Genomic DNA, 227,043 nt, shown 5'->3' on the forward strand with positions numbered 1-227,043 from the left:
GGTAGAGATCGCCGGAGACGCCGAAAGCGCCGCCGTAGATACCGATGTCCTCGCCGAGCATGAAGACCCGTTCGTCGGCCTCCATGGCCTGGCCGATCGCCTCGCGGACGGCCTCGGCGTAGGTGATCACCCGCGAACCCGACTGGGCAGCAACCGAACTGGACTGGGGAGAGGTCGTGGTGGTCACTGGGTGTCTCCGGTGGTCGCGTAGACGGCGGACAGCAGTTCATCGGCGCGGGACGGCGGTGCGGCATTGCCGAAGCGCACCGACTCGCGGATCGCCTCCTTGGCCTGCGCGGCGATCTGGTCCAGGGCGGCCTGGTCCAGGGTGCCGGCGTCGGTGACCTTGGCCAGGAACGCAGCGATCGGGTCGCGTTCCTTCCACTCCGCGATCTCCTCGCGGGTGCGGTAAAGGTTCTTGTCGCTCTTGGAGTGACCCTTCCACCGGTAGGTGACGTTCTCGATCAACGTCGGCCCTTGCCCGTTGCGGGCTCTTTCGAACGCTGCCACTGCAGCGTCATAAACCGCTTGCACGTCGTTGCCGTCCACGGTGACCCCGGGCATGCCGTACCCGGCGGCCCGCTCGGACAGGTTGCCGATCTTGGTCGACAGCTCGGTCGACATGGACATGCCGTACTTGTTGTTCTCGCACACGAACACCACCGGCAGGTTCCACACCGCGGCCAGGTTCAGGCCCTCGTGGAACGCGCCCTCGTTGCTGGCCCCGTCCCCGAAGAACGACACCACCACCGCGTCGGTTTTGCCCTGCAACTTCAACCCTAACGCCGCCCCGGCGGCGATGGGGATCCCCCCACCGACGATGCCGTTCGCGCCCAGGTTCCCGGTCGCCACATCAGCGATGTGCATCGACCCACCGCGGCCGCGGCAGTACCCGGACTCCTTGGCCAGCAACTCGGCCATCATCCGGTTCAGATCCGCGCCCGCACCGATGCAATGCCCATGCCCACGGTGCGTGGACGTCAGATGATCACCCTGCTGCATGGCCAGACACACACCCGTGGCCGACGCCTCCTGCCCGATCGACAGATGCATCGTCCCGTGCATCAAACCCCGGGCGAACAACTCGTCCACCGCTTCCTCGAACAACCGGATCCGCCACATCGTGCCCAACACCTGCGCCGCACGCTCCGGATCACCAGCCAGATTCACCGCGGAGGCGGGTGCTCCGTCGGCTGATGGGGGTGGGGAGACGGAAGTGGCCATGCGGACTCCTTTGTCGGAACGGGCGGCAGACCCGGACAGGTCCGGGCGCGTTGGTGCAGGACGGTTCGAGCAGCCGAGAGCGCGACAGCGGTTGTATATCAGTGCATCTCGGGCAGGCGTCTGGTTGACGACGGGGCGGAGACCAACAATTTCGGCGGCCGACCGGTTCCCATTCACAGCTACCTCTTGTGGTGGCGTGCGTCACCATGCTACACCTTTGCTCACCAAAGTGAAGAGGTCGTCACACATGTGACAACGGTGCCAGATGGAGCCGTGACGAACCCGTTCGCGCAGGAGAGGATGCATCGCATGCCTCCCCAACGCGACGACAGTGACCTCGCTCGAGCCGCCCGCCTGTACTTCATCGACGGGCTGTCCCAGAAGGAGGTCGCACAGGAGATGCAGACGACGCGTTCCAACGTCTCGCGGATGCTGACCGCGGCCCGGGCTCGTGGGGTGGTCGAGATCCGCATCCACGACCCCTCCGGCCGGGACGATGCGCTCGAGCACCAGTTGGTGGAGCAGTTCGGTCTGTCCGAGGCACTGGTGGCCCGTTTCGAACCGGGCAATCCGTCCGACCGTCGGGCCGGCGAACTGGGCGCCCAATGGCTGGTGGACCGCATCCACGACGGTCAGCGGGTGTCGTTGTCCTGGGGCACGTCTCTGCAGAAGCTGGTGTGGGCCGTGACGGCCGACCGCAGCGTCGATGTCGAGATCCTGCAGCTGGTCGGGGGTCTCTCGCCGATGTCCACCGCGATCACCGGGCAGGAGATGCTCCGCGAACTCGCGGTTCGTCTCGGGGCCCGGTACCGGTATCTTCACTCTCCGGCCGTGCTCGACCGGGCCGAAGCGGTGGAACTGCTGGGAGCCGAGGCGTCGATCGCCGAGGCGCTGGCCGCCGCCCGCCGGTCGGACATCGCCCTGGTCGGCATCGGGTCGTTCGGGCACGGCTCGTCGGAGATCGTCGTGGAACAAATGCGGCTGTCCCCGGAGGAACGTGCCGAGCTGTTGGCCGCCGCGCCGGTCGGCGACATCTGTGCCCGGTTCTACGACGCCGACGGGCGGTCGTTCCTGGGGGCGGCCAATGACCGCGTCCTGGGGATCACCCTCGACGAGCTGCGCGAGATCCCCACGGTGGTCGGCGTGGCCACCGGCCGGGAAAAGGCGCCCGGCCTGCTGGGTGCCCTCCGGGGCGGTCTGCTCGACGTGATTTGTTGCGACGTTCCCGCTGCCCGGGGCGTCCTCGAGATGGCCCGCCGGTACAGCTGATTCGGCGTCAGCCGGTACGGCTGCATCGGCACCCCCGCCGGCAGCCCACACATGACGAGGAGGTCATGGTTCCATGAGCACCACCGCAGTCCTGATCATCGGCATCACGGTGATCTGGCTGGCCCAACGGGCCCTGACCGTCCGGCAGGCGTTGCGATTCCGCCGCGACCTGCTGGCTCTGCGCACGTACGGCAAGCTGTCGGTCGGCATGTCTCGCAAGGTGGGCCGGCGGGTCTACGCCGGCCTCACCTTCGACGATGCCCCCGCCGCTGATCGCGTCGTCACCGCCGCTCGGACCCTCCGCGGCGCAACGGTTTTCGCCACCGCCAAGCCGGAGAACCGGCTGGTCGGCTGCCGGGCGATCGATCTCGCCGAAGGCCGCACCCCGGCGGGTCTGCCCGCGATGGTGGCCACCGCCGCCATCCAGTCCGCCGAGTTCGCCCTCGGCCGCAAGCCCACCCCCGAGTCGAAGGTCCAGGCCAAGGCCAAGGCTGCGGTCGCGAGCCGTCGGGAACCCGTCCGCGCCGCCTGACCACCGCGCCCCACCCACGCCGGCCGACCGATCGGCCGCCCCCTCGCTTCCCCTCCGTTCCACCCATCGCGGACGGCAGCTGACGCCCGGCGATGACCCACGCCCATCGAGCCCCGCCACCCTGGCTGGGCCGCCCCGCACGTGATTCGAAAGGACCTTCAGGGCCATGAGTTTCGCACTGTCGCAGCTCCTCGTGGCTGCGCAGGATCCGCCTCCCGCGGACCCCTCCGGCTTCCTGGGCACGCTGGCCATCTGGGCCGAGGACTTCATCGGTGTGTTCAAGGCCGGTGCCGAGACCTTCGTCGCGCTGCTGACCGGGATCATCCCGCTGCTGATCGTCCTGCTGACCGCGGTCAACGCGCTCATCAAGATCGTCGGACCCGAGCGCATCGACCGGTTCGGTGCGTTCGCCGCCCGCCCCGGGCTCGCCTACCTCCCGCTGCGCTATCTGGTGCTGCCGGTCGTGGCCGTCTTCTTCCTCACCAACCCCATGTGCTACACGATGGGCCGGTTCCTGCCGGAGGAGAAGAAGCCCGCGTTCTACGACTCGGCCGTCAGCTTCGTGCACCCCATCCTCGGCCTCTTCCCGCACGCCAACGCCGGTGAGTACTTCGTCTACGGCGGTATCGCCGCGGGCATCACCGCGCTGAACCTGCCGTTGGGTGACCTCGCCGTCCGGTACTTCCTCGTCGGCCTGGTCGTCATCTTCATCCGCGGCTGCACCACCGAGGTCATCTTCCGCATCATGTCCCGTCGTTCCGCGAAGGCGCAGGTGGCCTGACCATGTCCAGCCCCGGTACCACCACCGACAAGGCCGCCCGTAAAGGCGGTGTGCTGAACGGTTTCTCGACCGTCGTCACCAAGATCGGAAAGGGCGTCGGCTCGGTCGTCGCCACCCTCTACCAGGCCGGTCGCGACACCATCGACATGGTGCTCAAGAACGTCCTGCCGTTCATGGCGTTCGTCTCGTTCCTCATCGGCCTGATCACGAGCACCGGTGTGGGCAACTGGATCGCCAACGGTCTGTCCGCCCTGTCCGGCAGCATCATCGGCCTGCTCGTCCTGTCGATCGTCTGCTCGCTGCCCATCCTGTCCCCGCTGCTCGGGCCGGGTGCGGTCATCGCCCAGGTCATCGGTGTGCTCATCGGCACCCAGATCGGCGCCGGCAACGTCCCGCCGCAGTACGCCCTGCCCGCGCTGTTCGCCATCGACCCGCAGGTCGGTTGCGACTTCATCCCGGTCGGTCTGGCCCTGGCCGAGGCCGAACCCGAGACGACCGAGCTCGGTGTCCCCGCCGTCCTCGTGTCCCGCATGATCACCGGTCCGCTGTCCGTCGTCCTGGCCTGGTTGGCCAGCTTCGGGATGTACCCCTCGCAGTGATCCACCCGCCGGGCTGACCGGCCCGCCGTGATCCAGCATGGACAGGGCGGGCCGGGGAGCCGGTGGCAACCCGGGGCGGCCCGCCCCCGACGAAAGGAGACTCCGATGGCGGAGTACAAGAGCGTCACCGTCAAGCCCGGCCGTGGTGGCTGGGGTGGCCCGCTCACCATCACCCCGACCGACGCGAAGCCGCTGATCTACTCGGTGACCGGCGGCGGGATCCACCCGGTGGCGGCGCGGATCGCCGAGCTGACCGGTGGCCAGGCCTTCGACGGCTTCTCGTCGTCGGCGCCGTTCGACAAGATCGCCGTGGCGGTCATCGACTGCGGTGGGACCGCCCGTATCGGGGTCTACCCGATGAAGAAGGTGCCGACGGTGGACATCCACGCGACGTCGCCGTCCGGCCCGCTGGCCCGTTTCATCACCGAGGACATCTTCGTCTCGGGCGTCAAGCCCGAAGACGTCGACGCCGTCTGATCCCGGAAGCGATACCGAAGAACCCGATGACGACCACTGACGAGCCCACCGTCCGTTACGCGACCACGGTGACCAGCGTGGGCGTGCTGGTCCCCGATTTCGTCGAGCAGGGCATGCTCATCATTTTCGGCGACAACGCCCCGGCGGAGTTGCACGACATCTGTGCCCTGCACCGACCTGAGGTCTCCGAGGGCGGCGTCGAGCCCGGGGACGTGCTCTGGCTGGACGACGCCTCGTTCACCATCCTGTCCGTCGGATCCGTTGCCAACGAGAATCTTTCGGCCCTGGGCCATGTCTCGTTCAAGGCCAACGGGTCGACCGATGCCCAACTGCCCGGCGACATCAGCCTGGAGAACGTGCCGCTGCCGCAGCTGCACGAGGGCAGCCGGGTCCGCATCGTCGCCGCGAGCTGACCCACTCCGGGTATCCGCCCGATCCCACTCCGCGGTCGTCCCGCGGAGTGGGAGCCGCAGCTTCCGCTCGTCCGCCGCCGCGATGACGCGCGTCGCCACGCGCCCCGGCTGCGTCGACAAGACCACCACAACAAGCGATGTCGGACGCCGACATCATCGAAGGAGCCAGTCATGGGTTACACGAAGCGGTTGCTGGAACGCCAGGAGCAGACCGGTCGCCCGGTCCGCGTCGGCCTGGCCGGCGCCGGTCAGATGGGCACCGGGTTCGTCGCCCAGGTGCAGCGCATCCCCGGTCTGGAGATCGGCGCCATCGCCGACGTCGACCCGAACCGCGTGGTCGCCGCGTACAAGACGGTCGGTATCGATCCCGAGGCCGACGGCGGCCAGCGCCACGCGGTGCTCGACGACGCGGCGGCGCTGGCCACCGCGGATGTCGACATGGTCGTGGACGCCACGGGTGTGCCGGAGGTGGGCGCCATCATGTCGCTGGCCGCGCTCCGCGCGGGCAAGCACGTCGGCCTGCTGAACGTCGAGTGCGACGTGACCGTCGGCTGGCTGCTGGCCGCTGTGGCCCGTCACTACGGCGTCATCTACACCCTGTGCCGCGGTGACGAGCCGGCGGAGGCCGTTCGCCTCGTCGAGTTCGCCCGCGACCTGGCCTTCGAGGTCGTCTGCGCCGGCAAGGGCAAGAACAACCCGCTCAACCCGACGGCCACGCCGGAATCGCTGCAGGCCGAGGCCGTCTCCAAGGGCATGAACCCGAAGATGCTGTGCAGCTTCGTGGACGGCTCCAAGGCCATGATCGAGATGGTCGCGCTGGCCAACGGCGCCGACCTGCAGGTCACCAAGCGCGGGATGAACGGCCCGCCGGCCACCGTCCCCACCCTGGCCGACGTCTTCAAGCCCGAGGCCGACGGCGGGATCCTGCCCGGCAGCGGGTATGTCGACTACTGCACCGGCCCGGTCGCCCCCGGTGTCTTCGTCATCGTCAAGGCCGAGGACGAGGTCGTCCACGAGGAGATGTCCTACCTGAAGATGGGCCCCGGCCCGTACTTCGCCCTGTACCGCCCGTACCACCTGGCCAGCATCGAGGCGCCGCTGTCCATCGGCGAGGCCGTGCTGCACAACCAGGCCAGCATCGTCCCGATCGCGTGGAACGGCGAGGTCGGCGCGGCCGCCAAGCGGGACCTGGTCCCCGGCGACCGGCTCGACGGCATCGGCGGCACCACCGTCTACGGCATGGCCGAGCGGGCCGACGTGTTCGCCGCCGAGGGGCTGCTGCCGCTGGGTCTGGTCGGCGGGGCGCGCGTCGTCCGTCCGGTCGCCCAGGGTGAGCTGCTGACCTACGCCGACGTCGAGTGGGACCGCCCGTCGGTCATCAACCAGCTCCGTGCGCTGCAGGACAAGCAGATCGCCGAGGGCTGGTCGGACGAGCGCGTGGTCGCCGAGATCGACGCCGTGCTGCAGTAACTCGTAGCGACAGGCCGGGCGGGGTGCGCGTCTGCGCACCCCGCCCGGTGTCGTCGGCACGCCGGTCCGGCCGCCGAACGAAATCACCCGAACCGGCGACGGTTGTCGTCGACCACCCCGGGTACTCCTCTCCTCGCTCTGTTCCGACGCACGTCCGGCGAGGAGTCCTGTGCAACTGCCGCATCCCCGAGGCCCGTTGTCCGCAGCCGTCATCACGACGGTGTCAGGCGGTGTCGGCGTGCTGCCGATCGGGGTCGTCCCACCGGAGGACGTCCTCGGTGACGACGACCTGCAGTTGGCGCTCTGGGTGCTGTACGAGCTGCACTACCGGGGTTTCGACGGGGTGGACGACGGGTGGGAGTGGGACCCGGACCTGCTGCGCCTGCGGCGGGAACTCGAATCCGCACTGCTGGCCACGCTGCGCGAGACCGTCGTGGTGCCGCCCGACGACCGCCGGGTGGCCGATCGGTTGCGCACGCTGGTCGAGTCCGACGACGGACCGTCGCTGTCCCGGTTCATGCAGACCCGGGCCGACAGCCGGCAGTGGGCGCAGTTCGCCGCCCACCGGTCGATCTATCAGCTGAAGGAGGCCGACCCGCACACGTGGGCGATGCCGCGGCTGCCGGCGACGGTGAAATCGGCGCTGCTGGAGATCCAGATCGACGAGTACGGCGGCGGGAACACGGCGCAGATGCACTCCGAGCTGTTCCGGGTCACCCTCGACGAGCTCGGCCTGCGCAGCGACTACGGCGGATATGTCGATGCCGTTCCCGGGATCACCCTGGCCCTGACCAATGTGATGTCGCTGTTCGGTCTGCACCGTGGTCTGCGGGGAGCGCTGGTCGGTCACCTAGCGGCCTACGAGATGACGTCGTCCGAGCCGTGCCGGCGGTACGCCCGGGGACTGCGGCGGCTCGGCGCCTCCGAGGCGGCCTGCACGTTCTACGACGTGCACGTCACCGCGGACGCGCTGCACGAGCAGGTGGCTGCCCATGATCTGTGTGGTGGCCTGGCCGCCGCCGAACCGGAGCTGACCGAGGACATCGTGTTCGGCGCCGCCGCCTGCCTGGCGGTCGACGTGCGCTTCGCCGAACACGTCCTCGGGTGCTGGTCGGCCGGTCGGTCGTCGCTGCGCACCGCGGATGATCCACTGCTGGCCGTCTCGTGAGGCCGCCCGGGGAATCGGGTGGCGCCCGGATCACCGTCTATCCGGACGGGCCCCTGATCGTCCGGGGCGACTTCGTGCTGGACGACATCGACGCGGGCCCGGTACCGACCGGCCGGATGATCGCCTTGTGCCGGTGCGGTCGGTCGGCCACCAAACCGTTGTGCGACGGCAGCCACAAGATCTCCCGCACCCTGCGGGCCGCCCCGACCGACGGTGGTGACGACCGGTCGTGACTTCTACCCGGTCAGCCGAGATCCGTTGTCAGACCTTCGGTCCCATCCAAGTGCACTATGACGGGCGGGTTCTGACGCCGCGGCCGTGGACGGTGTTGCAGAGTCATTGGGCCGCTGAGCTGGCTGCCCGCTCGTCCCCGGGGCCGATCCTCGAACTGTGTGCCGGAGCCGGCCAGATCGGCCTGGCCGCGGCCGTGCTGAGCGGTCGCGATCTGGTGCAGGTGGAGGCCGATCCGGTGGCCGCGGAGTACGCGTGGCACAACGCCGCGGCCGCGGGACACGGCGCGCAGGTCCAGGTTCGCAGCGCGCCGATGCAGCACGCGCTGGCGGCGGGGGAGCGTTTCCCCCTCGTCGTCGCCGACCCGCCCTACCTGTCGACGGCCGACATCGCCCGCTGGCCGGAGGACCCGGTGACCGCCATCGACGGCGGGGCGGACGGCCTGGACCTCACCCGTGTCTGCCTGCGGCTGGCCGACACGCACCTGACCCCGGCCGGGGTCCTGTTGTTGCAGGTGGCCGGCGAGGTGCAGGCGAGGGCGGTGGTCGCCCTGCTGGCCACGCCGGGCGGTCCGGCCCTCCGTCACGTCGAGACCCGGCAGCACGATGCGGAGCGGGCGGTCATGCTGCTCGCACGGTCCACGGTTTCCGCTCGCTGACCCGTCCACGGTTGTCCGCGTCGCCGGGAGAGGCCCTGATGAGCCGCGGTGAATCCCACCCTGCGGGATGACAGGGGATGTGGCAGGTTTCACACCACGGTCGGCCGTCGGGCCGCGCCGCAGGTCGGGTCGAGCACGTGGTGGGTTGTGATGTTTCCTGGTCGAACTTGTCACTCGCCGTATTCGCTGACGGCGGTCATGCTGTTGCGAATTCCGTGGCGCCGCAGGTCGACACGACCGCGCCGCCCTGATCTTGCAGAGGTTTCACCCCTCTCCCGATGAACGGACACTGATGACCCAGTACGTTTACGATTTCACGCAGGGCAGCAAGGACCAGAAGGCACTCCTCGGGGGCAAGGGTGCCAACCTGGCCGAGATGACGAAACTGGGTCTGCCGGTCCCACCGGGATTCACCATCACCACCCAGGCCTGTCGCGAGTTCCTGCAGATCGGCTCCGAACCGGGTGATCTGCGGGTCCAGGTCACGATGGCCCTGCGTCAGCTGGAGGACCAGCTCGGCCGCCGGCTCGGCGACCGTCACGATCCCCTGCTGGTGAGTGTCCGCTCCGGGGCGCAGTTCTCGATGCCCGGAATGATGGAGACCGTCCTCAACGTCGGCCTGAACGACGCCAGCGTCAAGGGTATGGCCGAGGAGACCGGTAACGAGCGTTTCGCCTGGGATTCCTACCGCCGGCTGCTGCAGATGTTCGGAAAGACCGTGCTGGAAATCCCGGGCGAGGTCTTCTCCGACGCCTGGGACAAGGCCAAGAGCGCCAAGGGCGTCACCGGCGATCTCGAACTGGACGTCGACGATCTCAAGGAGATCGTCGAGGTGTTCAAGGCGGAGATCAAGAACGCCACCGGCAGTGAATTCCCCCAGCACCCCCGCGAGCAGCTCGATCTGGCGATCCGCTCGGTCTTCCAATCCTGGAACACCGATCGCGCCAAGCTCTACCGTCGTCGGGAGCGCATCAGCGAGAATCTCGGGACGGCCGTCAACGTCTGCACCATGGTGTTCGGCAATCTCGGCGACACCAGCGGCACCGGCGTGGCCTTCACCCGGGACCCGGCCTCCGGCCAGGCCGGCGCCTACGGCGACTACCTGGCCAACGCGCAGGGCGAGGACGTCGTCGCCGGGATCCGCAACACCCTGTCCCTGGACGACCTGCGCGAGCTCGACCCGGCGTCGCACCGCGAGCTGACCCGGGTGATGCGCCGTCTGGAGACCCACTACCGGGATCTCTGCGACATCGAGTTCACCATCGAACGCGGCAAGCTGTGGATGCTGCAGACCCGGGTCGGCAAGCGCACCCCGGCGGCCGCGTTCCGGATCGCCGCCCAGCTCGTCGACGAGCAGCTCATCACGCTGGACGAGGCGCTGGGGCGCGTGTCCGGTGCCCAGTTGGCCCTGCTCATGTTCCCGCAGTTCGACCGGGCGGCGGAGAAGACCCTGCTGACCAAGGGCATGGCGGCGTCGCCGGGTGCCGCGGTCGGCAAGGCCGTCTTCGACTCCGAGACGGCCGTCGCCTGGGCCGCCCGCGGCGAGCAGGTGGTGCTGGTCCGGCGGGAGACGAACCCGGACGACCTGTCCGGCATGATCGCCGCCGCCGGGGTGCTCACTGCCCGCGGCGGCAAGACCTCGCACGCCGCCGTCGTCGCCCGCGGCATGGGCCGCACCTGCGTCTGCGGCGCGGAGGCGCTGAACGTCGATCCGGTGGCCAGGCAGATCAAGGTCGGCGACACCGTCATCGCCGAGGGCGACGAGATCAGCATCGACGGCTCGACCGGGGAGGTCTTCGCCGGGGCCGTCCCCGTCGTCCCGTCCCCGGTCCAGACCTACATCGAGTCCGGCGTCGACGCGGCGCTGGCGGAACTGACTGCCGCCGGCGGTGACGGTGGGGGCGACGGTGAGACCGCACAACTGGTCAAGGCGGTCGACCGGCTGCTCACCCACGCCGACCAGCGCAGCCGTCTGGCGGTCCGGGCCAACGCCGACACCGCCGAGGACGCCGTTCGGGCGAGGTCCTTCGGGGCCCAGGGCATCGGCCTGTGCCGGACGGAGCACATGTTCCTGGGGGACCGCCGGACGCTCATCGAGCGGGTCGTGCTGGCCGACACCGGCGACGAGCGGGACGCCGCTCTGGAGGCCCTGCTCCCGCTGCAGCGACAGGACTTCATCGACCTGCTGACGGCGATGGACGGCCTGCCGGTCACCATCCGACTGCTCGATCCGCCGCTGCACGAGTTCCTGCCGGACAAGACCGAACTGGCGGTCAAGGTGGCGGTCGCCGATGCGACCGGTGAGGTCGATCCCAAGGACCGCAAGCTGCTCGCCGCGGTCGAACGGCTCCACGAGTCGAACCCGATGCTCGGGCTGCGTGGCGTCCGGCTGGGCCTGCTCATCCCCGGCCTGTTCGCCCTGCAGGTCCGCGCGGCGACCGAGGCGGTGATCGAGCTGACCCGGGCCGGCAAGCGGCCCAAGCTGGAGATCATGGTGCCGCTGGTCGGGTCGGTCATGGAGCTGCACCTGGTGCGGCTCGAATCGGAGCAGATCATCAAGGAGCTGGTGGCCGAGAGCGGCCTGGGCGACAAGGGTCTGGACATCCCGATCGGCACGATGATCGAGCTGCCGCGCGCCGCGCTGACCGCCCACCGCATCGCCGAGGAGGCCGACTTCTTCTCCTTCGGCACCAACGACCTCACCCAGACCGGGTGGGGCTTCTCCCGGGACGACGTCGAGGCCGCGATCTTCGCCGCCTACCTGGAGAAGGGCGTGTTCACCATCTCGCCGTTCGAGACCATCGACGCCGACGGTATCGGCCGGCTCGTCAAGATCGGTGCCGAGGAGGGCCGCAAGACCAAGCCCGACCTCAAGCTCGGCGTCTGCGGCGAGCACGGCGGCGATCCGGAGTCCATCCACTTCTTCCACGACGTCGGCCTGGACTACGTGTCCTGCTCGCCGTTCCGGGTGCCCGTGGCCCGACTGGAGGCCGGTCGCGCCGCGGCCGCGGGGACGCCGACCGAGGAGATCTGACCGCCGCCCGCCATCGACTGCAGGCCACACGCCGTGACCCGTCCCGGGTCACGGCGTGTGGCCAGCAGCCGATCGGCTGGCGCGGTCGTCCAGCACCGAACTGGCCAGTCCCCGCAGCAGCCGGGGCGTGATGCCGCCGTCGGCCAGCGCCATCCGCACCAGGTCGTCGAACACACGTTGACGACGGGCGGCGGCCCGCACCCCCACGTCCAGCAGTCGCGGCCCACGCAGCAGGGCGGTGACGGCGGCGGTGGCCCGCAGATGCGGGCCGAGGTCCCGCCGCAGAATCCTCCGGTAGACCCGACCCGGGTCGGCCGCCGTGCTCGCGGCGCCGGCCAGTGCGCCGGAGCGGACGGCGTAGTAGATGCCCTCCCCGGAGAGCGGGTTGACCAGCGACAGCGCATCACCCACCAGCAGGACCGTGCCGTCGGAAACGGTCGGCCGCGCCGGGCTGAGCGGCAGGGGATGGGCCCGCCAGAGGACCGTCGGGTCGGCCGCCGCACCGGGCAGGAGCCGGTCGAGCCTGGCCATGAGATCGGCCTTCGTGACGGGGGACTCGCCGAGCAGTTCGCCGTAGCCGATGTTGGCCCGACCGTCACCGAGCGGGAAGCTCCAGGCGTAGGCGGGCCAGTGCTCGCCGGTCATCGTGATCAGCTGGGTGAGGTCCTGGCCGGGGCGGGCGGCCGGGTAGCCGCGGATCGCGAGCGCGGTGCGGACCGGGTGGTCGCCGAGCAGGTGGCGGCGGACCACCGAATGGGCACCGTCCGCGCCGATGACGACGCGGGCCCGGATCTGCCGGCCACGATCCGACGCGGCGTGATGAATTCGTGGGGATCGAAGGTCGAGTGTCCAGCCGCCATCGGACGCCCGTAGTCCGCGCACGTGAACCTGGCGGACCTCGATGCCCCGGCCTCGCACCGCGTCGACCAGTCGCGCGTCGAACACCTCCCGTGGGATGACCCGTACGGCGTCGGGCAGGTCACGGTCGGCGATCCCGCCGGCCGGTCCAGTCAGTCGGAGCCGGGTGATCGGGGGATAGCCGGCGGTCAACTCGTCCAGGTCGACGCCCAGTCCGGCCAGCTCGGTCAGGGCCTCGGCGGCGATGCCGTCACCGCAGACCTTGTCGCGGGGGAAGGTGTGGCGGTCGAGCAGCAGCACCCGGGACGGGCCCACGACGCGGGCGGCGGACAGGGCGGCGGCGGCACCGGCTGGTCCCGCGCCGACCACGACCACGTCCCAGCTGCGGTCGACCGTCGCCGCGTCCGGCTCACTCGCCATGCCATCTCCTGTTCCCACCTGACGGTGTCGGCACCGAAGCGTTGTGCGTCGACCGACGCCGTGCGGCCGAGGTCGTAGGTTGGAGCCATGGAGTTCCGTTACCTGGGCCGTTCCGGCCTCAAGATTTCCGAGATCACCTACGGCAACTGGCTGACCCACGGGTCACAGGTGGAGAACGACGTCGCCACCGAGTGCGTTCGCGCGGCGCTCGACGTAGGCATCACCACCTTCGACACCGCCGACGTCTACGCCAACGGCGCCGCCGAGTCCGTGCTGGGCGAGGCGCTGAAGGGCGAGCGTCGGGCCGGCCTGGAGATCTTCACCAAGGTGTACTGGCCGACCGGTCCGAAGGGCCACAACGACGTCGGGTTGTCCCGCAAGCACATCATGGAGTCGATCGACGGCTCGTTGCGCCGGTTGCAGACCGACTACGTCGACCTGTACCAAGCGCACCGCTACGACACGTTCACCCCGCTCGAGGAGACGATGCAGGCGTTCGCCGACGTCGTCCGGCAGGGCAAGGCCCTGTACATCGGGGTCAGCGAGTGGACGGCCGACCAGATCCGGGCCGGTGCGCAGCTCGCCCGCGAACTGGGCATCCAGCTCATCTCCAGTCAGCCGCAGTACTCCATGCTGTGGCGGGTCATCGAGGACGAGGTGGTTCCGGCCAGCCGTGAGCTCGGGTTGAGTCAGATCGTCTGGTCACCGATGGCGCAGGGCGTGCTGTCCGGGAAGTACCTGCCGGGTCAGCCGTTGCCGGAGGGTTCGCGGGCGGCGGACGACAAGGGCGGGGCCGGCGCGATCCAGCGCTTCATGCGGGACGACGTACTGAGCGCGGTGCAGAACCTGAAGCCGATCGCCGACGACCTGGACCTGTCCATGGCGCAGCTGGCCATCGCCTGGGTCCTGCAAAACGACAACGTCGCGGCCGCACTGGTCGGGGCGTCCCGTCCGGATCAGGTGCGGGGCAACGTGAAGGCCGCGGGAGTCACGCTCACGGCCGATGTGCTGACCCGGATCGACGAGGCACTGGGCGACGTCGTGGTGCGCGACCCGGCGCAGACGGCGGCCAACGCGCCGAAGAAGCGCCCCGCCTGATTCCGGTTCCGCCCCGCTGGTCAGGCGGCCAGGAACATCGCCAGCACGGCCGTGTCGGCGTCGGTCTGCGGATCGACGCCGGCTCGGCTGACCATGCTGCTGACGTTGCCGTGCTGGTCGGCCTCCACCCAGGCGGCCCGGTGGTCCAGGCCGAGATGAGGGAGCCCCGGCAGCAGCACGCAGCCGGTGGCGACCTCGTCGAGTTCCGGCAGAGACGGGCGGATCTCGGTCGGTGGGTGCAGGACGAGCAGTCCCGGGGGCTGGGTCGAGGCGAAACGTCCCGGCTGAACGGCGTTCTCGCCCACCACAGGTCCCTCGGCGAGGATGAGTCCCACGGTGCCCGGCACGGACTGTTCGGGTCGTTCCTCCCGGACGGAGAAGACGGTGGTGGTCGGCAGCATCCCGGGCACGGCCGCTACCCGGACGGCCAGTACGAGGAAGCGGGCCCATTCCACGGTCGACGCCGGCCAGCGTCCGGACACCAGGAATCCGCTGAGGATGCCGTCGGCCTGGAACGGTGACACCTCGACGGACGGTGCAGCTCTCTCGGTCATGTGATCGCCCTCCCCGATGGGGCCGTGCTTCCCGGACCGCCGTAGCGGTGGCGATCATGGTCCGTCAGCGGTTGGCTGGCACACAAGACGGGTCGAGTGCCAATCGCCGGCCGCCGCGAGCCCGCCGAAGGGAGCGCGACGTGAGTGAGCAGCTGACCGCCGAGGAACTGGGTGAGAGGGTCTTCCACTCCGCTCTGGCCGGTCTGGAGACCTTGTCCATCCATCTGGGCGACACCCTGGGGTGGTACCGCAGCCTGGCCGACGACGGACCGGCGACGGCCGACGAGCTGGCCGCCCGGACGTCGACGACGCCGCGGTACGCCCGGGAGTGGCTCGAACAACAGGCGGTGGCCGGCTACCTGACCGTCGCCGATGACGCCGGTGGCGAGGCCGCGGACCGCAGATTCGCGCTGACCGCCGCGGCGCGGGAGGTCTTCACCGACGGCGAGAGCCTGTCCTATCTGGCACCGCTGGCCCGGCTGGTCGCTGCGGTGGGGGTGCAGATGCCGGGTCTGCAGCGGGCGTACCGGGACGGCGGGGGTGTGGGTTGGGCACAGTTCGGGGACGACATGCGGACCGCGCAGGCCGATATGAACCGACCCTGGTACCGGCACGAGTTGCCGGGGGTGTTGGCGGCGCTGCCCGGGGTGCACGACCGACTGGCCCGGCCCGGCGCTCGAATACTCGACATCGGTTGCGGCGCTGGGCATTCCACCGTGGCACTGGCCACGGCCTACCCGCAGGCCACTGTCCTCGGCATCGACATCGACGCACCGTCCGTCGAGTTGGCGCGTCAGGCGGCGGTGGATGGTGGGGTGGCCGACCGGGTCGAGTTCCGGGTGGGCGACGCCTCCGCGCCGGATCTTCGGCCGGGGAGTGACGCGCGGTTCACGGCGGCGTTCGCCTTCGAATGCATCCATGACATGCCCCGCCCGGTCGACGTGCTCCGGCAGGTGCACGACGTCCTTGACCCGCAAGGGGTGATGGTGGTGATGGACGAGGCCACCGCGGAGGCGTTCGCGCCGAACGGCGACGAGGTCGAGCGGATGCTCTACGCCTTCAGTGTCACCGTGTGTCTGCCGGACGGCTTGAGTTCGTCTCCGTCGGTGGGAACGGGAACGGTGATGCGCCCGGACACGCTGCGCCGCTATGCGTCCGAGGCCGGCTTCTCGGATGTCGAGGTACTGCCGACCGGGGAATTCGGGTTCTGGCGGTTCTATGCCCTGAACCCCTGACGACGAGCAGCCCCGGGGGATCCCAGCGCTCAACGGGCCAGATGGTGGGGTGGTGTCCTGGGAATCGGAACGGTCGCGGTTCGACGGAGTTGCTCCTCGGGCTTGGGGGATGGCGGGACCACCGGTGACGTGATCCCCTGGTGACGGTGGCACCGCGGCGACTCGGCTCAGGACGAAGGCGGGCTGACCCGATTTGTCCGACGCTGCGCCTGGCTTGATCACAACAGGAGCCATCATCTTTTGACAGTGACCCTGGCGCTTGCCTGAGTCAGAACGAGGGCGGATCATCGTCGTCATCCCGTGTTGCCGCGAGAGGTGCTGTCGCGGTACGGGTTTCGGGTGGCTCCCAGTGTCGGGTGTGTGCTCGGGTGTAGGTGCGGCCGAGGGGGGTGGTCCAGTGGTGATCGCCGTCGGGGGTGCGGCGCAGTTGGTAGCCGCCGGTGTCTTTGGCGCGGTGGTGGCGGCGGCACAGGACGGCCAGGTTCTCGGCGGATGTGTCGCCGCCGGTGGTGTGGCCGGGGTGGAAGGGTTCGCGGTGGTCGACATCGCAGCGGTGGGCGGGTTGCCGGCAGCCCGGCATCACGCAGGTGACATCTCTGGTGAGGACGAAGTCGGTGAGCGCCTTCGGTGGGGTGTAGGTGGTGCGGCCGTAGTCGAGCAGGGCTCCGCTGGTGGGGTCGCAGACCAGGCGCCGCCAGGTGGCGTCGGCGGCGATGACCCGGGCTTGGGCGGGGGTGATGGGTCCGTGCCCGACCAGCTCAGCGACCTGTCCGCGGGCGGCGTCGGGGTCGAGCAGGGCGGTGGCGGGCAGGGTGACCAGCAGGTGCGGTCGGCGCCGCTGGGTGGTCGGTAGGGGCTGGTCGGTGGATAGGAGGCCGCGGTCGAGGATGTCGGTGCACACGTCGACCAGGGCATCGACCCGCCGTTCCCCGACCGACCGGTCATCCCCCTCTGTCTTGGCGGCGTCGGCGGCGGCGGTCAGGCAGTCCCAGATCACGGCGACGTCCTGCGCGGTCCCGTACAACGACAGACACGCCATCCCATCCAGATCGCTACGCCGGGACACGGAGCGTCGGCGGCGGGCCTGCTCGTGGCGACGCTGCGCCCCGTCGGGATCCCGGCGGATCACCGACCGGGCCACCGCGTTCCGCAACCCCGGCACCGTCGACGACCCAGCGGCCGGCAGGACATCGGCCTCCACCAGCGCGGTGACCTCGCCGGTCAGATCCGCAGTGCCCCGGCAAATCACCGACGCCTTCCCCGGCGAGATCCGGCCCTGCTCCAGGGCGTGCAGAGTGGCCGGGCAGCGGGCGGTCAACTCGGCCGCCTCCAGCAGATACCGGCCCGCGGTCGACTCGGCCACCCCCAGCGCCAGAGCCAACTCGGTGGCCAGGAACTCCTCCACCCCGCCCGGGTCCTCCGCCGCAGCGGCGGACAACTCGACCAGGTCATGAACCTGCTGCGCCGACTCATAGGCCACCCATCGCTGCCGGGCGATCACCGCGTCCAACAGGACGTTGGCCCACTCCCGCGCCGAACACCCCACCGGACGCTCCGGACGCGACCCCAACAGCGGCGGCAGCTCGGACGCCGGGGCCGCCACGACAGCGGAGCGCCACTGCTCGGGGGACTGATGAGTAACGGGCATGCCTCACCATAGCAGGAGATCGAACAGGTGTATGTATGTACACACGTTCGTTCTATTGGTAGAGTGATGTCGACCGCTCGTCCACGGAGCGGAATCGCGCTGCCGTCACGATTCTCGCCCCGTCGTGGCGGGCGTTCCAAGTTGTCCACAAACACGGGGTACCGCCACTGTCGGTCGGTGGCGTCGGCGAGACTGGGAATCGCCGTCGGGGATGAGCAGGGGGGAGCGGACATGGCGTTGTGTGTGCACCGTGCCGAACGCTCCGACACGCTGGTCGCGGCGCTGGCCGAGGTGATGGCCGTCCCGCTGGCTGATCCGTTCGCCGAGGAGGTCGTCGCCGTCCCGGCCCGCGGTGTCGAGCGCTGGCTGACCCAGCGGCTGGCCCACCGTCTCGGCGCCGGTCCGGGAACCGACGACGGCATCTGCGCGGCGGTGCGGTTCCCTTCTCCGGCTCGGCTGCTGGCCGAGGTGGTGGGGCGACCGGAAGACGACCCGTGGACCCCGGAACGGCTGGTCTGGCCGCTCCTGTCGACGCTGGACGCCAGCGCCGGCGATCCGGTCCTGTCGCCCGTCACCGCGCACATCGGCCTGGACGTTGCCGAAGGCGATGCTCCGGCGACTCACCGGGAGACCCCGGACGACCGGGCCGGTCGGGAACATCGGCGCGGGCGGCGGTGGGCGACGGCCCGCCGGTTGGCCGGCCTGTTCGCGGGTTACGCGACGGCCCGTCCGACGCTCATCCGGGCCTGGTGCGACGGGCGGGACGAGGACGGACTCGGCCAGCGTCTCCCGGACGATCTGCGGTGGCAGCCCGAATTGTGGCGCCGGATGCGTCAGCTGATCGATGGCCCGGACCCGGTCGAGCGGCTGGGTGCGGCCAGCAAGCGCCTGGCCGACGATCCGGGCAGCGTCGACCTGCCCGCGCGGGTCTCGCTGTTCGGGCCGACAGCATTGCCGGCCGCCCACCGGGAGCTGCTCGACGCCCTGGCCCGCGACCGTGACGTGCACCTGTGGCTGCCCCATCCCTCACCCGCGCTGTGGGCCGGGCTCGGTCCGCTGACCCGGGCCGGTGAGCGGGCGGTGGGCCCCCGCTCACGTGCATCCGACCCGTCCGTCGTCGTCGTCCGGAATCCGCTGCTGGCTTCGCTGGGACGGGACAGCCGCGAGATGCACACGGTGCTGCAGGGTCATGTCGACCTCGACGAGCACCTGACGCCGCCCGGGGCGGTCAGGCCGGCGCCCGACACCCTGCTCGCCCGGCTACAGGATCGGATGCGCTCCGACGCCGCCACACCGGATCCGCGCCCCCTCGACCCGGCTGACCGCAGCGTGCAGGTCCATGCTTGTCATGGCGCCACCCGGGAGGTCGACGTGTTGCGGGATGTGTTGGCCCGCGCCTTCGCCGACGACGAGACCCTTGATCCGGGCGATGTTCTCGTGCTGTGCCCGGACATCGAGACGTTCGCTCCGCTCATCTCGGCGGCCTTCGGGCTGGCCGATGTCGTCGAGAGCGCGGCGGATTCTGGGGGTGTGGTGTCCGCCGCCGGCCATCCCGCCCACCAGATCCGGGTGCGGTTGGCGGACCGTTCGCTGCGGCAGACCAACCCGGTGCTCGGTGTGATCACCCGACTCCTCGACCTGGCCGGCGGCCGGTTCACTGCCTCGGAGGTGCTGGATCTGCTGTCGACCGCCCCGCTGCGTCAGCGGTTCCGGTTGGACGAGGATGATCTCGAGCAGATCGCCGCCTGGGTGGCCGAGTCCGGGGTGCGGTGGGGGGTGGATGCCGACCACCGCAACGCGTTCCGGCTGGGCGAGTTCAGTCAGAACACCTGGCGATCGGGCCTGGATCGGCTGTTGGTCGGCGTGGCGATGAGTGAGCAGGACCAGCAGTGGCTGGGGCTGGCGCTGCCGCTCGACGACGTCGGTTCGGCCGACATCGACCGGGCCGGCCGGTTGACGGAGGCCGTGAGCCGGGTGGCGCAGGTGCTGGACGACTGGTCCCGGCCACGCCCGCTGCAGGAGTGGGTCGTCTCTCTCGGCTCCGCGATCGACCTGCTGACCGCGGTGCCGCCGTCCGCCGGGTGGCAATTGGCGGAGGTACGGCGTGAGTTGGCGACCGTGGTGGCCGACGCCGGTGAGCGGGCGGCCGCGGTCGTCCTGCGGCTCGACGATGTCCGGGCCCTGCTCGGCCGGCTGCTGGCCGGCCGCCCCACCCGGGCCAACTTCCGCACCGGAACCCTGACGGTCTGCACGATGGTGCCGATGCGGTCGGTGCCGCACCGCATGATCTGTCTGCTGGGTGTCGATGATGGCGTCTTCCCCCGCCAGTCCGTGCGAGACGGCGACGACGTCACCGCCCGGGCCCCGGTGGTCGGTGAACGGGATCCCCGGTCCGAGGATCGCCAGTTGCTCCTCGACGCCATCATGGCGGCCGGCGAGAAGCTGGTGATCACCTACGCGGGGGCCGACGAGCGCACCGGTGCCGTCCGTCCACCAGCCGTACCCCTGGGGGAGTTGCTCGACGAGCTCGACAACACCGCCTCCGGTTCGGTCCGCGAGCAGGTTCTGACGCGACACCCCCTGCAGCCCTTCGATCTTCGGACGGTCATCCCCGGGCGACTGGGGGTACCCGGCGAGCCGTTCACCTTCGACCCGGCGGCCCTGGCCGGCGCCCGCGCGGCCCGCAGCCCCCGGCGCTCGGCCGGACGGTTCCTGGAGGCGCCCTTGCCGCCGGCCCGGTGGGGTCCGGGGAGCGGGGGCGATGTCGACCTCGCCGACCTGCTCGACGTGACCAGGTCACCGGTGCGGGCGTTCCTGCGGCGTCGGCTCGACCTGGCGTTGCCGTTCGACGAGGCCGAACCCCAGGACGGTGTCCCGGTGGCCCTAGACGGCCTGCAGGCCTGGACCATCGGGGACCGGCTGCTGCAGGGGCGGCTCGCCGGGCGGGACGAGCAGCGCCTCGAGCAGATCGAATGGCGGCGCGGTGCGCTCCCACCCGGGCGGCTGGGCCAGCGGATGCTCGGGCAACTGCTGGCGGAGGTGCGGCCGCTGGCCGACCGGACGGCGCCGTTGCGCGCTCCGGGTCGGCGTTCGGTCGACGTCGTGGCGCCCTTCGCGCCCGGGCGCGCGGTCCGCGGCACCGTCGACACCCTCTACGGCTCGACGCTGGTCACGGTGACCTATTCGCGGCTCGGGCCGGCGGCCCGGCTGGCGGCCTGGGCCAGACTGCTGGCCCTGACGGTGTCCGAACCCGATGGAAGCTGGGCGGCGGAGACGATCGGGCGCGGTACGTCCGGCCCCCGGCGCGCCACCGTCCCACCCCTGACGCCCGCCGAGGCGTCCGGCCACCTGGCCCAGCTGATCGATGTGTTCGACCGGGCGATGTCCGAACCCCTGCCGCTGCCGCTCAAGGCTTCCGCGGCCTACGCCGAGCGGCGTCGCCGCGGCGGTTCCGTGTCGGAGGCGGAGACGGCCGCTGATCTGAAGTGGAGGACAGAGAAGTTCCCGGGTGAGGACGCCGACGCCGCCCATGTGCTCGTCTTCGGTGCGCACCGCCCCTTCTCGGCCGTCCTGGCCGCGCCGGCCCGACCGGACGAACAGTGGTCCGACCACGGGGACGTCGAGCCCCACCGCTTCGGGCAGCTCGCCGTCCGGTTGTGGGGACCGCTGCTGGACTGTGAATCGCAGGGCCCGCTGTGACCGGCCCCCGCGAAGCCGCGGCCCCGGCGTTGCTGGAACGCGGCGACCGCCTGGGTGTCCCGGCCTTCGACCTCGTCGGCCCGTTGCCGACCGGAACGACGGTGCTCGAAGCCAGCGCCGGGACCGGCAAGACGCACACCATCGCCGCGCTGGTGACCCGCTACGTCGCCGAGGGAGTCGCCGCCCTGGACGATCTGCTGGTCGTCACCTTCAGTCGGTCGGCCAGTCAGGAGTTGCGGGAACGGGTGCGCGAGCACCTGGTGCGGGCGTCCCGCGCCCTGGCCGACCCGGCGACGGCCCGGCACGACGAGGACGAGGTCATCCGCCATCTGGCGACCCCGCCCCCCGGGAGCCCGGACGAGGTCTCGGCCCGCCATCGCCGTCTGCTGACCGCTCGGGCCGACTTCGACGCGGCCACCATCGTGACGACCCACGGTTTCTGCCAACTGGTGCTCGCCTCGCTCGGCGTCGCCGGTGACAGTGACGCCGGAGTGGAACTCGTCGAGGACCTTTCCGATCTCGTCGGGGAAGTGGTGGACGACCTGTACCTGCAGGGCTTCGCGGGTCGGCACGCCGGGGACGGAGCGCCGTTCCTGGACCCCGACCAAGCGGCCAGGCTGGGCCGGCAGGTGGTCGAGGACCCGCAGGCCGAGTTGGCCCCGGCCGACGCGCAACCGGGTTCGGTGGCCTACCGGCGGGTGCGGTTCGCTGCCGCGGTCCGGGCCGAGGTGCAGCGGCGCAAACGGCGCCGCCGGGTGCTGGGTTTCGACGACCTGCTGGTGCGGCTGGCGGCGGCGCTGCGCGACAGCGAAGCCCCGGCGCTGGCCCGGATGCGGCGACGGTGGAGCACCGTACTGGTCGACGAGTTCCAGGACACCGATCCCGTGCAGTGGGAGATCCTGTCGCAGGCGTTCGCCGACGTGGCCACCCTGGTGCTGGTCGGGGATCCCAAGCAGGCCATCTACGCCTTCCGGGGCGGCGACATCCACACGTATCTGCGCGCCACCGCGGCGGCAACCGCGCACGCCACTTTGGACGTCAACCGACGGAGCGACGCGCCGTTGGTTGATGCCCTCCAGGTGCTGCTGGGTGGCCTGGAACTCGGCGATCCTCGGATCCCGGTCCGGCCGGTCAGTGCCGCGGAGCGGGGGAGCCGGCTGACCGGGGCACCGGTGTCGGCGCCCGTCCGCTTGCGCGTGCTGGACGCCCGGCGACACGACACCGCCCGCGGAAAGATCCGGATCGGCCCGGTGCGGCCCTTCATCGCCCGCGATCTGGCCGCGGACATCGCCGAACTGCTCGGCTCCGACGCCTGCTGGGACGGCCGCCCTCTGCAGGCCGGGGACGTGGCCGTGCTGGTGTCCCGGCACGCGCAGGCCGAGCAGGTGCGGCAGGCGTTGGCGGCCAAGGGCATCGCGGCCGTGGTCGCCGGCCCGAGCAATGTCTACACGGCGCCGGCCGGCACCGACTGGCTCACTCTCCTGGAGGCCCTGGAGCAACCGCACCGCTCCGGTCGAGCTCGGGCCGCGGCGCTGACCCCGTTCGTCGGCCACACCGCGGCCGAGCTGAACGCCGGGGGCGAAGCGCTGACCGACTCGCTCAGTGCCCTCTTCGCGCGGTGGGCCGAACTGCTGGCCGAGCGTGGGGTCGCCGCGCTGATGGAGGTCGCGGAGATCGACCGGGGGATGCCGGCTCGGGTGCTCGCCACGCCGGACGGTGAGCGACGGATGACCGACCTGCGGCACGTCGGCGAAGCGCTTCACACGGCGGCGATCACCGACGGTCTCGGGGTCGGCGCGCTGGCCGAATGGCTGCGCCATCGGCGCCGGGAACGACCCGGCGGCACCGCCGACGAGCGGGTCCGGCGGTTGGAGACCGACGCGGCCGCCGTGCAGGTGCTGACCGTGCACGCCAGCAAGGGCCTGCAGTTCCCCGTCGTCTACCTCCCCTTCGCCTTCGACCGTTGGGTGTCCGAGGAGAACGTCGACCCGGTGCGCTACCACGACCCGGACAGCGGTCAGCGCACCGTCGACGTCGGCGGTCCGGGGAGCCCGGGACGAGCCGACCGGGTCGCCGCGGCCCTGGCCGAGGATGCCGCGGAATCGCTCCGGCTGCTGTACGTGGGGCTGACGCGGGCGCGATCGCAGGTGGTGTTGTGGTGGGGTCCGACCACGACCACCGAGTGTTCACCGCTCCACCGGGTGCTGTTCGGACGGCGACCGGAGTCCGGCTCCGTTTCCGACCGCGTGCCGGTGAGGTCCAGCGACGAGTCCGGCCAACTCCTGCTGCGCATCCAGCGGGCCGGCGGGCTGATGGTGGAGGAGGCCTCCATCTCGGCCATCGCCGCCGCCCCCCGACAGGACGACAGTGACGACGTCCTCGCCGTTGCGACGTTGACCCGCAGCCCCGGAGCCGGATGGCGTCGGCTGTCCTACACGTCGCTGTCCTCGGCGGCTGCCGCCGGTCCCGAACCGACCGGGGTGGGCAGCGAACCGGAGACCGGACAGCGGGAGGACGAAGCGCTCCCGGTGACCGCTGTCGTCGCGCCGTTGGTGACGGGAGGCGACCCGGACGTTCCCGGGCTCGCGCCATCGCCCGCCTCGACGGATGTGCCGCTGCCCCTGTCGCCGATGGGTCAGCTACCCGTCGGGGCCGCCTTCGGCACCCTCACCCACGCCGTCCTGGAGCTCGCCGACCCGCAGGCCCCGGACCTGGCCGCCGAACTCCTGCACCGGTGTCGCGAAGAGGTGCCACGGCACGCCCAACCGCTGGACCCGGACGCGTTGGCCGCCGCGTTGCTGCCGGTGCTGCGGACCCCGTTGGGGCCGCTGGCCGGCGACCGCACCCTCGCCGACATCGGCCGACGGGACCGGCTGGCCGAGTTGACCTTCGAAATGCCGCTCTGCGGCGGCGATCTGGCCGCCGGCGGTGCCGGTCAGGTCGGCACCCTGGGTGAGGTGGCCGGCCTGCTGCGGGCGCACCTGCCGGCCTCCGATCCGCTGGCCGGCTACGCCGACCGGTTGGCCGACCCGGGTCTGGCCCACCAGCCCCTGTGGGGTTATCTGACCGGCAGCCTGGACGTCGTCCTGCGGGTCGACGACGGCAGCGGCCCCCGCTACCTGGTCGCCGACTACAAGACCAACTGGCTCGGCGACCTCGACAGTGCGCCGGGGTCCGGTCTTGGAGCGCCGCCCGACGTGCGGGCCTACCGGCCGGCCGGTCTGGCCGCCGCGATGGCCGGCTCCGACTACCCCCTGCAGGCGCTGCTCTACGGGGTGGCCCTGCACCGGTTCCTTCGTTGGCGGCAACCCGGCTACGACCCGGCGGTCCACCTGGGCGGGGTGCTGTACCTGTTCGTCCGGGGCATGTGCGGCCCGCAGACCCCGGTCGAGAACGGTCAGCCCTTCGGGGTTTTCGGGTGGAAGCCGCCGGCCGGGCTGATCACCGACCTGTCCGATCTGTTGGGGGGCGGACGATGACCACGCCGTCAGGCGCCGGACCCGACCCCGGTGCGATCGAGGTGCTCGACCGTGACGCCGGTGACCCCGACCTGGCGATCGGCGCGACCGGACTGCTCGGCGAACTCAACCGCGCCGGGGTGCTCGCGGTCGCCGACGTGCACGTGGCCGAGCGCCTCGGCGTGCTCGGCGCCGAGCCCGACGAGTCGGTCCGGCTGGCCACGGCCCTGGCCGTCCGCGCGGCCCGCAGCGGATCGGTCTGCGTCGACTTGACCCAGGCGCCGCAGCTCGCGCCGGACGTCGCCTGGCCCGAGATGGGGCCCTGGGTCGAACGGGTGCGCGCCAGCGTGCTCCTCGACGACACCGGCCCCCTGCGGTGGGAGTACGACCGGCTCTACCTGACCCGCTACCGGCAGGAGGAGGAACAGGTGCGGGCCGACCTGGTCGCCCGTACCCGCCAGGCGCCACCGGACGTCGACAGCGACCGTCTGGCGGCCGGTCTCGAGCGGTTGTTCGTGCTGGCCGAAGGTGGGAACGCCGGTGTCGCCGCCGGGGTGGCCGATCAGCGCGCGGCCGCCCGAGCGGTGGTCACCGGATGGACGACCGTGCTGGGCGGTGGCCCCGGGACGGGGAAGACGACCACCGTGGCTCGTGTGCTGTCGCTCCTGCTCGACCAACCCGTCCCCGGGCACCGCGACCGATCGTCGACCGCGACGCCGCTGCGGGTGGCCCTGGCGGCCCCGACCGGCAAAGCGGCCGCTCGATTGCAGGAGGCGGTCAACGCCGAAGCCGGCCGGTTCGACCCCGCCGACCGTCACGGGCTCGATCGCCTGGAAGCGGTCACCCTGCACCGTCTGCTGGGCAGTGTTCCCGGCCGATCACAACGGTTCCGACACGACCGGCAGCACCGCCTGCCCTACGACGTGGTCGTCGTCGACGAGACCTCGATGGTGTCGCTGACCCTGATGGCCCGGCTGCTGGCTGCGGTGCGGCCGGACTGTCGACTGGTGCTGCTCGGTGATCCGGACCAGCTGTCCTCGGTCGATGCCGGAGCCGTGCTGGCCGACCTGGTCGACGGCCTCCCCGGCCTGGCCGGGGAGCCACCGACGCCTTCCGCCGCACCTGACGCGGCGTCCTTCGCCTCGACGGCAGGCGACAACCGACCAGTGCCAACGGTTTCCGGATCCCCGCCGACGGTCATCACCCCACCGTCGGTGGTGCTGCTGCGGCACCCGTTCCGATTCGGATCCGCCATCGCCGCCCTGGCCGAGGCGGTGCGCGACGGCGAGGCGGACCGGGCCCTGGACCTGCTGTCGGGGGACGACGGGCACCTGCGGCTGGTCGTCGACGGGCGCGATCCGTCGGTGCGGCGACCGGTCGTCGAGGCGGCGCTCGCGGTGGTGGCCGCCGCTCGACGGGGCGACGCCGAGCGGGCGCTGGACCACCTGCTGCAGCACCGCCTGCTGTGTGCCCACCGCACCGGGCCCCGCGGCGTCAGCGACTGGGAGGCCCGCGTCGAGCGGTGGGCCGCCGAATCGGGAGTGACCGTGCAACCGGGCCGCTGGTACCTCGGCCGGCCGGTCCTCGTCACCATGAACGACTACGCCCTCGGCCTGTACAACGGCGACAGCGGGGTGACCATCGCCGACGGCGACGGTGGATTGCGGGTCGCGTTCCCGTCCGTCACCGGCTGGCGGACCTTCGCCCCCCGCCGCCTGGCGGCGGTGCAGACGACCCACGCCCTCACCGTGCATCGCAGCCAGGGCAGCCAGTTCGGGCACGTGACCTTCGTGCTCCCCGAGGCGGACTCTCCACTGGCCACCCGTGAGCTGCTCTACACAGCGCTCACCCGCGCCCGCAACGGCGTCACCCTGGTGGGCACACCGGAGGAGTTGCGGTCCGCCGTCGAGCGCCCGGTCACCAGGGCCAGCGGTCTGCGACAACGGCTGCGGGACCGCCGCGACTTGTGATCGATCGTCGGGCGGAGCACCGGTCAGCCCCGTCGCCACCACCGGTTGCGACCGGCCCGCGCCAGCAGCTCGATGAGGTCCTCGGTGCACCCCGGTACCGGGATGGCCGGCGCGTAACGGTCGGCGGTGAACCACCGGTCTCCGTGCTCGCGGGCCTGGTCGAGGACATGCGCGAGCAGGTCGTTGGGCAACTCGTCGGGCGCCCCGATGGCGCGGGCCAGGTCCCAGGTGTGAATGGCCAGTTCGGTGGCCGCCCGCCACAGCACCTCGCCGGCCGGTACCGGGCCATCCGGACCGTCGACCGTCGCCGACCAGTCCTCGACCGTGCCGAAGGCGGTCAGCGCCGCCGCCGACGCGGCCGACCAACGTGCCGGTCGGTCGACGGTCTGACCGTCCGGTGGCGCGGTTCCCAGGGCCGCGGCGACGGCCAGCTGCCCAGCCGTGACGTGGTCGACGAGGCCGTCCACCGTCCACCGCGGATCCGGGGTCGACAGGCCCCACTGGTGATCGCGCACCAGACCGACGCGTTGACCGAACTGCCGGATCGCGCTGCGGTAGATCGGGAGTTCCATCACCGTTCCATTGTCCACCGGGCGTCGACGTCGCTCGGCGGCAGACCGTCGCCGGCCGTCCTCGACGGCACGTGTCCGAAGACGTCCGGCAGCTGTCACTACGGGCCGACGGCCGGGAGGCGGGGCGCTCAGATGGTCTGTCGAACCGCCGATCCCGAGGCGTGGAGGACCTCGAGCCGCTCCGTGCGCGGCTCGGTGTCAGGCCGGCGGCCACCGAAGGCAGCGTCCACCGCCAGGTGGATGCGCCGATCGAAGGCGCGGCGACACAGCTCGGCCGACTCCCAGACGTCGACGTAGCGGAGCCCGCCGTCGGGTCGGCGGATGCACAGGTGAATCAGCTGCCCCTCCAACGGTTCCGGCCCGATGTTGTCCACGATCCGCCAGTACATGGCGTCGTCGATCGGAACGTCCTGGATGAATGCGTACACCATGGCGTGGCCTCCGGTTCCTGTGTGGCACCATGGTCCAAATTGACCCGAAGGCAATTCGGACGAAAAGGAAACGGTACGGCTGATGGTCGACGCGGTCAAGGGTTCCGGCGCGCGACGGGGTTACCGCTCGGCCCAACGCGCCGAGCAGGCGGCGGCGACCCGTCGCGAGGTGCTGGCCGCCGCCCGCGCGCTGTTCACCACGAATGGCTACCGCGCCACCACGATCGGCGACATCGCCGGAGGCGCCGGGGTCGCGGTCGACACCGTCTACGCCGCCGTGGGTCGGAAGCCGGTCATCCTGCGCGAGCTGGTCGAGACGGCGATCTCGGGTACCGACCGGGCCGTGCCCCCGGAGGAACGCGAGTATGTCGTGGCGGTGAGGCGGGCGGTCCGCGCTCACGAGAAGCTGCGTCTGTACGGGCAGGCCATCAGCGCCGTCCAGCAGCGGCTGGGGCCGATCTTCCTGGCGTTGCGCGACGCCGGGGTGGACGATCCGGCCTGCGCTGAGGTGTGGTCGACGATCGCCGCCCGTCGGGCGGCCAACATGCGGGTGTTGGCCGGCGAGCTGCGCTCGACCGGTGAACTGCGCGACGACCTGACCGACGAAGCGGTCGCCGACGTGCTGTGGAGCATGAACGCGGCCGAATACTGGGATCTGCTCGTCCGCCAGCGAGGCTGGTCGCCGGACGAGTTCGGCCGCTGGCTGGGCGACGCGTGGGCCCGGCTGCTCCTACGCTGAGGACGGTGCGAGCCTCAGATCTTCCAATCCGTGGATGACGAAGGACGGATGGAAGACGGGGTCCTCGACCATCCGCAGTCCGGGGCAGCGCTGGATGAGCTGCAGCAACGAACAGCCCAGCTCGAGCCGGGCCAACGGGGCCCCGATGCAGAAGTGCAGCCCACCACCGAAACCGATGTGGGTGGCGTCGCCCCGGTCGACCAGGAAGGCGTCCGGTTCGGGGAACCGGGACGGGTCCCGGTTGGCCGAGCCGAAGAGCATGCCGATCCGTTCACCGACCGCGAACCGTCGGCCACCGAACTCCACCCCGTCGTCCAGCACCCATCGTTCGAACAGCTGCAACGGGGCGTCCCAACGGATCATCTCCTCGACCGCGGTGGCGGGCTCGACCAACCCGTCGGTGAGCCGGTGCCACTGGTCGCGGTGGCTCAGCAGCGCCCGAACGCCGTTGCCGAGCGTGTTGACCGTGGCCTCGTGCCCGGCGTTGAGCAGCACGATGACGGTGCCGAGGATCTCGTCGTCGGTCAGCCGGTCACCGGAGTCGGCCACCTCGGCCAGCGCGGTGATGAGATCGTCCGCCGGCCGGGCCCGCCGCTGGACGAGCAGATCGGTGACGTAGGCGAGGAATTCGTCGGCGGCCCGTTCCGCCGCCTGTTCCTGGGCCGGGGTGCGGTGCAGCTCGTACATCTTGACGATGGCGTGCGACCAGTCCAGTAGCCGCGGGCCGTCGGCGACCGGCACACCGAGCAGCGTGCAGATCACCGCCACCGAGTACGGCTGCGCATAGTCGGCGATCAGATCGAAAGAACCTTCCGCGTCGGCGATCTCGACGGCACGATCGAGGTGCGCGGCGGCCAGTTCGGTGATGCGGGGCTCCAGACGGGCCACCGACCGGGCAGTGAACACCGCGGTCACCAGTCGGCGCAGCCGGGTGTGGTCCGGTGGCTCCAGGTTCAGCAGCGACCACCGTTCGGACTCCTCCCATCGCGGCCACCGCGCCTCGAACTCGGGCTGGCCGAACTCGGCCGGCGTGTAGCGGTGCGCGAAAGCCCGGCCCAGCCGACGGTCCCGGAGGGCGGCGTGCACCTCGGCGTAGCGGGGGAGGAGATACAGGCCCCGCGGGGCGTAGGTGACGACCGGGCCGGCGGCCCGCAGCAACGCGAACACCGGGTACGGGTCGGCGCAGAACGCGGCGTCCGCCGGGTCGAAACCGAAGTCCTCGGCGCGGGGCAGGTCGGGGTCCAGCGGTGGTGGCAGCACCGCCCGACGCTACCGCGGCGGCCGCCGGCGCCGGCCACAGCGCCGAAGTCACCCGAGCGGTCCTTCTACGGCCCGGCGAAGAGCTGGCCGCCCAGCCAGGACAGGCCCAGCGCGAGCCCGCCGACGACGACGGCCCGTCGGGCCACCCGGACGAACCCGGTGCGACCGACCCGCGCCACGATCCACGAGGTGAGGCACAGCGCCAGCAGGGTCGACGCGTAGACCATGGCGCCCTCCCACGGAGTGGGTGTGAGCAGGACCAGCGTCAGCGGGACCGCCGCCCCAAGCGCGAAGGACAGGCCGGCCCCGACAGCCACCGGCCACGGGTCGGCCGTCGGCCCCGAGATGCCGTACTCGGCCTCGGCGTGCGCCCGCAGCGCGTCCGTCGCACTGAGCTCCTCGGCCACCCGGGCGGCCGTCTCCGGGGACAGACCTCTGGCCCGGTAGATCTCGGCCAGCTCCGCCAGTTCGGCGGCGGGGCTGAGTTCGAGCAGTCGCCGTTCCTCCTCGAGCAGGCCGAATTGGACCTCCCGCTCGGCGGCTGCCTCGGCGTACTTGGCCCCACCCAACGAGAGTGCACCGGCCAGCAGGGCGGCCGCGGCGGCGAGCACGATGGCCTGGCCCCCCACCCCGGCCCCCGCCAAGCCCTCGACGATCCCGCCGGTGGCGATGATGCCGTCATTGACGTCGACGACACGGGCGGAAGCGCCGTCCCGGTCCAGGCCGAGGCGCTGCATCGTCGTCGATCTGCCGGTCACCCCAGCAGTCTCACCCCGGTGCGGGGTTCATCGGCGCCGGACGAGCACCACACCGTCCTTCAGTGTCCCCGTCGATCCGTCCGGGCCGGTCGCGGTGCGGGTGCGCACCTCGGCCAGCTCGACCTCGTGGAAGAACGGATCGAGGGCGAGGCCGGCGACGGTGTCCGCGGGGGCCGGGAAGTCGGCCGGACCGTGCCGGTGGCCGCCGGCCGCCTCCGATCCGTGGTGGTGCCGACCGGCCCACGGTGGTGCCTCGGCGTGGTCGACGACGAGCAGTCGTCCTCCGGGGCGGAGCGCCGCCAGGGCCGCCCGGAGCGCGGGTCCGCGATCGAAGGCGACGAACGACTGTAGGAACTGCGCGCTGACCAGATCCCAGTCGCCGTCGGGGATCCCGTCCTGCAGGTCGGCCTGCCGTACGGTCACCCGGTCGGTGACCCCGGCCTGGACGGCGGCCCGGCGGGTGCGCTCGACCGCGTTCGCGGCCAGATCGACACCGGTCACGTGCCAACCCCGGCCGGCCAGCCAGACGGTGTCACCCCCTTCGCCGCAGCCGAGGTCCAGCGCCGTGCCCACCGGCCAATCGCCGGCGAGATCGGCCAGCACGGTGTTGACCCGTCCGCTCCAGATGCGGTCGGACTCGGCGTAGCGGGCCTCCCAGGCCGTGCGCTGGTCCCCCTGCGCCGGGGAATCGTCGGCGGGTGGGTGGCTCATCGGCTCTCCAGGGCGGGTTGGGGGGCGGCGGCGCGGGCGGCCGCTGTTCTGGCGGCCGCGTCGGACGCGGCCAGTTCAGCATTGACCATGGCGCCGGTCATCGTCCCGCGCCCGGCGGCGACGACCACCATCACCATCGGGTCGGTGACGTTGCCGGCGAGCGACACGCCCGGCACGCTCGTGGCCCCGGTCATCGGGTCGCTCGGGTAGGTCTCGCCGAAGTGCGGACCCAGGGGGTGCGGGGCCGGCGTCAGACCCAGATCGTCAAGCACGGGGGAGTCGGCGACGGCGCGGGTGGTGACGGCCAGGGCGTCCCGACGGATCAGGCGCCCGTCGGTCAGGCGCACCCCGGACAGCCGATCGTCGGTGACGACGACCTGCTCGACCGGCACGTCGACGATCGGTACGCCCAGGGCGGTCAGCTGCTCGACGGCTTCGGCCGGTAGGACGCCGGGCTCGGCGAAGACGATCACGTCGGTGCTGAGCTGTCGGAACAGCAGGGTCTGGTGCAGGGAGTGGGGGCCGGCGGCCAGGATACCGATCGCCTGGTCCCGGACCTCCCAACCGTGACAGTAGGGGCAGTGCAACACGTCCCGCCCCCACCGGGCCGCCAGTCCCGGGACGGCCGGGAGCTGGTCGACGACCCCGCTGGCCACGATCAGCCGTCGCGCGCCGACCGTGCTCCCGTCGGCCAGGGCGATCCGGAAGTCGTCCCGCCCGCCGGAGGCTCCGACGGCGCGGGTGCGGCGGATATGGACGCCGTAGTGCTCGGCCTCGGCGCGGCCGGCCGCGAGCAGGTCGGCGGGGGCGGCGCCGTCGAGGCCGAGATAGTTGTGCATGCCGGCGGCGGGAGCGTTCCGGGGCGGCCCGCCGTCCAGCACGAGGACGGAGCGACGGGAACGGCCGAGGGTCACGGCGGCGCTCAGGCCCGCCGCGCCCGCGCCGACGACGACCACGTCGAAGAGTTCGGCCGGATCGGCCGGCCGGGAAGACTGGGCAGGTTCATTCATCGGTCACCTCCAGGGACCGCACCACTGTGACCTGTCGGCAAGCAGATCCGCGAGAGAATGTGCGAATCGGCAACATCGCCGGCATGCTGGGCGGATGACCGAACCCATCAGGCCGACGGCGGCATCACCCACGGTGGACGCCGTGCTGACGGCGGTCGGGCCGCGGCTGCGGGCCCTGCGCACCGAGCGGCGCCGCACCCTGCAGGAGGTCGCCGACGACACCGGCCTGACCGCCAGCACCATCTCCCGTCTCGAGACCGGCCGGCTGAAGCCCACTCTCGAGCAGCTGCTGCCGTTGGCGCGCACCTACCAGGTGCCCCTCGACGACCTGGTGGGCGCCCCGGAGACCGGTGATCCCCGGGTGCATCTGCGACCGTTCCGACGGAACGGCCGGACCATCGTGCCGTTGACCCGGCGGCCCGGCGGGGTGCAGGCCTTCAAGATGGTCATCCCGCCGACCGAGCGGGTGCCGCCGACCCTCCAGCAGCACGAGGGCTACGAGTGGTTCTACGTGCTGAGCGGCCGCATTCGTTTGCTGCTCGGCGACCAGGAGACGGTGCTGGGGCCGGGGGAGGTCGCCGAGTTCGACACCCGCGTTCCCCACGCCTTCGGCCCGGCCGACACCACGCCGGGGAGCCCGCCGGTGGAGATCCTGTCGCTGTTCGGTCCGCAGGGGGAGCGGGCCCACGTCGCCGCCCGGACGACCGCGGCCGCCGCCGGGCGCTGACCAAGCGGCGGACGCCGGTGCAGCGGTCCACCAGGTCACGACGCCGGGATCCGGGCCGCCCCCGGACGGAGTGCCGGCCGCCGCACGGCCCCTGGGTGGCCTGAGCTGCGCGTTCAGTCACCTTTGAGTGGTCACGGAGTGCTCCGTCGCACGGTGGACCGGCCAGTCACCGACCCGAGGAGTTCCGATGACCACCGCCCCCGCCGTCCCCCAGGTCCTGCTGCCCGGCCAGGCCGCCGCCCCCGAGGGGCCGATCGACATGATCGGCATGTACATGATGCATTTCGCGTTCCGGCGCGACCTGGACGCGTTCGCCCGCGCGGTCCCCGCCACCCCGGTCGCCGACCGGGCCGCGTGGATCGACCTGGCCGAACGGTGGGAGTTCTTCGCGTTCCTGCTCCACCACCACCACAGCGCAGAGGACGACACGTTGTGGCCGCCGTTGCTGGCGGCGGTCGACGCCGCCGGGGACGTCGCGGCCCGCGCGGTGCTGGACGACATGGAGGCCGAGCACGGTCAGATCGACCCGTTGCTGGCGGCCTGCCAGACCGGATTCCGTCGGTTGGCCGAGGTGGCCGATCCCGACGCCCACGCGGCCCTGGAGGTACGACTGGTGGCTGCTCGCCGCACCTTGGACGACCACCTGAGCCATGAGGAGACGGCGGCCATCCCGCTCATCCAGCGCCACATCGAGCCGGCCCGACAGTGGAAGGCCATCGAGAAAGCGATCTCCTCGGGGTACCCGGCGAAGTACCAGCTCCGCATCCTCGGTTGGGTCATGTACACGACGCCGGAGTCGGGTCGGGAGGCGTTGTTCCGGCAGCCCGGGGCTGGCGTCTTCCGGCTGCCGTGGAAGTGGTGGGTCGGCCCGCGCTTCGCCCGCAAGGAGGAGCGGGTCTTCGGCGCGGCCGCCGCCGCCCGGTCGTAGTCGACACCAACTCAAGGGCAACGAGTCTCACCGGCGGGGCGGGTCAGCAACCGGTCCAGCACCGCCCGCCACTGGGGCCTCCGGGGTCCGGCCGGTCCGAGCAGTTTCATCGACGTCTCGACGACGGCCCAGTCGCGGGCGCGGTCGGCGTCCAGGCCGCCCACGCGCGCGACGACGTCGAGTAGAGCCAGGGGATCGGCCTCCGGCCAACGACCCCACAGGAGGGCCGCGGTGCCGAACTCCGCCTCGACGGCCACCGGATGGGGGTCGATGACCAACCACGGCATCCGTTCGCCGGCCAGCACGTTCCGGTAGTGCAGGTCGGCGTTGACCAGGACGGGTGGGCCCAGGCAGTCACGCAGTCGGCGGCACCGGTCGGCGGCGTCGACGAAGAGGCGGTCCGCGGTCGACCGCCTCCGCAGCGAGTCCTCCCATCGCGCGAGAAGGGCTCGGCCGTCGGGGATGTCGGCCGAAGCCGGGCGGATCAACCGGGCCCGCAGCTCGGCCGCGACGACGATGGCGTCCGCCACGGGCAGCACGTCGAGGGTGCGGCGGGCGTCGAGACGTTCCAGGAGGCTGACGTTCTCGCTGGCATCGTGCCGGAGCAGCTCCACGGCTCCGTCGCCGCGCCAGATTCGCAGGGCGGCCCCGGCGGCGGCGTCGTCACCATCCGGACGGCCGAGGCGAAGCACTGCCGGCCGTCCGCGACCCGTCCGCACCGGCAGTACCAGGGCGGTGTTGCCGCGGACCCGCGTTCCGTCCGGCACCAGCTCCCAGCGGCGGCACCAGGTCGCGAGACGGTCGGAAGCAGCCATCCCGACAGTGTCGGGTACCGATGTGACGGTGTGAATGAGGTCTCAGCGTCCGCGGCCACATCCGGTCCATGCGCAGGAGTAGCGTTTTTGGCGTCAGGGACACGAGGCCTGGGCGCGATGGTGCTGCCAGTTCCCTGACGAGGCAGATGCGGACGTGGACGTCCGCTGTGCGAGACGCCGCCGTCCCCGATCTGCCCCTCCCTCTTCTGCACAGCCGCTCTCCTGGTGGAGGTTTTCATGAGCAACGTCCTTTTCGCCGATGCCCCCGTCGCGACCCCGGTCGCCGACATCCGTACTGCCCCCGCGCCGCGGCCGGCCCGGGCCGCCGTCGCCGCTCACCGGCCCAGCGCCTACCTGCGGGCGATCGACCCCTCGTTCGGTGCCCCGACGACGGGCCCGAGCGCCTACCTGCGAGCGATCGATCCCTCGCTGGCCGCTCCCCGCACCGGCGGCAGCGCCTACCTGCGGGCGATCGCCGGCTCCGCCCGCTGATCACCCACCGGCCGACATCATCGGCCGGACAGCCAGTTCCGGCGGTGGGCGCCACAGGCGCCCGCCGCCGTCGGCGTCCTCAGAAGCCGTACCGCGAGCGGAAGTCGGCCAGTCGCTGGGCCGCCAGCGGGATGGCCCACTGCTCACACAGCCGCTGGGCATCGTCGGCATGCCGCGCCGCGACCGCCCGCTCGCCGGTGGTGGCAGCGGCCACCGCGAGATAGGTGTCGATCGGGCCCATCGCCGAACTGGCTCCCGCGGCGGCCGGGGTCCCCGCCTGCTCCGCCAGTCGACCATAGACACCAGCAGCCAGGTCGACATCGCCCAGTGCGGCGGCGATCTCGGCAATCTGGGCATCCAGCGACGATCGCATCCAGGTGTCCTTCGGCCGGGGAACACCGCGAGTGCGCAGGTGCAGGTCCGCCTCGTCCCGTCGCCCCGTGCGGACCAGCATCCACAACAGGGTGGTGTGCATCGGCAGGTGCGAATGCTCGGCCATCGCGGCGAAGGCGTCCACCGTCTCCGGTCTGATGTCGTCGGTGATCATCTGCAGGACCAGCGCCGTGGACGCCGGCGCGGTGGCCTTGTGGGGCATGGAGGTCATCTCCATCAGCTGCGCCGACGCCGCCGTGAGTTCCCACGCCCGGGCCACGTCGCCCTGTAGGGCCAGCCAGGGTGCTTCCAGCCATCCCAGGGCGACCAGCGGCGAGGTCAGGGAGTGCGCTTGACACACCTCGCGGCCGCGGCGGATCTGCTCCCACATCACGTCGATCCGCCCCGTCTCGCCGGCCGCGGCGGCCAACAGGTACCGGGCGATGGCCAGGTGTCGCGCCTCCCCGGTCCGCTCGGCCGCGGCGACCGCCTCCCGGGCCAACCCGAAGCGTTCCTCCCGGGTGCCGGGACGCCAGGTCGCCTGGAAGGCGGCGGTCATCGCCCAGACCAGCAGGTCGGGTTCGTCCAGTCGCCGGGCCACGGCCAGACCCTGTTCGACCAGCGCGGCCCGTTCCTGCGGGGCGTCGGCGTAGTACAGCTCGGACGCCAATGCCAGCATCACCCGGCAGCCCAGCTCGGACTCCCGAGACGGCAGCTCGCGCAGGCAGTGTCGCAGCGCATCGACGATGCGGGGCTCGACCGTGTCGAACACCCGGGGCAGCCAGACGGCCGCCTCGATGGTGCCGATGGCGGCCCGTGCGGCCCGCTCGACGTCGCCCCGGGCGGCAGCAGTGTCGTAGGCGGCGAGCAGTGCCTCGTCCAGCCCATCCTGGTCGGCCCGCCACCGGCACACGTCGGCCCGTTGCATGTGCAGGTCGTAACGTTGCTGGTCGGTCGCCAGCGGGTCGGTGGCAGCCGCGAGGGTGGCGTCGCGGAGCAGGGCCGCCGCCTCGTCCCAGGCGCGCAGAGCCGCCGCATCGGCCGCCACTGCGGCTGCGGCCCGCCACGCCCGGCCCGCGTAGAGAGGTCCCGCGGCGATCCAGTGCCGGACCGCCTCGGATCGGGCGGTCGCCGGGTCCAGTGTGTGGCCCTCTTCCAGGGCCTTGGCCACCGCGGCGTGGTGGCGGCTGCGGCGGGTCAGCGGGAGCGACGACACCACCGCGTCCCGGACCAGCGCGTGCGCGAAAGCGTAGCGAGCTGCGTCGATCTCGGCGATCAGCCCCGCGGTCACCGCCGGTTCCATCGCCTCCAGGACGACATCGGGTTCCTGACCGGTGACGGCGGACAGCAGCAGGGCGTCGAAACGCTGACCCACGACCGCGGCCGCCAGCGTGGTCTCACGGCTCGGCGCCGGCAACTGCTGCAGCCGCGACCGCACGACATCGCCCACGGAGGTGGGGATATCGCCCGTCGCACCGCCCTGCCGGCTCAGGCGGATCAGTTCGGTGACGAAGAACGCGTTCCCTTTGGTGCGTGCCCACAGGTCGTCGGCCGATCGCTTGACCGGGGTCTCCTCGAGACCGGGAGAAGTGGCGCGCAGCAACGCCTCGATGTCCGGGGGACGCAGCCCGGCCAGATCCAGGCGGAGGGCGTCGTGACGCGCCAGGGACTCACCGAGCACGGCCAGCGGTGGTGCCGGGTCCGGCACCGGCCGTCGGCCGAGGACGACGGCCAGACGCGCGGTGCGGCAGCGGTCGACCACGTGCTGCAGCAGCGACAGGGTCGACGGGTCCGCCCAATGGAGGTCGTCGAGCACCACCACCAGCGGGGTCGTCCCGGCCGCCTCACGAAGCCGGACCACCACCGCCTCCCACCAGCGGAACCGGGTTCCCTCGTCGGCCGGGTCGTCGTCAAGGAAAGGCGTGACGACATCGAGATCCGGCAGCGGGTTCGGACTGAGACCGTCTGCGGTAGTGGCGGTGTCGAGCTGGCTGAGCAGCCGCCGCCACGGCCACAGAGGGGGCGCCCCGGAGTCCGCCGAGCAGGTCGCCGTCACGACCGTCATTCCCGCGACCCGGGCGCGGGTGGTCAGTGCGTCGATCAACCGGGTCTTCCCGATCCCGGCCTCGCCCACGATCAGCGCGGCGGTGGTCCTCCCGGACGTCGCCCGTCGCAGCACCACGTCCAGCTCGGCCAGTTCGGGGTCACGGCCGACGAGGGGCCAATCATGGGCCGTGTCGTCCGTTCGGTCCGGTGGTGCGGCGACGGCGTCCACCGGCGGTCGGGTCGACACTGTGATCGGCATCGCCAGCTGCCAGTGCAGTCTCTCGTCCTGTCGGAGAACGGCGGTCTCGACGTCCTGCAGGCCCGGCCCCGGGTCGATCCCGAGTTCGTCGGCCAGGGCCCTGCGGATGCGGCGGATGGTGTCCAAGGCGTCGCCCTGTCGACCGGCCCGGGCCAGGGCCAGGGCCGTCAGCGCCCACAACGGCTCGCGGACCGGGTGATCGGGCAGTAACGGCAGGAGCGCGTCGGCCACCGGGCCGTTCTCCCCGGCCGCCATCCGCAGCAACGCGAGGTCCTCGACGGCGACCAGGCGCAGACCCTCCAGCCGGGCTCGCTCCGCGATCACCCGGTCGTCGTCGGGCACATCGAGGAACGGGGTGTCCCGCCACAGATCGAGCAACTCCGTCAGGCGCGCCCGCAGCTCGCCGGCCACTGTTCCGGAGATCCCCGGCGGCAGGGTCGGCAGGCCGGATGTGGGGCGGGTCAGCTGGGCGTGGACGGCCGGTACCCCGGTGGCGAAGCGGCGGGAGTCGATGGAGTCGGTCGGCAGGTGCAGGGCGTAACCGGCCGGGGACGTGACGAGGACGGTGGCCGGGGTGCGGGCCGCCCGTCCCGGCTCCAGGATCTGCCGCAGCTTGGCCACGTAGGTCTGCAGCGACGGCAGCGCTGCCGCCGGACTGCGGTCCGGCCACACCGTCCCGGCGAGCCGTTCGGCGGAGATGGGCCGACCGCCCAGCAGGGCCAGCACCCCCAGCAGGGCCCGCGGTTTCGGGCCGCCGACGTCCGCGGGCGCCCCCGATCCGGGCTCGCCCCGCCAGACGGTGAGTGCACCGAGGTCGGCAATCCGCATGAGTGCACGCTAAACGGTCAGGTTGGCCGCGCCGGGGCGGAAACGGGTTCTCAGTCGGTCAGCAACGATCGGAGGAAGCCGGCCACGTCCATCACCTCGGCCGGGGCCACACTGTGCCCCATCCCCGGATAGGTCCGTTCGGTGAGAGCGGTGTGGGCGCGCAGGAAGTCGACCGCCCATTGCCGGGCCACCGCCGGCACCCGTGGATCGGCCGGGTCGTACCCGACGAAGGCGGGGATGCCGTGGCCGGCCGTCGTCCGCACTGCCAGTTCGGCGTCTCCGGGTTCGACGGTGTCGTACAGGTAGCCGCTGAGCCCCACCAGCCCGGTGATCAGTGCGGGATGCCGGCGCAGCACGGTGATGGCGGTGCACATGCCCTGGGAGAACCCGGCGACCACCACCGGACCGCGGGGCGCGGCGTGGGTGCGGATGGCATCGGCGACCCGGTCGGCGACCAGCGCGATGTCCGCGGCCGGTGGCTGTTCCATCAGCGGGCCCGGGAACCAGGCCGATCCGCCGGCCAGTCGCCGTTCGGTGGCCGGGAAGGATCCGCGGACGGCCAGGACCCGGGCGCTGACGCCGGGCAGGAACATCTGCAGGGCCGGGGCGAGGGCGAGCATGTGTCCCTCGTGTGAGCCGTAGCCGTGCAGCAGGACCAGCAGCGGCGTGGCGGGATCGTCCGCCGCGCGGGCCGGCCCGAGCCAGGTGGTGCGGCTGACAGGTCTGGCCGGAACCGGCGGGGGGACGCTCATCCGCGCCACGGTAGGCGCGACGGGCGATCAGGACGCCGGCCCGCTTCGTCTGCAGTCCCGGAGTCAGGTCCCGACCGACGTCCGGGCCACCCGGCCCTGCTCCACGGTCTGCCGCACGGCACACACCGCGGTGCCGAGGATGGGCCAAATCGGCCACGGGTACCAGGCGCCCGTCGGGATGCCCACGGCGACCCAGATGGCGATCAGCAGTGTGGCCAGGGCGGCCCAGCGGACCCAGGCGTCGGTCACCGGCCGAACGGCCCGGCCGGGCGGACCTGCCGGGCGGTGCGGCCGGGGGTCGATCTGCAGCGACCCCGCGACCAGCGGCGCCGTCGGCGGTGACCAGGCGGACAGGCCCGGGGAGCCGACGCCGGCGGACGGCAGGTCCGCCAGCAGGAAGTGGAGGTCGTCCGCCGTCCGGGCGCGGAACGCCGCCTGCACGCGATCGTCGAACTCGGCCAGGGTCAGCTCGCCCAGCCCGACGGCTCGCGTGAGTCGGTCCTGGGTGCGGGCGCGGTCGGCGTCGCCCACCAGGAGCGCGGGCGATGTCGGCTGTGGGCGTGAGGGTGTGGTCATGATGGGCCTCCCCGTTCCGTCCGGACCGGAGCCCGGGACGGCTACTTGACACTGTCAACCCCGTCAGTGTGGGCGCGCCGTATGACAGTGTCAAGGGGCCATCGGGGATGATTCTCGGAACGGTCCGCCGGGAGGGAGATCCGATGACCCAGGTCGACGACGACGGGGGCGCCCGCGCCCGGCTACTCGCGGCCACCCACGCCGAACTCGCCGACCACGGTCGCGCGGCGGTGAGCCTGCGGGCCGTCGCCCGCCGCGCCGGGGTGTCCCACGCGGCCCCGCAGTACCACTTCGGCGACCGGGCCGGGCTGCTGACGGCGGCCGCGGCCGACGGGTTCCGGGCGCTGGGCGATGCGCTGGAGCAGGCGTCGGACGGGTCGCATCCGGTGTCGGTCGACCGGCTGGGACAGGCGTACGTGGCGTTCGGCTGCGCCCACCCGGCGCTGTTCGATCTGATGTTCCGGCCCGGGGAGCTGCGCGGTGACGACCCGGAGTTGCGCAACGCCAAACGCCGGGCGCTGGAGGCGTTGCGCCGCGCGGTCCAGGCCCAGGACCCGATGGCTCCCGCGGAGGTCGTCGCCGACCGGACCCTGGCCAGTTGGGGCTTCGTCCACGGTCTGGTCGTCCTCGCCCTCGCGGGAGCGCTCACCGACGCAGCCGGGGCGCTCGGGCCGAACGCTGATGCCGCCGACGCCGCGGCGTTGGCCGGCCGTCTGGTCGTCGCCTATCCGGGACCGGTGACCGAACCGGGGTGACCCGTCGTCACCCCCGGGCGACGGCCCTGACCTGTTCCGCGACCGCCGGGTCGGCCCACCCGGCGAGTTGGTAGCCGCCGTCGAGAACCCTGGCACACGGGCCGGTCTCGAGGGCGAGGAACGGGTACCCGGGTTGCGGCACGCCCTCCCACTCGGTCACCGGCGAGGCCAGCACGAGGTGGGTGTCGCCCTCGGCGGTGCCGGCCCACGGGTCGGCCGGGGTGCACCCGGGTCGGTCGGCCGGCTGGGTTCGGGTGACCGACGCGATCAGCCGGTCCCGCAGCGCGGCGTCGACGGTGCCCTGAGCGACCAGGTCCAGCGTCCCCGGCTCGGCCGGCGGACCGGCGGGGCCGTAGAGGCACGCCGCGGCGCCGCTGTCCGCCGCCTCCGGGGGCACGGTCAGTGGCGCCGCGTTCGCCGGTGGTTGGGTGAGCCCGTCACCGCTGATGACGCCGACCTTCTCCTCCTGCGGCCGGCAGCTCGAGGTGAGCTCCGCATCGGTCTGCAGGCGTTCGGTCCGCCAACGGTTCTCGGCCGATTGACCGGTGACCACACCGCCCAGCACTTCGAGGACGTCCCGCTGCGGGTGGCAGGGATCCCGCGGGACCGAAGCATTCAGCCGTCGGCCGTCCATCGTCTCGACGGTCACCGCGGGCGTCTCGATGTGGATCAGCGAGCAGGCGGTGTCCGGTTCCGCGACCTCGTCCGGGTGGCGCAGGGCGTCGGCCACGGTGGTCAGGTCCGCCTCCGGAACCCGGTGTTCGCTCGTCACCCGCCAGGTCCCGTCACCGAGCAGGTAGGCCCACTGCGAATCGCAGACGACGATCCCGGCGACGTCGTCCGTGGCCGACAAGCGGGTGGGGTCGGAAGCCATGCCATCGACGCCCGCGCACACGTGGTCGGGCCCGAGGGGGACCGTCGCGTCGATGACCATGACCGGGGGTGCCGCTGCCCGGGCGGCAGCCTCGGCCTCGGAGACCAAGACGGTCTCGACGGCACCGGGTGGCACCCCGCCGGCCGCGGTGTCCGGGAAGGTGGTCGGCGCCGCCGGGGACGTCGAGGCCGGTGGCGCCGCCGTCGGCTGACTCCGGGGGAGGGGAGGCGCCGCGCAACCGACCACCACGACGAGGGTGACGCCGAGGGTGGCCGCTGTGGCTGCGGTCACCGCACGGTTGGATCGACGGGTCGCCATGACCTCAGGACGGTACCGGCCCCCCGCCCGGTTGCAGCGGGCCGGAACCGCCGGCCGCCGGCGTCGATCAGGAGGCGGCGTCCAGGCTGCTCTCCCGGAACGCGGTGATCAGCGCGGCGATCTCCCGTGCGGCGGTGATGATCTCGGTGTGGTCACCGGGGATCAGGTGCACGACCGACCCGGGGACGAGATCGGCGATGAGGCGGCTGTTGGCGGCCGGGACGATGGGGTCGTCGTCGCCACTGATGAGCAGGGTGGGCTGCCGCAGCAGCGGGAGGAACGGCAGGCTGGTCCACGTCGCCAGGGCCGCGAGCTGGTGCCCGTAGCCGATGCCGGCGCCGGCCATCCGGGCCGGTTCGGCCGTATCCCAGCGGCCGGCCCGCTGGGCCGCGGCCACGGAGTCGGCCGTTCCGCGGCCGCTGCCGAGCAGGGCCGACAACGCCGCCACCTCTTCGGGGTCCTCGAACCGCCGGGGCGTGAGCATGGTGGCGAAGCCGGTCGGGCTGCCCGGGATCGACAGGGCGCCCGGGCTGGTGCTGATGAGGATCAGCCGGCGGTACCGGCGGGGGAACTGCACGGCCATCTGCTGGGCCAGCGCCCCGCCCCACGAGTAGCCGAGCAGGTCGACCGGGCCCGGGTGCAGCCGACGCACCACGGCGTCGACCAGCCACGACATCTGCACCATCCCGTACGGCAACGGCAGCGGGGGCGACTCTCCGGTGCCCGGGACGTCCAGGCGGATGGTGGTGACCTCCCGGCCGAGGGCGTCGACGAGCGGTTGCAGCACCTCCAGGGCCGCCCCGATGCCGTTGAGCAGGACCATTGGGCGCTGGTCGGACGTTCCGGTCCGGACGTCGACGCGGATGCGGGCCCACCCGATGTCGAGCATGCGGGCAGTCGGGGCGTCGGGTGACATGCAATTCCTTCGGGTCGTCCGGGGCGGGTCGGCCGGCGGCCGAGGGACCACCGTCCGGTAGCCCGCGCCTGCCGACCGTAAACCGCCGTTCGCATCGCTGGCCGCCGGGATGATCACCGTCACGCCGGAACCACCCGCACGGGACCAGCGGGCCGGACCCGACCGACCGTGGGGGATGCTGGCCCCATGACTGCCAGTGGCACGCGGGAACCCGACGATCCGGCCACCCTCGACCTGGGTGACGTGCTGGCCGTGTTCGCGCACCCCGACGACGAGGCCTACGGGGCCGCCGGGCTGCTCGCCCTCTCGGTGGACCGCGGCCGGCGGGTCGTGTGCGTGACCGCGACCCGCGGCGAGGAGGGGTTCGCCCTCGACGACCCGCGCAGCCCGGCCGAGCGGGCCGCCGTCCGCACGGCCGAACTGGCCGACTGCCTGGCTGTACTGGGCGTCACCGAGCACCGGTTCTGGGACTACCCGGACGGCGGCTGCGCCGACGTGCCCGACGACGAGGCGGCCGATCGCCTCGTGGCCCTGATCCGCGACGTGCGCCCGGACACCGTGCTGACCTTCGGGCCGGACGGCGGCACCGGCCACCCCGACCACCGCGCCGCCTGCCGGTGGACCACCCTCGCGCTCGACCGCCTGGCCGCCGAGCCGTCGTCCGAGCCCAGGCCTCGGCTGCTGTACGCGACCAAGTCGGCCCGGTGGCAGGCCGAGCGCGCTGCGCTCTTCGACCCGGCCGCGGTGATGATGGTGGCCGACCTCCGGCCGGAGACCACGGCGGAGGACGAGCTGGCCGTCTGGCTGCGCTGCTCGGGTCCGCTGCTGAACCGCAAGGTCGCCGCGCTGCAGGCGCAGCGCAGCCAGGTCGGTCCCTTCGTCGAGATGATCGGTGCGCAGGGCTACCGGGACTTCGTGGCCGACGAGTTCTTCCGCGACCGGCGTCCCGGGGACGACGACGCCCGCATCGAGCAGGCCCGCGCCTGGGTGGCCCGCCGGTAGCACTCGACACCCGCGGCGGGCTGCTGGCGGCCGACGGTCCGGACGGGTGACGGGCGCCCTCCGGCGGCAACGCGGGGTCACCGGCCAACCACCCGAACGCCCGGTCTGCGCAGCGGCGGGTGGCGTGTGGACCGGCGTCCTCGGGGAACCCCCAGATCCGTAGGTAAATTCGGAGCAAAGGTGCGGCACCGGCGCTGCGCGAGTTGCGAAGCCGGGCTCGCCCGCCACCCCTCCGGTTCAGCACGACGACGTCAACAGCGGACGTCGGTCACCGCGGAACGCCCGTCGGCGCGACGCCAGGGACGAAAGGTTCCACCGATGACCATGGGCGACCGCATCACCCCCACCCGTCCACGGCGTCTGGACCCGCCGACGGCGGACGTCGCCGACGCCGGTCCGATCCCGGTCGCCGGCTCCGGTCCGAGCCTGCCGACCCAGCCGGCCCCGTCGCCGGCCGGCGAACCGGTCGCCGCACCGACGACCTGACCCGCAGGCCACGTCCGGGAAGCGGTGTCAGCCCGGGGGTAGACGACGCAGCTGCGGGAGCATGATGCGCTCCCGCCAGCTCAGCATCCGCCCGTCGCCGTAGGAGCGAGGGAGTGACAGTTCGGCGCGCAGCTGATCGCCGACCACGGCGAACAGCAGGAACCAGGTCTGCATCGGGCCGGGGACCAGCTCCTCGAACGGCAGGCCCGGTTGGTCCTGGCTCGGCCCGCCGAAGGTCAGCTGACCGCCGATGATGGCCCACTCGGTCGCGCTGCCCTTGGCGTGCCGGGTCCCCGGGTCCCGGGTCGGGTCGCCCACGCCCTCGTCCCCGGTGGTGACGACGATCGCGGTGTCGTGCCGGGGGGAGATCGTCCGGGCCAGGTTGCGGGGGTTGTCGAAGTGCCACCCCAGCGGCACCAGCTCGTCCCGCAGCGACCGGGTCGACATCGCCCACCGCAGCAGGCCCTCCAGGATGGGCGGGTCGTGGCGCGACGTGCGGCGGGCCAGCCGGTCGCCCTCGAGCAGCGCCCGGGTCAGCTGATCGGCGGTGACGCCCAGGTCGGCCAGCCGTTCGGGACCGGACACGCGCACGGACGGGCTGGCGATTCGCTGCTCGGACACCCGTCCAGTCTGCCCGGTGCTCAGCCGCTCGGTTCGGCGGCCTCGCCGGTCTCCGGTGGCCCGGGGGCGGTAGCGGTCGGCGGGGTCGGTCGGGCGGCAACCGCCGTGGCCGGGTCGACGCGCGGTCCGCCGGCGTTCATCGCCTCCACGTACTTGGTGTAACCGCTGCCCATGGTCGCGCCGAGGGCGCCGAGGGTCAGCGCGCCGGTGACCGCGGATCCGGCGGTGGACCCGAAAATGCCCTCGTCCGCGGTGATCATGCTGAGCAGGGTGTAGGCCGTCAGGAACACCCAGACGGCGGCGATGGACCGTCCGGCCTCCCCGGCCTTGGCCTGCTCGACCGGCCCGTGCAGGCGGGCGGTGAACGACCAGCGGCTGGTCACGGCGCTGCACACCGCGTGGGTGACGAACGCCAGCAGCACGACGAGCGAGAGATCGTTGGGATCGGTCAGGTCGACCAGGGTGCTGATCAGGACGATCTCGACGTCGAGGAACACGATGAGGGCCAGGAAGACCCACGCGGCCCGTTGCGACAGGGCCCATCCCAGAGCACCGAGGGCGGCGGCTCCGAAGGCGCCGAACAGGCCGACGACGGTCACCCAACCCCAGGTGTGCCGGGCCCCGTCGGACGACGTCGACCACAGGCCGAGCACGCCGACCACGAGCAGGACGACGGCCAGACCCAGCAGTACCGCTCCCACCCGGGCCAGGAGCACGCCGCTGCGCCGGGGGCCGAGTTCCAGCTGACCCAGCGAGGGGCGGCGGTCGGCGATGCGGTTGACCAGGATCCAGCCGACGATCGGCAGGGACGCCAACAGCAACAGGAGCAGCACGGAGACGACCGCGCTCCACCAGGTGTCGACGTCCAGGGTCAGCCTCACGGGCCGATTCTCACCGATCGGCCCGGTCCGCAGCGCTCGGATCGACGTGCGACCCGGTTCGGGTCACCCGGTGGCGAGCACCTTCTCGGCCCGGGGCGTCGCGGGGAAGCCGCGACGGGCGACGAGGACGAGCAGACCGGTCACCGCGGCGGCACTGGACATGACGATCGCCATCGATTCCGAGCCGCCCCCGAACAGGCCGGTCAGCGGAGCAGCGGCGGCGCCCACCCCGAACTGCACGGCGCCGAGCAGGGCGGCGGCGCTGCCGGCGCGATGCGCGTTGGCCTCCAGGGCGATCACCGGGACCGCGGGGAGCAGGATGCCGGCGCAGAGCAGCGTGCCCAGCAGGGCGATCACCAGCGGGACGAGACCGGCCCCGGTCAGCGCGAACACGACCAGCGCGACCGCGACGACCAGCGAGACGCAGACGGCCACCGTCAGGATGCGGGTGGGGGCGACGCGTCCGACCAGCAGACCGTTGAGCTGGGTGCCGGCCGTGATGGCGACGGCGCCCGAGGCGAACAACAAGGCGAACTGCTGGGTGCTGAGCCCGAACTCGCCCTGGTAGACGAACGTGGCGGTCGAGACGTAGGTGAAGATGCCGGCCATCGAGAACCCGCTGAGCAGGGCCAACGCCATGAACGTCCGGTCACCCAGCAGCCCGAGATAGGACTTGACGGCCGGGCCCACCCCGCCGGCCCGTCGACGATCGGCCGGGAGCGATTCGGGGACCACGAACACGGCGAGGACCAGCAGCAGGACACCGAACCCGGCCAGCGCGACGAACATCCACCGCCAGGTGCCCAGCAGCAGGAACTGGGCGCCGATGAGCGGGGCCAGCGCCGGGGCCACGCCGACCACCAGCATCAGACGGGCCAGGACCTTTCCGACCTGCACGCCCTCGAAGCGGTCCCGGACGATGGCCATGGACAGCACCATGCCGGCCGAGGCGCCGAGGCCCTGGGCGAACCGCGCGGTGGCCAGCAGGCCGACGTTGGGCACGATCACGATGACCAGCGAGGCCACCACGTACAGGACGAGACCGGCGATGAGGGGCCGACGTCGACCCATCGCGTCGGAGAGCGAACCGATGAGCAACTGCCCCAGCGCGAGCCCGGCCAGGGTGGCTGTGATGGTGAACTGCACGGCGGCCGGGGTGGTGGCCAGGTCGGTGGTGATGCGGGGGAACGCGGCCAGGTAGAGGTCGATCGTCAGCGGTCCGATGGCGACCAGGGCGCCCAGGAGCAGGACGAATCCGGCCGGGATGCGGGACGTGGTGGGGGTGCTCAAGCACTGGCCTTTCGGTGCACTGCGCGGTTCGGGGTCCTCAGGTCGCCAACCCGGGCCGGCGGCCAGGCATTCCCGGCGCCCGTCATCACCCCGTCCACCAGGGGCGCAGCGGCACGTCGGCGGACCCGTCGTCCCGCGGCCGGACGGCGAGCACCTGATGCAACTGGATCTGGTCGCGTTCGAAGCTCACCGCGCACGCCGCCATGTACAGCCCCCAGACCCGGGCCTTGCCCACCCCCACCTCGGCGACGCAGGCGTCCCAGTGGGTCTCGAGGTTGGCGCACCAGCCCTGCAGGGTGAGCGCGTAGTGCTCGCGCAGGTTCTCGGAGTGCCGGACGTCCCATCCGGCGTCCTGCATGGCGACGATCATCCGCCCCGACCCGGTCAGCTCCCCGTCCGGGAAGACGTAGCGGTCGATGAACGGCTCGGTCCGCACGTCGCTGTCGTTCGTCGGGCGGGTGATGCTGTGGTTCAGCAGCCGGCCGCCCGGCCGCACCCGCTCGTGCAGCGCGGTGAAGTAGGACGGATAGTTCGCCACCCCGACGTGTTCGGACAGGCCGATCGACGAGACGGCGTCGAAACCCCCCTCGGGGACGTCCCGGTAATCGCAGTAGCGCACCTCGGCGAGATCCTGCAGACCGTCCCGCACGATCGCCGCCCGGGCCCACTCGGCCTGCTCCCGGGAGAGGGTGACGCCCAGGGCCCGGACCCCCCGACGCGCCGCGTGCCGCACCATGGCTCCCCATCCACAGCCCACGTCGAGCAGCCGCTGCCCGGGCTGCAGTCCCAGCTTGTCGAACACCAGGGCGTGCTTGGCCTCCTGGGCCGCGGTCAGCGCCGCGGGCACCTCGGCCGGCGGCTCGGTGTAGACCGCGCAGGTGTAGGTCATCGACGGGCCCAGGACGTACTCGTAGAAGGTGTTCGACACGTCGTAGTGCCGGCTGATCGCCGCGGCGTCCCGCCGGTGCGAGTGCCGCAGCCCCTCGGCGACCCGTCGCCAGCGGGCGGGTGCCTCCTCCGGGGGTGGGGCGATCGGACGAAGGGTCCCCAGCCCGAGCGCCCGGACGGCGTCGGGCAGATCGGCAAGGGCGGGCCGACGCAGCCGCAGCCCCTCGGCCAGCGCCCGCAGCAGCGGGTACGGGTTGCCATGGGTGACACCGACCGGCTGGAGGTGGCCGGCGACGTAGGCCCGAGCCAACCCCAGATCGCCGGGCGCGCCCAGCAGGTAGGTCAGGGCCCGGCGGTCGGCCACGTGCAGCCCGACGGGGGAGTCCTCCGGTCCGGTGGCCGAGCCGTCGAACGCGGTGATCCGGACGGGCAGCGGACCCGCGGTGACGAGCTCGACCAGTCCGGCCACGGTCCGGGGTGTCGTCCGTCCGGTGCGTCGGGGTCGCCACGGACGGGGTTGCGGTCGGGCGGGGTCCGGGATGTCCAGCGGGGGAGGGGTCACTGTCGTCGCACCGCCTTGTCGTAGAGGTCCAGCAACCGGGATTGCGGGTCGTAGCGTCGTTTGAGCTGCCGGTAGTGCTCGCCGCCGTAGAGGCGGTCGAACTCGTCGCGGTCGTAGTAGGCCTGCGAGTAGAGCGACTTGTGTCCGTCCAGGGCGCTGACCCGCTTCTCGATGGCCCGGTTGGTCACCCCGTCCGGCTGGCCCGGGACACCGGGCACCATCGACCAGAAGCCGACGTTGACGAAGGTCCGGCCGACCGGCATCGGGTACAGCGGCCAGGCGGGGTCGGGCGCGGTCATCCCGTCGGGTCCCGCGGGCGGCGGGTTCTGCCGCACCGGGCACAACCACACCGGGGCGATGGGCACGGTGTCCAGGAACCAGTCGAGGAATGCGGCGGTCCGATCGACCGGCACCTCGATGTCCTGCACGACACGTTCGGCCGGGGGACGCCCGTGCAGCCGCTCGATCCCGTCGGACAAGCCGATGCGCTGGTCCAGGGCGATGAGTCGGGAGTAGACCGAGCTGCGGCGCCACCGCCGGGGCCACAGCGGGCGCACCAGCGGGTGCTGCACGCCGAACGCCCGGGAGCACCAGAACCAGTCGGTGTCCCAGCGCCACAGGTAGTCACCGATGGTCAACCGGTCGGTCGGGCGCTGCGCCAACGAGCGGTAGTAGACCTGCCGGCCCGTGTAGTCGCTGACCGGTCCCGGCTCCGCGGTCTGCCGGCCGAGGACCAGATACTGCTCGTCCGGCCCGAACACGACACCGTCGCAGTAGTGCACCGGTTCGCCGTCGAAGGCCCGCTCGGCGGTGATGTCGGCGAGCGCCTGCTGGACGGCGGCGGTCGAGCCGAACCGCACGTTCCGCAGGGCGACGAACGGCTGGACCGGTTCCAGTCGAACCCGCAGGCGGGTGGCGTATCCGAGGGTGCCGTAGGACACCGGGAAACCGCGGTAGAGGTCGGCGTGCCCGTTGTCCGGGGTGGCGGTGACCACATCACCGGCCCCGGTGAGGATGTCGAGCTCGGTGATGCCCTCGTGCACGAGCCCCGACCGGAACGACGACGACTCGATACCGCCGCCGGTGACGGCCCCACCGACAGTGATGGTGCGCAGCTGGGGCACCACCAGCGGAGCCAGGCCGAACGGCAGGGTGGCGATGACCAGGTCCTCGTAGGTGCACATGCCCTGCACGTCCGCGGTACGGGCGGCCGGGTCGATGCGCAGCACCCCGGTCAGACCGCTGACGTCCAACCCGGGGGCGGCCCGCCGCGCGCGGGAGCGGAACAGGTTCGAGGTCCGCTTGGCCAGGCGGACCGGCGTCCCGGGAGGGATGGCCGCGTAGCTGTCGCGCAGCCGGTCGACGGTCTGCCGATGGTCCTGGGCCGGGGCCGAGGGTGGCGACATGGCGTCACGCTAGACCCTCTTTCGCACTGCTGACGATCGGGGGCCGGCTGGTCGATCAGCGTGTCGATCCGGTCTCGGTGGACCGGAAGGCGGCCACGGCCGGCACCAGATCGGCGGCCACCTCCAGGGCGACCCGGTCGTCCAGGTCCGGCAGGTGGTACCGCTGGGTCCCGGCGGCGGTGGTGATCGTCAGGGTCACCAGACCGGCCCGCCGCTGGAACGGGCTGGAGCGCCACACCGCGCCGATCACTCCGCTGCGGCGCAGGGTCACCCGACGGCGGACCAGCGAGCCGAGTCGGCTGACCAGCACCCGACCGTCGGACCGGGGATGCCGGGCGGGCAGCACCGCGTGGCCGAGCGCCGCGAACCGGTCCCGGGCGAGCAGCAGGGCGGGCAGCACGAGTGCGAGGGTGGCCACCGGGACCCAGCCGGGTACCAGGTGCCGCCACCACAGCAGACCGGCGGCCGCGGCGAGCGCGACGACTCCCGCCAGCGCCCGCACGTACCGGCGCCGCCGGGCCGCCGGCCCCCGCGGCGTCAACGTCACCGTCACCGGGTCGATGGCCGGCTCGGCCAGCACCTGACGTTCGATGTCCAGCACCGCGTCCCGCGGCACCGGCGGCAGCAGGACGTCGGCGCCCCGGGATGCGTTCCGGCCGTCCTGCAGTCCGGTGGCGACCGCGGTGAGGCGGGCGCCCCGGACGGCCCGCAACAGCAGTGGTTCGATGCGCTCGATCCCGTGCAGACGGTGTTCGGCGATCGTGGTCGACCGGGTGGCCAGCAGGCCGCGGCTGGTCTGCAGGGCGCTGCCGTCGCCGCCCACGTCGCTGGAATCCGCGTGTCGCACCAGACGAAATCCCCAATAGGACAGGCAGTATCCGGCCAGCGACAGCAGGGTGGTGACGATCAGGACGGCCAGGAGCACCTGCAGCCCGATCGCCCACCAGTCGAGCGCGGACAGGTGACGCAGCACGGCGGCGATCGGGCCGACCTCGGTCGGTCGCACCTGGGCCTCGCTGAGCAGCCGCAGTCCCAGGGCCAGGACGGCGGCGGCGGTGACCACCCCGGAGAGCGTCGCCGGGCCGTAGAGCAGCCAGCGCGGACGGAACGCGGCCAGCACCCGTCCCCGGTCCGCCGGCGGTGACGTGTCCGCCGATCCGTCGTCGGCATCGCGGTGGTGGAGCAGCACCGCGCGCAACGTCTCGGCCGTGGCCCGCGACACCCCGTCCAGTTCGACGCCGCGGGCCGCCGGACCGGACGTCCCGGTCCCGATCCGGACGCGTACCAGCCCGAGCAGTCGCTGCAGGGGGTGGGCGCTGATGTCGATGCTGCGGATCCGTTCCCGTGGCGCGGTGAGCACGCGCCGACCGAACACGCCGTGCCGGACCTCGACCGCGTCCGCGGTGACCCGCCACCGGGTGGAGACGAACCGACCGATGCCATACAGGATGACCAGACCCGCGACGGCGAACTCCCACGGCGGCCGGGACGTACTGCGGCCGACGACCAGCAGCACCAGCAGGAGCGGCACGAAGCGCAGCAACTCGCGGATCGGCTGGATGAGCAGCATCCCCCCGGCGAGTCGCCGCCATTGGCCGTCGATGGGTGCGCTCATGTGGCGTCGTCCCGGGTGGCCTGGGCGGCATCCGTCGCGGTCCTCGCGATGCGTTCGGCGACATCGCTGTCCACAGCGGCGATCTCCACCGGTCCGGCGGCCGAGGCGGTGGTCACGGTGACGGTGCTCAGCCCGAACAGCCGAGCCAGGGGGCCGCGGGTGGTGTCGACCGTCTGCACCCGGGAGAGCGGGGCGATGCGCCATCGCTGCGTCCACCACCCGGACCGGGTGAAGACCGCGGGGGGCACGTCCGGGGCCGGAACGGACTGTCGGGGAACATCTGTCGCGGTGATCTCCCAGCGGTGCACCCGGTACCGCCAGGGTGGCATGACGGCCACGTGGAGCACGGCCAGCGGCAGGGTGACGGCCAGCAGCAGTCCGGGCTGCGGCGGGAAGCGCCAGTCCGCCAGCAGGGCGACGGCCTCCAGGACCACCAGCGGGGTCCAGCCCAGGGCCGCGCGCACCGCCCAGTACCGACGCGCGCGGGGCGAAACCCGGTGGGCCGGTGCGCGGATCGGGCCACCGGCGCCGGCCGGTGGCTGAGGTCGGTCCGCGGCGGTCCCGTCGGAGGTCATGGCTCCATCCTGCGTGACGTCCGGGCTCGACGTGCTCGAGCGCCGACCCGGGTCGGTCCGGGGCACGGGTGCGGCCAGGGCGGCGGGGCGGGTGGGGCACGGCATTCCGGGCGCGCCACACCGGCGCGCCTCCACGGGTGGGCGGGGTGGGCGCCCTACCTTTCGTTGCAGTCGAGGTTGACATAACTATAACGCTCTGGTTGAGGTTGAGAGTTCGACACGCCAGGGACTTGAGCTCCACCGCGTATGGCAGCACCGGCACCACCGCTCCACCCACATCTCACCGCACACCCGAGACACAGACCTGGCGCGGCCGGCGCCGGTCCCTGCACCAGGAAAGAAAGGCACGGGCGACATGACGCCACCGCACAACTACCTCGCCGTGATCAAGGTCGTCGGCATCGGCGGCGGCGGCGTGAACGCCGTCAATCGGATGATCGAGGTCGGCCTCCGGGGCGTCGAGTTCATCGCGATCAACACCGACGCGCAGGCGCTGCTGATGAGCGACGCCGACGTCAAGCTGGACGTCGGCCGCGAGATGACCCGTGGCCTGGGCGCCGGCGCCAACCCGGACGTCGGCCGCAAGGCCGCCGAGGACCACCGCGAGGAGATCGAGGAGGTCCTCAAGGGGGCCGACATGGTCTTCGTGACCGCGGGGGAGGGTGGTGGCACCGGTACCGGTGGCGCCCCCGTCGTCGCCTCCATCGCCCGCAAACTGGGCGCGCTGACCATCGGCGTCGTGACCCGCCCGTTCGCCTTCGAGGGCAAGCGGCGGGGCGGTCAGGCCGAAAACGGCATCAAGGAACTGCGCAACGAGTGCGACACGCTCATCGTGATCCCCAACGACCGGCTGCTGCAGCTCGGCGACATGGGTGTCTCGCTGATGGATGCCTTCCGCTCCGCCGACGAGGTGCTGCTCAACGGTGTCCAGGGCATCACCGACCTCATCACCACCCCGGGCCTGATCAACGTCGACTTCGCCGACGTCAAGTCGGTCATGGCCGGGGCCGGCACCGCGCTGATGGGCATCGGGTCGGCCCGCGGCGAGGGCCGCGCGGTCCAGGCCGCGCAGAAGGCCGTCAACTCGCCGCTGCTCGAGGCGTCGATGGACGGGGCGCACGGCGTGCTGCTGTCCATCGCCGGTGGCAGCGACCTCGGACTGTTCGAGATCAACGAGGCCGCCTCGCTGGTGCAGGAGGCGGCCCACGAGGACGCCAACATCATCTTCGGCACCGTCATCGACGATTCGCTCGGCGACGAGGTGCGGGTGACCGTCATCGCCGCCGGTTTCGACTCGACCCCGTCGGTGCTGCCGCCCACCCTGGAGCAGCGCCGGCCGGCGGCCGGTGGCTCGTCCAACGGCTTCTCCTCCCAGCCGGCCCCGCAGTCCGCCGCGCCTGCCGGTGGCGGGTACCAGCGGGCCGGTGCGTTCGCCGGATTCCCGGAGGCGCCGTCGCGCACCGCCGCCCCGGCCCAGGCTCCGGCCCCGCAGCCGGCCTACGCCGAGGCCCCGGCCGAGCGCCCGGCCCCGTCCTACGGCCAGGTCCCGGCCCAGCCGAGCACTCCCGGCCAGCAGTACCCGCCGCAGCGCGGCTACGAGCCGGCCGGTCAGCCCCCGGCCTACGGCCAGCAGTACGGCCGTCCCGCCGGACAGCAGCAGCCGTCCGTCCCGGCCGGCCGTGGCCAGCACGCCGAGCCCGAGGACGACGGGGTCGACATCCCGTCCTTCATGCGGCGTTGAGCGTGACGCCCTGAGCGCCGACCGGACCACCGCCGACCGGCCGTCCCCCGTGGGGGCGGCCGGTTCGGCGCGTCCGGACCGCCGCACGGCGACGCTCCGCATCCGCCGGGTGCTGACCACGCGGCGCGGCGGGGTGTCCCGCCGGCCCTACGACTCGTTCAACCTCGGGGACCACGTCGGTGACGACCCGCGCGCCGTGGCCGCCAACCGGGCCCGGTTGGCGGCTGGTCTCGGGGTCCGGCCAGGGTCCGTCGTCTGGATGGACCAGGTGCACGGGACGACGGTGGCCACGGTGACCGGACCGGTCACCGGCCCGCTGCCGGCCACCGACGGCGTCGTCACCGCGATCCCCGGGCTGGCGCTGGCCGTCCTGGTCGCGGACTGCGTCCCGATGCTGGCCGGCGATCCGCAGGCCGGGGTGGTCGCCGCCGTGCACGCCGGTCGCCGGGGGGCGAGCGATGGCATCGCCGACCGCATGGTCGAGGCGATGGTGGCCGCGGGGGCGCGGGTCGGGTCGATCGAGGTGCTGCTCGGGCCGGCCGCCTGCGGTCGCTGTTACGAGGTGCCCGCGGCGATGCGGGACGAGGTGGAGGCGGCCCTGCCCGGGGCGGCCTGCACCACCGGCCGCGGCACGCCGGGTCTCGATCTGCGGGCCGGGCTGTCGCGTCGGTTGCGGGAGCGCGGGGTGGCCGGGGTGGCGGTCGACAAGCGTTGCACCATCACCGATCCCGAGTTGTACAGCCATCGCCGGCAGGCCCCCACGGGGCGGCTGGCCGGCGTGGTCTGGATGGACGCGGCGGGTACCGCCGGGCGGCCCTCATGAGGGCCGCGACCTGCCGGTGTGTCTCCCCGAGCGGGGTGCGCACCGGCGATAGCCTCCGGGGTGAGGCGCAGGCAGTAGGCCGATTCAGCTGGAAGGAACAGACCCGATGAGTTCATGGCGCAAGGTGGGGGCATTCTTGGGTCTCACGCCGGAGGACGGCCGCCGCGACCAGTACGCGGACGAGTACGACGAGCACGGCCGTCTCCGTGAGGAGTACGAGCCCGTCGACCAGGCGCCCGCCTACGACCAGCCGGCCTACACCGCCCCGGCCTACTCGACGACCCACGGCCGCCCGGCCTATGAGGACTCGATGACGCAGGGCGCGCTGGCCGTGCAGCCCCGCGCCGAGGTGCGGCGTGACGAGACCGCCGGCGCCATCCGCCCGGTCACCATCAAGCTCAACGGGTTCAGCGAGGCCCGGGTCATCGGCGAGAAGTACCGCGAGGGTAAGCCTGTCATCCTGGACATGACCGAGATGGACGACGCCGACGCGCGCCGCCTGGTCGACTTCGCCGCCGGTCTGGCGTTCGCGCTGCGGGGTTCCATCGACAAGGTCACCACCAAGGTGTTCATGCTGCTGCCCCCGGACACCGATGTCGCCGAGTTCTCCGAGTCGCTGGCCCCGGCCGGTGCCGGCGAGTACGATACGCGCCGTCCGGCCTACGCGGGCCGCTGAAGCGGTGCCGGGAGGGCCGCTGATCCGGTAGAAGTGATGAGGTGAACCTCTTCTGGCAGATCCTCTTCGTGCTGCTGTGGCTCTTCCGGCTGGCCCTGCTCGGCCGGATCGTCATCGAGTTCGTCAGGGTCTTCGCGCGCACCTGGCGCCCGGCCGGCCCCTCGGCCGTCGCCCTCGAGGTTCTGTTCGTGACCACGGACCCGCCGGTCCGCCTGCTCCGACGCCTGATCCCGACCGTCCGCATCGGCGGCGTGGGCTTCGACCTGAGCATCATCGTGCTCTTCATCGCCGTGCTCATCGCGATGGTGGTCGTCGAGAACCTGGCATATTCGAGCCAGTTCTAGGATGCTCGGGGGGCGTGCGGTGCACGTTCCGTCACCGAAGGACCAATTCACCGGCCTGATGCCCACCCGCAAGGGTGACAGCACCGGGTGATGTGTCAGCAAGGAGTTCACACATGGCGTTGACCCCCGCCGACGTGCACAACGTCGAGTTCAAGAAGCCGTCGCTCGGCAAGCGCGGTTACGACGAGGACGAGGTCGACGTCTTCCTCGACAAGGTCGAGGCCGAGTTGGGCCGCCTCATCGAGGAGAACAACGAGCTGCAGGGCAAGGTCGCCGAGTACGAGCGCGGCGGCACCCCGGCCAAGCTGACCAAGGATGCGGCGGCCGCCCCGGCACCGACCACCACCGGTGAGGCCCACACCCAGGCCGCCCGGCTGCTGGGCCTGGCCCAGGAGACCGCCGACAAGCTCACCTCGGAGGCGCGCGCCGAAGCCGACCGCGTGCTGACCGACGCCCAGAGCCAGTCCGAGCAGCTGATGGCCGACGCCAAGTCGCAGTCCGACGCTCTGGTCACCGACGCCACCACCCGGGCCGAGGCCACCGAGCGGGACAGCAAGATCCGCGCCGACAAGCTCGACGCCGACGCCCAGGCCAAGTACCAGGAGGTCATCGGCAGCCTGAACGCCGAGAAGACCCGCCTGAACGACTCGATCCAGAGCCTGCGGGAGTACGAGCAGCAGTACCGCGGCAGCCTGAAGTCCTGGATCGGCGAGCAGCTGCAGCAGCTGGAGAACACCCCGCCGCGGGAGCCGCAGCCGGCCGCCGCGTCCGCGAAGTAGCGCTTCACCCCTGTACCACCCGATACCCCCGCGTCCGTGTCCCGGACCGGGGGTATCGTGGTCTGCGCGGTCGGAAGGCCGCGCACAGGCGTCGACCCGGCCATCACCGGCGAGCCTTCGGAAGAACAGATCCGTCGTCAGGCGGGTCCCAGTAGAACCGAACGGGTCCGGCCCGTCATCGCCGGGAACGAAGTGGCCGTCCCCGGCCGCCACCGCGAGGTGATCGACCGGGAACGGCAAGCGGGGTGGTACCGCGGACGTCCGGCCCATCGGCCCGGGGGTTCGTCCCTGCAGCCAGCACCAACGTCCGGAGCGATCCGGCGCTGAGCCGCAGACCAGGAGTGCCACCCGCCATGACCACCAGCCCGGATCCCGGTACCCACCGCTATCCCGCGGTGCCGTCGCATCCCGACTTCCCCGCCCTGGAACACCAGGTCCTCGACTTCTGGAAGACCGACGACACGTTCGTCGCCTCCGTGGAGCAGCGCGCGGCGGGTGAGAACGGCGCCAACGAGTTCGTCTTCTACGACGGCCCACCGTTCGCCAACGGCCTGCCGCACTACGGCCACCTGCTCACGGGTTACGTCAAGGACGTCGTCCCGCGCTACCGGACGATGCGTGGGCACCGGGTCGAACGGCGGTTCGGGTGGGACACCCACGGGCTGCCGGCCGAGGTGGAGGCCGAACGGCAGCTCGGCATCAAGCACAAGTCCGAGATCGAATCGATGGGCATCGCCCAGTTCAACGACGCCTGCCGCGAGTCGGTGCTGCGCTACACCCACGAGTGGCAGGAGTACGTCACCCGGCAGGCCCGCTGGGTCGACTTCGAGAACGACTACAAGACCCTCGATCTCGACTACATGGAATCCGTCATGTGGGCGTTCAAGACCCTGTGGGACAAGGGTCTGGTCTACGAGGGCTACCGGGTGCTCTGGTACTGCACCCGCTGCGAGACGCCCCTGTCGGCCACCGAGACCAAGATGGACGACACCTACCGGTCCCGTCAGGACCCGGCCGTCACCGTCGCGCTGCGGCTGCGCTCCGACGACGACCGGCTCGACGGCGTCCAGGCCCTGATCTGGACGACCACCCCGTGGACGCTGCCGTCCAACCTCGCCGCCGCGGTCAACGCCGAGGTCGACTACGTCGTCGTCCAGCCCGGCCCCGACGCCCCCGCGCAGGGCCGGTTCCTGCTGGCCGCCGCCCGGGTCGGCGCCTACGCCCGCGAGCTGGGCGAGGACCCCGAGGTGCTGGCCACCTTCTCCGGCGCGCAGCTGGTCGGGACCCGGTACACCCCGCCGTTCGGCTTCTTCGAGGGGCGGCCGAACGCCCATCAGGTGCTCTCGGCCGACTACGTCACCACCGAGGACGGCACCGGCGTCGTGCACATCGCGCCGGCCTTCGGTGAGGAGGACAAGGCGGTCACCGACGCCGCCGACATCGAGGTGGTCAACCCGGTCGACCCGCAGGGCAAGTTCACCTCGCTGGTCCCGACCTACGAGGGCTTCCACGTCTTCGACGCCAACATCCCGATCATGGCCGACCTCAAGACGGCCGGGAAGCTCATCCGCCGCGAGACCTACGAGCACCCGTACCCGCACTGCTGGCGCTGCGACACCCCGCTCATCCAGCGGGCCGTGTCGTCGTGGTTCGTGGCCGTCACCCAGTTCCGGGACCGGATGGTCGAGCTCAACCAGCAGATCACCTGGGTGCCGACGCACATCAAGGACGGCCAGTTCGGCAAGTGGCTGGAGGGCGCGCGCGACTGGTCGATCTCCCGCAACCGGTTCTGGGGTTCGCCGATCCCGGTGTGGACCTCGGACGACCCGCAGTACCCGCGGGTCGACGTCTACGGCTCGCTGGACGAGCTGGAGGCCGACTTCGGGGTTCGACCCGAGGATCTGCACCGCCCGTACGTCGACGAGCTGACCCGGCCGAACCCGGACGACCCGACCGGGCGCTCGACCATGCGCCGGGTGCCCGAGGTGCTCGACTGCTGGTTCGAGTCCGGCTCGATGCCGTACGCGCAGGTGCACTACCCGTTCGAGAACCGCACCTGGTTCGAGCACCACTACCCCGGCGACTTCATCGTCGAGTACAACGGCCAGACCCGCGGCTGGTTCTACACGATGCACGTGCTGGCCACCGCGCTGTTCGACCGGCCCGCGTTCAGCACGTGCGTGGCCCACGGCATCGTGCTCGGCGACGACGGCCAAAAGATGAGCAAGTCGCGGCGCAACTACCCCGACGTCGGGCAGGTCTTCGAACGCGACGGCAGCGACGCGATGCGCTGGTTCCTGATGTCGTCCCCGATCCTGCGGGGCGCGGATCTCGTCGTCACCGAGGCCGGCATCCGCGAGGGCGTCCGGCAGGCACTGCTTCCGCTGTGGAACACCTGGTCGTTCTTGTCGCTCTACGCCGGGGCATCCGGTGTGGTGGGTCGGTCGCGGCCGGCGGGGGAGTCGTCCGACGATGTGCTGGACCGCTACATCCTGGCCAAGACGGCCGAGCTGCGGGACACCCTCACCGCTCAGCTCGACGCGTTCGACATCGCCGGGGCGTGCGCGACGCTGCGCGGCTACCTGGAGGTGCTCACCAACTGGTACATCCGCCGGTCCCGGGAGCGGTTTTGGGCCGACGACCAGAACGCGTTCGACACCCTGCACACCGTCCTGGAGGTGGTGTGCCGGCTGGCCGCGCCGCTGCTGCCGCTGACCACCGAGCAGGTCTGGCAGGGGCTGACCGGTGGCCGGTCGGTGCACCTGACCGACTGGCCGGCCGCCGACGAGCTGCCGCACGACGAGGCCCTGGTCGCCGCCATGGACGCGGTCCGTGACGTCGCCTCGGTCGCGCTGTCGGTCCGCAAGGCCGAGAAGCTCCGGGTGCGGCAGCCGCTGGCCGCGATGACCGTCGCGGTGGCCGAGCCGGCCGCGCTGGAGCCGTTCGCGGCGCTGCTGGCCGACGAGGTCAACGTCCGCGCCGTCGCCGTCGAGCCGATGGCCGAGGACGACGCCCGGGTGACCCGCCGGCTCACCGTCAACGCCCGCGCCGCAGGTCCGCGGCTGGGCAAGCAGGTGCAGCAGGTCATCAAGGCGTCCAAGGCGGGGGACTGGTCGGTCGCCGACGACGGCGCCGTGGTCTGCGGCGGCATCGCGCTGGCCGAGGGCGAGTTCACCCTGGAGCTCGCGGCCACCGGCGGTTCGGCCGCGATCGGTCTGCTGCGTTCCGGCGGCTTCGTCGCCCTGGAGACCGCGCTCGACGACGACCTGGTCGCCGAGGGCATCGTCCGGGACGTGGTCCGCGGGGTGCAGGACGTGCGCAAGCAGATCGGCCTGCAGGTCTCCGACCGGATCCGGCTGACCGTCACGTCCCCGTCCGATGTCGTTCGCGCCGCGGTCGGGACTCGGCAGGACTGGCTGGCCGAGCAGGTGCTGGCCGCCGACGTTGTCGTGGTCGGTGGTGATGCCGCAGCCGATGCCGCCGACTCGGCGGACGCCGCCGGGTCGGCCGTCGTCACCGTCGGTACCGGCGTGGACGCCCGGGTCGGGGTGAGCGTCGACCGGGCCTGACCGGTCCCATCGAGTGGTGCACCTGCAGCTGAAGACAGCTGCAGGTGCGCCACTCGCATACACAGGTCACACTCGACGGCCGGCGATCTCGCGGTCCTGGGCGCTTGGCATGCTGACGTCCGTGATGCTCCGTGTGCGAACCGACGCCGACCTTCCTGGCTGTGTGGCGACGCTGCACGAAGTGCATCGGCAGGACCGCTACCCGACGTGGTGGCCGGAGGATCCCGCCGGGTGGCTCAGTCCGCCGGGAACGGTGGCGGCCTGGGTCGCACTCGATGACGACGGGTCCGTGCTCGGGCATCTGTCTGTCGTCAGTCCGGTCGAGGACCACATGGTGGCCGAGACGCTCGGCGTGCACATCGACCGCCTGGCCGCGGTGTCCCGCCTGTTCGTCTCGCCGGTGGCCCGGGGTCGAGCCCTGCGCCTGGGCAGCAGGTTGCTCGGTGCGGCTCGTGGCTGGGCAGAACGGTCGGGTCTCCGGCTGATGCTTGACGTGCTCGACGACGGTGCGCCGGCCGTTGCGCTCTACGAGCGGTGTGGGTGGCGGTTGGTCGATCGCCGCCAGACTGACTGGCTGACGCCGGAGGGCCTGCGACACGGGGTTCGGGTGTATGTCGCGCCTTGAGCGGACGCCATCCGCGCGTCAGCCCCAGTTCTTGGCGTCGGTCAGGCAGAACGGGTGGCCGCTGGGGTCGATGAGCACCCGCCACGTCTCGCCCGGCTGCGGGTCGACCGTGGTGGCGCCCAATTCGACGGCCCGCTGCTCGACGGCGGCCATGTCCGGGCAGGCCAGGTCGAAGTGGAACTGCTTACTGCCGTGTTCGTTCGGCCAGGCCGGCGGTCGGTAGTCCGGCACTCTGCCGAAGCCGACGGTCTGCCCGCCGCCGGTGAGCATGGCGTAGCCGTCGCCCTGGGCGACGATCTGCCAGCCCAGCAGCTGCGACCAGAAGGTGGCGGCCACAGCGGCGTCGGCGCAGTCGATGCTGACCATGGCCAGCCGGGGGGCGGTACTCGGATCGGTCTCTGCCATGGGGTCAGCGTCCTCCGATCGGCCGTGCGGCGCTTGAACAAACCCGTCGCCCGGATCGGGTCGCTACCGTGGCGGCATGCCTCGCACCATCGCGACCAATTCCCACGTCGACCATGACGCCCTGCTCGAGTTCATCCGGCCCCGGCACCACATGGTGCTGATCGTCCCCAAGGCCAGCGGTGGGGTGCAGTCCTCGCCGGTTACCGGCGGGGTCGACGAGCAGGGCCGGATCGTCATCGCCAGCTACCCGGAGCGCGCCAAGGCGGCGAACCTGCGCAAGGCCGGTCACGCGTCGGTGCTGGTGCTCTCGGACGATTTCGACGCCGCCTGGGTGCAGGTCGACGGCCCCGGGGAGGTCATCGAGCTGCCCGACGCGGTCGAGCCGCTGGTCGACTACTTCCGCAGCATCGCCGGTGAGCACTCCGACTGGGACGAATACCGCGAGGCGATGACCAGGCAGGGCAAGTGCCTGCTGCGCATCACCCCGGAGTCGTGGTCGCCCATCGCCACCGGGGGATTCCCGCCGCGGCTGGCCGACTGAGGTCGCCGCCTCGACTCGTCGCAGCTGTATGCCCAGGCGCGGACCTGACATCCATCGGCGACGAGTCGAGGGACCCGGCCCGAACTAGTGGTGCTCGTGCGGCGGCTTGTGCCCCGGCGGGGGCGGCGGGGGAATGCTGGAGACCGGCGGCACCGAGCCGGGCCAGACCAGCAGCAGCTGACACGGGACGTGGTCGATGATGAACCGGCTGATGTGGCCGATCGACTTGGGTCCCAGGCGGGAGAAGTCGCCGTCGCGGCTCATCACCAGCAGGTCGGCGCCTTCCACGGCCGCGACCGCGACCCGCTCCGGGCGCCCCTTGAGGGCCCGCTTCTCGCAGGGCCGGCCGAGGCGCTGGGCCGCGGCGTCCAGCAATTGGGCCGTGGCCTGGTCGAGGTCCTGGGCCAGCGCCGTCGGTGCGCCGGACCGGCGGCCCCGCCCCATCAGCCCGGAGAACGCGCCCTCGAGAACGTGTTCGGCGTCCCCGGTGTCGACGTGCAGCAGTTCGATGCTGGCGTCGGCGGGGACGGCGTCGCGGGCGGCATCGACGGCGGCCTCCCACACCCCTTCGGTGATCAACACGACCGCTTTCATCGCCGAACCTCCTTGTTCACGACAACGACGGTGAAGTCCAGGTGCGTCAGGTGACCAGCGGGAGGGCCAGCCAGAGGGCCGTCGTCGCCGCCACCAGACATGCTGGCACGGTCAGCACTCCCAGGCGCAGGAAGTCCCCCAGAGCGGGGTCCTCCTTGCGGTCGATGAGGATCCGCCGCCACAGCAGCGTGGCCAGCGAACCGACATACGTCAGGTTCGGGCCGACGTTGACGCCGATGAGCGCGGCGAGGATGACCCCGGGCCCGCCGACCGCGGCGATGGGCAGCAGGACCAGGATGGCCGGCAGGTTGTTGACCAGGTTGGCCAGCAGTGCGGCGATGCCGGCCACGGCAAGCAGGGAGAGCAGCGAGTCGCCGGTCGGCACGATGGCGGTCACCAGATCGGACAGGCCGCTGCGCTGCACGGCCGCGACGACGACGCCGAGGGCCAGCACGAAGATCAGGAACGGGATGCTGGCGGCCTCGACGATGGGCTTGATGGACGTTTTGCGCCGGGCCAGCGAGTAGGCGCCCAACACGACCGCACCGGCCAGCGCCGGCCAGACCGGCTCGAAGAACAGGAATCCGACCAGCGTGAACGCCAGCACGACGAGCGCGACGACCGGCGGCGGTCCCGGTTCGTCCGGCTCGACCGTGGACCGACCGGCCAGGTCGCGACGGAAGAAGCGGCGGAAGACGACGTACTCGATGAGCAGACAGACCGACCAGGGCAGGAACATGACCAGCCCGAACCCGGCGAACGACAACCCGGAGGCGGTGAACGCCAGCAGGTTGGTCAGGTTCGACACCGGCAGCAGCAGCGACGCCGAATTGGCCAGGTGGGCCGAGGCGTAGACGTGGGGCCGGGCGGGCAACCGCATGCGAGCCGCGGTGGTCAACACCACCGGGGTGAGCAGTACGACGGTGGCGTCCAGGGACAGCACCACCGTGGTCGCCGCGGCCAGTCCGAAGACCAGGGTCAACAGCCGGCGTGGCTTGCCGGCGGCCGCCTTGGTACACCACTGACCGGCCCAGGTGAAGACGCCCTCGGCCTCGCACAGCGCCCCGAGGATCAGGATCGCGGCCAGGAACCCCACGGTGGGGGCGAGGGATTCCACCTCATGGCCGACGTCGGCCCAACTCACCTCGCCGACGAGGACGACGAGCAGCGCCGCCGGGACGGCACCGACGGCCTCCGGGAGGCCGCGCGGGCGCACGATGGCGAAGACGAGAACCGCGGCCAGCAGAAGGGCCGTGAGGGCGAGAGCCACGGGCGAGGACTCTGCCATACGGCGCGCCGTCCCCGGTGCGCCAGGCCTGGTCGGTCAGTCGAAGGCCAGCGCCTGATCGCCCCAGGCGCGGCGCAGGGGACCGTCGAGATCGTCGGCCCGACGATCGGAGCGGTCGAAAACCAGCGTCGCCCGGGTCTTCTCGTCGTAGGACGGCCACTGCGGGGTGTACGGGTCGTCCGGTGCCCCGTGATTGGCGAAGGCCAGCCAACGGGCCTGCATGCGTCGGGACAGTCGTTTTCCGGCCCGGTAACCCCCGAGCTTGTAGGTGATGTCCTTCAACCGGTGCGTCACCGTGCCGAAGACGTAGGGCAGTTCGGTGGCGTGCGTGGCACCCAGCTTGAGCAGGTTGAAGACCCGGGTGCTGAAGTCGAAGCGGTAGAGCCACACCGGTGCGACCCGGCTGTGGGCCTGTGCGAACCAGAGCGTGGGCATGCGGAAGCCGATGTCCCGGGAGACCCCCAGGCCGACGGTGCCTCGGGGTGAGTCGGCGTACGCGGTCAGGATCTGCGCCTCCGACGGCAGGGTCAGCCCGGGGTTCTGCTCGCGGATGGCGGCGAACATCGCCCGGATGCTCGCCTCCTGGGTGGGGATGAGCGGCGACTGCATGCGGGCGAACGCGGACGTCTCGTCCCGATTGCCGCCGATGACGAGCCGGACCGGCAACGTGGTGCCGTCGAGCGCGGAGGTCAGCGGTGAGCGGGGGAGCAGGTGACCGTCGATGACCGGGGCGAAGGCCAGGGTGCCCGGGGCCTGGGTGGGAATGCGCTCGAACAGGCGGATGCCGGCGCGCAGCAGCACCGGCGCGGGCAACGATCGCAGCAACTCGACGAGGGCCGGCCCGCCGTCGGGGACGGTCCGGCTCGGGCCGGTGGCGGCCTCGTCGCGCAGGACGCCCTGCAGTTCTTCCATGAACGCTGCGGCGACCGTGGCGGCCCGGGCCCGGCCGTAGACGGCGGTGACCGGCGAGCTCTGGGCGATGGCCTGGTGGAACAACCCGGCCGCCGAGGGAACCCCGAGCAGGGTGGTGACGATGCCGCCACCGGCCGACTCCCCGAAGAGCGTGACCTCGCCCGGGTCGCCGCCGAACGCGGCGATGTTGTCCTGCACCCACTGCAGGGCCAGGAGGACGTCCCGCATTCCCGGGTTCGGGTCGAATGCGTCGCCGGTGCCCGGGAGTCCACCCAGGTCGGCGAAACCGAACACCCCGACCCGGTAGTTGATCGTCACGACGACCACATCGCCCGCCGTGGCCAGGGACGCGCCGTCGTAGACCGGTTGGCTGGCCGCACCCAGGAAGTAGGCGCCGCCGTGTACCCACACCATCACCGGGCGCCGATCCCGGCCGTGCACGGGGGACCAGACGTTCAGGAACAGGCAGTCCTCGTCCTGGCCGATGCCCGGGCCGAGGTCGATGATGCGGTTCTTCGGCTGGGGGCAGGCCGGACCGAAGGCGGCCACGTCGAGGACGTCGGTCCACGGTTCCGGCGGCTCCGGGGGTGCGAACCGCCGCACGCCGACCGGCGGGGCGGCGTAGCGGATGCCCCGCCACACCCGCGCGGCGCCGTCGACGCGACCTCGTACGGGACCGGCGGTGGTGATCACGACGGGGTCGGGGTCGACCGCCCGCCGGTCGCGTCGTGCCCGTCCGAACCTGGCCATCGCTGCCGCCCACCCCTCGCCGTCGCGCTCCCGATCTGGGATTGTGCCCGACGGTGTGGGACGGCTCGGGTCGTCCGGGCCGGTCGTCCTCCGACCGGGAACCCGGCCGGTCTCAGGCGGTGACTCCTGACAGGGCCATCGCGCGAACGATGTCCTGCTCGGTCCGTTCCAGCACCGAGTCGAGCAGTCGGCTGGCCGCCGCCCGCTTCTCCTTGCGCACGTACTCGAGGATGCGCTCGTTGTCGTCGATGTAGGCGAAGTACAGGGCCGGGTCGACGTGCGAGGAGTTCATCACCCAGCGGAGCTCGGCCAGCAGTTGCTTGATGAGCCGGTTCAGCCGGGTGCTGCCGGCGAACGCGACCAGCGCGCGGTGGAATGCGCGGTCGGCCCGGGCGGCGGCCGGTGGATCGGTCTCCTGGGCCGCGGTCATGGCGTCGGTGAGGGCCAGCCGTGCGGTGGACAGCATCACCGGGGAGACGGCGGCGTGGCGGACGGCGCCCCGTTCCACGGTGCGTCGGGCGGCGAAGATGTCGACCACGTCGGCCGTGGTCAGGGTGGCGACGAAGACGCCGCGGTTGGGTTCCCGGACCACCAGGTGCTCGGACGCCAACTCGATGAAGCCCTCGCGGACGGTGTTGCGGGACACCCCGAGCGCTTCGGCGATGGCTTCCTCGCGCAGGCGTGCGCCCGGCGGAAATCGACCCTCGCTGATCTGCTCGCGCAGTGCCTCGGCCACCCGGGCCGGGGTGGATGTCTGCACGACCTGCCGCCGGGACTGGCCCAGTTGCGCCAGGGCCAGCTCCTCGGTCGCCGAGGTGGTTCGGAGCGCCATGGACGAATGGTAGCCACCCTGCCGAATGTTGGACAATCTTGTGAGGACTGTTGAACAATCCAATGAGAAGCCGTACGGTCGTCGCTGAGACCGCAGTCACAGCAGTGATCGGGGTCTGTGGGAAGGCAGTTCGGGACACCGGCTGCACCGCCCCGCGTCGCACATGCCAACGCCGTCAGCGCTCCGCCGGGAGCACCACACGATCGAGAGGTCAGCTGTGAGCACGACAACTCAGCCGGGCGGCGCCCGGGTCGCCGTTCAGAAGTTCGGGACGTTCCTGTCCGGGATGATCATGCCGAATATCGGTGCGTTCATCGCGTGGGGTTTGATCACGGCCCTGTTCATCGAGAAGGGCTGGTTGCCGGTCGACAAGATCGGTGGGTGGGGTGACTACGCCGACGGCGGTCTGGTCGGCCCGATGGTGCGGTTCCTGTTGCCGATCCTGATCGCGGTGCAGGGTGGCCGGATGATCTATGGCACCCGGGGTGCGGTGGTCGGCGGTATCGCGACGATGGGCGCGATCATGGCCACGACGCAGCCGATGTTCCTGGGGGCGATGATCTTCGGTCCGTTGGCGGCGTGGTTGATGAAGAAGGTCGACGCGATCTGGGACGGCAAGATCAAGCCGGGTTTTGAGATGTTGGTGAACAATTTCTCGGCCGGCATCCTGGGTGGGGCGTTGGCGATCTTCGGCCTGTACATTTTCGGGCCGATCGTGGAGTGGGTGTCCAACCGGTTCGGTGACGGGGTGAATTGGCTGGTCGAGCACAGTCTGCTGCCGTTGGCCAGCATCATCATCGAGCCGGCCAAGGTGTTGTTCCTGAACAATGCGCTCAACCATGGGGTGTTGACGCCGTTGGCGTTGCAGCAGTCCTCCGAGCAGGGTAAGTCGATCCTGTTCCTGCTGGAGGCCAACCCGGGTCCGGGTGCGGGTCTGCTGCTCGCGTTCTGTGTGTTCGGGGTGGGGATGGCCCGTAGCACGGCGCCGGCGGCGTTGGTGATCCAGTTCTTCGGCGGTATCCACGAGATCTATTTCCCGTACGTGCTGATGAAGCCGGTCCTGATCCTGGCGATGATCGCCTCGGGTGCGGTGGGGATCCTGACCCTGGTCATCTTCAATGCGGGGTTGACCGGGCCGGCGGCGCCGGGGTCGATCATCGCGGCGTTGGCCAACACGCCGGCGGACTCGCTGGTGGGCGTGATCTTGTCGGTGGTGTTGTCGGCGGCGACGTCGTTCATCCTGGCTTCGATCATTCTGCGGGCCAACCGGCGGAGCATGCTCGCGGCGGAGGAGGCCGAGGGCGGTGGGTTGGCCGCGGCCACTTCGCAGATGGAGGCCATGAAGGGCAAGAAGTCGTCGGTGTCGGGGGTGCTGAACCGGGAGGCTCTGGACGAGGCGTCGGCGTCGGGGATGACGCCCGCGCAGATGGACGCGGCCGATGGGATGCACCGCACCGGGGGTGGCACGAGTGTGGCGGCCCGGCCGATCAGCAAGATCGTGTTCGCCTGTGATGCCGGGATGGGCTCGAGTGCGATGGGCGCGTCGGTGTTGCGGAACAAGATCAAGAAGGCCGGTTTCGGTGATGTCAGCGTGACCAATGTGGCGATCGCGAACCTGACCGATGACATCGATCTGATCGTCACCCAGGAGACGTTGACCCCGCGGGCTAAAGGCATGGCGCCCAGCGCCGAACACGTCTCGGTCAGCAACTTCATGAACAGCCCGCGGTACGACGAGATCGTCGCCAAGTTGCGGGAGACCAACGGCAGCCCGACCGCCTGATTCGATGGGTCCCGCGGCACCATCGGTGCCGCGGGACCTTCCCCATCCCTCGATGCAACGGAGCGCGAATCGATGAGCGACATCCTGAACCCCGAGATGATCCGGGTCCCCGGCACCGCCCGCGACCGGGACGGGGCCATCCGTGAGGCCGGTCAGATCCTGGTCGACGCGGGTGCGGCCACCCAGGGCTACATCGACGCGATGTTCCAGCGCGAGGAACTGGTCTCGACCTACATGGGCAATTGCCTGGCGATCCCGCACGGGACGAACGAGGCGACCGGCCACGTCTTCCGGTCGGCGCTGTCGGTGGTGAAGTACGAGTGGCCCATCGACTGGGACGGCAACGAGGTGCGGTTCGCCGTCGGGGTCGCCGGTTACGAAGGAGGGCACCTGGAGGTGCTCTCCAAGATCGCCATCGTCTTCAGCCGCGAACGCGAGGTCGCCAAGCTCATCGCTGCGGAGTCCGCCGAAGAGCTGTACCGGCTGTTGCTGTCGGTGAACGAGGACTGACCCGGCAGCGGACTCTCGTGACTCACTGGGTGGTCGACATACCCACGCCAGCAACGGCTCTCACGTATCTAGAAGGGAAACCAGCATTCCATGAGTGACATCCTCAGTCCCGCTCAGATCAAGGTTCCGGGGACGGCGACGTCGAAGGACGAGGCGATCCGGGAGGCCGGTCAGATACTGGTCGATGCTGGTGCGGTGACGCCGGCGTACATCGATGCGATGTTCGAGCGGGAGCGGTCGGTGTCGACGTACATGGGTAATTTCCTGGCGATCCCGCACGGGACGAACGAGGCCAAGGAACAGATCAGCAAGTCGGCGTTGTCGGTGGTCAAGTACGACCCGCCGATCGACTGGGACGGCAACGAGGTGCGGTTCGCGGTCGGGATCGCCGGCTACGAGGGTGGGCATCTGGAGATCCTGTCCAAGATCGCGATCATCTTCAGCGATGAGGACGAGGTCGCCAAGCTGGTGCAGGCGCAGTCGTCGCAGGAGTTGTACGGGATGCTCGACTCGGTCAACGAGGACTGAGCGGGGTGGCTGACGAGAAGGTCGCGGTCCATTTCGGTGGCGGCAACATCGGCCGCGGTTTCGTGGGGTTGATCCTGCATCGGGCCGGGTATCGCCTGGTGTTCGCTGATGTGGCCGATGTGCTGATCGATGCGTTGAATGCGGCGGACTCCTATCAGGTGCGGGAGGTCGGTCAGGACTCGCGGACCGAGACGGTCGATGGTTTCACCGGGATCAACAGTCGCACTGATGAAGCCGCGGTCATCGAGGCGATCGCCGGCGCGGATGTGGTGACCACGGCGGTCGGGCCGACGGTGCTGAAGTTCGTGGCCCCGGTGATCGCCGCCGGCCTACGGAAGCGGGACCCGGGGGCGGGTCGGTTGGTGGTGATGGCGTGTGAGAACGCGATCAACGCCACTGATGTCCTCAAGAACCACATCCGCGACGGGGCCGACGATTTCGACGACCTGGCCGGCCGGGCGGTGTTCGCCAACACCGCGGTCGACCGGATCGTGCCCGGCCAACCGCATGAGGGCCTGGACGTGACGGTGGAGACGTATTTCGAGTGGGCCATCGAACGGGGCCCGTTCACCGGTGACGAGCCGCAGATCCCGGACGCGACGTTCGTGGACGATCTGGCCCCCTACATCGAGCGCAAACTGTTCACCGTGAACACCGGTCATGCGGCGACCGCGTATTTCGGGTTCGTCCGCGGGATCACCAAACTGTCCGATGCCCTGGATGATCCGGAGGTGCGGACCAACGTGCAGGGCGTGCTGGCCGAGACCAAGGCGTTGTTGGTGGCCAAACACGAATTCACCGCGCAGGCGCAGCAGGCCTACATCGACAAGATCATCACCCGGTTCGAGAACCCGTACCTGCCGGACACGGTCGACCGGGTCGGGCGGCAACCGCTGCGCAAACTGTCCCGCCACGAACGCCTGATCGGCCCGGCCGCCGAACTGGCCGAACGGGGTGTGGAAAAACCGGAGTTCCTGCTCCGCGCGGTCGAGGCCGCCCTGCGGTTCGACGTCCCCGCCGACCCGGAAAGCGTCCAGTTGCAGGAAGCGCTGCGCACCCGCACCCCCGACCAACTGGTCCGCGAGATCACCGGCCTGCACCCCGACCACCCCCTGTACGACGACGTCCTCAGCGTCTTCGGACGCCGGGCGGCCGCCGACCGGTAGAGCGGAGGACCGGTGGTTACGGTGAGGAATGACTGCCGCCGGATTCCGCCCGCCACCGGACTTCTCGACCCGCCCGACGTTGACCGGGACGTTCGGCATGGTGGCGTCGACGCACTGGATCGCGTCGGCCACCGGGCAGGCGGTGCTGGAGCGCGGCGGTACGGCGGCCGATGCGGCCGTGGCCGCCGCGTTCGTGCTGCACGTCGTCGAACCCCACCTCAACGGCCCCGGCGGTGATCTCACCGCGATCGTCCAGCCGGCCGGAGGGCGACCCCGCGTCCTGGCCGGGCAGGGACCGGCCCCAGCGGCCGCGACCATCGCCGCCTACCGCCAGATGGGGCTGACGGCGGTACCTGGTTCCGGGGCGCTGGCCGCCGCGGTGCCGGGAGCGGTCGACGCCTGGCTGCTGCTCCTGCGCGACCACGGGACGTGGGAGGTGGCCGATGTGCTCGACTTCGCCATCGGCTACGCCCGCACCGGGCACCCCGTCCTGGAGCGGGTCAGTGCGACCATCGCGGCCAGCGCGCCGCTGTTTCGCGAGCACTGGCCGTCCTCGGCCACGGCCTGGTTGGCCGACGGCGTCCCGCGCCCCGGGGCCCTGCTGCGCCTCCCCACCTGGGCCGGCACCCTGCAGCGACTGGTGGCGGCCGGCCGGGGGACCAGCCGGGAGGCGCGGATCGACGCCGTCCGCCGGGAATGGTCGACCGGCTTCGTCGCCGAAGCCATCGACACCGCCGTCCGCCGACCGCATCGGCACTCGACCGGGTCCGAGCACCCCGGCGTCCTCACCGCCGGCGACCTGGCCGGCTGGTCGGCGACCTGGGAGGACCCGGTCTCGCTCGACCTCGGAACGGCCTGGGGCGGGTGGACGGTCCACAAGGCTGGGGCCTGGACCCAGGGACCGGCGCTGCTGGCCGCTCTCCGGCTGTTGCGCGACCTGCCCGACGAGGCCGTCGACCCGGCCACCGCATTCGGCGTCCACCACCTGGTCGAGGCCCAGAAGCTGGCCCTGGCCGACCGGGACTCCTGGTTCGCCGACGACCCGGGCGTCCCGCTGACCACACTGCTGAGCGCCGACTACGCCACCGAGCGGGGGCGGCTCATCGATGCGGCGGCCTCGGGCGAGTTCCGGCCCGGCCGGCCGGACGGACGCGACCCCTGGCTGCCGCCGCTGCGAGTGACCGGCGATGAAGGGGCAGACGCGTCGGCCGGTGAACCGACGGTCCGCCCGAACGGCGCTGCCCGGGGCGACACCTGCCATCTGGACGTCGTGGACCGGTGGGGCACGGTCATCTCCGCCACGCCGTCCGGAGGGTGGCTGCAGTCGTCCCCCCACATCCCGGAGCTCGGATTCTGCCTGGGCACCCGCCTGCAGATGACCTGGCTCGACGGGTCGTCGCCCTCGGCGTTGCAGCCCGGTCGACGACCCCGCAGCACCCTCACCCCGACCCTGCTGACCCGACCGGACGGTGCCGTCGCCGCTCTCGGGTCACCGGGGGGCGATCAGCAGGACCAGTGGCAGTTGCCGTATCTGGTCCGCCTGCTGCGCGGCGGGTTCGGCCCGCAGCAGGCCATCGACGCGCCGACCTTTCACACCACGGCCCTGGTGGGCTCGTTCTGGCCCCGCGAGTACGACCCGGCCGGTCTGACCATCGAAAGCCGCTACCCGGCTGACGTTCTCGACGAGCTGACCCGACGCGGCCATCGGGTCACCACCGCGGGGGACTGGGCGCTGGGTCGGCTGTCGACCGCCGGGCGGGACGCCGACGGCCTGCTCTACGCCGCGGCCAACCCGCGGGGGATGCAGGGGTATGCCGTGGGACGGTGAGACGGCGTTGGAGTGGGCCGGGCTCGGGTGACAAATCGCCTGTCCGTCATTCCGGCGTATTGGGTGCGCTGGATCCATCGAGGGGGCGTCCATGGCGACCTACCGCGTTCGTCCCAGCAAGCAGCAGGCGGTCTTCACCGCAGTCGGCGCCGTCGTCACCGGGACGGTGGGAACGGTGATGATGATCAGCCAGGGGAAGGTGACCTGGTTCCTCGCCGTCTGGCTGCTGTTCGTCGTCGGCATCGCCGGAATGTCGTTGTGGTCGGCGTTCGCTCGCAACGGACACCTGCAGACGATCGAGGTCGAAGAGGGCGACAAGCCCCCGGCCCGATTCGGCCAGGTCATGGAGCGCCGGGACTAGCACTCGTCCGATCTCTGTCCCCGATCCGACGCCAGAGATGCCTGCGCCGTGAGGTGTGATGTTCGGGCATCGCCCAGTGGTCGTCGGAGGAGGTCCGTGGTGAGAAGAGCCGTCCCGAGCGGGGTGGTGGCTGACGGTTCCCGTCGCCGGAGGGGCCCGGGCGCCCACAGATGAGCGCATCCCCGGTCGGCGGTGACCCGTCGCCCCCGTTGGCCCCCGGATCGCCGCAGTGGCGGCACTTCACCATGGCGCTGTTCCTGGCCGGGTTCGCCTCGTTCGTCCTGATCTTCTCTCCGCAGGCGTTCCTCGCCGCCATCTCCGCCGACCTGGACGTATCGCCCGGGACGGCGGCGGGCACCGTGTCGGCTGCCGCGCTGGGCGTCGCCGTCGGAGTGCTCGGGTGGGCCGGGATCTCCGACCGGACCGGCCGGGTCCGGGCCATGCGGTGGTCGCTGCTGGCGGGCGTGACCCTCGCCGCGATCGTCCCCGTCCTGCCGACGATCGAGCTGATCCTGGCGGTCCGCTTCCTGGAGGGTGTGCTGGTCGGGGCGGCCCCGGCGGTCGGGATGGCCCACATCGCCGAACGCGTCTCCGGCCCGGCTGCCGTCCGGGCGGCCGGTACGTTCATCGCCGGCAACACCTTCGGGGGCCTGGTCGGTCGGCTGCTGTCGGGGGCCGCTGCCGAGATCGGCGGCTGGCGGCTGGCCTTCCTCACCTCGACGGTCGCCGCCGCGCTCGCGGCGGCCGCGTTCCTGTACCTGACTCGCGGGCCCTCCACCGGCCGGCCGGCGCCGGCCGCGTCGATCCGCGCGGGCGCGGTGGCGAACCTGCGCGACCCGTTCATGGTCACGCTGTACCTGCTGGGTTTCCTGCTGATGGGGTCTTTCGGGGTCGTCTACAACTTCCTCGGATACCACCTGCAGGAGCAGCCTTTCGGGCTGTCCGCGGCGGTGGCCAGCAGTGTGTTCCTGGTCTATCTCGCGGGCACCCTGGCGGCCAGCCGGTCGGGTCTGCTGGCGGCGCGGCTGGGGACCACCGGCGCGCTGTTCGCCGGAATCGCCGCGATGCTCTGTTCGCTCGCGGCGATGGCGTCGTCGTCGCTGGTGCTGACCATCGGCGGTCTGATCCTGTTCACCGTCGGCTGTTTCACCGCCCACCCACTGGCCAGCGGGCTGACCGGCCGGTCGGCGCGGACCGGGCGATCGCAGGCGACGGCGCTGTACCAGATCGCCTGGCTGAGCGGCATCAGTGTCTTCGGTTGGCTCGGCGGGATCGTCTTCGCCAGCGGGGGGTGGGGCGCGACCCTGAGGCTGGTCGCCGGGATGTGTGTCGTGGCCGTCCTGCTCGCCGGGGTGGGGGGACTGCTCGCCCGCCGACGGCGGCCCGCCTAACGCAACCGGCTGGCCAGTTCCGGCAGCACCGCCGAGCACCCGTCGTGGACCCGCAGCACGGCGAGCGGGTCGCCGCGGGTGATGCCCCGGTTGACCAGCACGATCGGGATGCCCCGCTTGGCCGCGTGCCGGACGAAACGCAGTCCGCTCATCACCGTCAGGGACGTCCCGGCCGCGACCATCGCCTCGGCCTGCTCGACGGCCGCGTAGCAGCGGGCGACCCGGTCGGCGGGGACGGTCTCACCGAAGAAGACGACGTCCGGTTTCAGGACCCCACCGCACGACGTGCAGGGCACCACCCGGAAGGTCGAGGTGTCGTCGTACTCGACGTCGCCGTCCGGCGCGACGTGGATGGGCGCATCGGCGCCGAAGCCCGGGTTCGCCTCGGTCAGTCGCTCGTGCAGGACCTGCCGTGACGTGATGCGGCGGCAGTTCAGGCAGACGACCTCGTCGATGCGCCCGTGCAGGTCGACGACGCTGCGACTGCCGGCCTGTTCGTGGAGTCCGTCGACGTTCTGCGTGATGAGGGTGGGGAGCAGTCCGGCCGCCTCCAGGGCCGCGACCGCCCGGTGCCCCGCATTCGGCACGGCCGTGCCGATGCGCTGCCAGCCCAGGTGGCTGCGCGCCCAGTACCGCTGCTGAGCGGTGTACCCGGAGACGAACTGGTCGTAGGTCATCGGCGAACGCGGGGGACTGTCCGGGCCCCGGTAGTCGGGGATCCCGGAGTCGGTGGACAGGCCGGCCCCGGTGAGCACGACCAGCCGCCGACCGGCCAGGACACGGGCGGCGTCCGTTGCCGTGCCGAGCGGGGCGCTGACCGACCCCTCGCGCGGGGTCGCCGCTATGGGTGCCCCGGCCGGGGTCAGCGCAGTGGCGTCCACCGCCGCCAGGGTACGGAACGCCGGCCGTGCACGACCGGTGTCATCCCTCGTCGGGGACTTCGTCGGTTTCGCCGGGGCCCACGGCCGCGGGTGCGGCGGCCGCCGGGCGATGCGCCAGCGCGATGAGGGGGAACAGCAGCACCGAGAGCATCCCGGCGCCGACGAGCGCGGTGGCCACCGGGACCTGCAGGTCGCCGGCCTCGACCCCGATACCGGTCACCGCGACGATGATGGGCAGACCGGTCGCCGTGAACAGCACCAGCGCCCGGGTGTCCGCCCCACCGGCACCCCGTGGGCGGTTGAACAGGCCGGTCAGCCCACGGACGACGAGCAGCATGACGAGGAAGATCGGCAGCAGGACCAGGGCGGCCGGGCTGGACAGCAGCGACGACAGATCGAACGTCAGGCCGGTGGTGATGAAGAAGAACGGCACCACGAATCCGAAACCCAGCCCGTCCAGCTTGCTCTCGATCACCTCGCGGTCCTTCTTCTCGGCCGAGGACAGCAGGACGCGGGTGAGCGCACCGGCGACGAACGCGCCCAGCAGCATGTCCAGGTCCAGCCACAGGGACAGGCCGACCAGAGCGAAGACCAGCACCATGACCAGTCGCACGGCGAACTGGCCGCTGGTGTGCAGCGTGCCGCTGATGATGCGGTGCAGGCGCCGGTGCGGTCCGCGGGCGGCCAGGAACAGGGCCGCCGCGGCGATGATGACGAAGAACAGCAGCACCACCGTCGCGGGCCCCGGTTCGCGGCCGGACAGGAAGATCGAGATGGCGATCAGCGGACCGAACTCGCCGGCCGCGCCGATCGCCAGCACGGCCGTGCCGAACGGGGTGGTGAGCTCCCCGGCGTCCCGGAGGACCGGCATCAGGGTGCCCAGGGCGGTGCTGGTCAGAGCGATCGCGATGTAGACGATCGCGGCGTTCGACGGCGCCGGCACCACCGTGACCGCCACCAGGGCGACCACCAGCGCGCCGGCCAGCGACACCACCCAGCCGAGTCCGGCCCGACGCAATGGACGGCCGGCGATGCGGGCGACGTCGATCTCGTTGCCGGCCAGGAAGAACAGCATGACCAGACCGAGATTGGCCGCCGTCTGGACCAGGTCGCTCGGTGGGATCCAGCCGAGCAGCGGCGGGCCGACGATGATGCCGAGCGCGATCTCGAAGACGACGAGCGGGATCTTGACCCAGCGAGCCAGCCCACTCATCAGCAGGGGGGCCAGGGCGGCGAGCAGCGCGACGCCGAGGACCGCGTACAGGTCGTCGTTCATCGGGCCAGCCGATCGGCCGGTCGGCACGCATCTTCCACGTCCCCATGATCGGGGGCGGGGGCCGCTGCGTCCCCGCTGGTTCGCAAGGAACACCGGGACGGGCATGAATGAGTTGACACAACGGGCAAAACGGACGGAAGTCGGCGCGCATCGCGCAACTGTTTCTCAGGGCGCGACAAAAGCCTGTGGCAATCGCGTGAGAAAGGTTGCCTGGCCTAGGCAGGACGAGTACGAACAACATACCGAGGGCGCCCACCGAGTCGCCCGAGGAACCTCCCCAGGGGCGTCGGAGCGACGCCCGAAACCCTCAGTGCAGAGGAGTTTTCGTATGGCTGGAAATCGCGGAGTCACCTACCAGGGACCCGGCAAGGTCAGTGTCGAGACCATCGACTACCCCACCTTCGAACTCAAGGACGGACCGGGGGTCAACCCCGCCAACGTCGGCCGCAAGGTCCCCCACGGCGCCATCCTGAAGGTCGTCACCACCAACATCTGCGGCTCCGACCAGCACATGGTCCGCGGCCGCACCACCGCCCCCGAGGGCCTCGTCCTCGGCCACGAGATCACCGGCGAGGTCGTGGAAGTCGGCCCCGGAGTCGAGTTCGTCAAGGTCGGCGACATCGCGTCCGTGCCGTTCAACATCGCCTGCGGGCGCTGCAAGAACTGCAAGGAGGGCAAGACCGGCATCTGTCTGAACGTCAACCCCGACCGGCCCGGTTCGGCGTACGGATACGTCGACATGGGCGGCTGGGTCGGCGGCCAGGCCGAGTACGTGCTCGTGCCGTATGCCGACTGGAACCTGCTGGTCTTCCCGGACCGTGACCAGGCGCTGGAGAAGATCACCGACCTGACCATGCTGTCGGACATCTTCCCGACCGGTTTCCACGGCGCCTACACCGCCGGGACCAAGCCCGGTTCGACCGTCTACGTGGCCGGCGCTGGGCCGGTCGGTCTCGCGGCCGCCGCCTCGGCCCGCCTGCTGGGGGCCGCCGTCGTCATCGTCGGTGACCTGCAGGAGGACCGGCTGGAGCAGGCCCGCAAGCACGGTTTCGAGACGGTCGACGTCTCCAAGGGTGACCCGCGGGACCAGATCGAGCAGATCCTCGGCGTGCCGGAGGTCGACTGCGGTGTGGACGCCGTCGGTTTCGAGGCCCGCGGTCACGGAGCGGGGGCCGGCAAGGAGGCCCCGGCGACCGTGCTGAACTCGCTCATGGAGATCACCGCCGCCGGTGGCGGACTGGGCATCCCCGGTCTCTACGTCACTGGTGACCCGGGTGCCGTCGATGACGCGGCCAAGGTCGGTTCGCTGTCCATCCGCCTGGGCCTGGGCTGGGCCAAGTCGCACTCGTTCGCGACCGGCCAGTGCCCGGTGATGAAGTACCACCGCGGTCTGATGAACGCGATCCTGCACGACCGGGTCAACATCGCCGAGATCGTCAACGCCACCGTCATCGGCCTGGACGACGCGCCGGCCGGCTACCGCGAGTTCGACTCCGGGGTCGCCCGCAAGTACGTCCTGGACCCGCACAACATGACCGGCAAGGTCACCTCGGTCAACTGACCGGCGGACTCACGAACAGCAGAAGGGCCGGAACCCGTTGGGGTTCCGGCCCTTCTGCCGTGTGGCCAGGTGACCGGCGCGGTCAGGCGGCCGGCCGGACGTGGATCCCGTGGGCGATCTCGGACGACAACTCGGTGCGCGCCTCCCCGGTGATCGCGACGAGCACACCCTGGTCGGACTCGAACTCGAGGACCGCGCCCGGAACGATCCCGCCCTTGCGGAGCTCGGCCATCACACTGGGCTGGTTCTGCACCATCTCGAAGATCTGCAGCACCTCCCAGCGCCCACCGCGCTGCGCGGCGGTCTCGACCCGGACGAGTTCGCCGACCCGCTCGGCCGGCGGGTCGGTCTTCTCGCCGAGCTCGGCCAGCCCCGGGATCGGGTTGCCGTAGGGGGAGGTCTGCGGGTGGCCCAGCAGCGCGACGAGCCGCTGCTCCACCTGCTCGCTCATCACGTGCTCCCACCGACAGGCCTCGACGTGGACCGCGTCCCAGTCCAGGCCGATCACGTCGAGCAGCAGCCGCTCGGCCAGACGGTGCTTGCGCATCACGGCCGTCGCCCGCTCACGACCGCGGTCGGTCAATTCCAGGTGCCGGTCGTCGGAGACGACGAGCAGGCCGTCGCGTTGCATCCGGGCCACCGTCTGGCTGACGGTCGGCCCACTCTGGTTGAGGCGTTCGGCGATACGAGCCCGGAGAGGCACGACGCCCTCTTCTTCGAGTTCGAACACCGTCCGCAGGTACATCTCGGTCGTGTCGATGAGGTCATTCACCGTTCGCGTCCCCTTTTCGCCGTGACGATCGTACCCACAAGTGCCGCCCTCTCCCCGGTGCGCCCGGCCGTCGACGCCAGAGGCGAAGGGCCCGGGTGCGCACCACCGTGGGCCACACTGACGGCATGACCGACACCTGGGAACGCAACGCGCCGGTGCTGTCCGCCGGGGACGTCCTGGCCCGCCTCCGACAGTCCGACGCGAACGCGACGAACCCGTCCCGCCCCATCGTGCTGGACGTGCGGTGGACCTTGGCCGGCTCCGATCTCAACGCCTACCTGGAGGGGCATATTCCGGGAGCCCTGTTCCTCGACCTCGATCGCGACCTGGCCGGCGAGGCCGGGGCCGGTGGTCGCCACCCGCTCCCGGACCCGGACGAGCTCCAGCGGGTCTGGCGGTCCTGCGGGATCGACGACGATTCGTCCGTCGTGGTCTACGACGGCGGTAATGGTCTGCCGTCCGCGCGGGCGTGGTGGTTGCTGCGATGGTCCGGACTGGTCGACGTGCAGGTGCTCGACGGGGGCTGGCCGGCGTGGCTGGCGGCCGGCGGCGAGACGGAGACCGGCCCCGGCGGAGCCCCCCGGGCGGGACGGGTGAGCGTCCGTCCGGGGGCGATGCCGGTGGTGGACATCGACGAGGCGGCCGCGTTGGCCGACGGGTCCGACGGCACCGGTGGTCGGCTCCTCGACGCGCGGGCCCCCGAGCGTTTTCGCGGCGACGTCGAACCCATGGACCCGGTCGCCGGCCACATCCCCGGTGCGGTCAACCTGCCGTCGTCGCACCTGACCGAAGGCGGCCTCTTCCGGTCGCCGCAGGAGCTGCGACTGGTGTTCGCCGTCGCCGGCGTCACCGCCGACGGCCCGCGCGCGGCGGCCTCCTGCGGATCGGGGATCACCGCCTCCCAGACCGTGCTGGCCGCCGAGGTCGCCGGACTGCCGATGGCGCTGTTCCCCGGGTCGTACTCGCAGTGGTGCGCGCAGGGCCGCGAGGTCGCCACCGGCGACGGCTGAATGCTGGGCGACTGCACAACCAGGTCACGGGAGGCGCCTGGGCATGGCTCAGCGAGCACACAGGCTGGCTACCGAAGCTCAGCTGCATGGTCATCACCCGCCCGAACACTGCCGCCTCCCGTCGCCGCCACTCCGGCCGCCTCCGCAACTGGGCCGCCTCCACCCTGCTGATCGGCGGGCTGGTCCTGGGTGGGTGTGCCGCCCAGGCCGACACCGCCACCAGCTCTGCGGCGAGCTCCAGCACCTCGGCGAGCTCGGCGTCGGCCACCTCCGACTCGGTGACGTCGTTGACGGCCGCGTTGAGCACCGCCGCCCAGTCGGCCGCGGCCGGCGCCGATGCGACGACGACGGATCAGACGATCACCGATACCGCCGCGGCCGCCGAGGCGTTCCTGGCCACCCTGACCGACGAGCAGCGCGCGGCCGTGCTGTACGACTACGACGACGAGACGAAAACGACGTCCTGGTCGAACTTCCCGGTGACGTTCGTGCAGCGGGCCGGACTGAACCTCACCGACCTGACCGAGGAGCAGCAGACCGCCGCACTGGTCGTCCTGCAGTCATTGCTCAGCGAGGACGCCTACGCGACCGTCGCCGGGATCATGGGCGGTGACGAGTACCTGCACGAGAACAGCTCCAGCACCGAAGAGTCGCTGGGGCAGTACTACATCGCGTTCTTCGGCGACCCGTCGGACACCGGCGCCTGGGAGGTGCAGTTCGGCGGCCACCACCTCGGCATCAACGCCACCCTGGACGGCACCGCCGACGCCATCACCTTCGCGCCGACCCACCTGGGCGTGCAGCCGGCCGTCTACACCGCTGCCGACGGCACGCAGGTGCAACCGTTCGACGCGATCTACACCAGCGCGTTCGCGTTCTACGACAGCCTCACCGCCGAACAGCAGGCCACCCTCACTTCGGGCGAGGTGACCATGTGCGCGCCGGGGGACACCTGCGAGTTCACCACCGGTACCGGCCTGACCGGCGCCGACCTCACCGACGAGCAGAAGCAGCTGCTGCTCGACCTCATCGCCAACTGGGCCGGCATGGCCGACGACGAGACGAACGCGGCCGCCCTGGCCAAGATCGAGGCCACCCTGGACACCACGGTCGTCGCCTGGTCCGGCGCCACCACCTACGACATGAGCACCGGCGACGGCATCTCCTTCTCCATCTCCGGACCGAACGTCTACATCGCCTTCCAGGCCCAGCAGGGTTCCGCGGGAGCCGACGTCGACGGCGTCACCACCTCCGGCTGGGGTCATGTCCACACCATCTACCGCGACCCCACCAACGACTACGCCGGCAGCGTCACCCAGCAGGCGGCGACGGGGATGGCCGGTGGGGGAGCGGGCGGGGGCACCCCGCCGGCCGGGGGCCCGGGCGCTGCCGGGACGACCGGAGCCTAAGCGCGACGGGCCGGGATGGGGCAGGGTCGTCATCACCGCCCCACCCCACCCTCGGAGTCGTCATGTCCGCACCCCTGGTCGCCACCAGCTGGACCCACGCCGGATCGATCGACGCCGGTTCCCCCAGCCGATTCTCGCTGCGGGAGCGAGCCGAGGCGGTGGCCCGGGCCGGTTTCGTCGGCATCGGTTTCACCATCGGGGATCTGGTCGCTGGCCGAGAAGTGTTCCCGTGGAGCGACCTTCGTCGGCTCTGCGACGACCTGGGGCTGGTGCACGTCGAGGTCGAGCAGCTGACGGACTGGTGGACCGACGGCGAGCGACGGGCCCGCTCCGACGCCGTCCGGCACCTGCTGCTCGACGCGTCGCAGGAACTGCGGGCGCGGCAGATCAAGCTCGCCGGAGACGTGCGCTTCGATCCCGACCAACCGGCCCCGCCGCCACCGGACCTCGATCACTGGGCCGGTGAACTGCACCGGGTGGCCGCGCAGGCCGCCGACGTCGGGACCCGGGTGGCCCTGGAGGTGCTGCCGATGTCCAACCTGCCCGACTTCGTCGAGACGGCCCGGTTGGTGACCGCGGCCGACCACCCGGCGGCCGGGCTGACCGTCGACACCTGGCACCTCGAGCGGGGGCCATCGACCTTGGCCGATCTGGCCACCATCCCCGGTGAGCTGGTGTTCTGTGTCGAATTGGACGACGCCGGCCCGCCGCAGGGCGATCCGTACCAGGACACGATGCACCACCGCCGATACTGCGGGCAGGGCGACTTCGACGTGGTCGGCTTCGTCCGGGTCGTCGCGGATCTGGGTTTCCCGGGCCCCTGGGGCGTCGAGATCATCGCCGATGAGCACGCCGCGCGGGAGCTGGACGCCGGGTTGGCCGACGTGGTGGACACGACCACCGCGGTGCTGCAGACCGCCGGCTTCTCCAGCCGGCCGGTCTGACGGGTCGCCGACCGGCCCGGGCGGCGTCGCAAGCTCGCCGACTAAGGTCGAGACATGACGGCGCCGGTGCTCGTGTGGGACGACCGCATGCTCGAGTACGACCTCGGGGGCCGCCATCCGCTGCACCCGATCCGCTGGCAGCTGACCCGTCGGCTGGCCGAGCCACTCGGCGTCCTGGACGGCTACCGGACCATCACCGCCGAACCGGCGACCACCGAGGAGTTGCAGCGCTGCCACACGGCGGACTACATCTCCACCGTGCGGGCCGCCTCCGAGTTCGCCCGGGGCCCCGAGGATCCGCGCTACGGGCACGGTCTCGGCGGGCCGGACAACCCCATCTTCCCGGCCATGCACGACTCGGCGGCCCGGATCGCCGCCGGCTCGATGGCCGCGGCCCGGGCCATCGCCCGCGGTGAGACCGACCGGGCCGTCAACATCTTCGGCGGCCTGCACCACGCGCACGCCGACCACGCCTCCGGCTTCTGCGTCTACAACGATGCCGCCCTGGCCATCACCGCCCTGCTCGACGAGGGGGTCGAGCGGGTCGCCTACGTCGACGTCGACGTCCACCACGGCGACGGGGTGCAGTCCCTCTTCGAGGACGACCCGCGGGTGCTCACGGTGTCGATCCACGAGTCCCCGATGACGCTCTTTCCCGGCACCGGATGGGCCACCGAGACCGGCCGTGGCCCCGGTCACGGCACGGCGGTCAACATCCCCGTCCCCGCCGGCACCGACGATGCCGCCTGGCTGCGGGCGTTCCATGCGGTCGTCCCCGGCGCCGTCCGTGCGTTCCGGCCGCAGGTGCTGGTCACCCAGCACGGCGCCGACGCCCACCGCGACGACCCGCTCGCCGACCTGCAGTTGACGGTCGACGGTCAGCGCACCGCCTATCTCGCCCTGCGGGACCTGGCCGAGGAGCTGACCGGGGGCCGCTGGCTGGCCCTGGGCGGCGGGGGTTACGAGGTGATCCGGGTCGTCCCGCGGGCCTGGACGCACCTGCTCGCCGTCGTGGCGGGCCGAGAGCTGGACCCGGCCACCGACATTCCCGCCGCCTGGAGCGATCTCGCCGTCGACCTGACCGACCGGCGCCTGCCGACGACGATGTCGGACCTCGACGGCGGAACGGGCGCCGTGGACGGGCGGGGCCGGGTCGGCTACCACCCCTGGCAGGGCGCGGCGGAACAGCCCGTCGACCGGGCCATCCGCGACGTCCGGGCCGCCGCCTTCCCCCTGCTCGGCCTCGACCCATTGGATCCCCGTGACTGATCAGCCCGAGTCAGTACCCACCGCCGACGACGACGCGTCGTCGGCTCCGGCCTATCCCGAACGGTGGGAGGCCGACGTCCTGCTGGCCGACGGGGCGGTCGTACACCTGCGGCCCTCCGGTCCGGCGGACACCCCCGCGATCCGCGCGATGCACTCCCGGCTGTCACCGAGATCGCTATATCTACGGTACTTCTCGGTGGTCACCGAACCCACCGAGGCGCAGCTGCGGGTCTTCACCGACGTCGACCACGTCGACCGGGTGGGTCTGGTCGCGTTATCCGGGGACGACGTCATCGCCGCCGGCACGTACTACCGCAACGGTCCGGCCGACACCGAGGCCGGGGAGACGGCCGAGGTCGCCTTCCTGGTCGAGGACGGGCAGCAGCGCCGGGGGCTGGCCTCGATCCTGCTCGAACACCTGGCCGCGGCGGCCCAGGAGCGCGGCATCCGCCGTTTCACCGCCGAGGTGCTGGCCGACAACACCTCGATGCTGCGGGTCTTCGCCGACGCCGGCTACACCGTCAGCCGCGAATACGACTCCGGGATCGTCGACCTCGGTTTCGACATCGCCCCGACCGACGCGTCCCGCGCGGTGCAGTTCGCCCGGGAGCACCGCGCGGAGGCCCGGTCCATCGCCCGCCTCCTCGCCCCCCGGTCGATCGCCGTGATCGGCGCCTCGACCGACCCGCGCAAACTCGGCCACGCCGCCCTGGTGAACCTGCTGCGGGCCGACTTCGCCGGCCCGGTCTACCCGGTCAACCCGGACACCGTCTCGGTGCAGGGAGTGCGGGCCTACCCGTCCGTCCTCGACATCCCCGACGAGGTCGACGTGGCCGTGCTGGCCGTCCCGGCGGCGGGGGTCGCGGACGTCGTCGAGGGATGCCGGGCCAAGGGGGTCCGGGGACTGGTGGTCATGACGGCCGGGTTCGCCGACGCCAGCCAGGCCGGGGCCGACGCGCAGCGCGAGATGGTGGCCGTGGCCCGGGCCAACGGCATGCGCCTACTCGGCCCCAACTGTCTCGGCATGATCAACACCGATCCGGCCGTCCGGATGAACGCCACCCTGGCCCCCAGTCCGCCGGCCCCGGGGCGCATCGGCTTCTTCTGCCAGTCCGGGGCGCTCGGGATCGCGATCCTGGCCGACGTGGCCAGCCGCGGGCTGGGCCTGTCGTCGTTCGTCTCGGCCGGCAACCGGGCCGACGTGTCCGGCAACGACCTGCTCCAGTACTGGGTGGGCGACGAGCGCACCGACGTCGTCCTGCTCTACCTGGAGTCGTTCGGCAACCCGCGCAAGTTCGCCCGCTTGGCCCGCACCCTGGCCCGCAGCAAGCCCGTCATCGCGGTGAAGTCCGGTCGGCACGCCCTGGTCACCCCCGGGCTCGCGGCCAACTCGGCGCACCTGCCGGAGTCGACGGTGGCGACGCTGTTCGAGCAGTCCGGGGTCATCCGCACCCCCGGACTCACCACGGCCTTCGATGTCGCCCAGCTGCTCGTGGCCCAACCGGTCCCGCGCGGGGACCGGGTGGCCATCGTCGGGAACTCCAGCGCTCTCGGGGTTCTCGCGCTGGACTTCTGTCTGGACGCCGGCCTCCGGGTCACCGAGGACGGACCGATCGACCTCGGTGTCGACGTCCCGCCGGCCGTGCTGGCCGAGACCGTGCGGGCCACCGTGCAGCGGCCGGACGTCGACGCCCTCGTCGTCGCCTGGGTGCCGCCAGTCGCCGCCCCCGGGACCGACCACGCCGACGCCCTCCGGCAGGCCGCCCAGTCCTCCGAGGTCCCGGTCGTGTCGGTCTTCTTCGCCGTCGACGGCCTCCCCGCCCATCTCACGGTGCGGGACGCCGAGGGGCGGGTCGAACGCGGCTCGGTGCCCTCGTACCGGACGTTGGAGCGGGCCGTCCAGGCCTTGGCGCATGCCGTCCGCTACGGGGCCTGGCTGCGGCGTCCGGTCGGCGACGTGCCGGACCTGCCGGGCATCGACCGGGCCCGGGCCCGGTCGCGGATGGCGGTGTTCCGGGGCGACAACCCCGGGGAGAGGCCGCTGACCGACGCCGAACTGACCGAACTGCTGGAGTGCTACGGCATCCCGATGGTGCCGTACCGGGCCATCGCGTCCGCCGACCAGGCGGTGGCGGCCGCCGCCGACATCGGCTATCCGGTGGTGCTCAAGGCCTTCGACCAGTCGCTGCGGCACCGGGTCGACCGGTCGGGGGTGCGCCTCGGCCTGGTCGACGAGGCCGCCGTGCGGGCCGCCTACGAGGACCTGTCGGCCGTCGCGGGCCCCTGGCTGTACGTGCAGGCGATGGCCGCGGACGGACGGGCCGACCTGTCGACCACCTTCACCATCAGCACCGACCCGTCCTTCGGTGCGCTGGTGTCCTTCGGGATCGCCGGGGTGTCGACCGACCTGCTGGGGGACACCGCCTACCGCGCCGTGCCGCTCACCGACACCGATGCGGCCGATCTCATCGCCGCCCCCCGGGCCGCTCCGCTGCTCCGCGGGTACCGCGGCGCGCAACCCGTGGACACCGCGGGGCTGGTGGACATCGCCCTACGACTGTCGGCGCTGGCCGACGACCAGCCCGAGGTGCGCCGTCTGGAGCTGCTGCCGGTGCTGGTCGGACCGCGGGGGGTGGCGGTCGGCAGCGCGACCGCGGTCATCGGACCGCCGCCGGAACGATCGGACGCCCGCCGCCGGCTGCGTTAGACCGTTGCCGGCGACGCCAGCTTGTCGGCGTGCGTCGTCATCCACCGCAGGTCGCGCCGGTAGGCGGCGACGTGGGCGTGCAGGTCGGGGTGGCCGGCGTCGGCCCGACCGAGGGTGAACGCGGCCAGTTCCTGGATCCGGTCGACGGCGGTGGCGACGACGGCGGCCGGGTGTACTCCGTGCCCGTACACGTCGGTGAGCAGTCGCAGTCGGCGCGCCCGCTCCGGCACCGAGTCGGACGGGTCGCCGTCGGGGACGAGGTCGGTCAGTGGCACCCACCGGTAGGCGAGGTAGGCGACGTCCCAGATCCGCGGGCCCGGCGAGGCCGTGTCCCAGTCGATCACCCCGGTCACCCGTCGATCGGTGAAAACCGTGTTGTACGGGGCGAAGTCGTTGTGGCAGATCACCTCGGCCGGCTGGTGGGTGGGCAGCCGCCAGATCGCGTCGTCGACGGCGAACGACGCGCTCGCCCGGTGCAGCTGGCCCAGCCGGGTGGCAACGGCGACGAGGATCTCGTCGGACCAGATCCACGACGGCAGCGGATAGCTCGGCACCGTGCCCGGCAGGAAGGACGTCACGTCCCGTCCGTGTTCGTCGACCCCGAGGGGAGCGGGAACCCAGTCCAGCCCCGCGTTCCGCAGATGCCGCAGGAGGCGTTGCACCGTCGGCGACCAGGGGCCGGACGGTCGGAGCACGGTCGCCCCCACCCGAGCGGCGCCGCCCATGTTCCCGCCGGCCAGCGGGATCTCGACCGGGTCCGGTTCCGGGCCCAGCGGCGACCAGCCGCGCAGGAAGTCGAGCACCTGCTCGGCCGGCATCTCGCACGGCTTCAGGACGGCCCCCGTCGTCAGGTGCAGCACGTTGGTGCTCACCCACCCGGTGCCACCGAGTTCCTCGGCCGCGATCGCGACTGTCCGGCCGCCGACCTGGTCCGTGCGTCGTAAGCCCCACCGCCGGCCCCGGTAGCGCACCTCCGACCAGCCGGCCGGGACCCGGCGGACCAGGGCATCCAGGTCAAGATCATCGGTCATCGCGGTTCCTCCGCGGTGGCGGTCCGTTCGAGGTCGAGCAGGTACCGCTTGGTGTCGGGGCCGCCCAGGTAGCCGCCCAGGCTGCCGTCGGCGCGGAGCACCCGATGGCAGGGCACGACGATGGGGAGCGGGTTGGTCGCGCAGGCCGTCCCGACCGCGCGGACCGCCTTCGGGTTGCCGGCCCGCGCGGCCAGCTCGGCGTAGCTGACCGTCCGTCCGTACTCGACCCCCGGCAGCAGGCCCTGGACGGCGGCCCGGAAACCGGCCGACAACCGCCGGTCCAACCGCACGTCGAACGATCGCCGTCGTCCGGTGAAGTACTCGTCCAGTTGGCGGGCGACCGGGTCGGTCCGGGCCGGTGTGGCCAGGATGCGGGCGCTGACCCGATCGGCGAGGCGCTGCAGCACGGTGTCGAACCCCTCCCCGGCGAACGCGACCCGCAGCACCCCGTGTTCGGTCGCGGCCAGCAGCAGCGGCCCGATCGGCGAGTCGATGGTGCGGTAGGCGATGTCCAGAAGCCCGTCGGCCTCGGCGCGGTCGGCCAGGCGGGCCTGCAGGGCGGCGAGTTCCGCGTCCGACACTCCGAACGCGCTCGCGGGGGTGGTCGGGTCGGCGGGCGGTGGGGCGGCGGTCATGGGTGGGCTCCTGTGCGTCGGGACGACGGGGATTGCGCCGCGCCCGGGTCGTCCGAAGTGGGGTGGACGGCCAGAACGCGACGGAGGGTCGCCAGGCCATCGGCGGCCGCACGGCGGACGGCGGCCGGGGTGCTGCCGGTCAGCTCGGCCGTCTCGGTGTGCGGCAGCCCGCCGAACCAGTGATAGGCCACCGCCAGGCGCTGCCGCTCAGGGAGATCGGCCACCGCGGCCCACACCTCGTCCGTCGCGTCAGCGGCCGGGTCGACCGCGGGACGCGCTTCGGAGGGCGCCGGCTCGGCGGTGGGGACGGCCCGTCGCTCCCGACCCCGGATGACGTCGATGGCCTTGCGGTGCGCGATCCGCACCAGCCACGCCTCGACGTTGTCGACCGGAGCGGGCCAGACCCGCAGAGCCGACAGGAACGTCTCGGACCAGGCGTCATCGGCGTCCGGCCCCGGTCCCAGCACGGCGCGGCAGACCCGCAGCACGGTGGCGCCGTGCCGGCGGACGATCTCGTCGAACGGGGGTGCGCCCCGGGGGGTGGGTGTCATCGAGGGGTAGACGCGGGCGAACCCGCCGGTGTGAGGGGTAGCCGGTCGCGCACCTGCCGCCCTCGCCGTCCGGACCACCCGGAACAGCAAAGGACCGGACCCGTCGATCGACAGGCCCGGTCCCCCCGGGGCGCGGCCATGGGCCGCATCAGATCATGCGTGCAGCCGTCAGCTCGCGTACGCCCGCAGCATCTCGGAACGGTCGCCCGCGCGCAACTTCGCCATCGAGTCACGCTCGATCTGCCGTACCCGTTCGCGAGAGATGCCGAACACCCGTCCGATCTCGTCCAGCGTGCGGGGCCGGCCGTCGACGAGCCCGTAGCGCAGGCGCACCACGGTCTGCTCGCGCTCGTCCAGCGTGCGCAGCACCTTGTCGATGTCGCTGTGCATGAACCCGGCGACCACGGCAGCCTCGGCCGAGGTCGACTCGCTGTCCTCGATGAAGTCGCCCAGCGGGGCTTCCTCGTCGGTCCCGACCGGCATGTCCAGGCTGACCGGATCCCGGGCGTGATCCAGAAGATCGGCGATCTTCTCCTCGGCAATACCCGACTCCGCAGCCAGCTCGGCCATCGTCGCGTCGCGGCCCAACTGCTGGTGCAGTTCGCGCTTGAGCCGGGACAACTTGTTGACCTGCTCGACCAGATGGACGGGCAGCCGGATGGTGCGTCCCTGGTCGGCCATGCCGCGGGAGATCGCCTGCCGGATCCACCACGTCGCGTACGTGGAGAACTTGAAACCCTTGGTGTAGTCGAACTTCTCGACCGCCCGGATGAGACCCAGGTTGCCTTCCTGGATGAGGTCCAGCAGCGGCATGCCGCGGCCGGTGTAGCGCTTGGCCAAAGACACGACCAGACGCAGGTTCGCGACGAGCAGGTGGCTGCGGGCCCGATTGCCGTCGTTGACGATCATGCGCAGATCACGCCGTTGCGCCGGCGTCAGCGTCTCGTCGCCGGACATCTTATGGGCGGCGAACACGCCCGCTTCGATACGCTTGGCCAGTTCCACCTCCTGCTCGGCGGTCAGCAGGGCGGTCTTGCCGATACCGTTGAGGTAGACACGAACAAGGTCCGCGGAGGGGCCCTGAGCGTCCAGGTCCTCGGGCTCGCGGGTGAGGGTGCGGGATGAAGTCGCGGGGGAGGTCATCGGTCGTACTCCCTTCGATCCGATGGGGTCGAACGTTGGGACTGCACTCGTCCCGTCACTGGTTCGAACGTCTGTCGACCCCGATTTAGTTCCCTGTGGGCACTGCGGTCACGCTGGTCCTGACGGCGGGGTCAAGAATCGGATCAACCCCTCGACGAACCGATTCCCCGCCCCGGCCTCGCTCAGCGGTTCCGGCGGGCGATCGACCACGTGGCCATCACCCGTGTCGCGGTTCGCGTCCCGAGGGTGGACAAACCACACCGTGCCCGCGTGTGGACTGCGGGGGGCAGTCGATGGGAGAGACGTGAGAATCGGCCGAATGGGACCGGCGTCACACTTCCACCAGAACGGTGAACGGACCGTCGTTCACGCTGGTCACGGCCATCATCGCGCCGAAGCGCCCGGTCTGCACGGTCGCCCCACGGCGGCGTAGCTCGTCGACCACGGCGTCCACCAGCGGCTCGGCGACCGGTCCCGGGGCCGCGTCCGTCCAGGACGGCCGACGCCCCTTGCTCGTCCGCCCGTACAGGGTGAACTGGCTCACCACGAGGACGGGAGCGTCCATGGTCGCGGCCGACTGCTCGTCCCGCAGGATCCGCAACTCGTGCAGTTTCGCCGCCAGCGCCACGGCCGTCGCCGGCGTGTCCGTGTGCGTCACACCGACCAGGGCCAGCAGGCCCGGTTCGTCGATCCGGCCCACCACCTGCGAGCCCTCGTCCGACTCGACCGTCACCGAGGCCGACCGGACCCGGCTGACCACGGCGCGCATCAGGCGGCCACCGGGTGCAGCAGCCCGCGGGTGATGGCCACCCGTACCGACGGCAGGACCGCCGCGGCCAGTGCGTCCTCGTTCAGGCCGTGCACCGCGGCCAGCAGTTCGATCTGCAGGCTCAACGGGGCCAGCCCCGTGCACCCGCCCAGCAGCGCCTCACCCCACTCGTCGAGCTGCAGGGTGGCGCCGGGCCCGCTGTCCCGCGCCAGCATGCGCAGCACCGTCGTCCACCCCTCGTGCCCGGCGACCGCGCGGTGTTCCAGGATCGCGTCCGCGGCCAGCGACAGCGGGGTGGCCAGCAGGTCGCGGTCGCTGCGCTGCAGCACCCAGGATCGGCGGGCCAGGAACGCGGCGACCTCCGGTCCGGTCAGCTCGTCACCGGCGGCGGTCAGTTCGTCGAGAGTCACGGCCGGATCGGCGGTGTCGGTCCGCCGCAGCGCGATCGACCCCATGCCGATGCCGGTGACGTTCTCGGCCGCGAACCAGTCCAGCCAGCGTTCGGCGGTGGCTGCGGCCTGCTCGCTACCGGCCTCGCCGCTGTCGGCCAGCCAGAGACCGACGTACTCGGCCGGGTCGGCCAGTTCGCGCTGGACCACCCAGGCCTCGCATCCGGAGCCGTACACCCACTCGCCCACCCGGGTCCGCCAGTCGGCGTCGTCACGGACGATCCAGTTGGCCAGGTACTGGGCGGTGCCTCCGGGGTTGAGTCGCTGCCGGGTCCCCGCGAGCAGCGCGGCGCAGACGCTGTCGCCGACCATCCCCGAATCGCGGTAGGTGAAGGCGGCCTCACCGGTGCCGATGACGAACGGCGGGTTGGAGACGATGAGGTCGAACGTCTCGTCGGCGACCGGGTCGAACAACGACCCGTCGCGCAGGTCCCATTGCTGACCGTTCAACCGGGCAGTCGCCGCGGCCAGGGCGAGCGCGCGCCGGTTGACGTCCGTGGCCACGATGCTGCCGGCATGCGGGCCCAGGTGCAACGCCTGGATTCCGCAACCGGTCCCCAGGTCGAGGGCCCGCTCCACCGGTTCGCGGATCACCTGACGGGCCAGCGTGATCGACGCCTGACCGATGCCCAGGACGTGGTCGGTGCGGACCGGTCCGGGACGGGTGTCGGAGTCGAGGTCGGAGACCACCAGATATTCAGCGGTGTCGTCCGCGTGCGGGCGCACATCCAGCCCGGCCCGGACGGTGTCGCGGTCGACCCGCTCCAGGACCTGCGCCTGCAGGGCCCGCTCCAGACCCGTCCGGGGCAGGGCCGCCGCCACGTCGGCGGCCGACTCGGTGCGGCCGAGCAGGAAAAGTCGCACCAGTACGCCGAGCGGGGTGCGCTCGCGGGTCGCGCGCAGCGCGGGTGGGAACTCGCCACGGGCCAGGGCCCGGTTCGCGCTGGGCCCGAGCAGGGTGGGCACGCCCTCCGCGTCGTACCCGGCCGAGCGCAGGTCGTCGCCGAGCCGGTCGACGGTCTCGAGATCGGTCAGGGGCAGAGCCGCGTTCGCCGTCACCCGCGGGAGCCTACGGGTCGGCCGTATCGAGAAGACGTTCGCGCGGCGCTACCCGGGACTTGGCGCGGCACAAGCGTCTTGTCGAATGGGGGAGCGTGGCGGATGCCCCGGGGCACAATCTCGGTCATGACGTCACGCACCCTGCACCTCACCGGCAACCCGGAGGCGGACGAACTGCTGGCCGCCGACGGCAACGCGCTGCTGCTGGGGATGGTCCTGGACCAGCAGGTGCCGATGGAGAAGGCGTTCGCCGGGCCGGCGGTGCTGGCCGAGCGGATGGGCACCCCGGGCCGGATCGACGTTCCGGGCATCGCGTTCATGAACGCCGACGAGTTCGCCGAACTGTGCGCCCGCCGACCGGCCGTCCACCGCTTCCCCGGCGCCATGGCCAAACGCCTGCAGGGCGTCTGTCAGGCCCTGGTCGAGCGGTACGACGGCTCCGCGGTCGAGCTGTGGTCGACGGCGGACTCGGGGGAGGAGCTGCTGCGGCGGATCGGTGACCTACCCGGGTTCGGCGCGCAGAAGGCGGCGATCTTCGTGGCGCTGCTCGGCAAGCAGTACGACGTCACCCCGCCCGGATGGCGCGAGGCGGCGGGGAAGTACGGCGAGTCCGACAGCCGCCGGTCGGTGGCCGATGTCGTGGACGCCCGTTCACTGGACGAGGTCCGAGCCACCAAGAAGGCCGTCAAGGCCGCCGCGAAGGCGAGCGCCACCGACTGACGGCCACGGCCATCCGGGCTTCGCGCCCGGTCTGATCGTTGTTCGCATCGGGAAGAACACCATCGGCGGTACCACAGGTACGGCGTAGCGTGGACGACGGACCGATCCGGTGTCAGACGTGACGCACACGACGACGAGCGGCCGCACAAGCCCCGTCAGGACGGACATTTGCACTGATGACTGCTCCCCAGACACCCGGCTCACCCACCCCGAAGAGCCCGTTCTCCGCTCCGCCGCCGATCAGCCAGACCCGGCGGCAGATCCGCAAGGAACGGGAACGCACCGAACGCGCCACCGTCATCACGGCGGCCGAACCCGCCTACGACGAACAACTGCGGGCCCGGCAGAAGCGCTACTTCATCACCATGAGCATGCGTATCCCGCTGCTGCTGCTGTCCATCGGTCTGTGGGCGCTCGGGGTGCCCGTCTGGGTCGTGCTGATCGTCGCCGCCGCCTCCATCCCGTTGCCGTGGATGGCCGTGCTGATGGCGAACGACCGCGCCCCCCGCACCTCCCGACCGGCCCCGAAGCCGGTCGTCAACGATCAGCGGGCACTGCCTCCCGCCCGGCGGGAGATCGTCGACAGCGACTGACGGTCCGTTCCCGTCACCCGGGCACGGGCCGCGCTCCGAGCCCGGTGACGGCCCGCACCGCGTCCTGCATCCCGCTGACCAGGGCGTCCGCCCTGGACGCGCCGGCGAGCCAGGCGGCCAGCAGGCCGGCGTTGAACGCATCGCCCGCCCCGGTGGCGTCCCGGACCGCGACCGGCCCGGGGTTGGCGCGGGCCACCGTGGCCTCCCGGTCGATCCAGGCGGCTCCGTCGGCGCCGCGGGTGACGGCGATCGCGCCGCCCGGTCCCAGGGCCGCGAGGACCGCCGCCGGCCCGCCCAGTGCGGCCAGCTCCGAGGCGTTGGGCAGCACCAGGTCGACGTCGGCGATCCACTCGCGGAAGCGGCCCGCGCCCACCCCCTGCAGGTGTGGGACGGACTGCGGGTCGACCGACGTGCTCCACCCCCGTTCCCGCGCCGCCGCCAGGGCGCGCACCCCGGCGGCCCGTGACCCCTCGTCGAAGAGCACGTAGCCGGACAGATGCAGGTGGGCCGGGCCGGCCGCAAAGCCCTCCAGGTCGACGTCCCCCGGCGCGAGCGCACCGTTGGCACCCCGATCGGACAGCAGCGTGCGGTCGTCGCCCTCGACCAGCACGACCACGCAGCACGTCGGGCGGACCGGATCGACGGCGAACCGGCAGTCCACGTCGATCGACTCCAGCTCCTCACGTACCGCGATCCCGGCCCGGTCGTCGCCGACGCGGGCGATCAGCGTCACCGGCAGTCCGTGGCCGCGGAGCCAGGTCGCGGTGTTGCCAGCCGCGCCGCCCGCGGTGACCGCGATGGCGGCCCGGGTGTCCTGACCGGTCACGGGGGGCGCCGCGGGCACCGCCACCACGTCCAGACCGACGTCCCCGACGACGACCCGGGTCGCGCCGTGATCGGCGGGGTCGGTCACCGGCCGGTGGCCAGCGCGACCGCCACCGCCGACGCCAGCTCGACGTTGGACGCGACCAGGTCGACGTTCACCCGCAGGCTCTCGCCGTGCGTCGCGGCGTGGAAGTACTCGAGCAGACGGGGGGTGACGTCCTTGCCGCTGACCCCCTCGGACTCCAGCAGAGCGAGGCCGTCGGCCAGCGTGCGGTCGTGCAGGGCGGGGTCGAGCTGCCGGTCGACCGGCAGCGGGTTGGCCAGCACGACGGCGGCGTCGTCGAGCGCGAGGGCCCGGCGGGCCCGCACGATGGCCGCGACCTGTGCGGGGTCGTCCGCGCGCCACGGCAGGGACAGGCCGGTGTCGGACAGGTAGAAGCCGGGGAGGCGGTCCGTGCGGTATCCCACCACCGGCACCGACAGGGTCTCCAGGTATTCCAGGGTCGCCGGGACGTCGAGGATCGACTTCACCCCGGCGCACACCACGACGATGGGCGTCCGGGCCAGCACGCCGAGATCGGCCGAGACGTCGAAGGTCTCGGCCGCCCCGCGGTGCACCCCGCCCAGCCCGCCGGTGGCGAAGACACCGACGCCGGCCTGGTGGGCCAGGGCCGCGGTCGAGGCGACGGTGGTCGCACCGTCCACCCCGGCGGCCAGCGCGGGTCCGACGTCCCGCACCGACAACTTGACCAGTGGCGGCGTCCCGCACACCCGGTCCAGCTGGGCGGGGGACAGGCCGATCCGTACCGCACCGTCCAACACCGCGACCGTCGCGGGCACCGCACCGGCGTCGCGAACCCGCTGCTCCAGTTCGTCGGCGACCCGCCGGTTGTCGCCCGGCGGCAGACCGTGGGCCAGCAGGGTCGACTCCAGGGCGACCACCGCCCGGCCGTCGGCCAGCGCGGCGGCCACCTCGTCGCCGATCCGCAGCAGATCGGTCGTCGGGTCGCCGGTCATCGACGTCGTCCAGGTCCCCGGAGGGCGTCCGGCGGGCGGTGTCGGGCAGTCCTGGGAACGGAATGGTTCATGGCCGCACGGTAGCCGTCAGCCGAGGCCGCGGGTGATGGAGGCGAGCAGACCGAGCACGAGCAGGGTGCCGACCACGATGGCGACGACGCCGCCCGTCGTCCGGCCCCGTCCCCGGGCCCGAACGCCCCAGACGATGAGCAGGACAGCCAGGGCGGCGATGAGCAGGCGGCCGACGAGAAAGCCGGCGGTCTCGGCGGCCGGAGCCGCCGCGACGGCGAGGGCGGTGATCATGCCGGCCCACTCTGCCAGCCCCGGCCGATGGCATCATGGGCGCCATGAGCCAGACCTCCACGGACGTCCTCGAGAAGCCGATCGACCGGGGCACTGACGACGCCCCGGAGATGTTCCACTACGTCCGCAAGAACAAGATCGCCGAGTCGGCGGTGATGGGCAATTACGTGGTCGCCCTGTGCGGCGAGACCTTTCCGGTCACCAAGTCCGCCAAGCCGGGATCCCCGGTGTGCCCGGACTGCAAGAAGATCTACGAAGCACTGAAGAAGGAATAGGCGCGGGTCGGCCGGCCCGGCGGATCAGTGCGCCTGGTCGGCTTCGTACTCGTGCCATTTGCGGGTCTCCCGCCGCGACACCCGCGGTGGGTAGTACTCCAGCGTCGCGTTGTTGAACTGGGCGCCGATGACGATCGCCATGGACATGAAGTAGTAGAAGAGCAGGAACGTGATCGGCGTGGCCAGCGCGCCGTACGTCAGGCCGTGCGAGTAGACGTACGACAGGTACAGGCGCAGCCCGAAGCTGGCCACCAGGAACACCGCGGCCGCGACGAACGCCCCTGGGATGCCGCGGTGCCACGGGTGCTTGTGCTTGGGTGCCACCTTGTAGAGCAGCGTCAGCATGAAGATCAGCCCGAAGACGACGAACGGGTAGTAGGCCAGATTGACGACGGTCGCGACCCGGTCGTGCCAGGAGACCGGGAACAGCTCGGGCAGATAGTTCGGGCCGATGGCCAGCAACGGCAGCAGCACGATGCCGGCGGTGAGCGCGATGAGGTAGAGACCCAGGGCGAAGAACCGTTCCACCACCGGGTGTCGCACCTCGTGCTGGCCGTAGGCGATGGTGATCGACTCGACGAACGCCGACATCGCCGAAGAACCGGCCCACAGGCTGATGACCAGACCGACCGACACGACATCGGCCTGCCCGTTGGACAGGATCGTCTGCACGGTGTTGCCGACCAGGTTGGTCGCGACCTCTTCGTTGAAGATCGTGTTGAGGAAGAGGTCGACCTGCTCCTTGACCGCGTCGATCGTGCCCGGCGGGAAGAACCACTGCACGACGTAACCGGTCATACCCAGCAGGGCCAGCAGTAGCGGCGCGGTCGACAGCGCGCACCAGAACGCGGCCTGCGAACTCATGCCGAACAGCGAGTCGCCCCACGCCTTGGACAGCGTGCGCCCGACGATCTTGCGCCACCGGTGCTTGACCGGGCCTTGCGCGGTGGGGATCGGCCCGGTGCCGTTGCGGTGCCACGGAACCGTCAGCGCCGCCTCGTCGACCGGTGGTTCCGGCATCCCCGCGGCGGTCCCGCCGGCGGGCACGGGTGACGACACGGCGGCCGGGTCGGTGCGGGGGATCGCCACGGTCGGAGCGGCGTCGGCACCGGGGACCGGCGGAATGGTGGTGTTCCCGCCCGGTCCGGGATGCGCAGGACCGCCGGGGATGCCTGGGCGTGCGTGCGTCACCCCGCCAGCATGCCCCGAGCGGTGGGTGCGCTGCACCCGCGACACCGTGATCGCCCCCACCGTTGTCCGACGGTGCCGCGTGACGTGATCCCGCCGACGTGTCCCGCGTCCCACCCGGTTCGGTCACCGCCGGCGGGTAGGGTCGACGGTCGGTCTGGACCCCGGGGGGTCCGCCCGCGTGGGCACGAGCGAAGTGGGGGACGGCGACGGTGGTGGCGTCAGGGTCGGTACGGGACGCGGCGGTGACCGCCCGGTACGGACCGGACGAGGCCCGCCTGCGTCCATGGCAGCGCCAGGCCCTGCAGTCCTACGACGAGGTCGACCGGCGTTCGGACTTCCTGGTCACCGCGACCCCGGGGGCGGGCAAGACGACGTTCGCCCTGGCCGTCGCCGGCCGGCTGCTCGGGCGCCGGGCCGTCGACCGGGTCGTCGTGGTCTGCCCGACCGACCACCTGCGCACCCAGTGGGCCGATGCCGCCGGCGCTTTCGGCATCGTCCTGGACCCGGCCCTGGCCAACTCGGCCGGACCGGTGCCGGACGGCGCCCTGGGGTACGTGACCACCTACGCGCAGGTGGCGCAGCGCCCGGCCATCCACGCGGCCCGCTCCGGGCGCAAACGCACCCTCGTCATCCTCGACGAGGTCCACCACGCGGGCGACGGCTTCTCCTGGGGCGAGGCGGTCGGTGAGGCGTTCACCGAGGTGCAGCGGCGGCTGTGCCTGACCGGGACGCCGTTCCGTACCCGGGCCGGCGAACGCATCCCCTTCGTGCAGTACCAGCAGGACGGGGACCTGCTGCGGTCGGTGGCCGACTACACCTACGGCTACAAGCAGGCGCTGGCCGACGGGGTGGTCCGGCCGGTCGTCTTCGCGGCCTACAGCGGCGTCTCCCGCTGGCGCAACAGCGCCGGCGAGGTCCTCGCAGCGTCCCTGACGGACTCGGGCACCCGCTCGGTCGAGGCCGCGGCCTGGAAGACCGCCCTCGATCCGCGGGGCGGCTGGGTGCCGCACGTGCTCGCGGCCATGGACGAGCGGATCACCGCGCTGCGGTCGGCCGGGATGAAGGACGCGGCCGGCCTGGTGCTGGCCAGCGATCAGGACGCCGCCCGCGAGTACGCGCACCTGGTGAAGCGGATCACCGGTGAGGCGCCGGCGCTGATCCTGTCGGACGACCCGACGGCGTCGAAGCGCATCGAGCAGTTCCGCGACTCCGACCAGCGCATCGCCGTCTGTGTCCGGATGATCTCCGAGGGCGTCGACATCCCGCGGGCCGCGTGCCTGGCCTGGATGACCAGCTACCGGACCCCGCTGTTCTTCGCCCAGGCCGTCGGCCGCGTCGTCCGCGCCCGCTCCCGTCGCGAGTCGGCCACGGTCTTCCTGCCCGCGGTGCGGCCGTTGCTGGCGTTGGCCGCCGAGCTGGAGATCGACCGGAACCACGTGATGGCCCCGCCACCCAAGACCCCGGTCGACGAGATGGACGAGCTGGCCGACCCGCTGCTGGACATGCCCGAACCGGTCGAGCGGATGAGCGAGACCCACGAGTCCGTCGAGTCGCAGGCCGAGTTCGCGCACATCCTGCACTCCGGCCGCGCGGTGACGGCGACCGGCGGCGAGGCCGACGACGCCGATGCCCCGGAGGTCGACCCGTACGAGGCGCTGGGCGCCGACGCCGAGGGGGACGACTTCCTGGGCCTGCCCGGCCTGCTGTCGGCCGAGCAGATGGCGCAGTTGCTGTCCCAGCGCGACGCCGAACTGCGGCGGCGGGTCGAGTCGGTCGCCCGGGAGCGGCAGGACGGACCGCCGGAACCGGTGGACGCGGAGATCGCCGGCTGGCGGGCCGCGGCCGCGCTGCGGCGCGAGGTCAACCAGCTGGTCTCCCGGGTGGCCGGCCGCACAGGCACCCCGCACGCCAAGGTCCACGCGGCGGTCCGGCGGGCCGTGCCCGGTCCGCCGTCCGCGGCCGCCGGTCCCGACCTGCTCGAACGGCGACGGGATCACCTGCTCGGTCTGCTCTGACCGGGAAGCGGCGGGGCCGGACGGGGGTCAGCGGCCGGACGATCGGGCGGACATCGCGGCGAACGCCCCGACCAGGCCGACCAGACCGGTCGCGAGCATCAGGTAGAAGCCGGGCTGGGCCTGCCCGAACAACGCGTTCAGGCCGACTCCGAACAGGGAGCGCGCGCGGGCGAGCAGGAAGACCGCACCGAGAACGGCGCCGGCGCTCAGCAGTAGCGCCACGGTCCCCAGTGGTCGGTGGTCGATGGGGAGCAGATTCAGCAGGCCGAGCAGGATCAGGGCCAGACCGACGCCGGCCACGCCCAGTACGACGAAGCGGGCGAGCACGAGTTCGAAGGCCGGCGCGGGCAGATCGTGCAACGCCCGGTAGAAGGGCCATCCGCCGACCCCGACGGCATGCAGCGCGTCACCGGCGTCCGGTCCGGCCGACCGCCAGGGCAGCAGCAATTGCAGCACGCCGGCGAACCCGGCGACGACGAGGAAGAACGCCGCCCACGAGTTCGCCGTGGGCGCGGATGGCGGAGAAAGCACGGACCCGGCGGCCACCGGGGTGGCGCGCCGGGATCCGGTGCGAGGAACGTCGGTCACCCGACGATTGTCGGCTACGCCTTGTCGGTGCGGGAATCGTGCAGCACGGCGGCCATCTGCTCCAGGCGGTCCGAGTGGGCCCGTGCGTGGTGGCCGCAGAACAGGAGCTCGCCACCGGTGGGCAGCACAGCGCGGACGGCTGCGGCGGCTCCGCAGCGATCGCAACGGTCGGCGGCGGTCAGTTCCGGACGGGTCAAAGCCTCGGTCATGTCGTCCTCCCAGGTGTGCGCGGGTCAACAGGGCAATCGGCTCGGGCACGTCGGTGAGCCCGTCGGTGCCATCGACCCTGCGGTCCCGGGTGGGACCGGCCGACGGAACCGGCGAATGCGGTTCCTTCCTGCCAACGTTCTTCGGGGCGGTGGTTCTTCCCGCTTGGTTCCCCGTTCCGCGGATGACGATCAACGGATCGGAGCGGGTTCACTTCATCGTGCCATCAGCCTCCGTCCACCCGGGGTCACGAAGCGGTGGTGTTCACCCAGGGCGGATCAACGGAGCGCGAAAGCCCCCCGAAACGGGCGGTTCCGGGATGTCCGTAGGCCGGCCGGTCGGGTGCACGGCCGGCGGGTGAACACCGTCACAACAGAACCCGGGACCTTGGTCCCATCACGTCGGCGGCGTTCGGAGTCAGGCTGGAGCGGAGTCCGAAGGCCCCTTCGCGGGTCGCGGACGGCGCCCCCGGTCCCGGCTGCGCCGGCCGGCTCGGACGGACGGGTTCGAGCGAGGAGACACCACATGGACGCCCTGACGCTGGCGCGCTGGCAGTTCGGGATCACCACCGTCTACCACTTCCTCTTCGTCCCGATCTCGATCGGGATGGCGTTCCTCATCGCGCTGCTCGAGACCGCCTGGGTCCGCACCCGCAACCCGATCTATCTGCGCCAGGTGAAGTTCTGGGGGAAGTTGTTCCTCATCAACTTCGCCATCGGGGTGGTCACCGGGATCCTGCAGGAATTCCAGTTCGGCATGAACTGGTCCAGCTATTCGCGGTTCGTCGGCGACGTCTTCGGGGCGCCCCTGGCGATGGAGGCGCTGCTGGCGTTCTTCCTGGAATCGACGTTCCTGGGCCTGTGGATCTTCGGCTGGGACAAGCTGTCCCCGAAGCTGCACTGCGCCTGCATGTGGTTGCTGTCCATCGGCACGATGCTGTCGGCGTTCTTCATCATGGCCGCCAACTCGTTCATGCAGAACCCGGTCGGCGTGACCGTCAACGTCGAGCGGGGCCGGGCCGAGATGGTCGACATCTGGGCCGTGCTCACCCAGCCGCTCCAGCTGTGGGCCTACGCCCACGTCATCGCCGGCGCACTCATCAGTGGCTCGGCGATCTTCGTCGGCATCGCCGCCTGGGCGATGAAGAACCGGGACCGCAGCGAGCGGCACGCCGAGACCGCACGGGTGCTGCGGCCGTCGCTGCGGCTCGGTCTGGTCGCCATGCTCATCGGGTCCGTCCTGACCATCGTCAGCGGTGATCTGCTGGCCAAGGTGATGACCGACGTGCAGCCGATGAAGATGGCCGCGGCCGAGGCGCTGTGGGACACCACCGACGGCGCGTCGTTCTCGGTGATCACCATCGGCACGCTGGACGGCCGCAGCGAGGTCTGGTCGATCCGGGTGCCGGGCGTGCTCTCGTTCATGGCCACCGAGTCCTTCAGCGGCACCGTCGAGGGCATCAACGACGTGCAGGCCCGGTACGAGCAGCAGTACGGACCGGGTGACTACCGGCCGATCGTGCCGGTCACCTACTGGATGTTCCGGCTGATGATGGGCGCCGGGTTCGCGATGCTGGCCCTGTCGATCGTCGGGTTGTGGCTGACCCGCAAGGGGCGTCTGCCGCAGCAGAAGTGGGTCTGGTGGCTCGCCGTCGGCGGCATCGCCGGGCCGATCGTGGGGCACAGCGCCGGCTGGATCTTCACCGAGATGGGCCGCCAGCCCTGGTCCGTGCTCGGGCTCTACAAGACGGCGGACTCGGTGTCGCCCACCGTCTCGGCGGGCTCCGTGCTCACCTCGCTCATCGTCTTCACCGCGCTCTACGGGGTCCTCGCCGTCGTCGAGGTCGGGCTGATGCTCAAGTACGCCAAGGCCGGCCCGCCCAGCGAGGAGGAGGCGCTGGCGTCCATCGAGCGGCGACCCCCGCGCAGTTGGGGCGATGGCTCCGACGGCACCAGCGGACTCGACGGCTCCGATGACGACGACGCCGACGAGCGTCCGATGGCCTTCGCGTACTGAGTGGGGAGATCGAGACCGTGTTTCTCAACAACCTGTGGTTCGTGCTGATCGCCCTGCTGTGGATCGGCTACTTCGTGCTGGAGGGCTTCGACTTCGGCGTCGGCGCGCTGCTGCGCATCGTCGGGCGCAAGGAGAAGGGCCGCCGGGTCCTCATCAACACCATCGGCCCGGTGTGGGACGGCAACGAGGTGTGGCTGCTGACCGCCGGCGGCGCCACTTTCGCGGCGTTCCCCGAGTGGTACGCGTCGATGTTCTCCGGCTTCTACCTCGCGCTGCTGGTCATCCTGGTCTGCCTCATCGGCCGCGGCGTCGCGTTCGAGTACCGCGGCAAGGGCTCGACCGACACCTGGCGGGCCCGCTGGGACTGGACCATCCTCATCAGCTCGTGGGCGTTGCCGGTGCTGTGGGGCGTCGCCTTCGGCAACGTCGTCCGGGGCGTGCCGCTGGACGCCGACCACGAGTACGTCGGCACCTTCCTGGACCTGCTCAACCCGTTCGCGCTGCTGATGGGGGTCACGGTGCTGCTGCTGGTGCTCACCCACGGCGGCGTCTACCTGAGCCTGAAGACCACCGCCCAGGTGCGGGACCGGGCCCAGGCGTTCACCCTGCGGCTCGCCCCGTTCGCGATCGCCGCGATGGCCGTCGCCGTCGTCTGGCAGTACCTCATCCGCGGTCCGGTGCTGTCGTTGGCCGTGGGGCTGGCCGCCGTCGTCGCGCTCGCGGTGGCCTGGGCCCTGACCCGGGTCAGCCGGGACGGCTGGGCGTTCGTGCTGTCGGCGCTGTCGACGGGGCTGCTGGTGACCAGCTGGTTCCTGGCGATCTACCCGAACGTGCTGCCGTCCACGCTGGACCCGGCCTGGTCGCTGACCATCGAGAACGCCGCCTCGACGCCGTACACGCTGACGCTGATGAGCTGGGTGGCCATCGCGTTCGTCCCGCTGGTGGTGGGCTACCAGGCGTGGAGCTACTGGGTGTTCCGCAAGCGCATCTCCGTCCGGCACATCCCGGACTCGCCGGGGGCGACGGCGCAGGAGAGCCCGCAGACCTCCAGCCGATGAGGGCGACGCCGACCGGACCGGCAGGAACACTGGAGCCGTGAGACCCCTCGATCCCCGGCTGGTCCGGGTGGCGGCCGGCGTGCGGCATCTGCTGATCGCGTCCGTGGTACTGGCCGTGGCCGGGGCCGTGGCCATCATCGCGCAGGCGATCCTGCTGGCCACCGTGCTGGCCGACGTCATCATCGGCGGGCAGGGGTGGGCGGACGTCTCGGCCCGCGTCGCCTGGCTGGCGGTGGTGCTGGGCGTCAGGGCCGCCCTGGCCTGGGCGGCCGAGGAACTGGCCCGGCGGACCGCCGGCCGGGTGATGGACGGGCTGCGGCGGGACCTGCTGCGGCACGTCGCCGCCCTGGGCCCGCGGTGGCGGGCCGGGGCGCACTCCGGCGAGCTGACCACGCTGGCCACCACGGGCATCGACTCCCTGCACGACTACGTCGCCCGGTACCTCCCGCAGCTCGTCCAGGCGGCGCTGATCCCGCTGATCATGCTCGGCTACCTGGTCACCGCCGACCTGACCAGCGCGATCATCGTGGCCGTCACGCTGCCGCTGATCCCGCTGTTCATGGCGCTCGTCGGCTGGTACACCGACCGGCAGACCCACACGAAGTACGCCGCCCTCAGCCGGCTCTCGGGTCACTTCGCCGATGTCGTCGCCGGGCTGCCCACGTTGAAGGTGTTCGGCCGGGCCAAGGCCCAGGTCGCGGCGGTCCGCCGGGTCACCGAGGACTACCGGCGCACGTCGATGGCCACCCTGCGGGTCGCGTTCCTGTCCTCGATGGTGCTGGAGCTGCTCGCCTCGCTGTCCGTCGCGCTGGTCGCGGTGGCCATCGGACTGCGCCTGGTCTACGGGGAGCTGTCCCTGTCGGTCGGGTTGGCCGTGCTGATCCTGGCCCCCGAGGCGTATCTGCCGCTCCGGCAGCTCGGCACCCAGTTTCACGCCGCCGCCGACGGGGTGGCCGCGTCCGCGCAGGTGCTCACCGTCCTGCAGACGCCGCTCCCGGCGCCGGGCACCCGCACCGACCTGCCCGCCGGACCGATGGGCTTCCGGCTGGTCGACGCGACGGTCGGCGAACCGGGGGAGCGCGGCACGGTCGGGCCGCTCCGGCTCGACCTCCCCGCCGGGCGGCTCACCGTCGTCACCGGAACCAGCGGGGTCGGCAAGACCACGCTCCTGCAGACGCTGGCCGGGGTGGTCCGGCCGACCTCCGGAACGGTGACGGCGACCTGGCCCGACGGGGTGGCCGTCCCGGTGGCGGACATCGCCCCGCAGACCTGGCGGTCGCGGCTGGCCTGGGCCGGTCAGGGGGCCTGGCTGCGCGCCGGATCGATCCGCGACAACCTGCTGCTCGGGGTGCCCGCGGCGGCCGCCCCGGACGACGACGCCCTGCGGTCGGTCCTGGCGGCGGTCGCCGCCGACGGCATCGTCGACGCCCTCCCCGACGGCTGGCGCACCGTGCTCGGTGAAGGTGGCGCCGGCCTGAGTTCCGGTCAACGGCAACGGCTCTCGCTGGCCCGCGCGCTGGTCCGCGTCCAGGCCGGTGCGCCGGTCCTGCTGCTCGACGAGCCCACCGGCACCCTGGACGAGACCACCGAGGCCCGGGTACTGGCCGGCATCGCCGCCCTCACCGCCGGGCGCACCGTCGTGCTGGTCAGCCACCGGGCCGCCCCGCTGGCCTACGCCGACCACGTCGTCGACCTGACTCCGGCCCGCCCCGCCGACGCTGGGCCCGGCGAGCAGGACGACGGTGCCGTGGACGGGGTGGCGATCAGCGCGGGCGAGGAGCTGACCGGGGTGGGACCGTGGTGACGACCTCCGCCCCGCACACCGATCCCGCCCCGGCCGGCACCGCGGGCGTGCTCGGCCGGCTGATCGGCGAGGCCCGGGGTGTCCGGTCGCGCCTGGTGCTCGCCGCGTTCCTGGGCGCCCTGGCCTCCGGGTGCGCCGTCGCGTTGATGGCCGCGTCGGCCTGGCTGATCGCGCGGGCCGCGCAGCAACCGCCGGTGCTGTACCTGCTGGTGGCGGTGACCGGGGTGCGGGCCTTCGGGATCGGGCGCGGGGTCTTCCGGTACCTCGAGCGCCTGGTCAGCCACGACGCCGCGTTCCGGGTGCTCGGTCGACTCCGGGAACGGCTGATGGCCCAGCTGGCCCGCCTCGCCCCGGCCGGGCTGCCGGTGTGGCGCCGCGGGGACCTGCTGGCCCGCCTGGTCGACGACGTCCAGGACACCGGGGACGCGTTCCTTCGTGGCCTGCTGCCCATCGCCGGCGCCGTCCTGGTCGGCGGCGGGACCGTCGTCCTGTCGTTCCTCATCCTCCCGGCCGCCGGGGCCGCGCTGCTCGTCAGCCTGCTCGTCGCCGGCGCGCTCGCCCCCGCCCTGTCGGCCCGCCGGACCGCCCGCACGGAACGGGAGGTCGTCCGGCTGCGCGGCGAACGGTCCCGGCTGGTCGGCGAGATGCTCGACGACGCCGCCGAACTCGCCGTGCTGGGTGCGTTCGACGACCGGCTGGCCGAACTGGACGAACTGGCTGAGCGGAACCGGCTGGTCACCGCGCGGACGGCCCGGACCGCCGGGATCGCGGCCGGCCTGGCCACCCTGGCCATGGGCGCCGCGGTCTGGCTGGCCACCGTCGCCGGGGTGCCGGCCGTGGTGCAGGGCGACCTCGCCCCGGTGCTGCTGGCCGTCGTCGTCCTGACCCCGCTGGCCCTCATCGACGTGGTGCAGGCGGTCATCCTGGCCGCGGGCACGCTGCGCCGGTCCGCCGCGTCGGCCGACCGGGTGTTCGGGGTGCTGGCCGCCCGGCCCGTGGTGCCGGACGGCCCGACCGACCCGCGTCCGCTGCCCGACCCGGCGGCCGGGGTGGCCGTCCGGGTCCGCGACCTGGCCGTCCGCTGGCCGGGTTCCGGGCGCGACGCGGTCAGCGGCCTCGATCTGGACCTGCGCCCGGGGCGTCGCATCGTGCTGCTGGGCGAGTCCGGATCCGGCAAGTCGACGGTGCTGGCCGCGCTGCTCGGGTTCCTGCCGGTGCGGTCCGGGAGGTTCACGGTCGGCCCGGACGGCGCTTCCGGGGCGGGCGGCACCCCGGTCGACCAGCTCGACCCCGAGACGGTGCGCGGCCTGTTCGGCTGGTGTGACCACCACGCCTACCTGTTCGACTCGACCATCGTGGAGAACGTGCGGTTGGCCCGGCCCGGGGCCACCGACGAGGACGTCCACGCCGCGTTGCGCGGCGCCGGCGCCGGCGACTGGGTCGACGGTCTCCCGGACGGTCTGCACACCCGGGTCGGACAGCACGGTCTCGCCGTCTCGGGCGGGCAACGGCAGCGGCTGGCCATCGCCCGCGCCCTGCTGGCCGACCGACCGTTCCTGCTGGCCGACGAGCCGGCGGCCTCGCTCGACCGGCCGATCGCGGACGCGGTGACGGCGACGATCATGCGACCGGACCCGCGGCGCTGTGTCGTCCTCGTCAGCCACCGGCCGCAGGATGTCGAGTTCGCCGACGAGGTGCTGGAGATGGCCGACGGCCGGGTGGTGCGGCGGTACCCGGGACCGCGAGCGGACTGACCGAACCGGGCCGCTGTGGTCCGCGTCCGGACCTGGCCTCAGCCGATGGGCGTGATGGTCTGCTGGTGGTGGAAGACGTCGTCCGGGTCGTAGGCGGCCTTCACCTGCCGGAGGCGATCGACGTTGCCCCGCCAGTAGGCGCGGGCCCACTCGGGCTCGTCGGCGTTGGGGACGTTGACGTAGGCGCCGTCGACGTACGGGGCCAGCGCCGTCGAGAAGTCCGCGATCCAGGCCAGGCAGTCGGCGGTGCGGGGATCCTGCGCGGCCGCCGGGTCCCGCCGGTCGCCCCATCCGGCGCCCGGTTCGGCGTAGAACAACGCGTCGCGGTGCGCGAACGTGCTCCCGCCCGTCGGTTCACTGGTCGGGACGGCGCCGCCGAAAGCCTGGGTGAAGTAGTTGCACTGCGACGTGGGGGCGGCGGCCATGAAGGCAGCGACGACGTCGATCGCCTCGGCCGGGAACGACGACCGGATGAACTGCGAGGTGAACTTCCAGTTCGCCGGTTCCTCGTCGCCGGGGATCTGGATGTCGGAATAGAGCTCGGCCCAGGGCTTCTCGACGATGTCGACGGAGGGGTCGCCCTGGTCCAGGACGGGGGCCAGCAGCCGGGTCGCCTCCCCGGTGGTGCCGTGGGCGAGGACCGCGAACAGCTCGATCTTCCCGCGGCGGATCTCCAGCTGGCTCGTCAAACGGTCGTCGGTGGTCGGCGCCGACCGCTGCCAGGCATCGAACACGTCGTGCAGACGGTCCACCCCGGGCCACGATGCGGTCACCAGGACAGCGGTCGACAACGGCTGCACCCGGGCCAGCATCGTGGTGACGATGCCGAATCCGCCGTTGCCGCCGCCGCGCAACGCCCACAGCAGGTCGGCGTGGTGGTCGGCGTCCACCCAGATCGACCGGGCTCCCTGCTCCCCGTCGGGAACGACGATCTCGACGCCGAGCAGATGGTCGCTGGCCATCCCGAACGGCCGCGTCAGCAGACCGAACCCACCACCGAGCGTCGCCCCGACCAGCCCGACCGAACCCTCGTTCCCGGTGGGGACGGCCAGTCCGTGCCGGCCGAGCGCGGTGACCGCCTCGATCTGGGTCAGCCCCGCCCCGAGCCGGGCGGTAGCCGGGCCGCCGGCGGTGCCGGGGGTGAAGTCGGCGGACTTCAGCCCGCTGACGTCGACGACGACGCCGCCGTCGACGGAGGAGAACCCCTCCAGGCTGTGTCCGCCGCTGCGGACCCGGATCTCCAGCCCGCGGCGCCGGGCCCAGCCGACGGCGGCGATCACGTCCCGGGTGGACGCGGCGTAGACGACCGCCGCGGGCCGGCGGGCCACGAAGTGGTTCCACGGGGTGCGGGCGGCGTCGTAGCCGTCGTCGTCAGGGCGGACGATGCGTCCGGTGAGGGTCGGCTCGCCGAGATCATGGGCGGTGGTCATGCGGAGTCCTTTGGGGTCGCCGGGCCGGTCAGCGGTGCGGGGTCGGATTCGATCGCGACCACCGCCGGGCCACCGCCGGGTTCGTGTTCGAAGACCGAGCGCCGGGTGGACAGCAGGAAGCCGAAGTAGACGCCGCCGACCGCCAGCAGGCCGAGGACGATGAGGCCCGGGACGCGGGCCGACTCCGGGGTGAGCAGGACAAACAGCGCGAACGCCACCCAGACGAGGGCGACCACGGCGACCGGCACCTCGAACCGGCCCAGGCTGAAGCCGCCGGTGCGGCGGTCCAGACGCCGGCGGACGCCGAGGTAGAGGACGACGATCCCGCCGTAGATCAGTGCGGGCAGGATCGTGCTGGCCACGATCAGCTGCAGCAGCGCTTCCCCGGGCAGGGCGAGCATCAGGACGATGCCGACGCCGACGATCAGGAGGGTGGCCGGGATCGGTGTCTGCGTGCGGGGGCTGACCCGGGCCATGACGCGGGCGGCCGGGAAGCGGCGGTCGCGGGCGATGGCGAAGACCTGCCGGGCGCACGCCGCCATGATCACCATGCCGGCCCCGAACATGGCGAAGGCGATGCCGGCCAGGAAGAGTCGTTCACCGGTGGCGCCGATCTGTTCCCCGATGACGGCGGCCACCGGCGACCCGTCGGTGGAGACGGCGGCGACATCGGTGATCGAGACGGTCAGCACGACGATGAAGACCAGACCGGCGACGCCGGCCGCCACCACGGACGCGACGATGGCCCGGGGGACGTTACGGAACGGGTCCTTGGCCTCCTCGGCCAGGTTGGCGGCCGAGTCGAAGCCGACCAGCGTGGTCAGGCCCATCAGCATGCCGCCCATCAGCCCGCCGCCGATGGCGAAGTAGTCCGGGTCGTCCGCGGCGATGCCGCGGGAGAACAGGTTCTCCGGGTGCCCGCTGCCGTTGAGGGCCACGACGACCAGGAGCACCACGACGAGGATCGCGACGATGGCCAGCTCGACTACCACGGCGCCGGAGCTGACCCACCCCAGGAGCTTGGTCGACGCGATCACCAGGACCGCCTGCAGCAGCAGGACGACGACGGTGATGAGGCGCGCGGTGTTCTCGTCCTCCTCCAGCCCGAGCAGCGGCATGAGCGCCTGGCTGGCCAGGGCGTTGTCGATCGCGACGACGGCGATGGCCAGGTACCAGAAGGTGAGCCAGCCGAAGAACCAGCCGACCTTGGGATCGGCCAGCCGGGACGCCCACTGGTAGGAGGAACCGCTCAACGCGATCCGCGCCGCGAACTGGGCGACCACCAGCGCGACCAGGGTCTGGCCGACCGCGGCGACGATCCAGAGCCAGATCCCCACCGGGCCGGACGTGCGGAGCAGGTCGTCGTACGTTCCGAAGACGCCGACGGCGACGGAGATGAACGCGAAGGAGATGGCGAAGACCTGGAATCCGCCCAGCGTGCGCTGCAGTTCCGGCTCGGCCGGTCCGGGGGGAGGGGTGGTCGTCATCGACCGCCGCCGTTCGGGCAGGCGTCGATCCCAGCTGTGACCATGTTTCCCCCGACCGGCGACGCGATGGATGCGCTGGTCAGTGTGTTGCCGTACCGATGTCCGCAACAAGGACCTGGGGGTCGAGGTAGCCCGTTCGTGCGCGGTGTCCAGTCCGGCTGACTCGTCGTGGCGTCGGCGCGACGCAGCGTGCCGGGCGCCGGGTGGGGCCGGGGTGTGGGGGGGCCACCGTCGGACTGAGATGGAGTGGGCCGGCCCCCTCGGGCGCGCGTTCTCGGCAGGAGGGCTCCGTCGGAAGTCGGAGGGCGCGCCCGAGGGGAGCGGTCAGCCCGCCGGTCGCAGCGCGGCCGTCGGTCCGCCGTGACGCCAGCCGCGGACGGCGACGTAGGCGGCGGCCTGGGTGCGTCGTTGCATCCCGAGCTTGGCCAGCACGCTGGTGACGGTGTTCTTGACGGTCTTCTCGGTGATGCCCAACCGGCCGCCGATCTCCCGGTTGGTCAGACCCCCGCCGATCAGTTCGAGGATCTGGTCCTCGCGGGCGGTCAGGCCGGTGACCTCCGGCCACGGGGAAGCGCTCGGCTCGGCCGACGTGGCCATCGGCCGGCTCGACGGTCGGTGCGGCACCCTGTCCCGGAGCATCGTCATGCCTTCACGGTAGTAGAATCGGCCACGAACTTCTACCTGATGTAGAAGATGATTCGAGAAGATCGCCGGAGGGGCAGGGCCGCCCGCACCCGGCGGTCGAGGGGCAACCCAGGAAGGAGTCGGGTGACCACGCAACGCGGGGAACTCGAGCGGGCTGTCGTCGAGGTGCTCTGGGCGGCCGACGAACCACTGACCGCCCGGGCGGTCGCCGATCACCTGGCCGGCCGCGATCTGGCGGTCACCACGGTGCTGACCGTGCTGTCCCGGCTGGAGGGCAAGGGCGTCGTCGAACGGATCCGCGACGGACGCGCCCACACCTATCGCGCCGTCTCGAGCCGCGAGGAACACACCGCTACGCTCATGCAACAGGTCCTGGACACCGCGGGCGACCGCAGTGCCGCGCTGGCCCGCTTCGTCGGTGGCGTCTCGGCCAGTGACGCCGAGGCCCTGCGGCAGGCGCTGGAAGGCCGGTAGCGGCTCGATGGGGGCCGTCGCGGTGGGACCTGCGGACCGGTGCTGACGACCGCCGGCATCGCGGTCGGGTACGTGGTCGCCGGGCTGCTGCTGGCCGGGCCGGTCAGCTTCCTGCTCGCCCGGGCCGGCTGGCCCGCCCGCGCCCCCGGCCCCGCCCTGCTGCTCTGGCAGGCGGTCTGCCTGGCCGCCGGCTTCTCCGTCGTCGGCGGTCTCGTCCTGCTGTCCGTCGCCCCGGCCGGTCACACGCTGACCGAGGCCATCCCGACCTGGTTCGGGTCGCTGTTCGCGGGCGAGTTGCGGCTGCCGTGGTGGCGCTGGGTCTGCGGTGCGCTGGCCGCGGCGATCAGCGCGGTCCTGCTGGCCAACCTGGCCTGGACCACGGTGCTCACCGTCCGCCGCCGACGGGCCCACCGCCGGCTGGTCGACCTGCTCACCACGCCCCGCTCGGTGGCCCGCAGCGAACGGCCGGCCGTCGTGCACGTGCTCGAGTCGGCCACCGCGGTCGCCTACACCGTGCCCGGCTGGCATCCGCGGGTCGTCGTCTCGGCCGGCCTGCTCGACCTGCTGCGCCCGGACGAGCTGACCGCCGTCGTCGAACACGAACGCGCCCACCTGGCCGCCCGCCACGACCTGCTGACCCTGCCCTTCCAGGCCTGGGCGTCCGCGCTCGGTGCCGTCCCCGGGGTCCGCGCGGCCGCCCGGTCGGTGGCCGAGCTGGTCGAGATGCTCGCCGACGACGTCGCCGCCGGAGTGACCGGACGCAGCGCGGTCGCCGCCGCCGTCGCCCGGGTGGCGCTCTCGCCCGGGGTGGTGGCCGAGACCGGCCCCGTCGACGGCCGCCCGTCCGGTGCGGTCCCACGGCCCGGCCCGGGTGCGGTGTCCGCCGACCCGTCGGGCCCGTCCGCCGCCACCCGCGTCCGCCGGCAGCTGGCCCCCCGCTCGCTCCCGACGGGGGCCGTCGTCGGGGTGCTGCTGGCCGCGTTCGCCCTGCTGTGCCTGCCGGCCAGCCTGCTGCTGATCGCCTGGGTCTGAGGCCGTTCCCCGGTCGGGTAGCGTTCCGGGCGTCGATGGTCCACGGATCCGACGGCCCGCACTGCGGTCCGGCCGGCCCCGTGGGACACCAGGGAACCCGGTGCGAATCCGGGACTGCCCCGCAGCGGTGACCGGGAACCACCACCGTCACGTCGCTCCGGCTCCGGCCGCGGCGACGTCCAGCACTGGAGTCCGCCCAGGCGGCCCGGGAAGCGACGGTCAGTAGGACACCGGGTGAGCGTCCGCGCTCCCCGGCCCGCCCGGAAGTCCGAAGACCTGCCATCGATGCACCGGCCACCGGCCGGTGGCGTTCGGGACCGCGAGGGACGGTCGCGGGCGAGCCGGCGACCCCGCCGGGCCCGACGCGCCCACGCCGTCCGGGCTGACGGGACCCGTCCGGTCGTCTGCTGGTACCGAGCCGCCCGCCGGATCAGCAGGAGACGCACCACGATGACCGCAGCCACCGCCCAGCCCGTCGACGGCCGTCGACCGCGCCACCCCCGGCGGGCCCTGCGGGCAACCGCACCGCTCGCCACCCTGGCCGCCGCGGCCCTGCTGCTGTCCGCCTGCGGCTCGGGGAATCCAGCCGCCCCCGCGTCCACGGTCACCACCGATGCCCAGGCCAGCACCCCGGCGTCGGGCGCCGGACTCGACGCCGACGGCTGCATCACCGACTACCAGCCCGGCACGGACTACTACCCGGTGAAGTCGACCCTCGAGCACGCCAAGAACTTCACGATCGAGTACCACGACTCGTACCAGGTGCTGACGGTGCAGCAGCCGACCCAGGGCGGTAGCCCGGTGTCGTACGTGCTGGTGCACTGCGGTGCGCCGACCCCCGAGCTGTCCGGCGCGCTGACCGGCGCGACTGTGGTGACGACCCCGCTGAAGTCCATCTACTCGGCGTCGACGTCGCACCTGCCGAACTTCCCGATCCTGGGCATCCTGCCGTCGTTGACCGGGGTCGGGAGCAAGTCGCTGATCAGCGAGCAGGACGTGGCCGCCCGGGCGGCCGAGCCGGACGTCACGGAGTTCGCCGCGGCCGGCACCATCGACGCCGAGACCGTCATCGCCGGCAAGCCGGACGCCATCGTGACCGCCGGGTACGACGACCCGGCCTATCCGACCATCGCGGCCGCCGGGATCCCGGTGCTGGCCGATGCCGAATGGCTGGAGAACGACCCGCTGGGCCGGGCCGAGTGGGTCAAGTACTTCGCCGCGCTGACCGGTACCGAGGAGCAGGCGCAGCAGTTCTTCACGACGCTGACCAGCGACTACGAGAAGATCGCGGCCAGCGTCCCGGCCGGGACCACACCGGTGTCGGCCGTCCCCGGCCAGCCGTACCAGGGCACCTGGTACGTGCCCGGCGGCGGCTCGTACTTCAACCGCCTGCTGAAGGACGCGGCCGGCACCACGGCGTGGGCCGACGACCCGTCGACCGGCTCGATCAGCACCGACGTCGAGACGGTGCTGGCCAAGGCCGGCACCGACCCGGTGTGGCTGGCCAGCACCACCTGGACCACCGCCGCGGAAGCGGTGGCCGACGAGCCCCGGGTCGCCGACTTCACCGCCTACCAGCAGGGCAACGTCTGGAACGCGGCCAAGGACGTCACCGCGACCGGGGGCAACAACTTCTACGAGCTGGGTGTCGCCCGGCCCGATCTGGTGCTCGGCGACCTGGTCGCGATCCTGCATCCCGAGCTGGCCCCGAACCACGACTTCGCCTTCTACCTGAAACTGTCGTGAAGCCGGTCCCGGCGCCGACCACCGACCCGTCCGGCGCCGTCGCGGCGCCGGACCGGCCGAGGCGGTCGCGTGCCGGATGGGTGCTGATCGTCCTGGGCGTGGCCGCGCTGGCCGTCAGTGTGCTGTGCGTCGGGATCGGGTCGACCTCGATCCCCGTCGGCGACACCGTCCGCTACCTGGTCACCGGCGGGCACGCCGAGGTCGACCCGACCACCGCGACCCTGCTCTCGCAGGTGCGGCTGCCCCGGGTCCTGACCGCGCTGCTCGCCGGGGCCGCCCTCGGCGTCGCCGGTCTGCTCATGCAGACGCTGTTCGCGAACCCGCTGGCCGACCCGTACATCCTCGGGGTGTCGTCCGGAGCCGGGCTCGGGGTGGCCGTCTCGGTCCTCGGCGCCGGCGCCGTGTCCGGGGTGACCTCGACCGCCGCCGCGTTCTTCAGCTTCGGCACCACCGGGCGGGCGCGGACGGTGGTCGCCGCCGCGGTGGGGGCGCTGGCCGTGCTCGCCCTGGTCCTGGTGATCAGCCGCTGGGTGCGGTCGGTCGTCGCCCTGCTGCTGATCGGCGTGATGATCGGGTCGGCCACCGGCGCGGTCGTGTCCCTGCTGCTGGCCTTCTCCGACCCCGGCCGGGTGCAGCGGTACGTGCTGTGGGGGTTCGGCTCGGTCAGCGGGGTCACCTGGGCCGACCTGCGCTGGTTCGCGCCGTCCGTCGTCGTCGGACTGGCGGTCGCCGCCGTGCTGGCCCGCCCGCTGGACGCCCTGCTGCTCGGTGAGCGGTACGCGGCGTCGATGGGCGTCCCGGTGCGACGGGTCCGGTGGTGGGTGATCATCGCCACCGCCCTGCTGGCCGGGGCGACGACCGCGTTCTGCGGCCCGATCGCCTTCCTCGGCATCGCCGTCCCGCACCTGGCCCGGGCCGCCCTCGGCCGCGGCGACCACCGCCGCCTGCTGCCGGCCTGCGTGCTGATCGGGGTCATCGTCTGCCAGGTCTGCGCCGCCGTCGCCCTGCTGCCCGGAGCGGACGGGGTGCTGCCGCTCAACGTCGTCACCGCGGCGATCGGCGCGCCGGTGGTGGTGGCCGTGCTGCTGCGCAGCCGAACCCTGGCCGCCGGGGCGGCTCGATGAGCACTCCCGCATCCGGCGCCGATCTGACCCTCGACGGGGTCACGGTCGGGTACTCCGGTGGCGGCCCGATCGCCCGCCGACGGGCGACGACGGTGATCCTCGCCGACCTGCACCTGCGGGCCCGGGCCGGTCGGCTGACCGTGCTGCTCGGTGGCAACGGCAGCGGGAAATCCACCCTGCTGCGGTCGGTCGCCGGGTTGCAGCCGCTGCTGGCCGGGACCGTCTCGCTCGGGGACGCCCGACTCGACCGGCTCTCGCCACCGGAGCGGGCCGCCCGGGTCGCCGTCGTGCTCACCGAGTCCTTCGACCCCGGGCTGCTGCGCGGCGCGGACGTCGTCGACCTCGGCCGCTACCCGCACCGCCGCCGGGGCTCGGCGGCCGTGGACTCCCAGGCGGTGCACGAGGCCCTCGCCGCCGTGCACGCCCAGGACCTGGCCCGGGTGCCGCTGGTCCGGATGTCCGACGGCCAACGGCAGCGCGTCATGATCGCCCGGGCCCTGGCGCAGGAACCCGCCCTGCTGCTGCTCGACGAACCGACCGCGTTCCTGGACGCGCCGGCCCGCCTCGAGCTGCTCGCCGTCCTGCAGCGGATCGCCGCCGGCCGGGGCATCCCGGTGGTGCTGTCCAGCCACGACGTCGAACTCGCCGTCCGCTCCGGCCACGATGCCTGGCTGGTCGGCGCACCGACCAGCCAGGGCGTACCGCGACCGGTGACCAGTGGGCCGGTCGACCGGCTCAGCGAGAACGGCTCCATCGGGGCCGCGTTCGACACCGACGCCGTCGCCTTCGACGTCACCACCGGGCGGTTCGGCCTCCGTCCACCGGCAGCGGACTGAACCGGACTACTCGGGCTGCCGGGGCCGGGTCTCCGCGTCCGGTGCCGCCGGCAGATCGGTGCCGTCACCGACGGTCTCCGGCTGCTCGGCCCCCCGCAGGCCCTGTGCGGCGTCCCGGGCCTGCCCGCTGGCGTCCTCGCTCTCGGCCAGCAGATGGTCGGCGTCGCGGATACCGGCGGTCTGCAGGTCCGCCGGACTGGAGAACGGGCTCGGCCGATCGGCCGTGGCCGCTTCGCCCCGGTCCGGCTCGTCGTCGGCCGCGCCGGACTCCGCCGCCGTCTCCGGCACCTCGTCCGTCGGCGTCGAGGTGTCCGCCGTGCTCTGCAGATCGGCGTCGCTCGGCTCGTGCGCCGGGATCCCGCCGCTGACCGCGGTCGGATCGGCATCGGCCTGGGGTTCCGGGGTGGCGTCCGCGGGGGTGTTCGGGGTCGAGCTGGTCACGCGATCTCCTTCGATCGGGGTCCGCACACTTGTCCTGATCGACAGTGACCCCGCGGCCGGCGCCCAAACCGGTCAGTCCGGCCGGTCCTGCAGGTACACCAGGCCGTTGCCGTCCGGGTCGGTGAAGGAGAACATCGGCGGCACGTCCTCCCACCGCAGCACCTCGTCGTTGTGCAGCGTCACCGCGGCACCGGCGATCACCGCGTGCGCCCGGTCGGCGTCCGGGGTACCCAGCCGGACGGCCACCGGGAGCGGGCCGTCGGGCCGCAGCAGCACGAGGCCGACGGTCGAGCCGGGTGGACGCACCTCGATGTAGCGGGCGCCGGGCCACACCTCGGTGTCCATGACGAGTTCGCACCCGAGGACGTCGGTGTAGAACGCCAGGGCCGCGTCCTGATCGGCGACGGGCAGGGACACGCTCAGGACCCGGGTGGTCAAAGGCGGGGTGGCGTCATCATCGGTCATGGGTGGTGGACCGTCCCCGGCGGTGGAAGTCATCGGCGTCGCAGGCACGGCCCGGCCGGACCCCAAGGAGTGAGATTCCCGAGTCGACGGGAGGGAATGTCGCAGCGGGAATGCGTCGCCTGGTCGGGAACACCGTCACCCGGTCCGGCGGGGCATCCCGACCGCTGGTCGGTACCGCGCCCCGGAGGGTCGGTCGCCGCTACCCGACGGTGGCAACGAAAGTCCCTCCGATGCGGCCGATCTCGCGCCATCGATCACTTCCCGTGACCCGCGCGCCCGGCGATCGACCAGGCTCGGACCGGGCGGGCGGCCGTTACTTTCGGAGCAGCGACGAACAGCCGCGACGGGCCTGAAGGACGCGCCCGGCCGACGATCGCCCCACCGCCCGACGGACCCGAGGAAAGACCATGAGCGCCGAAGACCTCACCACCCAGAACAGCACGACCGGATCCGCGCCCCAGGTGGTGGCGGGGGCCGCCCGGGACGAGGAGCTCGACGACGAGGCGCTGGATGGCGTCGCCGGCGGCAGTCTCATCGGCCGCCTCATCCACACGGGCGAGAAGGCGACCGACCTGCTCAGGAAGCGTTCGTGACCCGCTGACCCGTCGACCGGCTTCTCGTCGCCCGGCCGCACCGTCCGCCGGGCGGCCGTGGTGACCAGTTCGTCGCGGGGGGCGATCCGAGGGTCGCTCCGCCGAGCCAGGGGGAGATGCCCGTGACCGTTCCCGTTCCCGACCGCGGGACGCCCGCCCCCGGTCTGTTCCGGGACGAGGCGGTCACCGCACTCGACGCGCAGACCCGCCTGGAATCCAGGCTGCGGATCGTGTCGCCGCGCCGCTGGTTGATCCTGGCCGTCGTGGCCCTGCTCGCGGTCGCCGCCGGGGTGTGGGCCTTCGTCGGTCGCGCCCCGATCACCGTGTCGGGAACGGGGGCGTTGCTGCCCCCGAACGGGCTGGTCCAGGTCGTGGCCGCCGTCGACGGGGTCGTCGCCGAGGTCCCGGACGTGGCCGACGACCACCCCGGCACCGCACCGGTCGAGGTGGCGGCCGCCCAACCGCTGCTGCGTCTTCGCCTGTCGGACGGGACGATCACCGACGTCGCGGCCCCGGTCTCCGGTGTCCTCGTCGGGCGGTCACCGCTGGCCGTCGGCTCCGCCGTCGATGCCGGCGAGGTCGTGGGACAGGTCCTGCCGGGCCAGGCCGGACCGATCGCCCTGTTGTTCGTCGACCAGAACGCGGCCGCCACGATCGTTCCCGGCATGCCGGCCCGGCTCAACCCGGACACGGCCCCGGCCGGGGCCTACGGCGACCTGCTGGGCCGCGTCGTCGGGGTCGACGTGCTGCCCCTGGACCCCGTGGACTTCCTGCAGCTGGCCGGCGACAACTCCGAACTGGCCGGGGCCATGGCGCAGGACGGTGCGTACCGGGTCGTGGTCGCCCTCGACACCGCCGACACCCCGTCCGGTTACGCGTGGTCCTCGCGCACCGGGCCGCCGTTCGCCATCGCCCCCGGGACGGTGCTGTCCGGCGTGGTCGTCATCGGCGAGCAGCAGCCGATCCAGAGCCTGCTGGGTGGGTGACGTGACCACGACGGCCGCCCCGACCGACACCGCGGACCCCGCTCCGCCGCCCCGCCGGGCCCGGGTCCGATGTCCGACGATCCTGCAGATGGAAGCCGTCGAGTGCGGTGCCGCGGCGCTGGCCATCGTGCTCGCCCACCACGGCCGGTGGGAGCCGCTCGAGACCCTGCGGGAGGACGTCGGCGTCTCCCGGGACGGCAGCAACGCCCGGTCCATCCTGCGGGCCGCCCGCGCCCACGGGCTGCAGATGAGGGCGTACCGGCGGTCGGTGGACTCCGTGCGGTGGGCCCCGCTGCCGGCCATCCTGTTCTGGCAGCTCAACCACTTCGTCGTCCTCGAGGGATGGAAACCGGGGACCTGGTACCTCAACGACCCCGCCACCGGACCGCGACAGGTCGACGACGACGAGTTCGACCGGAGCTTCTCCGGGATCGTGCTGGCCGGCGTCCCCGGTCCGGACTTCGTACCCGGCGGTCGCCGACCGTCGGTCGCCAGGATCCTCGGCCGTCGGCTGCGGGCCTTCCGGTCGCCGCTGTGGTTCGTCCTGCTGGCCTGCCTGGTGCTGGTGGTCCCCGGGTTGGCGGTGCCGGGCCTGTCCCGGGCATTCGTCGACGGGTACCTCATCGGCGGTCGGTCGGCCGTGGTGCCGCTGGTGCTGCTCGGGATGGCCGGCGCGGCGGTGGCGCAGATCCTGGTGACCTGGCTCCAGCAGCGGGCCGTCATCGGGCTGCGCACCGTCATGACGACCGGCCTCTACGCGGGGCAGACCCAGCGCATCCTCCGCCTGGCCATGCGGTTCTTCACGCAACGCGCCGCCAGCGACGTCGCCTACCGGGCGGGCCTGGGGGCGTCCGTGGCCGAGCTGCTGTCCGGTCCGCTGATCGCCGCGGTCCTGAGCACCGCCGTCGCGGTGGTCTACCTCGCGGTCGTCTTCGTCATCAGCCCGACGCTGGGGGGCCTCGTCCTGCTCGCCGCGGTGGTCGTCGCGGTGCTGCTGCGCTTCACCGCCCGCCGGCAGCGCGACCTGGCCAACCGGCAGATGCGTGATCAGATCGACGCCGCCGTCGTCCAGTCCGGCTCGCTGAACCTCATCGAGACCCTCAAGGCCGGGGGAGCGGAGGACCAGGCCATCCTCGGCATCAGCGCAGCCCGGGGTCGCCTGCTGGCGGTGCGGCAACGGCAGGACGTCAGCCTGCTGTCCCTGCAGGCCGTCCCCGTCGCCGTGACGAGCCTGGCCACGGTCGCGCTGCTCTCGGTCGGCGCACTGCTCGTCATGGGCGGCTCGCTCACCCTCGGATCGCTGCTCGCCGTCCAGATCCTGATGGGCGCGGTGCTGGCCCCGCTGGGGGCGCTGGCCACCCTGGGCGGGCAGTTCCAGACCCTGTCGGCCACAGTGCTGCGGCTGCAGGACGTCGACGCCGCCCCGGTGGACCCCGAGATCGTCACCGAACTACGACGGACCACGCTCGGCCCCGGGGATTCGCCGTCCCAGCTGGGCGGGGCCGTCCACCTGCGCGGCGTGGCCTTCGGGTACGGCGCGCACGACCCGCCGTTGCTCGACCACGTCGAGATCGAGCTGCGCCCCGGCGCCCGGGTGGCCGTCGTGGGGGCCAGCGGCAGCGGGAAGTCGACCGTCGCCCGCCTGACGGTCGGTCTGCTGCAGCCGACGTCGGGGCAGGTGCTCTTCGACGGCCGTCCCCGCTCGGCCGTCGACCGCCGGGTGCTGGCCGACGGTGTCGGGTTCGTCGACCAGGACGTCACTCTGTTCGAGGCCTCCATCCGCGACAACCTGACGCTGTTCGACGACACCGTGCCCGACGAGGCGATCGCCCGGGCGATCCGCGACGCCTGCCTGGAGGACGTGGTGGCCGCCCGCCCCGGCGGTCTGGACGCCGTGCTGGGCCCGGCCGGTCAGGGACTGTCCGGCGGGCAGCGGCAGCGCCTGGAGATCGCCCGCGCCCTGGTGCGCGACCCGGCGGTGATGGTGCTCGACGAGGCGACGAGCGCGCTGGACAGCGTGACCGAACGGGCCATCGACCTGGCCCTGCGCCGACGGGGCTGCACCTGCCTGATCGTCGCTCACCGGCTCTCGACCGTGCGGGACGCCGAGGAGATCGTCGTCCTCGACGCCGGGCGGGTCGTGGAACGGGGAACCCATCAGAGCCTGCTCGACCGGGGCGGCGCCTACGCCCGGCTGGTGCGGGCATGACCGCCGGGCCCGTCACCACCCGGGAGCTGTCCACCGCGACCGAGCTGACCGGCGGCGCCGGGTGGGAGGTCGTGGACGGCACGGTCCTGGTCGGCCTGCCGCTCACCGACGGGCACCGGCCGGTGGATCGCCCGGCCTTCGCCACCCTGCAGTGCGGGGACGTGATCGTCGCGGCGAGCCGCAGCCCGCTGCTGGTCCGGCCGGTCGGCAGCGCGACGTTGCTGCCCCTGCCCTCCGCACGGGCCACGGCGCAGGACCCGGCCGTCGCCCGCTGGCTCACGACCCTGGCCCTGGCGGCCGGCCGGTCCGGGTGGGACCCCGCCGCGTCCGGCCGGGCCGGGGAGGAGCTCCCCGCCACGATCCAGACGCTCGTCGAGACGGTGACCGTCCACCACGACGATCTCGCCCGGTCCCGCGCGCACCGGGCCACCGGCCGGGCGGTCTCCCCGCTGGTCGACGGGGCGGCCCTGCACGAGCTGGGGGCCGCGGTCGGCTCGCTGCAGACCGGCCGGGCGGCGGCTCTGGACGTGACCGGCGAGCTGCTGGAACTGCTCGGCCTGTCCAGCGGCCCGCCCGGGCCCGGCGGTCCTACCGCTGTCGAGCCGGCCGTGGAATCCCACCCGGGTCGACCCGGATCAGCCGCGGACCCGTGGGACGCGGTGCGGCGCCGGGCCGCCGCGGACGGCCATCTGCTCCGCACGGTCGAGCTGGGTCGCGGGGTCCGCACCGATCTCGTCGCCCCGGTGCTCACCCGGCTGGACGGGCGGCCGGTGGCCGTGGTCCCCCGGGGGTGGGGGGCCGACGTCGTCGACCCGGCGGAGGGCACCCGGCGGCGACTGAACCAGAATCTCGTCGATCGCTTGGAGAGCACCGGACTGTCCGCGGTGCCGCAACTTCCCCGGCGGGCGGGCCTGCGGGAGCTGGCCCGGCTGGCCGGCCGGGGTGCGGCCCCGGACGGGTGGCTGGTCGTCGGCGCGGCCGCCGTCGCCGCCGCCCTGTCGATGCTGGTGCCGCTGGCCGGTGGCGCCATCTTCTCCTCGATCGTCCCCGGTCAGCAGTACCAGCGGCTGGCCGCCCTGGTCGGCGCGCTGATGGCGGTGATCGCGGCGACCGCGGCCCTGGCCCTGCTGCAGGGACGGGTGACGGCCCGGATCCGCACCCGCATCGACGCCGTGGCCGGTGACGCGATCTGGGCCCGGTTGCTGCGCCTGCCGGCCAGCTTCTTCCACCGGCACGGCACGGGCGACCTACTGGCCCGGGCGTCGACGGTCGACACCCTCCGCCGCGTCGTCACCGACGCGGTCGTCTCGTCGCTGGTCGCCGGGGCGGTGGTCGTCGTCAGCCTGGTCCTGGTCACGCTGCACAGCCCGACCGCCGGGCTGTTCACCTTGGGCGGCGTGCTGCTGCAGGCCGCCCTGTTCTGGTGGGTGCTGCGCCGGTGGCAACCGCTGATGCAGGCGGAGGTCGAGCACCAGCAGGTGCTCGCCGAAAGCACCCTGCAGGCGATGCGGGGGATGGCCCGCATCCGGGCGTTCGCGGCCGAGGACCGGTTCATGCGACTGCTCAGCGCCCGGTTCGCCGCGCTCACCCGCACCACCTTCCGCGCCGCGCGCTACGAGGCGGGGGTGGCCACCGCCCTGGCGGCCTGGCCGACCCTGGGGACGGTGGCCGTGACCGCCGGAGTGGTGCTCGCCGGCGCGGGCGCCACTACCGCCGGTGACTACGTCGTCATCACCACCGCGCTCGCCCAGGTGCTGGCCGGGACGGCTGCGCTGCTCGGTGCGGCGAGCCAGCTGGTCGGTGTGCGACCGGCGTTGCGCCAACTCGAACCCATCCTCGCGACCGAACCGGAGGTCGGCCACGCCGCTGGATCGACCGCGGCCCCGGTGCACGTGCGGGGCCGCATCGACCTGGTCGGGGTCGACTTCCGGTACCGCGACGACGGGCCGGAGATCCTCCACGACGTCTCGCTGACGGTGGAACCGGGTGAGTTCGTCGCGGTGGTCGGCCCGTCGGGTTCAGGGAAGTCGACGCTGCTGCGGCTCGTCCTGGGGTTCGAGCGACCGACCTCCGGGGTGGTCGCGTTCGACGGGGTCCCCCTGGACCGGATGGATCCCCGAGCCGTCCGGCGCCGGCTCGGCACCGTGCTGCAGAACAGTTCGCTGTTCCCGGGCAGCCTGGCCGACAACATCCGTGGCCCCCGCGCCCTGTCGATGGAGCAGGTGTGGAACGCGGCGGAGGCGGCGGGCGTCGCCGACGACATCCGCCGGATGCCGATGGGGATGCAGACCGTCGTCGTGGAGGGCGCGGCGACGCTGTCCGGGGGACAGCGGCAGCGCATCGTCATCGCCCGGGCCCTGGCCGGGGCGCCGCGGATCCTGCTGCTGGACGAGGCCACCTCGGCGCTGGACAACGTCGCGCAGGCGCAGGTGGCCGCGTCGTTGGACCGCCTGCACGTCACCCGGCTGGTCGTCGCCCACCGGTTGTCGACCGTCCGGCACGCCGATCGGATCGTCGTCCTCGACGGGGGACGGGTCGTGCAGCAGGGTGGCTACGCCGAGCTGCTGGCCGAACCGGGGATGTTCCGTGACCTCGCCGACCGTCAACTGATCGACGGGGACTGACGACCAGGGCGACCGACGACGAGCGGGCCGGCCGATGGTGGTCGGCCGGCCCGCTCGGGGTCGTGGGGGAGCGGTCGCTCCTACTCGAGGTAGTCGCGCAGCACCTGGGAGCGCGACGGGTGACGCAGCTTGGACATCGTCTTGGACTCGATCTGCCGGATCCGCTCCCGGGTGACCCCGTAGACCTGGCCAATCTCGTCCAGAGTCCGCGGCTGACCGTCGGTGAGCCCGAAACGCAACCGGACCACGCCGGCCTCCCGCTCGGACAGCGTCTGCAGAACGGCCTGCAACTGGTCCTGCAAAAGGGTGAAGGAGACGGCGTCGACGGCGACGACCGCTTCGGAGTCCTCGATGAAGTCGCCGAGCTGCGAATCGCCCTCGTCGCCGATGGTCTGGTCCAGCGAGATCGGTTCCCGGGCGTACTGCTGGATCTCCAGCACCTTGTCCGGGGTGATGTCCATCTCCTTGGCCAGCTCCTCCGGGGTGGGCTCGCGCCCGAGATCCTGGAGCAGCTCGCGCTGGATGCGACCCAGCTTGTTGATGACCTCGACCATGTGGACGGGGATCCGGATGGTGCGGGCCTGGTCGGCCATGGCCCGGGTGATGGCCTGTCGGATCCACCAGGTCGCATAGGTGGAGAACTTGTAACCCTTGGTGTAGTCGAACTTCTCGACCGCGCGGATCAGACCCAGGTTGCCCTCCTGGATGAGGTCCAGGAACGCCATGCCGCGGCCGGTGTACCGCTTGGCCAGGGAGACGACCAGGCGGAGGTTGGCCTCGAGCAGGTGGTTCTTGGCCCGCTCGCCATCCCGCTTGACCCACCGCAGGTCACGTCGCAACTGGTTGGGCAGCTTCTCGCCGGCCTCTTCGAGCTGACGCATCCGCTCGACGGAGTACAGACCGGCCTCGATGCGCTTGGCCAGGTCCACCTCCTCCTCGGCGTTCAGCAGCGCGACCTTGCCGATCTGCTTGAGGTAGGCGCGGACCGAGTCGGCGGAAGCGGTGAGCTCGGCGTCCTTGCGGGCCTGCTTGAGCGCTTCGGACTCCTCCTCGTCGTCCCAGGTGAACTCCTCGGACGACTCGGTGGACTCGGTACCGGCGGTGCCCTCGGCGGCCTTGCCGGCCGCGGCCGGTGCCGCGCCGGCGGCCGGAGCGGCCGCCGCGGCGGGAGCCGACTCGGTCTCGTCGCCCTCGACCAGATCGGCGGTGAGCAGATCGTCGTCGCCCTCGGTCAGGTCCTCGAGGTCGGTGGGCTCCTGCGGATCGGCCGCGTCGACGGCGTCCGTCGGATCGGCGGTGGAACGACCACGCGCTCCCGCCTTCGCTCCGGGTGCTGCACCGTTGCTGGTCCCCCGTCCGGCGGAAGCCGAAGGACGACGGGACCGGGTCGAACCGGAGGTTGCTGCTGCGCCTGCCACTGATGCCCTTTCGCCTCACTGAGCCGCCCGGACCGGGCACACGTCGAACCCACCGACATCGGGGGATGAAGAGGGCCCTACCCCGGTGAGATGTTCTCGACCTGATACTCGGTCCTACCCGAAAGCGGCTGTTCCAGTGTAACCGCGGGTCCGCTCGGGCACGACCCGACGAGCGGCGCCATTCCCCGACCGGGCCGCACCCAGCGGTTCGGTCGGGATGGCGTGCGTCTCAGTCCAGGATCAGCGTGGTGGTGTCCTCGGCCGCCGGGGGCGTCACGGCGGCCGTCTCGCTGGCCTCCGTCGCGCGCAGGGCCGCGCCGACGATGCCGGCGTTGTTGATCAGCTGGGCCACCGCCAGCGGGGTCCGGCACTTCAGGTGGGGCACCCACTTGTCCGGCTTCTTGGAGATGCCGCCGCCCAGGATGATCAGCTTGGGCCAGAGCAGGTTCTCGAGGTGCGAGAGGTACTTGGAGGCCCGCTTGGCCCACTGCTCCCAGCTCAGGTCGTCGCGTTCCCGCGCCGACGCCGCCGCCTTGGTCTCCGCGTCGTGCCCGTCCAGCTCGATGTGCCCGAGCTCGGCGTTCGGGACCAGCCGACCGTCGTTGATGAGCGCGATGCCGATGCCGGTGCCGAACGTCACCATGATGACCAGGCCGGAGATCCCACGGCCGGCGCCGTAGCGGGCCTCGGCCAGGCCGGCCGCGTCGGCGTCGTTCAGGACCGTCACCGGACCGGGGAGCTGGGGCTCCATGGCCTTCTGCAGTGACGTGTCGATCCACGACTTGTCGACGTTGGCGGCGGTCTTGACCACCCCGTCCAGGACGACGCCGGGGAACGCGACGCCGAACGGCCCGCTGTAGTCGAAGTGCGCGGCCACCTTGCCGGCGGTCTCGGCCACCGAGTCCGGGGTGGCCGGCTGCGGTGTGTCCAGCCGGAAGCGCTCGCCGATGAGCACACCGCCCCGCAGGTCGACGATGCCGCCCTTGATGCCCGTACCGCCGATGTCGATGCCGAACGCGACGTCCGGTGAAGTGGTGGACACACCCGCTCCTTCATGCCTGGACCGCAGGGGTCTGGACCTGGGGAGTCGTCCGCCGAGGCGGTGACCCGCCCGCGGGGGGTCGCGGGCACCGCGAGCGTAGCGAGCACCACCGGTCGCGGCGCGGGAGGCCGACCGACCGAACCCGACCGGGTCGGCGCGGGCGCCTGGTCAGCTCGCGCAGGCCGCCGTGGGCAGAGCCGGAATGGGCGGCAGCGGCTTGGCTGATGCGGTCTGGCCCTCGATGACCGCCGGCGGCTGGGCGGCCTCCCGGATGGCGCTGAGCTCGCTCTTCACGTCGTCGGGGATGGCCGCGTAGAGGTACCGCCCGCCCAGGGCCAGATCGACCGTGTCGTCGACCCGGCTGTCCTGGACCAGCTGGGCGCACGGCGAGATCAGCAGCACCGTGCGGGCGGCCGCCGCACCGGCCGGCCCGAAGCGGATCTGGGCCACGCAGCGCAGGTCACCGGCCGGGTAGAGGGGGTCGTTCGAGCCGTCCCGGATCGATTCGAAGCCGACCACCCGCAGCTCGTCGGTCACGGCCTTGGCCTGTCCCCGCACCGGGCTCGCGTTGTACACCTGCAGTGCAACGGTGCTCGGGTTGGCCGGTCGGACCGACTCCAGCGCGGAGTGGTCGAGGTAGGCCCCGAGGGTGGTCGGGGCCGACGGGGTCGAGCTGGTCGTCTCCGTGGACGACTCGCTCGGGGTGGCGCCGTCGGTGGCCGAGGCCTGGCTGCGGGTGGTGGCCGCGGTGGTCGCCGGCACCGGTCCCGGTTGGTTGCAGGCCGCGCTGTTCTCGGCCGACGGACGCAGCACGGGAAACCAGGCGACGATCGCGCCGACCAGCAGGACCCCGACGATCACGAGCACCGGCAGGTAGCGGCGGCGCCGGCGATCGGGGGCGGATTCGGCGCTCACCCGGTGGTCCTCCTGCGTCTTGTCCGTCGGTCCGGGGCGATCCCCGCCCGCGGTGTCGTCCGTCGGTCGGGTTCGCCCGGGCCGCAGTTGTCGTGCGGTCCTCGCCCGCGTCCGGCCGTCGTGCCCGGGGCATTGTCGACCGGGGCGGCCCGGTTCAGGGTAGAGGCGCGCCGCCCCGACGCCGGCCAGCTGCCGGTCGCCACGGCGGGTCGACGGGGAAATCCGACGACCCGCAACCCACCCCGGTGCCGCAACCGTCCGGGCATCGGCTACCCTCCCCCCGCCGGTCGGCCCCGATGGTCGTTGGGCGGACGGGTACGTGTCGGGCACAAAACAGACGGTGCCGGCGTTACGTCTGCGCCCACCGCGAGCGGGGGCGGTCCTGAACGGTTCGCCGGACGAGCCAACGGGCTGATCCGGGGGAACAACAGCAGGGCAGATGCCGGTCCCCGGCGGACAGCACTCGCCGGGCCGGTCAGGACGACGCTCGGAACAGAACCGAAGACGCAGCAGTACGAAGCGAGAGCAGGCAACCATGGCAACCGATTACGACGCCCCACGGCGCAACGAGAGCGACGAGGCCTCCGAGGATTCGCTCGAGGAACTCAAGGCTCGACGCAACGAGGCGCAGTCGTCCGTCGTCGACGTCGACGAGGGCGACACCGCGGAGAGCTTCGAGCTCCCCGGCGCCGACCTGTCCGGTGAGGAACTCACCGTCAAGGTCATCCCCAAGCAGGCCGATGAGTTCACCTGCACGTCCTGCTTCCTGGTGCAGCACCGCAGCCGGCTCGCCAACCCCTCGGGTGGCCAGCTGATCTGCGTCGACTGTGCCTGATCAGGTCGAGTCGACCGGCCGGGCCGCCGGGCAGGTGGCCGAGTTCCACCGCGCCTACGGCCTGCCGGTCCGCACGGTTCCGTCCGCGGCGGTCGACCTGTCCGAGGTCACCCTGCGGCAGTCGCTCATCGAGGAGGAGGTGGCCGAACTGGCCGCCGCCGCCCGGGCCGGTGACGTCGTCGGGGTGGCCGACGCGCTGGCCGACATCGTCTACGTCGCGTACGGCACGGCTCACGTCTACGGCATCGACCTGGACGCCGTGCTCGACGAGGTGCACGCCTCGAACATGACCAAGCTCGGCGCCGACGGCCGTCCGATCCGCCGGGCCGACGGCAAGGTGCTCAAGGGCCCGGACTACCGGCCGCCGGACATCGCCGCCGTGCTCGCGCGCCCCCGCGGGGCCTGACCGGCGCACCGCCGCGGCGCCGTCCGCTCACCCGGACCGGTCCGGGTGAGGCGCCTCTCGTCCCCGGCCGGGGCGTCGGCCGCGCGGCTACCCTGGCCTTGGAAACCCAGGAACGCAGAGGCCGGAACAAGGGGTAGAGCGATGCCAGGCAAGCTCGCCGCGTGGGTGCGGAAGATCACCCGTGACGACGATCAGATCGACGCCGAGGTGCTGACCGATCAGGTCGACGCCACGGGTGCGATACGGGCGCAGGTCTGCTGCCAGGGTCAGCGGGTCACCCTGCACGGCCGGTTGCGCTACGTGGACCTCCGGCCGACCGAACACCAGGCCACCCTGGTCGCCGAGCTGTACGACGGCACCGACGCCGTGCAGCTGATCTGGCTCGGCCGCCGGTCCATCCCCGGCGTCGAACCCGGCCGGACGATGAACGTCCGCGGCCGGGTGGCCCTGCGGGACGGGCAGAAGGTCATCTACAACCCCGATTACGACCTGCTGCCGGTGAGCGTGTGACGGCGCCGATCGGTACCCCCGAACCGGCCCGCGGGCCGATCGCCGACCCCGCCGCTCCACCCCCGGAGCCCGCCGAGCCCCGCCGGCCCAGTGTGCTCGACCAGATGGGCGGACCGGCCGGAATGCTCGACTCCGGTCTGCCGGTCGTCGTGTTCGTGCTGGTCAACTCGTTCGTCAACCTGACCTGGGGCATCGCCGCCGCCCTCGTCGCGGGCGCCGCCATCGCCGTCTGGCGGCTGGCCCGGCGCAAACCGGTCACCCAGGCCATCGGCGGCCTTTTCGGCGTCGGCATCGCGGCGTTCATCGCCTACCGGACGGGCTCGGCCAAGGGCTACTTCCTCTGGGGCATCTGGACCCAGGCCGCCTTCGCGCTCGCCTTCCTGATCAGCATCCTCGTGCGCTGGCCGCTGGTCGGCGTCATCTGGGAGTCCCTGAACGGCCGGGGCACCGCATGGCGCAAGGACCGCCACCTGATGACCCGCTACACCTGGGCGACCGTCGTCTGGGTCGCGATCTTCGGCGGCCGCTTCGCCCTGCAGAACTGGGCCTACGGTGAGGACGCCGTCGGCTGGCTGGCCTTCATGAAAATCGCCCTGGGCTACCCGGTCTTCATCGTCGGGCTGCTGGTCACCGCGATCATCCTGGTCGCCGGCCATGGTGAGGGATCGCTGAAGGACCGCGTCAGGTCGTTCGCCCGGGGCACCCACTAGCTGCGCCTGTTGCGCGCGGCCTCGCCAGTCCGTCCGGCGTCCACCGCTACATCAGCGCTTCGCGGACCGCGTCCTCCACCTCGGTCGACGCGACGAAGAGCAGCTCGTCGCCCGGCTCCAGCGGCTCGTCGGGCGCCGGCACGATGACCCGGCCGCCGCGCAGGATGGTGACGAGCGCGGCGTCCCGGGGCAGGCGCAGGTCGCGGACCGGGCGGCCGGCGATGGCCGTGGTCGAGGGCAGGGTGACCTCGACGAGGTTGACCTGGCCCTGCCGCAGCGTGAAGAGCCGGACCAGATCACCGACCGACACGGCTTCCTCGACCAGGGCGGCGAGGATGCGGGGGGTCGAGACGGCGACGTCTACGCCCCACTGCTCGGTGAACAGCCACTCGTTGCGGGGGTCGTTGACCCGGCCGACGACGCGGCCGACCGCGAACTCGGTCTTGGCCAGCAGGGAGACGACGAGGTTGACCTTGTCGTCACCGGTGCAGGCGATGACGACGTCGCAGGTCTGCAGGCCGGCGTCCTCGAGCAGGGCGACCTCGCAGGCATCGGCCAGCACCCATTCGGCCGCCTCGATGCGTTCGGGCTTGATGGCCCCCGGGTCGCGGTCGATGAGCATGACCTCGTGACCGTTCTCGACGAGCTCCCCGGCGATGGACCGGCCGACGGAGCCGGCCCCGGCGATGGCGATCCGCATCAGACACCGTCCACGGGGGACACGGCGGCCTTGTCGCCGACACTGTGCAGGTCCTTGGACAGCACGGACGCGTACACCAGGTCACCTTCCTGGATGACGGTGTCCCGGGTGGGCAGCTGGCCCTGACCGAAGCGGACGACGAACGCGACGTGCACGTCGGTGGCCGCCTCGAACTCGGCGAGCGGGCGACCCATCCAGTCCCGGTGGTAGGGCAGATTCACGATCGTCACGGTGCCGGACGGGTCCCGCCACTCGCTGATCATCCCCTCGGGGATGACGGCCCGCAGCAACCGGTCGGTCGTCCACGGGACCGTCGCGACGGTGGGGATGCCCAACCGCTCGTAGACCTGGGCGCGTTTGGCGTCGTAGATGCGGGCGACCACGGTCTCGACGTTGAACTGCTCGCGCGCCACTCGCGCGGCGATGATGTTCGAGTTGTCACCGGAGGACACCGCGGCGAAGGCGTGGGCCTCGTTGATGCGGGCCTTGAGCAGCACGTCCCGGTCGAAGCCCATGCCGGTGACCTGCTGGCCGTGGAACTCGGCCCCCAACCGGCGGAACGCCGACGGATCCCGGTCGATGACGGCCACCGAGTGGCCGGCCCGGCCGAGTTGGCGGGCCAGGGACGAGCCGACGCGGCCGCATCCCATGATCACGATGTGCACAGCACTGCCCTTCGCCGGTGCGGGGTGTCAGGAGCAACCTACAGCGGCGTCGGTGATCGCAACGTGGGCCGTGGTGTTCCGTCCGGGGGACGGGCGGGCCGTTCCCGGCCCGGTGTTCGCGTGCGGTGGCCGCCGGGTGTCGCCGGGCGACCTACGCTTCGGTGTTGTGTCCAAGTTGACGGTCGCGGCCAAGCGACTGCTGGTCGGGCGGCCCTTCCGCAGCGACAAGCTCTCGCACACCCTGCTGCCCAAGCGCATCGCGCTGCCGGTGTTCGCCTCCGACGCGCTGTCCAGCGTCGCGTACGCCCCCGGCGAGATCTTCGCCGTGCTGTCCATCGCCGGTCTGGCGTACTACGCCTACGCTCCGTGGATCGCCGGGTTGGTGGCCCTGGTGATGGTCGTGGTCGTCGCCTCCTACCGGCAGAACGTGCACGCCTACCCCAGCGGCGGTGGTGACTACGAGGTCGTCACCAAGAACCTGGGGCCGACACCCGGGCTGATCGTCGCCAGTGCGCTGCTGGTCGACTACATCCTCACCGTCGCGGTCTCGACCGCGGCCGGGGTGGCCAACATCGGGTCGGCCCTGCAGATCGTCGGCGACCACCCGGTGTGGTTCTCCATCGCGATCATCGCGGTGGTCTGCGCGGCCAACCTGCGCGGCATCCGCGAGTCCGGCGCCGCGTTCGCCATCCCGGTCTACGCCTTCATCATCTCGATCATGGCGATGATCGTCACCGGCGCCGTCGAGTGGTTCATCGGCGCCGACATCAAGGCCGAGAGTGCCTCGTACACGCTGAACGCCGAAGGGTCGCTGACCGGGCTGGCCCTGCTGTTCCTGCTGCTGCGGTCGTTCTCGTCCGGGTCGGCCGCGCTGACCGGCGTGGAGGCCATCTCCAACGGTGTGCCGGCGTTCAAGAAGCCCAAGAGCAAGAACGCGGCGACGACGCTGGCCCTGATGGCCGGGCTGTCGGTCGTCATGATGATCGGCATCGTCCTGCTGACGCTGTACACCGGAGCGCACTTCGCCGAGGACCCGGAGATCCAGCTGGTCGGGGTGCCCGAGGGTTACTACCAGAAGACCCTGATCGCCCAGATCGGCGAGGCGGTCTTCTCGGGCTTCCCGATCGCGTTCTACGTCGTCTCGCTGACCACCGGTCTGATCCTGGTGCTGGCCTGCAACACCGCGTTCAACGGATTCCCGGTGCTCGGCTCGATCCTGGCCCAGGACCGCTACCTGCCCCGCCAGCTGCACACCCGCGGCGATCGGCTCGCGTTCTCCAACGGCATCGTCTTCCTCGCCGTCATCGCGCTGATCCTGATCATCGCCTTCCAGGCCGACGTCACCGCGCTCATCCAGCTGTACATCGTCGGGGTGTTCGTCTCGTTCACGTTCTCGCAGCTCGGGATGATCAAGCACTGGCAGCGGTTGCTGCGGATCGAACGCGACCCGAACCGCCGCCGCCGCATGCGCCGCAGCCAGACCATCAACGGCATCGGTTTCAGCTTCACCGCGGTCGTGCTCGGCATCGTGCTCGTCACCAAGTTCCTGGCCGGCGCCTGGATCGCCATCCTGGCGATGGCGGTGATCTTCTTCACCATGAAGGCGATCCGCCGCCACTACGACCGGGTCGCCCGGGAGATCGCCGCCGACGAGGACGACATGGTGCTGCCCAGTCGCGTCCGGTCCATCGTGCTGGTCTCCAAGCTGCACCTGCCGACGATGCGGGCCCTGGCCTACGCCCGGGCCACCCGCCCGGACTACCTCGAGGCGGTCACGGTCAACGTCGATCCCGACGACACCGCCGACCTGGCCCGCGAGTGGGAGGACCGGCAGATCCCGGTCCCGCTCAAGGTCATCGACTCGCCGTTCCGGGAGATCACCAAACCCGTCCTGGACTACGTGCGCCGCACCCGCAAGGACGCCCCCCGCGACATCGTCACCGTCTTCATCCCCGAGTATGTCGTCGGTCACTGGTGGGAGCACCTGCTGCACAACCAGTCGGCGCTGCGCCTGAAGGGGCGGCTGCTGTTCATGCCGGGGGTCATGGTCACCTCGGTGCCGTGGCAGCTGTCGTCGTCGGACGCGCTGGACGAACGGATCCGCATGCGGGCCACCCGGGCCCCGTCGATCCGCGGCCGGATGCCCGGCGCGGTCTATCCGCCCGACAACGCCACCGACACGGGCACCTGGTCCCGCCAGGTCATGGGAGACGAGTGATGGCCGAGCTGATCGACGACCTGCGGGTCGGCGACGAGGTGGAACTGGAGATCGGCGCGGTCGCCCACGGCGGACATTGCGTGGCTCGGCACGAGGGCCGGGTGGTCTTCGTGCGGCTGGCCCTGCCGGGGGAGCGCGGCATCGTCCGGATCACCGAGGCCCGGCCCGGGTCGTTCTGCCGGGGCGAGCTGGTGCACGTCCTGCAGGCCGATCCGCAGCGGGTGTCGGCACCCTGCCGGCACTACCGGCCGGGCGGCTGTGGGGGCTGCGACTTCCAGCACGCCACCGGGGAGCGCCAGCGTGAGCTCAAGGCCGCGGTGGTGGCCGAGCAGCTGCGCCGGCTGGCCGGGCTCGATCGGCCGGTGACGGTCGAAGCGCTGCCCGGTGACGGGTTCGGCTGGCGGTCCCGGGTCCGTTGGGCGGCGTCCCCGTCGGTGCTCGACCGTTCCGGCCCGGGTATCGGTCCGCGGGCGGCCCGTTCGCACCAGGTGGTCGGTGTCGACGGCGACCAGCCGTGTCTCATCGCCGCGCCGGGGATGAGCGAGGTGGCGGCCGGCCTCACCCCGCCCCCGTCGGCCCACCGGGGGCGGCGTCCGGGCGCGCAGCCGGACCGTCGCCGGGACGGCGGGCGCTCGCGCCGGCCGGAGGACCCTGAAGTGACGCTGTGTGCTCCCGGCCTGGACGGCTCCGATGCCGCCGAGGTGGTGACGGTGTGGTCGGGGCAATCGGGACCCGTCGTGACCGAGACCGTCGGCGACCGCGATTTTCAGGTCGCGGCGGACGGGTTCTGGCAGGTGCACCCGGCCGCGGCGGTCGCGCTGACCCGGGCGGTGACCGAGGCGGTGGCCGACGTCCTGCCGGCGGGTGGGCTGGCCTGGGACCTGTACGGCGGGGTGGGGCTGCTCACCGAGGTGCTGTGCCGGGCCGTGGGCCCGTCCGGTGAGGTGGTGCTGGTCGAGTCGGACTCGCGGGCGACCGCGCTGGCCGAGCAGAACCTGGCCCGGCATCCCCAGGCCGAGGTCGTCACCGGCCGCGTCGAGCACGCGCTGGACACGCTGCCCGGCCCGCCGCACGCGGTGGTCCTGGACCCGCCCCGGTCGGGTGCCGGGCGGGAGATCTGCCGGTCGCTGGCGGCTCTCGGGCCCGAGGTGATCGTCTACGTGGCCTGCGACCCGGCGGCGCTGGGTCGGGACACCGCCACGCTGGCCGAGGCCGGCTACGAGTTGACGGCCCTGCGCGCCTTTGACGCCTTCCCACAAACCCAGCACGTCGAGTGCGTGGCTACGTACCGGCCCGCGCGCGGGTCCGCCACCGCGTCGTCATGACGGTGTGGGGGTGATCGAACGTCCCCTCGACCGGCCGTCGCCGGTCGCTCGGCCGACGGGAATCAGGAGCCCGAGGGGCCCGTCGACGTCGGCGCGCTCGGCGACGCCGGCGCGGTAGCGGACGCCGCAGTGCCGGGCGTCGACGAACCGGCGGAGGCGGAAGCCGAGCCGGCGGCGGAACCGGCCGTCAGATCGACCACGTCGAGATAGAGCGGCATGGCGTCACGTCGGTCGCCGGTCGGGGCATCGGCCGCCAGGGGCAGCGGCTGCCCGTTCATGATGAGGTCGAACGCATCCCCGGCGGCCCGACCGCTGAGCTCGAACGCGTCGAACTGGAACGGCAGACCGTCGCTGGCCAGGGGGTCCGGCCCGTCCATCACGTGGAAGTGCAGGTGAGGCGCGTCGGTGTTGCCCGAGTTGCCCAGCTCGCCGACGACGTCTCCGGTCTTCACGGTCTGACCGACGGTCACCGCGGCCTTCGCCGTTCCCGGCTTGAGGTGGGCGTAGAACGCGTAGTACGTGTGGCCGTTCTGCTCGAAGCGCTGCACGACGTAGTTGCCGCCGAACTGGTCCAGGGTCAGCGAACCGACCGGCGGGTTCGCGCCGGGTGGCTGGTCCTGCAGGACGTCGGACACCGCGACGATGGTGCCGTCCGCCACGGCGTGGATCGGAGCGCCGTAGTAGGGGTAGCTCGCGAGGTCGGTGGCGGGCCCGGTGATCAGCTTCCCGTCGCCGGTGAGCTGTACCCAGTCGATGGCGAACCGCTCGGCGAACCAGTACTGACCGTCGATGGGATTGGACGCGCCGCGATGGGGTGTCACGTCGGAGCAGCAGCCGTTGCCGTCGAACCACCGAGCGCCGTTCAACGGGGATGCGATGGTCGGGGCCGGCGTCGTCGACACCGGTGTGCGGGCGATCGTCTCGGTCAGCTCCGCCGGTATCAACGGGTTGGGCGCACTGGCGAAGGTGAGCTTGACCTGGTGCACCAGGCTGGTGGGGAGCGACCCGCCGGCTGCGACGGCGGGGTCGAGCCAGAAGATCCCGAGCTGGCCGGGGCCGAGGACGACGCTGGACGCCGCCGCTGCACCCGACGCCGTGCCGACCACCCGGGAATGGGCGACGAGTTCGTCGGTGGCGAAGGTCTGGAGAGCGGCACCGGTCGACGCGTCCTGCGCCTGCACGGAGTCGACGGTGACCGGTGACGACGTCGCATTGGTCAGGTACAGCTCGTAGGCCAGGTACGTCGCGCCGTCGGCCCCGATGACCGGGACGGGCGCGGTGGACACCGATCCGAGCACCGGGGTCACCTCTGCCGGTCCCGTACTGGTCGGGACGGCGGTGGACGTCGCCGAGCCGGACGCGGCCGGTGACGACGAGGATGTCGCGGCGGAGGCCGAGGCGGCGGTCGACGTGCTCGACGGGGTGGCGCTGGACGCCGCACCACCGGAGCCGGACGTACATCCGGCCAACAGCACAACGATTGCCGACAGCCCGGCCCCGAGGGGCATCACACGCCGATGCATCGGCTCACGGTAACCCGCCGATCGGCCGCTGGGTGGGCGCCGGGCGAGTGACAGACAGTCACCGAAAGGGGGGTTCGCCGTCCGTTCGATACCGAGCCAGATCCCCCGGACGATCTGTGATGACGCCGTCCACTCCGGCCCGGGCCAGGGCATCCCACTGGTCGGGTTCGTCCGCCGTCCAGACGGCCACCGACCGTCCCCGCGCCCGGAGCTCGGTGATCACCGACGGCCGGGTCAGGACGCACTCCACCGACGGGTTGATCGCGACGACCGCCAGCTCGTCGGCCGCAGCCAGGTCCGCGTCGTCAAGCGTCTCGACCAGCAGACCGAGCGGACGATCAGGGACCAGGACGCGCAGCTCGGCCAGGACGTCCCGCTCGAAAGACTGCAGGAACACCCGGTGGTCGGCCCCGGAGGCGGCCAGCTCAGCGAGCAGTCGGCGCAGGTCCGCGGGGGAGTGGGGCCCTTTGATCTCCAGCAGCAGCCGCCGCGGGCCGGTCAGCTCGGCCAGCAGCTCGGTCAGCCGGGGCACGGCGCCGGGGGCACCGTGCAGGGTCAGCTGTCCGACCTCGGCCCACGGCAGATGGCGGACGACCCCGGTGTCGTCGGTGGTGCGGTCGATCGTGTCGTCATGCAGGACGACGGGCACTCCGTCGATCGTCGGCTGGACGTCCGCCTCGACCCAGTCGACCCCGGCCGCCCACGCCGCCCGGAACGAGGCCAGGGTGTTCTCCGGCGCCCGACGGGGCGAGCCGCGATGGCCGATCACGACCGGACGGGGCCCGGCCCGCCGAGGAGGTGGGCAGAACGGCGGTGGGTGCACGGGACCAGTGTCGCCGCTCGGGAGGCCGGCGTCCGGCGCCGGGCACCGGTGGACGCGCCGAGCTGTCGTCGGTCGCGGTCGCGCGGTCGGAAAACGAACCGACGAGCACGTTGCCCAGCGGGTCGGTTGACCCGGTGGCAGCGTTTGTTACAAGCTCAGTCGCAGCTGATCTTGCTGTCCCACGGCGAACATTTCGTTCGCCCATTCCCGGGTTGACCGCGTCCCCAGTCACTGACCCCTTTCCCTTTCCGTGCAAGGAGATCGCTGTGCCCGCATTGCTTCTCGGATCGATCAGTACCATTGCCGATACTTCCGAACTCCAGCGCCAGGCTTTCAATGCCGCATTCGCCGAACACGATCTGAATTGGACGTGGGATCGGGAGGAATACGTCGGGATGCTCGCCAACAGCGGTGGGGCCGCGCGGATCTCCGCCTACGCCGCCGACCGCGACCAGGACGTCGACGCCGCCGCTGTCCATGCCACCAAGTCCCGGCGGTTCCAGGAGAACCTGGCCACCGCCGACATCACCCCGCGCCCCGGGGTGGTGGACGCCGTCCGGGCGGCCCGGGACAACGGCTGGAAGGTCGCACTGGTGACCACGACCTCGCGGGCCAACATCGAGGCGCTGTTGGAGGCCCTCGATCCGGGCCTGTCCACCGACGACTTCGATGTCATCGTCGATCGGGACGACGTCGACCAGCCCAAGCCGGATCCCGCCGCGTACACGCACGCCCTGCGCCGACTCGGCCAGGACGCGGCGGACTGTGTCGCCGTCGAGGACAACGTCGAAGGCGCGGCCGCGGCGTCGGCCGCGGGTGTCGCGTGCGTCGCGTTCCCGAACCAGAACACCAGCGGACAGGACTTCTCCACCGCCGAACGCCGGGTCGAGAGCATCGACTACGACGAACTCCGCGCCCTCGCCGTCCGCGACTGACCCGCCCCACTCCGCACCCCACCGACCGATCCCGCCCCTCGGCGGGCGCTGGTCGGTGCCCCCGTCTGCAGACCCGGGAGAGAACCACGGCCATGACGACCACCACATCCCGCTCGAGTGTGAGCTGCACGCCGACCTCGTTCACCGTGCAGGCCTGGCAACCGGTCTCGTACGAACTCACGATGGTCTCCGGTGTCTTCGACCCGGCGAACACGCAACTGGCCGACGCCTACCGCGGATTCGGACGGTGCCTCGCGGTCGTCGACGAGAAGGTCGACGCCCTTTACGGCGCCCAGATGCGGGCGTATTTCGACCACCACGGCATCGCGCTCACGGTGTTCCCGGTCCAGGTCCGCGAGGTGGAGAAGTCGCTGCGCACGGTGGAGCGCATCGTCGACGCCTTCGGGGATTTCGGGCTGGTCCGCAAGGAGCCGGTGCTGGTGGTCGGTGGTGGTCTCACCACCGATGTCGCCGGGTTCGCCTGCGCCGCGTTCCGCCGGTCGTCGAACTACCTGCGCATCCCGACGACGCTCATCGGCCTGATCGACGCCAGTGTGTCGATCAAGGTCGGTGTCAATCACGGCAAGCACAAGAACCGACTCGGCGCCTACCACGCCTCCCGGCAGGTGTTCCTCGACTTCTCCTTCCTGCGCACGCTTCCCGAGGACCAGGTCCGCAACGGGATGGCCGAGATCATCAAAATCGCCACGGTCGGTCACGGGGGCATCTTCGAGTTGCTCGAGAAGTACGGCGAGGATCTCCTGGCCACCCGCTTCGGTCATCTCGACGGGACCCCGGAGCTGCGCGACATCGCCCAGCGGATCACTTACGACGCCATCGAGACCATGCTCGAGCTGGAGGTGCCGAACCTGCAGGAGCTCGACCTGGACCGGGTCATCGCCTTCGGGCACACCTGGAGCCCCACGCTGGAACTCGCGCCGGCCGTGCCCTACTTCCACGGCCACGCGATCGCCATCGACATGGCCCTGTCGGCCACGATCGCCAAGGAACGCGGGCTGATCAGCGAGAGCGAACGCGACCGGATCCTCTGGGTCATGTCCAAGCTGGGCCTCACCCTGGACTCGCCCCATCTCACCCCGGAGCTCCTGCGTCGCGCCACCACGTCGATCGTGCAGACCCGGGACGGGTCGCTGCGGGCCGCGGTGCCGGCACCCATCGGGCGGTGCGAGTTCCTCAACGACCTCGGCCTGGACGAACTCGACCGGCTGCTCGCCGAGCACCGGCAGGTCGTCGCCCGCTACCCCCGCGCCGGCGAGGGGATCGGCGCGTTCACGCCGTGAGCCGGGTGTCGCTGCCCGGCGCTCCCCGCCCGGTGACGCCGGCCTCGATCCTCGCGGCGCGGCTCGACGATCTGCTGGAGCGGGCGCAGGAGGACACCGGCGCCGTGTCGCCGGTGTGGATGGACGACCTGCGGGCGGTGGTGGAGCTGGCCCGGGGGCTGGACCCCTACCTGGAGTCGATGTCCACCCCGGAGTCGCCCGCGCTGGCCGAACTGGCCCGTCGGACCGCCGCGGAGGACTGGAACGGACCGTCCGGTCACGGCGTCCTGGAGCAGGAGATGCTGTCGGGGCATGTCGAAGGTCAGCTGCTCAAGACCCTCGTCCATGCGAGCCGGGCCCGCCGGGTCCTCGAGATCGGGCTCTTCACTGGATATTCGGCGTTGGCGATGGCCGAGGCGCTGCCCGACGACGGTCGCCTCGTCGCCCTCGAGCTCGACGCGGGCGTCGCCGCGTTCGCCCGGCGCTGCCTGGACGGTGCCCCGGCGGGGGCCCGGGTGGACATTCGGGTCGGTCCGGCGGCCGACGCGCTGTCGGCCCTGGTCGAGGCCGGCGAGACCTTCGACCTGATCTTCGTCGACGCCGACAAGGGCGGCTACCGCGGCTATCTCGACACCGCGCTGGATGGCGGACTGCTCGCCGAGCACGGACTCGTCGTCGTCGACAACACGCTGATGCAGGGCCAGCCGTGGACCTCGGGACCGTCGACCGTCAACGGCACGGCCATCGCGGAGTTCAATGCCGCGGTGGCGGCCGACCCGCGCGTCGAACAGGTCGTCGTTCCCCTGCGGGACGGCCTCACCCTCATCCGTCGAGTCACCGGGAGCCACGCGTGAACGAGAACGTCCTGGCCACGGTCGGTGTCGAGGTCACCGACATCGACCTCGGCACCCTCGACGAGGACGCCGTGGACCACCTGCGCGACCTGCTGGCCGAGCACGGCGTCCTCGTCCTGCCGGACCAGCAGATCGACGACGAGCAGTTCCTGTCGTTCCTGCGACGCTTCGGCGAGCTGGCCTTCACCGAGGGCGAGCAGCCGCTGGCCGGGTACCCCGACCTCAACGTGATCAGCAACGTCGGCCGGGACACCCCGCCGCGCAGCCAGTTCCACGTCGACACCAGCTACGTGGCGCAGCCTCCGGCCTACACGGCGCTGCGCGCGGTCCAGATCCCCGAGCAGGGCGGCGAGACCGTCTTCACCAACCAGTACCGCGCGTACGAGACGTTGCCGGCCGATGTCCGCGACCGGCTCGAGGGTCGCACCATCCACCACGTCGTCACCGGGCTCGATCTCGACGACCAGGCCGAGACCGCTGCCGACCACCCGGTTTTCCGTCCGCACCCGCGGACCGGCCGCATCGCGCTGTACCTGTCCACCCCGCAGCGCTGCGCGTCGGTGAGCGGCCTGTCGGCCGACGAGTCGCGGGCGACGGTGGAGCAGCTGCTGGATCACTCCACCCGGGAGGTCAACTGCCTGCGGCACCGGTGGGCGCCCGGCGACGTGGTGATGTGGGACAACGGCGTGGTCCTCCACAAGGCCGACCACAGTGGGGTGGTCGGCAACCGGGTGATGCACCGCGGGATGGTGACCGGGTACGGCCGATGACCGACGGCCCACCCCTGCGCCGCCGGGTGGCGTCGATCCCGCAGACCCTGGGGATGATCGCCCTGCTCCAGGCCCTGGCACCGCTCGATCTCGCCGCGGTGGCGATGGCGACGCTGCGTCGGGGGCGTGTTCCCGCCCCGGCGCCGAGCGGCCGGACCATCATGCTCAGCGGCGGGAAGATGACCAAGGCCCTGGAACTGGCCCGGTGCTTCCATGCCGCGGGGCATCGCGTGGTCCTGGTGGAGTCGGCGCGCTACCGGTTCACCGCGCACCGCTTCTCCCGGGCCGTCGCGGCCTTCCACGTCGTTCCCGACGCGGCCTCGGCGGAGTACGTCGACGCCCTGGTGGACGTGGTGCAGCGGGAACGGGTCGACGTGTACGTGCCGGTGTGCAGTCCCGCTTCGTCGCGGTACGACGCCCTTGCCCGGGCGACCCTGCAGCAGTGGTGCGAGGTCCTGCACGGCGGGCCGGACGACATCGAGACCGTCGACGACAAGGCGGCTTTCGCGGCGGCCGCCGGTGATCTCGGGCTCGCGGTCCCCGACACGCTCCGCGTCACCCACCCGGATCAGGTGGCCGCGTTCGACTTCGGGGCCGCCCCCGGGCCGTACGTGCTCAAGAGCATCGCCTACGACCCGGTGAACCGGCTCGACCTCACCCGGCTGCCGCGGTCGACGCCGGAGGAGACCGCCGCGTTCGCCCGGAGCAAACCGATCTCGGCGGACAACCCGTGGATCCTGCAGCAGTTCGTCCCCGGCTCCGAGTACTGCACGCACGGCACGGCCCGCGACGGCCGGCTGCGGGTCTTCGTGTGCTGCGCATCGTCGGCGTCGCAACTGAACTACGCCCCGGTCGACAAACCCGCGATCGAGGACTGGGTCCGCACCTTCGTCGCTGAACACCGGCTCACCGGCCAGTACTCCTTCGACTTCATCGAGACGGCGGACGGCACCCCGTTGGCCATCGAGTGCAACCCGCGGACCCATTCGGCCATCACGCTGTTCCGCGACCACCCCGATCTCGCCGAGGCCTACCTGGGCGAGACCGGTGACGCGCCGGTACGTCCCGCGCCGGACGTCAGGCCGACCTACTGGCTCCACCACGAACTCTGGCAGGCGTTCCGTCACCCGCGGTCCTGGCGGTACCACCTGCGGGTGCTGCGCGAGGGGCGCGATGCGGTGTTCGACCCGCGCGACCCCTGGCCGTTCTTCCTGCTGTACCACCTGCATCTGCCCTCGTTGCTGCTGCAGAACCTGGTCCGGCTGCGGCCGTGGGTGAAGATCGACGTCAACATCGGCAAGCTCGTGGAACCGGCGGGGGACTGACGTGCCGATCCGTGTCCTGCACCTGGCCGGCTCGCCGGTCGACGAGTTCCTCGCCGACGTGTCGCGGCTCTATGCCGCCGACTGCCTCCGAGCGACGGCCGACCCGCGTCGGTACCGATCTGTCGTCGCGTGGGTCTCGCCGGACGGTTCCTGGCGCTTCCCGGCCGATCTCGGCACGCCGGCGATCGCCGAGGCGACGGTGATGACCGCGGACCGGGCGATCGCCACGATCGCCGGGCTCGGCATCGACGTCGCCATCCCGCAGATGTTCTGCGTTCCCGGGATGACCACCTACCGCGGGCTTCTCGACCTGCTGGAACTGCCGTACGTGGGCAATCCGCCGTCCGTCATGGCCAACGGAGCCGACAAGGCCACGGCCCGGGACATCGTGGCGGCGGCCGGGGTCAACATCCCGATGGGCGAACTGCTCCGGCCGGGCGACGAGGTCACGCTCGCGCCGCCGGCCGTCGTCAAACCGGTCGACGCCGACAACTCCCTCGGCGTCGCCTTCGTGCGGGACCCGCAGGAGTACCCGGCCGCACTCGCGGCCGCCTTCCGCCATTCGCGGGCCGCGCTCGTGGAGACCTTCGTCCCGCTCGGTCGCGAGGTGCGATGCGGAATCGTCGACTACCGCGGCGATCTCGTGGCCCTGCCGCTGGAGGAGTACGCCGTCGACGCCGAGCGCAAACCGGTCCGACTGCCGGACGACAAACTCGCCCGGACCGACGACGGCGATCTCCGCCTGGTCGCCAAGGACGCGGCCCACGCGTGGATCGTCGATCCGTCCGACCCGATCACCCCGGCGGTGCACGAAGCGGCCCGCCGGGCCCATACAGCGCTCGGTTGTCGCGACTACAGCCTCTTCGACTTCCGGATCGACCCCGACGGGCGACCCTGGTTCCTCGAGGCCAGCCTGTACAACTCGTTCTCCCGGCAGAGTGTGCTGGCGGTCATGGCCGCGGCCGCCGGCATCGGGCTACCGGACCTGTTCGGTGACGCCGTCGACCGGGCGCGTACCCGGGGAAGTGGCCGGCGATAGACAACCTCGCCGGCCGCCAGGCGTCGTCCCGGTACCGGCCGCTGTCGCGGACCGTCTCGACGGGCCGGCGAGATCGACGTCGCGACCCCGACAGGGGCGGGTACCGTCGATACGGCTCCGTCCCGTTCGCGGCGGGTGGGGCCGCGCCGCCGATCTCGCCGGACGTCGTACCGGTATGCCCGGGGGTCGCGGTACTGGTCGTATCCCGACCGCGAGGACTGGAGGCCGTCGTGTCGCAGGCAGCACCGAAGCCCGGGCTCGCCGCCCTGCCCCCGGTGTTGCGGTCGGTGAAGTCCCCGGCCGACCTGCGCCGCCTCACCGCCGAACAGCTCGACATCCTCGCCGGGGAGATCCGGCACGTCCTGGTCGACCAGGTGTCCCGTCGGGGCGGACACCTCGGCCCCAACCTGGGGGTCGTCGAGCTCACCCTGGCCCTGCACCGGGTCTTCGACTCGCCGCACGACCCCATCGTCTTCGACACCGGTCACCAGGCGTACGTCCACAAACTGGTCACCGGCCGGGCCGAGCAGTTCACCTCGCTCCGCACCCGCGGGGGTCTGAGCGGCTATCCGAGCCGGGACGAGTCGCCGCACGACTGGGTCGAGAACTCGCACGCCTCCACGTCACTGTCCTACGCCGACGGCCTGGCCAAGGCGTTCGCCGTCCGCGGCGAACGGGACCGCACGGTGGTCGCGGTCATCGGCGACGGGGCGCTCACCGGCGGCATGGCCTGGGAGGCACTCAACAACATCGCCGCCGGCGACCGGCCGGTCGTGGTCGTCCTCAACGACAACGGCCGCTCGTACTCGCCGACCATCGGCGGGATGGCCCAGCGAATGGCCACACTGCGGCTGCGGCCGGGCTACGAACGGGTCCTGCACCGGGTGAAGTCGACGGTGCCCCGCACCCCGGTGGTCGGCCGCCCGCTCTACGCGGCGATGCACGCCACCAAGACCGCGATGAAGGACTGGTTCGTCCCGCAGACGATGTTCGCCGACCTCGGCCTGAAGTACGTCGGCCCGGTCGACGGGCACGACCGCCCGGCGCTGGAGGAGGCCCTCGCGCAGGCGCAGGCGTACGCCCAGGAGTTCCGCGGTCCGGTGCTGCTGCACTGCGTGACCCGCAAGGGTGAGGGCTACGAATTCGCGCGCGCCGATGCCGCCGAGCAGATGCACTCGCCCCCCGCGTTCGATCCGGCCACCGGGCAGCCCCGCAGCACCGGTGCGGTCACCTGGACGTCGGTGTTCAGTCGTGAACTGGTCGCCGCCGGGGCGACCCGCCCGGAGGTCGTGGCCGTCACCGCGGCCATGTGCGGACCGACCGGCCTGCAGCCGTTCGCGACCGCGTTCCCGGACCGGTTCTTCGACGTGGGGATCGCCGAGCAGCACGCCCTGACCTCGGCCGCCGGCATGGCGATGGGGGGTCTGCATCCGGTCGTCGCCGTCTACGCGACGTTCCTCAACCGGGCATTCGATCAGTTGCTGATGGACTGTGCGCTGCACCGTGCGCCGGTGACCGTGGTCCTCGACCGGGCCGGGGTGACCGGCGAGGACGGGCCGAGTCACCATGGCATGTGGGACTTCTCGCTCGCCGCGCTGGTGCCCGGGCTGCGGGTCGCGGCGCCCCGTGATGCCGCGACCCTGGCCGAGGAACTCGACGAGGCGCTGGCCGTCTCCGATGGTCCCACGCTGCTGCGCTTCCCCAAGGGCCCCGTCCCGGACCCGGTGCCGGCCCGCCGCCGCTTCCGCCTCGACCCGCCGGACCCGACCGAGCTGACCCACGGCGACCGCCGACCCGCGCCGGCCGGGGTCGACGTACTGGCCGAGCCCGCGGAGGACGCGGAACGGCACGTCCTGCTGGTCGCCGTCGGAGCCTTCGGGGCGGTGGCCGTCGACGCGGCGCAGCGGCTCGCGAACCAGGGCATCGGCGTCACCGTCGTGGACCCGCGGTGGGTGCTGCCGGTGCCCATCGCCGAACTGTCGGCCCTGGCCCTGGAGCACCAGCTGGTCGTCACCGTCGAGGACGGCGGACGCTCCGGCGGGGTGGGGGCGGCGGTGGCCGACGCCCTGGCCGGGCTGGAGATCCCCGTCGTCGTCAAGGCGCTCCCGCAGCGTTTCCTGGAGGCCGCCTCACGGGGCGAGCTCCTGGTCGACCTGGGGCTGACCGGTCAGGCGGTCGCCCGGGCGGTCACCGAGGAGATCGCCCGGCGGGCCTTCGAGCCGGGCGATGCGGGTGGCCGCGGCCCCGGTGTCCCGGCGGCCGACGGCACCGGGGAGCGCGATCGACCGGTCGGCTGACGGCGGTGGGTGGCGATCGTCACCGACGTGATCTGGGTCCGGGACGGGCTTCTCACTCGGCGTGGTGACCAGTAAGTACGTAAGGATGCCCGGAGCGGTTGTTCTGGCCATGCTGATGTGCACGGTCGGTCCAGCCCGTCACCCGCCGACCCCCACCCCGGAGAAAGGTCACCGATGACCGCAGCGCCCTACCGTCTGATCCCCGAGCCGAACGGCGCGGTGCGCGCGGAGGTTCGTCTGCGCGGCAGCTCCGTGCTCTCCTCGCCCGCCCTCAACCGGGGCACCGCCTTCACCCTCGCCGAGCGCGAGGCCCTGCACCTGACCGGTCTGCTCCCCACCGGCGTCTCCACGCTGGAGGGCCAGGTCCGCCGCGTCTACGCGCAGTACAGCGAGACCTCCACGAACCTGCGCAAGTGGGTGCTGCTGGCCAACCTGCGCGACCGCAACGAGGTGCTGTTCTACCGGCTGCTGTCCGAGCACATCTCCGAGATGCTGCCCGTCATCTACACCCCGACCGTCGGCGAGGCCATCGAGCGCTTCAGCCAGGAGTTCCGCCGTCCGAAGGGCGTCTACCTGTCCGTCGACCATCCGGAGGACGTCGAGAACGCCCTGCGCAACACCGGTCTCGGACCGGACGACGTGGATCTGCTCGTGGCCACCGACTCCGAGGGCATCCTGGGGATCGGCGACCAGGGCATCGGCGGCATCGAGATCTCGGTCGGCAAGCTGGCCGTCTACACGGCGGCCGCCGGTATCCATCCGCGTCGCGCCCTGGCCGTCGTGCTCGACGTCGGCACCGACAACCAGAAGCTGCTGAACGACGAACTCTATCTCGGCGAGCGGCACGCCCGCGTCCGTGACGGGCGCTACGACGCGCTCATCGAGGCCTACGTCACCGCCTGCCAGAAACTGTTTCCGAACGCGATGCTGCACTGGGAGGACTTCGGCGCGAGCAACGCCCGCCGGATCCTCAACAAGTACGCCGACCGGGTCTGCACCTTCAATGACGACATGCAGGGCACGGCGGCCGTCGTACTGGCCGCCGCCTTCTCCGCCGTCCGGGCGGCCGGGTCCAAGATGCGTGACCAGCGCATCGTCATCCACGGCGCCGGCACCGCGGGACTCGGCATCGCCGACATGATGCGCGAGCAGATGATCCGGGAGGGGCTGTCGCCGGAAGAGGCCACCGCGCGCTTCTATCCGTTGACCCGCAACGGCCTGCTGACCCACGACAACCCGTTGCTGGACTTCCAGGTGCCCTACGCCCGGCGCCGTGAGGACCTGGCCGACTGGGGTGTCGCGGCCGGCCCGATCAGCCTCACCGACGTGGTGCGCAACGCCCGCCCGACGATGATCATCGGCACGTCCACCCAGCACGGGGCGTTCCCCGAGGAGATCGTGCGGATGATGGCGTCGTTCAACGACCGCCCCATCATCCTGCCGCTGTCCAACCCGACCTCCAAGGCCGAGGCGATCCCGTCGGACCTGCTGGAGTGGACGGACGGCCGGGCGCTGATCGCCACCGGCAGCCCGTTCGAGCCGATCAGCTACGGCGGGATCACCTACCAGATCGCCCAGGCCAACAACGCTCTCGTCTTCCCCGGGCTGGGGCTGGGCGTGACCGTGGCCCGAGCCGACCGGATCACCGACGGTATGATCGCCGCCTCGGCCGACGCCGTCGCCCGCCTGTCGAACGCCACCCAGCGGGGTGCCTCCCTGCTCCCGCCGATGACCGACCTGCGGGCCGTCTCCGCCGCCGTCGCCGTGGCCGTCGCGCAGCAGGCCGAGCAGGAGGGGCACGCCCAGGTCGAGCTGACCGACGTGATCCAGCAGGTGCACGACCACATGTGGCGACCGGTCTACCCCGAGCTCGAGATCCTCTAACTACCCGAGCCTGCGAGGGCGCCAGGAGGCCCCGAAGAGCGTGTCTCGCGTATCTGCGGGACACGCTCCAGCCGCCCGGGCCGGGTCAGCCCTCACAGGGCCCAGAAGGAGAGTGTCCCGCCGCGCGGTCGGGACACTCTCCTTCGCGTTCGGCGGCCCGGCCTGTCCCTGCCTGTCCCTGCCGGCTTCGTCCGCGGGCTTCCCGGCTCGGCCACCCGTGCGTCATGCTGACTTCTCGGGCGACCGTGCGGTCGAGCCCGGCAAGGGGGTGCGACCGTGTCCCTGGCCGACGACACCCCGGATCCGGTCGTCGGTCTGCACGGCGTCCGGACGTTTCGGGTGTCGGCCGACGGCCGCCTCTTGCCCGTCGCCGTGATGACCAACGACTGGGCCACCGGTGCGTGTATCGCCCACTGCACCCGTGGCCACCAGGCCCCGGACATGAACTGCACCTGCGGCATCTACTCGTTCACCAGCTGGCGGGAACTGCGGTCGCAGTACCCCGTTCCGTCCCGGCGGCTGATCGCCGTGGTCGCCCTGGAGGGGGTGACCGTGCAGGGCACCAGGGGCTACCGCTCACAGGCCGGTCGGGTGGTGGACGTCTGGCTGCGCCCCGGCCGTCAGGGGCTGCCCGCCGTCACCGTGGCCCTGCTGCGGGCGAACTACCCCGGTGTCCGCTTCCACGACGAACTGCCGGAGTTGCTCGCTCGCCATCCGGGACTACCGGACCCGTCCCGACCCCGCCGCGAGTTGCTGCGCCGGGGCCTGCGGGACTGGTGGGATCGGGTGCACCGGGCCGGACGTCCGACCGTCCGTCGCGGGCTGGCCGTGCTGGCCGCGGTGCTGCTGGCCACCGTGGCCGCCGTCTCGGTCTCCACGATGGCCCACCCGGCCCTGGGCGGGACGACCGCGCTCACCCTCTCTGCGGTCGGTGCGTCAATGGTCTTCCTGCTGGTGATTGCCGAGATCCCGCTGCAGGTCGCGGTTTTCCTGCGGACAGGGGTCAGTCCGCCGCTGCAGTTCCTGGCCCGACGACCGGCCGGTTCGGTGGGCCGCATCGGTGTGCTGCTCGCCGTCGCCGGGGGGCTGGCCTGCCTGGCCCACCACGACACGGATGCCGCCGGGTCGGCCCTGCCGCTCGTCGTCGGGTGGACGCTGATGATGGTGGTCGAATCGTTCGCCACCGCGGTCGCCCCGACACCGATGCCGGTGCCGACGACGCCGCCCGGGGAGGGACCGATCGTCCGTCCGCACGGAGTCGCTCCGGCTCCGCCGACGTCCCGTCGGCGGTGGGACCATCGCGGCGTCGTGCCCGTGATCGTCACCGTCCCCGGCGGGCCGGCGGACGGTGTGGAGCCGCCGAAGGACACGGGAAAGGAGTGGTGGGATGGGTGACATCGGAGAACCGGTGCGCCGGGTCGAGGTCATCCCGACCGGACCGCCGGTGCTGCCGGTGCCCCGTCCGGAACCGACCCCCGCGCCGAGTCGGTGACCCCCGCAGGTCGTCGGCGGGCCGCATCACCGCACGGCAGCGAGCATGCGCTCAGCGCATCGGCGGACTGCTCTGCTGATGGTGGAAGACGTCCTCCGGGTCGTAGACCGTCTTCACGGCCCGGAGCCGGTCGGCGTTGTCACGCCAGTACGCCCGCTCCCACTCCCGTAGGTCGGGATTCGGCACGTTGACGTAGGCGCCGTCGGCCCACGGTCGGAGCGACCGGGAGAACCGGTCCGCCCAGGACAGGCACTCCTCCGTCTGGGGGTCCTCGGCCGCGGGCCGATCCCCGCGGACTCCCCACACCGCGTCGATCTGCGCGTAGAACCAGCTCTCCCGGTGGGCGAAAGCGCTGCCGCCGAGCGGCTCGCCCGTCAGCACGGCCCCGCCGAGGGCCTGGGTGAAGACGCAGCAGTCGGCCGTCGGTGCGGCCTGCATGAAGGCCGTCACCACCTCCACGGCCAACGCCGGCATCGGCCGGTCCATGAACTGCGACGTGGAGTGCCAGTTCGCCGGTTCGGCATGGGTGGGGACCTGGACGCTGTCGAAGATCCCGGTCCAGGCCTCTTCGACGGCGGTGACCTCCGGCTCGCCGTGGCCGAGGACGGGTGCGAGCAGTTCGACGGCGGCGGCTTCGCTGCCGTCCACCATGACGGCCAGCAGATCGATGCCGTCGCGGCGGATCTCGAGTTGGCTGGTGAGCCGGTGGTCGGCCGCCGGGGCCGTCCGCTGCCAGGCCGCGAGCACGGCGGGAAGATGCGTGAGGCCGGACCACCGGGCGGTGACACGGACCGCGGTGGTCATCGGCTGGGTCCGCATCAGCAGCGAGGTGACGATCCCGATGCCGCCGTTGCCACCCCCGCGCAGCGCCCACAGCAGGTCCGCGTGATGCCGGGTGTCGACGCAGATCGACTGGGCCAGGCCGTCGTCACCGGCCACCACGATCTCGGCCCCGAGCAGCTGGTCGCTCACCAGGCCGAAGGTCCGCGACAGCAGGCCGAAACCACCACCCAGGGTCGCCCCGACCAGCGCCATGGAGCCCTTGTTGCCCAGCGGCACGGTCAACCCGGACCGGCCCAACGCGGCCACCACCTCGCCCTGGGTCAACCCGGCTCCGAGCAGAGCCGTCGGCACGGCGTCCCGTCGGGGGGCGGTGACGGTCACCGCCTTCAGTCCGGAGACGTCGATGATCAGACCGTCGTCGACGGAGGACCACGCGACAAGACTGTGTTCGCCGCTGCGGACCCGGAACTCCATCCGGTGCCGCCGGGCCCAGTCGACCGCATCGATGACGTCCTGGGTGGTGCGTGCGTAGGCCACCGCGGCCGGCCGCCGGGTGATGAAGTGGTTCCACGGGGTGCGGGCGACGTCGTAGTCGGCGTCCCCGGGCCGGACGACCCGACCGGAAAGGCGCAATGCTCCCACTCCTCGTGCCGTCGTCATCCGGTTTCCTTGCTGATGGGGTGGTCGACCCGGGCGGACCGGAGGACACGGGAACGAGACCGGCGGACGCCGGCCGGACGGAGGATACGCATGGCCGTCAGCAGGTGCCGCCGGCCGGGTGGGTGGACGTGGCCGACAGGGCGGCCGGGCACCCACCCCATGGACAGCGCTCACCGATGCCATCGATCATTGCCGTCCCCCGGACTGACCCGTCGCCCACGTCCCCCGGTCAGCAGTGTCCGTAGTCGTCCACCCTGTGATCAAGAACCTGTAGCGGACATGTCCGCAACAGGGCAGAGTTACCGCGACCGCGACCGCGACCGCGTGCGCGAAGGCGTGAGCATCGCGGTCGACGTGCATCCGACGACCCGGGGGGAACGGGCTTGTCCCAGCGCAGGGAACAGATCGACGACCAGGAGTCGGGACGGTACGGGGGGCTCGACCGTTCCTCGCTGGATCGTCTCTCGGCCGGGCGGTCGCGAGACGGCGGCGTGCACCTGTTCGGCCTGACGCCCGACGACGAGACCCTGCTGGCCCAGCTGCACCGCAGTCGGCCGGCCAGCGTGCTCGACGCGGTCGAGCTGTCCCACCGACCCGCGGCGGAGGTGCGGCGATCCCTCGACCGACTGGAGGCCCGCGGACTGGTCGTCGTGCGGGAGGACGGCCTGCGCTACCCGCACCCGGCCGTGGGGACCGCGGACATGGTCTCCGCCCGCATCGGCGCGCTGCGGGCCGACACCGCCGGTGCCCTCGAACGGATCGAGCGGCTGGTCGCCGACCTGCCGTCTCTCCTGCGTCAGTGGTCGGTGGGGGAGGCCGAGGCGGACCACGTCCAGACCGTGACCCTGCACGGCCCGTTGGCCCAGCAGAACCTCTGGTTCGAGGTCGCCGACCACCACGGGGGCTCTCTCGAGTCGGTGATCCCGGACCTGACCGGGTGGGTGGCCGCGTCGGACGCCCGGGTGGACCTGTTCGCCGAGGCCATGGCGGCCAAGGATCGGCTGCGCGGTCTCGTGCCGGCCTGGGTCACGCACACCGAGCACGAACTGGCCCGGTTGCGACGCTTCGAACGTGCGGGCGTCGAGTTCCGCACCCTGGAGGCGCCACCCGGATGGTTCTGGGTCGACGGCGATCAGGTCGCCCTGCCGCTGGTGTGGGGCGATCCGCACCCGGTCAGCGTGATGGCCGTCCGCAACGCCGCCCTCGCCGACCTCGCCCGGCTCTACTTCGACGAGCTGTGGCGGCGTTCCGGCCCGCTGGTGCCCGTCACGACGGACGCCTGGACGCCGTTGCTGCGGCTGATGCGGCAGGGCATCACGCTGGAAACCGCCTCACGCATGGTCGGGGTCAACCCGCGGACCGGCCGCCGGCGGATCGCCACCGCCATGGAGCACTACGGGGTGTCCACCCTGTTCGCGCTCGGGGTGGCGTGGGCGACCGACGGCGGCGATTCGACCGGCTGACCGAACGGTCGGCGATACTGCACCGATGCTGCTGCCGCCGGCCACCGCCCGGGCCGTCCGGGACGGCACCGTCACGCTCGCCTTCCGTCGATGGGATCAACCGCGGGTCGCCGTCGGGGGCACTCAGCGGACCGTTGCCGGCGTCCTGAGGTTCGAGGCCGTGACCGAGGTGCAGGACGCCGAACTCACCGAGAGTGACGCCGTCGCCGCTGGTTTCCCCGACCTGAGGTCGTTGCGCAAAGCCCTCGCCCGCGGTCGGGGCAGTCGGTTGTACCGGGTGCAGCTGGCCTTCGACCGGCCCGACGAACGGGTGGCCCTGCGTGAGACCCGGCCGGACGTCGCGGAGATCGAGCACATCACGGCCACCCTGGATCGGATGGACGCGGGCCGGCGGACGGGGCCGTGGACCCGCGAGATCCTGCGGCTGATCGCCGACCGGCCGGCGGTGCGGGCCCCCGATCTCGCCGCGTCCCTGGGTCGGGAGACCGCGCCGTTCAAGCTGGACGTCCGCCGGCTCAAGGAACTCGGTCTGACCCACAGCCTGGCCGTCGGATACGAGCTCTCCCCGCGCGGTCGCACCTACCTCGACGCGACCGGCGGGTCGGGCGGCGATCAGCCGGGCTGACCCGGGGGCACGCTGGCCACCCCCGGGGGCAGGAACCGCCGGCCGACGGCCCGCTCGGACACCCCCGTGCGGTCCAGGTAGGGCGTGATGCCGCCCAGCCAGAACGGGAACCCGGCACCGGTCAGCATGCCCAGATCGATGTCGGCGGCCTCGGCGACGACTCCTTCGTCGAGCAGTCCGCGGGCCTCGACGGCGACCGCGCGCAGGGCCCGTTCCCGGACCTGTTCGGCGGTCGACGGGCGATCACCCTGCTGCCACAGGGCGGCGACCTCCGGGTCCAGCACCTGCCGGCCGGACTCGTCCCACGACAGGATCGTGGTATGCCCCGCATCGACGATGCGCTGCAGGTTCTCCGACACCGGGAAGCGTTCGCCCAGTTGATCTCTCAAGGTCACCGCGACGTGCTGGGCGACCGCCGGCCCGGTCAGCTGCAGCAGCATCAGCGGGCTCATCGGCAGGCCGAGCGGGTCGAGCGCGGAGTCGGCCACCGCGAACGGCGTCCCCTCGTCCATCGCCGCGAACACCTCGCCCATCAGGCGCAGCAGCAACCGGTTGACGACGAACCCGGGGCCGTCGTTGACCAGGATGGGGCCCTTGCGCAGCGGTTTGGCCAGCGCGAAGGCGGTGGCCAGGGACTCGTCGTCGGTCCGCTCGCCGCGGATGATCTCCAGCAGCGGCATGACCGCGACCGGGTTGAAGAAGTGGAAACCGACGACCCGCTCGGGATGCTCCAGACCACTGGCCATCTCGGTGATGGACAGCGAGGAGGTGTTGGTGGCCAGCACCGTGTCCGGCCGGACGTGCTGTTCGAGTTGCGCGAGGACCTGCTTTTTGACGCTCATCTCCTCGAAGACCGCTTCGACCACGAAATCGGCGTCGGCGTAGGCGGAGTGGTCGAGTGAGCCGGTGACCAGGGCGCGGATGCGGTTGGCCTCGTCGGGGCCGATCTTCTTCTTGCGCAGCAGTCCGTCGACGTCCCGGTGGATGCGGGCCAGGCCCTTGTCCAGGCGGCCCTGGTCGAGTTCGGTGAGCACCACCGGCACCCGCAACCGCCGGGCGAACAGCAGGGCCAGCTGCCCGGCCATCAGACCGGCGCCGACCACCCCGACCTTGGTGATCCTGCGGGCCAGCCGCGGATCGGGCGCGCCGACCGGTTTCTTGGCCCGTTGCTGGGTGAGCTGGAACGAGTAGACCCCGGCTCGGAACTCGTCGGACATGATCAGGTCGGTCTCCAGGTCGGCCTCGGTGGCCAGCCCGGCGTCCAGTTCGGTGTCCCGGGACAGCGCTATCGCATCGAGGGCCCGATAGGCCGCAGGGGCGGCCCCCTTCGTCCGCAGGTCGGCCACGGCTCGGCCGCGTTCCAGGGCCTCCGCCCAGGCGGCATCGTCCGCACCGGCGAAAGGCGTTCGCTCCACGACGATGTCGCCGTCCACGACCCCCGCGGCCCAGCGCAGGGACTGTTCGAGGAAGTCGGCGGCGTCCAGCACGACATCCACCACGCCCAGGGCCAACGCGTCGCCGGGCCGCAGCATGCGGTTCTGGTTGAGCGCGTTCTCCACGATCAGGGTGACCGCGTTGGCCGGTCCGGCGAGCCGCGGGATCAGCTGGGTGCCGCCCCACCCCGGGAGCAGGCCGAGGAAGACCTCCGGTTGGGCGAGGGCGGCCGCGTTGGTCGCCACCGTGCGGTAGTGACACTGCAGCGCCAGTTCCATCCCGCCGCCCATCGCCGCCCCGTTGAGGAAAGCGAACGTCGGGACCGTACTGGTCCGCAGGCGACCGAAGACCCGCTGCCCGGCTCCGATGAACTCGGCCGCCTGGCTGCGGTCGGCGATCCCGCCGACCTGGGACAGATCGGCGCCGACCGCGAAGACGAACGGCTTGCCGGTGACCGCGATCGCGTCCGGGCGGGCGGCGAACGCCTCGTCCAGCGCGGCGTCCAGGCAGGCCAGGCCCTGCGGCCCCAGGGTCGAGGGGCGGGTGTGGTCCTTGCCGTTGTCGACGGTGATGAGCGCGAACCGGAGTGGGGCGCCAGCTCCCCCGGACGACGGCGTCCGCGGCACGTCGACGATGCGGGCGACGGAGCGGGTCACCACCTCGGGCGGCACCGGGAGGGCCGATCGGGTGGGGGTGGCCGTGCGGTCCTCGGTGGTGGTCATGCCGCGCTCCCGTCGGTGTCGCTGCGGTCGGTGGTGTCCTGCCAGTGCGGGTTCTCCCAGATGACGGTGCCGCCCATGCCCAGCCCCACGCACATGGTCGTCAGGCCGTACCGCACCTGGGGGTGCTCGGCGAACTCCCGGGCCAGCTGCGTCATCAGCCGGATGCCGGACGACGCCAGCGGGTGGCCCATGGCGATGGCGCCGCCCCACGGGTTGACCCGCTCGTCCTCGTCGGCCAGCCCGAAATGCTCGATGAAGGCCAGGACCTGGACGGCGAACGCCTCGTTGATCTCGATCAGGCCGATGTCGTCGATGGTCAGACCGGCCTTGGCCAGGGCCTTCTCGGTCGACGGGATCGGACCGGTCCCCATGGTCTCGGGCTCGACCCCGGCGAAGGCGAAGGTGACCATCCGCATCCGCACGGGCAGCCCGTACTCGCGCGCCACGTCCGCGGCGACCAGCAGGCACCCGGTGGCGCCGTCGGTCAGGCCGGAGGCGTTCCCCGCGGTGACCCGGCCGTGCGGCCGGAACGGGGTGCGCAGGCCGGCCAGAGCGTCCGCGGTGGTCCCCGGGCGGGGCAGTTCGTCGGCGGTCGCCAGTCCCCAGCCGAGTTCGGCCGAGCGGGTGGCCACCGGGACCAGGTCGGCCGTGATGTGACCGTTGGCCAGCGCCTTGGCGTACCGCTCCTGGCTGACCACGGCGTAGGCGTCGGCCCGTTCACGGGTCAGACCCGGCCACCGGTCGTGCAGGTTCTCGGCGGTCGCGCCCATGTTGAGGGCGGACGGGTCCACCAGGCGGTCGGCGACGAACCGCGGGTTGGGGTCGGCGCCCTCGCCGATCGGGTGGTGGCCCATGTGTTCCACGCCGCCGGCGATGGCCGCGTCGTAGGCCCCGGCGGCGATCCCGGATGCCACCGTGGTCACGGCGGTCATCGCCCCCGCGCACATCCGGTCGATCGCGAACCCGGGGACGGAGCGGGGGAGTCCGGCCAGCAGGGCCGCGGTGCGGCCGATGGTCAGGCCCTGGTCACCGGTCTGCATGGTGGCGGCGACGGCGACGTCGTCGATGCGTTCCGGTGGCAGTTCGGGCCGCCTCCGCAGCAGCTCGCGGATGACCTTGACCACGAGGTCGTCGGCCCGGGTCTGGGCGTACTGGCCCTTGTCCCCGGCCTTGCCGAACGGGGTGCGGACCCCCTCGACGAAGACCACGTCGTGCAGGGTGCGCGGCGGGTTCCCGTCCGGCGCAGCCTCGCGGGGGCGGCTGGTGACTGCTTCGGACACCACGAACTCCTTCGGTCGTCTCCACCTCGGGTGGCACGGCGGGGTCGGCGCGCGGGCGGGTGGGCAGCGACGCGACCCCCGACGACCCCAATGTTACTCCGGGGTAACTTACGGGCGGAAGGGTCCGGGGCGGGTCGGCGGACGAGGGTCAGCTGTCCGGGGCACCGGCATCGAGCGCGGCCCGCACGAGCGGGGTCACGAGATCCACCTGCCACGGGCGGGCCCCCCGCTCGGCCAGCGCGGCACCGATGGACTCCGCGGTGCCGTCCTCCGGTGGGCTCCACAGCACCCGTCGAACGGTGTCCGGTGACACCAGGTTCTCGACCGGGGTAGCCACCCGTTCGCTCAGTTCGGCCAGGGCCGCGCGTGCGTGCTGTAACCGGGCGGCGGCCCGGGGATCCCGGGCCGACCACTTCGCCGGTGGGGGCGGTCCCTCGCCGGGGGAGCGCACCGGCGGCAGATCCCGGTCCGGCAGGCGCAGAGCGCGGTCGACCGCGGCCAGCCACAGATCGGCGTGCCGCCGCTGCACCCGGCCCGAGAACACCGGAAGGGCCACCAGGGCCTCGATCGTCGTCGGGCGGGCCGACGCGGCGGCGATGATCGCGGTGTCCGGCAGCACTCGGTGCGGCGCGAGATCCCGGCGCCGGGCCAGCCCGTCCCGGGTGGTCCACAGTTCGCGCACCACGGCCAGGGACCGCCGGTCGCTCATCCGGTGCATCCCCGACGTACGGCGCCAGGGCTCCGCCCGGGGGACCGGCGGCGGCGCGTCGACCAAGGCCTGGAACTCCTGCGCGGCCCACTCCCATTTGCCCTGCTCGCGCAGGGTCTTCTCCATCGCGTCGCGCAGCTCGACCAGCACCTCGACGTCCAGCGCGGCGTAGGTCAGCCATTCGTACGGCAGCGGCCGGCTCGACCAGTCGGCCGCGCCGTGTCCCTTGCGCAGGTGCAGGCCGAGCACGTTCTCCACGAGCGGCCCGAGACCGACCCGGGGCAGCCCGGCCAATCGGCCGGCCAACTCGGTGTCGAACAGCCGCCGCGGCCGGATCCCGGCATCGGCCAGGCACGGCAGGTCCTGGTTGGCCGCGTGCAGCACCCATTCCGAACGGGCCAACGGTTCGTCCAGCACCGTCAGGTCACCCAACGGGACGGGATCGAGCAGCACCGTGCCGACATCGGCCCGCCGCAGCTGTACCAGGTAGGCCCGGGCGGAGTAACGGAAACCCGAGGCCCGTTCGGCATCGATCGCCACCGGGTCGGCGGAGCCCCCGGCGAAGCGCTCGGCCCAGGCGGTCAGCTCCAGGGGGTCGACCACCGGACCCGCATACGGATCGCGCGGGGACAGCAGCGGAACGGGGGCGGGAGCCTGGTCGGTACGGGCGTCAAGATCGTCCGGACCGGCCGCCATCGGCGCGGTCGCCGTGGTGTCGTCGGTCGCAGTCACCTGCGGACCGTACCTGTTCGCTCGGCCGTTCGTGGTTCGTTGTCCACCGTTCGCGGTGATCGGACGCCGGGGTTCGCCTCCCGGCCGCGTCCGGCTCCCGGCCCGGTCGCAGAGGCGACGGCCGGTCCTGCCGGGGTGGCCGGACTCAGGAGATGACGCCGGCCCGCATGGCCAGCGCGACCATGTGCGCGCGGTCACCGGTGCCGAGCTTGCGGCCGATCCGCGCCAGATGGCTCTTGACGGTCAGCGCGGACAAGGACAGTTGATCACCGATCCACTTGTTCGACCGGCCGTCGGCGACGAGCCGGATGACCTCGATCTCCCGGGACGACAACTCGTGGATGGTGCTGGGAATGCTGGCGGAAGCGGGATTCGCCCGGCGGCCGATCAGCACCCCGCTCGCGCCGGCGCCGACGGCGTCGATGACCGGGCCGATGTCGGCCGTGGGGGCGAGGGCGACGACTCGCGGCCATCCGGCCTCGCGCAGCGCATGGATCAGGCGCGTCGCATCGGCACCGAGCTGCAGGCTGATCAGGGCCAGATCGCCGCTCACCTGGCGGGCGACCAGATCCTCCACGGCCGCCACCGAGGCGGCCTCCAGGACACGGCCGACGCCGACGTCGCCCAGACTGGTGCGCAGCGGGTCGCGGGTCGCCCGGTCCGGGTCGACGATCAGGACGGTCGCGATGCGGAGCGGGGACGGCGCGGATTCACGCAGAGGCGACCTCTGCGCGGGCAGCACACCCGGACGGGCTCCGTCACCGCGCCGCATCGTCTCAAGGGAGCCGACCACGGGGTTGCTCAAGGGAGATCCTTCCGGTGCGGCGCTTGCGGGACTCGGCCGTCAGGAACGCGACCGGGCAAACACCGGATCAAGTCAGTCGTTGTGTTGTCACCCGAAGTGTGGTTCATGCACCCGTCCGTGGTCAAGCACACGAAGCGAGTAACGCCTGCGATCACCGATCGATCGACCCGGCGTCAGCGGACTCGACCGGCTGGAGCACGGTCACACCCTCCGGCGGAAGCCCGGCGGCCGCCGCCAGGAAGTCGGCGAAGGCCTGCAGGTGGCGATCGGTGTGCTCGTCGGCCGTCCAGCTGGCCCGCAGTTCGACGTCATCGGTCCGGGCCGGCCCGGCGATGTCGCCGAAACGGGTGGAGGAGGTCGCGGTCACAGTTCCGCCCAGCGCCGAGAAGTGTGCCCCGTTCGATTCCAGCGCCTCGGTCAGCCAACTCCACGTGACGTCCGGCAGCAGGGGGTCCTGGGCGATCTCGATGTCGAGCTCACAGGTCGCGAAGACGACCACCCGCAGCGTCCCGCCCCAGGTCTGCACCCCGTCCGGGTCGTACAGCAGGATCAGCCGGCCCGACGCCGCCTCGTCCTCGCGCCCGCCGGAATAGAGGGCGACCGACACGGCGTGACTCCACGGTGCCAGCCGGGCGGGGGCGGGCAGCGCGCCGAGCTCGACCTCGCGGCGGGTGCGGGCGGCATCCAGGCGGCTCACCGCCCGACGGAACTCGGCCGGCCCGGCGGTCGACGGCACGCTCGTCATCGGGCCACCCGGAGGTGGTCGGGGACGCCCGACACCGCGTCGTCGGCGGCATGCGTGGGGCGGTCGGCCGGCATGACGGGACCCTACGACCGGGGACCGTCCATCGGCGTCCTCCCACGCCGAACCCGATCGTGGCCGGTCGGCTCGGCCCGTCCGAGGCAGGTCAGGGCGGGCAGAGGACGTCCGCCGTCGGTGTGGTGCCCGAGACGAGGTACGCCTCGACCGCACCCGTCACGCACGCACTCGCCGGGTAGCTCCCCGAACGCGCTGACTGCCAGGTGACGACGCGAGCCGACGACAACTGCCCGGCCAGGGCACGTACCCCGTCGGCCGGAGCCCACGGATCACCGGTCGAGGAGAGCACCAGCAGAGGCGGGGCGCCGGCGGCCCGCACCGCCCCGAGGGTCGCATCCGGGGCCGGCCAGTTGCCGCACCACCCGAGCAGGCCCACGGTGAACGCCCCGAACAGCGGCGCCCCGGCCCGGGCGGTGGTGGCCGCCGCGGTCAGCTGTTCACTGGTCAGTCGCGTCGCCGTGTCGTTGCACCCGTAGACCAGCGCCGACGACGTCCACCCCGACGTGGGTACCGACGAGCCGTCCGCGCCCACCAGACCGACCCGGGTGGCCAGATCGGCCAGCAGCGGGTCCGCCGCCGAGACCCCCGACGAGCCGGCTGCGGCCACCCGGTCGGCCAGCGCCGGCCAGTCGTCGGGCTCCCCGAGGGACAGGACCAGGTCCAGCAGGACCGAACCACCGGTGGCCCGACCCGACCCGGGGCCGGCGACGGTGTCCAGGTCGGTCACCAGGGTGGACACCCGGGCGCGGGGGTCGTCGCCGAGCGGGCAGCCGTCCTGCCGGGCAAGGCAAGCGGCGGCGAAGGCGTCGAACGTGCTCTCGGCCGTGGCGGCCACCGCCGTCAGCCGATCCACCGCGCCGGCCCGCGGATCCGCCGGCCCGTCCAGCACCATCGCGGCGACCGACCCCGGATAGCGGTCGGCGTAGACCGCGCCCAGGGTCGCGCCCCACCCCCGGCCGAGAAGGCGCAGCCCGCCACCGCCGAGTGCGTCGCGGACCGCGTCGAGCTGGTCGGCGGCGGTCGTGGTGTTGACCGCGGTGAGGTCCGGACCGATCTCGTCGCCGCACTGGAAGGTGAGCTCCCGCGACTGCTCGGCCAGGAGTGCGGCCGCCCCCGGGCTACCGGGGTCGCCGCCCATCGTCAGGAGCGCCTGACCTGCCGTCGATCCCAGGCATCGCACCCCGCGGGGACCCGTGCCGGCGAGATCCACCGTCACCACCGCGAACGCGTCGCGGACCGCCGGTGACAGCCCGGCCGCCACCGCGACCACGGCGTCCGCCGGGTTCTGCCCGGGAGCGCCGGAGACCACCACCAGGGTCGGAGCGTCGGCGGGGACGCCGTCCGCCCGCGCCCGGGCGACCGCGATCGGATCACCCAGCAACCCGCTGCCGTCCGGGCGGACGGTCGCGCAGTCCACGGCGTACCGGACCCCGTCGGCCGTCGCACTCGTCGGCAGGGTGTCGCACGCGGTCCAGCGGACGGGGTCGGCGGTTCGCGGCGCCCCGCCCGCTCCGCTCGGTGGGGACGAGACCGAGGACGAGGCGTCCGTCGACACCGGGGGCAGGCTGCCCGGTCCGGCCGTGGCCAGCGCCGGACGCTGGGACGGGCCGAGCGTGCACCCGGACAGCAACAGCACGGCAGCCACCGTCAGGACCGCCCGGCGGCGCGACGGCCGGCACCCCGGCCGGGGCCTGGACGCCTGGCTCACCGGCCCCGCCGTCGGTAGCGCAGGAACACCGCCCCGTCGGCCACGGCGACGCCGCCCTCGGGGCCGGTGGGCACCCAGTCCGCCTGCTGAGGGAGTTCGACCCCGCCCAGCAGCGAACCGTTGCCGGGGCCGACCATCGTCGGGGCGAGGGTCAGACACAGCTCGTCGAGTCGACCGGCGGCGACCAGCTCCCCGAGGATGCGGGGGCCGCCCTCGCAGTGCACCCGCCGCAGACCGCGGCGACCGAGCGCGGCGACGGCCGCGGGCAGGTCGACCTCGTCCTCGCCGGCGATGATGACGTCCGCGCCGTCGGGTGCCTGGCCGGCCGCGGCCTTCGGGGTGATCACGATCGGCGGCGTGACCGTGTCGGTGAACAACGGCAGGTCCGCGGCCACGCCGCGGTTGGTGACCACGGCAATCGGCGGGGGAGTACCGGGCAGGCCCCACCGCACCCGCCGGGCCATCCGCTCGGGGTCCGCTTCGACGCCGCCGTACCCCTCGGCCCTGACGGTGCCCGATCCGACCAGGATGACGTCGGCCAGATCGCGCAGCACCTGGAAGAGACGCCCGTCCGCGTCATTCCCCAGTCCACCGGACCGCCCGTCGACGCCGATCCCGCCGTCGAGCGAGACGACCATGTTGGCCCGGACCACCGGGCCGTCCGCGAGCTGGTCGTCCGGCCAGGCGTAGAGCATGGCCAGTCGGTCGTCGATGTCGCTCTGGGCGGCGGGGTCCGCCGCCCGCCCGTCGGCCCCCAGCAGGTCGGTCATGGGTCCATCCGTACCAGAGGTCATCGCTGGTCGGACGGGCATCACACCCGGACGGGCCGGTGGCGTTCGTTTCCGCCCGTAGGCTGCTGCCCTGTGTCCGTCCTGGCTCTCGCCGATCAATCGCCAACGATCACGCCGTCCGAGCTGATCTCGGGCCTGGTCCCGCCACCGCGTTTCGACGCCGCCCGGTTCTCCACCTACCGGCCGTCGCCGAACGAGCCGTCGCAGCAGGTCGCGCTGGACACGCTGAGCCGGTACGCCGAACAGATCGCCGACCCGCCCAAGCGTGGCCTGTTCCGCAAGGCCGCTCCGATGGCCGGCGGGTACTACCTCGACGGCGGCTTCGGCGTCGGCAAGACCCACCTGCTGGCTTCGCTCTGGCACGCGGTCCCCGGGCCCCGCGCCTACGGCACGTTCGTCGAGTACACCCACCTGGTCGGAGCGCTCGGGTTCGCCGAGACGGTGAAGCAGCTGTCCGGCCACCGGCTGCTGGCGGTCGACGAGTTCGAACTCGACGATCCGGGCGACACCATGGTGATGACCCGGTTGCTGTCCGAGCTGTCCGACGCCGGCGTCAAACTGGTCGCCACGTCGAACACACTGCCCGACAAGCTGGGGGAGGGGCGGTTCGCCGCCGAGGACTTTCGCCGCGAGATCCACGCTCTGGCCTCACGTTTCGACACGCTGCGGGTGGACGGACCGGACTACCGGCACGCGGGCCTCGCCCCGGCCCCGGCGCCCTCGAGCGACGACGAGGTCCGGTCAGCCGCGGCGGCCGCCGGGCAGGCGTCGTCCGCCTCGCTGGACGACTTCGAGTCGTTGACCACCGCGCTGTCCCGTCTGCACCCCTCGAAGTACGGCCGGCTGCTCGACGGCGTGCCGGCCACCTTCGTCACCGGGGTCCGCCCCCTGGACGACCAGAGCGCCGCGCTGCGCTGGGTGGTGCTCATCGACCGGCTCTACGACCGGACGATCCCGGTCAAGGCATCCGGTGTCCCGCTGGACGAGCTGTTCACGCCCGAGATGCTCAAGGGCGGGTACCGCAAGAAGTACAAGCGAGCGACTTCACGCCTGCTGGCGCTGGCTCGCGAGGCGGGCTGACCGTCCCCGCTGCCGGGCGCCGGTGATCGCCACCGCCCCGGCGGCGACTGCCACGACGATCGCCACCCCGGTGACCAGCAGGGCGGTGGATCGCAGACCACCGGTCAGCTGCTCGGCGAAGATCCGGGTCACCTCGGGCGCGGTCGGGCTGGCGTCCGCGGCGGCGCCGTAGGCCCACTGCAGGGCCAGTCGCAGCACCAGCAGGCCGGCCAGCACGCCGAGCGCGGCGGCCAGCAGCGCCGTCCAGCGCGATCGGCTGAGCGCGACCCCAGCGGCCAGCAGCAGCAGGACGGCGATCGGCAGGGCGACGCCCAGCACGGCCAACGCCGAGTAGTACCCCTGGGCCCGGTCCAGCGTTCCCGGCGCCACCAGCGGCAGCGTGGTCGGCACCGACGGGATCTGCTGCGCCCAGGTCGCCCCGGCCGCGGTGAGCCGCTCCCGCACGGTGTCCAGGACGGAATCCACCCGGATCGCCGTCGCCTGGGCCCGGGCCAGCGCTGGATCGGCCGAGCCGTCCAGCAGGCCGACCAGTGCGGTGTGGGCGGCGGCGTTGGCGCTCACCCAGCTCTGCGCGAAGGCGTCGCTGTGCAGGGCCCGGTCGACCAGTCCGTCGGCCGCGTCCAGCAGCTGGTTCTGCAGCACCGGGGCGAGCAGACCGCCCAACGCCGACACCCGGTCGGAGGCGCCCAGCTCGGACAACCCCGAGGCGAGCAGGGCCTGCGGGTCGGCGTCGGTGATGACCTGGTCGAGCTGGCCGACGGCCCGGGTGCGGAGGGCGTCCAGCACGACGGGGTTGCGGGCCAGCGGTGCGACGGCGTCCAGGTAGGTGTCCTGGTCGGTGACCATCGCGCGGGCCCATTGCGCGGTCACGGCGACCGGGGTCAGGACGCAGCCGACGACGAGGAGCAGGACGGCCGCGACCCGACGCACCCGGGACGGACCCGGCGCCGACGAGGCTGCCGCGCCGACCGGCCGGTCGCCCGGGGTGGTCGGCGGCCCGCCGTCAGCGGGGAGGGCAACCGGCACGTCGTCGGTGGGTTGCACCGTGGGACTGCTCATCGCCGCCTCCGAGGGCGCGGGTGTGGGGCCGCCGCCCTGCCGCTGACGGTAGATCCGCCGCGGCGCGCCGTGGGGGCGGCCTGCGGTGCGGTCCTTCGTTCGGGGACCGCCCGCAACCGCGGCTCCGGGCCCGGGTCAGTGGGCCGCGGGCCGACCATTCGCCGCGACCGGCGGTGCAGTGGTGTTCGCCGTTCGCAGCACCTCGGCGAGAGATGCGACCGCCTGGTCGATCTCGGCCTCGGTGATGACCAGCGGCGGTGCGAACCGCAGGGTGGTCTCGTGGGTGTCCTTGACGAGCACCCCGCGGTCGGCGAGCGCTTCGCTGATCGGTCGACCGTCGCCGAGTTCCGGAGCGAGTTGCGCACCCGCCCACAGACCCCGCCCGCGCACCTCGGACAGGCCCGACCCGACCAGCTCGCCCAGCCGGGCGTGCAGATGCGCGCCCAGCACGCGCGAGCGCTCCTGCATCTCGCCGGTCCGCAGAAGGGTGACGACCGCCCGCCCGACGGCACAGGCCAGCGGGTTGCCGCCGAAGGTCGATCCGTGCTCGCCGGGACGCAGCACGCCCAGCACATCGCGGCGGCCGACCACCGCGGACACCGGCAGGATCCCGCCGCCGAGCGCCTTGCCCAGGGTGTACAGGTCGGCGCGGACGCCCTCGTGGTCCAGGGCGAGGGTGGTGCCGGTGCGGCCGAGCCCGGACTGGATCTCATCGGTGATCAGCAGCACCCCGTGCTCGTCGCACAGTCGCCGGACCTCGGCGAAGTAGCCGGCCGGTGGCACCAGGATGCCGGCCTCCCCCTGGATGGGTTCGAGCAGGACGGCGGCGGTGTCCGGGGTGATCGCCGCGGCCAGCGCCGCCGCGTCGCCGAACGGCACCTGATCGAAACCCGGTGTGTAAGGGGCGTAGTCGGCGGTGGCCTGCGGGTCGTCGGAGAACGAGACGATGGTCAGCGTGCGGCCGTGGAAGTTGCCGGCGGCGGTGATGATCCGAGCCCGCCCGGCCGGCACGCCCTTGACCTGATAGGCCCACTTGCGGGCGACCTTGAGGGCCGACTCCACGGCCTCGGCGCCGGAGTTCATCGGCAGCACCATCTCGGTGCCGGTGAGTTCGGCCAGCTCCTGACAGAACGGCCCGAGCTGATCGTGGTGGAAGGCCCGGGAGGTCAGGGTGACCAGGCCGAGCTGCCGGACGGCGGCAGCGATGAGGTCAGGGTGGCGGTGACCGAAGTTCAGGGCCGAGTACCCGGCCAGCATGTCCAGGTAGCGACGCCCCTCGACGTCGGTCACCCAGGCGCCGTCGGCCTGCGCGATGACGACCGGCAGCGGGTGGTAATTGTGGGCGCACCAGGCGTCGTCCAGTCCCAGGAAGTGCTGCGTGGCGGTGTCGGTCACCGCGGTCGGCGTCCTCATCCTGCCGAGGGTAGGCACCCGAAGGCGCGAACGTGCGGTGTGCTACGCGGCGCCACGCGACCGGTGTGTCACCGTGCACCATGGCCAAGAAGACCCCGCTGGATCCCGCCGCCGCTTTCCGGGTGCCGTCCGGGCTCGCCGAATTGTCCGCGATCGACCCGGCGGGCACGCCGATCGGGCCGCAGGACAAGGAATCGGGGGCCGCCGCGCTCGCCGATCTCGGCCCCGATCTCGCCGCCCTGCAGGAGAAGCTGTACGCCGGGGCGACCGGCGGATCCGAGCATCGGTCGGTGCTGCTGGTCCTGCAGGGGATGGACACCTCCGGCAAGGACGGCGTCGTCGACAAGGTGCTCGGTCTGGTGAACCCGGCCGGGCTGCGGCTGGCCTCGTTCAAGAAGCCGACCCCGGAGGAGCTCGCCCACGACTTCCTCTGGCGCATCGAGAAGCAGGTGCCGGCCGCCGGTCTCATCGGAGTGTTCAACCGGTCCCAGTACGAGGACGTCCTCGTGGTCCGGGTGCACGACCTGGTGCCGCCGGCGGTGTGGGAGCCGCGGTACGCGGCGATCAACGACTTCGAGCAGCGGCTGACCGACAGCGGCGTGACGGTGGTGAAGTGCTTCCTGCACATCTCCAAGGAGGTGCAGAAGGAGCGGCTGCTGGCCCGGTTGGACGATCCGACGAAGTTCTGGAAGTACAACCCGGGTGACGTCGACGAACGCGGCTACTGGGACGACTACCAGGCCGCCTACCTGGACGCCCTGAACCGCTGCTCGACCGATGCCGCGCCGTGGCACGTCATCCCCTCGGACCGCAAGTGGTACCGCAACTGGGCGATCGGCGCCCTGCTGCACCAGAAGCTGACCGAACTGGACCCGCAGTACCCGCCGGCGGAGTTCGACGTCGAGGTCGAGAAGGGCCGGGTCGCCGCCTCCTAGGCCGGCGCGCTCGCCGGCGCGCCTTCGCCGCTGTCCCGCCAGGCCCGGCGGGTCGCCGGCCCGGTCACCGCGGCCAGGTCCGAGCGCAGGTCGACGTCGCGGCGCAGACCGCTGCCGGCGGGCAGATCGAGGGGGACCGCGCCGTCGTCGACGTGCCGGCGCCACGAGTCGGGTCCGTAGCGCGGGTTCAGGTCGCGACCGTGCTGGGCGGCCAACAGGGTGGTGCCGATCCCGTCGGCGTCGGCGACGACGGCCCGCGCGTGGCGGTGCGCGGCGGCCAGGGCGGCGCCGATCTCGGCCGCGGTGGCGGACGGCACGTCGCACGGCAGCACCGCGACCGGGCCCTCGCCCGCCTGGGCGGCGCCGTCGCGGATCGCCGCGTTCAGCGAGGTGGCGGCCGTCACGTGGGCGTCCACCGGTGCGCTGCGGTCGTGGACAGGGGCCGCCCGGGCGGCGTCCGCGATCGTCCGGCCGTCGTCCGGATCCTCGACGACGAGCAGCACCCGGGCCACCCCGGGCGCCCCGGCGACCGCGGTCACCGCGTCCGTGGCCATCATCAGCACCAAGCGTCTGCGCAGGTCGGGGGCCAGGTCGATACGGCTCTTGCCGCGGGCACTGGCCTTCAGCGGCATCACGACGGTCCAGCCGGACGACCCGGACGAGGGCCCGTCCGCCGGGCCGGTACCGCCCGGACAAGCGCCGGCCGCGGGGGCCGGTTCCGGCGGGGAGGCGGGATCGACGAGCACGTCCTCCATTGTGGGCAGGTCGCGGACGGCCCGATGACCAGGGTGACAGCGGTACCGTCAGAGGCGTGGACCGACGGTTCCTGCGCCCCGGCTGGATGGTCGGGCACCTGCTGGTGCTCGCCGCCGTTCTGACGTGCCTGCGACTGGGTGTGTGGCAGTGGGACCGCACGCAGGAGACCACCGGCACCGCGCAGAACTTCGGGTATGCCGTCCTGTGGCCGGCATTCGGCGTCGCCTTCGTCTACATGTGGATCCGCTTCCTCAAGCTGGAGCAGATCAAGGACAGCGAGGACGACGCGGAACTGACCGCGCTGGCGGCGGGCGAGCACGATCTGTCGGTGGCGACGGACGACGCGGGAGTCGCCGACGGTGCCGCCGCTCCGGTCGCCGCCGAACCACCGGCCGTGGAACCGGACGACCACCCGGCCGGGGAACGGACGCCGGGGGACAGTGGCGAGGCCACCCCGCCGCCGGGCCGCTCCCGCCGCCGTCGTTCGGCGCCACCGGTGTTCCTGTCCGCCGCCGAGGTGCCGACCGAGTACGACGACGACCCGGAACTGACCGCCTACAACCAGGCGCTCGCCGCATTAGCAGAAGAGGACCGCCGACGTGGCTGAACCCATCGACCAGACCGTGCCCGCCCGGGCGGGCGCCGCCGGGACGCCCGTGGTGCCGCCGAAGATCCTGGCCGCGTTCAAGCGGTACCGGATCGCCGCGTTCGTGGTCGGCTGGGGCCTGATCCTGCTGGTCGCGGCCATGGTGCTGAAGTACGGGTTCGACTACGGCACGGCCGTCGCGGTCTGGGGCCCGATCCACGGCGCCCTGTTCGTCGTCTACGTGATCCTCGCGTTCGATCTCGCCTACAAGGACCGCTGGTCGCCGCTCGGCACGCTGTGGGTGCTGGTCGCCGGCACCATCCCGTTCGTCTCGTTCATCGCCGAGCGCCAGGTGCAGCGCAAGGTGCTCGCCCGGCAGCGGATGTAACCGACGGAATGGCCGTCCGCACCCATGCGCCCCTGACCGCCCGCCGCCGCTGGAACCTGCGGGCGGCGGTGGTGATGGTCGAGTTCGTCGTGGCCGCGACGGCGATCGCGGGTGCGGCGGGGATGCTGGCCGACAATGCGATCGGTCTGCCCGATGCGTGGTTGGCGGCGACGCCGTTCCCGACGTGGGCGTGGCCGGCCGTGCTCCTGCTGGCCGTCGTCGCGGTCCCCATGTCGATCGCGCTGGTGGGCGAGGTGCGTCGGGCGGTGTGGTCACCGCTGGCGTCGACGCTGGCGGGCACCGTCCTGATGGTCTGGGTCGTCGTCCAGATCGTCGTCGTGCGCCACTTCTTCCTCCTGCAGCCGGTTCTCGCGGCCGCCGGTCTGGTGATCATCGTGCTGTCCGGCTGGTTGCACCGCGGCGGTCCGCCCCGGCGTCCGTCCGGCCGTCGGGTGGCGATGCGTCGCGTGTAGCTGCGTCCTGTCCGAGCTGTCGTTCCGCCGAGCCCCGGGAGTGCCGTGCTGACCGTCTTCGTCGTCGACGATCACGAGGTGGTGCGTCGCGGGGTCAGTGACCTGCTCGACGAGGCCGAGGACCTGTCGGTCGTGGGGGAGGCGGCGACGGCGGCCGAAGCCTACGGCCGGATCCTGGCCACCCGGCCACAGGTCGCCGTGCTGGACGTGCGGCTGCCGGACGGGAACGGCATCGAGTTGTGCCGGGATCTGCGGTCGCAGCTGCCCGACCTGCGCTGCCTGATGTTCACCTCCTACACCGACGACGAGGCGCTGTCGGACGCGATCCTGGCCGGCGCCGTCGGCTACGTCCTCAAGGACGTCCGCGGGACCGATCTCGTCGACGCGGTGCGAGCGGTGGGGGCGGGCCGGTCGCTGCTGCCGGAGCGCGCGGCGTCCCGGCTGACCGAGGGGTGGCGCTCCCAGGCTGCGCCGGCCGGGCCGCTGGCCGGCCTGACCGATCAGGAACGGGCCGTGCTGACGTTGATCGGCGAGGGACTGACCAACCGGCAGATCGGCGAGCGGATGTTCCTGGCCGAGAAGACGGTGAAGAACTACGTCTCGTCGGTGCTGGCCAAGCTCGGTCTGCAGCGGCGCACGCAGGTCGCCGTCCTGGCGACCGAACTCCGGGATCGGCCGGCCCGCGGGCGGGGTCCGGGCGGGCTCCGGGGCTGACCGTGGCGACCGAGCCCGGGGTGCAGTCCGGCGACCGGATGGAGGCCCTGCTGCAGGCGGTGCTCGCGGTGTCCGCCGGGCTCGACCTGCAGAGCACGCTGCGCCGCATCGTCGAGGTGGCGATGGACCTGGCCGACGCCCGTTACGGCGCGCTGTCGGAGGTGGACGCCGACGGCCGCGTTCTGCAGTTCCTGCCGGTGGGCATCGACGCCGAGACGCAGGCGCGGATCGGGCCGCTGCCGGTGGGGCTCGGACTGCTGGGGGTGGTGCTCACCGACACCGAACCGTTGCGGTTGGACGACCTGTCCCGGCATCCGGCGTCGGTCGGGTTCCCCGCCCACCACCCGCCGATGCGGTCGTTCCTGGGGGTGCAGGTGCGCGGGCACGGCCAGGTCTTCGGTCGGCTGTACCTGACCGAGAAACGGTCCGGCGGCCCCTTCACGGACGAGGACGAACGGGTCGTACAGGCGCTGGCCGGGGCGGCCGGCATCGCGATCGACAACGCCCGCCTCTACGAGCAGGCCCGCCGCCGGGAACGTCGACTGGCCGCGGTCGGCGAGGTGACGGCAGCGCTGCTGGCCGGCCCCGACATCGAGGCGGCCCTGCAGGTGATCGCCGCCCGGGCGCGGGAACTGGTCGGTGCCGACGACGCCCTGGTCGGGTTGCCGGCTCCCGACGACGGGTCCGACGTGTCGGAGTCCTTGGTGGCGCTGCGGGTGACGATCGCCGTCGGCGATCGGGCCACCTCCCTGCTGGGCGGGCTCGTCCCGGTCGCCGGGACGACGATGGGCGAGGTCTTTCAGGACCGGGTGCCGCGGTCGGTCGACCGGTTGCGATCGGCCCTGGGAGCTCAGTGGGGGCCGGCGCTGGCCCTGCCCCTGGGGGCGGGGGAGGAGATCCGCGGGGTCCTGATGGTGGTGCGGCGGCCCGGGGCGCCGCGGTTCGACGCGGAGGATCTGCGGATCGTGGCCTGGTTCGCCGACCAGGCCGCGCTCGCCCTGCGCCAGGCCGAGATCCAGTTGGACGAACGGGAGATCGAGGTGCTCGCCGACCGGGACCGGATCGCGCGCGATCTGCACGACCACGTCATCCAGCGGCTGTTCGGAATCGGGTTGCGCATGCAGGGCACGCAACGCCGGGCGGTCGGTCGGGCGGCGCTGGTGGCCGATCGGCTGACCGAGCACATCGACGAACTGCAGGACGTCATCACCGACATCCGCACGGCGATCTTCGACCTGCACGGGGCTGCCCCCGTCGCGCCACGGACCTCCCGGGCGACGGGTCGGCCGGCCGCGGCCGGGTCCCGCCTGCGGATGGAGCTGCACGAGTTGATCACCGAGCTGACCGCGGAGGCCCCCCTGCGCACGGCGGTGCGGATGTCGGGGCCGATCGACCTGGTGGCGTCGGACCTGGCCCAGCATGCGCGGGCCGCGGTCCGCGAGATGGTCAGCAACGCCGTCCGTCACGCCCGGGCCGACGATCTGGTGGTGACGGTGTCGGTGGCCGAGGATCTCGTCATCGAGGTCCGCGACGACGGCATCGGACTGCCGGCGACGGTGGCGCGCAGCGGATTGCACGGGCTGGCCGAACGGGCGGCCTCGGTCGGTGGCCGCTTCAGCATCGGGTCGACGCCCGAGGGCGGCACCCGGGCGACGTGGAGCGCACCGCTGCCGGCCCGGTCCCGTCCGTGACCCGGCTGCGTCGACCCTTCTAGGGGCGGGGACCGGGCACGACGACCACCGGGCATTCGGCGTGGGCGATGACCGATTGGCTGGTGGAGCCGAGCAGCAGCCCGGTGATCTTGCCGCGTCCGCGGGTCCCGACGACCAGCAGGCGGGCCTGCCGGCCGGCGTCCAACAGTGGTCGGACGGGTCGGGCGTGTTCGACCCGGGCCTGCACCGGGACGTCCGGGTAGCGCTCGCGCCACGGGGCCAACCGGTGCGCGAGCTGCTCGCCGGTGGCCTCGTCGAGTGGGGTGAGGTCGAGGGGCAGCCCCCCGTAGGCCGGGAACGGACCGTCGATCGTCGGGTCGCTCCAGCAGCTCAGGGCGATCACCGCCGCCCCGAGTCGCTGGGCGGCGGCGAACGCGTAGCCGAGGGCGTGGTCGGCGTCGGCCGACCCGTCGACGCCGACGACGATCGGACCCTGGGTGCGGGCGGTGCCGGGTCGGATGACGGCGACGGGCCCCGGGCTGCTGGCCACGACGGTCCCGGCCACGGACCCCAGGGTGGTGGTCAACCGGTGGGAGCCGTGGTTGCCGATGACGGTGAGGTCGGCGTCGGTCGCTTCCTCGCGCAGCACCCGGGACGGTTCGCCGTAGCGCAGGCGGGTGGTGATGTCGAGCTCGGGGTGCCGGTGGCGCAGTTCGCCGGCGACGTCGCGCAGTGCGGTCTCCCCGGCCTCCCGGAGTTCGGTCAGTGTGCCGGTGGGGGCGTAGGCGGTGCCCGGATACCCGACGGTGTGCATCCAGTAGGCGGCGACGAGCAGCAGTGCGGCGCCGCGGGCCTGGGCTTCGTCGGCGGCCCAGGCGGCGGCCTGGCGGGAGCACCCGGAGCCGTCGACGCCGGCCACCACCCGCGAACGGGGGTCCGGCTCGGAGGGCGCCGCGGCGGAGCGGGTGCCGGCGACTGATGTGTCGATCGTGGCCATGACGGGTCCTCTCCCCGGGCGGTCATCTCCGACTGTCCGCCCGGTCGGCGGGTCATCCCAGGGTCGAAGGTCCCGGTCGCCCGGGTCCGGTCAGCGGCCCGAGGGCCCGCCGGATCGCCGCCATCGCGGTGGGGTCGGCTCGGAGGGCCGTGACGGTGACGGCGGTGTGGGTGGCCGGGTCGAGCACGAGGTACTGGCCGTCGGTGCCTTCGGCGTAGAACCGGCCGTCTCCGCAGAGCCAGACACCGAGCCCGTAGGCGGCGCGGGGGAGGGGATCGGTCGGGTCGGCGGGGGTCGGTGGCGGGACGACCTGGGGGGTGGTGAGCTCGCGCATCCAGTCCGCGTCGACGAGTCGCTCGTCGTGGTGGCGACCGTCGCGGCGGAGCAGGTCGGCGATCCGGTGCAGGTGGTCGGGGGTCAGCCGGAGTCCGGTGGCGGCGGCCGGGTAGGGGCCGTCGTGCCGCCAGGTCCAGGTCTGCGGCGGGATGTTCAGCGGCCCGAGGAGCAGGTCACCGGTCCAGTCGGCCAGCGTGCGGCCGGTGAGTTCGGTGATCAGCGCGGACAGCAGGTAGTAGCCGGCGTTCGAGTACGCGAAGTGCGTTCCCGGTTCGTGGGTCAGGGGTTGGTCGGCGAGGTGGCGGAGCAGGGCCGTGGGATCGGTCTCGGTCCTCTCGATCAGATGGGCGGCGTCGCTGCGGAAGAGGAAGCCGTGTTCGTGCCCGGTGGTGCTGGACAGCAGATGCCGGACGGTCACCCGGTCCCAGCGGCCGGCGGGGTGGAACCCGAGTGTGGGCAGCGCCACTCGCAGCAGGGGCCCGAGGGGGTGGTCGAGCCGCAGGGGTTCGGTGCCGGCGAGGGCCGCGCCGCGGGCTGCGGCCGCGCCAAGTGTGAGCACCGTCACGAGTTTGCTCAGCGATCGGATGTCGGCTCCGGCATCGGCGCGGGGGCCGAAGTGGTGCGTCAGTCGTTGACCGGCCCGGGATGCGGTGAGGGTGAGAAGGGTGCAGGACTCGGGCGGCCGCCGCTGGATCGCTGTGAGACGGGCCACGCAGTCGTCGAAGGTGCGGGTGAACTCGGCGGCCGACACCGGGCGATGGTCTCGCGATGGGGCCGGAAACGCGAACGACCCCTGATCAGCGGCTGCTGATCAGGGGTCGTACCGGGTGTGGGCGATACTGGGATTGAACCAGTGACCTCTTCCGTGTCAGGGAAGCGCTCTCCCGCTGAGCTAATCGCCCGGAGTGGTCCGGCGCGGGGCCGGTCGCGAGGTGGGAACGGGATTCGAACCCGTGTACACGGCTTTGCAGGCCGTTGCCTCGCCTCTCGGCCATCCCACCGTGGAGCTCCCAGGTGTGAGGACCTGAGCCTCTACCGAGCGGACGACGGGATTCGAACCCGCGACCCTCACCTTGGCAAGGTGATGCGCTACCAACTGCGCTACGTCCGCATGTCTGTTTCGAACCTGGCCGGTCCGCAACAGCTCCGTAACTCTATCCGACCCTCCGGCCCGCTTCCAAACCGGACATCCGGCCGGGCCCGGCGGGGGCGCGGCCGAGTGGTGGATCAGGCCTCGTGGAGGGTGTCGTACAGGGGCAGGCCGCGCAGCTCGGCGTCGATGTCGTAGTGCAGGTGCTCGCTGCCCATGGGGACGGCAGTCGTGGTGCGCCGCAGGAACTCGGTCAGGTCGGGACCGAAGGCCAGCAGCTTGGCGACCACGTCGCCGGCGTGCAGTTCGACGATGACGCCGTCATGGGTCGGGTACACCTGGACGTCGCCGTTGCCGCTGGGCATCTGGGCGCCGATCAGCAGGAGGTCGCGACCGAAGGTCCAGCAGACGGCCGGGTTCTGGTCGATCGACAGCATCAGCCGCACGGCCAGCGGGTCATCGGTGTAGTAGCGGAACTCGGCGTCGACGGCGGGAATCGAGGCATCCGAGATGAGCAACATCTCCGTGGACGCGATGATCAACTGCGATCGCATCGGGGTGAGCTGGGACATCGGTATCTCCGCCGTTCAGTCGACCTGTGCTCGGTGTCCGAGCGAAGCTGGGCAAGCCGTCCTTGTGGTGGAGGGACGGCGTATCTGGCCTGTGGTCACGGCATCCATTTCTGAATCACTCATTCGGAGTATGAAAATTCAGGGATCGCCGCTATCGGGCCCGACAGCCAGCATGAACAGGCACAACGTCGCTGGGAAGTACACGATCCGGTGCGTATTCAAAGCATCACGGAGAGTCAGGAAATGGTGTTCCAGAATATGAGTGACGAACTGATCACGCAGAGTCTCGAAATGGACTGACGGGGCATCGGAGACTGCTGTCGTCCCCGCCGGAGGGGCCGAGGGGAGCCGGCCCGACCGGGCGCTCCAGCGGATTCGGTCCGGCGGACACCGATCGGGTATGGTTGTCGACGCCTCCCCGGGGCCTGGTCACGGGGGAAGCGATCCCGGGCGATTAGCTCAGCGGGAGAGCACTTCGTTCACACCGAAGGGGTCACTGGTTCGATCCCAGTATCGCCCACCAGCACACCCCGGTCGCTGGACTCGACGAGCCCAGCGACCGGGGTTTTTGCTTGCCGGGACGCAAACGGGCCGCGGTGGAGGTCTCCACCGCGGCCCGCTCTCGCACCAGCCCCTAGGGGCTGTCACTTCTTCCTGGCTACTCGCAACCCACGCCGTCTCCGTCACGGTCAAGGTGCGAGCCGTATCCGGGGTCGCCGACGTGGACGGGGGCTGCTCCCGCTGCCCGTGCTTCCGAGCAGTTCTTGTAGGAGCCGCCGCCGCCTCGGGTCGGCTCCGGTTTTGCGCCCGTCGTCGGCGCCTTGGTCGTGCTGGGAATGGCCGCCAGCGGTGCCGGCGCGGGGACGGCCGGCGCCTCGGCCGCTGCGGCCGGCGCATCGACCGAGACGGTCACGGTGACGGGACTGGGGTCGGCGGTCACGGTCTGGGTGACCGGAGAAGTCACGACCGAGGTGCTGATGACCGTCGTGGTCACCGTGGCCGTCGACACGGACGTCTCGACGACGGCGGCGGCCGGTTGGATCACCGCCTCTTCGGCGGGTTTTCCGGCATTGACCGCTCCGGCGATGAGCACCACGCCCCCGGCTGCCCCGGCCACCCAAGGCCACTTCTTCCTGCGTCCTGCTGGCGGTCGCGCCTGAGTCACTCGTTCCCCCCGTGTTGTGAACTGACCGCGAACGCTAAACGGACAAAGCCCGCGAAACGATCCCCCGACCGGTGCGAGCGGTGCCCTGAACGGGTGGTGACGGTCCGGGGTGGTGATCTTGTTCGGCTCCTAAGGTGATGCCATGTCTGACAGCTCACCGGGGCCCTTCGCCGTTCTGACCGCTGATGCCGACATCCAGTTGACCGCGTTCGTCGAGGAGTACCGGCGCGCGATGGCAGCCGCGCTCGACGGGTTGACCGAGGAACAGGCCCGACGGCGGTTGGTGCCGTCGCGGACGACGGTCATGGGTCTGGTGAAACACGCGACGTTCCTGGAGACGGTGTGGTTCGTCGAAGCGGTGACCGGGACCCCGCGAACCACGCTGGGTCTGCCGCAGTCGGTCGACGATTCGTTCCTGGTCAGCGATGAGGACACCGTCGACTCGGTGCGATCGGCCTACGAGGCGGCGACGGCGGCGGCCCGGGCGGCGATGGTGGGGCGGAGCCTGGACGAGGTCGTGTCTGGGCATCGGGCGGGGCCGATGACGTTGCGGTGGATCCATCTGCAGGTGCTGCGGGAGTCGGCCCACCACTGCGGCCACGTCGACATCCTGCGTGAGCAGATCCTGGCCGCCGACGGGGTGTGAGTGCGCGGTCGTCACCGGCGCAGGGGGCGATCGTCTGGTTCGAGGGTGGCCAGGACGGCGGCGTGGGGTCGTGCCCCGCGCCGCTGGATGACATGGGTCTCGGTGACGGTGAAGCCGGCGGTGGCGACCAGTTCGGCCATCGCGTCCACCGGCCAGCGGTAGGCAGTGACGACGGTGTGGTCGAAGGGCTCGACAGTGTCGCCCTCGAAGAACCCGAGGAGCAGGCGGCCCGTCGGGACGCGTAGGACGCGGCGGAACTCGGCCAGCGCAGCGGGGACCTCGTCCGGCGCACGGTGGATGAGGGAGTACCAGGCGAGGATTCCGCCGATGGTCTGGTTCTCGGCGGGGAGTTCCTCGAGGCTCCCCAGGTGAAAGGTGCGACGGGGATAGTGCTCGCGGGCGCGGGCGACGAACGCCGGGGTCAGGTCGACGCCCCAGACGTCCAGGCCGAGACCGGCCAGGTGGTCGGTCCACTGTCCGGGACCGCACCCGGCGTCGATGACGGGCCCGTCGACGCCGGTGGCCCAGCTGTCGACGAGCTGTCGGTCGACGGGGTGGACCGCGTCCATCGTTCCGATCAGCGCGCTGTATTCCGCGGCGCGGCGTTCGTAGGCGGCGGCCACGGGGGTGAGCGGGTCGGCGGTGTCACTCATGGGGAGGTTGTAGCGAACGACACCGACACCGCGAGCGCTCGCCGCGACACCGGGAGCGGGTGCCTGCTCGGTTCAGAACGGGGGCGGGTCGTCGTCATCCCGTGTTGCCGCGAGATGTGCTGTTGCGGTGCGGGTTTCGGGTGGCTCCCAGTGTCGGGTGTGTGCTCGGGTGTAGGTGCGGCCGAGTGGGGTGGTCCAGTGGTGGTCACCGTCTTCCGTGCGGTGGAGTTGGTAGCCGCCGGTGTCTTTGGCGCGGTGGTGGCGGCGGCATAGGACGGCCAGGTTGTCGGCGGAGGTGTCGCCGCCGGTGGTGTGGCCGGGGTGGAAGGGTTGGCGGTGGTCGACATCGCAGCGGTGGGCGGGTTGCCGGCAGCCCGGCATGACACAACTTCGGTCGCGGGTGAGGACGAAGTCGGTCAACGCTTTCGGTGGTGTGTAGGTGGTGCGGCCGTAGTTGAGCAGGGCTCCGCTGGTGGGGTCGCAGATCAAACGCCGCCAGGTCGCGTCGGCGGCGATGACCCGGGCCTGGGCAGGGGTGATCGGTCCGTGCCCGATGAGCTCGGCGACCTCCCCGCGGCCTGACTCCGGGTTCACCAGAGCTGATGCGGGGAGGGTGACCAGTAGGTGCGGGCGGCGCCGCTGGGTGGTCGGTAGGGGCCGGTCGGGGAGGAGGCCGCGGTCGAGGATGTCGGTGCATACGTCGACCAGGGCATCGATCCGCCGTTCTCCGATCGACCGGTCATCCCCCTCTGTCTTGCCGGCGTCGGCGGCGGCGGTCAGGCAGTCCCAGATCACGGCGACGTCCTGGGCGGTGCCGTACAGCGACAGACACGCCATCCCATCCAGGTCACTGCGCCGGGACACGGAGCGTCGGCGGCGGGCCTGTTCATGGCGGCGCTGCGCCCCGTCGGGGTCCCGGCGGATCACCGACCGGGCCACCGCGTTCCGCAACCCCGGCACCGTCGACGACCCGGCGGCCGGGAGGACGTCGGCCTCCACCTGGGCGGTGGTCTCGGCGGTCAGGTCAGCGGTGCCCCGGCAGATTACCGACGCCTTCCCCGGCGAGATCAGGCCCTGTTCCAGAGCGTTCAGAGTGGCCGGGCAACGGGCGGTCAACTCGGCCGCCTCCAGCAGATACCGGCCCGCCGTGGACTCGGCCACCCCGAGCGCCAGAGCCAGTTCCGTGGCCAGGAACTCGTCCACCCCGCCCGGGTCCTCCCCGGCCGCGGCGGACAGCTCGACCAGGTCATGAACCTGCTGCGCCGACTCGTAAGCCACCCAGCGCTGCCGGGCGATCACCGCATCCAGCAACACATTGGCCCACTCCCGCGCCGAACACCCCACCGGACGCTCCGGCCGCGACCCCAACAACGGAGACAACTCGGAGGCCGGGGCCACCGCAACAGCGGAGCGCCACTCACTCATGGTCAGTTGAGCGGGTGCCGCTGCGCCAGTCGCGCCTATGTTCCCGGGTCGGATCACGGGAGGGCTGGCCGGGTCGGCCGCGTACCACTCCGCAGTCCGCTCGCCGCTGTGCGACCCCTCGAAGTTCATGTCTCATGGTAGCACAGAGCGAACGCATGTTCGATACGACAAGTGTTCTATAATGGCTATTCTGAGAGCTACGACGTCAGCTCGCTGTCTGAGCTCCGGTGGTCGTGCCGGATGACGGGACACTCCGAGATGGTTCGTCGTCCACCGTCCCCGTCCGCCGCTCGACGCGGCGGCGGTCGGCGGCGTGTGCCACGCGCAGCGACTCCAGCACCCGATCCATCGTCGACGGACCCGGGGTCACCACGCTGACCCAGCCATATGCGCCGTACAGCGGGTGGGGGAGAAACACGTCCGCGGCGCTGAAGTCGGTGGCCGCGGCGGCGGTCTCGGCGGGCGGGTGGCCGAGCAGTGCGGTGAAGAGCTCGGTCCCGACGTGGATGTTGACCCGCCACCGGTCGGCCGCGTTCAGCTCCGACCCGGTGTCGTCGGGGTAGTCCTTGGTCACGATGGTCGCGTACGGCTGACGATTGCGGGGGACCCGCTGGTCCGGTGCGTAGTAAAAGAAGTGGTCACCCCAGGAGATCGGCGGGTATTCGCTCCCTGGCTGTGGCGCCAACTCCAGCACGCCGTCGAACCCGCGGACCTCGGCCAGGATGCGCTCCATCGACACGACGCCAGTCTGCCCCGTGGGCCTCGTCAGAACCAGCCCGCCGGTGCGACGCCGGACAGCGCCGTCGTGAGATCCCGGGCGGCCGAGCGCACCCCGGCGACCACCGCTTCGTAGGACGATCGGGCCCGGTCTGCCCGCCACGTCACGCTGAACGCGGCCACCGGGTGCCCGGTGTGGTCGAAGGCGCAGGCCGCCACCGACCGCAGACCGGCGGTCACCATGCCGTCCTCCTCCGACCATCCCTGTCGTCGTTCGGATCGCAGCAGCGTCACCAGATCGGTCCGCCGGGCGGGTCCGGACGTGGTGCGCAGCACGAGCGAGGCGTCGTCGGGGAACAGGGCCCGCACCTGGGCGGGGGACAGGTGGGCCAGGATCGACCGGCCCGTCGCGGTCAACGAGGCGGGGAGGCGCACCCCGACGTCGGTGACCAGGGTGACCGGGATCCCCTCGGCCGGTTGTTCTTTCAACAGGTAGAGCGTTTCGCTGCCGTGCAGGATCCCCAGGTGCGCGGTCTCCGACAGGGTGGTCGCGAGACGTCGCACGAGGGGTCGTCCGCGGTGTTCGAGGGGACCGTGTCGCAGGTAGGCCGAACCGATCTCGAAAGCGGCGACCCCCAGGGCGTAGGTGCGTTCCTCGGGGTAGTGCACGACGAAGCCGCGATCGATGAGCACCTGCAACAGGTGGTAGGTCGACGACCGGGGCAGGTCCAGATCACGGACGATGGCCGATCCGGGGACCGGTCCCGGGCGCCCGGCGAGGTAGGTCAGGACGTCCAGGCTCCGGCCGACCGCCGGTGAGGTGCTGGTCTGTGCCACCGGTCCGCCTCCCCGCCGCCCCCGTCTCGTATCCGAGACAGTAACGCTGGTGCAGGCCTGTCGTCGCGGCCGGTGGTCCGGTCAACTGTGATCCATCGGCGTACCCGGCCGATGAGACCGCACACGGCGCCCACGCCCTGCCCGAGAGGTGAGTCGGCATGACCGCACAGCCCAGTACTCCTGGCCCCCGGCCCGTCCGCGCACCGCGCGGCACCGAGCTCACCTGCAAGGGCTGGCCGCAGGAGGCCGCCCTGCGGATGCTGATGAACAACCTCGACCCGGAGGTCGCCGAGCACCCCGACGATCTCGTCGTCTACGGCGGCACCGGCCGCGCCGCGCGTTCGTGGGCCGCGTTCGACGGAATCGTCGCCGCGCTGCGGGATCTCGAGGCCGACGAGACCCTGCTCGTGCAGTCGGGCAAGCCGGTCGGCATCCTGCGCACCCACGAGTGGGCGCCGCGGGTGCTCATCGCCAACTCGAACCTGGTCGGTGACTGGGCGACGTGGGAGAAGTTCCGCGACCTCGAGGCGGCCGGCCTCATGATGTACGGCCAGATGACGGCCGGCTCGTGGATCTACATCGGAACCCAGGGCATTTTGCAGGGCACCTACGAGACCTTCGGTGCGGTGGCCCGGAAGCGGTTCGGCGGCACCCTGGCCGGCACCATCACGCTGACCGGCGGGGTCGGCGGTATGGGCGGCGCACAGCCGCTCGCCGTCACCATGAACGACGGCGTGGTCATCTGCGTCGACGTCGACGCCTCCCGTATCGATCGGCGCATCGAGCACCGCTACCTCGATGTCAGGGCCGACGACCTGGACGATGCGCTGGCTCGCGCCGTCGCTGCCCGGGAAGCCCGCACCCCGCTGTCCATCGGCCTGGTCGGGAACGCCGCCGAGGTGTTCCCGGAGCTGCTGCGACGCGAGGCGCCGATCGACATCGTCACCGATCAGACCTCTGCGCACGATCCGCTGGCCTACCTGCCGATCGGGGTCGCGTTCGAGGACTGGCGCACGCTGGCCGACAAGGACCCGGCGTACTTCACCGAGCAGTCCCGCGAGGCGATGGCCGCCCACGTCGCGGCGATGGTCGGCTTCGCCGACCGCGGCGCCGAGGTCTTCGACTACGGCAACTCGATCCGTGACGAGGCCCGCAAGGCCGGCTACGAAAGGGCTTTCGACTTCCCCGGGTTCGTCCCCGCCTACATCCGGCCGCTCTTCGAGGAGGGTCTCGGCCCGTTCCGGTGGGCCGCGCTGTCCGGCGACCCGGCCGACATCGCGGCCACCGACCGCGCCATCCTGGAGCTGTTCCCGGAGAACGATCACCTGCGTCGTTGGATCACCATGGCCGGCGAGCGGGTGGCGTTCCAGGGCCTGCCCGCGCGCATCTGCTGGCTCGGCTACGGCGAGCGGCACCTGGCCGGCCTGAAGTTCAACGAGATGGTCGCCTCCGGCGAGCTCTCCGCGCCGATCGTCATCGGCCGGGACCACCTGGACTCCGGCTCGGTCGCCTCCCCCTACCGGGAGACCGAGGCCATGCTCGACGGTTCCGACGCGGTGGCCGACTGGCCGCTGCTCAACGCCCTGGTCAACACCGCCTCCGGCGCCACCTGGGTGTCGCTGCACCACGGCGGCGGCGTCGGCATCGGTCGCTCCCAGCACGCCGGCCAGGTCATCGTCGCCGACGGCACCGACCTGGCCGCCCAGAAATTGGCCCGGGTGCTCACCAACGACCCGGCCATGGGGGTCATCCGGCACGCCGACGCCGGCTACGACCACGCGGCCGACGTCGCCCGCGACCGGGGCGTCCGCATCCCCCTGCTGGACGCGCAGCAGTGACGTTCACCGGACTCTGGGACGAGATCGCCGACGTCGGGCGGCACCCGGCTTCGGGTGGCTACCGTCGATTCGCCTGGACGGACGCCGACCTGACCCTGCGCGAGTGGTTCGTCGGCGCTGCGCAGCAGCGCGGGCTGGACGTCGAGACCGACCGCAACGGCAACCTGTGGGCCTGGTGGTGGCCGCCGGGCTGGACCGGGGATCCGCGGAACGCCTTCGTCACCGGTTCGCACCTGGACTCCGTGCCCGACGGCGGTGCCTTCGACGGCCCGCTCGGCGTCGTGTCCGCCTTCGCTGCGGTCGATCGGTTGCGCGCCAGCGGGTTCCGGCCGACCGTGCCGGTGGGCATCGCCGCGTTCAGCGACGAGGAGGGCGCCCGGTTCGGGGTCGCCTGCGTCGGGTCGCGGCTGTCGTCCGGCGTGCTCACCGCCGACAAGGGCCTTGCGCTGAAGGACGCCGACGGCATCACCCTGGCCGAGGCGTTGACCGCCGCCGGCCGGGACATCTCGACGGTCGGCGCCGATACGGCCCTGGCCGACCGAGTCGGCGTCTTCGTCGAACTGCACGTCGAGCAGGGCAGGATGCTCGACCGACTGCATCATCCATTGGCGGTGGCGTCCAGCATCTGGCCGCACGGCCGCTGGCGGCTGAGCTTCACCGGCGAGGCCAACCACGCCGGCACGACCTCGATGGCCGACCGGCACGACCCGATGCTGGCCTACGCCGCCACGGTCGCCGCGGCCCGGGCGCGGGCCGTCGAGAACGGTGCGGTGGCCACGTTCGGCCGGCTCGCCGTGCAGCCCGGCGGAACCAACGCCATCGCCTCCCGCATCGACAGCTGGCTGGACGCCCGCGCGGCCGGACCCGACGCGCTCGACGCCACCACGGCGGCCATCCTCGCCGACGCCCAGTGGGCCGCCACCGCTGACGGGCTCGGGTTCGATTGGGCGGCGGAGTCGGTCACCCCGATCGTCGAGTTCCCCGACGCTCCCCGGCAACGGATGACGGACATTCTGCGCACCAACGGTTTTGGCGAGACCCCGGTACTGGGCACGGCCGCCGGACACGACGCCGGCATCCTGTCCGCCGTCGTCCCGACCGCGATGCTTTTTGTCCGCAACCCGACGGGCATCTCCCACTCGCCGGCCGAGTTCGCCGAGACCGCCGACTGTCTGGTCGGCGTCGACGCCCTCACCGCGCTGATCCGGGACTGGGACAGGCGATGAGCGAACAGTTCTGGTGCGAACACGCCTGGCTCGGTGGCGTCGACGTCCAGGCTGACGTGGTGGTGACCACCGTCGACGGCATGATCACCGCGGTCGAGTCGGGTACCCCTCGACCGGCCGGATCGACCGCGCTGACCGGTCTGGTCATTCCGGGGATGGCCAACGCCCATTCGCACGCCTTCCACCGGCTGCTGCGCGCCCGCACCCAGATCGGCCGCGGGTCGTTCTGGACCTGGCGGGACCTGATGTACCGGGTCGCGGACCGGCTCACCCCGGAGCTGTACGAGCAGGTCTGTACCGCGGTGTACGCCGAGATGACCCTGGCCGGGATCACCGCGGTCGGGGAGTTCCACTACCTGCATCACGACCGCGGCGGTCGCTCCTACGCCGAGCCGAACGCCATGGGTCTGGCCGTCGCCGCAGGTGCCGCAACCGCGGGACTGCGGCTGACCCTGCTCGACACCTGTTACCTCACGGCAAGTGTCGACGGTGCTGCACTGACCGGGCCGCAGCTGCGCTTCAGCGACGGCACCGCCGACCGATGGTCGGAGCGCGCCGACCACCTGCATCGGGAACTGGCGGGGAACGATGTGGTGGTCGGTGCCGCCGTGCACTCGGTGCGTGCGGTTCCGGCCGACCAGCTGGCGACCGTGGCCGACTGGGCCAGGCGGCACGACGCCCCGCTGCACGTGCACAGCTCCGAGCAGACCGGGGAGATCGAGCAGACCCTTGCCGTGCACGGGTGCACGCCGACGCGGCTGATGCGCGACCACGGTGTCCTCGGGCCCCGGACGACCGCCGTCCACGCGACCCACCTGACCGACGAGGACATCGCCGATCTGGACGCCACCGACACCGGGGTCTGCTTCTGCCCGACCACCGAACGGGACCTCGGCGACGGACTCGGCCCGGCCACCGAGCTGCTGACCCACGAGCGCAGGGTGTTCAGCCTGGGCAGCGACAGCCACGCCGTCATCGACCTGCTGGAGGAAGCCCGGGCCGTCGAACTCGACGAACGCCTCCGCCGCCGCGAGCGGGGGCTCGTTCCCGCCGCCCGGCTGCTGGGCGCGGCCACCGTCGACGGGCATCGCGCCCTGGGCCGGCCCACCGGCGGGCGGATCGCCGTGAATGCGCCGGCCGACCTGGTCGCGCTCGACCTGCGGTCGGTCCGGACCGCCGGTGGGGGACCGACCGTCGAGAACGCGGTCTTCGCGGCGGGCGCCGCGGACGTCACCGACGTGATCGTCGGCGGACGTGAGATCGTCCGGGCGCGGCGGCACCTGACCGTCCCGGACGTGACCGACCGGCTCGCGACCCTGGCTGACCAGCTCGTGGAAGGAGACGCGCGATGAGCAGCCTGCTGATCGACCGGATCGGTGAACTCGTCACCAACGACCCCACGGTCGGCGACGGGTCACCGCTCGGTCTGCTGACCGACGCCGCGGTCGTCGTCGACGGCGCCGAGATCGCCTGGGTCGGCCCGGCCGCTCACGCTCCGGCTGCCGATCGCAGACTGGACGCCGAGGGGGCGGCGGTGCTGCCCGGGTTCGTGGACAGCCACGCCCACCCGGTCTTCGCCGGCGACCGGGCGGCCGAATTCAGCGCCCGGATGCAGGGCAAGCCCTACGGGGCCGGCGGCATCGCCACCACTGTCGGCGCCACCCGGACCGCCACCGACGCCCAGCTCGCGGCGACGACCCGCCGGATCGCCGGCGAGCTGCTGGCCGGCGGGGTCACGACCTTCGAGGCCAAGAGCGGCTACGGGCTGACCGTCGCCGACGAGCGACGGTCTTTGCGGATCGCCGGCGAGTTCACCGGCGAGACCACCTATCTCGGTGCCCATGTCGTGCCGGCCGAGTACCGGGAGCGGCGGGCCGACTACATCGACCTGGTCACCGGCGAGATGCTCGCCGCCTGCGCCCCCCACGCGAAATGGGTGGACGTGTTCTGCGACCGCGGCGCCTTCGACGTCGACGAGGCCCGCACCGTGCTGACCGCCGGGATGGCCGCCGGCCTGCGGCCGCGGCTGCACTCCGGGCAGCTGGGCTTCGGCGACGGCATCCGGCTGGCCGTCGAACTCGACGCCGCCTCGGTCGACCACTGCACCTACGTCTCCGGCGCCGACCTCGACGCCCTGGCCGGCGGCAACACCGTCGCGACCCTGCTGCCGGGGGTTGAGTTCTCCACCCGCACCCCGTGGTCCGACGGACGCCGGCTGCTCGACGCCGGGGTGACCGTGGCGCTGGCCACCGACTGCAACCCGGGCAGCTCCTACACCTCGAGCATGGCGTTCTGCATCGCCCTGGCCGTCCGCGACCAGGGCCTCAGCCCGGCCGAGGCCGTCTGGGCGGCGACCGCCGGCGGTGCCGCCGCCCTGCGTCGCGACGATGTCGGCGTCGTCCGGCCCGGTCGGCGCGCCGACCTGACGGTCCTGGCCGCGCCGTCCCACCTCCACCTCGCCTACCGACCCGGCGTCCCCCTGGTGCGCTCGGTCCTCAAGAACGGAGTCGTCCAGTGACCGCCCAGCAGAAGCCGACCACGGTCGTCGTCGGCCAGCAGCCGCTCACCGTCGACGAGGTCGTGGCCGTCGCCCGCTACGACGCGACCGTCGTCATCGCCGACGCCGCGGTGGAGCGGATGAACGCCGCTCGGGCCGCCGTCGACGCGTTGGCCGCGAGCGCACGTCCGGTGTACGGGGTCAGCACGGGCTTCGGGGCGCTGGCCTCGGTCACCATCGACCCGGCCAGCCGCGAGGCCTTGCAGTTGGCGCTGGTCCGCTCGCACGCCGCCGGCACCGGTACTCCCGTGGAACGCGAGGTCGTCCGAGCCCTGTTGCTGCTGCGGCTGCAGACCTTCACCACCGGCCACACCGGGGTCCGGCCGCTGGTCGCCCAGCGGTACGTCGACCTGCTCAACCTCGGCCTGACCCCGGTCGTGCACGAGTACGGATCCCTCGGCTGCTCCGGCGATCTCGCCCCGCTGGCGCACTGCGCACTGGCCGCGATCGGCGAGGGCGTCGTCCAGAGGGCCGACGGCACGGTGGTCCCCGCCGCCGATGCCTGGGCCGAGCACGGCCAGCAGCCGATCGCGCTGGCCGCCAAGGAGGGGCTGGCCCTGATCAACGGGACCGACGGCATGCTGGGCATGCTGTCGCTGGCCCTGCACGACCTGCACCGGCTGACCACCACCGCCGACATCGCCGCAGCGATGAGCGTCGAGGCGCTGCTGGGCACCGACCGGGTGTTCGCCGCGGATCTGCAGCGCGTGCGGCCACACCCCGGCCAGGCCGCGTCCGCGGCCAACCTGATCGCCCTGTTGGACGGATCGGCCATCGAGTCCAGCCACCGCGGCGCCGAGTGCACCGTCGTGCAGGACGCCTACTCGCTCCGCTGCGCCCCGCAGGTCGCCGGCGCGGTGCGGGACACCATCGCCCACGCCGAGCGGGTCGCCGATGTCGAACTGGCCTCTGCTGTCGACAACCCCGTGGTGCTGGACGACGGGCGGGTGGAGAGCAACGGCAACTTCCACGGCGCTCCGGTCGCCTACGTCCTGGACTTCCTGGCCATCGCCGTCGCGGATCTGGCGTCCATCAGTGAACGCCGGACCGACCGGCTGCTCGACCCGGCCCGTTCGCACGGTCTGCCCGCGTTCCTGGGCTCGGCGCCCGGTCTGGACTCGGGGCTGATGATCGCCCAGTACTCACAGGCCGCCATCGTCAGCGAACTCAAGCGGTTGGCCGTCCCGGCCAGCGTCGACTCCATCCCGAGCTCGGCCATGCAGGAGGACCACGTGTCGATGGGGTGGTCGGCCGCCCGCAAGCTGCGCCGGGCCGTCGACGGCCTGCAGCGCGTGCTGGCCATCGAGATCACCGCCGCCGCGCGGGGTCTGGAACTGCGGGCCCCGCTGGCCCCCGCCCCGGGGACGGCGGCCGTGCTGGCCGCCGTCCGCGAGCAGGTGCCGGGAGTCGGCCCGGACCGCTGGTTGGCTCCGGAACTGGAGAAGGTGGTGCAGTTGGTCGCCGACGGCACCGTGGTCACGGCGGCGCAGGACGTGACCGGTCCGCTCAGCTGACCGCGGCGCCCACCGGCGCCGTCAGCCGCCCGTCGACCAGGTGCAGCCGCTGGTCGGCCGGCGTCAGCTGGCCCTGCAGGGTCAGGACATCGTGGGTCACGAGCAGGGTGGCGACGTCCCGCTCCCGGGCCAGCGTGACCAGCAGGTCGACGATCGCCGCACCGCGTTCGGAGTCCAAAGCGCTGGTCGGTTCGTCGACCAGCAGCACCCGGGGCGCGTTCATCAGCGCGCGGGCGATGTTGACCCGCTGCCGTTGGCCCCCGGACAGCTGCGCGGGGCGGCGGTCGGCCAGCCCGTCCAGACCCACGGCGGCCAGCAGTTCGCGGGAACGCTCGAAGGCCACCGCGCGGGACCGGCGGGACCCGCGGCCACCCAGTTCGGCCATCACCCGCAGCTGCTCTCCGGCGGTGAGGGCCGGCAGCAGGTTCGACTGCTGGAAGACGATGCCCACCCGGTCCCGCCGCAACCGGGCCGCGGCCGCCGGGCGCAGGCCGGTGGCGTCGAGCCCGCCCACCACGACCCGCCCGGAGTCCGGACGCAGCAACGTGGCGGCCATGGCCAGCACACTGGACTTGCCCGAACCGCTGGGCCCGGTCAGTGCGGCCACGGTGCCCGGCCGGACGGTCAGGGAGACCTCCTCGACCGCGGTCAGCCGGCCGGCGCCGTCGGGGTAGGTGAGGGTGACGGACTGCAGTTCGATCATCGGTTGCTCCCCAGAGCGCTCAACGGGTCGGCGGTCAGCACGGCGCGCAGCGCGAAGGCGGCGCCGACGAGACCCACCAGGATCAGGGCCACGCCCGGCAGGACGGTGGTGAAGGGGCTGAGCAGGAACGGCAGGCTCGTGCCCTGCAGGGCGGATCCGGCCGCGATGACCAGGCCGAGACCGAGGCCGACCCCGACCACGAGCACGACGAGCGCCTGCCCGGCGGTGTCGCGGATCAGGGTGCCGGTGCTCGCGCCCAGGGCCTTGAGCACCGCCACGTCCGGCCGTCGCTGGGTCGCCCAGACCGTGAAGAAGGCACCGACCACGAGGGCCGAGATGCCGAACAGCAGGCCGACGATCATGGCCAGGGAACCGATCTCGGACCGGAAGGCGGGAATCGCGGTGACCGCGCCCAGCGGTCCGGCCGAGGTCGTCCCGGTGGCGGAGTCGACCGCAGCCCAGTCACCACCGGCCGGTGAACCGGAGACGACCAGGGCGGTTCCGGCCGCCGGGGTGCCACCGGTCGCCGCGGACAGGGCCGCCCAGTCCGAGCGCACCACCTGGACGACCGGGGTGTGGCTGTACCAGTCGTCCCCGCTCACGGCCGTGACCGTGAACGGCCGGCCGGCCACGTCGACCACGCCACCGACGACGACGCCGAGCGCCTTCGCCGCCGGGGTCGAGAGGGTCATGGTGTCGGCGGCCACCGGTGAAGTGGGCAGCCAGCCGCCGTCCACGCCGAGTACCGCCACGGCCGTCGACGCCCCGGCGGGAGTGCTCGCCCGCAACTGCGAGATCCCCACCGGGTGGACGGCGGTGATCCCGGGAGTGGCCGCCCAGGCGTCTCGCTGAGCGTCGGTCACCGCCGAGTCGGCGAACGTGGGCTCGGCCTCGGTCGACCCGGCCGGCCCGGACAGGACGATCCGATCGGCCGGCCAGGACAGCACCGCGCTGACGTTCTGCCCGGCGAGCCCCCCGGTCAGACCGGACAGGAACCCGACCAGCACGGTGATCATCCCGACCACCGCGGCGATCGTGGCGAAACGACCTCCAGCGAAACGGATCTCGCGCCAGGCGACGAACACGGCGAACACTCCCTCACCAAGAACGAACGGTCCGATCCGACGGTCGGGATCAGCACCGGGACCCAGCCTGGCCGGTCGGCCGCGATGACACATCGCACCGCCGTGCAGTCCTCGCGCATCCTTCGGCGCACCGTGATCACCGCCTTTCGATGGATGCCGGGCTCGGATCGGAGAGGTAGCGTCCGTCCAGCCATGGAGCACACGACCCTGACCCCCGTCTTCGTCGGCCTCCGGCTCGCCCTGCATGGCCTGATCGGCGGCATCACCGGCGTCGTCCTGGTCCGCGCCCTGCTGAACCCGGGACCGGCCACCGGCGGGATCGTCGTCGCCGCCGTGGTGCTGCTGGGTGTGTACCTCGCCGGGGCGCTGGTCGTCCGCTGGGACGGCGACCGACGCCGGCACCTCGGCCGGGTGTGGCTGCTCGCCCTGACCGCGTCCTGGTCGGCCCTGTTCTGGTGCACTCCCGAAGCCGCCTACCTGGTGTTCCCGCTCTACTTCCTGCACCTGCACCTGTGGTCACCCCGCGTGGGCGTCGCCGCGGTGGCCTTCCTCGCCCTGGTGACCGTGGTCGGCGCCGGGGTGCGGTTCGGCTGGAACGTCGGCGCCGTGGTCGGACCCGTCATCGGCGCGCTCGTCGCCGTGCTGGTCGGCTGGGGCTACCGTTCACTGGCCCGGGAGGCGGCCGAGCGGGAGGCACTGATGGCGGAACTGCTGGCCACCCAGACCAGGCTGGCCGCCACCGAACGGCAGACCGGGGTGCTGGCCGAACGGGGCCGGCTGGCGCGGGAGATCCACGACACCGTCGCGCAGGGTCTGTCCAGCATCCAGATGCTGCTGCACGCCGCCGAACGCGCGGACCCCGAGGGCCCGGGGGTGGAGCACGTGCGCCTGGCGCGCACCACGGCCGCGGCCAACCTGGCCGACACCCGCCGTTTCATCCGTGAGCTCACCCCACCCGCGCTGGACGACCAGGGCTTGGCCGGGGCCCTGCGCCGGTTGGCCGCGACCCAGTGGAGCACGCCGCGGGTGCTGGTGCGGGTCATCGCTCCGACCGAGCATGCCGACTGGCCGATGGACGTGCAGACGGCGGTGCTGCGGATCGCCCAGGGGGCGGTCGGCAACGCGCTGCGGCACGCCGATGCCACCGCGGTCGTGGTCGAACTCAGCGGTGACGCCACCCGGTTGCAGATGATCGTGACCGATGACGGCTGTGGGTTCGACGTCGAGGATCAGGTCCGGAGGCAGAGCGTGGGCGCGACCGACTCCTTCGGGTTGACGGCCATCCGTGATCGCGTCGGCCAGTTCGGCGGTCGGTTACGGGTGGTCTCGAGCCCGGGCGGCGGCACCACCGTCGCGGTCGACCTACCCCTGTCGAGCCCGGCAACCGCCCCGTGATCCGCGTACTGCTGGCCGACGACCATCCCGTGGTCCGGGCCGGGCTCCGCGCCCTGCTCACCGGTGAGCCCGGTATCGCCGTCATCGGGGAGGCCGCGACCGCGGACGAGGCCGTGTCCGCCGCCGCACGGGATCGACCTGATGTCGTGCTGATGGACCTGCAGTTCGGTGGTGCGCTCACCGGAGCGGACGCGACCCGGCGCATCAGATCGAGTGACAACGGCGCGATGGGAACGGATCTCGATCCACCCCCCGCCGTCCTGGTTCTCACCAACTACGACACCGACGCCGACATCCTGGGCGCCGTCGAGGCCGGGGCCAGCGGCTACCTGCTGAAGGACGCCCCACCGGCGGAGCTCGTCGCCGCGGTCCGCGCGGCCGCGGCCGGGGAGAGCGCCCTGGCCCCGGCCATCGCCTCCCGGCTGCTCGACCGGATGCGCAATCCGGGCGTGAGCCTGAGCCCGCGGGAGTTGCAGGTGCTGCGGCTGGTCGCCGACGGGCTCGGCAACGCCGCCATCGCCCAGCAGCTGGTGGTCACCGAGCTGACCGTCAAGTCGCACCTGGTGCACGTCTACGCCAAGCTCGGGGTGTCGTCGCGGACAGCGGCCGTGTCGGCGGCCCGGCGGTCCGGGTTGCTGCGCTGAACGGCCCGGCCCGGTCGCCCGTCCGTCGATGAGTCGGAGCGGCGCCGTCGGTCCACCCGTCGGGCGGACGTCCACCGCCCGCGGACGGACAGCGCAGGAGGAGACCATGCGACAGACAGGCACGGTGCGATCGGCCGCGGCGCCCGGATCGGTGGTCGGCCGATGACCAAGTTCCTGATCTCGTTCCCCGCCGCGGCCATGCAGATCCCGGCCGACGAGCTGCCCGCCGTGTCGGACGCCACCCGCGCCGTCGTGCGTGACGCCAAGGCCGCCGGCGTCTGGGTGTTCGGTGGCGCCTTGGACGAGACGGTGCCGCCCGTCCTGGTGGGCGCGGATCGGGCCGTCACCGAGGGGTCGTATCCGCAGACCGCCACCCTCGACGGGGGCTACTGCATCCTCGAACTGCCCGACCGCGACGCCGCCCTGCACTGGGCCGCGCGCTTCGCCGCATCGTGCCGGTGCGCCCAGGAGCTACGGGCGTTCCACTTCGACCCGGAGAGCTGACCCGCTCGGCCCCCGGACCCGGACAGCGGTCGTCGTCTCTTCCGGGTGGCGGCGGGGCCGGAGAAACGAAGTCTCGCCGGCGTCCTCGAGATCGTCCTCCTCGGTGGGGAACAGGGTGCACGTGACCCTGCTGCCCGCGCCCCCGTCCATCGCCGACGGCGCCACCACCGCCGATGTCATCGCGTGGGTAGCGACCCATCTCGGTGACCTCACCCGCGAGGGCCCGGAGGGCGTGCGGGCCGGTGCGTTCCGGGGCGGGCAGTCCGCCGCCGACGCGGCCCTCGCCGCCCTGGACATCACCGGCTACGCCCGCACCCGCAACACCGTGCTGCCGGTCGATCGGCGCGGGGCCAGCCGGATATCGCCGTACATCCGGTACGGGCTCACCCCGCTCCGGCAGGTGTGGGACGCGGTGGCCGACGCGCCGACGGCCGACCGCGGCAAGTACCGCGACGAATTGCTGTGGCAGGAGTACGCCCGGCACCTCTACGCCCGGGTCGGCGGCGCGAACGGAGAGGCGCTGCGCCGGCGGCAACCGCATCCGGACCCGGCGTGGGCCGACGACCCGTGGCCGACCGAGATGGCGTGCATGGCCGCGGTGACCGGCGAACTGCACGAGGACGGCTGGGTCGTCAACCAGACGCGGATGTGGCTGGCCTCGCAATGGGCCGTGCGGGCCGGGGCCGACTGGCGGCGAGGCGAGGACGAGATGTTCGCCCACCTGCTCGACGGGTCCCGGGCCGCGAACCGGCTCGGCTGGCAGTGGACGGTGGGTACGGGCAGCGGCAAGGCCTACGGCTTCAGCCGGTGGCAGGTGGAAAAGCGGGCCCCCCAGTTGTGCCGATCGTGCCCGCTGAACACTCGCTGCCCGATCCAGGACTGGCCGAAGGGACAGCTGGGCCCATCGGTCGACGGGCCCGAGCTGAGCGGGGTCATCCCGGCCGGCCCGGCGGAGGTCGAAGGGACCGGGACGGACGCCGACACCGTGTGGCTCACCGCGGAGAGCCTGGGGACCTCGGACCCGGCGCTGGCGGCGGACGACGAGCGGCCGGCCGTCTTCGTGTTCGACGCCCCGCTGCTGGCCAGGCTCCGGCTCTCCGGCAAACGCCTGGTGTTCCTGGCCGAGACCCTCGGTGAACTGGCGGCCAGCCGGCCGGTGGAGGTGCGCCGGGGCTCGGTGGTCGACGAGTTGGCCGGCCGCCCGATGGCCGCCACCTGGACGCCCGTCCCCGGCTGGGCCGAACGGGCCCGCACCCTGCAGCCGGTGGAGGTGCACCCGTGGCCCTGGCTGGTCCGGCCCGGTCCGGCGTCGTTGCGGTCGTTCTCGTCGTGGCGTCGGGACCTGCGGATCACCCGCGCGCCGGCCACCGCGCGCCGCGGTCGAGCAGGGTCTCGTCGGTGAGGCGCAGGGGGGCCGTGCCCCACGCCGCGGTGACCCCCCGTTCCGGACCGCTCAGGTGCACGTCGACGTAGAGCCGGTGTGGACTCTCTAGGAAGGCGAGGTCCACGCGAAGACGGGGGGTGCCGTCCCGGCTGGCGGTCACCCCGCCGCTGACCGCGACCGGTGGGGTATCGGGATGGGACTGGGTGTCGGGCTCGACCACCGTCCACCGCTCCCCGGTACCGATGGGCACCGTGAGACGGATCCGCCCGTCCTCCAGCCAGGCGACCCGGCAGACGCCGTTGCCGTCGGGGGGCGGGATGGTGACGGTCAGATCCGTCCCCCGGTGGACGCCCATCCAGCGGTCGTCGACCGGACCGCCGGACGACGCCGGCAGAACCAGATCACGTAGACGTCGTGCGAGGGCATCATCGTGGTCGGCCACCCGGGGCTGCAGCGGCACCCGGCGTCGGGCCGACGTCCCGAGTCCCGGCAGCAGGATGTCCCAGACCGCGTCGAGTACGGCCTGGGTGCGGACGGTTCCCATCGTGGTGACGAGCACGGCGTCGTACTCGGGCAGGACGAGGCAGAACTGGCCGTAGGCGCCGTCACCGCGGTAACCGTGGCGACTTCGCCACACCTGGTAGCCGTAGCCGAGACTCCAGTCCGGATGAGGACTTTCGGGGACGAAGCGCGGTCGGCGAACGTCGGCGACCCAACCGGCGGGGAGCACCTGCCGGCCGTGCCACCGTCCCTCCCGCAGATATAGCAGGCCGAGTTTGGCCACCGCCTCGGTGGTGGCGTGCAGACCGCTGAAGCCCACCGCCCGGCCCGGTGGGTTCTCGTGCCAGGCCACCGGGCCGATGCCCAGCGGATCGAGCAGGCGGGGCCGCAGGTAGTCCGTCAGGCCACACCCCACGGCCCGCTGCAGGGCGGCGGCCACCGCGTAGGTGGCGGGCTGGTTGTAGGTGAACCTGCTCCCGGGGGCCGACTCGGGTTCGTGCAGCAGGAATCCGCGCACCGGCTCGTCCGGGTCGGTCGCACTGGCGTCCAGCACCATGTCGCGGTGGTGTCCGGTCGCCATGGCCAGGGCATCCCGGATGCGGATCTGCCGACTGCCCGGTCCGGTGATCTGGTCGGCGAACTCCGGGAAGTGGTCGATGATGCGGTCGTCCAGGCCCAGCCGCCCCTCGGCCTGCGCGAACCCGACCGCCGTCGCCGTGAACGTCTTGCTCAGCGAGTACAGGTGGTGCACCCGCCCGGCCGAGTATGGCGCCCACCACCCCTCGGCGACCACGGCCCCGCCGCGGACCAGCATGAGGCTGTGCGGCTCGACCTGGGGGTCCCGTTCGAGTGCGTCCAGGAATTGGGCGACCGCCTCGGCGCGCACCCCCATGGATCCCGGTGAGCGACGGGGGAGCGGCCGCGACTCGGTGCCGGCCGCGAGGGAGGCCGAGCCGGCCCCGGTGATCATCGCGGAAGCGTAGCCGTTCGACTACGCAGCGGAAACAGTGGTGGTCAGCCCAGGGGTCGGGGCGCTCCCTGGCTGAGGAACGCCTCCTCGGTGAGCCGCAGCGGCTCGGTGCCCCAGGCCGCGGTGACTCCCGCGCGACGACCCGAACGGCTGACCTCGACGACGAGCCGATGCGGGCTCTCCAGGAACAGGACGTCGATGCGCAGGGTCGGGTCGGCGTCGACCCGCTGGCCGGCCACCATGCCCCAGTTGCCGGCGCCGACCAGGCCACCGCTGGCCGCCACCGGCGGGTGCGCGGTGTGGTCGTCGGTGCTGGGATCCACGACCTCCCACCGCGTCCCCGAGCCCACCGGGACGGTGAACTCCACGGTGCCGTCGTCGATCGTCGCCGTCACCTGGTCTCCGGATGCGGTGACGGCGACGGTCAGGCCGTCGCCGGAGTACGTCCCGGCCCAGTCCGCCGGGACGGGGTCACCGGCCGATCCGGCCAGGGCGAGACCGGCCAGCCGCTGCCCCAGGGCGTCGTCCGCCACCGCGGCGGCGGCGTCGTCCAGCGGGCCGTCGGTCAGGGCGGGCAGCAGGTGTTCCCAGGCGGCGTCCAGCACCTGCTGCATGTCGGCGGTCGCCATCGTCGCCGCCAGAACGACGTCCTGCTCGGGCAGGATGACGCAGAACTGGCCGTAGGCGCCGTCGCCGCGGTAGCCGTGCCGGGCCATCCACACCTGGTAGCCGTACCCCTGCGCCCAGTCCGGATTGGGCTCCCGCGATGAGTCGACCCGCCGCTCGCGGACCTGCTCGGCCCAGCCGGCCGGGAGGAGCTGCCGGCCCTCCCACACCCCGTCCCGCAGATGCAGCAGACCGAGTTTGGCGATGGCCTCGGTGGTGGCGTGCAGCCCGGAGAAACCGATGTTCCGCCCGTCCGGGTACTGCTGCCAGCCGACCGGGCCGATACCGAGCGGGTCGAACAACCGCGGCCGCAGATACTCGGTGAGCGTGCAACCGGCCCGCTTCTGCAGGATCGCGGCCACGCTGTACGTGCCGAGCTGGTTGTAGGTGAACCAGGTGCCCGGATCGGACTCGGGCTCGTGGAGCAGCAGCCCGCGCACCGGTTCGGCCGGGTCGGTGTGCACCGCGGTCTGGATCATGTCGACGTGGTGCCCGGTGGCCATGGCCAGCGCGTCACGGATCCGCATGGCCCGCGAACGCGGCCCGGTGATCTCGTCGGCGAACTCGGGGAAGTGGTCGATCAGGCGGTCGTCCAGATCGAAAAGCCCCTCGGCCACGGCGAAACCGGCGGCCGTCGAGGTGAACGTCTTGCTCAGCGAATACAGCAGGTGCACCCGCTCCGGGGTGTAGGGGGCCCACCAGCCCTCCGCGACCACGGAGCCGCCGCGCAGCAGCATCACGCTGTGCGGGTCGATGCCCGGCTCGGACTCGAGCACGTTCAGGAACCGTTCGATCCCGCCACTCGCGACCCCGGCCGAGCGGGGCGAGGTGCGGGGCAGGGCGGACGTGGGCGCGGAGGAGGCGACTGTGCTCACGGGCCGACACTAACCCCGGCTGACGACGCCCCGACCACGCGCCCCGCGGGTGCGTCCCGGGGGCCGCCACCGGGTGCCCGGACCGGAAACGACGGTGGGCCCGCCGACCGGAGCGACTAGCATCGGGTGCCGGTCTCGATCACCTACACCCCCCTGGAGCAGCACCGTGTCGTCCCTGCCCGCCGTCCCCGCACCCTCCGTCGCGAGCGTGAAGGTCCCGGCCGGTACGACCGCCGGCGTCGCCGTTCGCGAAGCCGGCCTCGCCGGCACCGGCGCCCAGGCGGCGATCGTCGTCCGCGAGGGTGACGGCCACCTGCGCGACCTCTCCTGGGCGCCCGACGCCGACACCGAGGTGCAGGTCGTCACCGCCGACACCGAGGACGGCCGAGCCGTCATCCGGCACTCGACCGCGCACGTGCTGGCGCAGGCCGTCCAGGACAAGTACCCGGACGCCAAGCTCGGCATCGGGCCGTTCATCAAGGACGGCTTCTACTACGACTTCGACGTCGCGGCGCCGTTCACCCCCGAGGACCTCAGCGACCTCACCAAACGGATGCGGAAGATCATCAAGTCGGGGCAGCGGTTCTCACGGCGTCCGGTGTCGATGGAGGACGCCCGTGTCGAGCTGGCCGGCGAGCCCTACAAGTTGGAGCTGATCGAGCTCAAGGGCTCCGGGGACGCCGCCGACGCCGCCGAGGGCGCGAGCGTCGAGGTCGGCGCCGGTGAACTGACCATCTACGACAACCTGCACGCGCACACCGGGGACCGGGTGTGGGGCGATCTGTGCCGCGGCCCGCACGTCCCGAACACCCGTTACATCCCGGCGTTCGAGCTGACCCGCTCGGCCGCCGCGTACTGGCGGGGGAGCGAGAAGAACCCGCAGCTGCAGCGGATCTACGGCACCGCGTGGGAGTCGGCCGAGGCGCTGACCGCCTACCAGGAGTGGCACGCCGAGGCCGAGCGCCGGGACCACCGCAAGCTCGGCGCCGAGCTCGACCTGTTCTCCTTCCCGGACGAGCTGGGGTCTGGGCTCGCGGTGTTCCACCCCCGCGGCGGCATCATCCGCAAGGAGCTGGAGGACTACTCGCGGGCCAAGCACATCGAGGCCGGCTACTCGTTCGTCAACACCCCGCACATCACCAAGGGCAAGCTGTACGAGATCTCCGGTCACCTCGACTGGTACGCGGACGGCATGTTCCCGGCGATGCACCTGGACGCCGAACTGGACGAGAACGGGCAGGTGCGCAAGCCCGGCCAGGACTACTACCTCAAGCCGATGAACTGCCCGATGCACGACCTGATTTTCCGGTCGCGCGGGCGGTCCTATCGCGAGCTGCCGCTGCGGATGTTCGAGTTCGGCACCGTCTACCGGTACGAGAAGTCCGGTGTCATCCACGGTCTCACCCGCGTCCGCGGCATGACCCAGGACGACGCGCACATCTTCTGCACCCGCGAGCAGATGCGTGACGAGCTGGCCAGCCTGCTGCGGTTCGTCCTGGACCTGCTGGCCGACTACGGGCTGGATGACTTCTACCTGGAACTCTCGACCCGCAACCCGGAGAAGTCGGTGGGCACCGACGAGAACTGGGAGGAGGCCACCGACACCCTCGCCCAGGTGGCCGCCGAGTCGGGCTTGCAGTTGGTCGCCGACCCGGGTGGGGCCGCCTTCTACGGCCCGAAGATCTCCGTGCAGGCCCGGGACGCGCTCGGCCGCACCTGGCAGATGTCGACCATCCAGCTGGACTTCAACCTGCCCGAGCGCTTCGAGCTGGAGTACACCGGCTCGGACGGGACCAAGCAGCGGCCGGTGATGATCCACCGCGCGCTGTTCGGCTCCATCGAGCGGTTCTTCGGCGTGCTCACCGAGCACTACGCGGGGGCGTTCCCGGCGTGGTTGTCGCCGGTCCAGGTGGTCGGCATTCCGGTCGCCGAGGTCTATGCCGACCATCTGGTTGACGTGGTGGACCGTCTGCGGCGCAAGGGGATCCGCGCCGAGGTCGACCTGTCGGACGACCGCATGCAGAAGAAGATCCGGAACCACACCACCGGCAAAGTGCCGTTCCTGCTGCTGGCGGGGGAGCGCGACGTCGAGGCCGGAGCGGTGAGCTTCCGGTTCCGCGACGGCACCCAGCTCAACGGCGTGCCCGTCGCGACCGCAGTGGCGGCCATCAGTGACTGGGTGTCCGGCCGCGTCAATACCTCGCCCACCGCCGATGCTTTCGGGCCGCTGCTCGGGGCGGCTGCGGACATCGAGGGCCCGACCGGTGGGTGACCCTCACCTGGAACCGCAGGACGGGATCGGCGTCCCCGACCAGCTGCAACGGCTGTGGACGCCGCACCGCATGGCCTACGTCACCGGGGCCGAAGGTGGAGCCGACGCCGCGCGGGCGGTGGACGCGGCGCCGGTCTGCCCGTTCTGTCGGATCCCGGGCCTGTCCGACGAGGACGGGCTGATCGTCGCCCGCGGCGAGAAGGTCTACGCAGTCCTGAATCTCTACCCGTACAACCCGGGGCATCTCATGGTCGTGCCCTACCGGCACATCCCGGACTACACCGACCTGGACGACGCCGAGCTGGCCGAGTTCAGCGCCTTCACCCGCCGGGCGCTGGTCGTACTGCGGTCGGTCAGCGCCCCGCACGGGTTCAACATCGGCATCAACGCCGGGTCGGCCGCCGGCGCCGGCATCGCCCCCCACCTGCACCAGCACCTGGTGCCCCGGTGGGGTGGCGACGCCAACTTCATGCCGGTCATCGGGCAGACCAAGGTGCTGCCCCAATTGCTGGGGGACACCCGGCGGCTGGTCGCGGAGGCCTGGAGCGCTCAGTGACGGTGTGAACTGGCCGGGTCCGTCCTGCAACTGTTCTGGTCACGGCAGCCCATCAGGCGGCGCCGCGATCCCACCAGCCGTAGTCACCCACCGCCGCTCCTTCGGGGCAGTACATCTCCTGCCAGTAGCTCCCGCCTCCGGCAACGGTGATCTCCTTCTGCCCGGTGACCGGCACCCCGAGGACGATGCACTCGAGCTTGACCTCGACCTTGCGAGAGTCATCGGGAGCGTTGCACGTGAAGGTGACCGTCTTGTAGTTGGTCGAAGTCGAGCAGGTCGCCGCCGTGTCTGCCCACCCGGCAGCCGGTAGGGCCACGGTCGCCGCGCCCGCGAGCACGAAGGCGGCGCCGATTCCAGCCATAGTTCGCTTCATCGTTGTTCTCCTCTTCGAATTGCTCTCGTAGTGACGACCATGCACGGTAATGCACGTCAAAGTCGGCAGGTACTCCGAAATGAGGGCAGGCGAATCTCGTTGGCTCTTTCACCCCCGCTGGTCTCGATTTTTCGTACACGCGAACCCGGTCTCACATTTTCTTCAATACAGATGGATTCTAGGTATCAAGCCCGGATATGAGCTGACGTGCGGGCGGGTTCAGATGTCCCATTCTTCGGAAATGCCGAGAGGCGCGCCGTGTTCAGATCGCCCGGTCAGCATGCGACCAGCGGAGACGCTGGGGTATGGCGCGGTGGCGGTTGCCACGAAGCGACATGTGGTCGACGAGACCAGCTCCGTCGATGGACTTAAGGAGACGCCGGTCGTCTCAGGCTCCGATCCAGGACAGGCGTCAGACGCCGCAGAACCAGTCGTCGTCGGAACGGGCCGGCTCGGTGCTTCCGGGGGCCGGGAACGGGCGCTGGAACGTGAAGGCATCGGGACTCGGGCCGTTGGCCCGGAGCTGCTCGAGCCGCTGCTCGGCCTCGGCGACGGTGGGCCGGTGGCCGGCGGGCACCCACCACAGCACGATGAAGGGCTCACGCATGCGCTCGAACCATTCCCGGCGTCGGCGCAGCACCTCGACGTGGAACGGGCCGTAGACGAACGCGCCGAGCGCCTCGAGGGACGACCAGGTGCTCATGTTGACGATGAGGGCGTCGTCACCGAACCCACGGACGGCGGTCGCGTCGCCATCCTCGGTCTGCAACCGCCAGACGAAGCCCGGGGCGGCGTCGGCGGCGGCATTCACCGGGTCGAGCAACTCCACGAACCCGGCCAACCGGGCAGAAGTCAATGGTTCGACCGGGAGAGCGATATTGAGCTGAGCGAGCTGATGGTCAGGCACGACAGCGACCATACCGGCGCAACTCGGCGCGTCGCGCATGACGTGAAGCATCACTTCAAGAAATCGGACACCGAGACATACAGGCACATCTCGCCACCGACGTTCGTGACACCCGTGTAGCGTTCCTTGAAGTCGAGCAGACCATTCTTGCGACAGGTTTCCTCGGTCAGATCCAGCATTTCCCTGATTTGCTCCAGGGACGCCCCGGGCGGGCCTTCGATTGTCAGTTCTTGAGCACAACCACCGGATCCGCAGGTCTCTGATTCCCGGACGACCCGCAGACCCTCGGGCAGGACCGGCACGTCAGCCGCATCAGGCGCCGACGCGGGCCTACTCATGAGCAGAACGACGAAGAACATCAGGGGCACGGTGACGGTCGTGACGGTCAGTGTGATGACGCCCTGCCGCCACGAGGGGGGTCGGTCGTCGCAACTCGGCGGACATCTCGGCCCCGTTCTCGGCCCGGAGGAGGGCAGCAGCCTGGGTCGGTCGATCGGACCATCCTCCTAGCACCGCTGGCCACGCCGCCGGAGACACCTGACCTGGAGAGGGAGCGAGCCGAGACCGCGGCCGGCGGGGAACGGGCGACAGATCGATACCATCGATCGACAGTGGCGCCTGCCCTATGGAGCATTCGGATGACCGTGAGACTGCGTGCTCTCGAGCGCGACGACCTGCCCTTCGTGCACCTTCTCAGCAATGACTCGTCGGTGATGACGTACTGGTTCGACGAACCGTTCGAGTCGTTGGCCGAGCTCACGGACATCTACGACCGCCACATCCACGACAACCGGGAACGGCGTTTCGTCATCGAACTCGACGACGAGAACCGGACGTCGGCCGGCATCGTCGAACTCGTGGAGATCGAACCGGTCCACCTGACGGCGGAGTTCCAGATCATCGTGGCCCCCTGGCACCAGGGGCGCGGTCATGCGTCGACGGCGACCGATCTCGCCCTGCGGTACGCCTTCGCGACCTTGAATCTGCACAAGGTCTACCTCATCGTCGACATCGAGAACGCCGGAGCCATCCACGTCTACGAGAAGAACGGTTTCGTCGTCGAGGGCACGCTTCGTGAGGAGTTCTTCGCCGCCGGGCGCTATCGAGATGCGTTGCGCATGGCAATCCTGCAGCGTGACTACCTGAACACCTCGTCCTAGGACCGGGCGGATGCGGCTGCGTTTTCAGGTCGAGCGATAGGCCGGCTACTCGTCCACGGTCCACCCCGCGGAGAGAGTCGACTGCGCCGGAACTCGGGCGACAAGCAACCCGGCCTCTGGTACGACCTATCCGGTAGGCCAGCCAGGAGGAGATCGATGACAGCACCCGAGAACCAGATGCTGACCGACGCCGCCGAGGTCGAGAGACAATTGCTCTGCGGTGACTCCAGTTTCGCCTTTGTGCGCGCCACTGAAGACCTGTGGCTCGCGCTCGTCGAATCCCGCCCGGATCTCCGGTTGGATATTGCGTTCAACAAGACGACGACGGAACCGGTCCTGATGCGGCTCGCCCAGGACCCGGACCCAAGGGTTCGGAACCGCATTGCCATGACCGGTCGCCTGACTCTGCCGATCTTCCAAGTGCTCTCGCGCGACGCTTCCGAAGACATTCGGGGAACCGTGGTGTTCCACCCGAAGCTGCCTGAGGAGGTGAGGGCGGTGCTGCGGCGTGACCCGTCCGCCTGGGTGCAACGCTGTGTTCGACAGTCGCGGTGGGGCTCCCCCGAGCAGTTCGATGACCCATGACAGATCCGTGGTGCGGTCTGGCCGGCACCGCGACCACCGTCACCCGTGTCGAACCGGCCGTCGCCGCTGTTCTGGCCGTCGTCCTCACAGTGGCCCTGACCAACGCCGCCAGGCCTCCTGATGACGCGACATCAGGCGGGCGCGCCCCGTCCTGCGCCTGCCTGACCGGCGGATGACCGTCCGGCTCAAGGACGAGTGGTCGCCCGTGAAAACCTCTGGCGGCACGGGACGTTGGGCCCACCCTGCGGTGCTGGGCAACACGGCAGTGATCACGGGGGTCGGTCGGCGGCGCGGAATCGGTGCGGGTACCGCGCCACCCGACTGGCGGCCGACGGCTGGGATCTGGCGCTGTCGTACTGGGGCCCCTACGACGAACGGCTGGGCTTGATAGGGGGACCGACGATCCCGGAGACCTCGCGGCCGACCTGATGGTCGACCATTCCGTCTGGGTCGAACTCCTCCCCGCCGACCTCAAGGACCCGGCAGCACCCGTCTCGCTCATCGCGTCCGCGCATGACCTCCTCGGACGGATCGACGCGTTGGTCATGGCTCACTGCGAGAGTGTCGATTCCGGCCTGCTGGACACGACGATTGAGAGTTTCGACCGGCATTACGCCGTGAACGTCCGCGGGAGTTGGCTGCTGTTGGCCGCGTTCGCCCGCCAGCTACCGCCCGGCGGGGGTTCCGCAGTGGCCCTGACCAGTGACCACACAGTCCACAACCTCCCCTACGGAGCCACCAAGGGCGCGCTCGACCGGTTGGTCCTGGCCGCCGCCCACGAACTCGGCCACCTCGGGCTCCGTGCGAATGTCGTCAACCCGGGGCCGGTCGACGCCGGCTGGATGTCGGAGGACATCCGGGCCAGCGGTCTCGCCCAGCACCCCACGGGCCGACTCGGCACTCCGGCCGACATCGCCGACATGATCGCGTTTCTCCTCAGTGAGTCCGGCCGCTGGATCAACGGGCAACTGCTGTACGCGAACGGCGGTTTCCCGCTGGGACGTCTGCCCGTGTGAACGTGGTCCCCGCGTCAGCTTGTCCTTGGACACGCTCGTGGGGCGTCTGCGGCCCGAGGCCTGGCGCGCTCGTCGGTCGCTCCGAACGCACATCAGTGTGTCGGGTTTGTCCGACTACCTGTTCGGGACTCTTCAGGGCAACCCGCTCGAAGAGCCGAGGAGGTCCATCATGACCAGCGCCTACCGATCCATCACCACAGGCACCCCGCGCCGCACGGCCGCCCAGACCGTCGCCGCCGTCGTAGGTGTCGTCTTCCTCCTGGTGGGTGTGGCCGGGTTCATCCCCGGGGTCACCACCAACTACGACCAGCTGACCTTCGCCGGCCACCATTCGGAAGCGTTGCTGCTCGGCATCTTCCAGGTGTCGATCCTGCACAACATCGTGCACCTGCTGTTCGGCATCGCCGGGCTGCTGATGGCGCGGACGCACGGGTCGGCGCGCATCTACCTCATCGGCGGTGGCGTCATCTATCTGCTGCTGATGGCATACGGCTTCTTCGTCGATCAGGGGAGTCAGGCCAACTTCGTCCCGCTGAACAGTGCCGACAACGTGCTGCACCTGGTCCTGGGCGTCGGGATGATCGGCCTCGGGCTCGTCACCGGACGGCAGGCCACCGCCACCGTCCCGCCGAGCCGCGGCTCGGCCACCTCCGCCTGACGGCATCCGCGCACCGCTACCCGCCGGGAAATGACATGTCGCTCGACGAGAACGAGCAGCGCCAACTGGACCGTATCGAGCGACAGCTCCGCCGCGAGGACCCGACGTTCGCCTTCACCCTGGACGGCGGCCCCGACCAGAAGCGTCGCCGGCAGTGGCGACAGCTGGCCGGGCGACTGGTCGGCATCGGCCTCGTCGCCATGCTGATCGGCCTGATGGCCCAGGACGGACTGTTGTCCTTCGGAGCCATCGTCCTTGCCTACGGGTCACTGTCGGTCGCCGTCGGCGGCGTGATGATGCTGCGGCACCGTACCCACCCCTCGGAGCGGTCGTCCGCCCCCGACGAGGGGTCGTAGTCCACCGCCCGACCGCATCCGACGGTGTCCGCCACAGCCCAGTCAGCCGAGAAGCGTTAGCGTGTAACATTTTTCGTTTTCGCGGGCGGGAACGCTTCTGATGCCTGGCACCTGCCGTGGCCACCGTCGTCGTCCACCAGAGAGGCTGGAGAGCACATGTTCTTCCATCGTCAGGAACTGCAGCACCAGGCCACCCCCGAGCGGCCGGACGCCGTGTACGCCCGCAAACTCCAGGAGGTGCTGGGCGGCCAGTACGGCGAGATCACCGTCGCCATGCAGTACGGCTTCCAGTCGTGGAACATCCATCTCCCCGGCAAGTACCGGGACCTGCTGTACGGCATCGGGGCCGAGGAATTCGGGCACGTCGAGATGTTGGCGACGATGATCGCCCAGTTGCTCGAGAAGGCCCCCCTGGGCATCACCGACGAGGCCGTGCAGAACGATCCGACCGTGGCCGCCGTCATCGGTGGCACCGACCTGCAGCACGCCATCGTCGCCGGGGCCGGCGCCCGCCCGGTCGACAGCATGGGCAACCCCTGGTCGGCCGGCTACATCACGGCCAGCGGCAACCTGCTCGCCGACTTCACCGCCAATGCCAACGCGGAGATGCAGGGTCGCCTGCAGGTCGCCCGGCTCTACCACATGACCGACGACCACGGCGTCCGAGACCTGTTGGCATTCCTACTCGCTCGCGACACGATGCACCAGAACCAGTGGCTCGCCGCAGCCCAGGAACTGCGCGACGAGGGACTGGAGGGACTACCGGTGCCGGACAACTTCCCGCTGGGCAAGGAGGACCGTGACGTCTCCTACCAGTACATCAACTTCTCCAACGGCCAGCACGCCTCGGAGGGGCGGTGGGCCAGTGGACCCACCCCGGACGGCAAGGGCGAGTTCAGCTACGTCGCCGAACCGCCGGCCGGTGTGCCGATGCCGCCGCCCACCCACCCGGACGCCCGGCTGTACGGCACCACGGACGTTCCGAACGTCGTCGAGAAGATGGCCGGGCGAGCGCAGGACGCGCTGGGCCGCGAGTAGTCCTCCGGCTCACGGGCGGGGTCCCGGGGCCCCGCCCGCCGTCGTCGGCCGGTGCAGCAGGACCAGATCACTGCCGGTGTCGACCACTGCGTATCCACCGGCCAGCAGGTCCCGTTCCCGCTCCCGGGCCCAGCCCGCCCCGAACTGGTCGCTGTCGCGGTACAGGATCACCCAGTCCGCCCGCAACGGCAGGTGCGTCGAGTCCTCCCACTCCGGGTTGGCCATCAGCACCGGGTGGCGGTCGGCGGCGTTGCCCAGCAGACCCACGTCGGCGATCAGGCGCTCCCCGTCCGGCACCGCGTCGATCAGCCGGTGGGCGTCGTCGCACCACGGACATTCCTGATCGCTCTGCGCCAGGGTCCGCGGCCACTCCGTCGTGTGCACGCCCACGTCGACCGCCAGCAGACAGACCGCCGCGGTGGCCAGCCCCGCGGCGCTCGACCACCAGGCTCGCGACTGTCCGGCCGTCGTGCCCCGTCGGAGGCGGCGATCCCGGACGGCCACGGCGAGCGCGACGAAACACACCACCATCAGCGGGGCGTCGTAGTAGAACGTCATCTCCAGGTACACCTCACGGCTGGAGGCGAACCGGGCGGCCAGCGTCGGCAGCAGGACGAGGATGACGGGGGAGCGCAGCCCCAGCGATGCCGTCGCCGCCAGCGCCGCGAGCAGGGCCCAGCCCCGCGGTTCGGTGAGATGCCGGACGACCGTGCCGGCCATCGCCAGACCCGTCCCGACGAGCGACGGGTCGCCCCCGATATTGCTGGCGTACGTCCAGGTCCCGGTGTAGCTGAACGCCGGGATCAGCACTCCGACGGTGAACAGCACGGCCAGACCACCGGCGACCACCAGGGCCACGCCGAGCCGACGCGACCCCCACACCAGCAGGGCGAGGCCCAGACCGGCGACCAGCAGACCGCTGTCCTCCTTGGTCAGCAGCAACGCCGCCGACCACAGCATCAACGCCCGGGGGCGACCCTCCACCAGGGCCACGCAGGCCAGGGCCAGGAACGCCACCGTGAAACCGACCTCGTGGACGTCGAAGTCGACGACCTTGAGCATCCCCCAGGACAGCGCGAACGCTCCGCCGACCGCGAAACCCAGCCCGCCGAGCAACCGGACCGCCAGCCCCGTGACCGCCCACACCGCGACCGCCAGCAGCGCGGCCTGCACAAGCAGCAGCGTGACCACGCTCGGCCAGACCCGGTAGAGCGGCGCGATCAGCGCCATGACCGGGCTGAAGTGATCACCCAGGATCCAGAACGGGTCCTGCGACTTCACCAGCACCAACGGGGCCCGCAGCTGCGCGTAGTTCGCGACGGCCTGCTGGAAGATCGTGATGTCGATGGTGGTCTTGAACTGGTGGTGGCGCAGCACCGACACGACGGCGTAGAGCAGCCCGGCCAGCACGGCAACACCCAGCACGGCGACGCGCCGGGCACGTGCGCTCCCCGGCGGGCCCCACGGGTCGAGTGCCGCGCCCGCGGAAGCGGAGGCGAGGGCCGCCGCCGGAACGACAGGGGCGGCGACGAAGGGCGGGGCGGCAGGCACGGGAGTCCATTCTCCGGTCTGCCGGACACCGTCCCCGCCATCCGCTACCGCAGGACCGGGATCCGGTCCCGCAGCTCCTCCCGGACGGCCGCGGCCACCTGCGACCAGCTGACGTCGGGCCGATCGTCACTCACGGCACCGACCGATGCCGGGTCCAACGGCTGTTCCAGCGCGGCGTAGGCGTCGACGGCGACCGCCCGCAACGGATCGGGGTCGGCCACCACCAGCATCGCGCTGACCACCGACCCCCACTTGTTGACGCGTTGCGCGACGCCGGCGAGCTTGCGGGCACCGCGATCGCTCACCGCGTGCACGCTGAACTCACCGGGGCAGTACTCGTCCGGCACCTCACCGACCCGGGCGTCCAGGCCCAGCGCGCGCAGACCCCCGACGATGGCGTCGGCCATGATCTCGAAGCGTTCGCGGATACCGTTGCGCGCCAACGGATCAGGAGCGGCCAGGTCGATGACGAGAGTGTCGGCGTGGTACGGGGCCATCCGGCCGCCCACCGGTCGCACGAACGGCGCGAAACCGTGCCGTTCGCAGGCCGCCGCGGCCGCCGGGTAGCCGGGGGCCAGGGTGTCGCGCCGGCTGAACGCGGCCCGCCGACCCGTCCGGTGCAGCCACAGCGCGCCTTCGGTGGGTGGCTGCGGGCGGCTCGTCCGCTCCTCACCGACGGCCGGGCGCAGCGCCGTACCCCACGGTTCCCAGTCGGCGTCGGGGGCGTCCTCGGCCAGCACGACGATCGGCCCGGCACCGTAGGCAGTGGTCACCGGCCGATTGTGCCGCCGGGCGTCCCGTGCTGAGCGCGCCGGGGCCGTCGTCGCCGGAGCGAAGAGCCCCGACGGTTATGGTGAAACCGCCCAGCTTCGCGAGCGAACGGATTTTGATGCTGAACTCCCTGGCCCGCGCGTCGGTGTCGAAGGTCACCGACCCGATCGGCCGCGGACTGCTCCGCTCCGGGCTCACCCCCGACCTCATCACCATCGTCGGCACGATCGGCGTCATCGCCGGATCGGTCGCTCTGCTAGCGACCGGGCACCTGTTCTGGGGCACGATGGTCGTCACGTTCTTCGTCCTGATGGACCTGGTCGACGGCGCCATGGCCCGGGCCCGCGGCTACGGGACCGACTTCGGTGTCGTTCTGGACGCCTCCTGCGATCGGATCGCCGACGGCGCCGTCTTCGGGGCACTCACCTTCTACGCCTTCGGCCAGGGCGACACCGTCCTCGGGGTCGCCGGGTTGCTCTGCCTGGTCACCGGTCAGGTCATCTCGTACGTCAAGGCTCGCGCCGACTCGGTCGACCTGCCGATCGGCGGCGCCCTGGCCGAACGCGCCGAACGCAACATCCTGGGCCTCGTCGGCGCCGGACTGGCCGGCCTCGGCGTGCCCTACGCGCTGGACGTCGCCCTCTGGCTGCTCGCCGCGGCCGGCATCGTCACCGTGGTCCAACGTCTGGTCCAGGTCCGACAGGCCGCCGTCCGCGCGGCCGCCGACCCGACCCGGCACCGGACCGGCCGCCCGGCCCTGTGAGCGCGGCCCCCGACCAGCCGGCGCCCGCGTCCGGGCTGGCCGACCGGCTGACCGCCACCGGCCTGCTCGCCGGCTGGGCCACCCTCAAGGCGCTGCCCGCGTCCCTCACCGCCCCGCTCTTCCGCTTCGGGGCCGACCGGGCCGCCGCCCGCGACGGCGCAGGGGTGCGGCAATTACGGGCCAACCTGCGCCGCGTACTGGGCCCCACCGCCGGCCCCGCCGAGCTCGACGCCGCGGTCCGTGACGGCATGCGCTCCTACGCGCGCTACTGGCTCGAGACGTTCCGGCTGCCGGTCATGGACCACGACGACGTCGTCCGGCGGGTGACGGCCGAGTCGACCGGCCTGGAGTACATCGACGCCGCGCTGGCCCAGGGCCGCGGGGCCGTGCTCGCGCTGCCGCACTCGGGCAACTGGGACGTCGCCGGGCTGATGGGGCGACGACGCTGGGGATCGCTGACCACCGTCGCCGAACGCCTCAAGCCGGAACGGGTCTACGAGAAGTTCCTGTCCTACCGGGAATCGCTGGGCATGGAGATCCTGCCACTCACCGGCGGGGTCAGCCCCTCGGAGGTGCTCAAGGAACGCTTGACCGCCGGCGGGGTGGTCGCGCTGCTCGCCGACCGTGACCTGTCCCGGCGTGGGGTGCCAGTGACGTTCTTCGGCGAGCCGACCCGGATGCCGGCCGGGCCGGCCATGCTGGCCGCCCTGACCGGGGCCGCCCTGTTCCCCGTGCACCTGTCGTACACCGCCGACGGGTGGCGGCAGACCATCGGACCGGAGATCACCCTGCCCGGGACCCGCCTGCGCGAGCAGGTGCACGGCGGCACCCAGGCCGTGGCCGACGTCCTCGCGCGGGAGATCGCCACCGCCCCGGCCGACTGGCACATGCTGCAACCGCTGTGGCTCGCCGATCTGCCGGAGAGCCGACGGGCGGCGCTGGGGGACCAGCGATGAGGATCGGACTGGTCTGCCCCTACTCGTTCGACATCCCCGGCGGAGTGCAGGCCCACGTCCAGGACCTGGCCCGCACCCTCATCGGCCTCGGTCACCACGTGTCCGTCCTCGCCCCTGGCGACGACAGTGAGGCCACCGAGTACCCGGACTTCTTCGTCCCGTCCGGACGCAGCGTGCCCATCCGTTACAACGGTTCGGTCGCGCGGCTGTCCTTCGGGCCGATGTCGTACACCCGGGTCCGCCGGTGGATCCGCAACGGCCGGTTCGACGTGTTGCACGTCCACGAGCCCGTCGCGCCGTCGCTGTCGATGCTGGCCCTGATGGTCGCCGACGGGCCCATCGTCGCCACGTTCCACACCTCCAACGCCCGCTCCCGGATGCTGGCCGCCTTCCAGGGCGTGCTGCAGCCGTTCCTGGAGAAGATCACCGGCCGGATCGCGGTCAGCGAACTGGCCCGGCAGGTGCAGGTCGAACACCTCGGCGGCGACGCCGTGATCATCCCCAACGGCGTCGACGTCAGCTTCTTCGCCGGGGCGTCACCGCTGCCCGACTACCCCCGGTCCGGCGGCACCATCGGCTTCATCGGCCGGTACGACGAACCCCGCAAGGGCATGGAGGTCCTCGTGGCCGCCATGCGCGAACTGGTGCCGCAGCGCCCCGACCTGCAACTGCTCATCGCCGGCGGCGGCGACCAGAAGGAACTCGTCGAGGCCTGCGGACCGACCGTCGCCCCGGCGCTGAAGTTCCTCGGGCGGGTCTCCGACGAGGACAAGGCGTCGATGCTCCGGTCCGTCGACGTCTACTGCGCCCCGAACACCGGCGGGGAGAGCTTCGGCATCATCCTCACCGAGGCGATGAGCGCGGGCGCGCCGGTCGTGGCCAGCGACCTGGAGGCCTTCCGCCGGGTCCTGGACGGCGGCATCGCCGGAGTGCTCAGCCCGGTCGGTGACGGGCCGGCCCTGGCCCGGGCCCTCGGGGGAGTGCTCGACGACCCCGGCCGCCGCGCGGTGCTGGCCGCGCAGGGCCGCCGGGTGGTCGCGGCCTACGACTGGCCGGTCGTCGCCGCCACCGTGGTCAAGGTCTACGAGACCGTCGTCGCCGCCGACCCGCGGCTGGTCGGCGAGGCGGACTGAGCTCGGCTCGTCAAGCCCAGCGTGGCGAGGTGCTGGTGGGGTATGAAAGCCGCATGAGTGAGGTCCCGCCCGGTCCGCCGGCCATGGCCAAGCCGCCCTGGTGGCTGATCACGCGGTGGGGACAGTGGGCCTGGTTCCTGTTCATCTACCCCGGGATGATGTGCTACTTCGCAATCGACCGCGTGCGGAGCGGCCGGGGTGGCTCGCTCGAATTTCTGTGGATCACTCTGCTGGCCTGCTGTGCGCTGTACGGCCTGGTCCAACTGACCATGACGTTGCTGGCCTACCGGCGCGACCCCACCCTGCGGACCCGGAAATGGCCGGACCCCCCGCCGTCCGCGCGATTGTCGCGGCAGGTGAAGCGGCTGGTGGCGTTCCTCGCCGTCCTGGCCCTTGGCCTTGTGCTGTTGATCTTCGTCGGCTGGGCCCCGGCGCTGTTCGTGACGCTGGTCCTGGGCGGCGTCGCCGTCGCGGTCGACCGGTTCGATCTGTTCTCCGAGCCCCAGCCGCCGTTCGGTGCGACCGCGCCGCTGCCGCAGTCCGACCGGGACGCCGATACACCCGACCGGTGACCGCGGGTCCACGATCCGGCCGGGCCGTGCGATTCTGTTCGCGTCCGGTGTCCCGTTCCGGACCGGTCCGGCGTGAGACGCGCCCGGATCCGGACCCGCCCGTCGTCCCGGGCGCCGCCGGCGAGGAGGCAGTCGCGTGACCACGGTGCTGGTCGTTGCCCTGGTCGCCCTCGTGCTGGCGATCGGGTTCCGGTTGTGGCTGACCGCCAACCGGCTCGACCGCCTGCATGTCCGCACCCAGGCGGCGTGGGTGGCTCTGGAGGGGGCGCTGGCCCGACGCATCGTGGCCACCCGGGCGGTCGCCGCCGTCGGTGACCTGCCGCCCGGTGACGCCGAGCAGCTCCGTCACCTGGCCGCGGCCGCCGACACCTCCGACCGCCGGGGCCGGGCCGACCGGGAGAACGACCTGTCCCGCTCGCTGCAGCGCGTGCAGTCGGAGCTGCCGTCCGCGATCCCGGCCGACCTGGTCGCCGAACTGCACGACGCCTCCGAGCGGGTGCTCCTGGCCCGGCGGTTCTACAACGACGCGGTGCGCGACACCCGGGCCCTGCGAGCCGACTGGTTCACCCGGGTCTGCCGGCTGGCCGGCCGGGCCGAACTCCCCGACTACTTCGAGATCGCCGAGGCCTCGGGGCACGGGGGGACAGCGGTGGCCGCCGACCCGGCCGAGGGCAACGCGGCCACCCCGGTCGAGACCGCGGAGGCCCACGGCGCGCCGGCCGTCCCAGCGCATCCCACCGTCGAACGCACCGCGGCGCGGGTCGTCCTGCTCGACCACGACGATCGGATCCTGCTGCTGTCCGGCATCGACCCCGACAGTGGCGTGGACCCGGCCCGACGGTGGTGGATCACCCCCGGCGGGGGCCTGGAGGCCGACGAGGATCCCGCCGCCGCCGCCGTGCGGGAACTGGCCGAGGAGACCGGGCTCCACCTGGAGCCGTCCGACCTGGTGGGGCCGCTGTGGCGGCGCACCGCCGAGTTCGTCTTCGTCGGCAACCGGCTCCGTCAGCACGAGGTCTACTTCGCCGCCCGCCGACCCGACCGGTCCGGCGCCGCCATCGCCCCCGAGCTGGTGACCGACGTCGAGGCGCGCACCCTCACCGGCCACCACTGGTGGACGTTCGACGACCTGGGCACCACCACGGAGGACATCTACCCGCCCACCCTGGCGACCCGACTCCCGGAACTGCGGTCGGCCCTGTCCACCCGCCGTGCCCCAGGCGAGCCCGAACGCATCGACTGATAGCGGGCGGGTGCCGGACATCCCCGGACATCCCGGCGGAGACCTCAGCGGCGAGCCCGAGCGCATCGACTGATCGCGGGTCGGCGCGCCGGACATCCCGGCGCCGTGACCTGTCCTACCGTGAGGCGGCCCACACCACGCTCGGTGATGGGCATGGGGGTTTCTGTCATCAAACGCCATGCGGCCAGGGGGTTTCGACCATGCGTCTTCGTCGTCGAGGGATGCGGGCGATCGTGGCGGTGGGGACCGCCGCGACCCTGACCGTGGGCCTGTCCGCCTGCTCGTCGAACGATCGGACACTGACCAGCGCGGCCACCGCCGAGGTCGCCGGTACGTCATCGGCGGCACCGGCGCCGAGCCCGTCCCCGACCAGTTCGTCGCCGACGCCCACCAGCCCGACCGCGGAGCCCACCCCGGAGCCGGCCACCAGCGCCGCCGAACCCACGCCGGAACCGCCGCCCCCGGCGCCGGTCGACCCGCTCACCGGCGGTGCCCCGAGCGGCAATCCGGTGCTGGCCGTCAAGATCGAGAACACCGCCGGGGGCTGGCCGCAGTACGGCACCGGGCAGGCCGACGTCGTCTACGTCGAACAGGTCGAGGGTGGGCTGACCCGCCTGCTCGCGCTCTTCCACAGCTCGCTGCCGGAGGAGGTCGGCGCGGTCCGCAGCCTGCGCACCACCGACACCGAGGTGCTCCCGGCCTACGGTTCGCCGGCCCTGCTGTTCTCCGGCGGGGCGGGCGGTCCGCTCGACGCCCTGGCCGACACCCCGGTCGTCGACGCCTCAGGCATGGGGGTCACCTGGCGGTCGTCCGCGGCCAAGGCCCCGTACAACCTGCACGCCAACCTCCAGCAGCTCGCCGCGGCGGTGGGGGACCGGTCGCCGGCCCGCGACGCCGGGTTCACCTTCGCCGCCGGTGACTCGCGTCTGGACGCCGCCCCGGCGGTGACGTCGATCGCCGTGCAGTTCCAGGCCGCCCGGGCCGCCTTCGCCTGGAACGGCAGCGCCTACGCCGTGCAGCGCAACGGCGGGTCGGCCGCCGACGCCCAGGGCACTGCCATCACTGCCGACAACGTCGTCGTGATGAACGTGACCGCCGAACCCGACGGGGTCGTCGACTCGGTCGGCTCGCCGTCCTACATCTCCCACACCGTCGGCGACGGCACCTTCACCCTGTTCCGCAACGGCCGGGCCCTGGACGGCCACTGGTGGCGGGGCGCGGCCGACCAGCCGTTCCGGTACGAGGACGCCTCCGGGGCGGCCCTGCCGTTCGCCCCCGGGAGCACCTGGATCGTGCTGGCCACTCAGACCACCACGACCGAGACCGGCTGAGCCAGCCTGTTTGTCGCTACCGTGCAGGAGTGACGCGGGACGGGACGGATGCGCGGGGGCCGACACCCCTGGCTCTGGGCCACCGACGGGATCTTACCGCCGACTGCGGCAAGTGCGTCGGGTTGTGCTGCGTCGCCCTGGCTTTCGCGCGGTCCGCCGACTTCCCCGTTGACAAACCCGCCGGCGAACCGTGCCGCCATCTGGACCCGGCCGACCGGTGCTCCATCCACACCGACCTGCGGCCCCGGGGATACCGCGGCTGCACGGTGTTCGACTGTTTCGGCGCCGGCCAGCAGACCACCCAGCTCACCTTCGGCGGCCGGTCCTGGCGGGACGACCCACAGGACCGGGCCGCGATGTTCGCCGCCTTCCCGGTGATGCGGCGGCTGCACGAGCTGCTGTGGTACTGCGAGCAGGCGGTCACCCTGGCGCGGATCGCCCCGGCCCGTCCGGACCCGGAACCCTGGGTGCGCCTGGTGGCCCGCGTCCACGCAGCGACCCGCCTGTCGGCCGACGGCCTGCGCGCGCTCGACGTCGACGCCGAGTACGCCGCGGCCCGGCCCCTGCTGCTGCAGGCCAGTGACCTCGCCCGGGTCGGTCTGTCCCGGGCCGCCGTCCGCCACCGGGGACGTCCGGTCGGACCGGGTGATGACCTGGCCGGTGCCCGCTTACCCGGTGCCGATTTGACCGGAGCCTGCCTGCGCGGGGCCCTGCTCATCGGTGCGGACCTGCGCGGCGCCCGGCTGCACGCCTGCGACGTGCTGGGCGTCGACTGGCGGGACGCCGACCTGTCCGGGGCCGACCTCCGCACCGCCATCTATCTCACCCGCACCCAGGTCGACAGCGCCCGGGGCGACGCCTCGACCCGGCTGCCCGAAGGCTTCCATCGGCCGGCGCACTGGTCGGTCGAACCGGCCGCCGGGTGGCCGTCGGTGCCCGGTGTCGCCCCGGTACGGGCCGGGACACGCAAGCCGGGCCGACGGCCCCGTCGCCGCGAGTAGCATCCGCAGACGTGTCTGCACCTGCTGAAACCACGTCCCCGTCCACCCCCACGTCCCTGACCGCGACGGGTACCTCGCGGGTCAAGCGCGGGATGGCCGAGATGCTCAAGGGCGGCGTCATCATGGACGTCGTCACCGCCGACCAGGCCAAGATCGCCGAGGACGCCGGCGCCGTCGCCGTCATGGCGCTCGAGCGGGTCCCCGCCGACATCCGCGCCCAGGGTGGCGTCTCCCGGATGAGCGACCCCGACATGATCGACGGCATCATCTCCGCGGTCTCCATCCCGGTGATGGCCAAGGCCCGCATCGGTCACTTCGTCGAGGCCCAGGTCCTGCAATCCCTCGGCGTCGACTACATCGACGAGTCCGAGGTGCTGACCCCGGCCGACTTCGCCCACCACATCGACAAGTGGGCGTTCACCGCGCCGTTCGTGTGTGGGGCGACCAACCTGGGCGAGGCCCTGCGCCGCATCACCGAGGGTGCGGCGATGATCCGCTCCAAGGGCGAGGCCGGCACCGGAGACGTCTCCAACGCGGTGACCCACATGCGGACCATCGGCGGGCAGATCCGCCGGCTCACCGCCCTGTCGCCCGACGAGCTGTACGCCGAGGCCAAGGAACTGCAGGCCCCGTACGAGTTGGTCGCCGAGGTGGCGGCCAACGGCAAGCTGCCGGTGGTGCTGTTCACCGCGGGCGGCATCGCCACCCCGGCCGACGCGGCGATGATGATGCAGCTCGGCGCGGAGGGCGTCTTCGTCGGATCCGGCATCTTCAAGTCCGGCAATCCGGCCGCCCGGGCCGAGGCCATCGTCAAGGCCACCACCTTCTACGACGATCCCGACGTCATCGCCAAGGTCTCCCGCGGTCTGGGCGAGGCCATGGTCGGCATCAACGTCGACGACGTTCCCGTGCCGCATCGGCTGGCCGAGCGGGGTTGGTGACCGCGGTCTCTGGTGAGTGGGGTGGGCCGGTCGCGGGGGACCGTGGTCGTTCTCACGTGCTCCGGTATGCCGTCAGGGTTGCCTGTGACGGGTCCGACGGGCGACGATAAGGGCACTGAAGGGGAGTAGTTCCACCCGGTCGGCTGGTCTGGCCGGGTGCGGATGGTCGACATACTGGCGCGGTTCTCTGGCGAACCGCTCCCGGCCCTCCACCGGCGTCATCGGCCGGCGAACGAGACCTTCGGTCAGCGTAAGCACGCTGGCCGAGGCCTCCCCGTACCCGCCCTCGGTCAGCTCGACCGAGAGGCTCTCCCGTGACGTTCTGGCCCCTGTTCCTCATCGCGCTCGGCGTTTCCGCCGACGCGTTCGCCGTTGCCCTCGGCAAGGGCCTGCATTTGCGGCGTTTCACCCTCGGCAACGCCGTGCTGATCGCCGGCGCCTTCGGCGTGTTCCAGGCGGTCATGCCGCTGCTCGGCTATTTCCTGGGCATCGGGTTCTCGTCGTTCATCGAGGATTTCGACCACTGGATCGCGTTCGGGCTGCTCGGGGCGATCGGCGCCAAGATGCTGTGGGAGGCGTTCCGCGGCGACCACGCCGACGAGGAAGTGGACACCGACCGGGTCGACCTCAAGGAACTCACGGTGCTCGCCATCGCCACCAGCATCGACGCCCTGGCCGTCGGGGTGACCTTCGCGTTCCTGCCGGACGTGCCCATCGCCGGCGCGGTCATCCTGGTCGGCGTCACGACGTTCGTCATCAGCTTCGCCGGGGTGCTGCTCGGCCACCGGGTCGGGCACCGGTTCGGCAAGCCGGCCGAGATCGCGGGTGGACTCATCCTCATCGCGATCGGCACGAAGATCCTGGCCGATCACCTGGGCTGGTTCTGACCGCTGTCCACGGTGGGCCGGCCGGTGCGCTGCTGGTCCAGGGCGGCCCGTTCGACGGTCAGCAGGCTCTCCTCGCTGTGCTCGGCCCGGTAGGCCGCTCCGCCGCCGCGCACCCCGAACAGCCGCTTGGACCAGATGAGCCAGACCACGGCGGCGACGTTGATGGCGGTCAGGACGATCTTGAGCCAGGTGACCCGCTCGGACAGCTCCCAGATCTCCAGCGGGAGGAAGACGCTCGTCACCACCACCGACAGGTACTCGCCCCACCGGCGGACCTGCCACAGACCGAACGACTCGACCAGCAGCAGGGCGGCGTAGGCGAACGCGGCGACCGCGGCCCAGGTGATGGCGTGGCCCGACAGCCCGAAGACCCGGTTGATGCCGCGCACCACCTCGGAGGTCTCCAGGTGCCAGCCCAGCTGGTCGGCGATGGGCTTGAACAGGGCCAGTTCGTTCTCGAAGGACTGCTGCAACCGGACCCGGGAGTCGCGGAAGTACAGGATCAGCACGCCGAGCAGCACCGCCAGCAGGGCTCGGCCGACCCGCTCGGCGGCCAGCAGTCGCATGATGACCCGATCCCGCAGTAGTCGCCCGCGGGGGACCTCGGGGGCGCTGTCGGCCGGTCCGGAACCGTCGGGCGGGCCGACCACGAAGTCGCCGCAGCGCAGACACCGCCAGGCCGTCCCGACGGCGGTCTCGGCGGTCAACCGGTCGCGCAGCTCCGCCTCGTCCGGCGCGAACGTCTCGTGCCCACGGCGACCGCAGGTGCGCAGGCTCCAGTCCACCGGCCGAGGGTACGACCGGGGGAGGGCCGATCAGGGGGTGGCGGTCCGGAACCCCCCGTCGGTGGCGTTGCGGGTCAGTGGTGGAGGACCTGCTCGACCGGGGTGGCCGGGTGCCCGGTGAGGCGGGCGACGTCGTCGGTGACGGTGGCGAGTTCGCCGGCGGCGATCGCCGTGTAGGTCGACACCCAGCCGGCGACCATCCAGTCCGGTGCGCCGAAGCCGGCTCGCGATGCGAACGCCTCCTCGAGGGTCTCGGCCCGGTAGCGGACGGGACGGCCGGTGACGGCGGTCAGCAGGTCGGCGACCTCGGCCAGCGACACGGCCTGCGGTCCGGTCAGCTCGTACGTGCGGCCGGCGTGGTCCCTCGGGCGGCGCAGGACGGCGGACGCCGCTTCGGCGATGTCGTCCTGGGCGACGGCGGCGACGCGTCCGTCCCCGGCCGGCCCGCGGATGACGTCGCCCGGGCCGTCGGGATCGGGCCCGGCCAGGCCGGGCAGGAAGTCCGCGTACAGGTTGTCCCGCAGGATCGTCAGCGGCACCCCGGTCGACCGCAGGTGCTGTTCGGTGTGCCAGTGGTCGCGGGCCAACAGGAACGTCGCGTCCGGGGCGGCGCCGGCGAACGAGACATAGACCAGGTGGGGGACCTGCGCGGCGGCCGCCGCGTCGGCGAACGCGCGGTGGACGGCGACCCGGTCCGGGGATTCGGACGCCGACACCATCAGCAGGGCGGACAGACCGCCCAGCGCGGTTCGCACGTCCGGGGTGTCGGCGTAGTCGGCGGTGACCACCTCGGCGCCGGCCAGCTGCGGGGCCCGCGCGGGATCCCGCACCAGCAGCCGTTGCCGCACTCCGGCGGCGGCCAGCAGCCGGGCGACCCGGCCGCCCAGCCGGCCGGTGGCGCCGGTGATCCCGATGGGCAGCACGTCGTCGGACATGCCCGCGACTGTAGGCGGCCCGCCGGTCCGAGTGCCGGGAACCGATGTCAGGCGAGCCATCCGGGGATCGACGACCGGGCTCGTTCGGCCGCCTGCTCGGCCACCCCGGACAGGCGCCGGACCGCCTCGGTGAGGACGTCCGGGCTCGCGGTGAACGGCAGCCGCAAGTGTTCGCCCATCGTCCCGTCCGGCCCGAACCGCGGCCCGGCGACCACCCGCACCCCGGCGGCGGGTGCCACCGCGGCCAGTTCGGTGGCGCTGGCCTCCGGCAGCCGCACCCACAGCGAGGTGCCCCCGGCCGGGGTCGTCCACCGCCAGGTGGGTAGGTACCGGGCCAGGGCGGACTGCACCGCCTGCGCCCCGGCCGCGACCCGGGCCCGCTGCACGTCCAGAGCGCCTTGCGGCTCCTGCAGCAGCCGGGTCGCCACCAGCTGGTCCAGCACGGGCCCGGCCATGTCACCCAACGCCCGCGCGGCAGCCAGCCGGCGGATCTGGGCCGGGGTGCCCCGGACCCACCCGGTGCGCAGACCACCCCACAGGGGTTTGGAGACCGAGCCGAGGGTCAGCACGATCTCCCCACCGCGCCGGGTGTCGGCCGCGGCGACCGGCGGCGGCAACGGGCCGCTGCCCGGGAAGGAGATGTCGCGGAACGACTCGTCGACCATCAGCAGTGTGCCGGCCGACCGGGCCGCAGCGACCAGCGCCTCCCGGGTCGACCAGGGCATGACCGCGCCGGTCGGGTTGTGGAAGTCGGGGATCAGGTAGGCCAGCCGGGGGGTGGAGTGGCGCAGCGCCGGACCGATGACACCCAGGTCCCAGGTCTGCTCCGCGGTCGGCGTCGAGCCGTCGGGGGCGACGTCGCAGGAGGCGGCCAGGCCGACCGGAACGGGGACCCGCCGGTGGTGGCGGACCGCGTCGAGGGCGATCGGGTAGGTCGGGCATTCGAGCAGCACCCGGTCCCCGGCCGCGCTGAACTCGCCCAGGCCCAGGGTGAAGGCGTGCTGGGCGCCGGACGTCACCAGCACCTGCTCGACCGTCGTCGGGACCCCGGCGGCGGTGAACCGGTCGGCGATGACCTCGCGCAGTTCGGGCAGCCCGTAGGGGTGGTAGCCGTCGGTCGCGGCGTGCGTCATGAGGTCTTCGGTCGCGGCCACCACCGCCGCGCGGAGGGCATCCGCCGGCGGCGGCAGGCTGGCCACCGTCAGGTCGATGATGTCGTCGCTGCCGACGGCCGGGTACCCGAAGATGGCCGCACCGGCCGCCCCCACCCCCGCCAGGCCCGGGGGGGCAGCGCCGTCGGGTAGCCGCAGCCGGCTGCCCGAGCCACGCCGGGAGTCCAGCCATCCCTGATCCCGGAGCAGGGCGTAGGCCGCGCCCACGGTGGTCCGGGACAGGGCCAGTCCGCCGGCCAGTTCCCGCTCGCTGGGCAGGCCGGTGCCCACCGCGAGGCGGCCGTCCAGCAAGGCGGCCCGGATGCGATCGGCCAGGTCCCGATAGGTCGGGCCGCGATCGGCGTCGGCCGGGCCGAGCCGCCGGGCCAGGGCCACGGCGGACAACCGGCTCGACGGGCGGGCGATCAGGTCGAGATCCTGCATCAGACCACTTTCTCGCAAGTGGCCCTGGAAAACCAGGCCAGTGTCGGGTGAAGTGGCCACCATGTCCGGTGCCACCGAACCCGTTCCCATTCCGTCCCCTGCACCTCGTCGTGGGTGGTTGCTGCCCGTCCCGGCCGACCGCCGTCCCCGCAGGTTCGCCCAGCTGCTCGTCGGGCTGCTCGTCTACGGCCTGACGATGGCGATGATGGTCCGCGCCGTCCTCGGTCTGGACCCCTGGGACGTGTTCCACCAGGGCCTGACGGAGTGGGTCAACCGCTGGGTGCCGCTGTCGTTCGGCGCGATCATCACCATCGTCTCGGTGGCCGTGCTGCTGCTGTGGATCCCGCTGCGGCAACGCCCGGGGGTCGGCACGGTGGCGAACGTCGCGATCATCGGTGCGGCCACCGATCTCGGCCTGTTCCTGTTCCCGGCGACGGAGAGCTGGCCGGCCCGCATCGCCTACCTGGTCGCCGGCATCGCCGGTAACGCCCTGGCCGGTGCCCTGTACATCGGGGCCGGACTCGGCCCCGGCGCCCGCGACGGCCTGATGACCGGACTGGTCGCCCGGGGCGTCGGTTCCGTGCGGCTGGTCCGCACCAGCATCGAGATCACCGTTCTGGCGGTCGGTTTCGTGCTCGGCGGGACGGTCGGCGTCGGCACCGTGCTGTACGCCGTGTCGATCGGCCCGCTGCTGCACGTGCTGCTGCCGCTCTGCCGAATCGACCCCGCCGTGGTCCCGACGGTGCCCCCGTCCAACGTGGTGGACCCGGCCGACTGTCGTCCGAACGGCTGATACTGCGGCCGGCGATGCTTGTCTACCGTCCAGGATCGGCAGGCCGATGGCGTGGGGGAACAGACCTGCCGGGTGTCGGCCGGCCCCCGACCCGTCCGACGCCCGGCAGCCCTACCCCTCGAGATCGTCCATCGTGACGATGCCGTCCTGCAGGGCACGCGCGATCAGTGCCGCCTTCGTCGGTGCCGGCCGCCCCACCTCGGCGTACTTGGTCCGGATGCGTGCCAGGTGCGTGTTCACCGTGGCCCGGGTGATGTGTAGTGACGCCGCGACCAGGTCCTTGGACTCGGTGCGGAACCAGCTCAGCAGGACCTCCAGTTCGCGGGGCGACAGGCGGGGTCGACGGCTTCGCGGGTCGTCGGCCATCGCGCCGGCGGCGGTGGGGCCGATGTAGCCCCGGTCGGAGGCGGCGAACAGGACGGCCCGCTGCAGGTGTGCCCGCCCCTCAGCCTTGGTGAGGAAGGCGAGCGCGCCCTGGTCCAGGCAGTCCAGCACGACCCCGGGGTCCGTCGTCCCGGAGAAGACCACCACCCGATGGCCCGCGGCCACCAGGGCGCGCAGCAGCCCGAGGTCGGGTCGACCGGTTCCCAGGTAGAGGTCGAGTACCACGACGTCCACCGGCCCGGCCGCGTCCAGTCGTTCCGGAGCTCCGCCCTGGGCGTCGGTGGCGGTGTGGACCACCCGGATCGCCGGCCCGGACTGCGCGAACCACGCCTCGATGCCGGCGTGCACCACGTCGTGGTCATCCACCACGGCGACCCGCACCGGGTGTCGGCCCGGATCCGGAACACCCATCACCGACCGTCCTCCCAGGTGCCCTGGACCCAGACCTGATCGCCCACCGCCACCGATCGGACCGTGACCGGCCCGGCGGATTCCTCCGAGCCGGACGCGACGAAACCGGGTATCCGGGTCACCACGCTCACGGCGACCCGCCCGTCGGTCGCGTCGACCACCACGCGGGCGGAGTCGACCGCCCGGGCCAGCAGGGCCATCGGCGCCTCCAGGAGTTGCCGGCGGACCTGCACCGGCAGGGCCGGGGCCGCACCGTGCACGTCCAGGGTCGCCGCCACCCCGGCCCGTTCGCTGGCCTGGACGGAGGCGCGCACCTCGTGGACCACCGGGTCGTCGACCTCGTCGTGCTCGGCGAAAATCCTGCGCAGCCGGGCGCTTTCGACGCGCGCGGACCGTTGCACCCGGTCGTCCCGGGGATCGGCGCGACCGTCGGCCAGGGCTTCGAGCAGGGGGACCACGGTGGTGGACACCATCGCGGCGCGCTCGGCCCGGTCGGCGGCCAACGCGGCGGCTCGTCGCTCCGCGGACCGCAGGGCGGCCCGCTCGGCGTCCTCCGTGGCGGCCGTCCGGGCCACGTCCAGCAGTCCTGCGTAGAACACTGCGGCGGCCAACGGGAAGATCGTCAGCAGGGTCACCTGCTGACCGAAACGGGCGACGTCGGCCGCCGTCAGACCACCTTCCGCCACCAGTGGGACGACGTCCAGCAGGACGGCTCCGGCGACCGCCAGGACCGACCAGCGCGGTCGACGCCCGGTCAGCAGGACGACGACGACGTAGGGCACCGCTCCGAGGGCCCAGTTGGCGGGCCGGGAGATGTCTGCCGGCCGGAGCGCCAGGACGAACAGGACGTCCGCGACCAGGACGGACCCCAGCCATCCGCCGACGACCGTCGGCCGCCAGTCCCGGTCCCGGGCCATCCGCCCGCCCCCGGCGGCGGTCGCGACGAGCAGTAGCGCGGCGAGGACCGCCGACATCAGCGGTGGGGCCCCGTCGGTGGCCAGGCCGACGGCGGCGAACTGCACGACGGCGACCGCGGTGACCACGGCCAGTGCGATCCCGAAGTAGCGGAGGTAGGGCACCCGGATCGACCGGACGGCCGACGTGTCGGTCGGCGTCGTCGCCGTGGCCGAGGGGAGCCAGGTGAGGGTGATCGTGGTGCCGGCCCCTGTCGCGCTGTCGACCAGGGCGGTGGCTCCGATCCGGTCGAGGCGGCCGACCACCGACTCGCGCAGGCCCCGTCCGGGCCCGTCCCGGACCAGGGTGGGATCGAACCCGGGACCCTGGTCCTGCACGACGACGACCACTCCGTCCCGGACCTCGCGCACGAGCACCTGCACCGGCACCGCCCCGGCGTGTCGCTCGACGTTGGTGAGCAGTTCCCGGATCGCCCGGACCAGGACGGCGACGACCTCGCCGGGTGCGGTCGGCGCGCCCTCGACCGCCAGGGAGACGGTGAGCGGGCTGTCGGCCACACAGCGCCGGACGGCGTCCGCCAGCCCGCCGTGTTCCCCCACGTCGGTCGGGTGGTGACCGGTCAGGCCGTCCAGGGCCCGCAGGTCCCGTTCGGCCTGCCGCCGGATCCGATCCGCCGCCGGGCTCGCGGCGCCGTCGCCGACCATCATCAGCGTGGCCGCGGCGGTGTCGTGCAACAGCGACCAGTGTTCCCAGGTGGCCGCACGGCGGGCGGCGGCCACATCGAGGTCCGCCAGGGCGTTGCTGCGTTCCCGGGCGGCGCGGTCGGCCTCGCGGGCCACGGGCAGGAACACGCCCACCAGTCCCCAGCCCAGCACAGCCTGCAACGGCATCACGTAGAGCGCCGGGACCGTCCACACGCTCTGTCCGGTGGCCATCACCGCACCGGTGACCGCCGCCGCGGTCACCGCCGTGCAGGCGGCCAGGGCCAGCCCGCGCCGGGCGTGCCAGGCGAGGGTGACGTTGGCCGCGGTGACCACCATGACGACGAACCCCTGCTGACCGACGACGTCGGCGCTGGTGACCGTCCAGGGCGCGGACAGCCCGACCGCGACCGCGACCAGGACGTCGAGGATCGTCCAGGCCAGGGTGCGGTGGCGGACCGTGAGCAGACGGGCGACCGCCCACGCCAGGACGGCGGCGCAGACCGGAACCGCGGCGCTCTCCGGGGACGCGCCGAGCAGTCCGAACGCCCCCGCCGATACGCCGACGAGGCCGCGCAGGACCGCGGCGTTCCGGTCGATGATCGCCCGGGCCCGGCGTTCGGCCGGTCCGTCCGTCCCCGGGGCGGCGGCCCACTCGTGCATGTCACCGGTCCGGCGACGGGGAGCGCGGCCGGGTCTCGCCGAGGATCGGTCATCGTGCATGTCGGGTACCGATTTTCGCATATCGGGCAGTCCTGTCCCGTCACCGGTGGGGTGAGCGGGGCCGCGGGTGCCGGAACGACCGCCCGGATCTCTAGGGTCAGCGGTCATGGAAGACCTGTTCGCCGTGCTCCACGTCGTCTCGGCCGTGTTCATCGTCGGCCCGATGGCCATCCTCCCGATGACCGCGATGCGCGCGATCCGCACGGGTCAGGCCGGCCAGGTGCAGGTCCTGGCCCGCTCGACCCAGATCCTCGCTTTGCTGTCCCTGCTGGTGGTGGTGTTCGGTTTCGCGATCCTCGGCGTGACCACCCACGACACCACGATCACCACCGGCTGGGTGCTGTCCTCGCTCGTCCTGTACGCGATCGCCCTGGGGCTGACCCTGTTCCTCGTGGTGCCCACCCTGCAGCGGGCGGCCGACGAGCTGGCCACCGCCGGGACCGCGACGACGCACCCCGCGCCGCCGAGGTACCCCGCCGTCGCCATGGGATCGGGCGTCACCAGCCTGCTGCTGGTGGCGGTCGTCGTCCTGATGACCTGGAAGCCGTGACCACCATGACCTCGACCGACCCGGTGATCGGCGTCCTGGCCCTGCAGGGCGACGTCCGTGAACACCTGATGACCCTCGCCGGCCTCGGCGTGACCGCCCGGCCCGTCCGCCGCGCCCGCGAACTCGACGGCCTGGACGGCATCGTCGTCCCCGGTGGGGAGTCAACGACGCTGTGCCGGCTGCTCGACGTCTTCGAGCTGCGCGATCCGCTCACCGCCCGCCTGCGGGCCGGCCTGCCGGCGTTCGGATCCTGTGCGGGCATGATCGTGCTCGCCACCGAGATCCTCGACGGCCGCCCCGATCAGGTCCCGCTCGGAACCCTGGACATCACCGTGCGCCGCAACGCCTTCGGGCGGCAGCGCGACTCGTTCGAGACCGACCTGCCCGTCGCCGGTCTGGCCGGTGGACCGCTGCGGGGCGTCTTCATCCGGGCCCCCCGGGTCGAGCGGGTCGGACCGGACGTGCAGGTGCTCGCCGAGGTCGACGGGTACGCGGTCGCGGTGCGCTCGGCCACCGCGATGGCGGTCGCCTTCCATCCCGAGGTCGGTGACGACGACCGGCTGCACGAGGCGTTCCTGGAACTGGTGACGGAGCGGCAGCGGACCCCCGCGGGCCCCCGCACGCCGTAGGATCGTCGGTCGGGTGACGGACGGTGTCAGGCCGGGTCACAGGACCGCAACGGTCCGGCATCGGCACGAGCGGGCAGTGAAGGGGTTTGCAGGTTCATGAGCGGCCACTCCAAATGGGCGACGACCAAGCATCAGAAGGCGGCCAAGGACGCCAAGCGCGGCAAGTTGTTCGCCAAGCTGATCAAGAACATCGAGGTGGCGGCGCGCACCGGTGGCGGTGACCCGGACGGCAACCCCACGCTCTACGACGCCATCCAGAAGGCCAAGAAGACGTCGGTGCCGAACGAGAACATCGACCGCGCCGTCAAGCGCGGCTCCGGTGCGGACGGTGGCGGCGCCGACTACCAGTCGATCACCTACGAGGGGTACGGCCCCGCCGGCGTGGCGATCATGATCGAGTGCCTCACGGACAACAAGAACCGGGCGGCCTCCGAGGTCCGGGTGGCCGTCACCCGCAACGGCGGCAACATGGCCGACCCGGGGTCGGTGTCCTACCTGTTCAGCCGCAAGGGTGTCGTCACGGTGCCCCGCAAGCACGACGGCGTCGCGGTGGACGAGGACGAGCTGACCCTGGCCGTCCTGGACGCCGGGGCCGAGGACGTCAACGATGTCGGCGAGGCCTTCGAGGTGATCTCCGAGCCGACCGACATGGTCGCCGTCCGCAAGGCGGTCACCGCGGCCGGGTTCGACTACGACTCCGCCGACCAGTCGTTCCTGCCGTCGGTCGAGGTGTCGCTGGACGTCGAGAGTGCGCGCAAGTTCGTCAAGCTCATCGACGCCATCGAGGACCTCGACGACGTCCAGAACGTCTACACCAACGCCGACATCTCCGACGAGGTCGCCGAGCAGCTCGACGCTGAGTAGGCGCCGAATAAGCGCTGAACACGCGTCGAGCCGGGCCCGGTTCCGGGCTCGTCGGGCCAGGAACACCCGGCCGTCCCGCGTGCCGCCGCCACCCCCGCGGCGGCGGCCCGGTAGCGTCGTTCGGCGTACAGACGTACGACAGACGTGAGCGAGGAACGGCCCGGGACCTGAGGTCCGCGCCGTTCGGGAACGTGGGGGTGACCGGCGTGCGGGTGCTCGGTGTCGATCCCGGGCTGACCCGGTGCGGGATCGGAATCGTGGACGGCGGAGCCGGCCAGGCCCCGCGGATGGTCGCGGCCGGCGTGGTCCGCACCCCGGCCGACGCCGACATCGCCCTGCGGTTGCTGCAGGTCGCCGAGGAGGTGGAGGCCCTGATGGACCGCTACCGGCCCGACACGGTCGCCGTGGAACGCGTGTTCAGCCAGCACAACGTGCGCACCGTGATGGGCACCGCCCAGGCCGCCGGCGTGGTGGCCCTGGCCGCCGCCCGCCGGACCATCCCGGTCGCCTGGCACACGCCGAGCGAGGTCAAGGCCGCCGTGTCCGGCAACGGTGACGCCGACAAGGCGCAGGTCGCGACCATGATCACCCGGCTGCTGCGCCTTTCCGCCCCGCCCAAGCCGGTGGACGCCACCGATGCGCTCGCCCTGGCCCTGTGCCACCTGTGGCGTTCGCCGCTGCAGAACAAGCTGGCCGAGCAGACCCGGCTGGCCCGAGGGATCCGGATGGTGGCGCGATGATCAGCTCGCTGAGCGGCACCGTGGCGGCCATCGGCCTGGACCACGCCGTCATCGAGGTCGGCGGGGTCGGGTTCGCCGTGCGAGCCACCCCGAACACCCTGGGAAGTCTGCGGCGCGGTGAGAACGCCCGCCTGGCCACCACTCTCGTGGTCCGGGAGGACTCGCTCACGCTGTTCGGCTTCGGGTCCGACGCGGGTCGGGAACTGTTCGAACTGGTCCAGTCGGTGTCCGGGGTCGGTCCCAAGATCGCGTTGGCCCTGCTGGCCGTGCTCGACCCCGACCAGCTGCGCTCGGCGCTCGCCACCGGGGACACGGCCGCGCTGATGCGGGCCCCGGGCATCGGCAAGAAGGGGGCCGAGCGGCTGATCCTGGAGCTGCGGGACAAGGTCGGCGTCGTGCCCACGGTGATGCCGGCGGGCACCGCGTCGCCGTCCGCCGCGGTCGCGGCCGTGCCGGCCGCCCCGCTGGACGGCGCCGGTCAGGTCGTCGAGGCGCTCGTCGGGCTCGGGTTCACCGCCAAGCAGGCCGAGGACGCCGTGGCCGCCGTGCTGGCCGAGGCGGCCGGATCGACCGACGGCGCTCTGCCCACCGACGTCAGCGCCGTGCTCCGCCGCGCCCTCACCCGCCTCGGCCGGGGCCGGTGACGCCGCCCATGAGCGGACTCTCCGGCGTCTTCCCCGACCCCGAGGATCCCGGTGACGACGAGCACGTCGAGTTCACCGTGGACCCGCACCAGGTGCCGGCCGACGCCGACGTCGAGGCCTCACTCCGCCCGAAGTCGCTGGCCGAGTTCATCGGGCAGCCCCGGGTCCGCGAGCAGCTGGAACTGGTGCTCACCGGGGCCAAGCTGCGGGGTGTCCCCCCGGATCACGTGCTGCTGGCCGGCCCGCCGGGCCTGGGTAAGACGTCGCTGTCGATGATCATCGCCGCCGAGCTGGGCGCCTCCATCCGGCTGACCTCCGGTCCGGCGTTGGAGCGGGCCGGCGACCTCGCCGCCATCCTGTCCAACCTGGTCGAGGGCGACGTGCTGTTCATCGACGAGATCCACCGGATGGCCCGGCCGGCCGAGGAGATGCTCTACCTGGCGATGGAGGATTTCCGGGTCGACATCGTCGTCGGCAAGGGCCCCGGCGCCACCTCGATCCCGCTGGACATCGCCCCGTTCACGCTGGTCGGGGCGACGACCCGGTCCGGGCAGTTGACCAGCCCGCTCCGGGACCGGTTCGGTTTCACCGCGCACATGGAGTTCTACGCACCGGAGGAACTCACCCAGGTCATCACCCGCAGCGCCGCCATCCTGGGCGTGCAGCTGCGGCCCGACGGCGCCACCGAGATCGCCCGCCGGTCCCGCGGCACACCCCGGATCGCCAACCGGCTGCTGCGCCGCGTCCGCGACTTCGCCGACGTCCGCGCCGACGGGTCGATCACCCGGGAGGTCGCGCGGGCGGCGCTCGCGGTCTACGAGGTCGACGAGCTGGGCTTGGACCGGCTCGACCGCTCGGTGCTCGGCGTCCTGTGCCGCACGTTCGGCGGGGGACCGGTCGGGATCACGTCCCTGGCCGTCGCGGTGGGGGAGGAGCCGTCCACCGTCGAGGAGGTGTGCGAGCCGTTCCTGGTGCGTATCGGGCTGCTCGCCCGCACCCGGGCCGGCCGGGTCGCCACCCCCGCGGCCTGGGAGCACCTGCGGCTCACCCCGCCGCGGAACGCCCCGGTCCTCGGCGCGGCCCCGGGCGACAGCGCCGGTGACGACGGCCTGTTCGACGCGTCCTGAACGGCCGTCGACCGTCAGACCGCGGCGACCCAGACGACCAGGACGGCCGCGATCGTGGCGGCGCACACGGTGAGCAGGGCCAGGAGCGCCGGGAGCCGTCCGTCCGGGACGGCACCGGCCGCCGGGCCGGCGGCGGTCAGTCGGCGTCCGGTGAGTCGGTACCGGCGGACCGCCAGGCCGATGAGCGCCATCGAGGCCAGCGCCCCGGTACCGGCCAGCACCAGTCCGAACGGCCCCCAGTAGTGCGGCAGCACCCGCAGCCCGACCAGTGACCCCACGGTGAGCACCAGCGCGGTCCGTAGCCAGGCCAGCGCCGTGCGTTCCGGTTGCAGTCCCGGGTCGAACAACCCTCCCTCGGACTTCTGGGTGCTCATGCGAGCAGGATCGCCAGCACGATGCAGACGCCGACCACCAGCAACACTGCGGCCAGCGGCAACGCGCTGGCGGGGGCCGGTAGCGGCCGGGAAAGTCGCAGCGCCCGCTCGGTCCGCGTCCAGCCCACCCAGGCCTGGGCCGAGGTGCCGATACCGGCCAGCACCAGCAGCACCGCCGCCGCCAACCGGAGCTGCGGATGCAGACCCAGGCCCAGGGCCTCCAGGGCGACCCCGCCGGCGGTCAGGGCCAGGGCGGTGCGGATCCAGGCCAGGAAGGTCCGCTCGTTGGCCAGCGTGAATCGGGGGTCCGGCTCGTTGCCCACCCCATAGACGGAGCGGGGGAACCGGCGACCGGGCGGCCCACCCGCCGGCCCCGCCCGATCACTCACGGCCCGCCCCCCCAGATCGCTGCACCGGCCCATGCTCCCACCAGCGATGCCTCCGTTGGGGTGGAGGTCGGCCCGGGGGTCCTTCGACCCACGCGTCGGACGGGCCCTGGACCCCACAATGCGTCGGTGACCGATGCCGCGGTGACCGACGGTCCCGCTTCCCCTCCTCCCGCCGCCCCGCCCGGTGACGGGCCGCGCCCCGCTGCCGGGCGGGCCCGCGCACGGTGGCTCACGCTGACCCTGCCCGGCCTGTGGGGGGCGGTCCTCGTGGGCGCCCTGTCGTTCACGCCGTCGCTGCTGCCCCGGCCGGGGCTCGTCCAGGGCGCGACGTTCGGTCTCACCGCCGTCCTCGGGTACGGCGTCGGGCTCGTCGTCGCCTGGGTGTGGCGGCAGTTCCCGGACCGGGCGGCGCGGACGCCGCGGCGGTCGTCGTGGCTGACGCTGGCCGTCGTCGGCGGGGCGCTGCTGCTGGTCGCCGTCGTGCTCGGCTACCGCTGGCAGGTACAGACCCGTGAGCTGGTCGCTCTCGCGCCGGAGACCCCGTTGGCCCAGCTGCTCGTGCCGGTGGTCGGTGCCCTGGTCTTCACCCTGCTGTTGCTGGCCGCCCGGGGGGTGCGCTGGCTGTACCGACGGGTGGCCGGCCTGCTGGCCCGGTGGATGGGGCGCAACGCCGCCCGCGCGGTCGGCGGCCTCGTCGCCGCCGCCGTTCTCGTGCTGCTGTTCAGCGGGGTCATCCGGGACCTGGCCCTCGGCGCGCTGGACCGCAGTTTCGCCGCGCTGGACACCAGCACGGAGGACAGCGCGTCGCAGCCCACCTCGACCGACCGTAGCGGGGGACCGGACTCCCTCGTCGCCTGGGACACCCTGGGTCGTCAGGGGCGGAACTTCACCGGTCGCGGCCCCACGGCCGAGCAGATCAGCGCCTTCACCGGGCAACCGGCCCCGACCCCGATCCGGGCCTACGCCGGGCTTGCGTCGGCCGACGGCGTCGAGGAGCGGGCCCGGTTGGCCGTCGACGACCTGGAGCGGGCCGGAGGGTTCCGGCGGGCCAACCTGCTGGTGGCCGGCGTCACCGGCACCGGCTGGGTCGACCCGGCCGCCCTGACCAGTTTCGAGTACGAGACCGGCGGCGACAGCGCGGCCGTCGCCATCCAGTACTCCTACTTCCCCTCCTGGCTGTCGTTCCTGGTCGACCAGGACCCGGCCCGGCAGGCCGGCCGCGCCCTCTTCGATGCCGTCTACGAACGGTGGTCGGCCCTCCCGCTGGACGCCCGGCCGAAGCTGTACGTCTTCGGCGAGAGCCTCGGGTCGTTCAGCATGGAGGCCGCGTTCAGCGGCGAGTTCGACCTGGCCAACCGCACCGACGGGGCCCTGTTCGCCGGACCGCCCAACTTCAACCCGCTGCACGCGGAATTCACGGCCAATCGGGAGGCGGGATCGCCGCAGATCGCCCCGGTCTACCGGGACGGGCGGACGGTGCGGTTCAGCGGCGACCCCGCGCAGCCCGCGGCTCCGGCCGACCAGACCTGGTCGGGCAGCCGGGTGCTGTACCTGCAGCACCCCTCCGACCCGATCAGCTGGTGGAGTCCCGACCTGATCCTCGGCCGGCCGGACTGGCTGACCGAGCCACGCGGCCGCGACGTCTCCGACGCGATGGTGTGGCTGCCGCTGGTCACGTTCTGGCAGACCACGTTCGACATGACGGAGTGGGTCGACACCCCCAACGGCCACGGCCACACCTTCAGCCAGGAGTACGTCGACGGCTGGGCGCAGGTGTTGCAGCCACCGGGCTGGACGGCGGCCAAGGCCGACGAGCTGCGGGAGATCGTCGCCGCCGGGCCGTCCTGACCGTCACCGGTGACCGCCCGGTCGGGTCAGCGCACCGGGCCGAGGGCGAACCGCACGACCTTGCCGTCGGCGAAGGTGACC

Annotated in this window: 209 protein-coding genes, 4 tRNA genes, 5 pseudogenes and 1 riboswitch (1 of these 219 only partly in view); of the genes and pseudogenes, 123 read left to right on the forward strand and 95 right to left on the reverse strand. The window is 72.1% G+C overall.

Going from position 1 to position 227,043, the window contains the following annotated elements:
- Both FDO65_RS23235 and FDO65_RS00010 read right to left on the reverse strand, forming a co-directional pair.
- Nucleotides 1-187 (reverse strand): annotated as a pseudogene (locus FDO65_RS23235) (alpha-ketoacid dehydrogenase subunit beta); the annotation flags it as partial.
- The gene (locus tag FDO65_RS00010; RefSeq protein ID WP_137447464.1) at nucleotides 184-1,224 is read right to left on the reverse strand and encodes a thiamine pyrophosphate-dependent dehydrogenase E1 component subunit alpha; all 1,041 of its coding nucleotides are present in this window, start codon (nucleotides 1,222-1,224) and stop codon (nucleotides 184-186) included. The pseudogene FDO65_RS23235 and the gene FDO65_RS00010, both read right to left, overlap by 4 nt.
- A gap of 309 nt (nucleotides 1,225-1,533) precedes the next feature.
- Here FDO65_RS00010 and FDO65_RS00015 point away from each other — a divergent pair, with 309 nt between their 5' ends.
- From FDO65_RS00015 to ppdK, 11 genes and pseudogenes are all read left to right on the forward strand, one after another.
- Complete coding sequence (locus tag FDO65_RS00015; RefSeq protein WP_137447465.1) at nucleotides 1,534-2,493, forward strand: sugar-binding transcriptional regulator; 960 nt, start codon at nucleotides 1,534-1,536, stop codon at nucleotides 2,491-2,493.
- 73 nt (nucleotides 2,494-2,566) lie between these two features.
- Nucleotides 2,567-3,025: a transcriptional regulator GutM gene (locus FDO65_RS00020; RefSeq protein ID WP_137447466.1), complete on the forward strand. Its 459-nt coding sequence runs from the start codon at nucleotides 2,567-2,569 to the stop codon at nucleotides 3,023-3,025.
- Between the two features lie 235 nt (nucleotides 3,026-3,260).
- Nucleotides 3,261-3,806, forward strand: a complete 546-nt coding sequence (gene srlA, locus FDO65_RS00025) for a PTS glucitol/sorbitol transporter subunit IIC (RefSeq protein ID WP_420847506.1) — start codon at nucleotides 3,261-3,263, stop codon at nucleotides 3,804-3,806.
- 68 nt (nucleotides 3,807-3,874) lie between these two features.
- Nucleotides 3,875-4,405 (forward strand): annotated as a pseudogene (locus FDO65_RS00030) (PTS glucitol/sorbitol transporter subunit IIB); the annotation flags it as partial.
- A 105-nt stretch (nucleotides 4,406-4,510) separates the two neighbouring features.
- Nucleotides 4,511-4,873 (forward strand): annotated as a pseudogene (locus FDO65_RS00035) (PTS glucitol/sorbitol transporter subunit IIB); the annotation flags it as partial.
- 35 nt (nucleotides 4,874-4,908) lie between these two features.
- Nucleotides 4,909-5,295 carry a PTS glucitol/sorbitol transporter subunit IIA gene (locus FDO65_RS00040; protein WP_137447470.1) on the forward strand — a complete coding sequence of 129 codons (387 nt, stop codon included), beginning with the start codon at nucleotides 4,909-4,911 and terminating at the stop codon, nucleotides 5,293-5,295.
- Nucleotides 5,296-5,466: 171 nt separating this feature from the next.
- A complete protein-coding gene (locus FDO65_RS00045) occupies nucleotides 5,467-6,765 on the forward strand; it encodes an NAD(P)H-dependent oxidoreductase (protein ID WP_137447471.1) in 1,299 nt (432 codons plus the stop codon).
- Nucleotides 6,766-6,934: 169 nt separating this feature from the next.
- Entirely contained in the window at nucleotides 6,935-7,933 is a 999-nt protein-coding gene (locus FDO65_RS00050) for an iron-containing redox enzyme family protein (protein WP_137447472.1), read from the forward strand.
- Complete coding sequence (locus FDO65_RS00055; RefSeq protein WP_137447473.1) at nucleotides 7,930-8,166, forward strand: CDGSH iron-sulfur domain-containing protein; 237 nt, start codon at nucleotides 7,930-7,932, stop codon at nucleotides 8,164-8,166. Before FDO65_RS00050 ends, FDO65_RS00055 begins: the two co-directional genes overlap by 4 nt.
- Nucleotides 8,167-8,258: 92 nt before the next feature.
- Nucleotides 8,259-8,822 carry an RsmD family RNA methyltransferase gene (locus FDO65_RS00060; RefSeq protein ID WP_166441979.1) on the forward strand — a complete coding sequence of 188 codons (564 nt, stop codon included), beginning with the start codon at nucleotides 8,259-8,261 and terminating at the stop codon, nucleotides 8,820-8,822.
- Nucleotides 8,823-9,114: 292 nt separating this feature from the next.
- Nucleotides 9,115-11,856 (forward strand): pyruvate, phosphate dikinase, encoded by a 2,742-nt coding sequence (gene ppdK, locus FDO65_RS00065; RefSeq protein WP_137447475.1) that lies wholly within the window; start codon nucleotides 9,115-9,117, stop codon nucleotides 11,854-11,856.
- Nucleotides 11,857-11,904: 48 nt separating this feature from the next.
- On the opposite strand, the gene FDO65_RS00070 is transcribed toward ppdK, so the two are convergent.
- Nucleotides 11,905-13,134, reverse strand: a complete 1,230-nt coding sequence (locus FDO65_RS00070; protein WP_137447476.1) for an NAD(P)/FAD-dependent oxidoreductase — start codon at nucleotides 13,132-13,134, stop codon at nucleotides 11,905-11,907.
- Nucleotides 13,135-13,221: 87 nt separating this feature from the next.
- Between FDO65_RS00070 and FDO65_RS00075 the strand changes: the two genes are divergently transcribed.
- On the forward strand, nucleotides 13,222-14,232 hold the full coding sequence (locus FDO65_RS00075; RefSeq protein WP_137447477.1) for an aldo/keto reductase family protein: 1,011 nt from the start codon (nucleotides 13,222-13,224) through the stop codon (nucleotides 14,230-14,232).
- A 20-nt stretch (nucleotides 14,233-14,252) separates the two neighbouring features.
- Here FDO65_RS00075 and FDO65_RS00080 read toward each other — a convergent pair whose 3' ends face one another.
- Complete coding sequence (locus FDO65_RS00080; RefSeq protein ID WP_137447478.1) at nucleotides 14,253-14,786, reverse strand: peptidase; 534 nt, start codon at nucleotides 14,784-14,786, stop codon at nucleotides 14,253-14,255.
- 140 nt (nucleotides 14,787-14,926) lie between these two features.
- Here FDO65_RS00080 and FDO65_RS00085 point away from each other — a divergent pair, with 140 nt between their 5' ends.
- The gene (locus FDO65_RS00085) at nucleotides 14,927-16,021 is read left to right on the forward strand and encodes a class I SAM-dependent methyltransferase (RefSeq protein WP_205849702.1); all 1,095 of its coding nucleotides are present in this window, start codon (nucleotides 14,927-14,929) and stop codon (nucleotides 16,019-16,021) included.
- A 268-nt stretch (nucleotides 16,022-16,289) separates the two neighbouring features.
- Here FDO65_RS00085 and FDO65_RS00090 read toward each other — a convergent pair whose 3' ends face one another.
- On the reverse strand, nucleotides 16,290-17,669 hold the full coding sequence (locus FDO65_RS00090) for an HNH endonuclease signature motif containing protein (RefSeq protein ID WP_137447480.1): 1,380 nt from the start codon (nucleotides 17,667-17,669) through the stop codon (nucleotides 16,290-16,292).
- A 231-nt stretch (nucleotides 17,670-17,900) separates the two neighbouring features.
- Between FDO65_RS00090 and recC the strand changes: the two genes are divergently transcribed.
- Genes recC through recD form a run of 3 tightly spaced genes read left to right on the forward strand, consistent with a single transcriptional unit; the run spans nucleotide 17,901 to nucleotide 26,796 of the window.
- Nucleotides 17,901-21,368, forward strand: a complete 3,468-nt coding sequence (recC, locus tag FDO65_RS00095) for an exodeoxyribonuclease V subunit gamma (protein WP_137447481.1) — start codon at nucleotides 17,901-17,903, stop codon at nucleotides 21,366-21,368.
- Nucleotides 21,365-24,847: a UvrD-helicase domain-containing protein gene (locus FDO65_RS00100; RefSeq protein ID WP_240757334.1), complete on the forward strand. Its 3,483-nt coding sequence runs from the start codon at nucleotides 21,365-21,367 to the stop codon at nucleotides 24,845-24,847. Before recC ends, FDO65_RS00100 begins: the two co-directional genes overlap by 4 nt.
- The gene (gene recD, locus FDO65_RS00105) at nucleotides 24,844-26,796 is read left to right on the forward strand and encodes an exodeoxyribonuclease V subunit alpha (RefSeq protein WP_137447482.1); all 1,953 of its coding nucleotides are present in this window, start codon (nucleotides 24,844-24,846) and stop codon (nucleotides 26,794-26,796) included. The genes FDO65_RS00100 and recD overlap by 4 nt, the downstream gene beginning before the upstream one ends.
- Before the next feature lie 23 nt (nucleotides 26,797-26,819).
- On the opposite strand, the gene FDO65_RS00110 is transcribed toward recD, so the two are convergent.
- Both FDO65_RS00110 and FDO65_RS00115 read right to left on the reverse strand, forming a co-directional pair.
- A complete protein-coding gene (locus FDO65_RS00110) occupies nucleotides 26,820-27,368 on the reverse strand; it encodes a TIGR03086 family metal-binding protein (protein WP_137447483.1) in 549 nt (182 codons plus the stop codon).
- Between the two features lie 128 nt (nucleotides 27,369-27,496).
- A complete protein-coding gene (locus FDO65_RS00115) occupies nucleotides 27,497-27,799 on the reverse strand; it encodes a hypothetical protein (RefSeq protein WP_137447484.1) in 303 nt (100 codons plus the stop codon).
- A gap of 82 nt (nucleotides 27,800-27,881) precedes the next feature.
- On the opposite strand from FDO65_RS00115, the gene FDO65_RS00120 reads away from it, so the two are divergent.
- The gene (locus tag FDO65_RS00120; RefSeq protein WP_137447485.1) at nucleotides 27,882-28,538 is read left to right on the forward strand and encodes a TetR/AcrR family transcriptional regulator; all 657 of its coding nucleotides are present in this window, start codon (nucleotides 27,882-27,884) and stop codon (nucleotides 28,536-28,538) included.
- On the opposite strand, the gene FDO65_RS00125 is transcribed toward FDO65_RS00120, so the two are convergent.
- The 4 genes from FDO65_RS00125 to FDO65_RS00140 all read right to left on the reverse strand — a co-directional run bounded on the left by FDO65_RS00125 (nucleotide 28,530) and on the right by FDO65_RS00140 (nucleotide 32,277).
- The gene (locus tag FDO65_RS00125; RefSeq protein ID WP_240757335.1) at nucleotides 28,530-29,798 is read right to left on the reverse strand and encodes a cytochrome P450; all 1,269 of its coding nucleotides are present in this window, start codon (nucleotides 29,796-29,798) and stop codon (nucleotides 28,530-28,532) included. The genes FDO65_RS00120 and FDO65_RS00125 overlap by 9 nt on opposite strands.
- 65 nt (nucleotides 29,799-29,863) lie before the next feature.
- Nucleotides 29,864-30,556: a VIT1/CCC1 transporter family protein gene (locus FDO65_RS00130; RefSeq protein WP_137447486.1), complete on the reverse strand. Its 693-nt coding sequence runs from the start codon at nucleotides 30,554-30,556 to the stop codon at nucleotides 29,864-29,866.
- A 27-nt stretch (nucleotides 30,557-30,583) separates the two neighbouring features.
- The gene (locus FDO65_RS00135; protein ID WP_137447487.1) at nucleotides 30,584-31,267 is read right to left on the reverse strand and encodes an SAM-dependent methyltransferase; all 684 of its coding nucleotides are present in this window, start codon (nucleotides 31,265-31,267) and stop codon (nucleotides 30,584-30,586) included.
- Nucleotides 31,264-32,277 (reverse strand): NAD(P)/FAD-dependent oxidoreductase, encoded by a 1,014-nt coding sequence (locus FDO65_RS00140; protein ID WP_137447488.1) that lies wholly within the window; start codon nucleotides 32,275-32,277, stop codon nucleotides 31,264-31,266. Before FDO65_RS00140 ends, FDO65_RS00135 begins: the two co-directional genes overlap by 4 nt.
- 94 nt (nucleotides 32,278-32,371) lie before the next feature.
- Between FDO65_RS00140 and FDO65_RS00145 the strand changes: the two genes are divergently transcribed.
- Both FDO65_RS00145 and FDO65_RS00150 read left to right on the forward strand, forming a co-directional pair.
- The gene (locus FDO65_RS00145; protein ID WP_137447489.1) at nucleotides 32,372-33,004 is read left to right on the forward strand and encodes a helix-turn-helix domain-containing protein; all 633 of its coding nucleotides are present in this window, start codon (nucleotides 32,372-32,374) and stop codon (nucleotides 33,002-33,004) included.
- Nucleotides 33,005-33,191: 187 nt separating this feature from the next.
- Nucleotides 33,192-33,932 (forward strand): hemerythrin domain-containing protein, encoded by a 741-nt coding sequence (locus FDO65_RS00150; protein ID WP_137447490.1) that lies wholly within the window; start codon nucleotides 33,192-33,194, stop codon nucleotides 33,930-33,932.
- 11 nt (nucleotides 33,933-33,943) lie between these two features.
- Here the strand turns inward: FDO65_RS00150 and FDO65_RS00155 are convergent, their stop codons facing one another.
- Nucleotides 33,944-34,747 (reverse strand): aminoglycoside phosphotransferase family protein, encoded by an 804-nt coding sequence (locus tag FDO65_RS00155; protein ID WP_137447491.1) that lies wholly within the window; start codon nucleotides 34,745-34,747, stop codon nucleotides 33,944-33,946.
- 237 nt (nucleotides 34,748-34,984) lie between these two features.
- Between FDO65_RS00155 and FDO65_RS00160 the strand changes: the two genes are divergently transcribed.
- Nucleotides 34,985-35,239: a hypothetical protein gene (locus FDO65_RS00160; RefSeq protein ID WP_137447492.1), complete on the forward strand. Its 255-nt coding sequence runs from the start codon at nucleotides 34,985-34,987 to the stop codon at nucleotides 35,237-35,239.
- A gap of 79 nt (nucleotides 35,240-35,318) precedes the next feature.
- Here FDO65_RS00160 and FDO65_RS00165 read toward each other — a convergent pair whose 3' ends face one another.
- The 3 genes from FDO65_RS00165 to FDO65_RS00175 all read right to left on the reverse strand — a co-directional run bounded on the left by FDO65_RS00165 (nucleotide 35,319) and on the right by FDO65_RS00175 (nucleotide 40,072).
- Entirely contained in the window at nucleotides 35,319-38,744 is a 3,426-nt protein-coding gene (locus FDO65_RS00165; RefSeq protein ID WP_137447493.1) for an ATP-binding protein, read from the reverse strand.
- Between the two features lie 50 nt (nucleotides 38,745-38,794).
- Nucleotides 38,795-39,496 carry an alpha/beta hydrolase gene (locus tag FDO65_RS00170; RefSeq protein WP_137447494.1) on the reverse strand — a complete coding sequence of 234 codons (702 nt, stop codon included), beginning with the start codon at nucleotides 39,494-39,496 and terminating at the stop codon, nucleotides 38,795-38,797.
- A gap of 63 nt (nucleotides 39,497-39,559) precedes the next feature.
- Complete coding sequence (locus tag FDO65_RS00175) at nucleotides 39,560-40,072, reverse strand: DUF1707 SHOCT-like domain-containing protein (protein ID WP_137447495.1); 513 nt, start codon at nucleotides 40,070-40,072, stop codon at nucleotides 39,560-39,562.
- Nucleotides 40,073-40,215: 143 nt separating this feature from the next.
- Between FDO65_RS00175 and FDO65_RS00180 the strand changes: the two genes are divergently transcribed.
- Nucleotides 40,216-40,827 (forward strand): TetR/AcrR family transcriptional regulator, encoded by a 612-nt coding sequence (locus FDO65_RS00180; protein WP_137447496.1) that lies wholly within the window; start codon nucleotides 40,216-40,218, stop codon nucleotides 40,825-40,827.
- A 7-nt stretch (nucleotides 40,828-40,834) separates the two neighbouring features.
- Here FDO65_RS00180 and FDO65_RS00185 read toward each other — a convergent pair whose 3' ends face one another.
- The gene (locus FDO65_RS00185) at nucleotides 40,835-41,701 is read right to left on the reverse strand and encodes a hypothetical protein (RefSeq protein ID WP_137447497.1); all 867 of its coding nucleotides are present in this window, start codon (nucleotides 41,699-41,701) and stop codon (nucleotides 40,835-40,837) included.
- A gap of 52 nt (nucleotides 41,702-41,753) precedes the next feature.
- Here FDO65_RS00185 and FDO65_RS21950 point away from each other — a divergent pair, with 52 nt between their 5' ends.
- The gene (locus FDO65_RS21950) at nucleotides 41,754-41,912 is read left to right on the forward strand and encodes a hypothetical protein (protein ID WP_166441980.1); all 159 of its coding nucleotides are present in this window, start codon (nucleotides 41,754-41,756) and stop codon (nucleotides 41,910-41,912) included.
- A 174-nt stretch (nucleotides 41,913-42,086) separates the two neighbouring features.
- Here FDO65_RS21950 and FDO65_RS00190 read toward each other — a convergent pair whose 3' ends face one another.
- The gene (locus FDO65_RS00190) at nucleotides 42,087-42,935 is read right to left on the reverse strand and encodes an alpha/beta fold hydrolase (RefSeq protein WP_137447498.1); all 849 of its coding nucleotides are present in this window, start codon (nucleotides 42,933-42,935) and stop codon (nucleotides 42,087-42,089) included.
- Nucleotides 42,936-43,121: 186 nt separating this feature from the next.
- Between FDO65_RS00190 and FDO65_RS00195 the strand changes: the two genes are divergently transcribed.
- Together FDO65_RS00195 and FDO65_RS21955 are read left to right on the forward strand one after the other, a co-directional pair.
- Complete coding sequence (locus FDO65_RS00195) at nucleotides 43,122-43,937, forward strand: PIG-L deacetylase family protein (RefSeq protein WP_137447499.1); 816 nt, start codon at nucleotides 43,122-43,124, stop codon at nucleotides 43,935-43,937.
- 318 nt (nucleotides 43,938-44,255) lie between these two features.
- Nucleotides 44,256-44,423, forward strand: coding sequence for a hypothetical protein (locus FDO65_RS21955; RefSeq protein WP_166441981.1), 168 nt, complete (start codon nucleotides 44,256-44,258; stop codon nucleotides 44,421-44,423).
- A gap of 27 nt (nucleotides 44,424-44,450) precedes the next feature.
- On the opposite strand, the gene FDO65_RS00200 is transcribed toward FDO65_RS21955, so the two are convergent.
- The 7 genes from FDO65_RS00200 to FDO65_RS00230 form a co-directional block, all read right to left on the reverse strand.
- Nucleotides 44,451-45,044, reverse strand: a complete 594-nt coding sequence (locus FDO65_RS00200) for a hypothetical protein (protein ID WP_137447500.1) — start codon at nucleotides 45,042-45,044, stop codon at nucleotides 44,451-44,453.
- Between the two features lie 20 nt (nucleotides 45,045-45,064).
- Nucleotides 45,065-45,925, reverse strand: a complete 861-nt coding sequence (locus tag FDO65_RS00205; RefSeq protein WP_137447501.1) for a hypothetical protein — start codon at nucleotides 45,923-45,925, stop codon at nucleotides 45,065-45,067.
- A gap of 63 nt (nucleotides 45,926-45,988) precedes the next feature.
- Nucleotides 45,989-47,215 carry a multidrug effflux MFS transporter gene (locus FDO65_RS00210; RefSeq protein WP_137447502.1) on the reverse strand — a complete coding sequence of 409 codons (1,227 nt, stop codon included), beginning with the start codon at nucleotides 47,213-47,215 and terminating at the stop codon, nucleotides 45,989-45,991.
- Between the two features lie 85 nt (nucleotides 47,216-47,300).
- Nucleotides 47,301-48,572: a class I SAM-dependent methyltransferase gene (locus FDO65_RS00215; RefSeq protein WP_240757336.1), complete on the reverse strand. Its 1,272-nt coding sequence runs from the start codon at nucleotides 48,570-48,572 to the stop codon at nucleotides 47,301-47,303.
- Nucleotides 48,573-48,661: 89 nt separating this feature from the next.
- Nucleotides 48,662-50,071 carry an FAD-binding protein gene (locus FDO65_RS00220; protein ID WP_137447503.1) on the reverse strand — a complete coding sequence of 470 codons (1,410 nt, stop codon included), beginning with the start codon at nucleotides 50,069-50,071 and terminating at the stop codon, nucleotides 48,662-48,664.
- A gap of 55 nt (nucleotides 50,072-50,126) precedes the next feature.
- Nucleotides 50,127-51,686, reverse strand: coding sequence for a PH domain-containing protein (locus FDO65_RS00225; RefSeq protein ID WP_137447504.1), 1,560 nt, complete (start codon nucleotides 51,684-51,686; stop codon nucleotides 50,127-50,129).
- Nucleotides 51,683-52,261, reverse strand: a complete 579-nt coding sequence (locus FDO65_RS00230; RefSeq protein ID WP_137447505.1) for a PH domain-containing protein — start codon at nucleotides 52,259-52,261, stop codon at nucleotides 51,683-51,685. Before FDO65_RS00230 ends, FDO65_RS00225 begins: the two co-directional genes overlap by 4 nt.
- 355 nt (nucleotides 52,262-52,616) lie before the next feature.
- On the opposite strand from FDO65_RS00230, the gene ftsZ reads away from it, so the two are divergent.
- The 7 genes from ftsZ to FDO65_RS00270 all read left to right on the forward strand — a co-directional run bounded on the left by ftsZ (nucleotide 52,617) and on the right by FDO65_RS00270 (nucleotide 60,818).
- On the forward strand, nucleotides 52,617-54,002 hold the full coding sequence (gene ftsZ / locus FDO65_RS00235) for a cell division protein FtsZ (protein WP_137447506.1): 1,386 nt from the start codon (nucleotides 52,617-52,619) through the stop codon (nucleotides 54,000-54,002).
- A gap of 109 nt (nucleotides 54,003-54,111) precedes the next feature.
- The gene (gene pgeF, locus FDO65_RS00240; protein ID WP_240757337.1) at nucleotides 54,112-54,825 is read left to right on the forward strand and encodes a peptidoglycan editing factor PgeF; all 714 of its coding nucleotides are present in this window, start codon (nucleotides 54,112-54,114) and stop codon (nucleotides 54,823-54,825) included.
- A 136-nt stretch (nucleotides 54,826-54,961) separates the two neighbouring features.
- Entirely contained in the window at nucleotides 54,962-55,501 is a 540-nt protein-coding gene (locus FDO65_RS23240) for a cell division protein SepF (protein WP_240757338.1), read from the forward strand.
- Nucleotides 55,502-55,542: 41 nt separating this feature from the next.
- Nucleotides 55,543-55,845 (forward strand): YggT family protein, encoded by a 303-nt coding sequence (locus FDO65_RS00250; RefSeq protein WP_137447509.1) that lies wholly within the window; start codon nucleotides 55,543-55,545, stop codon nucleotides 55,843-55,845.
- A 113-nt stretch (nucleotides 55,846-55,958) separates the two neighbouring features.
- Complete coding sequence (locus FDO65_RS23000; protein WP_137447510.1) at nucleotides 55,959-56,624, forward strand: DivIVA domain-containing protein; 666 nt, start codon at nucleotides 55,959-55,961, stop codon at nucleotides 56,622-56,624.
- A gap of 353 nt (nucleotides 56,625-56,977) precedes the next feature.
- Nucleotides 56,978-60,193 carry an isoleucine--tRNA ligase gene (gene ileS, locus FDO65_RS00265; RefSeq protein ID WP_137447511.1) on the forward strand — a complete coding sequence of 1,072 codons (3,216 nt, stop codon included), beginning with the start codon at nucleotides 56,978-56,980 and terminating at the stop codon, nucleotides 60,191-60,193.
- 16 nt (nucleotides 60,194-60,209) lie between these two features.
- The gene (locus FDO65_RS00270) at nucleotides 60,210-60,818 is read left to right on the forward strand and encodes a GNAT family N-acetyltransferase (RefSeq protein ID WP_205849703.1); all 609 of its coding nucleotides are present in this window, start codon (nucleotides 60,210-60,212) and stop codon (nucleotides 60,816-60,818) included.
- An 18-nt stretch (nucleotides 60,819-60,836) separates the two neighbouring features.
- On the opposite strand, the gene FDO65_RS00275 is transcribed toward FDO65_RS00270, so the two are convergent.
- Nucleotides 60,837-61,223, reverse strand: a complete 387-nt coding sequence (locus FDO65_RS00275; protein ID WP_137447512.1) for a VOC family protein — start codon at nucleotides 61,221-61,223, stop codon at nucleotides 60,837-60,839.
- A 76-nt stretch (nucleotides 61,224-61,299) separates the two neighbouring features.
- Between FDO65_RS00275 and FDO65_RS00280 the strand changes: the two genes are divergently transcribed.
- Complete coding sequence (locus FDO65_RS00280; RefSeq protein ID WP_137447513.1) at nucleotides 61,300-61,764, forward strand: PPOX class F420-dependent oxidoreductase; 465 nt, start codon at nucleotides 61,300-61,302, stop codon at nucleotides 61,762-61,764.
- An 84-nt stretch (nucleotides 61,765-61,848) separates the two neighbouring features.
- Here the strand turns inward: FDO65_RS00280 and FDO65_RS00285 are convergent, their stop codons facing one another.
- The 4 genes from FDO65_RS00285 to FDO65_RS00300 all read right to left on the reverse strand — a co-directional run bounded on the left by FDO65_RS00285 (nucleotide 61,849) and on the right by FDO65_RS00300 (nucleotide 66,140).
- Nucleotides 61,849-62,358 carry a universal stress protein gene (locus tag FDO65_RS00285; protein WP_137447514.1) on the reverse strand — a complete coding sequence of 170 codons (510 nt, stop codon included), beginning with the start codon at nucleotides 62,356-62,358 and terminating at the stop codon, nucleotides 61,849-61,851.
- Between the two features lie 46 nt (nucleotides 62,359-62,404).
- A complete protein-coding gene (locus tag FDO65_RS00290) occupies nucleotides 62,405-63,646 on the reverse strand; it encodes an SLC13 family permease (protein ID WP_137447515.1) in 1,242 nt (413 codons plus the stop codon).
- 36 nt (nucleotides 63,647-63,682) lie between these two features.
- Nucleotides 63,683-65,308 carry a carboxylesterase/lipase family protein gene (locus FDO65_RS00295; protein ID WP_137447516.1) on the reverse strand — a complete coding sequence of 542 codons (1,626 nt, stop codon included), beginning with the start codon at nucleotides 65,306-65,308 and terminating at the stop codon, nucleotides 63,683-63,685.
- Nucleotides 65,309-65,420: 112 nt separating this feature from the next.
- Entirely contained in the window at nucleotides 65,421-66,140 is a 720-nt protein-coding gene (locus FDO65_RS00300; protein WP_137447517.1) for a GntR family transcriptional regulator, read from the reverse strand.
- Between the two features lie 217 nt (nucleotides 66,141-66,357).
- Here FDO65_RS00300 and FDO65_RS00305 point away from each other — a divergent pair, with 217 nt between their 5' ends.
- The 7 genes from FDO65_RS00305 (at nucleotide 66,358) to FDO65_RS00335 (ending at nucleotide 73,707) form a co-directional block, all read left to right on the forward strand.
- Nucleotides 66,358-67,923 carry a PTS mannitol transporter subunit IIBC gene (locus FDO65_RS00305; RefSeq protein ID WP_240757340.1) on the forward strand — a complete coding sequence of 522 codons (1,566 nt, stop codon included), beginning with the start codon at nucleotides 66,358-66,360 and terminating at the stop codon, nucleotides 67,921-67,923.
- A 72-nt stretch (nucleotides 67,924-67,995) separates the two neighbouring features.
- Entirely contained in the window at nucleotides 67,996-68,433 is a 438-nt protein-coding gene (locus tag FDO65_RS00310) for a PTS mannitol transporter subunit IIA (RefSeq protein WP_137447519.1), read from the forward strand.
- A 90-nt stretch (nucleotides 68,434-68,523) separates the two neighbouring features.
- Nucleotides 68,524-68,961 (forward strand): PTS mannitol transporter subunit IIA, encoded by a 438-nt coding sequence (locus FDO65_RS00315; protein ID WP_137447520.1) that lies wholly within the window; start codon nucleotides 68,524-68,526, stop codon nucleotides 68,959-68,961.
- Nucleotides 68,962-68,966: 5 nt separating this feature from the next.
- Nucleotides 68,967-70,127 (forward strand): mannitol-1-phosphate 5-dehydrogenase, encoded by a 1,161-nt coding sequence (locus tag FDO65_RS00320; RefSeq protein WP_137447521.1) that lies wholly within the window; start codon nucleotides 68,967-68,969, stop codon nucleotides 70,125-70,127.
- Nucleotides 70,128-70,155: 28 nt separating this feature from the next.
- Nucleotides 70,156-71,955 (forward strand): gamma-glutamyltransferase family protein, encoded by a 1,800-nt coding sequence (locus FDO65_RS00325; RefSeq protein ID WP_137447522.1) that lies wholly within the window; start codon nucleotides 70,156-70,158, stop codon nucleotides 71,953-71,955.
- Nucleotides 71,956-72,046: 91 nt separating this feature from the next.
- Nucleotides 72,047-72,316: a hypothetical protein gene (locus FDO65_RS00330; protein WP_137447523.1), complete on the forward strand. Its 270-nt coding sequence runs from the start codon at nucleotides 72,047-72,049 to the stop codon at nucleotides 72,314-72,316.
- Between the two features lie 170 nt (nucleotides 72,317-72,486).
- Complete coding sequence (locus FDO65_RS00335) at nucleotides 72,487-73,707, forward strand: MFS transporter (protein WP_137447524.1); 1,221 nt, start codon at nucleotides 72,487-72,489, stop codon at nucleotides 73,705-73,707.
- On the opposite strand, the gene FDO65_RS00340 is transcribed toward FDO65_RS00335, so the two are convergent.
- Nucleotides 73,704-74,588: an NAD-dependent protein deacetylase gene (locus FDO65_RS00340; RefSeq protein ID WP_240757341.1), complete on the reverse strand. Its 885-nt coding sequence runs from the start codon at nucleotides 74,586-74,588 to the stop codon at nucleotides 73,704-73,706. The genes FDO65_RS00335 and FDO65_RS00340 overlap by 4 nt on opposite strands.
- Before the next feature lie 40 nt (nucleotides 74,589-74,628).
- Entirely contained in the window at nucleotides 74,629-75,864 is a 1,236-nt protein-coding gene (locus tag FDO65_RS00345) for a cation:proton antiporter (RefSeq protein WP_137447525.1), read from the reverse strand.
- Between the two features lie 328 nt (nucleotides 75,865-76,192).
- Between FDO65_RS00345 and fdhA the strand changes: the two genes are divergently transcribed.
- A complete protein-coding gene (gene fdhA, locus FDO65_RS00350) occupies nucleotides 76,193-77,425 on the forward strand; it encodes a formaldehyde dehydrogenase, glutathione-independent (protein WP_137447526.1) in 1,233 nt (410 codons plus the stop codon).
- 82 nt (nucleotides 77,426-77,507) lie between these two features.
- Here the strand turns inward: fdhA and FDO65_RS00355 are convergent, their stop codons facing one another.
- Nucleotides 77,508-78,197: an iron-dependent transcriptional repressor DtxR gene (locus FDO65_RS00355; protein WP_137447527.1), complete on the reverse strand. Its 690-nt coding sequence runs from the start codon at nucleotides 78,195-78,197 to the stop codon at nucleotides 77,508-77,510.
- Between the two features lie 125 nt (nucleotides 78,198-78,322).
- Between FDO65_RS00355 and FDO65_RS00360 the strand changes: the two genes are divergently transcribed.
- The 5 genes from FDO65_RS00360 to FDO65_RS00380 all read left to right on the forward strand — a co-directional run bounded on the left by FDO65_RS00360 (nucleotide 78,323) and on the right by FDO65_RS00380 (nucleotide 85,536).
- Nucleotides 78,323-79,207, forward strand: a complete 885-nt coding sequence (locus tag FDO65_RS00360) for a sulfurtransferase (protein ID WP_137447528.1) — start codon at nucleotides 78,323-78,325, stop codon at nucleotides 79,205-79,207.
- A gap of 86 nt (nucleotides 79,208-79,293) precedes the next feature.
- Nucleotides 79,294-80,616, forward strand: coding sequence for a DUF3500 domain-containing protein (locus FDO65_RS00365; protein ID WP_137447529.1), 1,323 nt, complete (start codon nucleotides 79,294-79,296; stop codon nucleotides 80,614-80,616).
- A 62-nt stretch (nucleotides 80,617-80,678) separates the two neighbouring features.
- On the forward strand, nucleotides 80,679-81,560 hold the full coding sequence (locus tag FDO65_RS00370) for a sugar phosphate isomerase/epimerase family protein (RefSeq protein WP_137447530.1): 882 nt from the start codon (nucleotides 80,679-80,681) through the stop codon (nucleotides 81,558-81,560).
- A 54-nt stretch (nucleotides 81,561-81,614) separates the two neighbouring features.
- Entirely contained in the window at nucleotides 81,615-82,829 is a 1,215-nt protein-coding gene (locus FDO65_RS00375) for an acetoin utilization protein AcuC (protein ID WP_137447531.1), read from the forward strand.
- On the forward strand, nucleotides 82,822-85,536 hold the full coding sequence (locus FDO65_RS00380) for a bifunctional acetate--CoA ligase family protein/GNAT family N-acetyltransferase (protein ID WP_137447532.1): 2,715 nt from the start codon (nucleotides 82,822-82,824) through the stop codon (nucleotides 85,534-85,536). Before FDO65_RS00375 ends, FDO65_RS00380 begins: the two co-directional genes overlap by 8 nt.
- On the opposite strand, the gene FDO65_RS00385 is transcribed toward FDO65_RS00380, so the two are convergent.
- From FDO65_RS00385 to FDO65_RS00410, 6 genes are all read right to left on the reverse strand, one after another.
- Nucleotides 85,533-86,567, reverse strand: coding sequence for a phosphotransferase enzyme family protein (locus FDO65_RS00385; protein ID WP_205849704.1), 1,035 nt, complete (start codon nucleotides 86,565-86,567; stop codon nucleotides 85,533-85,535). The two genes, FDO65_RS00380 and FDO65_RS00385, sit on opposite strands and share 4 nt — an antisense overlap.
- Nucleotides 86,564-87,202 (reverse strand): methylated-DNA--[protein]-cysteine S-methyltransferase, encoded by a 639-nt coding sequence (locus tag FDO65_RS00390; protein ID WP_137447533.1) that lies wholly within the window; start codon nucleotides 87,200-87,202, stop codon nucleotides 86,564-86,566. The genes FDO65_RS00385 and FDO65_RS00390 overlap by 4 nt, the downstream gene beginning before the upstream one ends.
- The gene (locus tag FDO65_RS00395; protein WP_137447534.1) at nucleotides 87,199-87,753 is read right to left on the reverse strand and encodes an RNA polymerase sigma factor; all 555 of its coding nucleotides are present in this window, start codon (nucleotides 87,751-87,753) and stop codon (nucleotides 87,199-87,201) included. Before FDO65_RS00395 ends, FDO65_RS00390 begins: the two co-directional genes overlap by 4 nt.
- Nucleotides 87,754-87,921: 168 nt before the next feature.
- Nucleotides 87,922-88,896, reverse strand: a complete 975-nt coding sequence (locus tag FDO65_RS00400) for a sigma-70 family RNA polymerase sigma factor (protein WP_137447535.1) — start codon at nucleotides 88,894-88,896, stop codon at nucleotides 87,922-87,924.
- Between the two features lie 331 nt (nucleotides 88,897-89,227).
- On the reverse strand, nucleotides 89,228-89,665 hold the full coding sequence (gene dtd / locus FDO65_RS00405; RefSeq protein ID WP_137447536.1) for a D-aminoacyl-tRNA deacylase: 438 nt from the start codon (nucleotides 89,663-89,665) through the stop codon (nucleotides 89,228-89,230).
- A complete protein-coding gene (locus tag FDO65_RS00410; protein WP_137447537.1) occupies nucleotides 89,665-91,173 on the reverse strand; it encodes a DUF7059 domain-containing protein in 1,509 nt (502 codons plus the stop codon). Before FDO65_RS00410 ends, dtd begins: the two co-directional genes overlap by 1 nt.
- Nucleotides 91,174-91,299: 126 nt before the next feature.
- Here FDO65_RS00410 and FDO65_RS00415 point away from each other — a divergent pair, with 126 nt between their 5' ends.
- Nucleotides 91,300-91,893 (forward strand): HhH-GPD-type base excision DNA repair protein, encoded by a 594-nt coding sequence (locus FDO65_RS00415; RefSeq protein WP_137447538.1) that lies wholly within the window; start codon nucleotides 91,300-91,302, stop codon nucleotides 91,891-91,893.
- A gap of 176 nt (nucleotides 91,894-92,069) precedes the next feature.
- The gene (locus FDO65_RS00420; protein ID WP_137447539.1) at nucleotides 92,070-92,486 is read left to right on the forward strand and encodes a DUF3099 domain-containing protein; all 417 of its coding nucleotides are present in this window, start codon (nucleotides 92,070-92,072) and stop codon (nucleotides 92,484-92,486) included.
- Between the two features lie 13 nt (nucleotides 92,487-92,499).
- Here FDO65_RS00420 and FDO65_RS00425 read toward each other — a convergent pair whose 3' ends face one another.
- The 3 genes from FDO65_RS00425 to FDO65_RS00435 all read right to left on the reverse strand — a co-directional run bounded on the left by FDO65_RS00425 (nucleotide 92,500) and on the right by FDO65_RS00435 (nucleotide 94,631).
- Entirely contained in the window at nucleotides 92,500-93,399 is a 900-nt protein-coding gene (locus FDO65_RS00425; RefSeq protein WP_137447540.1) for a carbohydrate kinase family protein, read from the reverse strand.
- Nucleotides 93,396-94,328 (reverse strand): pseudouridine-5'-phosphate glycosidase, encoded by a 933-nt coding sequence (locus tag FDO65_RS00430; protein ID WP_137447541.1) that lies wholly within the window; start codon nucleotides 94,326-94,328, stop codon nucleotides 93,396-93,398. Before FDO65_RS00430 ends, FDO65_RS00425 begins: the two co-directional genes overlap by 4 nt.
- A gap of 87 nt (nucleotides 94,329-94,415) precedes the next feature.
- Nucleotides 94,416-94,631 (reverse strand): hypothetical protein, encoded by a 216-nt coding sequence (locus tag FDO65_RS00435; RefSeq protein WP_137447542.1) that lies wholly within the window; start codon nucleotides 94,629-94,631, stop codon nucleotides 94,416-94,418.
- Nucleotides 94,632-94,675: 44 nt separating this feature from the next.
- On the opposite strand from FDO65_RS00435, the gene FDO65_RS00440 reads away from it, so the two are divergent.
- Nucleotides 94,676-94,906: a DUF3039 domain-containing protein gene (locus FDO65_RS00440; protein WP_137447543.1), complete on the forward strand. Its 231-nt coding sequence runs from the start codon at nucleotides 94,676-94,678 to the stop codon at nucleotides 94,904-94,906.
- Between the two features lie 24 nt (nucleotides 94,907-94,930).
- Here FDO65_RS00440 and FDO65_RS00445 read toward each other — a convergent pair whose 3' ends face one another.
- A complete protein-coding gene (locus FDO65_RS00445) occupies nucleotides 94,931-95,995 on the reverse strand; it encodes a YihY/virulence factor BrkB family protein (protein ID WP_137449346.1) in 1,065 nt (354 codons plus the stop codon).
- 344 nt (nucleotides 95,996-96,339) lie between these two features.
- Between FDO65_RS00445 and FDO65_RS00450 the strand changes: the two genes are divergently transcribed.
- Nucleotides 96,340-98,112: a DEAD/DEAH box helicase gene (locus FDO65_RS00450; RefSeq protein ID WP_137447544.1), complete on the forward strand. Its 1,773-nt coding sequence runs from the start codon at nucleotides 96,340-96,342 to the stop codon at nucleotides 98,110-98,112.
- A 27-nt stretch (nucleotides 98,113-98,139) separates the two neighbouring features.
- Here the strand turns inward: FDO65_RS00450 and FDO65_RS00455 are convergent, their stop codons facing one another.
- Together FDO65_RS00455 and FDO65_RS00460 are read right to left on the reverse strand one after the other, a co-directional pair.
- The gene (locus FDO65_RS00455) at nucleotides 98,140-98,700 is read right to left on the reverse strand and encodes a hypothetical protein (RefSeq protein WP_137447545.1); all 561 of its coding nucleotides are present in this window, start codon (nucleotides 98,698-98,700) and stop codon (nucleotides 98,140-98,142) included.
- Nucleotides 98,701-98,714: 14 nt separating this feature from the next.
- Entirely contained in the window at nucleotides 98,715-98,909 is a 195-nt protein-coding gene (locus tag FDO65_RS00460) for a DUF7455 domain-containing protein (protein ID WP_137447546.1), read from the reverse strand.
- Nucleotides 98,910-99,432: 523 nt separating this feature from the next.
- Here FDO65_RS00460 and FDO65_RS00465 point away from each other — a divergent pair.
- From FDO65_RS00465 to cydC, 4 genes are read left to right on the forward strand one after another with little or no spacing between them, the layout of a single operon-like run.
- Nucleotides 99,433-100,923, forward strand: a complete 1,491-nt coding sequence (locus FDO65_RS00465; RefSeq protein WP_137447547.1) for a cytochrome ubiquinol oxidase subunit I — start codon at nucleotides 99,433-99,435, stop codon at nucleotides 100,921-100,923.
- 17 nt (nucleotides 100,924-100,940) lie between these two features.
- Nucleotides 100,941-101,981, forward strand: a complete 1,041-nt coding sequence (gene cydB, locus FDO65_RS00470) for a cytochrome d ubiquinol oxidase subunit II (RefSeq protein WP_137447548.1) — start codon at nucleotides 100,941-100,943, stop codon at nucleotides 101,979-101,981.
- Between the two features lie 37 nt (nucleotides 101,982-102,018).
- On the forward strand, nucleotides 102,019-103,785 hold the full coding sequence (gene cydD, locus FDO65_RS00475) for a thiol reductant ABC exporter subunit CydD (RefSeq protein WP_137447549.1): 1,767 nt from the start codon (nucleotides 102,019-102,021) through the stop codon (nucleotides 103,783-103,785).
- Nucleotides 103,779-105,539, forward strand: a complete 1,761-nt coding sequence (cydC, locus tag FDO65_RS00480) for a thiol reductant ABC exporter subunit CydC (RefSeq protein WP_137447550.1) — start codon at nucleotides 103,779-103,781, stop codon at nucleotides 105,537-105,539. Before cydD ends, cydC begins: the two co-directional genes overlap by 7 nt.
- A 38-nt stretch (nucleotides 105,540-105,577) precedes the next feature.
- Here cydC and FDO65_RS00485 read toward each other — a convergent pair whose 3' ends face one another.
- From FDO65_RS00485 to FDO65_RS00495, 3 genes and pseudogenes are all read right to left on the reverse strand, one after another.
- Complete coding sequence (locus FDO65_RS00485; RefSeq protein ID WP_137447551.1) at nucleotides 105,578-106,969, reverse strand: FAD-binding oxidoreductase; 1,392 nt, start codon at nucleotides 106,967-106,969, stop codon at nucleotides 105,578-105,580.
- Nucleotides 106,966-108,456 carry an APC family permease gene (locus tag FDO65_RS00490; protein ID WP_137447552.1) on the reverse strand — a complete coding sequence of 497 codons (1,491 nt, stop codon included), beginning with the start codon at nucleotides 108,454-108,456 and terminating at the stop codon, nucleotides 106,966-106,968. The genes FDO65_RS00485 and FDO65_RS00490 overlap by 4 nt, the downstream gene beginning before the upstream one ends.
- 324 nt (nucleotides 108,457-108,780) lie before the next feature.
- A pseudogene (locus FDO65_RS00495) lies at nucleotides 108,781-109,008 on the reverse strand (response regulator transcription factor); the annotation flags it as partial.
- Between the two features lie 216 nt (nucleotides 109,009-109,224).
- Here FDO65_RS00495 and FDO65_RS00500 point away from each other — a divergent pair.
- The 5 genes from FDO65_RS00500 to FDO65_RS00520 all read left to right on the forward strand — a co-directional run bounded on the left by FDO65_RS00500 (nucleotide 109,225) and on the right by FDO65_RS00520 (nucleotide 114,313).
- On the forward strand, nucleotides 109,225-109,575 hold the full coding sequence (locus FDO65_RS00500) for a BlaI/MecI/CopY family transcriptional regulator (protein ID WP_240757342.1): 351 nt from the start codon (nucleotides 109,225-109,227) through the stop codon (nucleotides 109,573-109,575).
- Nucleotides 109,576-109,614: 39 nt separating this feature from the next.
- On the forward strand, nucleotides 109,615-110,607 hold the full coding sequence (locus tag FDO65_RS00505; RefSeq protein WP_137447555.1) for a M56 family metallopeptidase: 993 nt from the start codon (nucleotides 109,615-109,617) through the stop codon (nucleotides 110,605-110,607).
- Between the two features lie 90 nt (nucleotides 110,608-110,697).
- Nucleotides 110,698-110,885, forward strand: a riboswitch (cobalamin riboswitch).
- 172 nt (nucleotides 110,886-111,057) lie between these two features.
- The gene (locus FDO65_RS00510) at nucleotides 111,058-112,353 is read left to right on the forward strand and encodes an ABC transporter substrate-binding protein (protein WP_137447556.1); all 1,296 of its coding nucleotides are present in this window, start codon (nucleotides 111,058-111,060) and stop codon (nucleotides 112,351-112,353) included.
- Nucleotides 112,350-113,477 carry an iron ABC transporter permease gene (locus FDO65_RS00515; RefSeq protein ID WP_240757343.1) on the forward strand — a complete coding sequence of 376 codons (1,128 nt, stop codon included), beginning with the start codon at nucleotides 112,350-112,352 and terminating at the stop codon, nucleotides 113,475-113,477. The genes FDO65_RS00510 and FDO65_RS00515 overlap by 4 nt, the downstream gene beginning before the upstream one ends.
- Entirely contained in the window at nucleotides 113,474-114,313 is an 840-nt protein-coding gene (locus tag FDO65_RS00520; protein WP_137447557.1) for an ABC transporter ATP-binding protein, read from the forward strand. The genes FDO65_RS00515 and FDO65_RS00520 overlap by 4 nt, the downstream gene beginning before the upstream one ends.
- 6 nt (nucleotides 114,314-114,319) lie before the next feature.
- Here the strand turns inward: FDO65_RS00520 and FDO65_RS00525 are convergent, their stop codons facing one another.
- Nucleotides 114,320-114,754, reverse strand: a complete 435-nt coding sequence (locus tag FDO65_RS00525) for a hypothetical protein (RefSeq protein ID WP_137447558.1) — start codon at nucleotides 114,752-114,754, stop codon at nucleotides 114,320-114,322.
- A 72-nt stretch (nucleotides 114,755-114,826) separates the two neighbouring features.
- Complete coding sequence (locus tag FDO65_RS00530) at nucleotides 114,827-115,219, reverse strand: VOC family protein (RefSeq protein WP_205849705.1); 393 nt, start codon at nucleotides 115,217-115,219, stop codon at nucleotides 114,827-114,829.
- A 407-nt stretch (nucleotides 115,220-115,626) separates the two neighbouring features.
- Between FDO65_RS00530 and FDO65_RS00535 the strand changes: the two genes are divergently transcribed.
- From FDO65_RS00535 to FDO65_RS00550, 4 genes are all read left to right on the forward strand, one after another.
- Nucleotides 115,627-115,812 (forward strand): hypothetical protein, encoded by a 186-nt coding sequence (locus tag FDO65_RS00535; protein ID WP_137447560.1) that lies wholly within the window; start codon nucleotides 115,627-115,629, stop codon nucleotides 115,810-115,812.
- Between the two features lie 122 nt (nucleotides 115,813-115,934).
- Nucleotides 115,935-116,798: an HlyD family efflux transporter periplasmic adaptor subunit gene (locus tag FDO65_RS00540; protein WP_137447561.1), complete on the forward strand. Its 864-nt coding sequence runs from the start codon at nucleotides 115,935-115,937 to the stop codon at nucleotides 116,796-116,798.
- Between the two features lies 1 nt (nucleotide 116,799).
- Nucleotides 116,800-119,007, forward strand: coding sequence for a cysteine peptidase family C39 domain-containing protein (locus FDO65_RS00545; protein WP_137447562.1), 2,208 nt, complete (start codon nucleotides 116,800-116,802; stop codon nucleotides 119,005-119,007).
- On the forward strand, nucleotides 119,004-121,631 hold the full coding sequence (locus FDO65_RS00550; protein ID WP_137447563.1) for an ATP-binding cassette domain-containing protein: 2,628 nt from the start codon (nucleotides 119,004-119,006) through the stop codon (nucleotides 121,629-121,631). Before FDO65_RS00545 ends, FDO65_RS00550 begins: the two co-directional genes overlap by 4 nt.
- 80 nt (nucleotides 121,632-121,711) lie before the next feature.
- Here the strand turns inward: FDO65_RS00550 and FDO65_RS00555 are convergent, their stop codons facing one another.
- The 3 genes from FDO65_RS00555 to cei all read right to left on the reverse strand — a co-directional run bounded on the left by FDO65_RS00555 (nucleotide 121,712) and on the right by cei (nucleotide 125,006).
- Nucleotides 121,712-123,049: an RNA polymerase sigma factor gene (locus FDO65_RS00555; protein ID WP_137447564.1), complete on the reverse strand. Its 1,338-nt coding sequence runs from the start codon at nucleotides 123,047-123,049 to the stop codon at nucleotides 121,712-121,714.
- 229 nt (nucleotides 123,050-123,278) lie between these two features.
- A complete protein-coding gene (gene ppgK, locus FDO65_RS00560; protein ID WP_137447565.1) occupies nucleotides 123,279-124,091 on the reverse strand; it encodes a polyphosphate--glucose phosphotransferase in 813 nt (270 codons plus the stop codon).
- 168 nt (nucleotides 124,092-124,259) lie between these two features.
- Nucleotides 124,260-125,006 carry an envelope integrity protein Cei gene (gene cei, locus FDO65_RS00565; RefSeq protein ID WP_137447566.1) on the reverse strand — a complete coding sequence of 249 codons (747 nt, stop codon included), beginning with the start codon at nucleotides 125,004-125,006 and terminating at the stop codon, nucleotides 124,260-124,262.
- A 535-nt stretch (nucleotides 125,007-125,541) separates the two neighbouring features.
- Here cei and FDO65_RS00570 point away from each other — a divergent pair.
- The 4 genes from FDO65_RS00570 (at nucleotide 125,542) to FDO65_RS00585 (ending at nucleotide 127,467) form a co-directional block, all read left to right on the forward strand.
- Nucleotides 125,542-125,841, forward strand: a complete 300-nt coding sequence (locus FDO65_RS00570) for a DUF4193 domain-containing protein (protein ID WP_137447567.1) — start codon at nucleotides 125,542-125,544, stop codon at nucleotides 125,839-125,841.
- Entirely contained in the window at nucleotides 125,834-126,247 is a 414-nt protein-coding gene (locus FDO65_RS00575; protein ID WP_137447568.1) for a pyrophosphohydrolase domain-containing protein, read from the forward strand. The genes FDO65_RS00570 and FDO65_RS00575 overlap by 8 nt, the downstream gene beginning before the upstream one ends.
- A gap of 141 nt (nucleotides 126,248-126,388) precedes the next feature.
- Nucleotides 126,389-126,757, forward strand: coding sequence for an OB-fold nucleic acid binding domain-containing protein (locus FDO65_RS00580; protein WP_137447569.1), 369 nt, complete (start codon nucleotides 126,389-126,391; stop codon nucleotides 126,755-126,757).
- Nucleotides 126,754-127,467 (forward strand): DUF3159 domain-containing protein, encoded by a 714-nt coding sequence (locus FDO65_RS00585; RefSeq protein ID WP_240757344.1) that lies wholly within the window; start codon nucleotides 126,754-126,756, stop codon nucleotides 127,465-127,467. The genes FDO65_RS00580 and FDO65_RS00585 overlap by 4 nt, the downstream gene beginning before the upstream one ends.
- Before the next feature lie 46 nt (nucleotides 127,468-127,513).
- Here the strand turns inward: FDO65_RS00585 and FDO65_RS00590 are convergent, their stop codons facing one another.
- The gene (locus tag FDO65_RS00590) at nucleotides 127,514-128,167 is read right to left on the reverse strand and encodes a potassium channel family protein (RefSeq protein WP_137447570.1); all 654 of its coding nucleotides are present in this window, start codon (nucleotides 128,165-128,167) and stop codon (nucleotides 127,514-127,516) included.
- A complete protein-coding gene (locus FDO65_RS00595) occupies nucleotides 128,167-128,832 on the reverse strand; it encodes a potassium channel family protein (RefSeq protein WP_137447571.1) in 666 nt (221 codons plus the stop codon). Before FDO65_RS00595 ends, FDO65_RS00590 begins: the two co-directional genes overlap by 1 nt.
- A gap of 166 nt (nucleotides 128,833-128,998) precedes the next feature.
- Here FDO65_RS00595 and FDO65_RS00600 point away from each other — a divergent pair, with 166 nt between their 5' ends.
- Nucleotides 128,999-131,050 (forward strand): APC family permease, encoded by a 2,052-nt coding sequence (locus tag FDO65_RS00600; RefSeq protein ID WP_137447572.1) that lies wholly within the window; start codon nucleotides 128,999-129,001, stop codon nucleotides 131,048-131,050.
- A complete protein-coding gene (locus FDO65_RS00605) occupies nucleotides 131,050-132,375 on the forward strand; it encodes a class I SAM-dependent RNA methyltransferase (RefSeq protein WP_137447573.1) in 1,326 nt (441 codons plus the stop codon). The genes FDO65_RS00600 and FDO65_RS00605 overlap by 1 nt, the downstream gene beginning before the upstream one ends.
- Nucleotides 132,376-132,437: 62 nt before the next feature.
- Here the strand turns inward: FDO65_RS00605 and FDO65_RS00610 are convergent, their stop codons facing one another.
- Complete coding sequence (locus FDO65_RS00610; RefSeq protein WP_137447574.1) at nucleotides 132,438-133,898, reverse strand: M23 family metallopeptidase; 1,461 nt, start codon at nucleotides 133,896-133,898, stop codon at nucleotides 132,438-132,440.
- Nucleotides 133,899-133,956: 58 nt separating this feature from the next.
- Nucleotides 133,957-134,667, reverse strand: a complete 711-nt coding sequence (locus FDO65_RS00615; RefSeq protein ID WP_166441983.1) for a glycerophosphodiester phosphodiesterase — start codon at nucleotides 134,665-134,667, stop codon at nucleotides 133,957-133,959.
- A 320-nt stretch (nucleotides 134,668-134,987) separates the two neighbouring features.
- Here FDO65_RS00615 and FDO65_RS00620 point away from each other — a divergent pair, with 320 nt between their 5' ends.
- The 9 genes from FDO65_RS00620 (at nucleotide 134,988) to FDO65_RS00660 (ending at nucleotide 146,500) form a co-directional block, all read left to right on the forward strand.
- Nucleotides 134,988-135,656, forward strand: a complete 669-nt coding sequence (locus FDO65_RS00620; RefSeq protein ID WP_137447576.1) for an HAD-IA family hydrolase — start codon at nucleotides 134,988-134,990, stop codon at nucleotides 135,654-135,656.
- A gap of 92 nt (nucleotides 135,657-135,748) precedes the next feature.
- Nucleotides 135,749-136,957, forward strand: a complete 1,209-nt coding sequence (locus FDO65_RS00625; protein ID WP_137447577.1) for a sedoheptulose 7-phosphate cyclase — start codon at nucleotides 135,749-135,751, stop codon at nucleotides 136,955-136,957.
- Nucleotides 136,954-137,790, forward strand: a complete 837-nt coding sequence (locus FDO65_RS00630) for an O-methyltransferase (RefSeq protein ID WP_205849706.1) — start codon at nucleotides 136,954-136,956, stop codon at nucleotides 137,788-137,790. Before FDO65_RS00625 ends, FDO65_RS00630 begins: the two co-directional genes overlap by 4 nt.
- Nucleotides 137,787-138,560, forward strand: coding sequence for a TauD/TfdA dioxygenase family protein (locus FDO65_RS00635; protein WP_137447578.1), 774 nt, complete (start codon nucleotides 137,787-137,789; stop codon nucleotides 138,558-138,560). Before FDO65_RS00630 ends, FDO65_RS00635 begins: the two co-directional genes overlap by 4 nt.
- Entirely contained in the window at nucleotides 138,557-139,885 is a 1,329-nt protein-coding gene (locus FDO65_RS00640) for an ATP-grasp domain-containing protein (RefSeq protein WP_137447579.1), read from the forward strand. Before FDO65_RS00635 ends, FDO65_RS00640 begins: the two co-directional genes overlap by 4 nt.
- Before the next feature lies 1 nt (nucleotide 139,886).
- Nucleotides 139,887-140,924, forward strand: a complete 1,038-nt coding sequence (locus FDO65_RS00645) for a D-alanine--D-alanine ligase family protein (RefSeq protein ID WP_137447580.1) — start codon at nucleotides 139,887-139,889, stop codon at nucleotides 140,922-140,924.
- Between the two features lie 230 nt (nucleotides 140,925-141,154).
- Nucleotides 141,155-143,221, forward strand: a complete 2,067-nt coding sequence (dxs, locus tag FDO65_RS00650) for a 1-deoxy-D-xylulose-5-phosphate synthase (protein WP_240757345.1) — start codon at nucleotides 141,155-141,157, stop codon at nucleotides 143,219-143,221.
- Between the two features lie 174 nt (nucleotides 143,222-143,395).
- The gene (locus FDO65_RS00655) at nucleotides 143,396-145,105 is read left to right on the forward strand and encodes an NAD-dependent malic enzyme (RefSeq protein ID WP_137447581.1); all 1,710 of its coding nucleotides are present in this window, start codon (nucleotides 143,396-143,398) and stop codon (nucleotides 145,103-145,105) included.
- Between the two features lie 276 nt (nucleotides 145,106-145,381).
- Complete coding sequence (locus FDO65_RS00660) at nucleotides 145,382-146,500, forward strand: hypothetical protein (protein ID WP_137447582.1); 1,119 nt, start codon at nucleotides 145,382-145,384, stop codon at nucleotides 146,498-146,500.
- Between the two features lie 148 nt (nucleotides 146,501-146,648).
- Here the strand turns inward: FDO65_RS00660 and FDO65_RS00665 are convergent, their stop codons facing one another.
- A complete protein-coding gene (locus FDO65_RS00665) occupies nucleotides 146,649-148,040 on the reverse strand; it encodes an FAD-binding oxidoreductase (protein ID WP_137447583.1) in 1,392 nt (463 codons plus the stop codon).
- A 383-nt stretch (nucleotides 148,041-148,423) separates the two neighbouring features.
- On the opposite strand from FDO65_RS00665, the gene FDO65_RS00670 reads away from it, so the two are divergent.
- On the forward strand, nucleotides 148,424-149,503 hold the full coding sequence (locus FDO65_RS00670; RefSeq protein WP_137447584.1) for a MarR family transcriptional regulator: 1,080 nt from the start codon (nucleotides 148,424-148,426) through the stop codon (nucleotides 149,501-149,503).
- 25 nt (nucleotides 149,504-149,528) lie between these two features.
- On the forward strand, nucleotides 149,529-150,128 hold the full coding sequence (locus FDO65_RS00675) for an ASCH domain-containing protein (protein ID WP_137447585.1): 600 nt from the start codon (nucleotides 149,529-149,531) through the stop codon (nucleotides 150,126-150,128).
- On the opposite strand, the gene FDO65_RS00680 is transcribed toward FDO65_RS00675, so the two are convergent.
- The 7 genes from FDO65_RS00680 to FDO65_RS00710 form a co-directional block, all read right to left on the reverse strand.
- The gene (locus FDO65_RS00680; protein WP_137447586.1) at nucleotides 150,116-152,284 is read right to left on the reverse strand and encodes a 3-hydroxyacyl-CoA dehydrogenase NAD-binding domain-containing protein; all 2,169 of its coding nucleotides are present in this window, start codon (nucleotides 152,282-152,284) and stop codon (nucleotides 150,116-150,118) included. The genes FDO65_RS00675 and FDO65_RS00680 overlap by 13 nt on opposite strands.
- On the reverse strand, nucleotides 152,281-153,492 hold the full coding sequence (locus FDO65_RS00685; RefSeq protein WP_137449351.1) for a thiolase family protein: 1,212 nt from the start codon (nucleotides 153,490-153,492) through the stop codon (nucleotides 152,281-152,283). The genes FDO65_RS00680 and FDO65_RS00685 overlap by 4 nt, the downstream gene beginning before the upstream one ends.
- 220 nt (nucleotides 153,493-153,712) lie before the next feature.
- Complete coding sequence (locus FDO65_RS00690; RefSeq protein ID WP_137449352.1) at nucleotides 153,713-154,969, reverse strand: HRDC domain-containing protein; 1,257 nt, start codon at nucleotides 154,967-154,969, stop codon at nucleotides 153,713-153,715.
- A gap of 181 nt (nucleotides 154,970-155,150) precedes the next feature.
- Nucleotides 155,151-155,810, reverse strand: coding sequence for a response regulator transcription factor (locus FDO65_RS00695; protein WP_240757346.1), 660 nt, complete (start codon nucleotides 155,808-155,810; stop codon nucleotides 155,151-155,153).
- A 151-nt stretch (nucleotides 155,811-155,961) separates the two neighbouring features.
- Entirely contained in the window at nucleotides 155,962-156,555 is a 594-nt protein-coding gene (locus FDO65_RS00700; RefSeq protein WP_137447587.1) for a DUF3000 domain-containing protein, read from the reverse strand.
- Nucleotides 156,556-156,718: 163 nt separating this feature from the next.
- On the reverse strand, nucleotides 156,719-158,275 hold the full coding sequence (locus tag FDO65_RS00705; protein WP_137447588.1) for an alpha/beta fold hydrolase: 1,557 nt from the start codon (nucleotides 158,273-158,275) through the stop codon (nucleotides 156,719-156,721).
- A gap of 59 nt (nucleotides 158,276-158,334) precedes the next feature.
- The gene (locus FDO65_RS00710) at nucleotides 158,335-159,108 is read right to left on the reverse strand and encodes a pyrimidine reductase family protein (protein WP_166441984.1); all 774 of its coding nucleotides are present in this window, start codon (nucleotides 159,106-159,108) and stop codon (nucleotides 158,335-158,337) included.
- Between the two features lie 93 nt (nucleotides 159,109-159,201).
- Here FDO65_RS00710 and zapE point away from each other — a divergent pair, with 93 nt between their 5' ends.
- Nucleotides 159,202-160,209, forward strand: coding sequence for a cell division protein ZapE (gene zapE, locus FDO65_RS00715; protein ID WP_137447590.1), 1,008 nt, complete (start codon nucleotides 159,202-159,204; stop codon nucleotides 160,207-160,209).
- Here zapE and FDO65_RS00720 read toward each other — a convergent pair.
- Together FDO65_RS00720 and rocD are read right to left on the reverse strand one after the other, a co-directional pair.
- Nucleotides 160,174-161,268, reverse strand: a complete 1,095-nt coding sequence (locus tag FDO65_RS00720) for a hypothetical protein (protein ID WP_137447591.1) — start codon at nucleotides 161,266-161,268, stop codon at nucleotides 160,174-160,176. The genes zapE and FDO65_RS00720 overlap by 36 nt on opposite strands.
- Nucleotides 161,269-161,403: 135 nt before the next feature.
- Nucleotides 161,404-162,681, reverse strand: a complete 1,278-nt coding sequence (gene rocD, locus FDO65_RS00725; protein WP_137447592.1) for an ornithine--oxo-acid transaminase — start codon at nucleotides 162,679-162,681, stop codon at nucleotides 161,404-161,406.
- Nucleotides 162,682-162,761: 80 nt separating this feature from the next.
- Between rocD and FDO65_RS00730 the strand changes: the two genes are divergently transcribed.
- The gene (locus FDO65_RS00730; protein ID WP_137447593.1) at nucleotides 162,762-163,616 is read left to right on the forward strand and encodes a polyphosphate kinase 2 family protein; all 855 of its coding nucleotides are present in this window, start codon (nucleotides 162,762-162,764) and stop codon (nucleotides 163,614-163,616) included.
- On the opposite strand, the gene cofC is transcribed toward FDO65_RS00730, so the two are convergent.
- Complete coding sequence (gene cofC, locus FDO65_RS00735) at nucleotides 163,613-164,362, reverse strand: 2-phospho-L-lactate guanylyltransferase (RefSeq protein ID WP_166441985.1); 750 nt, start codon at nucleotides 164,360-164,362, stop codon at nucleotides 163,613-163,615. The genes FDO65_RS00730 and cofC overlap by 4 nt on opposite strands.
- A gap of 65 nt (nucleotides 164,363-164,427) precedes the next feature.
- Here cofC and FDO65_RS00740 point away from each other — a divergent pair, with 65 nt between their 5' ends.
- The 5 genes from FDO65_RS00740 to FDO65_RS00760 are packed head-to-tail and all read left to right on the forward strand — an operon-like array spanning nucleotide 164,428 to nucleotide 168,224.
- Nucleotides 164,428-164,979, forward strand: coding sequence for a hypothetical protein (locus FDO65_RS00740; protein WP_137447595.1), 552 nt, complete (start codon nucleotides 164,428-164,430; stop codon nucleotides 164,977-164,979).
- Nucleotides 164,972-165,346 (forward strand): DUF3817 domain-containing protein, encoded by a 375-nt coding sequence (locus FDO65_RS00745; RefSeq protein WP_205849709.1) that lies wholly within the window; start codon nucleotides 164,972-164,974, stop codon nucleotides 165,344-165,346. Before FDO65_RS00740 ends, FDO65_RS00745 begins: the two co-directional genes overlap by 8 nt.
- Nucleotides 165,347-165,354: 8 nt before the next feature.
- Nucleotides 165,355-165,819, forward strand: a complete 465-nt coding sequence (locus FDO65_RS00750) for a hypothetical protein (protein WP_137447596.1) — start codon at nucleotides 165,355-165,357, stop codon at nucleotides 165,817-165,819.
- 45 nt (nucleotides 165,820-165,864) lie between these two features.
- Nucleotides 165,865-166,533 (forward strand): response regulator, encoded by a 669-nt coding sequence (locus tag FDO65_RS00755; RefSeq protein WP_137447597.1) that lies wholly within the window; start codon nucleotides 165,865-165,867, stop codon nucleotides 166,531-166,533.
- 2 nt (nucleotides 166,534-166,535) lie between these two features.
- Nucleotides 166,536-168,224, forward strand: coding sequence for a GAF domain-containing sensor histidine kinase (locus FDO65_RS00760; protein WP_240757347.1), 1,689 nt, complete (start codon nucleotides 166,536-166,538; stop codon nucleotides 168,222-168,224).
- A gap of 19 nt (nucleotides 168,225-168,243) precedes the next feature.
- On the opposite strand, the gene FDO65_RS00765 is transcribed toward FDO65_RS00760, so the two are convergent.
- From FDO65_RS00765 to FDO65_RS00790, 6 genes are all read right to left on the reverse strand, one after another.
- Nucleotides 168,244-169,182: a universal stress protein gene (locus FDO65_RS00765; protein ID WP_137447598.1), complete on the reverse strand. Its 939-nt coding sequence runs from the start codon at nucleotides 169,180-169,182 to the stop codon at nucleotides 168,244-168,246.
- 52 nt (nucleotides 169,183-169,234) lie between these two features.
- Nucleotides 169,235-170,269: a serine hydrolase domain-containing protein gene (locus FDO65_RS00770; protein ID WP_137447599.1), complete on the reverse strand. Its 1,035-nt coding sequence runs from the start codon at nucleotides 170,267-170,269 to the stop codon at nucleotides 169,235-169,237.
- Between the two features lie 79 nt (nucleotides 170,270-170,348).
- Nucleotides 170,349-170,420, reverse strand: a tRNA-Val gene (locus tag FDO65_RS00775).
- Nucleotides 170,421-170,448: 28 nt separating this feature from the next.
- Nucleotides 170,449-170,519: transfer RNA gene (locus FDO65_RS00780), tRNA-Cys, on the reverse strand.
- Nucleotides 170,520-170,556: 37 nt separating this feature from the next.
- Nucleotides 170,557-170,629, reverse strand: a tRNA-Gly gene (locus FDO65_RS00785).
- Between the two features lie 116 nt (nucleotides 170,630-170,745).
- Nucleotides 170,746-171,180 (reverse strand): SsgA family sporulation/cell division regulator, encoded by a 435-nt coding sequence (locus FDO65_RS00790; RefSeq protein ID WP_137447600.1) that lies wholly within the window; start codon nucleotides 171,178-171,180, stop codon nucleotides 170,746-170,748.
- 448 nt (nucleotides 171,181-171,628) lie between these two features.
- Between FDO65_RS00790 and FDO65_RS00795 the strand changes: the two genes are divergently transcribed.
- Nucleotides 171,629-171,703 (forward strand) — tRNA-Val (locus tag FDO65_RS00795).
- Between the two features lie 135 nt (nucleotides 171,704-171,838).
- Here FDO65_RS00795 and FDO65_RS22625 read toward each other — a convergent pair.
- Nucleotides 171,839-172,297 (reverse strand): excalibur calcium-binding domain-containing protein, encoded by a 459-nt coding sequence (locus tag FDO65_RS22625; RefSeq protein WP_240757348.1) that lies wholly within the window; start codon nucleotides 172,295-172,297, stop codon nucleotides 171,839-171,841.
- Between the two features lie 190 nt (nucleotides 172,298-172,487).
- Here FDO65_RS22625 and FDO65_RS00805 point away from each other — a divergent pair, with 190 nt between their 5' ends.
- Nucleotides 172,488-172,991, forward strand: coding sequence for a DinB family protein (locus FDO65_RS00805; protein ID WP_137447601.1), 504 nt, complete (start codon nucleotides 172,488-172,490; stop codon nucleotides 172,989-172,991).
- 11 nt (nucleotides 172,992-173,002) lie between these two features.
- Here the strand turns inward: FDO65_RS00805 and FDO65_RS00810 are convergent, their stop codons facing one another.
- The 4 genes from FDO65_RS00810 to FDO65_RS00825 form a co-directional block, all read right to left on the reverse strand.
- The gene (locus FDO65_RS00810; RefSeq protein WP_137447602.1) at nucleotides 173,003-173,644 is read right to left on the reverse strand and encodes a class I SAM-dependent methyltransferase; all 642 of its coding nucleotides are present in this window, start codon (nucleotides 173,642-173,644) and stop codon (nucleotides 173,003-173,005) included.
- A gap of 72 nt (nucleotides 173,645-173,716) precedes the next feature.
- A complete protein-coding gene (locus FDO65_RS00815; protein WP_166441986.1) occupies nucleotides 173,717-175,042 on the reverse strand; it encodes an HNH endonuclease signature motif containing protein in 1,326 nt (441 codons plus the stop codon).
- Between the two features lie 232 nt (nucleotides 175,043-175,274).
- Entirely contained in the window at nucleotides 175,275-175,808 is a 534-nt protein-coding gene (locus tag FDO65_RS00820; RefSeq protein WP_205849710.1) for a DUF6194 family protein, read from the reverse strand.
- Nucleotides 175,809-175,834: 26 nt separating this feature from the next.
- Nucleotides 175,835-176,623 carry an IclR family transcriptional regulator gene (locus FDO65_RS00825; protein WP_137447604.1) on the reverse strand — a complete coding sequence of 263 codons (789 nt, stop codon included), beginning with the start codon at nucleotides 176,621-176,623 and terminating at the stop codon, nucleotides 175,835-175,837.
- 158 nt (nucleotides 176,624-176,781) lie between these two features.
- Between FDO65_RS00825 and hutU the strand changes: the two genes are divergently transcribed.
- The 5 genes from hutU to hutH are packed head-to-tail and all read left to right on the forward strand — an operon-like array spanning nucleotide 176,782 to nucleotide 183,758.
- Nucleotides 176,782-178,461, forward strand: coding sequence for a urocanate hydratase (gene hutU, locus FDO65_RS00830; protein WP_137447605.1), 1,680 nt, complete (start codon nucleotides 176,782-176,784; stop codon nucleotides 178,459-178,461).
- Nucleotides 178,458-179,687, forward strand: a complete 1,230-nt coding sequence (locus tag FDO65_RS00835) for an allantoate amidohydrolase (RefSeq protein ID WP_137447606.1) — start codon at nucleotides 178,458-178,460, stop codon at nucleotides 179,685-179,687. The genes hutU and FDO65_RS00835 overlap by 4 nt, the downstream gene beginning before the upstream one ends.
- Complete coding sequence (locus FDO65_RS00840; protein WP_137447607.1) at nucleotides 179,684-181,039, forward strand: formimidoylglutamate deiminase; 1,356 nt, start codon at nucleotides 179,684-179,686, stop codon at nucleotides 181,037-181,039. The genes FDO65_RS00835 and FDO65_RS00840 overlap by 4 nt, the downstream gene beginning before the upstream one ends.
- On the forward strand, nucleotides 181,036-182,205 hold the full coding sequence (hutI, locus tag FDO65_RS00845) for an imidazolonepropionase (RefSeq protein WP_137447608.1): 1,170 nt from the start codon (nucleotides 181,036-181,038) through the stop codon (nucleotides 182,203-182,205). The genes FDO65_RS00840 and hutI overlap by 4 nt, the downstream gene beginning before the upstream one ends.
- The gene (hutH, locus tag FDO65_RS00850) at nucleotides 182,202-183,758 is read left to right on the forward strand and encodes a histidine ammonia-lyase (protein WP_137447609.1); all 1,557 of its coding nucleotides are present in this window, start codon (nucleotides 182,202-182,204) and stop codon (nucleotides 183,756-183,758) included. The genes hutI and hutH overlap by 4 nt, the downstream gene beginning before the upstream one ends.
- Here hutH and FDO65_RS00855 read toward each other — a convergent pair.
- Nucleotides 183,751-184,461, reverse strand: a complete 711-nt coding sequence (locus FDO65_RS00855) for an ABC transporter ATP-binding protein (protein WP_137447610.1) — start codon at nucleotides 184,459-184,461, stop codon at nucleotides 183,751-183,753. The two genes, hutH and FDO65_RS00855, sit on opposite strands and share 8 nt — an antisense overlap.
- Complete coding sequence (locus tag FDO65_RS00860) at nucleotides 184,458-185,546, reverse strand: ABC transporter permease (RefSeq protein WP_137447611.1); 1,089 nt, start codon at nucleotides 185,544-185,546, stop codon at nucleotides 184,458-184,460. The genes FDO65_RS00855 and FDO65_RS00860 overlap by 4 nt, the downstream gene beginning before the upstream one ends.
- Nucleotides 185,547-185,738: 192 nt before the next feature.
- Here FDO65_RS00860 and FDO65_RS00865 point away from each other — a divergent pair, with 192 nt between their 5' ends.
- The 4 genes from FDO65_RS00865 (at nucleotide 185,739) to FDO65_RS00880 (ending at nucleotide 189,491) form a co-directional block, all read left to right on the forward strand.
- Nucleotides 185,739-186,941 carry a sensor histidine kinase gene (locus FDO65_RS00865; protein WP_137447612.1) on the forward strand — a complete coding sequence of 401 codons (1,203 nt, stop codon included), beginning with the start codon at nucleotides 185,739-185,741 and terminating at the stop codon, nucleotides 186,939-186,941.
- A complete protein-coding gene (locus FDO65_RS00870; protein ID WP_137447613.1) occupies nucleotides 186,938-187,585 on the forward strand; it encodes a response regulator transcription factor in 648 nt (215 codons plus the stop codon). The genes FDO65_RS00865 and FDO65_RS00870 overlap by 4 nt, the downstream gene beginning before the upstream one ends.
- Before the next feature lie 162 nt (nucleotides 187,586-187,747).
- Entirely contained in the window at nucleotides 187,748-188,089 is a 342-nt protein-coding gene (locus FDO65_RS00875) for a YciI family protein (RefSeq protein WP_137447614.1), read from the forward strand.
- Nucleotides 188,090-188,210: 121 nt separating this feature from the next.
- A complete protein-coding gene (locus FDO65_RS00880) occupies nucleotides 188,211-189,491 on the forward strand; it encodes an FAD-binding domain-containing protein (RefSeq protein ID WP_137447615.1) in 1,281 nt (426 codons plus the stop codon).
- Here FDO65_RS00880 and FDO65_RS00885 read toward each other — a convergent pair.
- Together FDO65_RS00885 and FDO65_RS00890 are read right to left on the reverse strand one after the other, a co-directional pair.
- Nucleotides 189,439-190,944, reverse strand: coding sequence for a serine hydrolase domain-containing protein (locus FDO65_RS00885; RefSeq protein ID WP_137447616.1), 1,506 nt, complete (start codon nucleotides 190,942-190,944; stop codon nucleotides 189,439-189,441). The two genes, FDO65_RS00880 and FDO65_RS00885, sit on opposite strands and share 53 nt — an antisense overlap.
- A gap of 44 nt (nucleotides 190,945-190,988) precedes the next feature.
- A complete protein-coding gene (locus tag FDO65_RS00890) occupies nucleotides 190,989-192,485 on the reverse strand; it encodes a serine hydrolase domain-containing protein (protein WP_205849711.1) in 1,497 nt (498 codons plus the stop codon).
- A 166-nt stretch (nucleotides 192,486-192,651) separates the two neighbouring features.
- On the opposite strand from FDO65_RS00890, the gene thrS reads away from it, so the two are divergent.
- Both thrS and FDO65_RS00900 read left to right on the forward strand, forming a co-directional pair.
- Nucleotides 192,652-194,757: a threonine--tRNA ligase gene (thrS, locus tag FDO65_RS00895; RefSeq protein ID WP_240757349.1), complete on the forward strand. Its 2,106-nt coding sequence runs from the start codon at nucleotides 192,652-192,654 to the stop codon at nucleotides 194,755-194,757.
- Nucleotides 194,699-195,313, forward strand: coding sequence for an HIT family protein (locus tag FDO65_RS00900; RefSeq protein ID WP_137447617.1), 615 nt, complete (start codon nucleotides 194,699-194,701; stop codon nucleotides 195,311-195,313). The genes thrS and FDO65_RS00900 overlap by 59 nt, the downstream gene beginning before the upstream one ends.
- Nucleotides 195,314-195,365: 52 nt before the next feature.
- On the opposite strand, the gene FDO65_RS00905 is transcribed toward FDO65_RS00900, so the two are convergent.
- From FDO65_RS00905 to FDO65_RS00915, 3 genes are all read right to left on the reverse strand, one after another.
- The gene (locus tag FDO65_RS00905; RefSeq protein WP_137447618.1) at nucleotides 195,366-195,686 is read right to left on the reverse strand and encodes a hypothetical protein; all 321 of its coding nucleotides are present in this window, start codon (nucleotides 195,684-195,686) and stop codon (nucleotides 195,366-195,368) included.
- 412 nt (nucleotides 195,687-196,098) lie between these two features.
- Nucleotides 196,099-196,593: a DUF3291 domain-containing protein gene (locus tag FDO65_RS00910; protein ID WP_205849712.1), complete on the reverse strand. Its 495-nt coding sequence runs from the start codon at nucleotides 196,591-196,593 to the stop codon at nucleotides 196,099-196,101.
- A 50-nt stretch (nucleotides 196,594-196,643) separates the two neighbouring features.
- Nucleotides 196,644-196,952 carry a hypothetical protein gene (locus FDO65_RS00915; RefSeq protein ID WP_137447619.1) on the reverse strand — a complete coding sequence of 103 codons (309 nt, stop codon included), beginning with the start codon at nucleotides 196,950-196,952 and terminating at the stop codon, nucleotides 196,644-196,646.
- A 279-nt stretch (nucleotides 196,953-197,231) separates the two neighbouring features.
- Between FDO65_RS00915 and speG the strand changes: the two genes are divergently transcribed.
- From speG to FDO65_RS00950, 7 genes and pseudogenes are all read left to right on the forward strand, one after another.
- Complete coding sequence (gene speG, locus FDO65_RS00920; RefSeq protein ID WP_137447620.1) at nucleotides 197,232-197,753, forward strand: spermidine N1-acetyltransferase; 522 nt, start codon at nucleotides 197,232-197,234, stop codon at nucleotides 197,751-197,753.
- A gap of 156 nt (nucleotides 197,754-197,909) precedes the next feature.
- Nucleotides 197,910-198,338, forward strand: a complete 429-nt coding sequence (locus FDO65_RS00925; protein ID WP_137447621.1) for a hypothetical protein — start codon at nucleotides 197,910-197,912, stop codon at nucleotides 198,336-198,338.
- A complete protein-coding gene (locus FDO65_RS00930; protein WP_137447622.1) occupies nucleotides 198,335-198,514 on the forward strand; it encodes a hypothetical protein in 180 nt (59 codons plus the stop codon). Before FDO65_RS00925 ends, FDO65_RS00930 begins: the two co-directional genes overlap by 4 nt.
- A 71-nt stretch (nucleotides 198,515-198,585) precedes the next feature.
- Nucleotides 198,586-199,354 (forward strand): annotated as a pseudogene (locus FDO65_RS00935) (SDR family oxidoreductase).
- A gap of 169 nt (nucleotides 199,355-199,523) precedes the next feature.
- Nucleotides 199,524-200,012, forward strand: a complete 489-nt coding sequence (locus FDO65_RS00940; protein WP_137447623.1) for a DUF4383 domain-containing protein — start codon at nucleotides 199,524-199,526, stop codon at nucleotides 200,010-200,012.
- Between the two features lie 35 nt (nucleotides 200,013-200,047).
- A complete protein-coding gene (locus FDO65_RS00945; protein WP_137447624.1) occupies nucleotides 200,048-200,368 on the forward strand; it encodes a DUF3040 domain-containing protein in 321 nt (106 codons plus the stop codon).
- Nucleotides 200,369-200,524: 156 nt separating this feature from the next.
- Nucleotides 200,525-201,406, forward strand: a complete 882-nt coding sequence (locus FDO65_RS00950; protein WP_137447625.1) for a manganese catalase — start codon at nucleotides 200,525-200,527, stop codon at nucleotides 201,404-201,406.
- Between the two features lie 9 nt (nucleotides 201,407-201,415).
- Here FDO65_RS00950 and FDO65_RS00955 read toward each other — a convergent pair whose 3' ends face one another.
- Nucleotides 201,416-202,957, reverse strand: coding sequence for a DUF2079 domain-containing protein (locus tag FDO65_RS00955; RefSeq protein WP_166441988.1), 1,542 nt, complete (start codon nucleotides 202,955-202,957; stop codon nucleotides 201,416-201,418).
- A gap of 44 nt (nucleotides 202,958-203,001) precedes the next feature.
- On the reverse strand, nucleotides 203,002-203,730 hold the full coding sequence (locus FDO65_RS00960) for a lipoyl protein ligase domain-containing protein (protein ID WP_137447627.1): 729 nt from the start codon (nucleotides 203,728-203,730) through the stop codon (nucleotides 203,002-203,004).
- Between the two features lie 116 nt (nucleotides 203,731-203,846).
- Between FDO65_RS00960 and pgsA the strand changes: the two genes are divergently transcribed.
- The 9 genes from pgsA to FDO65_RS01005 all read left to right on the forward strand — a co-directional run bounded on the left by pgsA (nucleotide 203,847) and on the right by FDO65_RS01005 (nucleotide 212,555).
- The gene (gene pgsA, locus FDO65_RS00965; RefSeq protein WP_137447628.1) at nucleotides 203,847-204,491 is read left to right on the forward strand and encodes a phosphatidylinositol phosphate synthase; all 645 of its coding nucleotides are present in this window, start codon (nucleotides 203,847-203,849) and stop codon (nucleotides 204,489-204,491) included.
- A complete protein-coding gene (locus tag FDO65_RS00970; RefSeq protein ID WP_205849714.1) occupies nucleotides 204,488-205,447 on the forward strand; it encodes a phosphatidylinositol mannoside acyltransferase in 960 nt (319 codons plus the stop codon). Before pgsA ends, FDO65_RS00970 begins: the two co-directional genes overlap by 4 nt.
- The gene (locus FDO65_RS00975; protein WP_137447629.1) at nucleotides 205,444-206,580 is read left to right on the forward strand and encodes a glycosyltransferase family 4 protein; all 1,137 of its coding nucleotides are present in this window, start codon (nucleotides 205,444-205,446) and stop codon (nucleotides 206,578-206,580) included. The genes FDO65_RS00970 and FDO65_RS00975 overlap by 4 nt, the downstream gene beginning before the upstream one ends.
- 53 nt (nucleotides 206,581-206,633) lie before the next feature.
- Nucleotides 206,634-207,152 (forward strand): hypothetical protein, encoded by a 519-nt coding sequence (locus FDO65_RS00980; protein ID WP_137447630.1) that lies wholly within the window; start codon nucleotides 206,634-206,636, stop codon nucleotides 207,150-207,152.
- 136 nt (nucleotides 207,153-207,288) lie between these two features.
- Entirely contained in the window at nucleotides 207,289-208,395 is a 1,107-nt protein-coding gene (locus FDO65_RS00985) for an NUDIX hydrolase (RefSeq protein WP_137447631.1), read from the forward strand.
- Nucleotides 208,396-208,628: 233 nt separating this feature from the next.
- Complete coding sequence (locus FDO65_RS00990) at nucleotides 208,629-209,726, forward strand: DUF3048 domain-containing protein (RefSeq protein WP_205849715.1); 1,098 nt, start codon at nucleotides 208,629-208,631, stop codon at nucleotides 209,724-209,726.
- 29 nt (nucleotides 209,727-209,755) lie between these two features.
- On the forward strand, nucleotides 209,756-210,727 hold the full coding sequence (locus FDO65_RS00995) for a pentapeptide repeat-containing protein (protein WP_240757351.1): 972 nt from the start codon (nucleotides 209,756-209,758) through the stop codon (nucleotides 210,725-210,727).
- An 11-nt stretch (nucleotides 210,728-210,738) separates the two neighbouring features.
- Nucleotides 210,739-211,668 (forward strand): pyridoxal 5'-phosphate synthase lyase subunit PdxS, encoded by a 930-nt coding sequence (gene pdxS, locus FDO65_RS01000; protein ID WP_137447633.1) that lies wholly within the window; start codon nucleotides 210,739-210,741, stop codon nucleotides 211,666-211,668.
- Nucleotides 211,669-211,982: 314 nt separating this feature from the next.
- Nucleotides 211,983-212,555: a manganese efflux pump MntP gene (locus FDO65_RS01005; protein WP_137447634.1), complete on the forward strand. Its 573-nt coding sequence runs from the start codon at nucleotides 211,983-211,985 to the stop codon at nucleotides 212,553-212,555.
- Here FDO65_RS01005 and FDO65_RS01010 read toward each other — a convergent pair.
- From FDO65_RS01010 to yczR, 3 genes are all read right to left on the reverse strand, one after another.
- Entirely contained in the window at nucleotides 212,537-213,340 is an 804-nt protein-coding gene (locus tag FDO65_RS01010; protein WP_137447635.1) for a DUF2127 domain-containing protein, read from the reverse strand. The genes FDO65_RS01005 and FDO65_RS01010 overlap by 19 nt on opposite strands.
- A gap of 74 nt (nucleotides 213,341-213,414) precedes the next feature.
- Entirely contained in the window at nucleotides 213,415-214,275 is an 861-nt protein-coding gene (locus FDO65_RS01015; RefSeq protein WP_137447636.1) for an SDR family oxidoreductase, read from the reverse strand.
- A gap of 47 nt (nucleotides 214,276-214,322) precedes the next feature.
- Nucleotides 214,323-215,870: a MocR-like transcription factor YczR gene (gene yczR / locus FDO65_RS01020; RefSeq protein ID WP_166441989.1), complete on the reverse strand. Its 1,548-nt coding sequence runs from the start codon at nucleotides 215,868-215,870 to the stop codon at nucleotides 214,323-214,325.
- 61 nt (nucleotides 215,871-215,931) lie between these two features.
- Between yczR and yczE the strand changes: the two genes are divergently transcribed.
- Complete coding sequence (gene yczE / locus FDO65_RS01025) at nucleotides 215,932-216,663, forward strand: membrane protein YczE (RefSeq protein ID WP_166441990.1); 732 nt, start codon at nucleotides 215,932-215,934, stop codon at nucleotides 216,661-216,663.
- Nucleotides 216,664-216,774: 111 nt separating this feature from the next.
- Here the strand turns inward: yczE and FDO65_RS01030 are convergent, their stop codons facing one another.
- A complete protein-coding gene (locus FDO65_RS01030; protein WP_137447638.1) occupies nucleotides 216,775-217,458 on the reverse strand; it encodes a DNA-binding response regulator in 684 nt (227 codons plus the stop codon).
- Nucleotides 217,458-219,737: an ATP-binding protein gene (locus tag FDO65_RS01035; protein ID WP_137447639.1), complete on the reverse strand. Its 2,280-nt coding sequence runs from the start codon at nucleotides 219,735-219,737 to the stop codon at nucleotides 217,458-217,460. The genes FDO65_RS01030 and FDO65_RS01035 overlap by 1 nt, the downstream gene beginning before the upstream one ends.
- 166 nt (nucleotides 219,738-219,903) lie before the next feature.
- Here FDO65_RS01035 and FDO65_RS01040 point away from each other — a divergent pair, with 166 nt between their 5' ends.
- From FDO65_RS01040 to ruvB, 6 genes are all read left to right on the forward strand, one after another.
- Complete coding sequence (locus FDO65_RS01040) at nucleotides 219,904-220,347, forward strand: DUF2269 family protein (RefSeq protein WP_137447640.1); 444 nt, start codon at nucleotides 219,904-219,906, stop codon at nucleotides 220,345-220,347.
- A 5-nt stretch (nucleotides 220,348-220,352) separates the two neighbouring features.
- The gene (pdxT, locus tag FDO65_RS01045) at nucleotides 220,353-220,976 is read left to right on the forward strand and encodes a pyridoxal 5'-phosphate synthase glutaminase subunit PdxT (RefSeq protein ID WP_137449362.1); all 624 of its coding nucleotides are present in this window, start codon (nucleotides 220,353-220,355) and stop codon (nucleotides 220,974-220,976) included.
- 96 nt (nucleotides 220,977-221,072) lie between these two features.
- A complete protein-coding gene (locus FDO65_RS01050; protein WP_137447641.1) occupies nucleotides 221,073-221,840 on the forward strand; it encodes a YebC/PmpR family DNA-binding transcriptional regulator in 768 nt (255 codons plus the stop codon).
- Between the two features lie 206 nt (nucleotides 221,841-222,046).
- Nucleotides 222,047-222,580 carry a crossover junction endodeoxyribonuclease RuvC gene (gene ruvC / locus FDO65_RS01055; RefSeq protein ID WP_137447642.1) on the forward strand — a complete coding sequence of 178 codons (534 nt, stop codon included), beginning with the start codon at nucleotides 222,047-222,049 and terminating at the stop codon, nucleotides 222,578-222,580.
- On the forward strand, nucleotides 222,577-223,224 hold the full coding sequence (gene ruvA, locus FDO65_RS01060) for a Holliday junction branch migration protein RuvA (RefSeq protein WP_137447643.1): 648 nt from the start codon (nucleotides 222,577-222,579) through the stop codon (nucleotides 223,222-223,224). Before ruvC ends, ruvA begins: the two co-directional genes overlap by 4 nt.
- Before the next feature lie 8 nt (nucleotides 223,225-223,232).
- Nucleotides 223,233-224,351, forward strand: coding sequence for a Holliday junction branch migration DNA helicase RuvB (ruvB, locus tag FDO65_RS01065; RefSeq protein ID WP_137447644.1), 1,119 nt, complete (start codon nucleotides 223,233-223,235; stop codon nucleotides 224,349-224,351).
- Nucleotides 224,352-224,365: 14 nt separating this feature from the next.
- Here ruvB and FDO65_RS01070 read toward each other — a convergent pair whose 3' ends face one another.
- A complete protein-coding gene (locus FDO65_RS01070; protein ID WP_137447645.1) occupies nucleotides 224,366-224,725 on the reverse strand; it encodes a DUF202 domain-containing protein in 360 nt (119 codons plus the stop codon).
- Nucleotides 224,722-225,114: a YidH family protein gene (locus FDO65_RS01075; protein ID WP_240757353.1), complete on the reverse strand. Its 393-nt coding sequence runs from the start codon at nucleotides 225,112-225,114 to the stop codon at nucleotides 224,722-224,724. Before FDO65_RS01075 ends, FDO65_RS01070 begins: the two co-directional genes overlap by 4 nt.
- Nucleotides 225,115-225,240: 126 nt before the next feature.
- Here FDO65_RS01075 and FDO65_RS01080 point away from each other — a divergent pair, with 126 nt between their 5' ends.
- Nucleotides 225,241-226,962, forward strand: a complete 1,722-nt coding sequence (locus FDO65_RS01080) for an alpha/beta hydrolase (RefSeq protein WP_137447647.1) — start codon at nucleotides 225,241-225,243, stop codon at nucleotides 226,960-226,962.
- Between the two features lie 26 nt (nucleotides 226,963-226,988).
- Here FDO65_RS01080 and FDO65_RS01085 read toward each other — a convergent pair whose 3' ends face one another.
- Nucleotides 226,989-227,043, reverse strand: partial view of a patatin-like phospholipase family protein gene (locus tag FDO65_RS01085; RefSeq protein WP_240757354.1) — the end only. Its footprint extends 1,280 nt past the window's final position; the window shows 55 of its 1,335 coding nt (coding positions 1,281-1,335); the start codon falls outside the window, past its right edge; it ends in the stop codon at nucleotides 226,989-226,991.

Source organism: Nakamurella flava (assembly GCF_005298075.1).
Taxonomy (GTDB): Bacteria; Actinomycetota; Actinomycetes; order Mycobacteriales; family Nakamurellaceae; genus Nakamurella; species Nakamurella flava.

What these genes read in the sequence shown, in the direction of transcription:
- fdhA (WP_137447526.1), top strand. Translation starts at nt 76,193, where the DNA reads ATGGCTGGAAATCGCGGAGTCACCTACCAGGGACCCGGCAAGGTCAGT.
- FDO65_RS00160 (WP_137447492.1), top strand. Translation starts at nt 34,985, where the DNA reads ATGAGCAACGTCCTTTTCGCCGATGCCCCCGTCGCGACCCCGGTCGCC.
- FDO65_RS00090 (WP_137447480.1), bottom strand. Translation starts at nt 17,669, where the DNA reads ATGCCCGTTACTCATCAGTCCCCCGAGCAGTGGCGCTCCGCTGTCGTG.
- FDO65_RS00080 (WP_137447478.1), bottom strand. Translation starts at nt 14,786, where the DNA reads ATGACCGAGAGAGCTGCACCGTCCGTCGAGGTGTCACCGTTCCAGGCC.
- FDO65_RS00110 (WP_137447483.1), bottom strand. Translation starts at nt 27,368, where the DNA reads ATGGAACTCCCGATCTACCGCAGCGCGATCCGGCAGTTCGGTCAACGC.
- FDO65_RS00415 (WP_137447538.1), top strand. Translation starts at nt 91,300, where the DNA reads ATGACGTCACGCACCCTGCACCTCACCGGCAACCCGGAGGCGGACGAA.
- ftsZ (WP_137447506.1), top strand. Translation starts at nt 52,617, where the DNA reads ATGACGCCACCGCACAACTACCTCGCCGTGATCAAGGTCGTCGGCATC.
- FDO65_RS00010 (WP_137447464.1), bottom strand. Translation starts at nt 1,224, where the DNA reads ATGGCCACTTCCGTCTCCCCACCCCCATCAGCCGACGGAGCACCCGCC.
- FDO65_RS01050 (WP_137447641.1), top strand. Translation starts at nt 221,073, where the DNA reads ATGAGCGGCCACTCCAAATGGGCGACGACCAAGCATCAGAAGGCGGCC.
- FDO65_RS00710 (WP_166441984.1), bottom strand. Translation starts at nt 159,108, where the DNA reads ATGACCGACCTGCTGGGGGCCGACGGGCGGGCGGCGGACCCCGCCGCC.
- FDO65_RS00150 (WP_137447490.1), top strand. Translation starts at nt 33,192, where the DNA reads ATGACCACCGCCCCCGCCGTCCCCCAGGTCCTGCTGCCCGGCCAGGCC.
- FDO65_RS01015 (WP_137447636.1), bottom strand. Translation starts at nt 214,275, where the DNA reads ATGTCCGACGACGTGCTGCCCATCGGGATCACCGGCGCCACCGGCCGG.
- FDO65_RS00490 (WP_137447552.1), bottom strand. Translation starts at nt 108,456, where the DNA reads ATGACGACCACCCCTCCCCCCGGACCGGCCGAGCCGGAACTGCAGCGC.
- FDO65_RS00840 (WP_137447607.1), top strand. Translation starts at nt 179,684, where the DNA reads ATGAGCGAACAGTTCTGGTGCGAACACGCCTGGCTCGGTGGCGTCGAC.
- rocD (WP_137447592.1), bottom strand. Translation starts at nt 162,681, where the DNA reads ATGAGGACGCCGACCGCGGTGACCGACACCGCCACGCAGCACTTCCTG.
- FDO65_RS01040 (WP_137447640.1), top strand. Translation starts at nt 219,904, where the DNA reads ATGGAAGACCTGTTCGCCGTGCTCCACGTCGTCTCGGCCGTGTTCATC.
- recD (WP_137447482.1), top strand. Translation starts at nt 24,844, where the DNA reads ATGACCACGCCGTCAGGCGCCGGACCCGACCCCGGTGCGATCGAGGTG.
- FDO65_RS00155 (WP_137447491.1), bottom strand. Translation starts at nt 34,747, where the DNA reads ATGGCTGCTTCCGACCGTCTCGCGACCTGGTGCCGCCGCTGGGAGCTG.
- FDO65_RS21950 (WP_166441980.1), top strand. Translation starts at nt 41,754, where the DNA reads ATGACCATGACCGGGGGTGCCGCTGCCCGGGCGGCAGCCTCGGCCTCG.
- FDO65_RS00605 (WP_137447573.1), top strand. Translation starts at nt 131,050, where the DNA reads ATGGCCGAGCTGATCGACGACCTGCGGGTCGGCGACGAGGTGGAACTG.
- ruvB (WP_137447644.1), top strand. Translation starts at nt 223,233, where the DNA reads ATGAGCGGACTCTCCGGCGTCTTCCCCGACCCCGAGGATCCCGGTGAC.
- FDO65_RS00315 (WP_137447520.1), top strand. Translation starts at nt 68,524, where the DNA reads ATGAGTGACATCCTCAGTCCCGCTCAGATCAAGGTTCCGGGGACGGCG.
- FDO65_RS00750 (WP_137447596.1), top strand. Translation starts at nt 165,355, where the DNA reads ATGGCCGTCCGCACCCATGCGCCCCTGACCGCCCGCCGCCGCTGGAAC.
- FDO65_RS00190 (WP_137447498.1), bottom strand. Translation starts at nt 42,935, where the DNA reads ATGTCACCCGACGCCCCGACTGCCCGCATGCTCGACATCGGGTGGGCC.
- FDO65_RS00900 (WP_137447617.1), top strand. Translation starts at nt 194,699, where the DNA reads ATGCTTTCGGGCCGCTGCTCGGGGCGGCTGCGGACATCGAGGGCCCGA.
- FDO65_RS00310 (WP_137447519.1), top strand. Translation starts at nt 67,996, where the DNA reads ATGAGCGACATCCTGAACCCCGAGATGATCCGGGTCCCCGGCACCGCC.
- FDO65_RS00045 (WP_137447471.1), top strand. Translation starts at nt 5,467, where the DNA reads ATGGGTTACACGAAGCGGTTGCTGGAACGCCAGGAGCAGACCGGTCGC.
- FDO65_RS01070 (WP_137447645.1), bottom strand. Translation starts at nt 224,725, where the DNA reads ATGAGCACCCAGAAGTCCGAGGGAGGGTTGTTCGACCCGGGACTGCAA.
- FDO65_RS00885 (WP_137447616.1), bottom strand. Translation starts at nt 190,944, where the DNA reads ATGATCACCGGGGCCGGCTCGGCCTCCCTCGCGGCCGGCACCGAGTCG.
- FDO65_RS00980 (WP_137447630.1), top strand. Translation starts at nt 206,634, where the DNA reads ATGAGTGAGGTCCCGCCCGGTCCGCCGGCCATGGCCAAGCCGCCCTGG.
- FDO65_RS00680 (WP_137447586.1), bottom strand. Translation starts at nt 152,284, where the DNA reads ATGACCACCACCGAGGACCGCACGGCCACCCCCACCCGATCGGCCCTC.
- dtd (WP_137447536.1), bottom strand. Translation starts at nt 89,665, where the DNA reads ATGCGCGCCGTGGTCAGCCGGGTCCGGTCGGCCTCGGTGACGGTCGAG.
- FDO65_RS00195 (WP_137447499.1), top strand. Translation starts at nt 43,122, where the DNA reads ATGACTGCCAGTGGCACGCGGGAACCCGACGATCCGGCCACCCTCGAC.
- FDO65_RS00135 (WP_137447487.1), bottom strand. Translation starts at nt 31,267, where the DNA reads ATGAGCCACCCACCCGCCGACGATTCCCCGGCGCAGGGGGACCAGCGC.
- FDO65_RS00395 (WP_137447534.1), bottom strand. Translation starts at nt 87,753, where the DNA reads ATGACACCCACCCCCCGGGGCGCACCCCCGTTCGACGAGATCGTCCGC.
- FDO65_RS00590 (WP_137447570.1), bottom strand. Translation starts at nt 128,167, where the DNA reads ATGCGGATCGCCATCGCCGGGGCCGGCTCCGTCGGCCGGTCCATCGCC.
- FDO65_RS00915 (WP_137447619.1), bottom strand. Translation starts at nt 196,952, where the DNA reads ATGTTCTTCGTCGTTCTGCTCATGAGTAGGCCCGCGTCGGCGCCTGAT.
- FDO65_RS00975 (WP_137447629.1), top strand. Translation starts at nt 205,444, where the DNA reads ATGAGGATCGGACTGGTCTGCCCCTACTCGTTCGACATCCCCGGCGGA.
- FDO65_RS00360 (WP_137447528.1), top strand. Translation starts at nt 78,323, where the DNA reads ATGACCGACACCTGGGAACGCAACGCGCCGGTGCTGTCCGCCGGGGAC.
- FDO65_RS00570 (WP_137447567.1), top strand. Translation starts at nt 125,542, where the DNA reads ATGGCAACCGATTACGACGCCCCACGGCGCAACGAGAGCGACGAGGCC.
- FDO65_RS00290 (WP_137447515.1), bottom strand. Translation starts at nt 63,646, where the DNA reads ATGGCAGAGTCCTCGCCCGTGGCTCTCGCCCTCACGGCCCTTCTGCTG.
- FDO65_RS00875 (WP_137447614.1), top strand. Translation starts at nt 187,748, where the DNA reads ATGACCAAGTTCCTGATCTCGTTCCCCGCCGCGGCCATGCAGATCCCG.
- FDO65_RS00720 (WP_137447591.1), bottom strand. Translation starts at nt 161,268, where the DNA reads ATGAGCAGTCCCACGGTGCAACCCACCGACGACGTGCCGGTTGCCCTC.
- FDO65_RS00580 (WP_137447569.1), top strand. Translation starts at nt 126,389, where the DNA reads ATGCCAGGCAAGCTCGCCGCGTGGGTGCGGAAGATCACCCGTGACGAC.
- FDO65_RS00400 (WP_137447535.1), bottom strand. Translation starts at nt 88,896, where the DNA reads ATGACCTCCCCCGCGACTTCATCCCGCACCCTCACCCGCGAGCCCGAG.
- FDO65_RS00665 (WP_137447583.1), bottom strand. Translation starts at nt 148,040, where the DNA reads ATGACGACGGCACGAGGAGTGGGAGCATTGCGCCTTTCCGGTCGGGTC.
- FDO65_RS00370 (WP_137447530.1), top strand. Translation starts at nt 80,679, where the DNA reads ATGTCCGCACCCCTGGTCGCCACCAGCTGGACCCACGCCGGATCGATC.
- FDO65_RS00165 (WP_137447493.1), bottom strand. Translation starts at nt 38,744, where the DNA reads ATGCGGATTGCCGACCTCGGTGCACTCACCGTCTGGCGGGGCGAGCCC.
- hutU (WP_137447605.1), top strand. Translation starts at nt 176,782, where the DNA reads ATGACCGCACAGCCCAGTACTCCTGGCCCCCGGCCCGTCCGCGCACCG.
- FDO65_RS00765 (WP_137447598.1), bottom strand. Translation starts at nt 169,182, where the DNA reads ATGGCCACGATCGACACATCAGTCGCCGGCACCCGCTCCGCCGCGGCG.
- FDO65_RS00810 (WP_137447602.1), bottom strand. Translation starts at nt 173,644, where the DNA reads ATGAGTGACACCGCCGACCCGCTCACCCCCGTGGCCGCCGCCTACGAA.
- FDO65_RS00700 (WP_137447587.1), bottom strand. Translation starts at nt 156,555, where the DNA reads ATGACGAGCGTGCCGTCGACCGCCGGGCCGGCCGAGTTCCGTCGGGCG.
- FDO65_RS00420 (WP_137447539.1), top strand. Translation starts at nt 92,070, where the DNA reads ATGACTGCTCCCCAGACACCCGGCTCACCCACCCCGAAGAGCCCGTTC.
- FDO65_RS00120 (WP_137447485.1), top strand. Translation starts at nt 27,882, where the DNA reads ATGGTCGACGCGGTCAAGGGTTCCGGCGCGCGACGGGGTTACCGCTCG.
- recC (WP_137447481.1), top strand. Translation starts at nt 17,901, where the DNA reads ATGGCGTTGTGTGTGCACCGTGCCGAACGCTCCGACACGCTGGTCGCG.
- yczE (WP_166441990.1), top strand. Translation starts at nt 215,932, where the DNA reads ATGTCCGGTGCCACCGAACCCGTTCCCATTCCGTCCCCTGCACCTCGT.
- FDO65_RS23000 (WP_137447510.1), top strand. Translation starts at nt 55,959, where the DNA reads ATGGCGTTGACCCCCGCCGACGTGCACAACGTCGAGTTCAAGAAGCCG.
- FDO65_RS00170 (WP_137447494.1), bottom strand. Translation starts at nt 39,496, where the DNA reads ATGAGCGTCCCCCCGCCGGTTCCGGCCAGACCTGTCAGCCGCACCACC.
- FDO65_RS00375 (WP_137447531.1), top strand. Translation starts at nt 81,615, where the DNA reads ATGACGGCGCCGGTGCTCGTGTGGGACGACCGCATGCTCGAGTACGAC.
- FDO65_RS00075 (WP_137447477.1), top strand. Translation starts at nt 13,222, where the DNA reads ATGGAGTTCCGTTACCTGGGCCGTTCCGGCCTCAAGATTTCCGAGATC.
- FDO65_RS00335 (WP_137447524.1), top strand. Translation starts at nt 72,487, where the DNA reads ATGAGCGCATCCCCGGTCGGCGGTGACCCGTCGCCCCCGTTGGCCCCC.
- FDO65_RS00675 (WP_137447585.1), top strand. Translation starts at nt 149,529, where the DNA reads ATGCTGCTGCCGCCGGCCACCGCCCGGGCCGTCCGGGACGGCACCGTC.
- FDO65_RS00925 (WP_137447621.1), top strand. Translation starts at nt 197,910, where the DNA reads ATGACAGCACCCGAGAACCAGATGCTGACCGACGCCGCCGAGGTCGAG.
- FDO65_RS00510 (WP_137447556.1), top strand. Translation starts at nt 111,058, where the DNA reads ATGACCGCAGCCACCGCCCAGCCCGTCGACGGCCGTCGACCGCGCCAC.
- FDO65_RS00465 (WP_137447547.1), top strand. Translation starts at nt 99,433, where the DNA reads ATGGACGCCCTGACGCTGGCGCGCTGGCAGTTCGGGATCACCACCGTC.
- FDO65_RS00140 (WP_137447488.1), bottom strand. Translation starts at nt 32,277, where the DNA reads ATGAATGAACCTGCCCAGTCTTCCCGGCCGGCCGATCCGGCCGAACTC.
- FDO65_RS00225 (WP_137447504.1), bottom strand. Translation starts at nt 51,686, where the DNA reads ATGAGCGCACCCATCGACGGCCAATGGCGGCGACTCGCCGGGGGGATG.
- FDO65_RS00325 (WP_137447522.1), top strand. Translation starts at nt 70,156, where the DNA reads ATGACTGCCGCCGGATTCCGCCCGCCACCGGACTTCTCGACCCGCCCG.
- FDO65_RS00180 (WP_137447496.1), top strand. Translation starts at nt 40,216, where the DNA reads ATGACCCAGGTCGACGACGACGGGGGCGCCCGCGCCCGGCTACTCGCG.
- FDO65_RS00015 (WP_137447465.1), top strand. Translation starts at nt 1,534, where the DNA reads ATGCCTCCCCAACGCGACGACAGTGACCTCGCTCGAGCCGCCCGCCTG.
- FDO65_RS00115 (WP_137447484.1), bottom strand. Translation starts at nt 27,799, where the DNA reads ATGGTGTACGCATTCATCCAGGACGTTCCGATCGACGACGCCATGTAC.
- FDO65_RS00485 (WP_137447551.1), bottom strand. Translation starts at nt 106,969, where the DNA reads ATGACCACCGCCCATGATCTCGGCGAGCCGACCCTCACCGGACGCATC.
- FDO65_RS01030 (WP_137447638.1), bottom strand. Translation starts at nt 217,458, where the DNA reads ATGGGTGTTCCGGATCCGGGCCGACACCCGGTGCGGGTCGCCGTGGTG.
- FDO65_RS00040 (WP_137447470.1), top strand. Translation starts at nt 4,909, where the DNA reads ATGACGACCACTGACGAGCCCACCGTCCGTTACGCGACCACGGTGACC.
- FDO65_RS00460 (WP_137447546.1), bottom strand. Translation starts at nt 98,909, where the DNA reads ATGACCGAGGCTTTGACCCGTCCGGAACTGACCGCCGCCGACCGTTGC.
- FDO65_RS00020 (WP_137447466.1), top strand. Translation starts at nt 2,567, where the DNA reads ATGAGCACCACCGCAGTCCTGATCATCGGCATCACGGTGATCTGGCTG.
- pdxT (WP_137449362.1), top strand. Translation starts at nt 220,353, where the DNA reads ATGACCTCGACCGACCCGGTGATCGGCGTCCTGGCCCTGCAGGGCGAC.
- FDO65_RS00280 (WP_137447513.1), top strand. Translation starts at nt 61,300, where the DNA reads ATGCCTCGCACCATCGCGACCAATTCCCACGTCGACCATGACGCCCTG.
- FDO65_RS00435 (WP_137447542.1), bottom strand. Translation starts at nt 94,631, where the DNA reads ATGATCACCGCCCTCGCCGTCGCGGCGGCTCCGGCCGCCGAGACCGCC.
- FDO65_RS00230 (WP_137447505.1), bottom strand. Translation starts at nt 52,261, where the DNA reads ATGACCTCCGACGGGACCGCCGCGGACCGACCTCAGCCACCGGCCGGC.
- FDO65_RS00070 (WP_137447476.1), bottom strand. Translation starts at nt 13,134, where the DNA reads ATGGCGAGTGAGCCGGACGCGGCGACGGTCGACCGCAGCTGGGACGTG.
- FDO65_RS00550 (WP_137447563.1), top strand. Translation starts at nt 119,004, where the DNA reads ATGACCGCCGGGCCCGTCACCACCCGGGAGCTGTCCACCGCGACCGAG.
- FDO65_RS00535 (WP_137447560.1), top strand. Translation starts at nt 115,627, where the DNA reads ATGAGCGCCGAAGACCTCACCACCCAGAACAGCACGACCGGATCCGCG.
- FDO65_RS00790 (WP_137447600.1), bottom strand. Translation starts at nt 171,180, where the DNA reads ATGTCCCAGCTCACCCCGATGCGATCGCAGTTGATCATCGCGTCCACG.
- speG (WP_137447620.1), top strand. Translation starts at nt 197,232, where the DNA reads ATGACCGTGAGACTGCGTGCTCTCGAGCGCGACGACCTGCCCTTCGTG.
- FDO65_RS00940 (WP_137447623.1), top strand. Translation starts at nt 199,524, where the DNA reads ATGACCAGCGCCTACCGATCCATCACCACAGGCACCCCGCGCCGCACG.
- FDO65_RS00805 (WP_137447601.1), top strand. Translation starts at nt 172,488, where the DNA reads ATGTCTGACAGCTCACCGGGGCCCTTCGCCGTTCTGACCGCTGATGCC.
- FDO65_RS00950 (WP_137447625.1), top strand. Translation starts at nt 200,525, where the DNA reads ATGTTCTTCCATCGTCAGGAACTGCAGCACCAGGCCACCCCCGAGCGG.
- FDO65_RS00730 (WP_137447593.1), top strand. Translation starts at nt 162,762, where the DNA reads ATGGCCAAGAAGACCCCGCTGGATCCCGCCGCCGCTTTCCGGGTGCCG.
- FDO65_RS00345 (WP_137447525.1), bottom strand. Translation starts at nt 75,864, where the DNA reads ATGAACGACGACCTGTACGCGGTCCTCGGCGTCGCGCTGCTCGCCGCC.
- FDO65_RS00285 (WP_137447514.1), bottom strand. Translation starts at nt 62,358, where the DNA reads ATGAAAGCGGTCGTGTTGATCACCGAAGGGGTGTGGGAGGCCGCCGTC.
- FDO65_RS00220 (WP_137447503.1), bottom strand. Translation starts at nt 50,071, where the DNA reads ATGTCGCCACCCTCGGCCCCGGCCCAGGACCATCGGCAGACCGTCGAC.
- FDO65_RS00530 (WP_205849705.1), bottom strand. Translation starts at nt 115,219, where the DNA reads ATGACCGATGATGACGCCACCCCGCCTTTGACCACCCGGGTCCTGAGC.
- FDO65_RS21955 (WP_166441981.1), top strand. Translation starts at nt 44,256, where the DNA reads ATGACCATGGGCGACCGCATCACCCCCACCCGTCCACGGCGTCTGGAC.
- FDO65_RS00905 (WP_137447618.1), bottom strand. Translation starts at nt 195,686, where the DNA reads ATGAAGCGAACTATGGCTGGAATCGGCGCCGCCTTCGTGCTCGCGGGC.
- FDO65_RS00655 (WP_137447581.1), top strand. Translation starts at nt 143,396, where the DNA reads ATGACCGCAGCGCCCTACCGTCTGATCCCCGAGCCGAACGGCGCGGTG.
- ruvA (WP_137447643.1), top strand. Translation starts at nt 222,577, where the DNA reads ATGATCAGCTCGCTGAGCGGCACCGTGGCGGCCATCGGCCTGGACCAC.
- pgsA (WP_137447628.1), top strand. Translation starts at nt 203,847, where the DNA reads ATGCTGAACTCCCTGGCCCGCGCGTCGGTGTCGAAGGTCACCGACCCG.
- FDO65_RS00690 (WP_137449352.1), bottom strand. Translation starts at nt 154,969, where the DNA reads ATGGCGGCCGGTCCGGACGATCTTGACGCCCGTACCGACCAGGCTCCC.
- FDO65_RS00520 (WP_137447557.1), top strand. Translation starts at nt 113,474, where the DNA reads ATGAGCACTCCCGCATCCGGCGCCGATCTGACCCTCGACGGGGTCACG.
- FDO65_RS00430 (WP_137447541.1), bottom strand. Translation starts at nt 94,328, where the DNA reads ATGACCGGCGACCCGACGACCGATCTGCTGCGGATCGGCGACGAGGTG.
- hutI (WP_137447608.1), top strand. Translation starts at nt 181,036, where the DNA reads ATGAGCAGCCTGCTGATCGACCGGATCGGTGAACTCGTCACCAACGAC.
- FDO65_RS00365 (WP_137447529.1), top strand. Translation starts at nt 79,294, where the DNA reads ATGGTCATCACCCGCCCGAACACTGCCGCCTCCCGTCGCCGCCACTCC.
- FDO65_RS00175 (WP_137447495.1), bottom strand. Translation starts at nt 40,072, where the DNA reads ATGACCACACCCTCACGCCCACAGCCGACATCGCCCGCGCTCCTGGTG.
- FDO65_RS00865 (WP_137447612.1), top strand. Translation starts at nt 185,739, where the DNA reads ATGGAGCACACGACCCTGACCCCCGTCTTCGTCGGCCTCCGGCTCGCC.
- ppdK (WP_137447475.1), top strand. Translation starts at nt 9,115, where the DNA reads ATGACCCAGTACGTTTACGATTTCACGCAGGGCAGCAAGGACCAGAAG.
- FDO65_RS00945 (WP_137447624.1), top strand. Translation starts at nt 200,048, where the DNA reads ATGTCGCTCGACGAGAACGAGCAGCGCCAACTGGACCGTATCGAGCGA.
- FDO65_RS00145 (WP_137447489.1), top strand. Translation starts at nt 32,372, where the DNA reads ATGACCGAACCCATCAGGCCGACGGCGGCATCACCCACGGTGGACGCC.
- FDO65_RS00300 (WP_137447517.1), bottom strand. Translation starts at nt 66,140, where the DNA reads ATGGCGCTCCGAACCACCTCGGCGACCGAGGAGCTGGCCCTGGCGCAA.
- FDO65_RS00640 (WP_137447579.1), top strand. Translation starts at nt 138,557, where the DNA reads ATGACCGACGGCCCACCCCTGCGCCGCCGGGTGGCGTCGATCCCGCAG.
- FDO65_RS00855 (WP_137447610.1), bottom strand. Translation starts at nt 184,461, where the DNA reads ATGATCGAACTGCAGTCCGTCACCCTCACCTACCCCGACGGCGCCGGC.
- FDO65_RS00330 (WP_137447523.1), top strand. Translation starts at nt 72,047, where the DNA reads ATGGCGACCTACCGCGTTCGTCCCAGCAAGCAGCAGGCGGTCTTCACC.
- FDO65_RS00625 (WP_137447577.1), top strand. Translation starts at nt 135,749, where the DNA reads ATGACGACCACCACATCCCGCTCGAGTGTGAGCTGCACGCCGACCTCG.
- FDO65_RS00185 (WP_137447497.1), bottom strand. Translation starts at nt 41,701, where the DNA reads ATGGCTTCCGACCCCACCCGCTTGTCGGCCACGGACGACGTCGCCGGG.
- yczR (WP_166441989.1), bottom strand. Translation starts at nt 215,870, where the DNA reads ATGCAGGATCTCGACCTGATCGCCCGCCCGTCGAGCCGGTTGTCCGCC.
- FDO65_RS00610 (WP_137447574.1), bottom strand. Translation starts at nt 133,898, where the DNA reads ATGCATCGGCGTGTGATGCCCCTCGGGGCCGGGCTGTCGGCAATCGTT.
- FDO65_RS00385 (WP_205849704.1), bottom strand. Translation starts at nt 86,567, where the DNA reads ATGACCGATGATCTTGACCTGGATGCCCTGGTCCGCCGGGTCCCGGCC.
- FDO65_RS00930 (WP_137447622.1), top strand. Translation starts at nt 198,335, where the DNA reads ATGACAGATCCGTGGTGCGGTCTGGCCGGCACCGCGACCACCGTCACC.
- FDO65_RS00275 (WP_137447512.1), bottom strand. Translation starts at nt 61,223, where the DNA reads ATGGCAGAGACCGATCCGAGTACCGCCCCCCGGCTGGCCATGGTCAGC.
- ileS (WP_137447511.1), top strand. Translation starts at nt 56,978, where the DNA reads ATGACCACCAGCCCGGATCCCGGTACCCACCGCTATCCCGCGGTGCCG.
- FDO65_RS01035 (WP_137447639.1), bottom strand. Translation starts at nt 219,737, where the DNA reads ATGCACGAGTGGGCCGCCGCCCCGGGGACGGACGGACCGGCCGAACGC.
- FDO65_RS00295 (WP_137447516.1), bottom strand. Translation starts at nt 65,308, where the DNA reads ATGGCCAGGTTCGGACGGGCACGACGCGACCGGCGGGCGGTCGACCCC.
- FDO65_RS00390 (WP_137447533.1), bottom strand. Translation starts at nt 87,202, where the DNA reads ATGACCGCCGCCCCACCGCCCGCCGACCCGACCACCCCCGCGAGCGCG.
- FDO65_RS00440 (WP_137447543.1), top strand. Translation starts at nt 94,676, where the DNA reads ATGAGCCAGACCTCCACGGACGTCCTCGAGAAGCCGATCGACCGGGGC.